Consider the following 230,686-nt stretch of genomic DNA (forward strand, 5'->3'; position numbering starts at 1 on the left):
TCTTGCCATCGTGCGCCACCAGCGCAATGCGCTTGCGTGCTGGCAGGGTGCGCCGTGCCTGGCGCCTGGGTCGTTGTTCGCTCATTCCCTGACCTCCTGGGGATGGGGCAATGTCGCTGGCCTCCCGCCTCGAAAGGCCCGAGACGGGAGGCCAGCGAGGCCGATCAGTCGATGGTGCTGCCGACAGTGACGATCTTCATGGTGTTGGTGCCGCCATGTGCGTTCATCTGATCGCCACGGGTCAGGATCACCAGGTCGCCGCGAGTCGCGATGCCGCGAGCTTCCAGCTCCGCGATGGCGCGGCGGTTGATTTCCGCCGCCGGCAATTCGCTGGAATCGAAGGGCAGTGACACCACGCCACGGTAGAGCGCCATGCGACGCTGGGTCTTCTGGTCCTGTGCCAGGCCGACGATGGGCAGGCCGGAGCGGATGCGTGAGGCGATCAGTGGGGTATAGCCGGATTCCGTCATGCACACGATGGCCACGACACCGGTCAGGTGGTTGGCGGCATACATCGCGGACAGCGCGATGGTCTCGTCGGTCTTGCTGAAGCCTTCGTGGATGCGGTGCTGGGATTCCTGCGCGGCACGCTCACGTTCGGCACCCAGGCAGACCCGGTCCATGGTCTCGATGGTCTCGACCGGGAAGTCGCCGGCAGCGGTCTCGGCCGACAGCATCACGGCGTCGGTGCCGTCGAGCACGGCATTGGCGACGTCGAAGACTTCGGCGCGGGTCGGCAGCGGCGCGCTGATCATGGATTCCATCATCTGGGTGGCCGTGATGACCACGCGGTTGAGGCTGCGCGCGCGGCGAATCATGCGCTTCTGCACACCGATCAGCTGAGCATCGCCAATCTCGACGCCCAGATCGCCACGCGCCACCATCACGCCTTCACTGGCGAGGATGATGCCATCCAGCACGGCGTCGTCGGCGACGGCTTCGGCGCGCTCGACCTTGGCGATCAGACCGATGTCACGACCTTCCTCGCCCAGCAGCTCACGGGCCAGCTGCATGTCGGCGCCGCTGCGCGGGAAGGACACGGCCAGATAGTCGACGCCGATATCGATGGCGGTCTTCAGGTCAGCCTTGTCCTTGTCGGTCAGGGCTTCGGCAGACAGGCCGCCGCCTTGCTTGTTGATGCCCTTGTTGTTGGACAGCTTGCCGCCGACCTTGACGGTGGTGTGGATCTCGTTGCCCTTGAGCTCCTTGACCTCAAGCACCACGCGGCCATCGTCGAGCAGCAGCACGTCGCCCGCGGCCACGTCATCGGCCAGTTCCTGGTAGTCACAGCCGACACGCTCGGCGGTACCTTCATCGCGGCCCAGGCCGACATCGAGGATGAACGGCTGGCCTTCGCTCAGCTTGACGGCGGTATCCTTGAAGCGCGCGATGCGGATCTTCGGACCCTGCAGGTCGCCCAGCACGGCGACGCTGCGGCCCTGGGCGGCGGCGGCCTGGCGTACGGCCTCGGCGCGCATGCGGTGATCTTCGGGGCTACCGTGGGAGAAGTTGAGGCGTACCACATCGACTCCGGCACGAATCATCGCGTCGAGCACACCCGGCTTGTCACTGGCAGGGCCGAGAGTGGCGACAATCTTGGTGCGGCGGATCGGGCCGTTGAACGCGTGCGGCATGAAAGCATACTCCTTGAACACTGGCGTGATGGACTGGCTGAAAACGCAAACCAGGTTGTTGTCATTTTACTACATTGAAGGCTGAAAGGGAGCCTGTCGAGTATCGTCGGCTGTCGTTGTCCATTCTCGTGATCACGATCGGGACTGCAAGGGGTGACGTGAAGTCTGCCGAGCGATTGTTGCGAATACGTTGTCGCGGGTACGCGGACATGGGCTGAGGCCTGAGGGTCTGTCGCACTACGTCATGCGGGGCGGCCCGCCACTTCGACGCCTGACAGCCAGGCGTCGCAGGCTCTACGGCAGCGTCGTGGTGACCGCCCCGTCACGCCAATGTCCGCTGGCTGGCTTTCACTGACAGCCATTCCAGTGCTACCTATATAGTGGCAATACCCTGCTGAGCGAAATTTCCGCTCATCGGCCCAGCGCAGACCCTGTACCGGACCCGTTGACCGCGGTCATGCGCTGGTAACCTATGCTCAAACCCGGCTCGGAGGCCGGATTGCCCGCGACCACATGCCTGACGGCTGTCGATGTCATTCGGCGCATGCTGCATGCTGACGTGGCGGGTGGCAGGGCATGTCTCAAGGCTGTCGTAGAGGCACCCTGTCGAGTCGTCCCGTCGAGGCGTCAGTCTCAACATTGCTGGTCAGCGCTGAAATGCTGGGGTAGGGTAGGCGCATTTTTCGGCTGGGACAAAACCCAGCGCGACGAGTCATTCGCCGGCGCAATCAGCGCTGGCCAGGAGATGCGAGCAACCATGGGCAAGTCACTGGTGATCGTCGAGTCGCCCGCCAAGGCCAAGACCATCAACAAGTATCTCGGCAACGATTTCGTGGTGAAGTCGAGTGTCGGGCACATCCGCGACCTTCCGACCAGCGGGAGCGGCAAGCAGGCCACCGACCCCAAGGAACGTGCCCGTCAGGCGGCGGAGACTCGCAAGATGTCGCCCGAGGCCAAGGCGGCTCACAAGGCACAGAAGGCCAAGATCCAGTTGATCCGCCGCATGGGGGTCGACCCGGAGAATGGCTGGGAGGCGCATTATGAGATCCTGCCTGGCAAGGAGAAGGTTGTCTCCGAACTGACGCGTCTGGCCGAGAAGGCCGACACCATCTATCTCGCGACGGATCTGGACCGCGAAGGTGAGGCGATTGCCTGGCACCTGCGCGAGACCATCGGTGGCGACGATTCGCGTTACAAGCGCGTGGTGTTCAACGAGATCACCAAGAAGGCGATCACGGCAGCCTTCGATGAGCCGGGTGAGCTGAAGATGGACCGCGTGCATGCCCAGCAGGCGCGCCGCTATCTGGATCGCGTCGTGGGTTTCATGGTCTCGCCGCTGCTGTGGGCCAAGGTCGCCCGTGGTCTGTCCGCCGGTCGTGTGCAGTCGGTCGCCGTGCGTCTGATCGTCGAGCGCGAGCGCGAGATCCGCGCCTTCATCCCCGAAGAGTTCTGGGATGTCCACGCCGAGCTGGCCGCCGCCAGTGGTGAGGCGATCCGTTTCGAGCTGGCACGTCAGGATGGCAAGGCCTTCCGTCCGACCAGCGAGAAGGAGACGATGGATCGTATCGCGGCGCTGCGCACGGCCAGACTCGCGATCACCAATCGTGAAGACAAGCCGACACGCTCCAAGCCGAATGCGCCGTTCATTACCTCGACCCTGCAGCAGGCGGCCAGTGGTCGTCTCGGCTTCTCGGTCAAGAAGACCATGATGATGGCCCAGCGTCTCTACGAAGCGGGTTACATCACCTACATGCGTACCGACTCGACCAACCTGTCGGCGGACGCGGTCGCCACGGCGCGTGACTTCATCAGCGAGGAATACGGCAGCAACTACCTTCCTGAAGCGGCCAACGTCTACTCCAGCAAGGAGGGCGCCCAGGAGGCGCACGAGGCGATTCGTCCTTCCGAGGTGACGCGTCGTGCCACCGACCTCGCCGGCATGGAGCGTGATGCCGAGCGTCTGTATGAGCTGATCTGGCGCCAGTTCGTGGCCTGTCAGATGCTGCCGGCCGAATACCTGTCGTCCACGCTGACCATCGAAGTGGATGGCTATGAGCTGCGCGCCAAGGGCCGTGTGCTCAAGTTCGACGGCTACACGCGTGTCATGAAACCGATGGGCAAGAAGGAAGAGGACCAGTCGCTGCCGGATCTTGCCATCGGCGAGACGCTGGATCTGGTCGAGCTGCAGCCGCTGCAGCACTTCACCAAGCCCACGGCGCGTTACACCGAGGCCAGCCTGGTCAAGGAGCTGGAAAAGCGTGGTATCGGTCGTCCGTCCACCTATGCCGCCATCATCTCCACCATCCAGGACCGTGGCTACGTGGCGCTGGAAAACCGTCGCTTCTATGCCGAGAAATTGGGCGACATCGTCACCGATCGCCTCAGTGAGTCCTTCAAGGATTTGATGGACTTCGGCTTCACGGCGCGCATGGAAGACTACCTCGATGAGGTGGCCAACGGCGGGCGCAACTGGCGCGAGCTGCTGGACACCTTCTACGCCGAGTTCAAGGCCGAGCTGGACCACGCCCAGTCCGAAGAGGGCATGCGTCCGAACCAGCCGGTGCCGACGGACATCGCCTGCCCGACCTGCGGGCGTGAGATGCAGATTCGTACCGCCTCGACCGGGGTCTTCCTGGGCTGTTCCGGCTACAACCTGCCGCCCAAGGAGCGCTGCAAGACCACCATCGATCTGCTGCCGGGCGATGAAGCCGTGGCGGCCGATGCCGGTGAAGATGCCGAGACGGATGCGCTGCGCGCCAAGCGTCGCTGCCCGATCTGCGCCACCGCGATGGACAGCTACCTGATCGATGAGCAGCGCAAGCTGCACGTCTGCGGCAATAGCCCGGACTGTGTCGGTCACGAGGTCGAGGAAGGTCAGTTCCGCATCAAGGGCTACGATGGCCCGGTGATCGAGTGCGACAAGTGCGGCTCCGACATGCAGCTCAAGACCGGGCGTTTCGGCAAGTACTTCGGCTGCACCAACGAGAATTGCAAGAACACCCGCAAGCTGCTCAAGTCCGGTGAAGTGGCGCCGCCGAAGATGGACCCGATTCCGATGCCGGAGCTTGCCTGCGTCAAGGTCGAGGACCACTACGTGCTGCGCGATGGCGCCAGTGGTCTGTTCCTGGCGGCCAGCCAGTTCCCCAAGAATCGCGAGACGCGTCCGCCGCTGGTCAAGGAGCTCAAGGCGCACGCCGACGAGTTGCCGGAGAAGTATCACTTCATTCTCGAGGCCCCGGATCAGGACCCGGATGGACGTCCGGCACAGATTCGCTTCTCGCGCAAGGTCAAGGCTCAGTACGTCATGACCGATGAGGAAGGCAAGGCGACCGGCTGGAAGGCGACCTACGACAACGGCCGCTGGGTCGTCGAGGACAAGCGCAAGGGAGCCAAGAGCTGATGAGCCAGCGTGCCCGCACCAATCAGCTGCTGTATCAGGCCGAGTTGCTGCTGGCCCAGTCAGCAGCTTCTGGCGACGATGAGCATGCCGTGGCGCGTCGCATGGCCGGTGAAGAGGGCGCGCTCGCCCTGCTGGAGTTGGCGTTGGCGTCATTGCTGGAAGAGTGTGCCGTGACGGCGCGCTGGCCAGAGGGTAGCTGGCGCGAGCGCCTGGCCACACCGCCGACGCCCATCGCCGAGGTCGAGCAGCTGCGCAGCCTGCTTGAGCGTCCTGACAGCTGGTTGTCTGAGCTGATCGCGGATGTGACCCGTCTGCATGAAGAGGGTGGCGTCGCTCGCCGCGAGGAATCGCGTTCGCGGGGTGATGGTCTGATCATCGCGGCAGCCTCGAGCGCCTCGCTGGCCGAGCGTCTCAGCGCCGCCATCACGGCATTCAAGGCGCTGCTGCCGCAGCTGCGCGAGTCGAGTGTCGAGTGGTAGGTCAAGGCGTTGATCTGGTGCTGCACGCTGGTGGTGACTGGCGCATGGCAATCGGGTGACGTTTCGCCTTCACGGGTGCTAGACTGATTGCATTGTGGCAAGCCCTGCATTCTCCGGTACGACCATGGCTCTGGCTGTGGTCGTACTTTTTTCTGCGTCGCTGATGGCAACGCGGTGACGGGCTTGCCAGCCGTCGCGCTGACGATTACAACGACGCCGGTATCTCGCGAGATGCCGTGCAGGAGGAATGACGTGTCCGATCCCGCCGTACTTGAAATTGTGCAAATGGAAGATGGTGAAGTGATTCTGCGCGCCGCGGAAAGCGAAGGTGAGCCGCTGCTCAGCATTCGCATTTCGGACGAGGCCGCTGATCTGCTGCGTGACAATCGTTTCGAGGTCGCGCGTGAGATGATCGACCACGCCATCACCCGGACTCGCCTCTGGGATGGCGAAGAAGACGAGGACGAGCAGTCGGAAGGCATCGTGCACTGATGCATCGTTCGCGCTTCGCGCACAAAAAACCCGCCTCGAGGCGGGTTTTTTGTGCAATGCGTGCGGCTTTTCCGTTGCTCAGGGCTCTGCGAGAAAAGCTCTGCGAGAAAAGCCCTGATGAAAAAGTGCTGCTGGGCAAGGTTCTGTTGCTCAAGGCGCAGCTGGTCAAGGCCTCAGTGCAGGCCACCATCGCGGATGACGCCTACCCCGAGACCCTCGATCTCCAGGCTGTCCGTGCGCAGGTCGACCTTGATCGGCGAGAAGTCCTCGTTTTCGGCTTCCAGCCATACGTAGTGCCCGTCACGACGGAAGCGCTTGACGGTGACTTCATCTCCCAGGCGTGCCACCACGATCTGCCCGTCACGCACGCTGGTGGTGCGGTGCACGGCCAGCAGGTCGCCTTCCAGAATTCCCACGTCCTTCATCGACACGCCGCGCACACGCAGCAGGTAGTCGGCAGCCGGCGAGAAGTAGTCGCTCGGCAGCGGGCAGTGACGGTCGATATGCTCGCTGGCAAGAATCGGACTGCCGGCGGCCACTTCCCCGATCACCGGCAGACCATCGTTGGCGCTGTCGTCGACGTCAGCCAGCGACGGCACGCGAATGCCGCGTGAGGTGCCCGGCACCATCTCGATGGCGCCCTTGCGCTTGAGGGCGCGCAGATGTTCCTCGGCGGCATTCGGCGAGCGGAAGCCCAGCGCCTGGGCGATTTCGGCCCGCGTCGGCGGGTAGCCAGAGGACTTGATGGTCTTGATGATGAAGTCGAAGACATCCTGCTGGCGCGGAGTAAGCGGCTGGGTCATGGCATTGCCTTTGGCCTGGGCGGCATCTTGAGCTGACGGCACGGGGTGTGCATCCATACAACTGTCATTGTATCCAGTCATGGCAGTCATGCAAGGCATCCTGGCTTGTGTGGAGGTCTCAAAGGGCAGGTAGTCGTCGAGATATCGCCGTCTGCCGACTTGGCTTGTTGATATCCAAGGCAAGCTGTCGCGAGGGCAATCCGGTGTGGCCCTGCGGGGGGCTGTCACCGAGCACGACGAGTCCTTGAATCGGCACGGTCTGCATTGAAGGAATATCAGGCTCAGCTAAACCTCTGGTGTTTGAAACGCGAGAGAATTGTCAGTCATGGCATGGCGCGCTAGAATCAAAGTGTTTCAAACGAATGTTCGCCGATGGCAGTGTTCGGATGTGTCGTACTCACTTGTGTCGTACTCACGTGTGTCGTGATCAAACGAGCCGATATCGTACGTGGCCTTCCGGTGAACCTGCATCACCTCATGAGAGAGTCGCCGCGCGGCGCTTGCGCCGTGACCTACGACTCCAGTCCTCTTCTACCTGACAAGGGTTCCGCCCATGGCCCAGACCGATACCGTTACCCGCATCCTCGATACTGCCGAGGTGCTGTTCGCCGAGCGTGGTTTCGCCGAGACCTCACTGCGCAACATCACCAGCAAGGCCAAGGTCAATCTGGCGGCGGTGAACTACCACTTCGGCTCCAAGAAATCGCTGATCCAGGCGGTCTTCGCGCGCTATCTCGATCCGTTCAGCGAGCGTTTCCACGCGGCACTCGACAGCGTCGAGCAGCAATACGCCGGGCGTCAGGTGCCGCTGGAGGTCCTGCTGGAGGTGATGGCGCGTACCGTGCTGGAGGTGCCGGCCGAGCGCAACAGCCTGCGCACCTTCATGCGCCTGCTCGGGCTTGCCTACACCCAGGGTCAGGGCCACATGCGGCGCTATATCCGCGAGCATTACGGCACGGTCTTCAGCCGCTTCGCCGAGCTTTTGAAGCTGGCGACGCCTGATCTGCCGGACAACGAGCGCTTCTGGCGCCTGCACTTCATGCTCGGTAGCGTGATCTTCACCTTCTCGGGCCTGGATGCACTGCGGGATATCGAGGAGGCCGAGTACGGCCATCACACCACGGTGCGTGAGCTGATCCAGCACATGCGTCCGGTGGTGGTCGCGGCGATGGCAGCGCCGTTGCCGGCCTCACTCGGGGATGGTGAGGCGGTCACCCAGGCGGCCAGCTGATGGCCTGCTGGGTAGCGGTGGATCTCGCGCGCCAGAGCCTTGAGATTCGCAATGACGCGCCGAGTGGCAGTCGTGATGCGCCGCCCTCCGTGGCTGCCCCTGACGCGCTGGTGTACGCCTGCGCGATCTCCAGCGGCCTCAACGGTATCGGCGAGCTCGATGGCAGCGGTTGCACGCCAAGTGGCTGGCATGTGATTCGTGCCGCCATCGGGGCAGGCAACCCGCGTGGCGCCGTCTATCGTGGACGGCGCTTCACGGGCGAGGTATTTACCCCCGAGCTTGCCTTGGAGCATCCAGAGCGTGACTGGATCCTGACGCGCATTCTATGGCTCAGTGGCCGCGAGCCGGGCATCAACCGCGGTCGCAATGCTCGCGGTGAGCGGGTCGATAGCCTGCGCCGTTATATCTATTTTCATGGCACGCCCAGCACGGAGCCTATGGGGATAGCGGCGTCCCATGGCTGCATTCGCTTGCGCGATGATGACCTGCTGCGACTCTTTGCCGAGGCTGTGCCTGGCACTCCGGTGCTGCTGCATCCCTGAAGGCGCTGGTGCCCGAGTCTGATACCCTCCATGAGCTGTCACCGGAACCTGCGTGACAGCCCCTTGCCGGGGCGCAGCTGGCCGCGACTGTTCGATAGGGGTTCAGTCGGCTAGAATTGCGCCTTTCCTCGCGCTGGCAGCCTGATTCATCGCGTTTCTTCCAGGCTGCCGAGCCCCGTAAAAGACATGAAGTCCTGGCGGCCGTGATCTCTCTGCATGGGATATCACTGCCGCAGGCCATGGACAGGAAGGATGACATGACACAGCCACTGGGCTCCGTAATGGTCGATGTTGCGGGGCTGACTCTCGCCCGCGACGAACGTGAACTGCTGGCACGTCCTGCCGTCGGGGGCGTCATCCTGTTTGCGCGCAACTGTGCTTCTCCCGAGCAGGTGCTGGAGCTGAGCCGCGAGATTCGCAGCGTCAATCCCCACCTGCTGATCGCCATCGATCAGGAAGGCGGGCGCGTCCAGCGTCTGCGTGAGGGCGTGACACGCCTGCCGTCGATGCGCAGCCTGGCACAGTGCTGTCTCGGGCGTGACTGTGATGGCTGCGGCGAAGACGCCCAGGCCGCAGGCCTGGGGCTGGCACGCGATGCCGGCTGGCTGCTGGGCATGGAAATGGCAGCCATCGGCTGTGATATCACCTTTGCGCCGGTACTGGATATCGATGTGGCGGGCTCGACCATCATTGGCGATCGCAGCTTCGGCGCCACGCCGGAAGACGTCATCGCGGTGGGCGGCGCCTTCATCGACGGGCTGCAGGAGGCGGGCATGTCCGCCGTCGGCAAGCACTACCCGGGGCATGGTGGCATCTCGGCCGATACCCATCTGGAGCGCGTGGTCGATCCGCGTCCGTTCCGCGAGCTGCGCGAGCATGATCTCAAGCCCTTCGCGGCCCTCGCCGAGCGCCTGGGCGGCGTGATGCCGGCGCATGTGATCTATCCGGATTTCGATGCACGTCCCGCGGGCTTTTCGCCCAGCTGGTTGGGCCTGCTGCGCGAAGAGTTCGGCTTCAAGGGCGCCATCTTCTCCGATGATCTCGGCATGGCGGCGGCCGTCGCGGAAGGCAGCCCGGCAGAGCGTGCGCGCCTGGCGCTGGACGCCGGCTGCGACATGGCGCTGGTCTGCAATGACCCTGCCGCCGCGCGCGAAGTGCTCGACAGCCTCGATGACGATGAGCAGCGCCACCGTGGCAAGCGCCAGGCGCGTCTGCGCTATGCGCGGGCTCGCCCGACGCTTGATGGTCTGGTGGGGTTGGCACGCTGGCGGCGCACTCACGCGAGGCTCGAATCGATGGCGGCCAGTCAGGCATCACAGCAGGTCGCCATGCCTTCGGGCATGCCTGGTACCGCCGAGGCGTCTGACGCGTCTGATGCACGGTCGGCCTCTGAGTCCGGTAGCGCGTAATAATCAGGCACGCGGTGCCTTTTTCGAGTCGAAGACTGGCAAGGAATTCCCATGGCTGAGCAATCCGCCACCGAGGCTGCTGCCGACAAGCTGGCAGCGCCTGCCGAAGAGATGATCAATCAATGGGTCGAGCCGCTGCGCCAATGGGTCGAGCAGACCTTTGGCCTGCCGCTGTGGGGCATCAATCTCGCTCTGCTGCTGGTGGCGGTGCTGTTGCTGCATCTCATCGAGCGAGTGGTGCTCACCCGCCTGGCGACGCATGCCGAGAAGAGCCGCAACCTGTGGGATGACGCCCTGGTGCATGGTCTGCGTCATCCCGTGTCATTCTGGCTCTACAGCATGGGGGTGTTGCTGGCGCTCGGCATCATCGCCGGCCAGTTCAGCCTTGGCGGGGCCGAGAAATACCTCGGCACGGCGCGCCAGATCGTGACCCTGCTGGCGCTGGCCTGGGCGTTGATTCGCATGGTCAAGCGCTTCGAGGCGCTGCGCACCATGCCGCCGCCCGGCACCAATGTCAGTGCGATGGATGCCACCACGGCCTCGGCGATCAGCAAGTTGCTGCGTGCGGTCGTGGTCGTGCTGGTGGGGCTGGCCATCCTGCAGAATCTCGGCGTCTCGCTGTCCGGGGTGCTGGCCTTCGGGGGTGTCGGCGGTATCGCGGTCGGCTTTGCGGCGCGGGATCTGCTGGCCAACTTCTTCGGTGCCCTGATGATCCATCTCGACCGGCCCTTCAAGGTCGGCGACTGGATCCGCTCACCGGACCGCGAGATCGAGGGCACCGTCGAGGATATCGGTTGGCGACTGACGCGCATCCGCACCTTCGACATGCGGCCCCTCTACGTGCCGAACGCCATCTTCACCAGCATCTCGGTGGAGAATCCGTCACGCATGTACAATCGCCGCATCTTCGAGACCGTGGGGCTGCGCTATGAGGATGCCGCCCAGGTCGGCCCCATCGTTGCCGCGGTACGCGAGATGCTGGAAGGCCATGACGAGATCGACCAGACGCGCACCCAGATCGTGAACTTCACCACCTACGGTGAGCACTCGCTGAACTTCTTCGTCTATGTCTTCACGCGCACCACCGACTGGGTGAAGTACCACGCGATCAAGCAGGATGTCCTGCTCAAGGTGCACGACATCATTCGTGAGCATGATGCCCAGGTGGCGCTGCCTGGTCAGCGTCTGCATTTTGCCGATGTGCTGTCCTTCGAAGGGCACAACCATGAACACGACGCCGAGGCAGAGCATGCCGCGGCGTCATCAGACACGCAGACGCGCGGGTCCCGCCGCCGTTCTGATTCAACCGCCGCTGCTACATCCTCCTCTGCGCCCGTCCGGCGTGGAGATGAGGCCAGTGACACCCAGGAAACTCCCGATGCTGACTCCGACGCCTGAGACTCTCACCGCCCTGCATGACGAAATGCGTGAGGTGATGGACAATGCCGATTGCCTGATCCCGCAAGCTGACCTTGAAGTGGCACTCGACCGCATGGCCGTTGAGCTGACGGAACGCCTCGGCGATCGCATGCCGATCTTCTATTGCGTGATGAACGGCGGCCTGATCACCGCCGGCCAGCTGTTGACCCGCCTCGACTTCCCGCTGGAAGTCGATTATCTGCACGCCACTCGCTACCGTGGCGCGATGCGCGGCGGCGAGCTGTTCTGGCGCGTCAATCCGGAGCTGCCGATGGCCGGTCGCGACGTGGTGATCGTCGATGACATTCTCGATGAGGGTGGCACCCTGGCCGCGATCCTCGAGTACTGTCGTGAAGCCGGTGCGCGCAGCGTGTCCAGCTGTGTGCTGGTCGACAAGAAGCACGATCGCAAGGCCTATCCGGGCTTCAAGGCCGATTTCTGTGGTCTCGACGTCGAAGACCGCTTCCTGTTCGGCTTCGGCATGGACTACAAGGGCTACTGGCGTAACGCGCCGGGCATCTTCGCGCCCAAGGGGCTTTAAGATCTGCGGATGGCAGCCGCCATCGCTCGATATGGTCGCCATTCACCACCCGCCCGGGCAACCGCGGCGGGTGGTGTCGTTTCCGGGGCCTTTTCTGTTCTCCTGACGCAGAGCGTGACGATTTTTCTTGCCGTCGTCGGTTGGCTCGGAGTAGCGTTCGCTGAGGGCTGGGGTGTCCGGTCCCGGGAGGTTCCTGCACATGGGTGGCAAGGAGGCGGGCGATGCTGGCGGTGATCGGTGGCACGGGGTTCGGCAGTTGGTCAGGCATGGAAGTGCTCAGGCGCGGCGGGCAGGAAACGCCCCTGGGGGCGGCCTCCTGTGGCGTCGTGGAGGGGCGACTGAATGGGCAGTCGCTGCTGTTTCTGGCCCGTCATGGTCAACCGCACAAGGTGCCGCCGCATCGCATCAACTATCGCGCCAATCTGTGGGCGCTCAAGCAGGCGGGCGCGACCCATGTGGTGGGAGTCAACTGCGTGTCCGGCATCGACCCGACGCTGGCCCCGGGCACGCTGGTGGTGCCGGACCAGCTGATCGATTACACCACCGGCCGCGAGGGTTCGTTCTTCGATGGGCGTTTCAAGCCGTTCCAGCATGTGTCGTTCGCCTGGCCGTATCATCGGGTCTGGCGTGAGGAGTTGCATGCGGCGGCGGCCGATGCGGGGCTGCCTCTCACGGCTGGCGGGGTGCTGGGCGTGGTGCAGGGGCCGCGGCTGGAGACGGCCGCCGAGATCCGCCTGATGGCGCGTGATGGCAATACGCTGGTCGGCATGACGGGAATGCCCGAGGCCGTGCTGGCGCGCGAGCTCGAGATGGAATACGCCAGCCTGTGTCTGGTGATCAGCCATGCCGCGGGCGTCGGCGAAGAGGAGCCGACCCGCGCAGGCACGGAATCCGTGATCGAGGCCGGAATGCCCAGGGTGCAGCGCTTGCTGGCGGCGCTGTTGGGGCGCCATGTCTCAGGCACCAGTTGCTCGGGTTGAGCGCGATCCTGTCACGGCAAATCAAAGACGGCCTGCATTGATGATGCAGGCCGTCTTCATGTTCCGCTCAAGTTCATGCCCAAGTTCGAGCCCAGGCGCCTGGCAGCGCAGGGCGCGTCAGGCGGCCTTTGTCTTGGCGTTGAGCAGGTCCAGCAAGCTCTCGCAGAAGCTGAAGCGCTTCTCGGCGTCATCCATGTCGGTGGCGAAGCGCAGGGTATCGGCGCCTTCCAGCTTGTAGACATCCGACTGGCGCTGGATCAGGTTGACCAGCGTCAGTGGATCGACCGGCGTCTGGGCGCCGAAGATGATGCGACCACGCCCAGCGCCGGCCTCCAGCTTGATGATGCCCAGCGCCTGGGCGCGCTGGCGCAGCTGGGTCTGGCGGAACAGCGTCTTGACCGGTTCCGGCAGCAGGCCGAAGCGGTCGATCATCTCGACCTGCAGTTCGCGCAGGTCGCTTGCGTTCTCGGCGTTGCTGATGCGCTTGTACATCATCAGGCGCTGCTGGACGTCGTGCAGATAATCGGCCGGAATCAGTGCCGGCAGATTCAGGCTGACTTCGACGCCTTCATCCAGCGGCGACTCGATATTGGGCGTCTTGCCCGCCTTGATGGCCTTCACGGCGCGATCCAGCATTTCCATGTACAGCGAGTAGCCGATGGTTTCCATCTGCCCGGACTGCTCGTCACCCAACAGCTCGCCCGCGCCGCGAATCTCCATGTCATGGGAGGCCAGCGTGAAGCCGGCACCGAGGTCCTGGGATTCGCTGATCGCCTCCAGACGCTTGACCGCATCGCGGGTCATTGCCTTGGGGTGCGGGGTCAGCAGGTAGGCGTAGGCCTGGTGATGCGAGCGCCCGACGCGCCCACGCAGCTGGTGCAGCTGGGCTAGACCGAACTTGTCGGCGCGCTCGATGATGATGGTGTTGGCGCTCGGAATGTCGATGCCGGTCTCGATGATGGTCGAGCACACCAGCACGTTGAAGCGCTTGTGATAGAAGTCCGACATGCGCCGCTCCAGACTGCGCTCCGGCAGCTGGCCGTGGGCGACGCCGACATTGGCCTCCGGCACCAGCTCCGCGATGCGCGAGGCGCTCTCCTCGATGGTCTTGACCTCATTGTGCAGCACGTAGACCTGTCCGCCGCGCAGCAGTTCGCGCAGGATGGCTTCCTTGACCACGCCGTCGTTGCGTTGCTGGACGAAGGTCTTCACCGACAGGCGGCGCGCCGGCGGCGTGGCGATGATGGACAGGTCGCGGATGCCGCTCATCGCCATGTTCAGCGTGCGTGGTATCGGCGTGGCGGTCAGGGTCAGGATGTCGACCTCGGCGCGCAGGCTCTTGAGGCGCTCCTTCTGGGAGACGCCGAAGCGATGCTCCTCATCGATGATCAGCAGCCCCATGTTGGGCAGCTCCAGCGACCTGGACAGCAGCTTGTGGGTGCCGATCACGATATCGGCCTGGCCGTTCCTGATGCGCTCGAGCGAGGTTTCCTGGCCCTTGCCGCTGGTGAAGCGCGACAGCAGGGCGATCTCTACCGCGGTGTCGGCGAAGCGATCGCGGAAGTTGTCGTAGTGCTGCTGGGCGAGCAGAGTGGTGGGCACCAACACCACTACCTGACGGCCGGCGTTGACGGCCAGGAAGGCAGCGCGCATCGCGACTTCCGTCTTGCCGAAGCCGACATCGCCACATACCACGCGGTCCATCGGCTGGGGGGCGCACATGTCCTGGATCACCGCGCCGATGGTCTGGGCCTGGTCAGGGGTTTCCTCAAAGGGGAAGCTGGCTGCGAAGCGTGCGTAGTCCTCGGCGGGGAAGTCACAGGCATGCCCGACACGCGCTTCGCGGCGTGCATAGACATCCAGCAGCTCGGCAGCGGTATCGCGAATCTTCTCGGCCGCCTTGCGCTTGGCCTTCTCCCACTGCTCGGAGCCCAGCTTGTGCAGCGGCGCCAGCTCGTCACTGGCCCCGGAATAGCGCGAGATCAGATGTAGACTGTCCACCGGTACGTAGAGCTTGGCGCCATCGGCGTATTCGAGGGCGAGGAACTCGGCCTCCTGACCGCCGGCGTTGATGGTCTCCAGCCCCAGGTAGCGGCCGACGCCATGGGTGTGGTGCACTACCGGCGCGCCTTCACGCAGCTCCGAGAGATGGCGCACGGCCAGCTCGTTGTCATCGGTGGCGCGCGCCTGGCGGCGGCTCTGCCGTACCACCTCGCCGTAGAGCTCGGTCTCGGTGATGACCACCAGCCCCTTGTGGCTGTCGGTGTCATTGCTGGATGGCGCATCTTCCGTCTGTGCGCTGGCCACCCAGGTGCCATGCGTCAGGCCACCGACGGTCAGGCCGACGGCGGCTGGACTGTCCACGAAGTGCTCGAAACTTGCGAAGTCATCCAGGCTACGCAGCCCGAAGCCACGCAGCAGCGGGGTGAGCTGCTCCTCGACGACTTCGCGGCGACCCTGGGTCTCGGCGACGAACAGTACGCGCTGGGCATGTTCGCCGTTCAGGCGTTGCTTCAGGAAGCTGGCCAGGGCCTGAGTCGGGTCGGCGCTGCGCGCATCGATGGCCAGGCTCGGCAGTGTCTGGTGGCCGAATTCGATGGCGTGGGCATTGGGCTCGCGTAGCAGCTCGATGCGTTCGTGCTGCTTGAACTGCCCCAGCAGCTCATTGACCGGCACGAAGGCGCGGTGCGGTGGCAGCAGCGGGCGTGTCGGATCGACGCCCAGATTGGCATAGCGGGTGGTGATGGCATCCCAGTGGCTCTCGGCCGCCTCGCGGACACCGGGCAGCATGGCGATGCGCAGTTCATCGCCCATGTGATCGAACAGCGTCGCGGTCTCGTCGAAGAACAGTGGCAGATACTGCTCGAGCCCCGGCGAAGGGATGCCCTTGATGGCGTCGTTGTAGAGAATGCACTGGCGCGGGTCGACATCGAACAGCGTCTCGAAGCCCTCGCGGAAGCAGGCGATGGCGCCACGCGTCAGCGGGTATTCATGCGCGGGCAGAATCTCGATCGCCTCGACCTTGTCGCCACTGCGCTGGGTGTCAGGATCGAAGGCACGCAGGGTGTCGATCTCGTCATCGAACAGGTCGATGCGCAGTGGTTGCTCGCTGCCCATGGGATACAGGTCGATCAGCGCGCCGCGCAGGGCGTATTCGCCTGGCTCGTAGACCGTCTCCACTGCTCGATAACCGGCCCGCGACAGGCGTGAGCGGAAGTCTTCACGATCGAGGGTGTCCCCCTTGGCGAGACGGAAGACCTGGCCTGCGATGTAATCCACCGGTGCGAGGCGCTGCATCAATGTGTTGACCGGTACCGGCACGATGGCACGGCGGCTGGTCTGCAGGGTGCGCAGGGTACGCAGCCGCTCCGAGACGATGTCCTGGTGCGGCGAGAAGCTGTCGTAGGGCAGCGTTTCCCAATCGGGGAAGGGCAGCAGGCGCTCGGGGTGGCGGGTATAGAAGCGCAGGTCGGCTTCCAGGCGCTGGGCGCTGGCAGTGTCCGGCGTGATGACCATCAGCGGCGCTTCATCGGCATCGGCCAGGCGCGCCAGCGCCAGCGCCGCTGCGCTTGGGTCATTGAGCATCCAGAAGGTGGTTTCGCGGCGTGAGCGCGGCAACGGGGGCGTCAGCGGGGTCTCGAACATGGGCTCTGGTGTCTTGTGTCCTGGGCTTGGGCGCAACGCCTTGTGGCGTTCACGGCACGGGATGACGTCACGGGCAGGGCCCGAGTGAATAAGGTGCTGGGTCAGTCGCTCGCGGTGAGCGGCCCACGCAGGCAGATGACGCTGAGCGACGCATGGGTGCAAGGTAGTCTCTCGAGTGCTTGGCACACCGGTGAGCACACGGCGCGCACATGAGTGCACGACACGCTCAAGAGGGCGACAAGGCAGGCGCGATGCCTCGGCTTGCAGGCGAGCTTCACCGCAAGCTGTCGCAGCGCAAGGTGCTGAAGCGTCATTCCTCGCCATGAAAGGAGTCGCGCTTGATCATAGCAAGTCAGTCGCTACATGGGGGCAAGTGATCCTCTTTTCAGCACCGTGGACACCGATGGCCGAGCGCGGGATGGGGGAGGGCTTTTGTAGTCAAATCGTTGATTCTGTAGCACTACTACCCTGCGTGCGACCATCCTTTCATTGTGGTGCATAGCCGCGTTACGCATACTCAGCTGGCCTTGTCCGGCGTCGCCAGACGATCGGTGACGACCATCATCATTTGCCCGCACGTGAGAGGATGCACCCGTGAGCCAAGAGAATCTCGAAGCCTGTTTCAAGCAGTGGCAGGACAATGAAGCCCTCGCGGAGCAGATGATCCCGCTGTTGGGAGATCTCTACCGCCGCTTCAACGTCGTGCCCTCCATCTACGGGCGTTCGCTGATCAATCGTTCGATGGTGCGCATCCTCAAGAACCACCGTTGGGTGCGCAAGGCCGAAGGCGTCGAACTGTCAGTGGAAGACACCTTCCCGCTGGTGCGCGCGATGATCGACCTCAACCTGGGCCCGGCCCACGTCGATATCGGCAAGCTGGCCGTCGCCTTCAAGCGCTCTGACGAGACGGACATCACCGCCTTCCTCAAGCGTGAGCTGGCCGACATCGTCGGTGGCTATGTCGAGGGCGGCATGGGCGGCGATCCGAAGGATGTCGTTCTGTATGGCTTCGGGCGCATCGGTCGTCTGTTGGCGCGCATCATGATCGAGAAGGCCGGCGGCGGTAACCTGCTGCGTCTGCGCGCCATCGTGGTGCGTGGCAGCAAGGATGATCTGGAGAAGCGGGCCAGCCTGCTGCGTCGCGACTCGGTGCACGGGCCCTTCGAGGGCAGCATCACCGTCGATGAGGAAAACTCGGCGCTGATCGTCAACGGCAACTACATCAAGATCATCTACGCCAATTCGCCCACCGAGATCGATTACACCGCGCACGGCATCGACAACGCCATCGTGGTCGACAACACCGGCAAGTGGCGCGATGAAGCTGGCCTGGGTCAGCACCTGGAGTGCAAGGGCGTGGCCAAGGTGCTGCTGACGGCACCGGGCAAGGGCGATCTGAAGAACATCGTCTACGGCGTCAACCATACCGACATCAGCGATGATGACCGCATCATCTCCGCGGCTTCCTGCACCACCAACGCCATCGTGCCGGTGCTGAAGGTGCTGCACGACGAGTACGGCGTCAGCCAGGGCCACGTCGAGACGGTGCACTCCTACACCAACGACCAGAATCTGATCGACAACTTCCACAGTGGTGATCGTCGTGGCCGTGCCGCGGCCCTCAACATGGTGTTGACCGAGACCGGTGCCGCCAAGGCCGTCGCCAAGGCACTGCCGGAGCTTTCCGGCAAGCTGACCGGCAATGCGATCCGCGTGCCGACGCCCAATGTCTCGATGGCGATCCTCAACCTGACGCTGAACACCGCAAGCGACGCCGAGCGCATGAATGACTTCCTGCGCACCGCCTCGCTGCATTCCTCGCTGCAGAAGCAGATCGACTACGTCGATTCCTGTGAAGTGGTGTCCTCGGACTTCGTCGGCAACCGCCATTCCGGCATCGTCGACGGCCAGGCGACCATCGTCACCGACAAGCAGGCCGTCGTGTACGTGTGGTACGACAACGAGTTCGGTTACAGCTGTCAGGTGGTGCGTATTCTGCAGCACATGTCCAACGTGCGTTTCAGCTACTTCCCGACGCGCTGAGTCAATGCGTCGCGTCTGTGGCGTGACTGGCAAAAAATTGAAATAAATACCTGCTGTTACAACGCCCCCGCCCTCAATGATGGCGGGGGCGTTGGCGTTTTCGGCGTGTGCACCACTTTAGTGTCGTATGGTCTTTCCGGCCTCGCATCTTTATAATGAGCCGGATTTTTTTGGGCCGGTCCAATCTCTGGGCTACACCTCCAACCGTCTGATAAGAAAAGCATTCACACTGCCTGATACGCGAAAATCGCGAGGTTGCCTGGTCAATTATCGGCCTCGAGGCGTATCTACGATGGGTGATCTTTGCTGAACAACATCAGATCCGACAATTGGGCGAGTCTATGATCGAAGTCAAACGTGGCCTGGATCTCCCCATCGCCGGGGCGCCGGAGCAGCGTATCGAGGATGCGCAGCCCGTTCGTCGCGTAGCGATCCTGGGTGTTGACTACGTCGGCATGAAGCCGACGATGGAAGTCCGCGAAGGGGACAAGGTGAAGCAGGGGCAACTCCTGTTCACCGACAAGAAGACCCCGGGCGTCCGTTACACCGCGCCTGCTGCCGGCACTGTGGTCGAGGTCAATCGTGGCGAGAAGCGCAAGCTTCTGTCCGTGGTCATCGAGACCGACGCGCAGGGCGAAGCTGTGGAATTCACTGCACATGGCGATGCCGCCATTGCAGGTCTCGAACGTCAGGTCGTGGTCGACCAGCTGGTCGAGTCCGGTCTGTGGACGGCGCTGCGTACCCGCCCGTTCTCGCGCGTGCCGGCGCTGGATGCCAAGCCGGCAGCCATCTTCGTCACCGCCATCGATACCCATCCGCTGTCCGCGGATCCGGCCGTGGTGCTCAAGGGCCAGGAAGCCGCTTTCCGTCAGGGTCTCGTCGCACTGACGCGTCTGACCGAAGGCAAGGTGTTCCTGTGCCAGGCACCGGGTGCTGATATTCCGGGTGGCGACGTTTCCGGTGTGGTCAGCGAGTCCTTCAAGGGCCCGCACCCGGCAGGCCTGCCGGGCACGCACATCCACTACCTCGCACCGGTCAGCCTGCAACGTCAGGTCTGGCATGTCGGTTATCAGGATGTGGTTGCCATCGGTACGCTGCTGGCGGAAGGTCGCCTGGACACCACACGCGTCATCGCCGTCGGTGGCCCGCGTGCCACCAAGCCGCGTCTGCTGCGCACCCGTCTGGGCGCCAGCACCGAAGAGCTGCTCAAGGGCGAAGTCGAGCAGCCGGAAGACACGCGTGTCATCTCCGGTTCGGTGTTCTCCGGCCTGACCTGCGAAGGGGCGCTGCGTTTCGTCAGCCGCTACCACAATCAGGTGAGCCTGCTCGAGGAAGGCAACAAGCGTGCCTTCATGGGCTGGCTGTCGATGGGCGCCAAGCGTCACTCGGTGCTGGGTATCTACCTGTCGAAGCTGACCGGTCTGACCGACTACCGTCCGAATACCTCCACCAATGGCTCCGAGCGTGCCATGGTGCCGGTGGGCGCGTACGAGAAGGTCATGCCGCTGGACATTCTGCCGACGCAGCTGCTGCGTTCGCTGATCGTGGGTGATATCGAGACCGGCATGCAGCTTGGCTGCCTGGAGCTTGATGAAGAGGACCTCGCGCTGTGCACCTACGTGTGCCCGGGCAAGTACGAATACGGTCCCATCCTGCGTGACAACCTCACCACGATCGAGAAAGAGGTCTGATGATGGGCATTCGACAGACTCTGGATAACCTGGAGCCGCACTTCCACAAAGGTGGCAAGTACGAGAAGTTCTACGCGCTCTACGAAGCCGTGGACACCATTTTCTATGCGCCGGCGAGCGTCACGCGCAGTACCACCCACGTGCGTGATGGCATCGATTTGAAGCGCATCATGATCACGGTCTGGATGTGTACCTTCCCGGCCATGTTCTTCGGCATGTACAACGCCGGTCTGCAGGCCAACGAGGCCATCGCTGGCGGTTACAGCGCACTGGGCGGCTGGCGTGAAGCCATCGTCATGCTGCTGGCGGGTAGCCACGATGCCGGCAGCGTGTGGGCCAACTTCATCCTGGGCGCCACCTACTTCCTGCCCATCTATCTGGTGACCTTCGCGGTCGGCGGCTTCTGGGAAGTGCTGTTCGCGATGCGTCGCGGCCACGAGGTCAACGAAGGTTTCTTCGTCACCTCCGTGCTGTTCGCCCTGACACTGCCGGCGACCATTCCGCTGTGGCAGGTCGCGCTCGGTATCACCTTCGGTGTGGTGATCGGCAAGGAAGTCTTCGGCGGTACCGGCAAGAACTTCCTCAACCCGGCTCTGTCCGGTCGTGCCTTCCTGTACTTCGCGTATCCGGCCAGCATTTCCGGCGATGCGGTCTGGGTACCAGCTGATGGCTATACCGGTGCCACCGCACTGTCCACCGCGGCACAGGACGGCATGAACGCCCTGATGCAGCAGATGAGCTGGACCGACGCCTTCCTCGGCTTCATTCCGGGCTCGATGGGTGAGGTGTCGACACTCGCCATCTTCCTGGGGGCTGCAGTATTGCTGTGGACGCGCATCGCCTCGTGGCGAATCATGCTGGGCGTCCTGCTGGGCATGATCGCGACCTCGGCGCTGTTCAATGCCATCGGCAGCGACACCAATGCCATGTTCGCGATGCCGTGGTACTGGCATCTGGTCATCGGCGGCTTCGCCTTCGGTATGGTCTTCATGGCCACCGACCCGGTTTCCGCCTCCATGACCAACAAGGGCAAGCTGATATTCGGTGCGTTGATCGGTGTGATGACCGTGCTGATCCGCGTCGCCAACCCGGCCTTCCCGGAGGGCATCATGCTGGCGATCCTGTTCGCCAATCTGTTCGCTCCGCTGATCGACCACTTCGTCGTGCAGGCCAACATCAAGCGCCGCGTCAAGCGCGAGACTGCCGGCATCGCGAACGAGGAGACCGTCTGACATGGCCAGCAACAACTCCATCAAGAAAACCCTCGGCGTCGCGCTCGGGCTGTGCATCGTCTGCTCGGTGGTGGTTTCCACCGCAGCGGTCGTACTGCGCCCGATGCAGATGACCAATGCCGAGCTGGACCGCAAGAGCAACATCCTCGCGGTCGCCGAGCTGCTGCAGCCGGGTGAGGACATCGGTCAGCAGTTCCGTGACAAGGTCACCGCCAAGGTGGTGGACCTGGATTCCGGTGAATACGTCGACGACATCGACCCGGAGAAGTACGACCAGGCCAAGATGTCCAAGGACCCGGCCACCTCACGCACCCTGTCTGGCGAGGAAGACCTGCCGGGCATCAAGCGTCGTGAGCAGTACTCCGTGGTCTATCTGGTCGGTGATGTCGAGCAGCCGGACGAGATCATCGTCCCGGTGCGCGGCAACGGCCTGTGGTCCATGATGTACGGCTATCTGGCACTGAAGGGTGACGGCAACACCGTGGTCGGTCTCTCCTTCTACCAGCAGGGTGAAACTCCGGGGCTTGGCGGCGAAGTCGACAATCCGAAGTGGAAGGCCCAGTGGGATGGCAAGAAGATCTATCCCGAAGGCAGCATGGACCCGGAAGTGCACCTGAAGAAGGGCGGCGTGAATCCGTCTTCTCCGGATGCCAAGTACCAGGTCGATGCGCTGTCAGGGGCTACCCTGACCAGCAACGGCGTGACCAACCTGTTGCAGTTCTGGATGGGTGAGAATGGCTTCGCCAAGTACCTGACCCAGTTCCGTGACGTCAAAGGAGCGTAATGATGGCAGCCGAAACTCCTAAAGGTGTCCTGACGACGCCGATCTTCAAGAACAATCCCATCGCGCTGCAGATCCTCGGTATCTGCTCCGCGCTGGCGGTGACCAACTCGATGAACACCGCCCTGATCATGGGTATCGCGGTGTGCCTGGTGACAGCGTTCTCCAGCATGTTCATCTCGTTGATCCGCAATCACATCCCATCGTCCATCCGTATCATCGTGCAGATGACGATCATCGCCTCGCTGGTCATCGTGGTCGACCAGTCGCTGAAGGCCTTCGCCTTCGAGACGTCCAAGCAGCTGTCGGTCTTCGTCGGCCTGATCATCACCAACTGCATCGTGATGGGTCGCGCTGAAGCCTACGCCATGCAGAATGGCCCGACGATGAGCTTCATCGACGGTATCGGCAACGGTCTCGGCTACACCGTGATCCTGCTGGTGGTCGGCTTCGTGCGTGAGCTGTTCGGTTCCGGCTCCCTGTTCGGCGTGACCATCCTGCAGACCGTCAACGACGGTGGCTGGTACATCCCGAACGGCCTGATGCTGCTGCCGCCGTCCGCGTTCTTCGTCATCGGTCTGTTCATCTGGGTGCTGCGCAGCATCTACCCGGAGCAGGTCGAGAAGGCGGAGTACAAGATTACCGCCAACACCAAGATCAAGGAGGCTGTGTAACATGTTCGAACACTATCTGAGCCTGTTCATCAAGGCCGTGTTCGTCGAGAACATGGCACTGGCCTTCTTCCTGGGCATGTGTACCTTCCTGGCGGTGTCCAAGAAGATCCAGTCCGCGATCGGTCTGGGCGTGGCCGTCATCGTCGTGCTGGCGGTGACCGTTCCGGTCAACAACCTGATCCTGAACTACCTGCTGCGTGAAGGCGCGCTGACCTGGACGGGTCTGGAAGGGGCGGAGAGCATCGACCTGTCCTTCCTGGGCTACCTGTCCTACATCGGTGTCATCGCGGCGATCGTCCAGATCCTCGAGATGTTCCTCGACAAGTTCGTGCCGGCGCTCTACAACGCGCTGGGCGTGTTCCTGCCGTTGATCACGGTCAACTGCGCAATCCTCGGTGCGGCCCTGTTCATGGTACAGCGTGACTACACCTTCGGTGAGTCCGTCATCTATGGCGTGGGTGCCGGCTTCGGCTGGGCACTGGCCATCGCTGCACTGGCCGGTATTCGCGAGAAGCTGAAGTACTCTGACGTGCCGGCTGGCCTGCAGGGCCTGGGCATCACCTTCATCACCGTTGGCCTGATGTCGCTGGGCTTCATGTCCTTCTCCGGCGTCCAGCTGTAACGCAACCGAGCATAAGGAAATCGAAATGGTAGATACCTCCATCATCGTGCTCGGCGTCGTCATGTTCACCGTGGTCGTTATCGGCCTGGTGCTCGTGATTCTCGCGGCACGCAGCAAGCTGGTCTCGAGTGGTGACGTCCAGATCGAGATCAACAACGACCCCGCCAACACCCTGACGACCCAGGCCGGCGGCAAGTTGCTGCAGACCCTGGCCGCCAATGGCATCTTCCTGTCCTCCGCCTGTGGTGGCGGTGGTTCCTGTGCCCAGTGCAAGTGCCGGATCTCGGAAGGCGGCGGTTCCATCCTGCCGACTGAAGAATCCCACTTCACCATGGGTGAGAAGAAGGAAGGCTGGCGCCTTTCGTGCCAGGTCCCGGTCAAGCAGGACATGAAGATCGAAGTGCCGGAAGAGATCTTCGGCGTAAAGAAGTGGGAGACCACCGTCACCGCCAACCCGAACGTCGCGACCTTCATCAAGGAGCTGAACCTGCAGCTGCCGGAAGGCGAGGAAGTCAACTTCCGAGCCGGTGGTTACGTGCAGCTGGAAGCGCCGGCCTATGACATCAAGTTCTCCGACTTCGACATCGAAGAGGAGTATCGTGGTGATTGGGAGAAGTTCGGTCTGTTCAACGTTCAGCACAAGAACGAAGAGCCGGTCATCCGCGCTTACTCCATGGCGAACTATCCGGAAGAGTACGGCATCCTGAAGTTCAACATCCGTATCGCCACTCCGCCGCCGAATTCCCAGCATCCGCCGGGTCTGATGTCCACCTACGTCTTCTCGCTGAAGCCGGGTGACAAGGTGACCGTGATGGGGCCGTTTGGTGAGTTCTTCGCCAAGGATACCGACGCCGAGATGGTCTTCATCGGTGGTGGTGCCGGTATGGCGCCGATGCGTAGCCATATCTTCGATCAGCTCAAGCGTCTGAATTCCAAGCGCAAGATGTCGTTCTGGTACGGTGCGCGCTCCATGCGCGAGTCGTTCTACAACGAGGAATACGACAAGCTGGCCGAAGAGAACGAGAACTTCGAATGGCACCTGGCGCTGTCCGATCCGCAGCCTGAGGACAACTGGGAAGGCCCGACAGGCTTCATCCACAACGTCCTGTACGAAAACTACCTCAAGGACCATCCGGCGCCTGAGGATTGCGAGTACTACATGTGCGGGCCGCCCATGATGAACGCCGCCGTCGTCAAGATGCTCACCGACATGGGTGTAGAGCCGGAGAACATCCTGCTCGATGACTTCGGTGGTTGATCGATGATGTCACGCGTCGCAAGACGACTGGCAGGGCCGGCCCTCATGGGGCTGGCCCTGCTGGTTGCAGGCTGTGAAAATTCCAGCAACCCTGAGTTGCATCGCTTCGCCGGCCCCATCTTCGGCACTGGGTTCCATGTCACGGTGGCGGCGGACCTGGATGCCGATGAGGTGGCGTCGCTCAAGCAGGCGAGCCTCGAGGCGCTCGACAAGGTCGACTGGCAGATGTCGACCTACAAGGACGCCTCGGAGCTCTCGAAGCTGAATCAGGCGCCGCTGGATACGCCGGTCACGCTATCGGATGGCCTGGCGCAGGTGCTGGCCGAGTCGCAGGATATCGGCAAGCGCTCCGACGGGGCCTTCGATATCACCGTCGGCCCGGCCGTCAATCTTTGGGGCTTCGGTCCGGATGAGCGTCTGGACAAGGCACCGAGCGATGAACAGATCGCGCAGGCGCTCGAGAAGGTCGATCATCTGGCGCTGGAGCTCGATGGCAATACGGTGATCAAGCGCAAGCCGGTGTATGCCGACCTGTCGGGCATCGCCAAGGGCTATGGAGTAGACCGGGTCGCCGATGTGCTCGAGGCCAATGGCATCGAGAACTATCTGGTCGAAGTCGGGGGCGAGATCCGCGTCAAGGGTGAGAAACCCGGCCACAAGCCGTGGCGAATCGCCATCGAAGCACCGAAGTCCTTCGAGCGCTCGGTGCAGCGGATCATTGATCCCGGTAACGCTGCGGTTGCCACCTCCGGTGATTACCGCAACTATTTCGAGCAGGACGGCGTACGTTACTCGCACACGATCGATCCACGTACCGGGCGACCGATCCAGCACAGTCTGGCCTCGGTCACCGTGATCACGCCGGATTGCGCGAGTGCGGACGCCTGGGCCACGGCACTCAACGTGCTGGGTGCCGAGAAGGCAATGACGATCGCAGATCGCGAGAACATTGCCGCCTATTTCATTGTCAAAACGGATGATGGCTTCAAACAGTCCTGGAGTCCGGCATTCGCGCCCTACCTGAAGGACGCGCCGGCGACAGGCGACACGAAGCCCGTAGATGAAACCGGCGCCTGAGCTCGGTCTATCGAGAGCCGGTCTGCCAAGAGCCGGTCTGCCGAGAGGTAGCCGGCCGGGCTTTCTCATCTGCCATCTGTCGAGACACGCCTCCGACAGGGTCGGGTGCTCAGATTGCATGGCATCTTCTGGATGCTGTCCTGAATGATCCACAGGATCGACAGGGGGCAAGCTGCGCTGGAGCCACCCGCGCGAGAGGTTCACAATGGGGCCATGCCCCGGGAGAAACGACATGACTATCTGGTTACTGGTGTTCGCCGCGATGTTGCTGCTGATCGGCGTGATGGCCGTTGGCGTCCTGATGGGCCGCAAGCCGATCGCCGGCTCCTGCGGGGGGCTCAACAACCTCGGGCTCAAGGACGGCTGTGATATCTGTGGCGGCAAGGACGAGGAGTGCGAGAAGGAGCAGGATCGCCAGCGTCTGATGGCGGAGAGTGGCGGCAAGCCGGCCAGCGACCTGGCCTACGACGCCGCACGTCGCTGATTTCTGCTCTGATGGCTCAGAGCCCGCCGGCCGCAAGGCCTGCTACCGGCCCTGACATGGCAGTGTCACCGCGAGGTGAGACCGTACGTGTCAGGGCCGGTCTACGAACAATCAAGGAGCAAAGCGAGTCTCATGGCAGTCTATAACTACGATGTCGTCGTGATCGGTACCGGCCCGGCAGGGGAAAGCGCGGCAGTCAACGCGGCCAAGCATGGCAAGCGTGTCGCCGTGATCGAGGCTCAGTCTTCCGTGGGCGGCAACTGTACCCACAAGGGCACCATCCCTTCCAAGGCGCTGCGCCACGCGGTCAAGCAGATCATCGAGTTCAACACCAATCGCATGTTCCGCGATATCGGCGAGCCGCGCTGGTTCTCCTTCCCCAAGGTGCTGGAGCGTTCACGCCGCACCATCGAGCAGCAGGTCGAGATGCGTACGCGCTTCTACGCCCGCAATCGCATCGATGTGTTCTTCGGTACCGCCCGCTTCAAGGACGAGCACACCGTCGTGGTGCGCGATGCCCATGAAGGGGTCGAGGAGCTACATGCGGAGAAGGTCGTGATCGCCACCGGCTCACGTCCTTACCGCCCGGCGGACGTCAACTTCCGCCACCCGCGCATCTACTGCTCCGATACCATCCTGGGCCTGTCGCACACACCGCGCACGCTGATCATCTACGGCGCCGGTGTCATCGGCTCCGAATACGCCTCGATCTTCTCCGGCCTTGGCGTCAAGGTCGACCTGATCGATACGCGTGATCGTCTGCTGTCCTTCCTGGATAACGAGATTTCCGACGCGTTGTCCTATCACCTGCGCAACAATGGCGTGCTGGTGCGTCACAACGAGGAATACGATCGCATCGAGGGCGACGAGTCCGGCGTGGTCGTACACCTCAAGTCCGGCAAGAAGCTGCGTGCAGACGCCTTCCTGTGGGCCAACGGTCGTACCGGCAACACCGACAGCCTCGGTCTCGAGAATGTCGGTCTACAGGCCAACGGCCGCGGTCAGCTGACCGTCGATGATCAGTACCGCACCGAGCTGGACCACGTCTATGCGGTAGGCGATGTGATCGGCTGGCCGAGCCTGGCATCTGCCGCCTACGATCAGGGCCGCTTCGCGTCGGCCAACCTGCTGGGGGAAGAGTTCAAGTTCGTCAATGAGGTGCCGACCGGCATCTACACCATCCCCGAGATCAGCTCGGTGGGGCGTGGCGAGTCCGAACTGACCGAGGCGCGCATCCCCTACGAAGTGGGGCAGGCGTTCTTCAAGGACACCGCCCGCGCCCAGATCACCGGCGATACCGTCGGCATGCTCAAGATCCTGTTCCATCGCGATACGCTGGAAATTCTCGGCATCCACTGCTTCGGGGACCAGGCGTCCGAGATCGTGCACATCGGTCAGGCCATCATGCAGCAGAAGGGGGAGGCGAATACGCTCAAGTACTTCGTCAACACCACCTTCAACTACCCGACCATGGCGGAAGCCTACCGGGTCGCGGCCATGAACGGACTCAACCGTCTGTTCTGAGCGGCGCGGGCCTCGTGCCCGCTGACTTGAAGGCATACCACAAGGCCCCGACATCATTGATGTCGGGGCCTTGTGGTTGTCGGGCTCCCAGCCGGGAAACCTTGTCGATGAACCTTGAGGAAATCACGCATGCAGGATGATCCACGGCAACACGATACTCGCCAGTCGGGCACGCAGTCACGCGAGACACTGCAGGATGATCCAGCCTCGGACCTCACGCTGCGGCTTGGCCATGAGGAGCTGATCATCCACCGCCGCTATGAGCTGGCCAGCATCATCAATGAGCTGGTGCTGGGCCTGCTGTTCACGATCGGCAGCGTGTGCTTCTTCTGGGAAGAGTGGATGACGCTGGGCATCTGGCTGTTCGTGATCGGCTCGCTGCAGTTGACGCTCAAGCCGATGATTCGACTGGCGCGCCGCATGCACCTCAAGCGGATGCCCGAATCGGCGCTTGACCTCTAGCGGGCGTCTTCACGGCATGCCTCACCGGCTCTCTTGCTCCAGGGATCAGCGATAGCGATGCACACGCAGACTCTTGAGGAAGGGCGTGTCCTCGATGCGCACGTCACCGCGGCGGGCGCGTGTGCGCTCGGTGGGTGGCGTCGGGCTTGGCTGATTGAGTGCAGGCAGACGCAGGTCATCATGCGGCAGGAACAGCGGCAGGGAGACATTCAGCGCGCGGCGCGTACGTAGCTCGCCGTCTTCGCGCATCACCGGCTCACGATAGAACAGGTTGGCTCGCATCAGCGGTGCCTGGGGCTGGATGCGGGCCAGAATCTCATTCGATGGCAAGCCAGCGAGCAGCTTGAGCTGCAGGCGTACGTGCTCGGCCTCGGTATCCAGTTTCATCAGCAAGGCTTCACACTCCGCCACGCTGACGCGCTGGATAGAGCGTCCGGAGCTGTACCAGGCAAAGCGCACTCGCGCGACTGGCGCCTCTGCCACCGGCACCCGCCGCCAGCACTGCTTGAGATGCAGTCGCGCCAAGCCATCGCCCCTCAGGTGCTGATTCAGCCCCGGATGGCGGAAGGGCAGAATCGCCTTCAGTTCGGCCAGTTGGTCGGGATACTGTTCGCGCAGCTCGGCGAAGAGCTCCGCCAGTTGCTCCTTGGCCGCGTTGAATGCCGCGACGCGCTCGATCACCTTCGGGCCTGCGGCGACCACGCCCAGATAGGGGCGGGTGACCCGGCCATCCTGGCCATCCTGATACCACACATCCTGCAACGCCTGACTGAGCCATTCACTATCGGCACTGACGCCATCCAGCCGCCAGAGTGGCGAATTCTCTTCTCTGACCGCGGTGATGACCTGATCGGCGGCACTGATCTGCGTATCGAAGGCCGCTTCTATTCTGGCCATCAACTGGTATTCGGGCATGCTCTGCGTCCTGATTGCAGCAAGGGAGACGTGATTTTTTATCGCGTTATCTTGTTTAGCCTAGCGTGACCGGGATGGCAAGACAGACCATGGCGGCATGCGCGGACAGAAGAGGGGCTCCGAGAGGCTGAATCACCCGACGGGAGAGGCCGACGGCGCCGGCACCGACAGACGGAAACAGAAGAGGGCGCCACGCTGGGCGCCCTCCTGTCTCTGCGGAGGGAGGCTGTATGATCTCGATAGGGTGCTGTTGTCGGGCCGGCACCTGCAAAAGCCCGATGGGCTCAGCGGTCGCGATAGCGCTCGGTGAGATCACCATAGGCATCGATGCGACGATCGCGCAGGTAAGGCCAGATGCGGCGCACGTCCTCGCCGCGCGCCAGGTCCACCTCGACCAGCAGCTCCTCGGGCTCGGTGCCGCCATGCGCCAGCAGCTCGCCCTGGGGGCCGCAGATGAAGCTGCCGCCCCAGAAGTGGATGCCTTCGCTGGCGGGCGTCGGGTCCGCTTCATGACCGACGCGGTTGGCGACGATCACCGGCACGCCATTGGCGACGCCGTGGCTGCGCTGGATCAGGGTCCAGGCATCCTTCTGGCGTGTCTGCTCGGCTTCATCGTCGCGCGGGTCCCAGCCGATGGCGGTGGGGTAGAGCAGCATCTCGGCACCGGCCAGCGCCATCAGGCGTGCGCCTTCGGGATACCACTGGTCCCAGCAGACCTGAACGCCCAGACGCCCGACCGAGGTGTCGATGGGCTCGAAGCCGCGGCGCGGGGCCTGTGCGCTGGGCGCGTCGCCCGGCGTGAAGTAGAACTTCTCGTAGAAGCCGGGATCATCCGGGATGTGCATCTTGCGGAAGGTGCCGACCAGGCCAGCGGCCTTGTCGAGCACCACGGCGGTATTGTGATACACGCCCGCCGCGCGGCGCTCGAAGATGGAGCCGACGATCACCAGGCCGAGTTCGGCGGCCAGCCCGGCCAGACGCTGGGTGGTCGGGCCGTCGAGGGGCTCGGCGAGATCGAAGATCTCGGTGTCTTCGGTCTGGCAGAAGTAGTGGCTGGCATGCAGCTCCTGCAGCATCACCAGCTCAGCGCCATCGGCGGCAAGGCGACGAATGGCGGCTTCGCTGGCCGCCAGGCTTGTATCCTTGTCGGGCCAGCCCTGTTGCTGGACGACACCGACCTTGAGTGTACGGCGGGAAGCAGTCATCACAGTGCTCCTTGAGAGGTGTTCGAGGTGGCCAGCGTGCCCTTGGGCAGTTGCATGGTCATGCAGTGCAGGCTGCCATGCTGGCGAATCACGGCGCGGCAATCGACCGGAATGATGTCACGCTTGGGGAAGGCGCTGGCGAGGGCCTTGAGAGCGATCATGTCGTGACGATCGGCGTAGGTCGGCACCAGCACGGCCCCATTGATGATCAGGAAGTTGGCGTAGGTCGCCGGCAGACGATGGCCGTCGTCCGGATCGAAGCAGGCATCCGGCCACGGCAGCGGTATCAGGAAGTACGGGTCGCCATTGGCATCGCGCAGTGCTTCAAGTTCGGCTTCCATCGCCTTGAGTGCAGGGTAATGCGGGTCGTCGCGATCATCGCAGCGGACATAGGCGATGGTGCGCGGGTCGCAGAAGCGCGCCAGGGTGTCGATATGGCTGTCGGTGTCATCGCCTTCCAGGTGACCATTGGCGAGCCACAGCACGCGTCTGACCCCGAAATCGGCCTTGAGTTGCGCCTCGACCTGGGCGCGGCCCAGGCCGGTATTGCGGTTGTCGTTGAGCAGGCAGGCTTCGGTGGTCAGCAGGGTGCCCTGGCCGTCGCTCTCGATGCCGCCGCCTTCCAGAATGAAGTCGCGGCTTTCCATCGGGCTCGCGAAGGCCCCCTGGGCGGCGAGTGCGCCGGTTAGGGCATTGTCACGCGCGGCCTCGAACTTGCCGCCCCAGCCGGTGAACACGTAGTCCAGCAGCACGGGCTTTCCATCACGCTCGATGGTGATGGGGCCGTGATCGCGCGCCCAGGTGTCATCGAGCGGTGCCACGAAGAGGTGCAGGCGCTCGGACGGCACGCCGAAGCCTTCAAAGCGCGCGGCAAGGCGCTCGCGGGTGGCGTCATCGCTGACGCTGATCAGCACGTGCTGATAGCGGCTGATGGCGATCACCATGGCCTCGCAGGTGGCTTCGATGCTCTCGAGCATCTCGCTCCAGTCACTGTGCGGGCTGGGCCAGCTGAGCTGGATGGCGTCCTGCGGGTGCCATTCGGCGAGCAGACGGGTGGCCATGGGCATCTCCCTGATGAAGAGGTAACGATAAAGGCGCAAGCCGCAATGCCGCGGACTCGGCGCGCGATGATAGCAGAGCCATGCGCCGACGCTAGCCCTGTGGTGCCTGACGTGCACATGTCTTGCCATGATGGCGGTTCATGTTGGCCACAGACGAAGGCTGGCAAACTGCGTTCGAATATGGCTCCATGCGCCGAGCCTGCGGAATGCGTATCATGGCCCGCGACCCTGACCCAAGGAATCGACTTCGATGCTGCTGGATCGCCTACCCTTTCTGATCGGCCTGCGCTATACCCGCGCCAAGCGCCGTAACCATTTCATTTCCTTCATTTCCTTGACCTCGATGCTGGGGCTGTCGCTGGGCGTCGCCGTGCTGATTCTGGTGCTGTCGGTGATGAACGGCTTCGACCATGAGCTGCGAACCCGCGTGCTGGGCATGGTGCCGCATGTGCGCGTCGAGGCGCGTGACAGCGTCACCGACTGGGAGACGCTGGCCGGCAAGCTGCGCGAGAAGCCGCATGTCGTCGGTGCGGCGCCCTATATCGAGCAGCAGGGCATGTTCACCACCAACGGCCGCAACAAGGGCGCGTTGGTCACCGGTATCGATCCGTCCGCGGAGGACCAGGTCTCGATCATCAGCGAGCACATGGTGCAGGGCAGTCTGGCGGATCTCACGCCCGGCAGCTGGGGCATCGTGATGGGCGAGCTGCTGGCGCGCAATCTGGGCGTCGGCGTGGGGGACCGCGTCACGCTCTTGGTGCCCGAGGCCTCCATCACGCCGGGAGGCATCTTCCCGCGCCTCAAGCGCTTCACGGTGACCGGTATCTTCAAGGTCGGCGCGGACGTCGATGCCAGCCTTGCCTACACCGATATCTCGGACATGGCCAAGCTGGCACGCTTCAATGAGGGTGACGTCCAGGGGGTGCGCCTGAAGCTCGATGACCTGTTCAGCGCCGATCAGGTCACGCGTGACATCGTCAGCCAGCTGGGGCCGCAGTATCGCGGCATGGACTGGAAGCGCACCCACGGCAACCTGTTCGCCGCCATCCAGATGGAGAAGAACATGATCGGCCTGCTGCTGATGGTGATCGTCGCCGTCGCGGCCTTCAACATCGTCTCGACGCTGGTGATGATGGTGACGGACAAGCACGCCGACATCGCCATTCTGCGTACTCTCGGGGCCAGGCCCGGTTCCATCATGGGCATCTTCATCGTGCAGGGGCTGACCATCGGCGTGTTGGGCATCATCATCGGCGCCATCGCCGGTGTGGCGCTGGCGCTGAGCGTCTCCGACATCATCGCCTGGGTGCAATCGACCTTCGGTATCCAGTTCCTGGACCCCAACGTCTACTTCATCAGCTATCTGCCATCGCGCCTCGAGATGAGCGACATGGGCATCATCATCGGCTCCGCGCTGGTGCTGAGCTTCCTGTCGACGCTGTATCCGGCCTGGCGCGCCTCGCGCATCCAGCCGGCGGAGGTGCTGCGCTATGAGTAATCCGTCGACACCGTCTGATGCATCCATCCGTTCCGCTGCTGGAGACACCGCCATGCCGACGCCGGCTTCTGACACTCACGCGCCGGGTCAGGCCCACGGCAAGCCGATGCTGATCTGTGAGCGCCTGAGCCGCAGTTACGATGAGGGCCCGCAAGAGGTGCAGGTGCTCGACGAGCTGGAACTGCGCGTGCATGCCGGTGAACGGGTCGCCGTGGTCGGCAGCTCCGGCTCCGGCAAGACCACGCTGCTCAATCTGCTCGGTGGGCTGGACCATCCCACCCAGGGCATCGTGAAGGTGGCCGGCCAGCGCCTGTCCGAACTCAGCGAGTCGGCGCTGGGCAGCTTCCGCAATCAGCACATCGGCTTCGTGTATCAGTTCCACCACCTGCTGGCGGAATTCAGTGCCGAAGAGAATGTGGCGATGCCGTTGATCATCCGTGGCCACAAGCGTTCCGAGGCTGCCGTCAAGGCGCGCAAGCTGCTGGAGCGGGTCGGCATGGCGCCGCGCGCCGATCACAAGCCGGGCGAGCTGTCCGGGGGTGAGCGCCAGCGCGTCGCCATCGCGCGTGCGCTGGTGACGGACCCGAGTCTGGTGCTGATGGATGAGCCGACCGGCAACCTGGATCAGACCACGGCGGCGCGCATTCTCGAGCTGATGGATGACATCGCGCGCGAAGCGCAGGCGGCCTTCATCATCGTGACCCACGACAACGGTCTGGCCGCGCACCAGCACCGTGTGCTGCGTCTGGACGGCGGCAAGCTGCACGAGGATTGAGTCGAGCCGCTGACTGATTCACGCTAGCCAGAAAGCCAAACGCCCCGCCATCTCTCGATGGCGGGGCGTTTTTCATGCGTGTCTGTCGGCAGTGTTCAGAGCTTGTCGGTGTCCTGCTCAGCGGTCGGGCGTGATGACTGCTCCTTGCTGCAACGTCTGGCGGCCAGGCGCGCCTTGCGGCGGCTGCGCCAGTTGCGCACTACCTGATAGCGCCACAAGAGGCGGACAAGCATGTTGCCCAGCAGTGCCAGGACGACGGCGCTGACCAGCGAACCCAGCGCCAGAGCGGGCAGGATGTCTTCCAGCTGATTGGCGAACCAGGCCGCGGAGACCTGCTCCGGCATCACGCGTGCGGGCGTGTCGAGCATCCAGGCGCCCACGCGGTAGGTCGCGTAGTAGACCACCGGCATGGTCAGCGGGTTGGTCACCCACACCAGACCCACCGACAGCGCGAGGTTGCAGCGCAGTGCCCAGGCACCGAGGGCGGCCACCACCATCTGGAAGGGAATCGGCAGCAGCGCACAGAACAGCCCCACCATGCAGGCATTGGCCACAGTGCGTCGCGACAACGCCCACAGTGCGGGATCGGCGATCAGGTGATGCATGAAGCGCAGCGACTTCTTGCGCTTGAGGGCATCCGGTTCCGGCATGAGCCGCTTGAGTAGACGACGAGGCATGACTTGGCCATTTGGCATTCAACGCCGGCCATTATCCATACATGGCTGCAGGACTGCCATGCTGACTGCGCAGTTATCCGGTTAGTGATCTGCAACCCGCGTGTCTCGATTCGGCACTGAGTACAGCAAAGCCCGCGCGATGCCTGACGGACTGCGCCATGGGTGACCTTGCAAGAGGCCAGCAACATGCCAGGTGCCACCGTGAACAAATCTTCCCATCCCGCTCGATTCTGGCTGTCACCGGCCTCGCTGGCCCAGCTGCTGACGGGGCTGGTGGCGGGCATCTGGCTGTCACGCCAGGGCGAGTGGGGCGCGGATTGGCAGTCACGCTCATCGGCAGGGCTCGGCGCGCAGGAGGGTGGGACGCATGGTTGGGCCGCCTTCATGACGCTGAGCGACAACCTGTTGCTGGCCGCCTTGCTGCTCTGCTGGCTCATGGTGGCAGGGGCCTTGGCAGTCACTCCCACCCGTTCTTGCCCGCATTCTGCTTCCGGCGCCGGGTCACGCCGCTCTCGGCTCGGAGCCTTGAGCCTTCGGTTCTCGGCAGCGCTGGGGGGCGGGCTGGTGATCAGTCTTCTGCAGCAGCCGATCGTGATGGCGGAGGCGCTGACGCGCCAGGAGCTGTGGCTGGAAGGCCGGGTCGAGCAGGTCAATCGCGCGCTGCCGATACCTGATGAATCGGTGCGCCTGGTGCTACGTGTCTCGCGCTGTGATCTCTTCCAGCCGAGGGATTCACCCAACGCGGATGCCGGGCGTCTGGCCGCCTGTCATCGCCTGCTGGATCAGCGAGTGCAGCTTCGGCGCTACTGGCCGCGCAAGCCATCCCGCGATATCGCGACACGCGAGGCGCTGGCGACTCCCTGGCAGGCCGGTGAGCGCTGGCGCATGGTCGTGCGTCTGGTGCCGCCTCATGGCGCCAGCAACCCGGCATTCGGGCGCTCAGCGAGCCCGGCGGAGTTTGATCGTGTCGCCTGGCTATGGCGCGAAGGTATCGTCGCCACGGGGTATGTGCGCCAACTGTCTCTTGCGCAGCGCCTGGCGCCACCAGGCGGGCTGGCAGCGCTGCGCCTTCATGCCGAGCAGGCGCTATGGCAGCGCTGTGGCACGGGCGAAGGCGGGGCACTGGTCGACTGGCCGGGGTCGCCCTGTCGCTGGCTGGCGGCACTGACGCTGGGCAAGGCCGCGGCACTGACCCACGACGACTGGGACGCCCTGAACGCCACGGGACTGACGCATCTGGCGGTGGTGTCGGGGCTGCATGTCGGATTGATGGCCAGCCTGGTGCTGGGGCTGAGTTTCGGCGTGCTGCGCCTCTGGCGACCGGGCGGGTGGCGATTCAGCGTGGCGCCCTGGTGGCTTGCCTGTCTGGCGGCCTGGAGTTTCGCCTTGCTGGCAGGCCTGGCGCCGCCGGCCCTGCGCGCCGCCTTGATGGTGACGGTCGGGCTCTGGATGGCGAGTGGCCGTAGCGGCCTGGGTGTCTGGCAGGTCTGGATGCTGGCGCTGATTCTGGTGCTGGGGCTGGACCCGCTGGCACTGTGGCGCCCGGGTACCTGGCTATCATTCCTCGCCGTGGCGGTGTTGTTGCTGGCCTGGCAGGGCCGCTCGCGACCGCGGGGAGTGCGCGGATGGTGTCTGGCCACGTTGCGCAGCCAGTGGTTGCTGACGCTGGTCATGGGTGCGGCCCTGCTGCTTTCGCGCGGCCAGCTGTCCTGGCTGTCGCTGCCGATGAATCTGCTGATGGCGCCCCTGGTGACGGTATTGATCGTGCCGCTTGGCATGCTGGGCTGGGGGCTTGCGGGACTCGAGCAGCTGTTGCTGTTCACGGGACTCGTCCCGTCACGGCTCACAGGCATGCTCGCTGGCGGTGTGTTCAGTGGCGGTCTATGGCAGCTGCTGGCACAGGGCATGGCGCAGGCGATGGAGATATTGTCTTCGCTTGCGTCGACGCAGGGGCGCTGGCCGCAGGTGCCAATGGCGGCGGGGGTGTCTGGCGCCACTCCCTCGGCCTTGATCCTGACGCTCGCGGTCATGGCTCTTCTATGTGCCTGGCTGGCGGAGGGTGTGCCGGGCCTCGATGGCCGTCTGAAGCGCCTGTGTGGCAGCGTGGCACTCTGCTGGGGGCTGTCACTGGCGGCGCTGACCTTGCCGTGGTCACCGACTGCGCTGGCCACCGCCGGGCGGGACGCCGGCACGCGCGCGACAGAGGTCGCCTCGTTATCGCCCGGGGCGCCCGCGCTCAGTCTGACGGTGCATGATGTCGGGCAGGGGCTGGCGATTTCGCTGCGCAGTCATCTTGCTGCGAGCATCGGCATCGGTACTTCACGCCAGACGCCGAGACACTGGCGATATGATCTGGGCGTGGCATCACGCCATGCCGGCGCTCGCTTGCCGGGGCCAATGCCCGTGGCGGGAGAGCCGATCGGCGTGATCGTGAGTCACGGGGATGGTGACCATGCCGGCGGCCTGCAGGCGCTGTCTGCCGAGGAGATCGCTTCCTTGTGGGTGCCGGCCGGGCAGCGAGCGAGACTGGCGCATCAGGTAAGCTGGCTCGATGAGGTGGCGATGCGAGAGTGTGTCGCCGGGCGCAGCATCATCCTTGGTCAGTTACAGGGCGAGCCGGTGCGCCTTGAGATGCTGTGGCCGCCAGCAGGGTTGACGACTCGACGTGACAACGCGCACTCCTGTGTGGTCTTGATAGCACATGGCGCGCGCCCACTGGCGTTGCTGACCGGCGATATCGGCCTGCAGGAGGAGCGCGAGTTGCAAGCGACGCTGGGCAGACGACTGGCCGGACGCAGCTTGCCGTTGCTGGTGGTCGCACATCACGGCAGCCGCACCAGCAGTGGTGATGGCTGGCTTGAGAGCCTGGCGGCGCGTCACGCGATTGTCAGCGCCGGTCGCTACAATCCGCATGGTCATCCGCATCCGGACGTGGTGGAGCGTCTGGCGCGTCATGTCGAGTGTCTCTGGCATGTCGGCCTGGATGGCGCCTTGCACTGGGAGTGGTGGCCGCAGGGGGAGCGGCTGCAACCAGCACGCAGGGCTGGCGGTATCGGAGTGAGGTGCCTTGGGGTAAAATCCGCAGGATGATCAGATGCATGGCGGATTCATGCGGCCTGCGCGACAGGGACGGCGCGTGACATCTGACACGACAAAAATGGTGCCCGCAGAGGCATCGAGACCAAGGGAGAGGTCACATGCTGGAAGCCTTGTACGCAGGGGGAGTCTTGATGCTCCCCATCCTCGGATGTTCCGTCGTGGCACTGGCCATCGTTCTCGAGCGCCTGTGGACACTGCGCACGCGTCGCATCGCGCCGAAGGGACTGGGGCAGCAGGTGTGTGAACTGATCAGCCAGGGACAGGTCAATGTGTACTGGCTGGAGAGTCATTCGCCGCTGGGCAACGTGCTGGCGGCGGGACTGCGCAATGCGCGCCTGGGCAATGAGCAGGTACGCGCGCGCATGCAGGAATCGGCCGTGGCCGTGATTCATGACATGGAGCGCTTCCTGAGTCCGCTGGGCACCATCGCCGCCATCACGCCGCTTTTGGGGCTGCTGGGCACGGTGGTGGGCATGATCGACGTCTTTGCCGTGATCGTCGATGCGGGCAGCGCCGAGCGAGCCCAGGAGCTGGCCGGCGGGATTTCCCGGGCGCTGGTGACGACGGCCTCCGGATTGACGGTGGCGATTCCGGCACTGATGTTCCATCGCTATTTCCAGCGCTGTGTCGAGGACATCACCGTCAACATGGAGGAGCAGGCAGGGCAGGTGGTGGAGTATATCTCGCACCATCAGGGCGAGCTCGGGCTGGCCGAGAGCCACGACGGCATCGACCGTCGCCCGGGCCAGCGCCGCGGCCAGGTGCCGGAGCCCCATGAGCGTCTGCCGGAAGACCTGCCGGCTTACATGCGTCGTGACGCCGATGATCCCTATGGTGGCGATGATGGCAAGGGGGCAGGTGCCGGGAGGCCGTCATGAGGTTTCCGCGTCGCCGGCGTGAGTCGGTGGAGGTCAACCTCACCCCGCTGATCGACGTGGTGTTTCTGCTGCTGATCTTCTTCATGGTCTCGACCACCTTCGATAGCCGTCGAGCGCTGGACCTCATTCTGCCGCAGTCCAGTCAGGCCAGCGCGGTAGAGCAGGCGCCCTTGATTTTGAGCATCGGAGCAGCAGGTGATTTTACGCTCGGCGAGGCAAGCCTCGGCGAGGATGAACTGGGAGCGCAACTTGCGCAGTACAAGGACCAGGCAGATCGCTTCGGGTTGATCCTCGAAGCCGATGGCCGCACGCCCCACGCCAAGGTGGTCACGGCGCTGGACGCCGCCGCTGAAGTGGGTATCACCCGTGTGCGCATCAGTACGCGTATCGGGACGGAATCATCATCACCGGATGCCCCATGAGGGCGCCGCCCAAGTCTATGGAGACCCCGTGAGTCGCGACTCCACCTGGATTCATTACCGCCGCTTGCTCGGCTATGTTCGCCCGCACTGGAAGATGTTTCTTGCCGCCGTCATCGGCTACATCATCTACGGTGCCTCGAGTACGGCGCTGGCCGAGATGATGAAGCGCCTGATCGACGGCATTCAGAATCCTGACGCCCAGTTCAGACTGTTCCTGCCGCTGTTCGTGATCGGCATGTTCGCCGTGCGCGGCGTCGGCACCTTCCTGGGCACCTATTGCATGAGTGATGTGGCGCGCAACGTGGTGCACACCCTGCGCACCACGGTGTTCAACCACATGCTGCATCTGCCGGGGCGCTATTTCGACGAGAACTCCACCGGCCATCTCATCACCCGTGTCACCTATCATGTCGAACAGATCACCGGCGCGGCCACCAAGGCGCTGACCATCATCCTGCGCGAAGGTTTCTTCGTGCTCGGCCTGCTGGGCTATCTGTTCTGGACCAACTGGAAGCTGACGCTGGTCTTCATCGCGGTCACGCCGCTGATCGGCTGGGTGGTCAGCTATGCCAGCAAGCGCTTCCGCAAGCTCTCCAAGCGCATTCAGGGCTCGATGGGCGAGGTGACCCACGTGGCCTCCGAGGCGCTGTCCGGCCACCGGATCGTGCGTACTCACGGTGCCGAGGATTACGAGAAGGCACGCTTTGCGGCGGTCAGTGAGTACAACCGCGAGCAGAAGATGAAGGAAGCGCTGACCAAGGCCACCGCCACGCCGGTCATCCAGCTGTTGATCGCCGTGGCGCTGGCCACGCTGGTGTGGCTGGCGATGGCGCCGGAACTGATGGCCGGCATGAGCGCTGGGGAGTTCGTCGGCTTCATCACCGCTGCTTCGATGATGGCCAAGCCGGTGCGTCAGTTGACCGAAGTCAACGGCGAGATCCAGAAGGGCATGGCGGCCTCGGAAGAACTGTTCGGTCTGCTGGATATGCCGGCAGAGCCGGACAACGGCACCCTGGTGCCCGAGGGGCGTCTCGAGGGGCGTGTGCGCTTCGACAATGTCCACTTCCGCTATGCAGATCATCAGCAGGAGGTGCTCAAGGGTATCGATCTGGAGGTGAAGCCAGGGCAGATGGTCGCCATCGTCGGGCGTTCGGGATCGGGCAAGTCGACCTTGATGAGCCTGTTGCCGCGCTTCTACGCACCGACCACCGGCCGCATCCTGATCGACGATGTCGCCATCGAGGACTACAAGCTGCGACCGATGCGTCAGCAGATCGCGCTGGTCTCGCAGAATGTCACCCTGTTCAATGCCGACCTGACCGCCAACATTGCCTACGGCACCGGCGAGGTCGACAAGGCGCGGGTGGAAGAGGCGGCGCGTGCGGCCTATGCCCACGAATTCATCGAGCGCATGAGTGAAGGCTACGACACCATCGTCGGCGACAATGGCGTGATGCTCTCCGGTGGTCAGCGCCAGCGTATCGCCATCGCGCGCGCCATCTACAAGGACTCGCCGATTCTGGTGCTGGATGAGGCCACCTCGGCGCTGGATACCGAATCCGAACGCTATATCCAGCGCGCGCTGGAAGAAGTGTGTCAGGGCCGGACGACCTTCGTGATCGCCCACCGTCTGTCCACCATCGAGAAGGCGGACCGCATTCTGGTGATGGATGATGGCGAGATCATCGAAGACGGCACCCACGAATCATTGATTGCTCAGGAAGGTGCTTATGCCGCGCTGCATCGCATCCAGTTCCGGGAGACGGCAGACGCATGAGTGAACGACTGGTAGACGCCTGGTATCGTGGCGCCGGCTGGCTGCACCTGCTGCGCCCGCTGGAACATGTCTACAGGAATGTGGTGGCGCGTAAGCGCAATGCCTATCTCACCGGCAAGCGTGAGGTCTGGAAGGCGCCGGTGCCGGTGATCGTGATCGGCAACATCACCGTCGGTGGCACCGGCAAGTCGCCGCTGGTCGCCTGGCTGGGGCGCTGGTTGAGCGAGCAGGGCTGGCGCCCGGGCATCATCTCGCGCGGCTACGGTGGGCATTCGCCGCGCTACCCCCTCTACGTGCAGGCCGATACCGATCCCCAGCATGCCGGCGATGAGCCGGTGATGCTGGCCCAGCAGACCGGCCTGCCGGTGGCGGTCGACCCGGATCGTCCGAGTGCGGCGCGGCGCCTGATTGCTGCGGGCTGCGACATCCTGCTCTCCGATGACGGCCTGCAGCACCATGCGCTGGGGCGCGATATCGAGCTGGTGGTCGTGGACGGTGAGCGTGCCTTCGGCAATCAGCGTTGCCTGCCCGCCGGGCCGCTGCGCGAGCCGTTGTCGCGCCTTGCCAGTGTCGATGCGGTGATCTCCAACGGTGTCATCGACTGCTCGCGCCTGCCGGTGGAGTCGCATTGCATGACGCTGACGCCGGTTCACTGGCGCCATCTGATCGACGACGTGCGCTATCCTGCCCACCAGCTGCCGTTCAGTGGTCAGGTGCATGCGTTGGCCGGTATCGGCAATCCGCAGCGCTTCTTCCGCACCCTGACCAATCTCGGGGTCGATCATCTGCCGTGTCCGCTGGCGGACCACCATCGTTTCACGCCGACGGATCTGCGCTTTTCCGACAATCTGCCCGTGGTGATGACCGCCAAGGACGCCGTCAAGTGTCGCAGCTTCGCCAATGAGCGCTGCTGGGCGCTGGATGTCGAGGCGCGTCCGGATCAGGCGCTGGTGGACTGGCTCGCCAAACGCCTTGAGGCGCTCTGAGGGCTTGATCGCTGAATTTTCTTTCTTTTCTGCTGTTATTCCGGAGATGTCTCGATGGACAAGGAACTGCTCGCGCTGCTGGTCTGCCCGCTGTGTCAGGCCAAGCTGACCTATGATGCGGCGAATGCCGAGCTCAAGTGCTTCTACGATGGCCTTGCCTATCCGGTACGCGACGGCATTCCCGTCATGCTGGAAGAAGAAGCGCGCCAGATGGATGCCGACGAGAAGCTCAAGGGGAGCCGCGGCTGATGAGTGACCTTCTGCAGCAGGGGCAGGCAGACGACAGCCGTTCAGAGAGCGAGGCCGGTTTCGTGGTCGTGATTCCGGCGCGCTTCAACTCCTCACGCCTGCCGGGCAAGCCCTTGGCGGACATTCATGGCCAGCCGATGATCAAGCATGTCTGGCGCAATGCCTGCGCCAGTCAGGCCAGTCGGGTCGTGATCGCCACCGATGACGAGCGCATCCGTGAGGTCTGTGAAGGCTTCGGGGCCGAGGTGGTAATGACGCGTGCCGATCATCCCAGCGGGACGGACCGCCTTGCCGAGGTGGTCACGCTGCTGGCGCTGGCCCCCGAGACCCTGGTGGTCAACGTCCAGGGCGATGAGCCGTTGCTGCCGGCGGCGTTGATCGATCAGGTGGCGGTACGCCTCGAGGAAGACGCGGGGGCCTCGATCGCCACGCTGGCGGAGTCGATCGCCAGTGTCGACAGCCTGTTCAACCCCAATGTGGTCAAGGTGGTGCGTGACCTGCGTGGGCGTGCCCTGTACTTCTCGCGCGCGCCTATCCCGTGGGACCGCGAGCACTTCACCACGCCGCCGGACATGCTGGCCACCGATTCCTGGCTGCGTCATATCGGCCTTTACGCCTACCGTGCCAGCTTCCTGACCGATTACGTCGACTGGCTGCCGGCCCCGCTGGAGCAGCTTGAACAGCTCGAACAGCTGCGCGCGCTGCATCATGGTCATGCCATCCAGGTAGCCATTGCCTGCACGGCGCATCCGGCAGGTGTCGACACGCCGGAGGACCTCGAGCGCGTGCGCGACTGGCTGGCGCAAGCAGTGGCAGGCAGCGAGAGCGGAGAGGCCTGATGAGCGAGCTTCTTGAGCAACTGGCCCAGCGTCAGGCGCCATTGGAGCGCATCCTGATGGTGTGCCTGGGCAATATCTGTCGCTCACCGAGTGCCGAAGGCGTGTTGCGTGCCGCGCTGACGCGCCATGGCCTGGATCAGGTCGTCACGGTGGACAGCTGCGGCACCAGTGACTGGCATGTCGGCGGTCAGCCTGATTCGCGGGCCATCGCGCATGCGGCCAGGCGCGGCCATGACATCAGCACGCTGCGTGCCCGTCAGTTGTGCGAGCAGGACTTTCACGACTTCGATCTGATTCTGGTGATGGACGATGCCAATCTTGCCGATACCCGTGCCTTGGCTGCGCGCAGCAACAGTGGCGATCAGGCGCTGATCGGTCGCCTGCTGGACCTGCTGCCGACCCCGCTGCCCGCGCTGGCAGCGGGCAGTCGTGAGGTGCCGGACCCCTACACCGGGGGCCCCGATGCCTTCGAGCGTGTGCTGGACCTGATCGATGTGGCCTGCGAGGCGCTCATCGCGGCACTGCCTGCAGCGACCACGGCGCGGGCGCGCTCATGACTCAGGTATTCAGTGATCAGAACGCTGGCGACACCTCGCAACGAGAGGGTGTGGCGCTGGATAGCTGCAATACCCTGGGCTTCTCGGCGCGTGCCCGTGCCCTGAGTGAGCCACACACCGTCGAGGCGGCCAGGGCGCAGGTGCTGGCCTCTCGGCAGACTGGTGAGCGCCTGGTGGTGATCGGCGGCGGCAGCAATCTGGTATTGCTGCCGTGGCTGGATGCCCATGTCATGCGCCCGGCCTTTGATGAGGTCACCATCACGCCGGCAGAAGACGGCCTGACGGCCACGGTCTGCGTCGAGGCCGGCAAGCGCTGGCATGCTCTAGTGATGGAGTTGGCCGCCGCTGGCTGGTGGGGCTATGAAAATCTGGCGCTGATTCCCGGTTGCTGCGGTGCGGCGCCTATCCAGAATATCGGCGCCTATGGCGTCGAGCTGGCAGACCATCTGCTGCGCCTGGAAGTCATGTCGCTGGAAGATGGCAGCTGCCGTTGGATGAATCGTGAGGAATGCGGTTTCGGCTATCGCGACAGCATCTTCAAGGGCGCGCTTGAGCATCGCGTGCTGATCACGCGTCTGGAGTTGCAGGTATCGCGCCAGGCGGCGCCCCGGCTCGGTTATGGTGATCTCGCTCAGCGCGTCAGTGCGGCGCTGCCGCAAGGGGAGGAGGTGACGCCGTTGCAGGTCGCCCGGGCGGTGATTGCCACGCGCAGTGAGAAGTTGCCCGACCCCGCGCAACTGGGCAATGCCGGTAGTTTCTTCAAGAATCCACAGCTTCCCCAGGCTGAGGCCCAGGCGTTATTGACTCGCTTCCCGAGCTTGCCGCATTACCCGCAGGCCGATGGCAGCATCAAGCTGGCAGCAGGCTGGCTGATCGATCAATGTGGTCTCAAGGGCGCGCGTAGAGGCCATGTCGGCGTGCATGCGCAACAGGCGCTGGTGCTGGTGCACTTCGGTGAGGGCGCCGTCACGGAGCTGCTGGCACTGGCGCAGGAGGTGCGTGAGGCAGTCCACACCCGCTTCGGGGTCTGGCTCGAGCAGGAGCCGCGCGAGCTGGGGATGATGCCTGAAGGGTGATGCCCGAGGGCTGAGGCCCAGAATCGCATGCACTGAAAACAAGAACGCCCCGCAGGCAAGCCTGTGGGGCGTTCTTGTTTTCAGCGCGTGGTTCTGACTTGCTGCTCAGCGAGAGCGGCTGGCAGACCTTGGCATAGACCCTGGCTAGTCCGTGTCTTGCTGCCTTTCTGTCGCCCCTTCAGCGCTGGTGGCTGAAAGGGGCGGCAGAGCGACGGCAGGGGCAGGGCGCCAGCCTCAGGCCTCAGTGAGACGTGTTGCTGTCATCCTGAGCGGTCGTGTCCTGAGTCTCTGCGCTGGCCTGTTGTGCAGCAGCACGTTCGGCAGCTTCACGCTCACGACGACGCACTTCGCGCGGATCGTTGTAGGCGCGTTCGCCACGGCGACGGCGGGTCTCGGTGGCTGGCTGCGCGCTGTCCTGCTGCACGCCTTCTGCCGCTGCCGCCTCGCCTTGCTCGCTCGGTGCCTGCTTCTGCTCGCTGTCAGCGACTTCCACCGTGGAGGTGTCGTCGCTCACGGCTTGCGCCACGGCGACATTGTCGTGACGCTCGGCAGTCGCGAACGCTGCCTCGGCCGGGGCATTTTCGGCACTGGCGCTAACGTTGACGGCGCTTTCGGCACCTTCAGCAGCAGAGCCATCAGCCGATTGAGTCCCTTCAGCTGATTGAGAGCTTTCAGCAGCATCAGCGACAGTATCTGCGGTGTGCTCCGTGCTGACGGCAGGCTCAATCTCAGTGCTGGCCACGTCAGCGTTTTGCGTCACCTTCGCCTCGCTGGTCTCAGTCTGCTGAGGAGCCTCTTCGTGCGCGGCCTTCTGTACAGGCTGTTCAGCGGCGGCTGGTTCCACGGCAGGTTCTTCCACGGCAGGTTCTTCCGCCACCGGCTGCGCAGGCTGGCTGGCAGAGTCTGCCTCAGCGGCGACCGCTTTTTCTGCGTCAGCGGCAGGTGCCGGAGCGTCAGTCTGCTCGGCAGCTTGCGCTTCGGCGCCGTTCTCACTGACAGTGATTTCACCTTGCGGCGCTTCAGGCGCAGCGGCTTCGCTGATCACGCTTTCCTTCAGCGACTGCTCATCGGCCGCGGCTTCCGGTGCGACTTCTGCAGCGGTGACGGCCGGCGTGTCGACGGCGGCGTCAGCTGCGCTGGCCTGCGGCTGGTGCACACTTGGCTGCTGGACGGCATGCTGCTCAGTCTTCTGCGCCTGGTGAGTGCCAGTGGCAGGCGCTTCGGACGCCTCTTCGACAGGTGCGTCGATCGGCGCTTCGGCGACCGGCTCGGCCACTTCCGCTGGCTCAGACTCAGACGCTTGCGCGTCGGATGCCGCTGACTCAGGGGCTACCGTCTCTTTCAGCGTCTCGTTGCTCGGCTCGCTGACTTCCGCTGCGGCGACTGCCGTGAGGTCTGCGCTGGCAGACTGCTCAGCGGTGGTCGGTGCCTCCTGTGTCGCGGTACTGTCTTCACCCTGCGGAGCACTGGTGTCAGCATGCGGAGCGCTTTCCTTGCCTTGCGGTGCATTGGCTTCGCCCTGCGGAGCAGCGGTAGTGGCACTGACGGCTTTGGCACCTTCCTCGGCAATGGCCGGCACCGCAGCGGTTGCCGGAGCAGCGGTTGCCGGAGCAGCGGTAGCCTGCGGGCCTGCCAGCGCCATGGCCTTGAGCGATTTCTGCTCTTCGACCGCCTGCGGATTCAGAGCGTGCTGGCGGCTGCGCACACGCGGGTTGTTGCGTGTCTGCTGGTCTTCACTGCTGACCTGCTGTTCCTCCTGCTCGGCCTGTTCGGCTGCCTTGATGGACTCGCGTGCCTGCTTGCTGTCGACCTGTTCGGCCTTGTCAGTCTTGCTCGGCTTTTCACCACGTGCCGGCTTGTCGCTGCGCTTGCCGGAATCGCGCTTGCTGGCGTTGTCGGCCTTCGAGCTGTTGTCGGCCTGCGCCTTCGGCTCGGCTTGAGGCTTGCTGTCGTTGGTGACGATTTCCTGCTGGCTGTCCTGACGCGACTCGTTGGACTTGCGACGGCTGCCACGGTCGTTGCGCTGACGGCGCTTGTTGCTGTTACGGCCATCGTTCTGGCTGTTGCTGTCAGCATCGTTGTTGCGTGACGCGTTGTCATTGCGACGACGGGAGTCCTTGCGGTTGTCATCGCGCTCGTTGCCACGGCCGTCATTGCTGCGGTCGTTGTTGCGATCGTTTTTGCGATCGTCGCTACGTTCAGCGTTACGGCCATTGTGGGAATCGTTGCGAGCCGCTGCCGGAGCACTGGCTTCACTGACGGTCTCGCGACGCTCGCGGGCCTTTTCCAGTGCCTTGCGCGCTTCGCTGGACTTGGCCGGTGCTGCGCTGTCGCTGTCATTGCCCAGCAGGCGGCTGAAGCCTCGCGCCAGGCGCGACAGCAGGCCGCCACCGGCGACGGGGGCTGCTGTGCTGGCGTGAGACTGGGCGGGCGCCTGGGTGACGACTGCCTGCTTGCTGGCCTGAGCGCGGCTGTCGTTGCTCTGGTTCGAACGATTACTCTGACGGCTGTCATTGCGCGAGCTCTGACGACTGTCGTTGCGGCCTTCGCTGCGAGTGTCGTTACGAGACTCGTTGCGCGACTCCTGGCGGTTGCGGCCGTTGCTGCCGTTGCGACGACGATTGCCGTTGTTCTTGCCGTTGCCGTTGCGGCTATCGCTGTCATTGCTGCTGTCAGCAGTCTCGGCCACTGCGGCAGGCGCTTCCGGTGCGGCAACCGGGGCAGGCGTTGTGTGGGACACGCTCTTGACAGCGGCTTCGGTGCGCGCCGGCGGCTTGTCGAAGTTCGGGTCCGGTTCCTTGCCGACTTCGGTCTCGACGGACAGTTCGAAGCTGGACTTGTCGGCACCGTCTTCATCGACGTGGTCATCACGCAGACGCACGACTTCGTAGTGCGGGGTGTCGAGTTCCGGGTTCGGCAGCAGCACGACATTCACGCCCTGACGACGTTCGATGTCGAACAGCGTGGCGCGCTTCTCGTTGAGCAGGTAGGTCGCGACCGGCACCGGCAGAATGGCGCGGATCTGCGAGCTGCGCTCCTTCATGGCCTCTTCTTCGATCAGGCGCATGATCGAGAGCGCCATGGAGCGCACGTCACGGATGGTGCCTTGGCCGTCACAGCGCGGGCAGACCACGCCGCTGGTCTCGCCCAGTGACGGACGCAGACGCTGACGTGACATTTCCATCAGGCCAAAGCGTGAGATGCGACCGATCTGGACACGAGCGCGGTCGATCTTGAGTGCGTCGCGCACACGGTTCTCGACTTCACGCTGGTTGCGTGCCGGTGTCATGTCGATGAAGTCGATCACCACCAGGCCGCCGATATCGCGCAGGCGCAGCTGACGAGCGATCTCGTCCGCGGCTTCCAGGTTGGTCTGCAGCGCGGTTTCCTCGATATCACTGCCGCGGGTGGCGCGAGCGGAGTTGATGTCGATGGAGACGAGGGCTTCGGTGTGGTCGATGACGATGGCGCCACCGGAGGGCAGCTTCACTTCACGCTGGTAGGCGGTCTCGATCTGAGATTCGATCTGGAAGCGCGAGAACAGCGGCACATCGTCTTCGTAGAGCTTGATCTTCTGCTGGTAGCTCGGCATCACCTGACGCACGAAGGACAGCGCTTCTTCCTGGACTTCCGGAGAGTCGATCAGCACTTCACCGATGTCATTGCGCAGGTAATCGCGCATGGCACGGATGATGACGTTGGATTCACGGTAGATCAGGAAGGGGGCTGGGCGGCTGGAAGCAGCCTTGGTCACCGCGTCCCACACCTGGGCCAGGTAGTCGAGGTCCCATTGCAGTTCTTCGGCGCTCTTGCCGATGCCGGCGGTGCGCACGATGACGCCCATCTTGTCCGGCAGGGTCAGGCTGTTCATCGCTTCCTTCAGCTGAGCGCGCTCTTCGCCCTCGATGCGGCGGGAGATACCACCGGCACGCGGGTTGTTGGGCATCAGCACCAGGAAGCGGCCGGCCAGGCTGATGAAGGTGGTCAGGGCGGCGCCCTTGTTGCCACGTTCTTCCTTGTCGACCTGGACGATGACTTCCTGGCCTTCCTTGAGCACTTCACGAATGTTGGGGCGGCCCTGGCCGGGGTCCTTGGAGAAGTACTCGCGGGAGATTTCCTTGAGCGGCAGGAAGCCGTGGCGTTCGGCGCCGAAGTCGACGAAGCAGGCTTCGAGGCTGGGCTCGATGCGGGTGATCTTGCCGCGGTAGATATTGGCTTTCTTCTGTTCGCGGGCGCCGGACTCGATGTCGAGATCGTAAAGGCGTTGTCCGTCGACCAGTGCGACGCGCAGCTCTTCCGGCTGGGTCGCGTTGATGAGCATCCGTTTCATGTCGTCTCGCTAGACTGGGCGTGCCGAAGGGCAGCCGCATTGTGCGTCGGCGACGAGGAACCGTTTTCCGCTTCGTGTTGTGCTCAGCGCATGTCGTGGAATGCGTTTTTCGCATGCAGGCAAGTCCGTGACGGGCCACATGCGGCATGATCATGTTGAGTACTTGGAAGAGGCAGGACGTGTTGCGGGGATTGGTACTCCTCCGGCCCTGCGGTCTCTTCCCTAACACCTGGCATTTGCCGATTCATCGACGCCGGCCTTCGGCACGGATATCGAATGATGACCCGGGCTTCATGCCCGAGCGGTCTTGTGTCGTTGGCCCATGAATGACTGGGCATCTTGCTGTCTTGCCTGCGCAGGCGGCTTCCGGGCTCTCGCGACATCATCTCGTGGAGTCTGCAACGAAGGCTCGAAGGGCGATTGCGCTGCGGCGCGCGGCGTCATGCGTTCCGCGCCCGCTGATATCGTCATCAGGTCCTGTGAGACCTGAGCGACATCGATGTTTTGCGTCAGCTGTTGGTCCGGCCACTGGCCACGAATGACTGTCCTTGGGGCTGCCTTCGCTGCCTGTGATTGACAGGTGCGATGCGCGGGACAGCACGCTACCGACAGGGTAGATGACAACAGGGTGCTTGCGTGACCTGCACGGTGCTGATGTCGGTGCGCGTTGCTTCATTGCGGGCCATCTGACCCTCTCCGCCGGCGTGAAGCACCTTGTTGAAGTGCCGGGTGCGCCGTTTTTCCGGCCGCTGTGACAGGGCTGCGGAGACGATGATCGGGCATATAGAGAAGGCCCATCTCACTGCGCTCGAATATACCAGTAAAGGTATGTACCAGCAATTCAGCTGCCAGATCAAACGCTTCGCTACATCGCCCGAGATACGAGGTCCGGCGAACCGCGGATGAGAGCGGCATGTGGCACGATGATTCCCCATTGGTCGCATGACACCGTAGAATGGCCGGTCTGAGTGCGCCCAGGCGCACGGCAACAAGATGAGCAGGCCGCGCGAAGGCGGGGCCGGAAAGGAGTGCGACATGGCCGAAGGCCAATCAGTCCAGTGGATCGAGGTTGCCCCGGAATTGGCCGGGCAGCGCATCGACAACTTTCTGCGAACCCGCCTCAAGGGCGCACCCAAGGCGTTGATCTATCGCATCGTGCGCAAGGGTGAAGTGCGCGTGAACAAGAAGCGCATCAAGGTCGATTACCGCCTGCAGGCGGGAGACCTTGTGCGGGTACCACCGCTGCGCCTCTCGCCGGAAGCCGCCGTGCAGGAAGTCAGTGACAACCTGCGCGAGGTGCTGGCGGGCTGCATCGTGCGCGAGACGGATGACTTCATGGTCATCAACAAGCCCTCGGGGCTTGCCGTGCACGGCGGCAGTGGCGTCAAGATCGGCCTTATCGAGGCCATGCGCCAGATTCGCGCCGACCTGCCGTTCCTGGAGTTGGTGCACCGCCTGGACCGTGATACCTCCGGCTGCATTCTGCTGGCCAAGTCGCGGGCAGCGCTGTTGCAGCTCAATGCCGACCTCAAGGCCCACAAGATGACCAAGCTGTATCTGGCGCTGGTCGAGGGACGCTGGGATTCACGTCGCGATTACGTCAATGCGCCGCTGGAGCGCTATGACGGTGGCAATGGTGAGCGGCGGGTGCGCGTCGATGAGGCCGGCAAGACGGCCAGCACCCGCTACGCGGTGCGTGAGGCCTATCCGAGCATGACGCTGGTCGAGGCCGAGCCGATCACCGGGCGTACCCACCAGATCCGCGTGCACTCGGTGCATGCCGGGCATCCGCTGCTCGGTGATACCAAGTACGGCACCGAGCGCGGCAATGCCCTGGCGAAGAAGGTCGGGCTGGAGCGTCTGTTCCTGCATGCCGCCCAGCTCAGCTTTCCTGACCCGATCGACGGACGAACCGTCACCGTGCGCGCGCCGCTGGACAAGCGAATGAAGCGCGTTCTTGCCACTGCCAGAGAGCTGGGAGCTCGTCATGACTGATCTCACGGCAGGACTGCCGCAACCGCGCTATCGCCTGGTCATCTTCGACTGGGATGGCACCCTGATGGATTCCGAGGCGCGTATCGTCGACTGTCTGCAGGCGGCCTCGTTGGCGACGGGCATGGGCGAGCTGCCTGCCCATGCGGCGCGCGACATCATCGGACTCGGGCTGCCCGAAGCCATGGAGCGCCTGTTCCCGGGGGCGACGGCCGAGCAGTGCGAGGCGCTGGTGGCGGCTTACAAGGCGCATTTCGTGGCGGTCGATACCACGCCACTGGATTTCTTTCCTGGTGTCGAGGCCGGCATCCAGCGTCTGCGTCGCCATCCCGAGCAGCTACTGGCCGTCGCGACGGGCAAGAGTCGCCGCGGGCTGGACCGCATGTTCACGGCCCATGACTGTGGTGACTGGTTCCATGCCTCGCGCACTGCGGATCTGACGCTGTCCAAGCCGCATCCGCGCATGCTCGAGGAGCTGTTGGCCGAGCTGAACGTTGAGGCACATGAGGCGCTGATGGTCGGCGATACCGAATATGATCTGGAGATGGCGCGTGCCCTTGGCATGCACAGTGTCGGTGTCGACTACGGCGTACATAGTGTGTCGCGTCTTGAGGCCTGTGCACCGCAGCGCATCGTCTCGCATTTCGATGAATTGATGGATTGGCTGTTCGTGGCCAGGTAGCGGCCGCGATCGCCCAGCACAGGAGCAGCAATCGATGAGTGACAGGCCGCAGGATCCCTGGCGTGAAGGGCCGCAAGGCAAGGGCGAGAGTGACGTGGGTGGGGCGGGTGTGGGCAGCGCTGCCGGTGACCGAGAGGTGGACTGGCAGGCGCGCGAGCGTACCGTGCAGCTCGAGATGATGGACCGCTGGGTGCAGGGTGTGGTGACCGAGCAGCGGCGTTCGCGGCGCTGGAAGCTGTTCTTCCGCTTCCTGTTCGCCTTGCTGTTCATCGCCTCGATCGCGACCTCGTTGACCCTGTTCACGCTCGGCAGCCAGCCAGCGGCGCTGCCCGGCGAGCAGCATCTGGGCGTGGTGCGCGTTAAAGGCGTGATCGAAGCGGACGGTGAAGCCAATGCCGAACGCATCATCAAGGGGCTGCGCGCGGCCTGGGAGTCACCGGCCTCCGTGGCGGTGGTGCTCGACATCAACTCGCCCGGTGGCAGCCCGGTGCAGTCCCAGCGCGTCTATGACGAATTGATGCGGCTGCGTGAGCGGGGCGACAAGCCGGTGATCGCGGTGATCGAAGACCTGGGCGCCAGTGGTGCCTATTACATGGCGGCCGGCGCCGGCGAGATCATCGCGGCACCCTCGAGCCTGGTGGGCTCCATCGGCGTGATTTCCTCAAGCTTCGGGCTCAAGGGGCCGATGGAGAAGCTGGATATCGAGCGTCGCGTGTTCACGGCGGGAGACAACAAGGCGTTTCTTGATCCGTTCTCGGAAATCTCGCCGGATCAGCGTGCCTTCTGGCAGAGCGTGCTGGTCACGACGCACCAGCAGTTCATCGCGGCGGTCAAGACCGGGCGCGGCGAGCGCCTCAAGGACGATCCCGAGCTGTTCTCGGGGCTGATCTGGACCGGTGAGCAGGCGCGGAGGCTGGGGCTGGTCGATCGTACCGGTACGCTGGAAGAGCTGGCGGCGGAGCTGACGCCAGAGGCGGAGCTGCACGATTACACGCCGCGTCAGGACCCCTTCGAGCGCTTCACGCGGCGCTTCGCCGGTGTGATGGCCAGTGCGATGGGGCTCGAGACGACGGTGTCGCCGGTCAGTTACCGCCTGCCCTGGTAGGCGAGCCAGAGCCGCAGCCCTCGTTGCTCAAGGCTGCGGTGTCTCTCGGGGGGGGGGGCGGTGCCATTCAGGAGCGCGGCGCATCCAGCAGAGGGTTGACGCCTGCCTCGCGCAGCAGTTCGCACAGGCGAATCAGCGGCAGGCCGATCAGGCTGTTGGGATCACGCCCCTCGAGGCGCTCGAAGAGCGTGATGCCCAGGCCTTCCATGCGGAAACTGCCGGCGCTGTCGAGGGGGCGTTCTCGCTCGACGTAGCACTCGATCTCGGCGCTGGTCAGGGAGCGGAAGACGACTTCGTAGTCTTCATGGCAGACCCAGTGGCGCGCGGAGTGCGTGTCGATCAGGGCCAGGCCGGTCACGAAGCGCACGCGACGTCCGGAGAAGCGCGCCAGCTGGGCGCGTGCGGCTGACAGGTCCGCCGGCTTGCCCAGTATCTCGCCTTCGAAGACGGCGACCTGGTCGCTGCCGATGATCAGGTGATGGGAGTAGGCATCCGCCACGGCGTCGGCTTTGCCGAGTGCCAGGCGATGGACCAGTGTCTCGGCACTTTCTCCGTGGCGCGGCGTCTCGTCGATGCTGGGAGCTGTCCAGGTGAAGGGCAGGCCGAGGCGTTCAAGCAGTTCACGACGCCAGCGTGAGCTGGACGCCAGGACCAGTGGAGTCATCATGGTTCTCCCGTCGGGGCGCGTTGCGAGCATTGGCTGGGCGGCGCGCGGCAAGTATTTGAAAAACAAGGGGGGCAGGATGCCGTAAATCCTCTCGGCATTGAAGTGTCAGGCGCGTACAATCGCGCGCTGGACGTGTAGCCCAGTGTCAGTTGCCGCATATCGACGTGAAAGCGTGATGGTGAGGGGGCTGGCAAAAGCAACAAGTTGCTCATGCATTTTGACACCGGGAGGGGGAATCCCTATTATGGCGCGCCTATGTTGACCACAAGACTGCCGACCAAGGTCGAGCCCTACCGGCTGGCGTCAGCGGGTAAACGCCTTGAAGGCGTGATTCCACTGGCGAACATGCCCCGTGTTGTTGAGGCCATCGGTGCTCAGGAAGGGGATGTCAGCGTCTCCATGACCTTTGATATCGACACTCAACGTCGCAGCTTCATCGAAGGCTCCATCGCCTTCGAGGCAAGTTTGCTATGTCAACGTTGTCTGGGACCCACCGAGCCGGAGCCGCTTTCCAGTGAGTTCCTGTTGGGTCTGGTAACCAGCGATGCGCTGGCGGCGCAGCTGCCCGGTGAGTACGAGCCGGTAGTGGTGGAAAACGAACAGCTGGATCTCCTGACAGTGATCGAGGATGAAGTGCTCCTGGTCCTGCCGCAGGTGGTCTACCACGAGGAGGCCGATTGTGCCGTCTCTCGCGACCAGCTGGCCAGCGGTGTGGAACCCGAGGCCTCGGACGCACCCGCTGTGAATCCATTCAGTGTGCTTCGCACCCTGAAGGACAAGCACTGAACTCAATTTGTCGACAAGATTGGAGTAATCCCCATGGCAGTTCAGCAGAACCGCAAAACTCGTTCCAAGCGTGGCATGCGTCGTAGCCACGATGCCCTGACTGCACCGACCCTGTCCCAGGACAAGGAAACCGGTACGGTTCACCTGCGTCACCACGTCTCTGCCGACGGTTTCTACCGTGGCCGCAAAGTCGTTGATGCATAAGGCATTGATGCAGCGCGCGGCGTAACGCCGTGCGTATCGCCATCGATACGATGGGCGGGGACTTCGGTCCCCGCGCTACGTTACGGGGCACGGCCAGTGCGCTGTTGCGAGACTCGCAACTCAGCGCCATCCTGGTCGGCCCTCAGCATCTACTGGATGCCGAGTTAGACTCCCTCCCTGCTTCACTCTCCCGTGTTCGTGATCGCCTTCAGACACTCGCTGTCGACGGCATTGTCGCGTCTGATGCTCGCCCGTCCCGCGTCTTGCGCAGCCGCGAGCCCAGCAGCATGTCTCAGGCCCTGGGTCTGGTGGCGAAGGGCCAGGCGGATGCCTGTGTCAGTGCCGGCAATACCGGCGCCTTGATGGCGCTGGGCATGCGCGAAGTGGGAAGAGTGAAAGGGGTGGAGCGGCCTGCCATCTGTGCCGCGGTGCCCACGCGTGGCCCACGCGCCTGCAGCCTGCTGGATCTCGGTGCCAACGTCGATGTCGCACCGCACCACCTGCTGACGTTCGCCCGCATGGGGGCGATGCGCAGTCGCCTCATCGACGCGGTCGAGTGTCCACGAGTGGGGCTGCTCAACGTGGGAGTCGAGTCGGTCAAGGGGACTGCGCAGGTGCAGGAAGCGCACGCCCTGCTGGCTGGCAGTGAGTCGGATTTCGACTACCTTGGCTTTGTCGAGGGCGGCGACCTCTTCTCCGGCGAGGTGGATGTGGTGGTCTGTGACGGCTTCGTCGGCAATGTCGTGCTAAAGAGTAGTGAAGGACTTGCGCAGATGCTGTCGGCACAGCTGGGGGCGACCCTGGCGGCCAGCTGGCGCACGCGCCTGATGGCCTGGCTGGCGCGTCCGGCGCTGACACGACTCTCGCGTGAGCTGGACCCGGTGCGCTACAACGGCGCCAGCCTGCTGGGTCTGGCGAACGTGGTGGTGAAAAGCCACGGCGGCGCGGCGGCGGAAGGCTTTGCCTTTGCCGTCACGCGCGCGGCCAGCGAGGCTCGCGAGCAGTTGCCCTCGCGCCTGGCGCAGGCCCTGGAAGGCACATACTCACGCTGAATGAGTAAATTGGTCTGATTTGTTCCTGTTGGGGTCGAGCTTCGGCGCACACGGTGCGACAATGCCAGCGCTTCGTGGCCGGGCGGTGAAGATGGACGGGGGAGCGGGGCAGGTAGCCCGCACAGGAAGCCCTCCGCAGGACAGCGGCATGATGTAAATGACAGGAAGCAGGCTTTCCCCTGGCAGAAGCGTGAGATACGACAGTGATCGTCTCGCTTGCGAGCCAGTGGAAATCGGGTTTCTTGACCCGTGTCAGTCCCACCTGAACAGATGGAAATGGTGACAGCAATGACAGATTCCCTGGCCCTCATCTTCCCGGGACAGGGCTCCCAGCAGGTCGGCATGCTGCGGGAGCTGGCGGAGCGCTATAGCGTGGTCCGCACCACCTTCGAGGAAGCCTCTGACGCGCTGGGGCGCGATCTCTGGCACCTGACACAGGAAGGCCCGGCGGAGGAGCTCAATCGTACCGAGCTGACCCAACCGGCGCTTCTAACCGCCAGTGTCGCCATCTGGCGCGTCTGGCAGGAGCTGGAAGGCCCGCGTCCGGCGCGCATGGCAGGTCACTCCCTGGGTGAATACAGCGCCATGGTCTGCGCTGGCGTGATCGGTTTCGCCGAGGGCGTCAAGCTGGTCAATCTGCGCGGCGAAGCCATGCAGACTGCCGTGCCGCAGGGCCAGGGCGCGATGGCGGCCATTCTCGGTCTCGAGAATGCCCAGGTCGAAGCCGCCTGTGCCAGCGCAGCGCAGGGTGAAGTGGTCGCGGCAGTCAACTACAATGCGCCGGGACAGGTCGTCATCGCCGGTGGTACTGCTGCCGTCGAGCGTGCCATCGCGGCATGTCAGGAAGCGGGAGCCAAGCGCGCCATGCCGTTGCCGGTGTCAGTGCCGTCGCATTGTGATCTGATGCGTCCGGCGGCCGACAAGCTGGCCGAGGCGATGAATGCCATCGATTTCCGTGCGCCGCGCTATACCGTCATCCAGAACGTCGATGCCAAGGCGCATGACGATGTCGAGACACTGCGTCAGCGTCTGATCGAGCAGCTCTATCAGCCTGTGCGCTGGACCGACTGCGTCAATGCCATGTTCGACAGTGGCGCGCGCAGCTTCATCGAATGCGGCCCGGGCAAAGTGTTGACCGGCCTTGGCAAGCGCATTCAGCGTCAGGCACGTGGCCTGGCCGTGAATGATCCGGATAGCCTGGAAGCGGCGCTGGAACTTGCCCGCGAGACCGCTGCCGAACAGAATCAGTAAGCTCGTGGCTGGCCCATCAGGCCGGCCATGTGACTTGGATCAGCCAACTCAGGACTCAAGATGACGAGCGAACGCAGAATCGCACTGGTGACCGGTGCCAGTCGTGGCATCGGCCAAGCCATCTCCCGTGAACTCGGCCGTCAGGGCCGTATCGTGATCGGTACCGCCACCAGCGAGAAAGGGGCAGCGGCCATTGGCGCTGACCTCGAGGCGCACGGTATCGAAGGCGCGGGCATGCTGCTCAACGTCACCGATCAGGCCAGCGTCGACGCCGTGCTCAAGGAAATCGGCGAGCGCTTCGGCGCCCCGACCATTCTGGTCAACAATGCCGGCATCACGCGTGACAACCTGTTGATGCGTTTGAAGGAAGACGATTGGGATGCGGTGCTCGACACCAATCTCAAGTCGGTCTTCCGTGTCAGCAAGAGCTGCCTGCGCGGCATGACCAAGGCGCGCTTCGGCCGCATCGTCAACATCTCGTCCGTGGTCGCGACCATGGGCAATCTCGGTCAGGTCAACTATGCTGCCGCCAAGGCAGGCATGGAGGGCTTTGCCCGCTCGCTGGCGCGCGAAGTCGCGTCACGCAATATTACCGTCAACTCAGTGGCGCCGGGCTTCATTGCCACTGACATGACTGAAGCATTGCCGGAGGCGCAGCACGAAGCGTTGCTCGGCAACATCCCGCTGGCGCGCCTTGGCCAGCCGGAAGAGATTGCTGCGGCAGTCGGCTTCCTGACCAGTGATGCAGCAGGCTACATTACCGGTGAGACGTTGCAGGTGAACGGTGGCATGAACATGCGCTGAACCCCACGCAGGGACGTGGTTGCGTCCTTTTGGGGTGGCCTATAAACTACGCCCAGCTTTTTCGAGCTGCGGATTCCGTACCACTAGGAGTGATTGTTAAATGAGCACCATTGAAGAACGCGTCAAGAAGGTTGTGGCTGAGCGCCTGAACGCCAAAGAAGAAGAAATCCAGAACTCTTCCTCTTTCACTGAAGACCTGGGCGCCGATTCCCTGGACACCGTCGAGCTGGTGATGGCTCTGGAAGAGGAATTCGATACTGAAATTCCTGACGAAGAAGCAGAGAAGATCACCACCGTGCAGGAAGCTATCGATTACATCGTCAACCACCAGTAAGGTGTGTTGAAGCGATCACGGAGCAACCTGTTGCTCATGGTCGTGATGCAATTGTCTGTACGTTCAAGAGCCGCACTGTTCCTCAGTGCGGCTCTTGTCGTTCAGGGGTATGCTGCGCAATGCCGCGCCGAAAGAGCGTGAATTGCATGGTGGTAGGCGGTGGGCTTCGTGACAAATGCCCCCTTGTGGCAAGTGTCGGAATTCCTTCGTGAAAGTGGCCAGAAAAGCGCTTGAAAACCGACTGCCCACGCATGGCCAGGTTTCTGTATAATGCGCTCAATTACCGTCCGGGCGTCCATGGCCCTGGCGTGCCAATTCGATAGTTTTGGAGGAGACACGATGCCTCGCAGAAGGGTAGTGGTAACAGGTCTTGGCCTGGTGACCCCGGTCGGGAATACCGTCGAGGAAAGCTGGAGCAACATCAAGGCGGGCAAGAGTGGCATCGCGGCCATCGAGCATTTCGATGTCAGCGGTTTCAATACCCGTTTCGGTGGCTCCATCAAGGACTTCGATGTGAGTCAGTACCTGAACCCGAAAGAGGCCCGCAAGATGGACCTCTTCATCCAATACGGTATCGCGGCGGCCCACCAGGCCATCACCGACTCCGGCATTGAATGTACCGAAGACAACGCCGAGCGTATCGGTGTCGCCATCGGTTCCGGTATCGGCGGCCTGCCGATGATCGAGCACAACCACAAGGCGCTGGAGAAGGGCGGTGCGCGTCGCATCTCGCCGTTCTTCGTGCCGGGCTCCATCATCAACATGATCTCCGGCAATCTGGCGATCCAGTTCGGTTATCGTGGTCCGAACATCGCGATCACCACCGCCTGTACCACCGGGACGCACAACATCGGTTACAGCGCACGCACCATCGCCTATGGTGATGCCGACGTGATGGTGGCCGGTGGTGCCGAGATGGCGACCACGCCGCTGGGCCTGGGTGGCTTCTCCGCGGCGCGTGCGCTGTCGACCCGCAACGATGATCCGCAGGCGGCCAGCCGTCCGTGGGACCGCGACCGCGATGGCTTCGTGCTGTCCGACGGCGCCGGTGTCGTCGTGCTGGAAGAGTACGAGCACGCCAAGGCGCGTGGCGCGACCATCTACGCCGAGGTGCTCGGGTTCGGCATGTCCGACGACGCTCACCACATGACGGCGCCGCCCGAAGACGGCCGTGGTGCGGCCGCGTCGATGCGCAACGCCATCCGTGACGCCAAGCTCGAGCCGAGCCAGATCGACTACATCAATGCCCATGGCACCTCCACCAATGCCGGCGACAAGGCAGAAAGTCTCGCCGTCGAATCGGTGCTGGGTGATGCGGCACGTGATGTGGCGGTCAGCTCCACCAAGTCGATGATCGGTCACCTGCTGGGTGCTGCCGGTGCGGTCGAGGCCGTGTTCTGCGTGCTTGCGATGCGTGACCAGATCGCGCCGCCGACCATCAACCTGGACAACCCGGCCGAGGGCTGCAATCTCGATTACGTGCCGAACGTCGCACGTGACATGAAGATCGAGTACACCCTGTCCAACTCGTTCGGCTTCGGTGGCACCAACGGCTCGCTGGTGTTCGGCAAGCTCAAGGACTGATCACACGCTTTCGTGTTCTCTCTCCTCAGACGCGCTCCCATCCGGGGGCGCGTTTGTCTGTGGGGAGTCACCTCTGCCTTGCGTGTCGTGTCCGCAACCGTTCTCTGGAGGGCTGTATCGATGACGACTGATGCCTCTGGCAACGAGAGCCCAGATGACCGGGCCTCTGATGAAAAAAGCGCTGACGACAAGCACTCCCTTGCGGCGCTAGCTGCCGATCTGCCCAGTGATGACCGTGGCCTCGCCTATGGCGAGGGCGTGTTCGAGACGATTCTGGTGCGTGAGGGTCAGCCGCAACTGTGGTCCTGGCACGAGGCGCGCCTGACGCGCGGTTGTCAGCGTCTGGGAATTGCGGCGCCTTCGTCAGCTGAGCTGGCGAGCTGCCTGGCGGTCTGTCAGGGCGAGGGGCTGGAAGTGCTCAAGCTGATCGTCACCGGCGGCTCCGGCGGGCGGGGCTACAGGGCACCGGAGTCACCGCAGGCGCGCTTGCGGGCACGCGCGACGCCTTTTGCGGTCAATCAGCAGGCGCGGCGTGGTATCACGGCACGGGTCTGCGAGCTGCGTGTGGCCGAGCAGCCGGCACTGGCGGGGCTCAAGCACCTCAATCGGCTCGAGAACGTGCTGGCGCGCCGTGAGTGGAGCGACATGGCCATCAGCGAGGGCCTGTTGCTCAATGCGCAGGGCGAGCTGGTTGAAGCCACCAGCATGAATCTGGCCTGGTATCGTGACGGTCGCTGGTTCACGCCGTGTCTTGATCGTGCCGGTGTCGAGGGCACGCTGCTGGCGGCGCTTGAGGCCGAGATGACCTTCGAGCGAGTCCGAGAGGGGCTTGAGTCACTCGCGTGGGCCGAGCAGGTCGTCGTCATGAATTCCGTGCAGGGCGTCTGGCCGCTGCGCACCCTGCTCAAGCCCGATGGCGCGATTCTGGCTGAGTGGAAGAATGAGGCGCATCCGGCGCTGGACGAGTTGAATCACACTGTCGCGCGCTTGCTGGGCGAGCCCGCGAACTGACGGAAGACGACGAGCGTCAGCAGGCCTGCCTGTGCGGTCGTCGCCTTCGCCATGAAGACTGGAAACCTGATTATGCGAGTGTTCAAGATCCTCCTGATGCTGGTAGTGCTGGCCGTGGCTGCGGGTGTGGTGGGCTTTCGTTACTGGCAGGCGCAGTTGCTGTCACCGTTGGCGATCGAGAAGGAGCAGCTGTTCGAGGTGCCCAAGGGCGCCAGTCTGACCAGGGTCGTGGGCGAGCTCGAGTCACAGGGCATCATCGAAGCGAGCTGGCCGTACAAGGTGTGGTCGCGCCTCGAGCCTGAGGCCGTCAATGGCCTGCGCGCCGGTGAATTCCGTCTCACGCCGGGCTTGAACGGTCGTGAGCTGGTGGCGCTGCTGTCCAGTGACGATGTGGTCAGCTATACCTTGACCGTGCCGGAGGGTTGGACCTTCGCCCAGATGCGCACTGCCATGGATGCCTCGCCCAAGCTTGAGCACACGACTCGCGACATGAGTGATGAAGAGCTGATGGCGGCTGTCGGTGCAGAGGGCGAGAAGCCGGAAGGGCGCTTCTTCCCGGACACCTACCGCTATCACAAGGGCGTCAGCGACCTCTCGCTCTACAAGCAGGCCTATGCCCGCATGAACAGGACGCTGGAGGAAGTCTGGGCCGGGCGAGACGACGACCTGCCGATCACCAGCGCCTACGAGGCGCTGATCATGGCGTCACTGATCGAGCGCGAGACCGGCGCGCCGGAAGAGCGCGGCGAGATCGCCGGCGTCTTCAAGCGTCGCATGGAGCGCGGCATGCGCCTGCAGACCGACCCGACCGTCATCTATGGTCTGGGCAAGGACTATGACGGCTCGTTGTCGCGCGCCGACCTGCGCAAGCCGACGCCCTGGAATACCTACGTGATCACCGGTCTGCCGCCGACGCCGATCGCGATGCCCGGGCGCGCCGCGCTGGAAGCGGCGGTGCATCCCAAGGAGGGCGATACCTACTACTTCGTCGCCAAGGGTGAGGGCAAGCATCATTTCTCGCGCACGCTGCGCGAGCACAACAATGCTGTGCGCCGTTATATTCTCAATCGGTAATACGTGGCGAATGAGCTGAAACCCGTGTGGCAAACAGGGTCTGCCATGCTGCACGGGGCTGTCGTCGCGAGTCATCTGCTGTCTGAATCAGGAAACATCATGTCTTCACGTCCGAGCGCATCAAGCACGACGTCTTCTCGTCACGCCGCCAGCGCGGCGGCCACCCAGTCCGTGTCTGCCGAGGCCGTGCCCAGTGGTCGCTTCATCACGCTGGAAGGCGGTGAAGGCGTCGGCAAGAGCACCAATGTCGCCTTCGTGGTCGCCGAGCTAGAGGCGCATGGCCTCGAGGTCGTGCGCACGCGTGAGCCGGGTGGCAGCGAGCGAGCGGAAGCCATTCGCCAGTTGCTGCTGGACCCGGCGCCGGCCGAGTCGCTGAGTGATGATGCCGAACTGCTGTTGATGTTCGCCGCGCGTGCCCAGCATCTGGCCGCGACCATTCGCCCGGCGTTGGCGCGCGGAGCCTGGGTGGTGTGTGATCGTTTCACCGACGCGACCTTTGCCTACCAGGGCGGTGGCCGCAACCTGCCGCTGGCGGATATCTCGACGTTGGAATCCCTGGTGCAGAAAGGCTTGCAGCCGGACCTGACCCTGCTGCTGGACATGCCGGTAGAGGCGGCGCGTGGCCGTCTGGCCGCTCGCCGCGCCAAGACCGGCGAAGGCGCCGACCGCATCGAGCAGGAAGCCGAGCAGTTCTTCGAGGCGGTGCGTGTCGGCTATTACATGCGTCGTGACGCCGATCCCGAGCGCTTTGCCACCATCGATGCCGGTCAGTCGCTCGAGGCCGTGCAGGCCGATATCGCGGCGGTACTGGCGGCGCGCGTGGCGGCCTGGCAGGCGGACATTCCCAAGGACATTCCCAAGGATGTGCAGCCATGAGTGCTTCAGACGTCAGCAATGGTGTCACGCTTTCGAGCTTCTCGCCGCTGCCGTGGCAGCACTCGCTGTGGCAACACTTCACCGCGGTGCACGACAACGGTCGCCTGCCGCATGCGGTGATGCTCAGCGGACCGTCGGGGCTTGGCAAGCATGAGCTGGCCGATGCGATGATCGCTCGCGTGCTGTGTCGTACCGCCCAGGGCAAGCCCGGCGCAGCGGCCTGCGGTGAATGTCATGGCTGCCATATGCTGGCGGCCGGGCATCACCCTGATCTGATGGCGGTCGCGCCGCAGGATGTCGGCAAGATGATCCGCATCGACCCGATCCGTGAGGTCAACCGCTTCGTCTCCCAGACGGCCCAGCAGGGCGGCTACCGCGTCATCCGTCTGCAACCGGCGGAGTCGATGAACATCGCCTCGGCCAACGCCTTGCTCAAGAGCCTCGAGGAGCCCGGCGCCAATACGCTGTTCATTCTGCTCAGCGACATGCCGTCGCGGGTACTCCCGACCATCCGCTCGCGCTGTCAGCAATGGCCGCTGGTGATTCCGCCGGCCGAAGAGAGCTTGCCGTGGCTCACGCAGCAGCTGGGCGAGGATGCTCAGGCCCTGCTGCGCATGGCGGGCGGACTGCCGCAGCTGGCGGTGCGTCTTGGCGAGGCGGAGCAGCGTCAGCTGCGTCAGGCCTTGCGCGAGCTGTTCGATGCGCTGGTGCGCGGTGGTGAGCCGGTGGCCGAGGCGTGGCGACTGGAGCGCCAACCGCTGGCGCAGGTGCTGTGGTACGGTATTGCCTGGCTGGAAGACCTGATTCGCATGGGCCTGTCCGGCAATGCCGGCGACCTGCGTGACCCCAGTCTCGAGCCGCTGCTGAGACAGGCGGTCAAGAACGGGCGCACCCAGGACTGGTTCAAGCTGCTGGATTTCGCGCGCGAGCAGCGCCGCCTGCTGGCTGCGGGCGGCAACCCCAACCCTCAGCTGGTGCTGGAGGCCTGGCTGGTGCGTTGGGCCGCCTTGCTGCGCTCCTGAATGCGCAGCTGGCTTTTTCTGGCGTAAAGGCCCGCATGAAGGTCTGAGCTTCTGGCGTGAAGGCCCGAGCGAAGAGCTGAGGAAGGGGCTGAGCAAAGGCCCGCGTGGAAAACCACGAGGCTGCGCGAGGCAAGGCGGGCAGGCTAGACTGAAACCGACAGGCCGCTTGCTCGCCTTGCGTCAGATAAAACAGGCAATGGCCGAAGAATACGCATTGATTCGCAGCGTGAGCCCTCATGTGAGCGTTGACGCTCGTCACGGGACTGCATGTGCCGGGAGACCGGCCGGAGGTGAAGGATGAATACCGCTCCACAGCAAGGCCAGAAGGCGCTCTCGCTGACCATTCGTGATCAGAAGACCCTGTTGGCCGCCTACATGTCGACCCTCGTGCGCGGCGGCATCTTCGTGCCGACCACCGAGCGCTACACCATGGGCCAGGAGGTCTATCTGCTGCTGACCCTGCCTGAGGAATCCGAGCGCATTCCGGTCACCGGGCGCGTGGTATGGATCTCCCCGCAGGGCGTCAGTGGCCGGCGCACTGCCGGGATCGGCATCCACTTCAGTGAAGAGGACCGCCAGGTGCGCGATCATATCGAGAACCACCTGGCCGGCATGCTCGGCAAGGGGCACGCGACCTATACGCTGTAGCGCGAGCGCAGCGTCGCTTCATCATCTCGACCGGCAGTGCCATGGGCGCCCGCCGGTCGAGCACGTTTTTCGCCGCGCTCCGCGTGGCCATCAGTAGTGAGAGTTTCCGGATGTTTGTCGATTCGCATTGCCACCTTGATCGTCTGAAACTGGAAGAGCACGGCGGCAGCCTCGAGGCCGTGCTGGACGCCGCGCGCGCCCGTCACGTGCATCAGTTTCTCGCCATTGCCGTCACGCTTGACGATGTGCCCGAGATCTCGGCCATCGCCCAGCAGCATGAGGATGTGGTGATTTCCGCCGGTGTACATCCGCTGCATCAGGTCGACCCGGAACCCACGGTCGAGGACATCAAGAAGTGCGCCGAGCGCTTCGGCGCGGTGGCCATCGGCGAGACCGGCCTCGACTATCACTACGAGAGCGTCAGCCGCGAGCTGCAGTACGAGCGCTTCACGCGCCATCTGATCGCCGCGCGTGAGCTCGAGCTGCCGGTGATCATCCACACCCGTGAGGCGCGGGAAGACACCCTGGCGCTAATCAAGCAGCACACGGACCCCGCTGTCGGTGGCGTGCTGCACTGCTTCACCGAAGATCTCGATATGGCGCGCATCGCGGTGGGCCACGGCTTCATGGTCTCCATCTCCGGTATCGTCACCTTTCGCAACGCCGAACACGTCCGCGAGCTGGCACGCGCCATCCCGCTGGACCGCCTGCTGATCGAGACCGACAGCCCCTATCTGGCGCCGGTGCCGTACCGTGGCACCTCCAATGTGCCGGGCAATGTGGTCGAGGTCGCCGAATGCATCGCCGCCGAGCGCGGCATCACCGTCGATGAGCTGGCGATGCAGACCACCGCCAACTTCTATCGCCTGTTCCGTGCCGCCGCGCCGGAAGCGCCGGACAACGTTCGCGAAGCGCTGGCCAGCAGCGGTATGCTCATCGATTGAGCGTGGTACCCCGCATGATCTGACCACCAGGGAGGGAACGTCATGAATCCAGCCGCCATCCTCACCCAGCTGGGCGACAAGGCCACCAGCGGCAAGGCATTGCCGCCGGTGGATCAATGGCACCCGGCGCATTGTGGCGAGATGGACCTCGTCATCTGCGCCGATGGGCGCTGGATGCACGAGGGCACGCCCATCGGCCGTGCGCGACTGGTGCACATGCTGTCACGTGTCCTGCGCCGCGAGCCCGATGGCAGCTACTGCCTGGTCACGCCGGCGGAGAAGGTCACCATCCAGGTCGAGGACCGCCCCTTCCTGGCGGTGGACTGCTCCCGCATCGAGAGCGATTCTGTGCAGACAGAGCCTGGACAGACAGAGCCTCGGCCGGACGTCTGGCAGCTGGTCACCGATCAGGGCGATGTCGTGCGACTGGAAGGGGAGACCTGCCTGACGCTGAGCGAGACGCCGGACGGCCTGTGGCTACCGGAAGTGCCGGTGCGCTTCGGCCTTGCCGCGCGCCTGCACCGCAATCTCTACTATCGGCTGCTCGAGAGCGCCGAGACGCATGAGCAGGAAGACGGCAGCCTGACACTCGGCTTCATGAGCGGCGGGCGCTTCCAGATTCTGGGACAGCTGGCGGCCGATGAGGTCGAGGTCTGAACTTGTTTGAGCCTGCCGCCTTCCGCTCTCTCTTTCGTATGCCCCTCGCGTTCTGCTTCGCTCCTTTTCCCTCGCCGTCAGCCATTGCAGGTCTTCATGTCGTCACCACTTCCTCCCATCGAGCCCGACAGCACCGCAACCTCCGGGCCAGACGTTGCAGCATCGCCACTGGCGCTGGCCGTCGATCAGCTGACGCAACGGCTGACGGATCAGCAGCGCGCCGTGGTGGCGCATCGTGGGAGGCATGCGCGGGTAGCGGCGGTGGCGGGCTCCGGCAAGACCACGACGCTGGTGGCGCGGGTGCTGAGCCTGCTGGCGGAAGGCATTCCGGCGCAGCGGATTCTGGTGCTGATGTTCAACCGATCGGCGCGCGAGGACTTCGTCGCCAAGCTGGCGCAGTCGGCCCCGCCGGGCACACGGCTTCCCGACATCCGCACCTTCCATTCCATCGGCCATCGCCTGACCACCACCCTGGTGCGCTGGGGCAGCCTCGAGCCGCGTGAACTCATCCAGCAGGACTGGGCGCTGGAGCGTCTGCTCAAGCAGGCCGCCCAGCGTGCGCTGGGCGATGCCGATCGCGCCGATCGTGAGGCAGCGCTGGAAGGCGAGCGCCTCGAAGCGCTCGCCCAGTTCTGTGATCTGGTCAAGGCCGAGATGTGCGAGCCGACGCTGCTGTACGAGCGCATGAACCTCGGCGAGCACACCGGCCACTTCGTCGAGTCCTTTACCCAGCTTGAACAGCTGCTCGAGCAGTACGGCCAGATGACCTACGCCGATCTGCTCTACCGTCCGCTGCGTCAGCTGGAGAGGGAGCCCGAGACCCGCGCGCGCATCCAGGGGCACCTGCAGCACGTCATCATCGATGAGTATCAGGATATCAATGAGGCGCAGCAGCGCATGCTGGCGCTGCTGGCGGGCGCACCGTCCGGCGAGGCGTCGCCCGACGAAGCTTCCTCGCCCGGCGAAGCGTCGCCCGCAGCCTCCGGCGCCATGGCAGAAGTCATGGCCGTGGGGGATGCCAACCAGTGCATCTACGAGTGGCGTGGCGCGCGGCCTGACTACATGCTGACGCGCTTTGCCGAGAGCTTTGCCGCGCCGCTGGATTTCCCGCTCAGCTACACCTTCCGTCACGGCCACCGTCTGGCGCTGGCGGCCAATCACGCCATCGCCGCCAATGCGCGCCGCCCGGACCAGCTGTGCCTGGCCGCGCCCGGTACGCCGGCGACGCGCTTGTTCGAAGGCCAGGGCGCCGCCAGTCTGGTCGCGGCGCTCACGGCCTGGCGAGAGTCAGGGCGCAGTGGCGCCGAGGCCGCCGTGCTGGTGCGCAGCTGGGCGCTGTCGGTACCGGTGCAGTTGCAGCTGCTCAAGGCCGGCATTCCCTTCCGATTGGGGCAGGGGGATCGCTTCGTGTTCCGCCTGCCGCTGGTGCAGGCGCTGGCGGGCTATCTGGAGCTGGCGCGTGATGCCACGCGTCTGCGCGACCCGGCGCACCTGCTGCTGCTGTTCACCCAGCCCACCGCCTTCGTCGCGCGCGAACGCCTCGAGCGCCTGTGTCAGCAGCTGGCCGACAGCCAGCGCTGGCCACGCAAGGAAGACCCGATTCTCGAGGGCCTCAAGCCGCTGCAACGCCGCAACCTGCACAAGCGCTGGAAGCTGTTGTGTGATCTGCCTTCGCTGGGTGACTGGGCGCCCGCGCGGCTGCTGCGCCATGTGGTCGATGAGCTGGAGGCCGACAAGGTGCTGCGCCGCGCCGCGGCCCGGCGTGACAAGGGCGAGGAGGATGTGCGCCTGCTGGATGTGCTGATCGAGCAGGCGGGGGAGCTGGCCAATGATCCCGACGCCTTTATCAATCTTTTGCGCAATCCGGTCGAGGACGCCGCCGATGGCGTGCTGATCACCACGGTGCATGGGGCCAAGGGACTGGAGTGGCCGCTGGTGGGGCTGTGGGGCATGAACGAGGAAGACTTCCCGGCCTACTCGCGTGACAACCCGCTGTCGCCGGAGCGACTCGAGGAGGAGCGTCGGCTGTGCTACGTCGGGGTGACGCGTGCCCGCGAGCAGCTGCACCTGTGGCGCGACGGTGGCACGCATACGCCAAGCCGCTTCCTCGCGGAGCTGTGCGTGGAGGACTGCACGCGCCTCGGCGACTGGATTCACGGTGCCGGCAAGCGCGCCAGGCTTGCCCGTCTGCAGGCCGAGGACGGCGATGAGGCCGCCCGCGAGTCAGCGGACGGAAGCGACGAGCGCCTGCGTGTGGCGGCGCCGGCGCTTGGCGAGGCCTATCTGGCGCGGCTGCCTCTGGCACGTCACGGCATCACGCCGCCGACGCTGGAAGCGCTGCCGAAGAAGGTCGCCAGGTCCCCGGGCAGGTCGGCCAGCAAGTCGACTGCGCAAGGCCAGTCCAGCTCGGGCGGCACCCATGCTCGCGGCGCTCGACAGGGCAATCGCTCTCCACGCGGCGAGCCGGCGGTGCTGCGACGCGTCGGTGATTGGGAAGTCGGTCAGCGCTTGCGTCACGAGAGCTTCGGGGAGGGGGTGATCGAAGAGGTCTCCGGCAATGAGGCCAATCCGCTGATCGAGGTGCGCTTCGCCGATGGCAACAAGCGCCGCCTGATCGCCACGCGTGCCCCGCTGACAGCCTTGTGACCCTTGTGTCCCTTGTGACAATGGACTTGAGACTCGGGCGACAAGGTCGCGCGATTGCCAAGCCTTGCGTCGAGCGCCATCATGCCTCCAGCGCATCCTCGTCTGCCCGAAAAGGAGTTCCCATGGCTCAGTATCCTGATCCTGCCGCATTGGCGGCAGCCTCCGTCTCCGCCTCGTCTCTGCTGGTGCCGGACCAGCGCCAGGCGCCCCTGATCGATGCCAGTCAGCTGATGACCCAGCTGGCGATGGCGGGCCTCAAGTCGCCCGTGGTGCTGGATTGCCGTGCGCGTCTCGACGATGGGGAAGCCGGCGAGCGTCTGTGGCGTGAAGGCCATCTGCCGGGCGCCGTCCATGTCGATATGGACCGCGATCTGTCGGCCGCCGTGCGCGAGGACGGCGTGGGCGGGCGGCATCCGCTGCCGTCACATCAGGCGACGGCCGAGCTGTTCCGCCGCCTCGGTATCACGCCCGAGCAACAGGTGGTGGTCTATGACGACATGGGCGGGCAGATGGCGGCGGCGCGGCTTTGGTGGATGCTGACCTGGGCCGGGCATCCGGATGTGCGGGTGCTGGATGGCGGCATCCAGGCCTGGAATCAGGCCATGGGCGAGCTCAAGCGTGCGCCTGCCCAACCGGTGAGCCCCACACCCAGCGACTGGCAGCCGAGCTTTGATGACAGCCTGCTGGTAAGCGCCCAGGAGGTGGCCGCCACGGATGACAGCTTGCTGGATGCCCGCGGCGAGGCGCGTTTTCGCGGTGAGCAGGAGCCGGTCGACCCGGTGGCTGGCCATATTCCCGGCGCATTCTGCCGACCGACCCCCAGCAATCTCGAGGCCAATGGTCGCTTCAAGGACCGCATGAGCCTGGTGCGTGAATTGCGCAGCCTGTTGCCGGCAGAGAGTGGGGTGATCGCCTACTGTGGTTCCGGCATCAGTGCCTGTCAGAACATCCTGGCCTTCGCGATCGCGGGGCTGCCGCTGCCGCGCCTGTATGCCGGCTCCTGGAGCGACTGGATCAGTGATCCCGCACGTCCGGTCGCCACCGGTGAGGCCAGCGAGAAGTCGTCGCAAGCGCCAGCGTGATGAGGGCTGCTCAGACATGACAACGCCCGCCAGAGGTTTCTCTGGCGGGCGTTGTCGTCTGTGGGGCGCTTTGTCTGACTCTTCGCGTGCGTGCGTGCGTGCGTGCTTACGCTTGCGTCTTGGGCTCGGCGGCGGGCTTGCGTGAATCGAAGCGCTCCAGCAGGGCGGCGTTGGCGCAGTTGCCCATCACGTTGAGGGCGGTGCGCAGGCCATCGGTGAAACGGTCCACCCCGGCGACCACGGCCACACCTTCCAGCGGCAGACCTGCCGCGCCCAGCACGGTGGTCATCGCGACCAGCCCCGCACCCGGTACGCCAGCCGTCGAGAAGCTGACCAGCAGGCCGGTGGTGAACACGGTGATCACCAGCGAGGTGGTGACATCGATGCCGAACAGCTGCGCCACGAACAGCGCATTGAAGCCCTGCAGCACAGCGGCGCCGTCACGCTTGAGCGCCGTGCCGAAGGGCAGCGCGAAGCTGGCCAAGGAGTCATTCATGCCGTAGTCGCGGGCATTGCCCAGCGCCAGTGGTAGGGTCGCGCCGGAGCTTGCGGTACCGAAGGCGAAGCCCAGGCTCTGGCCGAAGTGGCGCACGAAGGCCAGCGGGCGGGCACCGGTGACGGCCAGCAGCACCAGATAGAGCAGCGCCATCAGCGCCAGCGCAATGATCAGGCCGATCACGTACATGCCCAGGCGCATCAGCAAATCCAGCCCCTGGGTGGCGATCACCGAGGTGATCAGCGCGAAGACCCCCACCGGCGCCAGCTTGAGCACGAAGGACAGCACCTTGAGGCTGACGGTGTAACCGCTCTCGATCACACGATGCAACGGCGCGCTTTCCTCCGGCAGGGCGCGCATTGCCAGCCCGATCAGGGCGGCCGCGAAGATGACCTGCAGCAGGCCGCCGCCACCCAGTGCGGTGAAGGGATTGTTGGGCACCAGGCCCACCAGCCACTGGGCGATGCTGTCGGCGTTGCGGCCTTCAGGCGCTGAATCCACCAGGCTCTCTGCGCCAACGCCCGGCGTCAGCCAGTGAGCGACCAGCATGCCCAGCGTCAGCGCCACGGCACTGGTGACCACGTAACTGCCCAGCAGGCGCCCGGCGTGGCGACCGACGTCGGCGCCGCCTTCGCGGTTGGTCAGGCTCATGATCAGGGCGCCGAACACCATCGGCACCACCACGAATTGCAGCAGGCGCAGGAAGATCTGGCCCACCGGTGTCAGCAGGTGGCTGTCGAGCCAGGCAACGCTGCCCTCGGGCAGAGTGCCTGCCCCGGCGTTCAGGGCAAGGCCGCTGAGAATGCCCAGCCCCAGGGCGAGCAGTATCTGGCGTGTGACGGACATGGTGGCTCCGAAGCGATGGCATGAATCTGAATTCGAGGGAGGCTAATGTGCTACCGGGAAGCTGTTATATCAACAATCGCTTTGAGATTGTTTTGGAATAAAACAAGAAGCACTTACGGGGCGCAAGGCTTCCGCGCCTGCGGCGCTGAGGAATGAGGAGGGGCAGACACGACAACGCCGCCACGGCAGGGCCGTGGCGGCGTTGTCAGCTGGCGGGCAGCAGGGGCTTGCTTGTTGGGGCTTACATGTTGGGATAGTTGGGGCCACCGCCGCCTTCCGGCGCGACCCAGGTGATGTTCTGCGCCGGGTCCTTGATGTCACAGGTCTTGCAGTGCACGCAGTTCTGGAAGTTGATCTGGAACTGCGGCTCACCGGCCTCCTCGACGATCTCGTAGACACCGGCCGGGCAGTAGCGCTGGGCGGGCTCGGCGTAGCGCGGCAGGTTGTCACGCACCGGAAGCTCCGGGTCGGACAGGCGCAGGTGGCACGGCTGGTCTTCCTCGTGATTGGTGTTGGAGAGGAACACCGAGGACAGCTTGTCGAAGGACAGCTTGCCGTCCGGCTTGGGGTACTCGATCTTCGTGCACTCAGCCGCCGGGCGCATGCGCGCGTAGTCTGGCGTGGTGTCATGCAGGGTCGGCAGGCGGCCGCCCGTCAGCTGGTCGAGGAAGTTGTAGGCGCCGCCGAGGAAGGTGCCGTACTTGTGCATGGCCGGGCCGAAGCTGCGTGAGGCGTCCAGCTCCTCATAGGCCCAGCTGTCCTTGAAGCGCTTGCCGAAGTCGACCAGGTCTTCACCGCCTTCGTCGCCGCCCTTGATGGCGTCGAACACGCTTTCCGCTGCCAGCATGCCGGACTTCATGGCGGTATGCAGGCCCTTGATCTTGGCGAAGTTGAGCGTGCCGGCGTCGCAACCGATCAGCAGACCGCCGGGGAAGCTCATCTTCGGCAGGCAGTTGAGGCCGCCCTTGGCGATGGCACGCGCCCCGTAGGAGACCCGCTTGCCGCCCTCGAGATGGCGGGCCAGGGTCGGATGCTGCTTCATGCGCTGGAATTCATCGAAGGGCGACAGGTACGGATTGTCGTAGGCGAGATCGACGATCAGGCCCACCACCACCTGCTGGTCATCGGTGTGATAGAGGAAGAAGCCGCCTTCGGCGTTGCCCTTGAGCGGCCAGCCGCTGCCATGCACCACCAGCCCCGGCTGGTGCTGTTCGGCGGGCACATCCCACAGCTCCTTCAAGCCGATGCCGTAGTGCTGGGCATCCGCTTCGCTGTCGAGCGAGAAGCGCGAGATCAGCTGCTTGCCCAGGTGGCCACGGCAGCCCTCGGCGAACAGGGTGTACTTGCCGCGCAGCTCCATGCCCGGCATGTGGCCATCCTTTTCGCTGCCATCGGCGGCCACGCCCATGTCACCGACCACGATGCCGCGCACCGTGCCGTCTTCGCCGTGCAGCACTTCCTGGGCGGCGAAGCCCGGGAAGATCTCGACGCCCAGCTCCTCGGCCTGCTCGCCCAGCCAGCGGGTCAGGTTGCCGGCGCTGATGATGTAGTTGCCATCGTTGTGCATGGTCCTGGGAACCAGTGCATTGGGGATGACCTGCGCTTTCTGGTCATCCTTGAGCAGCACGACCTCGTCACGGGTGACGGCCGTCTTGAGCGGGGCGCCGCGTTCGGCCCAGTCGGGGAACAGCTCGGTCAATGCACGCGGCTCGAGCACGGCGCCGGACAGGATGTGCGCGCCGACTTCAGAACCTTTCTCGACCACGCAGACCGTCAGCTCCTTCTCGGCCGCGTTGGCCTGCTGCATCAGTCGGCAGGCCGCCGCCAGGCCGGAAGGGCCGGCACCGACGATGACCACGTCGAAATCCATGAATTCGCGTTCCATGACCCGTCTCCTCAATCTTTGCGCCGTCAGGGCCCCGCGGATCCGGCGGGGCGGGCGTGTCACGAACGACCATGGCCGTTCGCTGGGCAGTGAACCTCCGACGTGGCGTGCGTCAGGGCACGACTCGTCGGAGTGAAAATAGGGGTGCGACTCACGCTGGCTCGCCATGTCCTGCACGGATGACTGGCCGCTCGACACAAGGCGCTGGCGCGAAGCAGCCGCATAGCATGCCGCAACAGTAGCATTTAAAACGACCGTTTGTTTATTATGCTTGGGTCTGACGTAATAGCTACCGGGGGTGTTGCAGGAAATCGCCCGATGGGTTTCACGCTCGGGCGTGTTGAGAGTGATTGTCAGGTTTGACCCCGGCAACCAATTCTGCGCAAGATGCCCGCATGAGAATGGCGGCGCCCGGACAGTGAAAACCACGCCGGTCTGGCTGACTTCATCCGTCGGGTGCCAGCGGATATCGTGGCGAGACACTTGTCATCACGGTCATCTTTGGAAGATATTCACCTATCAAACGCTTGCATGAATCGAGCGCTGGCGACCTCACGGTCACTGGTACTCCATGAGAAATCAGCGAGGACACCATGAAAGTACTCGTCGCGGTGAAACGCGTCATCGATTACAACGTCAAGATTCGCGTCAAGGCGGACCAGTCTGACGTCGATCTGACCAACGTCAAGATGGCCATGAATCCCTTCTGCGAGATCGCCGTGGAAGAAGCGGTGCGCCTGAAGGAAAAGGGCGTGGCGACCGAAGTCGTGGCCGTCACCATCGGCCCGAAGGCCGCTCAGGAGCAGCTGCGCACCGCGCTGGCGCTGGGCGCCGATCGCGCCGTACAGGTGATGACCGATGACGCCGTCGACTCGCTGGCCGTGGCCAAGCTGCTGGCCAAGGTGGTCGAGGAAGAACAGCCCGGCCTGGTGATTCTCGGCAAGCAGTCCATCGATGCCGACAACAACCAGACTGGCCAGATGCTGGCGGCACTCACCGGCATGGGGCAGGGTACCTTCGCCTCCGAGGTGGTGGTCGATGGCGAGAGCGTCAACGTCACCCGCGAGATCGATGGCGGCCTGCAGACCGTCAAGCTGAACCTGCCGGCGGTGGTCACCACTGACCTGCGCCTCAACGAGCCGCGCTACGCCAAGCTGCCGGACATCATGAAGGCCAAGAAGAAGCCGCTGGACGTCAAGACGCCGGAAGAACTGGGTGTCTCCACGGCCTCCAAGGTGTCGCTGGTCAAGGTCACGCCGCCGGCCGAGCGTCAGGGCGGCATCAAGGTCGGCTCCGTCGATGAGCTGGTGGACAAACTCAAGAACGAAGCAAAGGTGATCTCATGAGCATTCTCGTCATTGCCGATCATCATGATGGCCAGCTGACCAGCAGCACCGCGAGTGTCGTGGCAGCCGCAAGCGCCATCGGAGGCGATATCGACGTGCTGGTCGCCGGTGAGGGCGTAGGCGCCGTCGCCGAGCAGGCCGCCAAGCTTGCCGGCATCGCGCGTGTGCGTGTCGCCGACAATGCCGTCTACGCCCATCAGCTGGCCGAGAACCTGTCGGCACTGGTCGTGGCGCTGGCCGATGACTACAGCCACGTGCTGTCCAGCGCCTCCACCACCGCCAAGAACTTCATGCCGCGTGTCGCGGCACTGAAGGACGTGGCGCAGATCTCCGAGATCACCGCCGTCGAGAGCGCCGATACCTTTCAACGCCCGATCTACGCCGGCAACGCCATCGCCACCGTCAAGAGCGACGATGTGCTCAAGGTCATCACCGTGCGTGCCACCGGCTTCGATCCGGTCGCGCTCGACGGACAGGCGGCCATCGAGGCCGTGGATGTGGTCGAGGATGCCGGTGTCTCGAGCTTCGTCGAGGAAACCCTGGCGGAAAGCGAGCGCCCTGAGCTTGGCTCCGCCAAGGTGGTGATCTCCGGTGGCCGCGGCATGGGCAACGGTGAGAACTTCGCGCTGCTCAACGGTATCGCCGACAAGCTGGTCGCCGCCATCGGTGCCTCACGCGCTGCCGTCGATGCCGGTTTCGTGCCCAACGACATGCAGGTCGGCCAGACCGGCAAGATCGTCGCGCCGGATCTCTACATCGCCGTCGGCATCTCCGGGGCGATCCAGCACCTGGCGGGCATGAAGGACTCCAAGGTCATCGTCGCGATCAACAAGGACGACGAAGCGCCGATCTTCCAGGTCGCGGATTACGGCTTGGTCGGGGATCTGTTCGAGGTACTGCCGGAGCTGGAAGGCAAGCTCTGAGCAACGCCCCGCAAGGCTGAGGCCGAGACACCGCAAGGTGCCCTGGCCAATCAACGCGACCCGCTTTGGCGGGTCGCGTTTTTTGTGTCTGCGGGCAAGGGTTGGGGCGAGGGCAGGGGAGAGCGTCAGGAGAAAAGTGCAACGCTGCATTGCAGGTTTCAGGGCCTGTTGATGGGGCAGAGCGAGGCAAGATCAATTGATAATTGTTCTTGTTTGTAATACCGTCCATGCCAGTGATTTGCATTTCCACTCGGAAGCCACTAGCGGCCTGGCAGGCGACCGAGGATGCAACCAAGCCTAGTTCTTCAGGAGATGTCCGTGCGGCGTTCGACTTCTTTCCCCTTCCCGTGCGTGCGAGCCCTTGGCGGCCTGCTCCCGGCACTGGTGCTGCTTGCACCGCTGACAGCCACGGCATTGCCCGCGCATGCCGAGACACTGCGTGACAGTGCCGCCACTCATCAGGAAGCCCAGCGTGAGCTGCAGGCGCGTATCGACGCCGCCGATGACGAGACGCGTGCGCTGCTGGTGCGCCTGCGCGAAGCGCGTCAGGAAGCCGCGCGTCTGGAAAGCTATACCGCGGAGCTGACGCCGCTGAATGCTGATCGCGCGGCGCGTATCGAGCGCCAGCGCACGGCGCTGGAGAATCTCGAGGCCACGCGTGAGTCGCTGCCGGGCCTGCTGCGTCAGCAGGTCGAGGAGCTTGAGGACTTCATCGAGCAGGATCTGCCGTTTCTCAAGGACGAGCGCCTCGCGCGCGTCCAGCGTCTGCGTGACAACCTCTCCAATGCCAGCCTGAGCAATGACGAGCGCCTCGATCAGCTGCTCAATGCCTGGCAGCAGGAGCTGAGCTACGGTCAGGGCTTCGATACCTGGCGCGCAGGGCTTGTCGGTGGGGAAGACACCGAGGTGCAGTATCTGCGTGTCGGCCGCGTCGGCCTCTATTACCTGACGCTGGATGGTCAGCATGGTGGCGCCTGGCAGGCCAGAAATGGCAGCTGGCAGGTACTGGATGACAGCGGCCTGGAAGCGCTGCGCAAGGGCATCAGCATGGCGCGTGACCAGCAGGCACCGTCACTGGTGACCCTGCCGCTGTCGGTGCCGGTCGAGGATGTCGAGCTGGCGCCGAAGGGGCGCCTGTCGCAGTCCGCGCTCGAGAGCGCCGATCAGGCTGCCGCGGCAGTCACCAGCACACGCACCACCACACCCCGTACCGCGCAGGAGTCCAGCTGATGGCGACGAATTCACAAGCGCCACGTGCGTCTCTGTCACGCCTGCTGCTGACGGCCGGCACCCTGGGGCTGCTGACGTTGTCGTCTCCTGCCGTGTTGGCGGCGACCGGCAGTGCCGAGCAGTCATTGAGCGTCGAGCAGTTCGAACAGGCCGCCAGTCAGGCCGAAGGCCGCGATCAGGCGCGTCTCGACACCCTGTTGTCGGATCGCGAGGCACTGCAAGCGGCGGTCAGCGAGGCCGAGGCGCGGCGTGACAGCCTGCGCGAGACGCGCGCGACCCTCGAGGCCGAAGCGCAGGAGCAACAGGCGACTCTCAGCGGTCTGGACGAAGAGCGCCAGGCCCAGCAGGGCGATCTCGGCCAGGTGTTCGAGGTGGCGCGCAAGCATGCCCGCGAGACGCGTGAAGCGCTGGCGGGCAACTGGCTGCTGGTCGGCGGCCAGGCGCGTCTGCCGGACTTGGGGCCGCGCGATGAGGTGCCGGGCCGCGAGCGACTCGCCGCCCTGACCGCGGACATCCGCAGCATCGCCACCGAAAGCGGTCGCGCACTGCGCTTCCAGGCACCGCTGGCTGGGCCGGATGGCAGCATCAAGCCGCGTGAGATCGTGCGCGTCGGCGAGCAGATGGCTTTCAGCGGTCGTCACCTGCTGGCGCCGCTGTCGGAAGACAAGGCCGTGGATGGCCCCTCGGCGCTGGACACCCTCGGCCTTGCGGGTACCACGCCGCTGCGCATTCGCAAGCAGCTGGCGGCCTTCGATGCCGGCGATAGTGATCGTCTGAGCTTCGACCCCACCGGTGGTGATGTCACCCAGGCACTGGCGCGGGCGCCGCGTCTCGGTGAGCGCCTCAAGCAGGGCGGCGCCGTCGGTTATGTCATCGTCGGCCTGGGCGTGCTGGGCCTGATCATCGCGCTGATCCAGCTGGTGCGTCTGTCGCTGACCCGTCGGGCGGTCAAGCGTCAGGAAGCCGACCTGAGCCAGCTCAGTGACGACAATCCGCTGGGTCGTGTGCTGCATCGCTTTGAAGGCATGCGCCACGATCACGAGCCGGAAGCGCTCGAAGCCCGTCTCGACGAGGCGTTGCTGGCCGAGCAGCCCAGGCTCGAACGTGGCCAGGCGCTGGTCAAGCTGTTGGCTGCCATCGCGCCGCTGCTGGGTCTGCTGGGTACCGTGACCGGCATGATCGGCACCTTCCAGTCGATCACCGTCTTCGGTACCGGCGACCCGAAATTGATGGCCGGCGGTATCTCCCAGGCGCTGGTGACCACCGTGCTGGGTCTGGTGACCGCCGTGCCGCTGCTGTTCGCCCAGACCGGGCTTTCCAGCCTGTCCAAGGGCCTGATGGGCCGCCTCGAGGGCCGCGCCAGTGCCCGTCTGGCCGACCACCTCGAGAAGCGCGCTCCGAGCAAGGCTGCCAGCGCGGCGGCGCGTCAGCGGGATATCGAGCATGCCTGATTCGTTGTCCGCCTCTTCCTTGCTGAGCGGTGGCTTCGCGCCAGTGATGCGGCTGGTGGAAAGCGGTGGCCCGCTGATCGTGGTGATCTGCCTGATCGCCATGGTGCTGTTCGGGCTGGCGCTGGAGCGCGGCCTCTACTGGCGGCTCGTGCATCGTCCGGCGCGTCAGCAGTTGATCCACGACTGGGTGGCGCGCAGCGAACACCACAGCTGGTCGGCGCTCACCCATCGCGAAGTGCTGACCCGTGAGCTGCTGTCACGTCTGCGCGCGCCGCTGCCGTGGCTCAAGCTGCTGGTGCTGATCTGCCCGCTGGCCGGCCTGTTGGGCACCGTGACCGGCATGATCCATGTCTTCGATTCGTTGGCGATCGCCGGCACCGGCCAGGCGCGTGCCATGGCCGATGGTGTGGCACGTGCCACGCTGCCGACGCTGGCCGGCATGGCGGTCGCGGTGGTGGGCCTGATGTTCGTCACGCGCTTCGAGCGCGTGGTGCGTCGTGAAGACCAGCGTCTGCACGACCGTCTGGCGCGCGCCGTCGACGATGCACGTTCCGGCATGTCCGCTGCGAACGGCTTTGATTCCTCCTCTGATACAAGCGAGACACCACATGCGTAGACGTCGCATGGAGGCCGCGGAAGACAGCGGCGAGATCAATCTGACGCCGATGCTGGATGTCGTCTTCATCATGCTGATCTTCTTCATCGTCACCACCAGCTTCGTCAAGGAGTCCGGAGTCGAGATCCAGCGTCCGGAAGCCTCCAATGCCACGGCGCGCCCTGACGCGGCGGTCATGGTCGCCATCACCGCCGAGGGCGCGGTGTGGGTCGACGGCAAGCCGGTGGATGCCCATCGCGTCGGCGACGCCGTGGCCGATCTTGCCGATGGTCAGCCGGTGGTGATCCAGGCCGACAGTCGCTCACAGACCGGCCTGCTGGTCGAGACGATGGATGCGCTGCGCAACGCGGGTGTGCAGGACATCGCGGTCGCCGCCTCGAAGGGCGAATGACATGACGCGACGCCTGTATGCCAATCGACTCGTCGGGCTTGTCGGCGGCGCCTTGCTGGCGCTGGTGCTGTTCTATGCGCTGGCGCTGCTGGTCGCGCCGCCGGTGAACGACACGCCGCCACCGGAGCCGCTGTCGGTCTCCACCGTTCAGGCGCCTGAAGAGGCACCGGAGCCCGCGCCGGCGGCGAGTGAAAGTCTGCCCACGCCGCCGGCCGAGCCACCGCCGCCACCCAAGGCAGCGCCGATGCCGGCACCCAAGGCGACAAGCCCGGTGGCGATTCCCGAGGTCAAGACGCCATTGCCGCCGACGCCGGAGCTGACCATGGATGACAGCCTGCCGCCGCTGGAAGTCGAGCGTCCGCCCAAGCCGACCCCCAAGCCGAAACCGACGCCCAAGCCAGCACCCAAGGCCAAGCCGGAACCCAAGGCGGTCGCCAGGCAGGCCGAGGCCGCTTCATCGGCGCAGTCGGCGTCTGACGCGTCATCACAGGCCGCGGCGAAGCCGTCAAAGCCCAAGGCAGCCCCGGCGGCGCAGGGTGGTTCACCGCGGCCCACCGTACGCACCGCTCCCGAATATCCGAGTCGCGCGCGTCGCCGCGGCATCGAGGGCTTCGTCGAGGTGGCCTTCGTGATTCGTCCGGACGGCAATGTCGATGGCGGCTCGCTGCGGGTGGTGCGTGCCGAGCCGTCGGGCGTGTTTGACAGGGCGGCGATGAAGGCGATCGCGCGCTGGGAATTCCCGGCCGCGGGCAATGCGCGCCAAGCGCGCCAGCGGCTCGAGTTCCAGTTGCGTTGAGGCAACCCATGACCCCATGGCGCGGGCTTTCATCGGGTGTCTGATGTGTGTCATATGTCGTCATCTCTGATGCCGTGGACTTGTCGGCAATGCGCCGAGTCATGGCAGCGGATGAACGCAAGAGGAAAGACTCATGGTAGCGAAATCCACACCGCCGCAGGACGCCGACAGCGCTGAGCGATCACGGGGCCTGATGGCGCGGGCGGGCCAGCTGCTGACACGCGGCGGGCGCCGACTCACCCGCGTGACGCTGGTCTCGACCTGCCTGATGCTGATGATGGAAGTCGGTGGCATCAGTGCGGCCCATGCGGCGACGCGCGTTTCCGCCGAAGTGGCGGGGCAGTTGCGCACGCTGCAGTCACGGCTGGATGAAGGCGATTATGACGCGGTCGGTGAGCGCGCCGAGCGTGAGGCCAAGCGCCAGCGTGGTGAAGTGCGTGCGCTGTATCTGTCATTGGCGGCCAGTGCGCGAGCGCGCCAGGGCGATCAGGCCCAGGCGGCACGTCTGTATGCCGAGGCGCGTCGCCTGCCGGGCGTCAATGCCTCCCAGGCTCGCGAGTGGCTGCGTCGTGAAGCGATGCTGCGCCTGCGCGCCGGTGAGCGCGACAGCGGTATCGCTCGCCTGGCGGAATATCTGCACGGCGGCTCGGCAAGTGCCGATGACCTGTGGCTGGCGGTCAGTCTGGAAGCCAATCGAGGTGACTGGGCGCGCGCCGAGGACTGGCTTGAGCGTGCCAGCAAGGCGAGTGCGCCGAGCGGCGATCGCCTGAAACTGGCCGTCAGCGTCTATCAGCAGACCGGCCGCCATGGCGCGGCGGTGGCGCTGGTCGAGCAGGGATTGGGCGAGTCACGCGACCCGCAGGACTGGCAGCGTGCCGTGGCGCTCTATCAGCGCCTCAACCAGAACACCCGCGCCGCCAGTACCTGGGAAGCGGCGTGGGCGGCGGGGATCGTCAGCGGCAGCGACGCCTACCAGCAGCGGATCGACCTGCAGTTGGCGGCCGGTGCGCCGGCGCGGGCGGCGGAGCTGATCGAGGCGGGGCTCTCGAAATCCGCGACACCTGAGGGGCAGCCGCTGCTTGACGATACCTCGGCGCTGCGTCGCCAGCTGGCGCAGGCCTGGACGGCGGCGCGCGATGTCGAGCATGCGCTCAAGGCATGGGCAGTCGTCTCGCAGCAGAGTCAGTCACTCGAGGATGCCCGGCAGTATGCCGAGCTTGCCTATGATTGGGGGCGCTGGGAAACGGCGCAGCAGGCGCTGGCCGCGGCCGGTGAGCGTGGCGATGACTCGGCGCGTCATTGGCTGCTCTCCGGCGTGGTCGCCAGTCAGCTGGAGCAGTTCGACCCTGCGCGTGAAGCCTTCAAGAAGGCTCAGGCGCGTGGCGCCGAAGGGGCCGATGCCTGGTTGAAATCCGTCGCGCAGCGCTGATGACGTGAGACGCTGGTGATCCAGCGCTGTCTGAGCATCACTGCAACGCAAACGCCGCCTTTCCTGATTGTCCTGAGACGGGAAAGGCGGCGTTTGCGTGTCTGGCGATCGTGTTCGCGCTGGTGCTGCTCAGCGTATCAGCCGATATCGGTCCACACCGGGGCGTGATCCGACGGCTTTTCCATGCCGCGCAGCGCGTAGTCGATACCGGAATCCTTGATCAGCGGAGTCAGGCCGGGGCTGGTCATGATCAGGTCGATGCGCAGGCCTCGCCTGGGCTCACGCTCGAAGCCGCGTGAGCGGTAGTCGAACCAGCTGAACTGATCATCGACTTCCGGGTGCACGTGGCGGAAGCTGTCGGTCAGCCCCCAGGCGTAGAGGCGCACCATCCACTCGCGCTCGATGGGCTGGAAGCTGGTCTTGCCTTCGCGCAGCCAGCGCTTGCGGTTGGGCTCGCCGATGCCGATGTCGCGGTCGGTAGCCGAGATGTTGTAGTCGCCCATCACCACCACATGCTGCTCGGGCTGGTGGTCTTCTTCCAGCAGGCGGAACAGCTGCTGATAGAAGCGCGTCTTGTAGGGGAACTTCACCGGGTGCTCGATATTCTCGCCCTGGGGGAAGTAGCCGTTGTAGACGATCAGCGGCTCGCCGTTCGGGCCGTCGATCTCGACGCCGATCATGCGCTTCTGGGCATCCTCGTCGTCATCCGGCATGCCGTAGTGCACCTTCTTCGGCACCTGACGTGTCAGCATCGCGACGCCGTAGTGGCCCTTCTGGCCGTGCCACACCACGTGATAGCCCAGCGCCTCGATGTGCGCGTGGGGGAATTCACTGTCCTGCACCTTGGTTTCCTGCAGGGCAATGACTTCCGGCTGATGCGTCTCGATCAGCGCTTCCAGCTGATGCGGGCGGGCACGGATGCCGTTGATGTTGAAGGAAATCAGGCGCATCACGCTTGGCCTCCACCATCATCCTTGGAGGAGTTGTCTTCCTTTGCTGGTGCCTCAGGGTGCAGCGGCAACAGCGGCGCGGCGTTCATGCGCTCCAGCTTGGCGGCCGCCTGGGACTTGCGCTGGTCCTTCTTCTTGGCCACGTAACGCGGGCCGGAATGCACCTGGTCCGGGTTCTCGGCGCGCCACTTCTTGAAGTCCTTGCGGCGGCCGGTACGAATCTGCACCTTGTCGGCGATGGAGCGGCTCTTCTTTCTACGTGTCATCTTCGGGCTTTCCTGTTCGGTGTCGGCAGTCGCCAGCCTCGAGTCGCACGGCAAGACCGCGGCACGCGGGCAACCGCATCAGTTGTCGGGCATTCTACCAGCCTGCATGGGGCGGGTGCCATGAGGGGCGTCGTGGTGAGAGGCATCGCGTGTCGTGCGCGCGAGGATGTCTTGCGCCGAGTGCGTCATGATGCAGGGGCGCGAAGACGCCGGCGGGCTGGTACAATATGTCGGCGTTATCGTCGCTGCCCGCAGGTGAGGTGCGTGACGGGTCGCTTGAACCGGCGCCTTGCGTCTCACGCACGATGGCGAGTCGCCTGCCCCTCTGGGCACGCTTCCCCTCACGCATGTCAGAGACAATGGCTTGCCGGACGCGCCAGTCTTGCTGCCATTGCCCGTGCCAGCGACAAGTAATATGTGAGTGTTACCTGAATGACCCCGACAGGGGCGCTGCCCGATCCACGACGATGAGCGGCGGCGCACTGTCAGCTGGCGAGGAGAAGGTTGCCCTGCAGCCTGTCCCTCGCCCGAAGAAGAAGCCCTTTCGACCGACACGCAGTATCGGCCGTTCTTGTGGCGACCCATGAGCCTGTCCGTTGCGTGAGCCCGGCGATGACATGACCGGTGCCACGTGAGCAGACCCTCATGGCAGACGTCCGCTCCAGTCCCTTGCCGAACATTCGGGCAAGGGAGCGCTGGATGCGTGAATCCGTCAAGCACAGGTGAGAGCATTCGTGTCCTTCTGCACCCGAGGCCTGCGTGGCCCCGGAGACGCACACCCAGGGGGTGTTGCCGCACAAGGGCAGGGAATGGCTCCCAATCCGGTAAAGGCGCATGCAGCCCGAGACTACCGCGCATCAGGCGCGAGTCAGGCGAACCAGGTGAGACGACTGGGCATGACGAACCAGCCGGGTGTGGCCTGTCACGGCGAGATTCCGAGAACGCCCCGCGCCTGTCGCATATGAACCCTTGAAAAGAACGGATTACATGAGCGAGACGGATCAGACCCAGCCAGCCGCTGAGCAGACTCAGCAAGAGCCGCAGGACCCGAACCAGAAGCCGAGAAAGCCCAAGCGTCGTCGTCGCAAGCCGCGTCGCTCCCAGTCCAAGTGGAACCTCGATCAGTTCCCGGTCGCGCCGGTCGCCGGCCAGTGGCGCTTCCATGATTTCGATCTGCCGCTGCCGCTGATGCGTGCCATCCAGAAGGCCGGCTTTGAATACTGCACCCCGATCCAGGCCCAGACCTTCGAGAAGGCGCTGCTGGGTGGTGACGTGGTCGGTCGTGCCCAGACCGGCAGCGGCAAGACCGCCGCCTTCCTGATCGCCACCCTGGCCTACTTCCTGGAAGAGAAAGCGCCGGAAGGCCAGAAGCCGAGTGCACCGCGTGCCGTCATCATCGCGCCGACCCGTGAGCTTGCGCTGCAGATCGAGAAGGACGCCAAGGCGTTCTCCGAATTCGCGCGCATCTCGGTGGCCTGCGTGGTGGGTGGCATGGACTACCAGAAGCAGCGTGAACGCCTCGAGCGCAAGGTCGACCTGCTGGTCGCCACGCCAGGCCGCCTGCTCGATTTCCACACCAAGCGCGATGTCGATCTCTCCGAGACCGAGGTGCTGGTGGTCGACGAAGCGGACCGTATGCTGTCGATGGGCTTCATTCCTGACGTCAAGCGCATCATCCGCGCCACGCCACGTCCCGAAGAGCGCCAGACGCTGCTGTTCTCCGCCGAACTGTCTTCCGACGTGCTGGGGCTGGCCGAGCAGTGGACGCATGAGGCAACTCAGGTCGCGGTCGAGCACGAAGCGACGGCTGCCATCGCGGCGGACAACGACGCCGTGAAGAGCTACACCGTGAGCGATGATGACAAGCTGCGTCTGTTGATCAATCTGGTGAAGCAGGGCGAGATGGAGCGCTCCGTGGTCTTCGGCAATAGCCGTGGGCTGGTGCGCAAGATCAACGCCGCGCTCAAGGAAGCCGGTATCGAGTCGGCGGTGATGTCCGGCGCCGAGACCCAGACCGAGCGCCTGGAAGCCCATGAGGCCTTCCGCAACGGCAAGCTCAAGGTGCTGGTGGTCAGCGATGTCGCCGGGCGCGGCTTCGCACTCGAAGACGCGACCCATGCGATCAACTTCACGCTGCCGGAAGTGCCGGAAGACTACGTCCACCGTGCAAGCTTCAGCGATGTGACCTTGATCAGCTTCGTCGGTGAGGAAGATGTCTTCTCACTGCCGGAGATCGAGGACTACCTGCAGGAAACGCTGCCGCGTCAGCAGCCGCCCCAGGGCCTGTTGTAACGCCTGCTTGCCTCCGACCAGCCAAAGAAAGGTGGCCGGCCGCGCAGGGCAGTTAAGGTAGATGGCAGTAGCACGCAAAGACGGCGGACAGCTCAGGCTGTTCGCCGTCTTGCGCTCCATGACCCGCTGGTTTGACGACGAGTGGCCAGTCGCCAGTCGCCAATTGTTGTTGACCGTAACCGGCTGTCGTGGGGTAGGGGTGGATGGCCAGTTGAGGAGAGAGACACGCAATGCTGGAAGATAGCCTCAAGGGCGAGATTCAGGGTGCCTATCGCAAGTTGCTCGAGGGTCTTGAGCTGACGCCGCGCTATGGGCAGCGGCTGATGATCGCCGAGATCGCGCGCACCCTGGGCAACATCGAGCAGAATCCGGAAGGCTATCGCCTCGGCAACGAGCATGTCTGCGTGCTGGAGGCCGGTACCGGTACCGGCAAGACGCTGGCCTATCTGCTCTCCGCGCTGCCGGTGGCCAAGGCGCGCGGCAAGCGGCTGGTGGTCTCGACCGCGACCATCGCGCTGCAGGAACAGGTCATGCATCAAGACCTGCCGGCGCTCAAGAAGCATTCGGGGCTGAGCTTCGACTATGCGCTGGCCAAGGGCCGTCGCCGTTACCTGTGCGTGCAGAAGCTCGACCAGGCGCTGGAAGGGGTCGAGGACAACCCGACCATGGCGCTGTTCGAGCGCGACATGATCGCCAGCGACGGCGGCGGCTTCGTGGAGCTGGCCGGCAAGATGGCCGAGGACTATGCCAGCGGCGAGTGGGCGGGGGATCGCGACAGCTGGCCACTGCAGATCGAGGACCGCGACTGGGCGCGTCTGACCACCGACCATCGTCAGTGTACCAATCGCCGCTGCAGCCACTTCTCGGCGTGTGCCTTCTTCCGTGCGCGTCGTCAGCTGGAGCAGGCCGACATCATCGTCGCCAACCATGACCTGGTGCTGGCGGACCTCTCGCTGGGCGGCGGCCTGGTATTGCCATCGCCCAGCGACTGCATCTACGTCTTCGACGAGGCGCACCATCTGCCCGACAAGGCGCTGGATCACTTCCACCACCGCACGCCGATCAATCAAACGCTGCGCTGGCTGGGCAATCTCAAGAAGTCGCTCACCGAGCTGAATGCGGCGCTGGGCAGTCAGCCGACCATCGGCCGCCTGCTGGCGCGCATGCCGGAGTTGCTGGCGGATATCGAACCGCGTCTGGGCGAGGTGTTCGGGCTGGGCCACCAGCTGGCGGATCTGCCCAGTGGGGCCGGCGAGGACGTCACCAACCATCGCTTCGAGCGTGGTCAGGCGCCGGAGGCGCTTAAGGAGCTGGGCCACAACCTGCTCAAGGGCTTCGCCGAGCTGTCGCGAGCGCTGGAGCAGATCGCCGATATCCTGCGTGAGAGCCTGGACCCGGAGAAGGCCACCGGTCTGCCCAAGGAGAATGCCGAGGACTGGCTGCCACTAGTCGCCTTGCTGCATGGGCGCGCCCTGGAGGCTCATGCGCTGTGGGAGGCCATCGGCCTGAATGACCCTGCCGATGGGCCGCCGCATGCGCGCTGGCTGACTTTCGAGCGCTTCAATGGCGAGCCGGAAATGACCGTTTCGGCAAGTCCGGTGTCGGCCGCGGAAACGCTGGCGCGCCATCTGTGGGGCGCCTGTTTCGGCGCGGTGCTGACGTCGGCGACCCTGACGGCGCTCAATCGCTTCGAGCGCCTGCAGGAGCGCGCAGGCCTGGCCAATCGCTATCGCTATCAGCGTCTGCCCAGCCCGTTCGACTATGGCAAGGCGGTGCTGGCCATCCCGCGCGAGGCGGTGGAGCCGTCGCCGCCCGGCCCGCATGAGCAGGCGATCGTCGACTTCGTCAATGCGCTGGATGTGCGCGAGGCGGTGCTGGTGCTGTTCAGCTCGCGCAAGCAGCTGGCGGCGGTCAACAAGGCGCTGGATGGCGAGACCCGCAAGCGGGTGCTGGCGCAGAGTCGTCTGCCCAAGCATGAGCTGCTCAGTCAGCACCGCAAGGCGGTGGATGGCGGGCGCGGCAGCATCATCTTCGGGCTGGCGAGCTTCGCCGAGGGCATCGACCTGCCCGGCAAGTATCTGACCCACGTGGTGATCACGCGGCTGCCGTTCGCGGTGCCGGATGACCCGGTCGGTGCGACGCTGGCGGAGTGGATCGAGTCGCGGGGCGGCAACCCGTTCATGCGTATCGCGGTGCCGGATGTCTCCATCAAGCTGGTGCAGGCCTGCGGGCGCCTGATCCGCAAGGAAGCCGATGAAGGGCGTATCACGATTCTGGATCGACGCATCCTGACCAAGCGTTATGGCCAGCAGCTGATCGAGGCCTTGCCGCCCTTCGTGCGCGAGATCGATGGCGTGCGTCAGAACTGATGGGCCAGAACTGATGGATCAGGACTGATGGTTCAGGGCTGGACGGTCAGAGCTGGCCCGTCAGCTGCCGACCCAGCGGCCACAAAAAAGCCCCGCCAATCGGCGGGGCTTTTTCAGGACGAGATACCCAATGTTGCCGGCCTGAAGCCAGTGGTCTCAGGTTTCTGGCTCAGGCTTCGGCAGGCTGCTCGAGGCGAGCGCGCAGCGCGTCCTTGAGCTTGGCGTCCATGGTCTTGAAGGTGTCTTCGGTGGTGGCCCAGTCGATGCAGGCATCGGTGATGGAAACGCCGTATTCCATCTTGCTGCGGTCGGCATTGATCTTCTGCGCGCCCCAGTTGATGTGCGACTCGACCATCAGGCCCATGATGGAGCGATTGCCCTCGAGGATCTGCTGGGTGACGTTCTCCAGTACCAGCGGCTGCAGGCCCGGGTCCTTGTTGGAGTTGGCGTGGGAACAGTCGACCATCAGGTTGGCGGTGACGCCGGCCTTGGCCAGTTCCTGCTCGGCCAGCGCGACGCTGACGCTGTCGTAGTTCGGCTTGCCGTTGCCGCCACGCAGCACGACGTGACCGTAGGCGTTGCCGCGCGTGCGGATGATCGCGACCTGGCCTGCCTGGTTGATGCCCAGGAAGTTATGGCCGTGGGACACGGACTGCAGGGCGTTGACGGCGACATCCAGCGAGCCGTCGGTGCCGTTCTTGAAGCCGACCGGGCACGACAGGCCGGAGGCCATCTCGCGGTGGGTCTGGGATTCGGTGGTACGTGCACCGATGGCGGACCAGCTGATGCAGTCCTGCAGGTACTGCGGGGAGATCGGGTCGAGGGCTTCGGTGGCCAGCGGCAGCCCCATCTCGGCCAGTTCGACCAGCAGGCCGCGCGCGATGTGCAGGCCTTCCTCGATCTCGAAGGTGTCATTGAGGTGCGGGTCGTTGATCAGGCCTTTCCAGCCGACGGTGGTGCGCGGCTTCTCGAAGTAGACGCGCATCACGATATAGAGGCTGTCCTTCACTTCTTCGGCCAGCACCTTCAGGCGGCGCGCGTAATCACGGGCGGCGTCCAGGTCATGGATGGAGCAGGGGCCGACCACGACCAGCAGGCGCGGGTCTTCACCGTCCAGAATGCGCTGGATGGTGCGGCGGCCTTCGATGACGGTCTCTTCGGCCTTGGCGGTCAGCGGGATGTCCTGCTTGAGCGCTTCGGGGGTGATCAGCACGTCCTGGGACAGGACGTTGAGGTTGTTGACGTGTTGTTCTGACATGACAGTGTCCTGAGCGGTGTGCGGTCTGCATGGCGGCTGGCAGAGTCAGACGAGCGTCTTTGCGCCCGCCATCCGTGTTGTGCGTACTGAATGATGCCCATGGTATCTGCTGCATGCCGGCTTGTCAGCGTCATTGGGTCAAATTTAATCAACTGTCAAGTTGACTGGCGCTGACTTGAGGCTCGTATGAATCAAGATAAGCGTAAATCGTAAAGAAAGCGTTACGCTTTGACGTGTCAGCGTCGCCAAACGCTGTCATGACGGGAGTGAACACGCAAAACCTGAGGCTTTGACGGCATGGCGTCTTGCCGTACAAATGATAAACAGGAACACTGTGCGTTGATTTTGGTCGCGTCAGCGGGCCGCCGGGCGCTTTATTCGCCCCGCGCCAGGCATCGCATCCATCACAACGAATATCAAAGGGGCCGGATAACGCATGCGCGAGTCGCAATTCCTGTCAGGTGCTGATGCCCCGGGGATTCCTGATGTGGAGTCCGCAAGCGGTGCCTCCACTCCCGCGGAGGGAGCGAGTGAATGAGTGTCAATGAAACGGACCAGCAGTTGGTCGAGCGCGCCCAGAAAGGGGATAACCGCGCCTTCGATCTGCTGGTCAGGAAATATCAGCACAAGATTCTCGGCCTGATCAGCCGTTACGTACACGATCATTCAGAAGTTCAGGATGTCGCCCAGGAAGCCTTCATCAAGGCCTATCGTGCGTTGCCCAATTTCCGGGCCGAGAGCGCCTTCTACACCTGGATGTACCGGATCGCCATCAATACGGCCAAGAATCATCTGGTCTCGCGTGGCCGTCGTCCGCCCGGCACCGACATGGATGTCGGCGATGCCGAGGTGGTTGATCAATCCGGTCGCCTGTCGGACATCGAGACGCCGGAAGCCGCCATGGCGCGTGATGAGCTGGAGAGGGTCGTGTTCGAGGCCATCGAGAAGCTGCCCGAAGATCTGCGCACTGCCATCACGCTGCGCGAGTTCGATGGTCTGTCCTATGAGGATATCGCCGAAGTGATGCAGTGCCCGGTGGGCACGGTACGTTCGCGTATCTTCCGCGCACGTGAAGCGGTCGACAAGGCGATTCAGGGGCTGGTCAGTCCCGCCTCGGCGGCGTCTGCCGTCGAGTGACGTCGCTGTTCTGCGTCGCCCCTGTGAGAGAAGAGCCACAAAAATCTTGTTGATTAAATCCAATCAACTCAGTGGCTTGGCGAAATCTTGCAGCTAAAGTGAATGTTTTCTGAATGAATGGCGGAACAATCCGTGCAGCGCGTGTTCTTACTGTTCAGTAGTCATGTAGCTCAGCGACTGCGTGCATGAGCGCTGGAAGGCGAGTGGCGAGTGGCGAGGGGCAGGGCACGAAACCCCCTCTTCCACGGCGCAGTAACGCTGTCTGCCGTTGGTCTGCTCGGGCCATCAGCCGCCATGGTGAATGACGCCATTTGTTGCCAGGAGAGCAGATTGAAGTCGTCGTTCAATCTGACGAGTGTGAGGGTATTTACGCATGAATCTGAAGACCACCGAATCCGTGAAGGAGTCGCTGTCCGCGCTGATGGATGCGGAGGGGGACGAGCTGGATCTGCGTCGTGTCCTCAAGGGGCTCGATGAGTCTCCTGAGGCTGCAGACACCTGGCGCCGCTATCACCTGGCGCGCAGCGCCATGCATCGTGAGCGGGAAAGCACCTTCACTCTGGATATCGCATCGGCGGTCAGCGCCGAGGTCGAGCTGATCTCCCGCGAGGCTCCCGCGAGCGCACCGCCCGCGGCCGAGCGTCGCAGCCTGTTCTCCTTTGCCGGCTCCGCGGCCATCGCGGCAGGCGTGGCGGTGATGGTGATCACCGGCGTGCAGGTCTTCAATGGCGGTGACAATGGGGTGCCCGGCGGCGTGAACAGCGGTGCAGAGCTTGCCAGTGGTTCTTCCGCCAATCAGGGCGGTTCAGCCATCCAGGGTGGTACCGTACGTCAGGTCAGCCAGCCGTCGGTGAATGCCGAGGCGTCTCAGTGGGTACAGCCCGGCACCAACAGCGGCTTGATGCAGGTCGGCGTGACGCCCTCCAGCTCGCGCCCGATGTTCATGGCGCCGCAGAATGGCAGCTACGATTCCGGCATGTCGTCCAGCAATGTCGCCGCGGCGGATCTCGCCCAGCGCCGTCTGCTCGAGGCCTACTTGAGCCAGCATTCTTCGCGTGGCCCGGTGCCGGAGCGCAGCGAGTGGATCAGCCTGCAGGATGTTGCCCAGTAACGTTCGCTGGGTGACCGGCTTGCGTTGGCGTCGTAGCCAAGCCAGAGGAAAGCAGCAGGGATGGACAAGAAAAGAGGGGCAGCCATTGGCTGCCCCTCTTTTCTTGTCTGTATATCCTGGTTGCGCCCACACGAGCTGGTCGCGTCCGGCCAGCGCCGTCACTTGCCGGTGTGACCACGCTCGGCCTCAGTCATGCAGATAGCGATCTGCCGTCTGGATGTAGAGCGCCTCGACCTTGGCGCGTGCCCAGGGCGTGCGGCGCAGGAACTTGAGGCTCGAGTTGATGCTCGGGTCGCTGAGGAAGCAGTTGATGGGAATCAGCTCGCCCAGGGTCTCGAAGCCGTAGTGGTCCACCAGCCAGGTCAGCAGTGCCTTGAGCGTGACGCCGTGCAGCGGGTCCAGGCGGGAAGTGGATGGGGGTGCGTCGCTCATGCGGGCTCCTGTTGATGGTATCGTGGGCGCTTGTCGGGCCTGAGGCGCGTGAAGTGCCGCCGTGAATGACGCTATTCTACGCGTATGTGTCGCCAGTGCGCGGCGAGTTTTTGCAGGAGTCAGCAAGATGATGCAAGAAGAGGGGCAGGTCACGGGGCATGGCAAGGAAGGCGTCTGGGTCGAGACCCAGCGTCGCTCCACCTGTGGTGCCTGCAATGCACGCAGTAGCTGTGGCAGCGGCCTGTTGAGCCAGTTTTCCCGTCGCAAGCCGCATCGCGTGCTGATCCATGTGCCGGCAGGCGAGGACTTGCCGATGGTAGGCGAGCGGGTGGTGATCGGCATCGATGAGTCGGCGTTTCTGCGCAGTGCGGGCCTGCTGTATGGCCTGCCGCTGGTCAGCGGCATGCTGGGGGGCATCGTTGCCGAGCAGCTGGCGGGCGCCGGCACCCTGGCGGTGCCGTTGGGCTTCGCGCTCTCGTTGGCGGCGGGCCTGATGGCCGTGCGCTGGCATGCCGCGCGCCCTGAGCGCCAGGCGCTCTATCGACCGCGCTTGATGCGTCGTCTCGGCATGGATGCGATGGCGATCAAGGCGCTGTAGTCGTCGTGCTCAAGTGATGACGTGCTCAAGTGATAGCGGTAGTCGACTCTCCCGGTAGATAGGGGAATGACTTGCGTAGTCAGCAGGTGGCGTCGTCAGTCTGCATCGGGCTGGCATCGGCACCTGTCGGATGTTGGCGACGCATGGTTGCGTCCAGCGCGGCACCAATCGCTGAACTTCAACGACGCTTCGACGTCAATGAGAAGGACGCCGCCAGCGATGTGACGCTGCCATCGTCAGTAGTTGCGTGATTGCACGCCTGATAACAAGTGATGACAGGACGTACCAGGAGCCGCACTGATGAAATCCCTTTCCCGCCTGATGGTACCTGCCTTGGCCATGGCTGCCCTGATGGGCTCCCAGCTGGTCCAGGCTCGTGAATTGCCCGACTTCACCCAGCTGGTCAAGGACTCGGCACCCGCGGTGGTCAATATCGCGACCACCACCGAGATCCAGCGCAGCTCGGGGCCGGTGTTCCGAGGGCCCAATGGCGAAGAGATGCCCGAATTCTTCAAGCGCTTCTTCGGTGATCAGCTGCCCGGCCCGGGTCGTGGGGGTATCGAGAAGCGGTCCAGCCTCGGGTCTGGCTTCATCATCTCCGATGATGGCTACATCATGACCAATGCCCATGTCATCGACGGTGCCGATGAGGTGATGGTGCGCCTCAATGACCGTCGCGAACTCAAGGCGCAGGTGGTCGGTGAGGACAAGAAGACCGATATCGCGCTGCTCAAGGTCAAGGCGGAAGACCTGCCGACCTTGCCGATGGGCGACAGTGATGCGCTGGAAGTCGGCGAATGGGTGGCCGCGATCGGCTCACCGTTCGGCTTCGACCATTCCGTCACCGCCGGCATCGTCAGCGCCATCGATCGTACCCTGCCGTCGGACGCCTATGTGCCGTTCATCCAGACGGATGTGGCGATCAATCCGGGCAACTCCGGTGGGCCGCTGTTCGATCTCGATGGCGATGTGGTGGGCATCAATTCCCAGATCTATACCCGCTCCGGCGGCTTCATGGGCGTGAGCTTCGCGATCCCGATCAATGTGGCGATGGATGTCGCCGACAAGCTCAAGACCGATGGGCGCGTGGACCGCGGCTGGCTGGGCGTCGTCATTCAGCCGGTCTCCAAGGATCTGGCCGAATCCTTCGGGCTCGACCGTGCGCGTGGTGCGCTGATCGCCGATCTTGATCCGGATGGCCCTGCCGCCGCCGCTGGCCTCAAGAGTGGTGACATCATCACCGACGTCGATGGCAAGGCGGTCGAGAGTTCGGCTTACCTGCCACGCATGGTCGGTGCCAGCTCGCCGGGCGATTCGCTCAAGCTCTCCATCCTGCGCGATGGCAAGAGTCAGACGTTGACTGCCAAGGTCGGCCATTGGCCGGGCAGTGAGCAGGCGCATGCCGGCAAGGCCAGTGATGACAAGCAGGGGCTGGGTGTTGCGGTGGCAGAGCTCGACAAGGCTAGCCTGAACGAGCTCAATCTCGATCACGGGGTGCGCGTGATGGAAGTCGACCCGCAGGGCGTGGCTGCCGAGGCAGGCATCAGCGCTGGCGATGTGCTGGTGGAACTCAATCAGCAGCCGTTGACCAGCGTGCAGGCGCTGCGCGATGTGGTCGCCAAGCTGCCGACCAACCGTCCGGTCTCGCTGCGCCTGGTGCGCAACGGTCGCCCGCTGTACATCGCACTGCGCATGCGTGCCGACAGCGACAAGTGATCCAGCCAGCGCCTGAGAAATAGTGACGAGGACTGGATTGACGAGCGCGCAGGCAACAGAAGGTGACCGCCACCAGCAGGACGGCGGTCATTCCGGTAGCAGACGGGGCGCACGGGCGACTGTGCGCCCCGTCTGCTACCGAGCGGCCCTGCGGCTCATCCGAGTTCAGGCGGGGCGTGACAGGGCCCGGACGGGCGCAAAAGGCAACGCCTTCTATCATCGCTGCAAGTCGGACTGTACAATGCGTGCAATCCGATTTCCGTCGTCTCCCGTGTTGGCCGTGTGATTTTCACGGAGACGGGCACAAATACAGAGCAGTGATCCATGACCGAACGCGTAACGCCGCCGTCCTTGAAGCATATTCGCAACTTCTCAATCATCGCCCATATCGACCACGGCAAGTCCACGCTGGCTGACCGCATCATCCAGCTGTGCGAAGGCTTGAGCGACCGTGAGCTCAAGGAGCAGGTGCTTGACTCGATGGACATCGAGCGTGAGCGCGGCATCACCATCAAGGCGCAGTCGGTGACCCTCGACTACCACGCTGACGATGGCAATACCTATCAGCTGAACTTCATCGATACACCGGGACACGTCGACTTCTCCTATGAAGTCTCGCGCTCGCTGTATGCCTGTGAAGGGGCGTTGCTGGTGGTCGATGCCGGCCAGGGTGTCGAAGCCCAGTCGGTGGCCAACTGCTACACCGCCATCGAGCAGGGCCTCGAGGTGCTGCCGGTCCTCAACAAGATGGATCTGCCGCAGGCGGACCCGGACAAGGTCTCCCAGGAGATCGAGGAGATCATCGGTCTGGACGCGACGGATGCCTGCCAGGTGTCGGCCAAGTCCGGCATGGGCATGGAAGTGCTGCTCGAGCGTCTGGTGCGTGACATTCCGCCGCCCAAGGGCGATCCGGAAGCACCGCTGCAGGCGCTGATCATCGATTCCTGGTTCGACAACTACCTCGGCGTCGTCTCGTTGGTGCGTATCTTCGATGGCACCCTGAAGAAGGGCGAGAAGATTCGTCTGAAGTCCACCGGACGCGACTGGGAAACCGGCGCCATCGGTATCTTCACGCCCAAGCGCAAGGAAACCGGCGTGCTGCGTGCCGGTGAAGTGGGCTTCATCGTCGCCGGTATCAAGGACATCATGGGAGCGCCGGTGGGTGACACCATCGTGCACACCAAGACCGCTGATCAGGTCGAGCGCCTGCCGGGCTTCCAGAAGGTCAAGCCGCAGGTCTATGCCGGCATGTTCCCGATCAGCTCCGATGACTACGAGGACTTCCGTGACGCGCTGCAGAAGCTGGCGCTCAACGATGCCTCGCTGGACTACGAGCCGGAGAACTCCGACGCGCTGGGCTTCGGTTTCCGTGTCGGCTTCCTCGGCACCCTGCACATGGAGATCATCCAGGAGCGCCTGGAGCGTGAGTACAATCTCGATCTGCTGACTACCGCACCGACGGTGATCTATGAGGTGCTGATGGACAACGGCGATGTGCTGCCGGTGTCCAACCCGTCCAAGCTTCCGGACATGGCCAACGTCGATGAGCTGCGCGAGCCGATCTGCCGCGCTACCATCCTCGTGCCGCAGGAATATGTCGGCAACGTCATCACCGAGTGCGTCAATCGTCGTGGTGTTCAGCTCGACATGCAGTTCCTGGGCAGCCAGATCCAGCTGATCTATGAACTGCCGATGGCGGAAGTGGTGATGGACTTCTTCGATCGTCTCAAGTCCATTTCCAAGGGCTATGCGTCACTGGATTACAGCTTCGAGCGCTTCGAGGCGGCCAAGCTGGTGCGTCTCGACGTACTGATCAACGGTGATCGCGTCGATGCACTGGCGGCGATCATCCACCGTGATCATGCACATGGCCGCGGCCGTCTGCTGGTCGAGAAGATGAAAGAGCTGATTCCGCGTCAGATGTTCGATGTGGCGATCCAGGCTGCCGTCGGTGGTCAGGTCGTGGCACGCTCCACCGTCAAGGCGCTGCGCAAGAACGTGACCGCCAAATGTTACGGCGGCGACGTCAGCCGCAAGAAGAAACTGCTCGAGAAGCAGAAAGCGGGCAAGAAGCGCATGAAGCAGGTCGGCCGGGTGGAAATCCCCCAGGACGCCTTCCTTGCCGTGCTCAAGATGAACGACTGAGGCAGGCCGCCGTCTGGCGGCTTGCCACCAAGACCCAGGGCAGACAGGGACAACGATGGATTTCTCGCTAGTATTGGTGATTGCCGTAGCGGTAGCCGGCATGGTGTGGTTGATAGACCTGGTTGCCCTGCGCAGTGCGCGCAAGGCGCGTGTGGCCAAGGCCGAGGCCTCCGTTGAAGGAGAACTGGACGCTGGCACGCGTGAGAATCTGGCGCGTGATCCGTGGCCGGTGGACTATGCCAAGTCCTTCTTCCCGGTACTGCTGCTGGTGCTGGTGGTGCGCTCCTTCGCGTTCGAGCCGTTCCAGATCCCGTCCGGCTCGATGCTGCCGACGCTCAAGATCGGCGACTTCATTCTGGTCAACAAGTATGACTATGGCCTGCGCCTGCCGGTGGTCGACACCAAGGTGCTGGAAGTCGGCGAGCCGGAGCGTGGCGATGTGATGGTGTTCCGTTTCCCGGAAGATCCGTCCACCAACTTCATCAAGCGCGTCGTCGGTCTGCCGGGCGACACCATTCGCTACGAAGGCAAGCAGCTCTACGTGAATGGTGAGGCCATCGACAAGACATTGAATGCGCGCAACTCCAGTGAGCAGTCCGGTGAAGATCTGCTGGATGAGACACTGGGGAAACACGCGCATCAAATCTACAATAACCCTCAGGACCCCGGCCCGCAGATGCGCGAGCTCCGAGTGCCGGAAGGCATGTACTTCGTGATGGGTGACAATCGTGATCACTCCAACGACAGCCGCTACTGGGGCTTCGTGCCGGAAGAGAACATCGTCGGCAAGGCGGTGGCGGTGTGGATGCACTGGAAAGAAGGGTTCCCGGACTTTTCCTCGGTACGCCTGATTCATTGATCAGTGCATTGACCGGGCCGCCGAGAGGCGGCCCGGTCGTGTCTGGCAGGGCCACATTGGCCCGCCGGCCTCATCAGTGCGGATTTTCGACATGGGACGATGCGTCGTGCCTGCCATGTCAACCTGCTGTTCATCATGTCGGACCCGTGGCCACAAGCCTGCGGGCAGCGCGGCTGACGAATATCGGATTGGGATGGTGGCAATCGGCAACTCCTCAAGCCGCGTAGGCTTCGGGCATCGCGAGACATGTCGAAGACGACAGGCATCAGCCAGCATGACTGATGCACCATTCGACAGGACGCCTGCGGGCGTCAGCGACAAAAAGAGAGTAGGGAGACCTGTGAGTAGCCCGCTGAATGCCTTTGTAAAGCGTATCGGCCACACCTTCGAGGATACGAGCCTGCTGGAACTGGCTCTGACCCATCGAAGCTATGGTGGCCAGAACAATGAGCGTCTCGAATTCCTTGGCGATTCCATCGTCAACTTCGTGATCGCCGAAGCGCTGTTCCTGCGCTTCCCCCAGGCCCGTGAAGGCCAGCTGTCACGCCTGCGTGCGCGTCTGGTCAAGGGCCAGACTCTCGCGGAGCTGGCGCGTGAATTCAATCTCGGCGAGAACCTGCGTCTGGGCTCCGGCGAGATGAAAAGCGGCGGTCACCGTCGCGAGTCCATTCTGGCCGATGCCGTGGAAGCCGTGATCGGTGCGATCTATCTGGACGCCGGCATGCAGGCGGCACGTGAACACGTGCTGCGCTGGTACGCCACCCGTCTTGAAGCGCTGAATCTTCAGGACACCCAGAAAGACCCCAAGACGCGTCTGCAGGAATTCCTGCAATCGCGTCAGGCGGCACTGCCGCGTTATGAGGTGACCAGCGTCGAGGGCGAAGCGCATTCGCAGACCTTCAGCGTCGATTGCCACGTCGAGATGCTCGACACCAAGACCACAGGCGTCGGCTCCAGCCGTCGTCATGCAGAACAGCAGGCGGCCGAGTTCGCGCTGCAACTGCTCGAACCTGCCCGCGGAGGCCGCTCATGAGCCATACCCCAGAAGACAACGTCACCCCGAGCGGCGACGCCTCTGATCATTCAGCTGACAACGGCGCCGGCAATGCCGATGCGTTGGGCAGCATGCTGGCCGCTGCTGGTGTCAGCGATCAGCCGCTGCCGGACACCCGCTGTGGCTTCGTCGCCATCGTCGGTCGCCCGAATGTCGGCAAGTCGACGCTGATGAACCACATCCTGGGCCAGAAGGTCTCGATCACCTCGCGTCGCCCGCAGACCACGCGTCACCAGGTGATGGGTATCCACACCGAAGAGGGCACCCAGTGCGTCTTCGTCGATACCCCGGGGATCCACATCATGCAGCGCGATCGCAACAAGGCGATCAACCGCTTCATGAATCAGACCGCCACCCAGGCGCTGCGTGATGTCGATGCCGTGGTGTTCATCGTCGATCGCACCCGCTGGATGGAAGAAGACCAGATCGTGCTCGAGAAGCTGGCCCACGTGACGGCGCCGGTGATTCTGGTGGTCAACAAGATCGATTGGCTCAAGGACAAGACCACCCTCGCGCCCTGGCTGCAGAGCCTGCAGGAGCGTCGTGACTTCGCGGCCATCATTCCGATGTCGGCCAAGAACGGCACCAACATCGACGTGCTGCTCGAGAACGTGATGCAGCGTCTGCCGCAGGGTGAGCACATGTTCGCGGATGACCAGATCACCAACAAGAGCTCTCGCTTCCTGGCCTCCGAGCTGGTGCGCGAGAAGGTGATGCGTCAGTTGGGCGACGAACTGCCCTACCAGATGACCGTCGAGATCGAGGAATTCAAGACCGATCAGCGCGGCACCCTGCACATCAGCGCGCTGATGATGGTCGAGCGTCAGGGCCAGAAGAAGATCCTGATCGGCGAGAACGGTGAGCGCATCAAGAACATCGGGCGTGAAGCGCGCCTCGAGATGGAGCGTGCCTTCGATGCCAAGGTCATGCTGAACCTGTGGGTCAAGGTCAAGCGTGGCTGGTCGGATGACGAGCGTGCCCTCAAGAGTCTGGGTTACACCCACGACAAGGACTGACGATGCCGCGCGAGCGGTACGGGGTGGTGGCGATCCAGAAGGTTCGCGACCGCCGTGTGCCGCTCGTCGCTGATCCGATGTCCTCGCGGTCTCTGCCGCGCACCGCCTGGCCTTTCCCGGGCGGTCTCGTTTCTTGCCAGGCCCTCTGCCAGTCCTTCTGCCAGCTTTTTTTGCCAAGCCACCGTCTGACGTGAGCCTGTCTGATGACGCCGCAACCGGCCTTCCTGCTGCATCGCAAGCCCTACCGTGAAACCAGTGCCATCATCGAATTGCTGACCCTCGAACACGGACGGGTGCGCGCGGTGGCGCGTGGCGTTCAGCGCCCGGGCAGCAAGGCGCGCGCACGACTGCAGCCGTTCACGCCCTTGCATGTCACCTGGCGTGGCGAGAGCGATCTCAAGACTCTCAACCTGATGGAGACCGGCGGCAGCGCCAGCCTGCTGGCGGGCGAGGGGTTGCTGTGCGGGTTCTACGCCAATGAGCTTTTGACCCGCACCCTGCCGGTGGAAATGCCGGTGCCGGAGCTGTTCGCACTCTACTCGCTGACGTTGGACGAGGTGGCACTGCCCGCCAGGCGCGCCCCCGCACTCAGACGACTGGAATACAGTCTGCTGGAAGCGCTGGAGCAACTGCCGCAGTTTCGTGCTTTGGATGACAGCCCGCTGATGCCGGACGTGCGCTATGACTATGTGGTCAGTGAGCGACGCTTTCAGGCACAGCCGCCAGGCGCGGCGGGCATCGAAGGGCGCGCCCTGAAGTTGCTGGCCAGCGAAGACTGGGGCCATCAAGGGCTTGCCCGCGAGAGCCTGTGGCTGGCGCGGCGTGCGCTGGCGCCGCTGCTGGGAGAGCGTCCGCTGCGCTCGCGCGAATTGATGATGCAGCTGACGGCCAGGCGGCGTCAGAGCCGCGAGTCCGACTGATGCCATCAGGTCTGCCGACGCTGCCTGAGTGCGGTGTCGGTTCCCGCTCCGGCTCGGGCGTGACGCGTGATAGTATGGCGCGACATGTCTTCGGCATGGCCTTCGTCACCATGCCTGTTCTCTTGTTCATCGTTAGGAGCTGATCATGCATCCGCTGCGCATTCTGCTCGGGGTCAACATCGACCACATCGCCACACTGCGTCAGGCGCGTGGTACCCGCTATCCGGACCCGGTCCAGGCCGCGCTGGTCGCGGAAGAGGCGGGTGCCGACGGCATCACCGTGCACCTGCGTGAAGACCGTCGCCACATCCAGGAGCGCGACGTGCGCATTCTGGCCGAGGTGCTCAACACGCGCATGAACCTCGAGATGGCCGTCAGCGAAGAGATGCTGGCGCTGGCCGAGGAAGTCCAGCCGGCCAACGTGTGTCTGGTGCCGGAAAAGCGCGAAGAGCTGACCACCGAAGGCGGACTGGATGTCGCCGGTGATCTGGCACGCATCACTGCCGCCTGCGAGCGTCTGGCAGAGGCGGGCTGTGAAGTCTCGCTGTTCATCGACCCGGAGCCTGCGCAGATTCGTGCCGCCTTCGAGGCCGGTGCGCCAGTCATCGAGCTGCATACCGGGGCCTATGCCGATGCCACGGGCGAGACGGCGCGTGTCGAGTTCGAGCGTATCGCGGCCGCCGCGGAGCTGGCCAACGAGCTGGGGCTGGTGGTCAATGCCGGTCATGGCCTCAATTATCACAACGTCGAGGCGATCGCGGGTATCTCTGGGCTCAACGAGCTGAACATCGGCCACGCTATCGTCGCGCGCGCCATGTTCGTCGGTCTGAAGGAGGCCGTCATCGAGATGAAGCGTCTATGTATCGCAGGCCAGGAAGCGGGCCTGATGGCCGCGCTGGATGCGCACGATCATGACCATGACCATGACCATGACCATGACCACACACACGGTGATGATCATGAGCATGTGCAGGGCTCAGGCTGCTGCGGATGATCGTCGGCATAGGCACGGACATCGCGCGTATCGAGCGCTTCGAGGCAGGCATGGCACGCCATGGCGAGCGTTTTGCACGCCGATTGCTGGGGGAAGAGGAGCTGGCGCGCTTTGCCGATCACCCTCAACCGGCGGCCTTTCTGGCCAAGCGTTTCGCGGCCAAGGAAGCCTTCGTCAAGGCGCTGGGCACCGGCCTGCGTCAGGGCATGCGCTTCACCCAGATTCAGGTGGTCAACGACGCTCTGGGCAAGCCCTCGCTCAAGCTGTCTGACGAGGCGGAAGCCCTGACCGCGCGGGCGGGTATCCGCCATCTGCACCTGTCGATCAGTGATGAGCGTGATCAGGCCATCGCCTTCGTGGTGCTGGAGCGTTAGCCCTGTTCGATCTGGCGCTGTATTGCGCCTCTGAACACGGCGCTCGAAACGACAATGCCACCCCTGCCTTGCGGCAGCGGGTGGCATTTTCGTTTGTGAAGGGCTGGTTTTTCAGGGCTGGTTTTTGGACTGAGGCTCGCTCGTCTGTGGCTCGCTTGTCTGAGGATTGCCTACCGATGACGAGCCTGTCGCGGATGGCTCAGCGGGGGCATCCGAGAGCGCGGTGGCGGGCGAAGATGTGGACTCGACAGGGGACGCTGTCGGCGTCTCAGGCGTTTCACCCGCGGGGCTGGCCGGCTCAAGTGGTGCGTCGAGCAGGGCCTTGGCTTCATCGCTGTGTGACCACTGGATCAGGCTAGCGATGGCCGCGAACAGGGCGTCGACATCCTCTTCCAGTCGCGACAGGCCGCTGACGCGGATGCGGGTCTCCAGCGCTTCCACCAACAGTGCCAGACGCGGCACGCCACAGTAGCGGCAGGCGCCGTTGAGATAATGTACGCCATCGATCATCGCCTCGTTGTCACGCGCCTGCCAGGCGCGACGGATCCTGGCCTCGCTCTCCGGCAGACTCTCGATCAACAGCCCCAGCATCTCCAGCGCCAGGGCCTCGCGGCCACCGGCCATCTCCGCGCCCAGTGCCATGTCGACCACCGGCAGGTCGGCGTCCTGTTCCAGGCTAAGCCGGTTCTTTGCGGCAGAGTGGGGCAGCGGCGCTGCCGGCGGCGAGAACTCGGTCTGGCTGGCAGCGTCTTTCACTCCCGGTGGCAAGGCAGACGTCGCCGGACTGCGAGCGGGGCTGCGCGTTTGGCTGCGGGCAGGGCTATGCGATTGGCTGGACGTGCGCGCTGCCTGCGGTGGCGGGTTCAGCGAAATGCCCAGGTGACGACTGAGCAGGTTGGCCAGCAGACCCTCGTCGATGGGCTTGATCAGGTAGTCATCCATGCCTTCCGCCAGCAGCTCTCGCCGCTCGTGCGCCAATGCATGGGCGGTGAGGGCGATCACCGGCAGGTGACGGTTGCCCTCGCGCTGTTGATGACGCAGCGCCTTGGTGGCTTCCAGTCCGTTCATGCCCGGCATCTGGATATCCATCAAGACGGCATCCACGACCTGCTCCTGAGCCAGGGCCAGCGCCTCCTCGCCACTCTGGGCCGCCAGGGTGTCCAGCCCCATGTCGGTCAACAGCTCCTCGGCCAACAGTCGATTGGAGGGGTTGTCATCGACCACCATCACGCACTTGCGAGGCTGTGCGGAGGTTTCCTGACTCGCGGGCTGTGCGGTGAGCTCAGGCCGCGGGCCGGCCGGTGGCGTCTTGACAGACGTGGCGCTCGCGGCAGGCGTGCTGGCTGGCTTGGTGCTCGCATCAGTCTTGTCGGTCGGCTTGGCGGCTGGCGCCGTGCTTGAGTTCTGCTCGCGTGTGGTCGGCTCGAAGGAGGTAAAGGTGTCGCTGCGCGGCGCCTGAGTCGGGTCGCGGTGAGGTGAATGCAGCAGATTGGCCAGCTTGTGGCGCATCTGCAGGCGTGTGACCGGCTTGCTGACCACCTCGTCGATGCCGTACTGCTGCAGGTTCTCGGCGTCGGCGGGCAGAGGGGCGTTCAGCAGGCCCAGCACGCGACACGGCAGATGCTTGAGGCGTGCACCCCATTCATCCAGCCGCTTGAGATCACGGCTCTCCAGCGCGACCACCACCAGATCCGGCTGCTCTTCGATGCCGACCAGCGTCAGTGACCAGCGGGTCAGCAGGTAACTCAGGGCGCGACGGGTGGCCGAGTGTGGCTCGATCAGGCAGATGCGTTGATGATCGAACACGACTTCGCGCGGGCGCTCCTCGATGCTGCTGACCGCTACGGGGACGCTGAACAGGAAGGTGGAGCCGTGGCCGGGCAGGCTGTCGACCTGGATCTCGCCGCCCATCTGCTCGATCAGTCGCTTGGAGATCATCAGCCCAAGGCCAGTGCCGCCGAACTGGCGTGCCCGCGATGGATCTCCCTGCGAGAAGGCCTGGAAAAGACGATTGCGCTGGGCGCTGTCCATGCCGATGCCGGTGTCTGCCACCGCGATCTTGAGGCGGGTGTTGCTGCCGTTCAGGTCATCCACCATCACGCGCACGATGACTTCGCCGCGTTCGGTGAACTTGACGGCATTGGCGACCAGATTCGTCACCACCTGCTTGATGCGCATCGGATCGCCCTCGAAGCGCTGGGGCACGTCGTCATACACCAGTCCCAGCAGATGCAGATGCTTGCGATGGGCCTCCGGAGCATGCATGGCGAGCACTTCCTCGATCAGTGGCTCGATGTCCATCTGGACCTTCTCGAGCTCGAGCTTGCCGGCTTCGATCTTTGAGAAGTCGAGAATGTCATTGATCAATGACATCAGGCTCGAGGAGGCATTCTGCATGTGGCCCAGCCAGTCGCGCTGGCGGTTGTCCAGATCACTGCGCCCCAGCAGGTTGCTGAAGCCGATGATGCCGTTGAGCGGCGTGCGGATCTCATGGCTCATGTTGGCCAGGAATTCCGACTTGATGCGGTTGGCTTCCAACGCCTTGCGGCGCGCCATGTCGAGCTCGATGTTCTTGATCTCGACGGTTTCCATTGATTCGTGCAGGTCCTGGGTGGTCTGTTCGATCTGGTCCTGCATGTCCTCGCGGGCGCGCTTGAGCTGCTCGACGCTGCGATTGTAGTTCTCGGCCAGCTCGCTGAGGTCGTCATTGCCTGCAACCGGCAGCTGGCGGTGAGTCTCGCCGCGCGCCAGACAGGTCATGGCCTCGCTCAGCTCATGCAGCGGCTGCAGCATGCGGCGCGAGCCATGGAAAGCCAGCAGCAGCAGCGCCAGTCCGAAGACCAGATTGGCCAGCCCGTAGCCGACCAGCAGCTGGTAGCGATGCAGCACCAGGCGGGTGTCGGAGGCCTCCAGCACCAGCCATGACATCTGCTCGCCGCGTTGTGTCTCGCGCCACGGGTCGATGACCGGCATCACCATCACCAGCGAGTCCGGGTCCGAGGGGTAGGCCTGACTCTCGACCAGCGTGCTGGTTTCCGGGCGCTGGCTGGGGCCGAGATGCAACAGGGCGCCGCCGTTGGCGGTGCGCAGCGTCAGGGCGCGCACGTCGCGCTGGTCGATCAGCATCTGGGCCTGCTCATGCAGACGCTGGTCGTCAGCGGCGAGGGCGGCGTTGGCCATGCCCGGCATGATGGCCTGCATGCTGGCCTGCAGGCGCTCCATCATGGCCAGGCGCTCACCGCTGATCTCGCGGTCCACCGCATACAGGCTGAACATCAGGCTGGTGGCGAGGGGCAGCAGCAAGAGGGCAAGCTGGAATCGGGTACGAAGCAGCATGGCAATCCATCGTCAAAGGGCGAACGAGCATCAGCGGCAAGCATACCTCGCGCTCATGAGCGAAGCGATGGCGAGCGCCCTGACAGGGCTGGGCGGGAGCGATATACTGCGCGCATCATCTACACCCCGACGCGGCCCCCCGTTCGTCCTTGGTCCCGATGCCAGCGCCTGACCGCTGTCATTCGGCTGTCCGGGCGCGGCGTCTCTGGAGTCTGCCTCTCATGTCTCATCTCAGCGAAACCCCCGGTGACGCCATCCCTGGCGCGTCCGATTATCCCAGTCTTGCAGATGTCGTCGGCAATACGCCGCTGGTGCGCCTGACGCGCATCACCGCGGGCCGCAACAATGTGCTGCTGGCCAAGCTGGAGGGTCACAACCCCGCCGGCTCGGTCAAGGATCGTCCGGCGCTTTCCATGTTCGAGGAGGCGGAAGCGCGCGGCGAGATCGCACCCGGCGATACCCTGGTCGAAGCGACCTCCGGCAATACCGGCATCGCGCTGGCCATGACGGCGGCCATCAAGGGCTACCGCATGGTGCTGGTGATGCCGGCCAGTGCCTCCAGCGAGCGCAAGCAGGCGATGGGTGCCTACGGGGCCACGCTGATCGAAGCCGATGGCATGGAGCATGCGCGGGACCTGGCCGAGGCGATGATCGCGCGTGGCGAGGGCAAGGCGTTGGATCAGTTCGCCAACCAGGACAATCCGCTGGCGCATTACCGCACCACCGGGCCGGAACTCTGGCAGCAGACCCACGGACGCATCACGCACTTCGTGTCCTCGATGGGCACCACCGGCACCATCATGGGCACCTCGCGCTATCTGAAGGAGCAGAATCCGGCGATCGAGATCGTCGGCCTGCAACCTGCCGAAGGCGCCAGCATCGCGGGTATCCGTCGCTGGCCTGCCGAGTATCTGCCGCGGATCTTCGATGCCTCACGCATCGACCGCACGCTGGATATCGGCCAGCACGAGGCCGAAGTCTGCATGCGTCGTCTGGCGCGTGAAGAAGGCATTCTGGCCGGTGTCTCCTCCGGTGGTGCGCTGGCAGGCGCGCTCAAGCTCGCCGAGCAGGTCGAGAATGCGGTCATCGTGTTCATCGTCTGTGATCGGGGAGACCGCTACCTCTCGACAGGCCTCTATACCCAGGGCGATGACATGACTCAGCAGTGCACGCCCCACAATGAAGCCGTTACTGGGGAGTGTTCCTGATGGCGCTGCTCGGACAGAAACGACCGGCGCGCAAGCCGACCCGTCGTGAGAAGGAAGTGGCCAGTCGTGGCACTCGCAATGCCAGCGACGCCGACAGCCAGTGGCTGACGGTCGACCGCCTCGCCCATGACGGGCGCGGCATTGCCCATGACGAGAGCGGCAAGACCCAGTTCATCGATCAGGCCCTGCCCGGCGAGCGTGTGACGCTGGCCATCCACCGCACGCACAAGCGCTTCAATGAGGCGCATGTGCGTGCACGTGACAACGCGGCTGACAGTCGCGTGACGCCGCCCTGTGCCTATTTCGGCAGCTGTGGCGGCTGTGATCTGCAGCATATGGCGCTGGATGCACAGCGCACCCATAAGGTGCAGGTGCTGGGCGAACACGCGACACGCAATGGCGTGACGCTGCCCGAGATTCAGCCGCTGGGCGATGATGAGAGCCGTTATCGCCGTCGCGCGCGTATCGGCGTACGCGTGACCGATGCCGGTGAGTTGCAGTTAGGCTTCCGCGGACGTGGCAGCAACCAGCTGGTCGACATCATCACCTGCAGCGTGCTGGTGCCGGAGCTGGACCGCCTGCTCGCGCCGCTGCGTGAGCTGATCGAAAGCCTCGAGGCGCCCAGGCGCCTGGGCCATCTGGAGCTGACCGCTGCTGAAGGGCAGATCATCGTGGTGGTGCGCCAGCTCAAGGCGGTGCCGCGTGATGCGCAGCGCTGGCAGGCCTTCGCCGAGCAGCACGGCCTGGTGGTCGGCTGGCGGGTCGGGCGTGATCCGGTGGTGCTGGAGTGGCTGTCGGGTACGCCGAATGCCGTGTATTCACTGAGTGTCGGCGCAACGACGCTGCGCCTTGCCTTCTCGCCGGGCGACTTCGTGCAGGTCAACGCGGCGCTCAATCAGCGTCTGATCGACACCGCCTTCGAATGGCTGGGCGATGTCAGTGGTCTCAAGGTGATGGATCTCTATGCCGGTGTCGGCAATCTGACCCTGGCGGCTGCCGCGGCCGGCGCCAGTGAGGTGACAGGCATCGAGGGCAGTCAGGGCATGGTCGATCAGCTGAGGGTCAATGCCGAAGCCAACGGACTGGCTCAGGTGAGCGCACGTCGAGCGGACCTGAGCAAGGCCCTGCCATCACTCGAGGGTATCGACCTTCTGGTACTAGACCCGCCGCGTGATGGCGCTCAGCCTCTCTGCGAGGAGCTGGCACGTGATCTGCATGCCGGGAGGGTCAGCCGAGTGCCGCAGCGTGTGCTGTACATCGCCTGTGACCCGACCACGTTGATGCGTGATGCCCGGCTGTTGCAGGACGCCGGTTATCGCGTCACGCGTGCCCTGATGGCGGACATGTTCGTTCACACGGCACATCTGGAATCGATGTTGCTGCTGGAACGGGCGGAAGACTGAGGCGGTGCCCTCGGGTACTGCTATCAAGATGGCAAGTAATTCAAGGACATAGGGTCATGGTCAAGGTGCGCGAAGATCAGCCGCTGACCGATAGCGGTGGTGTGGACATCCCGGTGTGGGTCGCGCGACTGCGCGAGGAAGTCCCGTCGGTGAATGCCGAGGTCATGGTGCAGGCCTGTGAAGTGGCGCTCAAGGTAGCGCGCGAGGCAGACGCCCGCGGTGACAAGCCGTGGCGCGAGCCGCTGCGCAGTTTCCGTTTCAGTCTCGAGATGGCCGACATCCTGTCGGAACTCAAGCTTGACCAACCCGCGCTGGTCGCGGCCGTGCTCTATCGCGCGGTACGTGAAGGGCATCTGGGGCTTGAGGCCATCGAGAAGCATTTCGGCAAGGAAGTGGCCCGCCTGATCGATGGCGTGCTCAACATGGCCGCCATCAGTCAGCTGCAGGCGCCGAGTCATGGCATGGCGCAGCATGACCAGCAGGACAACCTGCGCAAGATGCTGGTGTCGATGATTGATGACGTGCGCATCGCGTTGATCAAGATCGCCGAACGTACCGTTGCCCTGCGTCACGTCAAGGATGCTCCGCGCGAGAAGCGCATGCGCGTGGCCAGAGAAGTCTTCGACATCTACGGGCCGCTGGCGCACCGCCTGGGCATCGGTCAGCTCAAGTGGGAGCTGGAGGATCTGTCCTTCCGCTACCGCGAGGAGGATGAATACAAGACCATCGCCAGGCAGCTGTCCGAGAAACGCCTGGAGCGTGAGCACTACATCGCCGATCTGCTGGTCGAGTTGCGCACTCTGATGAGCGAGCAGGGCATCAAGCAGTTCGATGTCGCGGGCCGCGCCAAGCACATCTACTCCATCTGGCGGAAGATGAAGATCAAGCGCATCGCCTTCTCTCAGGTGTATGACGTGCGCGCGGTACGGATTCTGGTCGGCACAGTCAGCGATTGCTACACGGCGCTGGGGATCGTCCACTCGCGTTGGCACCACGTGCCGCATGAGTTTGACGACTATATCGCCAACCCCAAGAAGAATGGCTACCAGTCGCTGCACACTGCGGTGGTGGGACCGAGCAACAAGGTCATCGAGATCCAGATCCGTACCTTCGACATGCACGAGGAGGCGGAGCTGGGCGTATGCGCCCACTGGCGTTACAAGGGCCACGATGTCGGTCACAAGAGTCGCAGTTACGAAGACAAGATCGCCTGGTTGCGTCAGGTGCTCGAATGGCAGGACGAAGTCGGCGAGAACGGCGGCCAGGAGGCGATCCGTCAGGGGCTGAGCTCCGACGTCGCGCCGGACCGCATCTACGTCTTCACACCGGAGGGGCATGTCATCGACCTGCCCAAGATCGCGACGCCGATCGACTTCGCCTACCGCGTGCATACCGAGGTCGGCCATCGCTGCCGGGGGGCCAAGGTCGACGGTCGCATCGTGCCGCTGACCTACAAGCTCAAGACCGGCCAGCAGGTCGAGATCCTGACCGCCACCAAGGGTGGCCCGAGCCGCGACTGGCTCAACCCGAATCTGGGCTACGTGCGCACCTCGCGGGCCCGCGCCAAGATCCAGACCTGGTTCAAGCTGCAGGCACGCGACCAGAACGTCGATGAGGGCAAGGCGCTGCTCGAGAAGGAATTCTCGCGGCTGGCGCTGGAGAATCTCGACCGTGACAAGCTGGCCAACGCAGTCAATTACCCGACGCGTGATGACATGTATGCCGCCATCGGTGCAGGCGATCTGCGCGTCGGCCAGGTGCTGCATCAGGCCCAGCAGCTGTTCGGCGATACCGATGATCAGGAGCAGCTCGAGCGTCTGCTGCGCCAGCGCAAGCCGCAGGGCAAGGAAAAGCCTGACGCCGTCATGGTGCTGGGGGTCGGCAATCTGAAGACCACCATGGCCAACTGCTGTCACCCGGTACCGGGCGATCAGATCGCCGGTTTCATCACCCAGGGGCGCGGCGTGACCGTGCACCGTCAGGACTGCCCGAACCTGATCCAGCTGCGCTCGGATGAGCCGCGTCGCATCGTCGATGTCGACTGGGGCCAGCGTTCGCGCAACCAGTATCCGGTGGATATCGAGATCCAGGCCTGGGACCGCTCCGGCCTGCTGCGTGATGTCACCAACGTGCTGAGCGGTGACAAGGTCAATGTGCTGTCGGTGAACACGCGCACCGATCAGCTCGACAACATCGCCACGCTCAAGATCACGCTGGAAGTCGAGAATCTTGATGTGCTGGGGCGCGTATTCGCCCGCATCCAGCAGCTGCCCAACATCATCGACGTCAAGCGGCTGCGGGTCGGGGGCGACAAGGCATGAGTCGCCGATTCGATGCCAGTGTCGATGTCGATGCAGGCAGGCAAGCCGATACGCGCTACACCCTCGATGACTTGCTGACCCTGATGGCCGTGCTGCGTGATCCGCAGTACGGCTGCCCGTGGGACAGCCGCCAGGATTACGCGAGTCTGGTGCCGCACACCCTGGAGGAGGCCTATGAGGTGGCCGACGTCATCGAGCGTGCCGCGGCCGATGCCAGCGTGCTCGATGAGCTGCCGGCGGAGCTGGGAGATCTGCTGTTCCAGGGAGTCTTCTACGCCCAGATCGCCAGCGAGCAGCAACGCTTCGATTTCCACGACGTGATCCATGTGCTGACCGAGAAGATGCTGCACCGCCATCCGCATGTCTTCCCGGATGGCACCCTCGCGTCGCGCCGCGAGGGTATCGCCACTCATGAGGTCGATGAAGGCTCGCTCAATGCCCAGTGGGAGTCGCTCAAGCAGCAGGAGACCGCTGACGCGCCTGTCAGCCAGACTGCCGGCGACAGCGTGCTGGATGGCGTGCCACTTGGTCTGCCGGCGCTGACGCGGGCGGCCAAGCTCTCGAAGAAGGCCGCGCGTTCGGGCTTTGACTGGCCGGACACGAGTGGCGTGCTGGCCAAGATCCGTGAGGAGCTCGGCGAAGTCGAGGAAGCGCTGGCCGAGGGCGATACGGCCCATGCGCGTGAGGAGGTCGGGGATCTGCTGTTCGCGGTCGTCAATCTCGCGCGCACCCTCAAGGCGGACCCGGAGCAGATGCTGCGCGCTACCAATGCGCGCTTCGAATCACGCTTCCGCCATGTGGAAGCCGCGATCGCAGGGCAAGGGCGCACGCTGGAAGAGGCGTCGCTTGCCGAGATGGATGCGCACTGGGATGAGGCCAAGCGCCAAGAGCGTGCGGCTGAGCAGGCGCGGCAGGGCGAGGGTGCGACGTCAGCCGCACGCCCAGTGACGCCGCTGGTTCGGTGATGGAGCGTCGTCGCAGCGTATTGGGAAAAGGGCATCTGGAAAAATGTAGTAAGTTTACGCGATAGTCGGATTGTGGAGCCGAGGCCCGCGGTCGTATGCTGAGGGGAAGCGATCAGGACGCGAGTCTTGTCCTGCTTTCCGGTCTGCTGCGCCGCGGGTCTTTCCGTTTCGCGCCAGTGTCTTCACCAGCGCCAGGCCGGTGTCTTCCCTCAGCCGGTTGTCATCAGGTGTCTTTGCGCAATGAGGGAATCTGTTGTCAGCTATCTGACTGTGTGCCCCTGGTGACAGGGGAAGATGACCGCGGCAGCACCGTCACTCCCAAGGAGGGTTTCATGAGTCACGACTTGCATGAATCGTTGCGCGATAACGTGCGTATTCTCGGTGACAACCTCGGCCAGACCATCGCGGCCGACCTCGGCGATGACTTCGTCGCACGCATCGAGCGCATCCGTGCCCTGGCCAAACAGGGCCAGCAGGGCGATCAGGCCGCCCGGCATGAGCTCATCGACTATCTGCGTGATCTGCCGGACGCCGATCTGCTGCCCGTCACCCGGGCGTTCAACCAGTTCCTGAACCTTTCCAACATCGCCGAGCAGCACTACCGTGGCCGCTTCAAGCGCGTCGAGGATTATCGCCCCGGCAGCCAGCCGGACCTCGGCGAGCTGATCACGCGCATTCGCGAGCGGGGCTTCAGCGCACAGAAGATCGTCGAGGAGCTCTCGGCGATGCGCGTCGAGCTGGTGCTGACGGCGCACCCGACGGAAGTCATCCGCCGCACCCTGATCCAGAAATACGATGCCATCGAGGGCTGTCTGACCCAGATGGAAGGCGCCTGTGATCGCCCGGAACAGGCGACCCTCGCGCGTGCGCGCCTCACCGAGCTGATCAGCCAGGCCTGGCATACCGACGAGATCCGTCACGAGCGTCCGACCCCGGTGGATGAAGCCAAGTGGGGCTTTGCCACCATCGAGAACTCGCTGTGGCAAGCGGTGCCGGACTTCCACCGTCAGCTTGACGAGATGACGCTGGACGCCGCCGGTGAGCGTCTGCCGCTGGACGCCGCACCGATCTGCTTCGCCTCCTGGATGGGCGGTGACCGCGACGGTAACCCCAATGTCACCGCCAGCGTGACGCGGACCGTGTTGCTGCTGGGTCGCTGGATGGCAGCGGACCTCTATCTGCGCGATCTCGAACAGCTCAAGTCGGAGCTGTCGATGTGGAAGTGCACGGCTGCCCTGCGTGCCGAGGCCGGCGATGTGGCTGAGCCCTATCGCGAGATCCTGCGCCGCCTGATCCTGCGCATGGAAAGCACCCGCGACTGGGCCAAGGCGGGCCTGGACGGCAAGCGCCACGAAGGTGTCGACATCATCGAGACCCGCGAGCAGCTGTATACGCCGCTGCTGGCCTGCTACCGCTCACTGTGCGACGTGGGGCTGGACACCATCGCCAATGGCGCACTGCTCGACACCCTGCGTCGTGTGGCCTGTTTCGGTGTCACCCTGACCAAGCTCGATATCCGTCAGGAAAGCACGCGCCACGCGCAGGTCTTCGATGAACTGAGCCAGACGCTGGGGCTGGGCAGCTATTTCGAATGGGACGAGCAGCAGCGCTGTGACTTCCTGAGCAAGGAGTTGGCTAGCCGTCGCCCGCTGATCCCGCGCCATTGGGAATGCTCCACCGACACGCGCGAGGTGCTGGATACCTTCAAGGTCATCGCGCGCGAGCATCGCGAGGCGCTGGGCACCTACATCATCTCGATGGCCGGTCAGGCCTCCGATGTGCTGGCGGTGGCACTGTTGATGAAGGAGATCGGCGGTGATGTGCGTCTACCGATCGCGCCGTTGTTCGAGACGCTGGATGATCTGGACCGCTCAGGCCCCGTCATCGACACGCTGCTGGGCATGCCGATCTATCGCGAGCAGGCCGGTGACCGTCAGGAAGTGATGATCGGTTACTCCGACTCCGCCAAGGACGCCGGTCAGCTGGCGGCCGCCTGGGCACAGTACCGCGCCCAGGAAACGCTGGTGGAAGTCACCAAGCGTCACGGTGTCGAACTGACCCTGTTCCACGGCCGTGGTGGTACGGTCGGTCGTGGCGGCGGCCCGGCGCATGCGGCGATCCTGTCCCAGCCACCGGGCTCGGTGACCGGCTCGCTGCGTGTTACCGAGCAGGGCGAGATGATTCGTTTCAAGTTCGGTCTGCCGGACATCGCCAGTCGCTCGATGGAGATCTATGTCTGCGCGGTGCTGGAAGCCAGCATGCTGCCGCCGCCGGCGCCCAAGCCGCAATGGCGCGACGAGATGGATCGCCTGGCCGGTATCGCGCACAAGGCCTATGTGGGCGTGGTGCGTGAAGACCCGAACTTCGTGCCGTACTTCCGCTCGGTAACGCCGGAAACCGCACTGGCACGCCTGCCGCTGGGTTCGCGCCCCGCCAAGCGTCGTCAGGATGGTGGCGTCGAGACGCTGCGTGCGATCCCGTGGATCTTCGCCTGGACCCAGATTCGTCTGATGCTGCCCGCCTGGCTGGGCAGTGGCGAGGCCTTCGCCACGCGCATGCAGGAAGCGGGCGGCCTGGAAGTGCTGCGCGAGATGATGAACGACTGGCCGTTCTTCTCCACCTATGTCGACATGCTGGAGATGCTGCTCTCCAAGGCCGATCTCTCGACGGCGGCCTACTACGAGCAGCGTCTGGTCGATGAGCCGGCCCTGAAGACGCTGGGGCAATCGCTGCGTGATCGTCTCGAGCGCCTGGAGAAGGTGGTGCTGGAGATCCGCGATCAACAGGCACTGCTTGAGCATATGCCGTTGATTCGTCAGGCCATCGATGTGCGCAATCCTTACATCGACCCGCTGCATGGTCTGCAGGCCGAGCTGCTGCAGCGTAACCGCGACGCCGATGGCGCCATCTCCGCCGAGCTGTCACGCGCGCTGATGGTGACCATGGCCGGTATCTCGGCTGGTCTGCGCAACACCGGTTGAGGAGCGATTGACGCCATCGCACGTTGGCGAGTCGCTAATCACCCGCACGAAAAAAAGCCCCGACAGGCTGGCCTGTCGGGGCTTTTCGTTGTCATTAAGACAATGAGGTCATCTCGCTACAGCAGGCCGCTCGCACGCTCGCCGACCAGTGGCATCAGGAAGCGCTCGCGCTGCCAGTCTTCATTCTGATCGAGCGCCACCAGATGCAGCAGTTTGGTGAAGGCCGCCTCCAGCGTCATGTCATCGCCTGACAGCACGCCGACGGTGGCCAGACCTGCACCGGCCGCATAGTGACCGATAGTGACCGGCCCATGCGGACATTGACTGATACCGGCCAGCAACTTGCCTTCGCCGCGTGCATCGGCCAATACCTCCAACAGCTCGCTGTCCTCCGGCAGATTGCCGCTACCCCACAGCTCCAGCACGGCGCCCTTGACCTCCGGGCGCATCAACTGCACACGCACGCTCTCGGCGCTGATGCCGGGGTAGAGCGGCAGGCGAATGATGCTGTCCTTGCCGAGGCGGGCATAGTCGGGCAGCTCGAAGGCGGGGCCTTGGTCATCCATCAGGCGGCCGGGGTAGAGCACGACACGGTCATCGACCCATTCGCCCAGCAGTGGCGCATTGGGCGTGGTGAAGCCGCGGTGGTCCTGGGTGTACCACTTGCGGGTGCACACGCCACGCAGCAACTGTCCGCCAAAGGCGACCACGACTTCATTGAGGGTCGGCTGGGCGGCGGCGGTGAGTGCCAGCTCGACATTGCCCAAGGCGTCACTGTGCTCGGCTTCCAGCGGCAACTGTGCGCCACTGATGATCACCGGACGCGCGGTGCCCTTGAGCTGGAATGCGAGGCTGGAGGCCGTCCAGGCCAGAGTATCGGTGCCCTGCAGCACGACGAAGCCATCGAAGCTGTCGTAGGCATCCGCGATCTGGCTGGCGATGGTGTGCCAGTCCGTCGGTGTCGCGGAGGAGGAGTCGATCAGCTGCGGAAATTCGCGCAGGGTGAAGGCGGGCAGACGGCTACGACGGCTGGGAGGCAGCTGTTCCAGTGCTGCACGCAGACGTGCATCGAAGTCACCGGCAGGCACCAGTCCTTGCTCACTTTCCACCATGCCCAGCGTGCCGCCGGTATACAGCACCAGGATGTGCGTCTCGGGAGTCATCGTGTCCACCTGCCAGAAATGGGAAAGCCGGCATTGTAACGCATGCCGGCTTGCAGGGGAGCTGTCGGAGTCGGGCGTTCAGCCGCGACGCACGGGAGGTGCTCAGCTGATATTGCCGCCGCCGATACGCGCATCCTCCTGATGGGACATGGCGCTGACGCACATCACCCGTACGCCTTCGAGCATGCTTTCAAGGCTCATGGTCGGCAGGCGGCCATCGATACTCTGCTCGGGCAGCGCCGGGATATGCACGAAGCCGGAGCGGATGGGGCTATCCGCCAGATGGCGCTGCACCCCATAGAACAGGTGGTTGCAGACGAAGGTGCCTGCCGTGTAGGAGACGCTGGCGGGAAGGCCCGCTGCCTGGAGGTCGTTGACCATCGCCTTGATCGGCAGGGTGGTGAAGCAGCCATCCGGGCCGCCAGCTTCGATGGGCTCATCCACCGGCTGGTGGCCGCCGTTGTCCTTGATGCGATAGTCATCCAGGTTGATGGCGACCCGCTCCGGGGTGATGGCGCTGCGACCACTGGCCTGGCCGAGCATGATCACGGTGTCAGGGGCGTGCTGGCCGATGGCCTCGATGACGCTGTCAATCGCGGCGTAGCGTGTCACCGGCACCCGGCAGGTGATGATCTCGAAGCGCTCATCGGGCTGGCCTTGCATGGCCAGTCTCTGGCCATCCAGTTGCTCGATGATCTTGAGGGCAGGATTGACGCTATCCGTGCCGAAGGGCTCGAAGCCGCAGAGTAGCAGACGACGCATGATGAAATTCCTTGGCTGGCATCGATCACCGCGGGTCACTGCTGGCGGTGATCGATGCGCGGGTAAGAGTGGGAGATCAGAAGGCCAGCAGCAGCATCAGGCTGATGTTGGCGGCCAGCATGACCAGCGCAGGCAGTATCTGTGCGCGAATGATGTGGTAGCGGTCATCCAGTTCCAGCAGGGCGGCCGGCACGATGTTGAAGTTGGCGGCCATGGGCGTCATCAGCGTGCCACAGTAGCCGGACAGCATGCCCAGCACGCCGACGATGGCCGGGTTGCCGCCATGCAGCGCGATGACCAGCGGATAGCCGATGCCGGAGGTGATGACCGCAAAAGCCGCGAAGCCGTTGCCCATCAGCATGGTGAACACGGCCATGCCGACGCAGTAGGCAATCACGCAGGCGATCAGGCTGGTATCCGGCACCACGCTCGAGACCAGCCCGGCGATGGTCTGGCCGACGCCGGCCTGATCGAACAGCAGGCCAAGGGCGGCCAGGAATTGCGGCAGGATGGCGGCCCAGCCGATGGCATCGGCCAGGCGGCGACCTTCCTGCATGCCGGTCGCCGGGCTCTCGCGCAGCAGCAGCAATGCCACGGCAAAGGCCAGTACCGTCGCGACGCCCAGGCCAACCAGCGCACTCTGGCCTGTCGTGAGGGTGTAAAGGAAGGTGCCGACCGGAATCACCAGTGCGGGGATGAACAGGCGCGACCCGAGACGCTTGCGGCGCGCCTGACGCGCTTCATCGCTCAACTGGCCGTAGTGGCCGAACCCGAGCTGGCCGGTGGCGGCCAGCAGCGCCAGCGCCAGCATGGCAAGCCCGACCACGACATCGGGCAGCCACTGACCAAATGCCAGGCTGATGCCGAAGATCAGCCAGAAGGCACTGGTGCCGAGTCGGCGCGGGTGATCACGATCGGTGAGCGTCAGGACGGCAAAGGCCATGATGGCGAAGCCGGTAATCAGGTAGAGAGCGTCGATACCGTTCATGAGTGGCTCTCCGTCGCAGAAGTGGTGAAGGTGCCCTTGCCCGGTGTCGCGTTGGCCTGGCCCGAGGGATTAGGGTATTTCTCGCGCAGCAGCTGATGTTCACGGCGAATGCGCGCGTCCAGCCGGCGGCAGAGTACGAAGACCACCACCAATGACACCAGCGCGGTGGGAATGGCATACAGCGCCATGTCGGCCAGGCTGACGCTGGCGCCGCTCTTGTCGAGCACGCTCTTGATCAGCAACAACCCGCCTGAAGCCACGAAGATCAGCTGACTGAAGAAGTTGCCGAAGTTCTCGCTGACGGCATTCAGAACGCGTATGCGCTGGCTCAGGGCCTTGAAGCGTGGCGAGCTCAGCGCCTCTTCGGGGAGATCACGTTCGGCGGCGCCGACTGACATCGGGGCGACCAGCGGCCGGATCATCGCCGGGTGGCCACCGAGCTGCAGGCCGAAGGCGTTGGTTGCCTTGCGCAGCACCAGGTAGCTGAAGGAGATTCGCCCAGCGCTGGCGGCCCGCAGTTTCTGGACCAGATGCTCGGCCTGATCGCGCAGGCCATTGCGCTCGAGCAGCCCGATCACCGGCAGGGTGATGATGAACAGCGAGACGGCGCGGTTGTCGGTAAAGGCCTGACCGAGCGCGGCGAGAATTTCAGTCGGTGACATGCCGGCCACCAGGCCGGAGGAGAAGCCTGCCACCAGCACCACCAGCAGCGCATTGAGGCGCAGTGCCAGGCCGATGACGATGATGGCAACGCCGATCAATGACAGCATGGGGTGTCTCCCGAGCAGGGGGAGGACAATCGGATCCTTTCGAAGGACATGAGCCTGTGCCTCTGGGTGTGAGCTTGTTGTTATGCGGGGCTCGTTGCGAAGCGGGTCGAACATTGCCTGGCCGGTGACCATTGCCGAGCAGTTCGACATGGCGAGCTGTTCGAACATGGCGGGGCGCAATGTTCGTTGCTTTACAAAGAGAGCTCAAAGGGTAGAGCGACACCAGAGGAATCCAAATGAGACATTCGGAATATATAAATTTCAACGACATGTAGTATCGACAAAATCCATCATGCAGGCATGAATGACAGATAATATTGATACCTTGGTGGGCCTTGCCTCACTCTGTGGGGGAGATGTCAGCCGTCGACCACTTCGGTGCTGCCATCCTCGCGCAGGCAGATACGGCGACGTCTGCCGACCTGGAAGCCAAGCATGGCGGCACTCAGCAGGATCAGCGCGAACAGCGATGCGATCACGCGCAGATCGGCCGTGATTTCCAGCAGAATGCCGACGGCGAGTGGCCCGAGAGCGGCCAGCATGTAGCCGGTGCCTTGTGCCATGCCGGAGAGGGCGCCTGCCAGACGTGCATCGGAGGTGCGCAGCACCAGCAACGTCAATGCCATCGAGAAGCTGCCCCCCTGGCCGAAACCGAGCAGCACGGCGAACAGCCAGCGCAATGACAGCGGCCCGATCATCAGTCCCAGCAGGCCGATGGCGGTACAGGACAGCAGCAGCAGGATGGCGGGGCGCTGGTCGCGCCCCATGCGGCCGATCACGGGGGCCAACAGGGCGGTGAGCACCTGTGCCATCACCGAGGCGGCCATCAGCCAGCCGGATTCGATATCGCTCAGACCGCGTTGCTGGAGCAGGAAAGGTAGCCAGCCAAAGACGATATAGGCCAGGGAAGACTGGCAGCCCATGAAGAAGGTGACCTGACGGGCCAGCGGTTGATGCCACAGGCGAGGGGTAGCCTGCTGATGGCTGGTGGTCATCTCTGGCCACGGGTGGGGCATGCTCAGGCGCCAGGCGGGAAGCGCGATCACTACAAGCAGCGCCCAGCAGGCCAATGAGGCTTGCCAGCTGTCGAGAAGATTGGCCAGTGGCACGCTGAGTCCCGCGGCCAGCGCAGCACCAAGACATAGCGCCATGGTGTACACGCCGGTGAACAGATCGGCTCGTTCAGGATGCTCACGCTTGACGATGGCGGGCAGCAGGGTGCCAGCGACGCCGATGCTGCCGCCACATAACAGGGTGCCGAGATAGAGCAGCAGTGCCATGTCACTGGCCCGCAACCACAGGGCGATGCCGAGAGTGACCAAGGCAAGGCTGAGGGTGCGCTCAACCCCCAGGCGGCGGGCCAGGCGCGGGGCCAGTGGGGCGAACAGCCCCAGGCAGACGACGGGCAGTGTGGTGAGAAGGCCCGCTGCCAGCGTGCTCAGGCCCAGGTCCTGGGTGATGCGATCCAGCAGGGGGGCCAGGGATGACAGCGCCGGACGCAGGTTCAGGGCGACCAGAATCAGGATGAGCAGGAATAGGAATGCTGGCATTCGGCGCATGAGGAAACCTGAACGAGAGGACAGGTCTGTGAGAATACCGGCATATGCTCAAGCTGTCTTGCCTCGAACCGACTTGCCTCGAACCGGTCTTCCTCCAGTAGGTCTTCCTCGAGCCGGGCCCTGGACAGCAGAACGCCCGGCAATTGCCGAGCGTTCTGTCTCAATGTATCTGTCTTGATGTGCTTGCGCTCAATGCCCCGTGGTGATGGGCCGCTTGCCGGTACCGGAACGATCAGTATTTGGGTTCAAGCTCCAGCTCGTGTGTCGGGCTATCGATCCTTTGTGCTGCCGCGCGTTGACGCGTCATGGCACCGTCGGCATGCACATCGTGACCGCGGGGGGCGACATTGCGCCATGCGGGCGTCTTCTGCCGGCGCTTGGCACTGGTGCGTGCCGTATTGGAGACCGGCTGGCGACTCGCCTTGGCGCGAATCAGGGTCATGTCCTCGGTGCTCAGCAGCATGCCCTGGGGCGTGCGCTCAAGTACGAGGTGGCCGCGGAAATGCCAGCAGCGCATGGGGGTATGCGCGACACGATAGCGATGGCCGGCTACCTCCAGTGAGATGGCTTCCTTCGGCTGGCAGCCAAGGGGGTGCAGCGTCACTTCCTCCAGCAGCACCAGACGATTGAAGTCGTCCGGCTGAAGTACCTGATTGCCATCATGCATGCGCACCGGGAAGGCATGGTTGTCACGCTGCAGCTCACGCCGCTTGTGACTGACGCTGCCGTTGCCTTCCAGGATTCCAGCACCACACACATGCACGAGCTCGCCATCAATCTGTTTGATGACAAGCACCTCGACGTGGCGCTGCTTGAAAAGATGATCACGCAGTGAGCGTAATGGCATGGCTGAAATCCTCATCTACACCATCCGTTGGCTGAGTATATCCGTCAGAGCCCGAGTCATCTCTCTGACTGACAGGCGCTGCCATGCTGCCTGCCAAGTGATATCTCGCTCTGATAGCCACATCATACGCCGTTTGTGAGCATTTTTCCCGAATCAAGCTCCAGTCCGAGGATAAATCATCTTGTCATGGCACGTTTTCATGACAGCCCGGTCAGGTAGGTGACTGAGAACACTGCATCCCCGAGTCGGGTCACTCATACTTGCCCAGCACGGCCCGGCAGATATCAGCGAAATTGCGTGCTTCCGGCGGATGTTCCAGATCGAGCCCCAAGGCCTTGCCGACGCGGGAGGCGGCGACCAGACCGCGCACGCTCGGCTTGCCATCGTCGCCCTGCTCGGTCACCAGCAGGTGGGATTCGCCGCTCTGACGCAGCGTCTCGACCAGGTCCCTGACGCGGGCGCGCTTGAGCACGCCGAGAGGAATGCCCTGCAGCTCGGCGCGGGGTATCTGCACCATGTCGGTAGTGACTTCGTCGCGCTGGACATTGAAGCGGGTCATGGCACGCATCACGACTCGGCCACCCTGCAGCTCACGCGAGGTCACCACACCGGTAAAGGTGCCATCATGATCGTGGACCAGCAGCAGGCGCACCCCGGCCTGTTTCATGGTTGCCAGTGCCTGGCCGATGGAGGCGCTGCCCTGAATGCTGCGACCAGCGGTGATGGCAAAGTCCGTCACCAGCTCACTGGCCGGGCTATCCATGGTGATGTCGCCGATCGGCTGCAAGGGCAGACGAGCGGAGGTGACATGAGAGAGCGTTTCGACGTCGAGGGTATGGTAAGCCGACGGTGCAATGGCATTCATGGACTGACTCCTGTAACCAGATGACGAGCATGTTCTGCGTACTATGAGTCAGGTGAAGGCCAGGAGTTTCCTGCACGATGGGTAACCTCAGGTTGCTACTGTCGCAACAGTGACGCGGATCTTGATCTATCAGGTCAATCTTCGGTGCTATCTGTGCGAGATAGGAAATGGATAGGTTCCGTTTCGGAAACAAAGTTCCCGGCAGGCCGGCGCTGGCATGAGTCAGCAGTTTCATTGCCCCTGACGGCAATGATGCCCACTGCACGAGGCGAGTGGGCATCATTGAGCCGATTCAGGGAGTTATCCCTTCATCAGGGCCGGCGTACAGGCCCGGGGGCGTCACACCCACTGCTTGAGGTCGCCGCGTACGGCATCCAGGAAGGTGATGAAGTCCGTCTGGTCATCGGCGTCGCAACGGTCCACCTTGCAGGCCAGCTTCATCTTGGTGCCGGCGACGATTTCGTCATATACCTCGAGCGTGAGTTTCTCGACGCTGGCATCGGCGGGTTCCTGCTCGCCATCCAGCAGGCTGAATGTCGTCATCAGCGTGCCGCGAAGACGCGTTGTGCCGCCTTCCGCGACCACTCGACGCACCTTGAGCCAGCCTTCGCGCACCATGAGCTCCCCCTGTGAATCGCGTTGCTTGTAGATGGTGCGATAGCATGCATTCTCGGAGACGCCCTTGGCGGCCATGCTTTCATAGGCCTTGATCATGCGTGTCGCCATGGTGCCAGCTTCGGCGATCTTGCGGCGGGCAGCACGATGTTCACGTTCCAGGCGGTCTTGCTTGGAGAAACGCTGCCACAGGTGGAAGTCGCGTGTCAGAGTGGTCGCGTCCATTACAGTCTCTCTTCTCTAGAAGCGGCGGGGAAAAGTGGGTGGCGGCTATTGCCATGTCCAGGTGCCGATGGTGTCACGAAGGCGGGCGATTGTCTGCTCGGTTCTTGCTTCAGACGTCAAGGAGGGCCCGAGTGCCAAGTGGTGTGGGGCATGCAGGCTGGCGACGAGATGTCAGTATTGCCATGCTCAAGAGTACCATTGACTGGTCACGGGCTTTTTCCAGCCCGGTCATCATCACGACTGAATCTAGGGCTTAAATCTTCTCTGAACTACTCTGCAAGTCACCCACAAGGCCCGCTTTGTGAGAATCTGCGACTGCTGATCCTCGAGATTGCTGATGCTTCACGCTCAGGCGCCTGCTACGTGAGCCACGTCGCCGTGATGGGATTGCCAGTCTCGCAGGGGAGAATGCCTAGTATGCGTGAATCATATGCCTGACTGCGCTGCATGCCTTGAAGGATACGCAATGAAAAAGGCCGTCACGTTTCATACAGCAGCGTGAGATAGAATAGACAGGCAATATCATCAGGTAGAGCACAGCGGAGGCACACGGGAAGTGCCGTAAATGAGGAAGGAATCATGGCGAAAGCAGATCGCCGTCGCAAACCGGGAAGTCGGCTGGGTGTCTTGCGCACGGTCAACATGAAGTGGCGGTGGCCAGCTCCGGCGGGGCTGGCCGAGCGGCACCTCGCGCTTTATCAGTTGTTCATGTGGATCTATATCAGTGCGCTCGGCTGCCAGCTGGGCTACTTTGCTCTGCTGGGGCTGCAGCCTTATCCGCAGCCAGTGGTGATCAATGTCATCGGCGTCCTGCTCAACGTCCTGGCCATCCTGTTCCACCGCAAGGGCTACATGAATTCCGCGTTGCTGTTGCTGGTGGTGCCGATGTCAGCCAAGGCGGCATGGTGGGAATACCAGTTCGGCGCCGAGGGCGGCTTCGAGTATTTCCATATCGTCGCCATCTTCTTCATCTGTATTGCGTTCCTGTCACGCATTCAACGGCTATTGTTCAGTGGTGTTCTGCTGCTGTTCTATATCGGCTCCCAATATCTCACCAGCCCGGTCTATATCGTCTCCTACGAGTTCATGTCGCTGGCCAGTGTCGTCAACCTGATGATTTCCGTCACCTTCATCGCGGTGGTGGCCGTTCAGATCGGGTGGGAGGCTGAGCAGCGCGAGAAGCGCTACCGTCGTGACTTGCGCCATGACCAGTTGACGGGGGCACTGTCTCGTTTTGCCTTGCTGGAAGAGGGGCCGCGTCTGTTGAGCCGTGGTGGCCTGGGAGTGTTGATGATCGATGTCGATCACTTCAAGGCCATCAATGATACCCAAGGGCATGCGATTGGCGATGAGGTGCTGATAGAGCTGACGCAACGACTGCGTCACCATCTGCGCGGCAGTGATCAGTTGTGCCGCCAGGGGGGAGAAGAGTTCGTGGCGCTGTGCCCGACAGATGACAGGGATGGTCTCAAGCACGTCGCCGAACGTCTGCTGCTATCGATCAACAGTCGTGCCTTCACGCTGAGCAATGGGCAGTTGTTGCGGGTCACCATCAGTATCGGAGCGGCCCAGGGCGGGCCAGCGGCATGTGCGGAATCGCTGTTGCCTGATCTTCTGCAGCGTGCCGATCAGGCCATGTACCGTGCCAAGCGCGAAGGGCGCAATCGGGTGGTCACCGTCTGGGATGCGCCCGATCACGGCGCAGCCAGCCTTGATCAGATCGAGCCGTCTGATCACGACCACCGCCCCGACCGCGACAGGCTGGCCATGCCAGGCATGCTGCCACCGGACACTTCGGGCGATGGATCAGGCGAAGCAGCCTCGATCCCCAGCCGCTCTGATGTCAATGACCATGACGATGTGCAGACCGCCGATGAGGTCTATCAGTGGAAGCGCTGACGCAAGGATGATGGCTTTGCCATTTCACCTGATTGGGCGTGATATCCATGCATGATCCACGCTCTCACCAAGCGGAGAGACAAGCTGATGATGGATTCCTGTGGCAGCGTTTCACGCCGGTTGTCGCGCCGGCTCTTGCGGGGAATGCTGGTGACGGCGTTGGTCAGTGGTATGCCGCTTGCGGCGGTTCAGGCGGAGGAGTCGCCGAATGCTGCAGCGTCTTCGAGTGACGGGCAGGCGCCTCGGGCGCAAGTGATTGCCGACCCGGCGACACCCTCTCTGCCGCCTGCCGCCAAGGCCAGCAACAGCATCTTTCGCTGTGTTCAGGCAGGGGTGCCCACCTGGCAGCAGCAGCCTTGTCAGCAGGGCGATGCCCCCGTCACGCTGGATGATTCGCTGACGGTGGTGCCCGCCGCTGACGTGATAGAGAACACCTCTGGCGAAGACCCGACCGCACAGCGCCTGGCGCGTGAGAAGGAGCGTGCCCTGGCTGCACGTGAGGAGAGCCAGCGTCAGTACCGCATCCGTTCAGCGCTGGATGATGGCTATCTGGTGCAGGGCATGAGCGAGGCTCAGGCCATCTCGTTGCTGGGCAAGCCCAGTGATATCAGCGAGACGATCGCCGATGACACGTCCTGCCGTCTGTTGAATTGGTGGGAAGATGTCCGCGTGCAGTTCTGCAACGATGAAGCCGTGTCCATCACGGCCAATCAGCGGGACTGAGTGACTTGCGGTCTGGGCCATCAAGGCCAGGGCCGGTGCGAGCTGAAACGCTCGCACCGGCCCTGTTCGTTCTGTCCGACTCGTACAGTCCGAGTCTGCGCCAGAGCGGTGAACGGGGTTTTCTCACTGCATGTCTACTTGCCAATAAATTGCTAATATAAGGCATGATCTAGCGTAGAAATTGGCTTTTTCATGCCCGATGTTGCGAAATGGCGACGATCGGGTGGTGAAGTTGCCACATTACCGAGTTTATCGAACAGTGTTAGATTACTCCCCGAACGCAGCGGCAAGCCCCTCAAGTCTCATCCAGAGGCGGGGCTGACTGGCCGACGAGCCAGGCTGCAACACTAATCGGTGAGGAGAACACGCATGAACAAGTCCATCCTGATTGGCGCGATCGTGGCTGCACTGGGCATTGGCGGTGGAGTGGCGATCGGCAGCTATACGGCCAGCAACTCAGGCCCTGAATATGCCGATATCGTGGCGGTGGATGCCGTGACGGAAACCGTGACCACCCCGCGCGAGGTCTGTCACAACGAGACCGTGACGCATCAGGCGCCCAGCAAGGACACCCATAATGTCGTCGGCACGGCCGTCGGCGCGATCGTTGGCGGTGTGGTGGGCAATCAGTTTGGCGGTGGCAATGGCAAGAAGGTGCTGACAGCCGCGGGTGCCGTGGGTGGCGGTTATGCCGGCAACCAGATACAGAGCCAGATGAAGAAGGGCGACACCTACACCACGACCGAGCAGCGCTGCGAAACGGTGCAGGACGCGTCAGACAAGGTGGTCGGCTACGACGTCAAGGTCGACATGGGGGATGAGACCCGCACCGTGCGTCTCGAGGCCAAGCCGGACGTGAAGCGCTTCGAGATCCGTGATGGTGAGCTGGTGCTGCCCCAGCAAGGCTGAGGCCAGATAGCCGCCAGACACGAAGCCCCCCGACGGAATCCGCCGGGGGTCTTCTTTTTTGGATATTCAGCTTTCTGGGTATCTGACCGTGCTCTTTTCTATCAGGCCGTCGGGTCGTCAGCTGGCATCCGCTGTGGCGGGCAGTGCCTTGGCGATCTCACGCGCCAACTGCTCGCCGGTCACACGCCAGCCTTCGCCCAGACTATTGACCAGCGCTGGATAGCCGTCATCCGTCAGGGGAGTCAGCGTCTGGATGTCGCCTTCCTCCAGCACGCTGCCATCTACGCCGCGCAGGCGCCAGCGACCGGTGATGACGGACTGGCCATCATGGCGGCCGATGAAGCGATCCAGGCTGACGCTCAGGCGTGCGCCCTTGAGGCCGCTCAGGCTGGTATCCGCGATACGGTACTGGCTCAGCGGCTGGGCGGGGCTGGCCTTGAGCTGCGTCAGCAGCTGGCGGGTCAGCATGTCCTGCAGATCATCGGCCCACAGGTTCTGGCTGGCCTGTACCAGCGTGATGTCGTCTGTCTGATAGACCAGACTGCCGCCTTCCAGGTAGCTGGCCAGTTGCACCGGCATCACTTCCAGCAGGGGGGCATCTGCGGCAACACTGCGCTGGGCGGCACTCGCCTGTGTCGTTTGTGGTAGCAGATAGGCGCCACCGGTGGCGGCAGTCGTGCAGCCCGCCAGTGTGCCGAGCATCAGCAAGCCTGCCAGCAGGCCGCCGAAGCGGCCCTTGTGGGACATTGAAGTGCGCGGCGAGGCAGACGCGCTGCACGCTTGCGGCATGGCGGCTGTGCGGGTCGAGAGACTCATGGCTGTCGTCATCATTGGGCCCTTGGAATCGGATCGCGAGTGGTCGGCTTGTCGAAGATCAGGCTGGAGGGATTCTTCTCCAGCGTATCGAGCAGCGGTTCCGCCTTCTTGAGGACGCGGTCCAGTCGTTCGAGATCGCCTTCCAGCTTGCGGTAGGCGGAAGAATCCGGTGTCAGGCCATCCAGGGTGCGATTGAGGTTGTTGATGCTGGTGCTGATATCGCCCGGCAGCTTCTGCACCTCGTCGGAACCCAATAGGGCATCGACATGGCCGGCGGTCTTGTCGAGACGCTTCACCAGGCTCTCGGAGGCCGACAGCGTCTTGTTCAGGTTGCTCAGTACCGGCTCGACATCGAGTGCATTGAGCTTGTCGAGTAGCGCATTGAGCTTGGCTTCCATCTGCGCGAGGCCGCCTGACACGCTCGGCATGACCTCGATATCATCGAAGGTGTCGGCCTTGTAGGGTGGCGGGTTGTCATAGAAATCGAGATCGACGAACAGGGCACCGGTCAGCAGGTTGCCGGATTTCAGCGTCGCGCGCATGCCACGCTTGAACAGTCGCTCGAGTCGCTTCTCCCACTGCTTGACGCCTTCGTCATCGACCTGCCCCTCGAGGCGTTCGGGTTCGATGCGAATCAGCACCGGAATCTCGAAGCTCGACAGCGTCCGCACGCGCTGGTGGGTCAGACGATAGGGCACGCTGACCACGGTGCCGAGACGGACGCCGCGGAATTCCACCGGCGCGCCGCGCGACAGGCCACGCACGGTATCGTCGACCATGATCACGTAGTCGATGGCCTGGTGGAAGCTGCCTTCACGGGCCTCTTCCTGATCGGAGTACAGCGTGAAGGAGGTGTTCTCCACCACAGGGCGGCCACGCGGCAGGTCTTCGGGAATGCCGAAGGCCACCCCGCCGCTCAGTACGCTTTCCAGTGACCCGACATCGACCTGCAGGCCCTGGGAATCCAGGCGCAGGCTGACCCCGCTGGTGGACCAGAAACGTGTGGTGGAGGTCACCAGCTCGTTGTAAGGCGAGTCGATATAGAGGGTGTAGTGCATCTCCTTCTCGCTGGGGCTGAACTCGCTGGATTCCACGCGCCCGACCACGAAGCCTTCGTAGGTGACGGGGTCACCGTCGGAGAGCACGCTGCCATCGTTGCTGGTGAGGTCGATGCGCAGCCCCTTGGCGTCCTGCGTGGTCACCGGCGGTTGTTCCAGCGCCACGAAGTGATCCTCCTCATCGCGACTGTCGCCGGGCTGAAGCTGGATATAGGCCCCCGACAGTACGGTGTTGAGGCCACTGATGCCCTCACGACCGATGCGCGGTTTCACGACCCAGAGCCGCGAGTCGGCATTGAGCATGCGCTCGCTGTCCTTGGACATGCGCGCGGTGACGATGGTCTTGTCGAGGTTGTCCGACAGACGCACGGATTCGACCTTGCCGACCTCGACGTTACGGGTCTTGATCAGTGTCTTGCCCGCTTCGATGCCTTCCGCCGTCTCCATTTCGATCGTGATCAGCGGGCCACGGCTGGCGTAGTTGTGCCACACCATCCAGGCGCCGATCAGCAGGGCCACGATCGGGACTATCCAGATTGGCGAAAGGCGGCGTCGGCTTTCACGACGAGCGCGAGAATCATCACTCATAAGTCATCCTGTGAGGCGGCAGCGGAAGGGGGAATGCGGGAGGCATTCGGGGTCGTGAATGGCGTCGTGAACGGAGGCGTGGCCTGCGAAGATGAGGCAAGAGACGCGGAGCCCGTCAGCGGTGTCAGCGGCAGATCACCGAACAGCGTGTTCGCCATCATTGTCTTCTCCGTCTCGGTGTCCCAGACAAGGCGCGGGTCAAAGCTCAGCGCCGACAGCATCGTCAGCACCACCACGCAGGCGAAGGACAGCGCCGCAGGCCCCGGGTGCACCGACATCAGCGCACCCAGCTGGATCAACGCGGCCAGCAGCGCCACCACGAAGACATCGACCATCGACCAGCGCCCGATATATTCGGTGATGCGGTACAGGGTCACCCGCGCTCGCGCATGTTGTACCTCGGGGCGCTGGGCGCTGATGCACAGCCAGGCGATGGCGATCATCTTCGAGGCCGGCACGAGGATGCTGGCGATGAAGATGACCATCGCGATGGGCCAGTCACCATGTGACCAGAGCACCACGATGCCACCGGCAATCGTCTGCGGGTCGTTCTCCCCGAGGCTGACCGTGGTCATGATCGGGAAGACATTGGCGGGGATGTACAGAATCGCCGCCGCGATCAGCCAGGCCCAGGTGCGCTGCAGGCTCTGTGTCTTGCGCTGATGGACTGGGTCGCCACAGCGGCGGCAGTGGGTGTGCGCCTCCCGTTCGCCGCAGGCATTGATCAGGCCGCAGCTATGGCAACTGGCCAGTCCCTGTAAGGCGGCACCGATGCCCGGCAGCGTACCGCTGGGGGCGGCTGGCTCGCCCGCCAGCGCGAACCACATGCGATCCCCGTCGATGCTGGCCAGCGTCTTGGTCATCAGCAGGGCGAAGGCGCAGAACGCCCAGAAGGAAGGACCGAAGCTGATATCGGCCATGCCGGCGATCTTGACCAGGCTCACCATCACGCCGACCAGAAACACATCTGCCATCATCCACGGGCGCAGGTGGCTCAGGGTGCGCGCAATGCCGCGAATGCCCGGCAAGGGCAGTTTCAGTCCGATGGCCGCATGGGTGTAGATGACACCCAGCAGGTAGAGTGCCGGCAGCATCACGATGGTCAGGATCAGCAGCACGGCCAGAGAAGGATAGGACTCGGCCGTCAGGGCGGCGGGTGTATCGATCAGGCTGAGACTTGCCGAGATGCCACTGGTAGCAAAGGCGATGAACTCGAAGGGCAGCGTCAGCACCAGCATCACCAGGCACGCCATCGCCAGTGCCAGGGTGCGTTGCACGGCATGGGCGTGGCGCTGGGCAAACAGATGGTCGCAACGCGGGCAGCGGGCGCGCTCGCCGGCCTTGAGCGCCGGCAGCGCCACGACGAGGTCGCAGCACTCGCAGGCACGCATCCGCCGCCGTGACACGCCAGACGTGACAGGCGCGAACACCTGCGGTGGATCACGGGTTTCAAAGGTACGCCGAGTGTAGCGGCGCAGGGCAGCAAGGGGTCGAGGCATGTCGCTCCAGCGGGATCGGGTGGTGTATCGCCGTGCCGCGCGTGTTCGGGGCAGCCGCAGGCGTTGTCAGCCGCGGCTTGACCACGCCTGCGGCTGCGCTCTTGGGACAGCGCTCTCGAGGATGCGCTCTCGAGGATGCGCTCTCGGGGATGCGCCGTCAGCGGCCTGGCCCCATGCACACGCGGACCTGCGAAGGTATGGGAGCTGTGGAAGCACCAGGCCTGCGCAGGCAAACGGTGTTCGATAGTAGCATGATGCCGCAAAAGGCTGATGGCACTCAATGCTTGCCGCGTGAGCGCGCCTTTTTTTGCCAGCCTGCAAACAGGCACGCCGCCCGGAGAGGGCGGCGTGCAGGGCCGTCACGCAATGTGACAGCAATGAGGCTTCTGTCGTGATCAGAGATCAGACAAGGTCATCCTCCTGGCGGGCCGCTTCGTGGGCTCGCTTGAGGTCTTTCGGCTCACCGAAGAGGCGGCGCACGACCACATAGCAGACCGGCACCAGGAAGATCGCCAGCACCGTGGCCGAGATCATCCCGCCGATCACGCCGTTGCCGATGGCGTGACGGCTGGCGGCACCCGCCCCCGTCGAGATGGCCAGTGGCACGGCACCCAGGGTGAAGGCCAGCGAGGTCATCAGGATCGGGCGCAGGCGCATGCGCACGGCTTCCATGGTGGCATCGATCAGCGAGCGACCTTGCACTTCAAGGTCCTTGGCGAACTCGACGATCAGGATCGCGTTCTTGGCCGAGAGCCCGATGGTCGTCACCAGGCCGACCTGGAAGTAGACGTCATTGTCGAGTCCGCGCATCCAGGTGGCGAGCAGGGCTCCCAGCACCCCCAGCGGTACCACCAGCATGACGGAGAACGGAATGCTCCAGCTTTCATACAGCGCGGCCAGACACAGGAAGACGAAGACCAGTGAGATGGCATACAGATACGGTGCCATGCCGCCACTCTGGGATTCCTGCAGCGAGATGCCGGTCCATTCCAGCGCGACGCCATTGTTGAGCTGGCTGACCATCTCTTCCATGGCCTGCATGGCCTCACCGGTGGAGTAACCCGGTGCCGCCTGTCCCAGCAGTTCCATCGAGGAGACGCCGTTGTAGCGTTCCAGCTGCGGCGACCCGTAGGTCCACTCGCCGTTGATGAAGGCGCTCAGCGGCACCATCTCGCCGGAGGTGTTGCGTACGTACCACTTCTTGAGGTCTTCCGGCTGCATGCGGGCACTGGCTTCCGCCTGCACATAGACCTTCTTGGTGCGGCCGTTGTCGAGGAAGTCATTGACGTAGGTCGAGCCCCACGCCGTGGAAAGCGTCGAGTAGACCTCTGACAGCGAGACACCCATCGCCGTCGCCTTGAGTTCGTCGATGTTGAGCGTGAACTGCGGGCTGTCTTCCAGACCATTGGGGCGCAGGCCGGTCACGGCCGGATTCTGGCCCGCCATGCCCAGCAGCTGGTTGCGCGCGTCGGTCAATGCCTTGTGGCCGATGCCGCCACGGTCTACCAGCATCATGTCGAAGCCGCTGGCGTTGCCCAGCTCCATGATCGGCGGCGGGTTGATGGCGAAGACCAGGGCTTCCTTCAAGGTGCTGAAGTAGCTCTGTGCTTCACTGACCACGCTGAAGGAATCGCGCTCGCGCTCATCCCACGGCTTCAGGTTGATGAAGGCCAGACCCATGTTCTGACCGCGACCGGCGAAGCTGAAGCCGGCGACGTCGAACATTTCCTGAACCGCATCTTCCTGATCGACCAGAAAGTGATGCTCGACCTTTTCCAGCGTCTCGAGCGTCTGCTCCTGAGTAGAGCCCACCGGCAGGATGACCTGGTTGAACAGATAGCCCTGATCCTCATCCGGCAGGAAGCCGGTCGAGATGCGCGTGAATACCACGCCACAGCCGACGACGATCAATGCATAGACCAGCATCGAGCGACCGGTGCGCTTGAGCATGCCGCCAACGCCTTTCTGGTAACGCGCGTTGGAGCGATCGAAGACCCGGTTGAAGAGGCCGAAGAAGCCGGTGGTCTTCTCCTTGGTCGGCTTGAGCAGGGTGGCGCACAGGGCCGGCGTCAGGATCAATGCCACCAGTACGGACAGCGTCATCGCCGAGACGATGGTCACCGAGAACTGACGGAAGATCGCGCCGGTGGTGCCGGGGAAGAAGGCCATCGGAATGAACACGGATGACAGCACCAGGCCGATACCCACCAGTGCGCCGGTGATCTGGCCCATCGACTTGCGAGTCGCTTCCAGTGGCGAGAGCTTCTCTTCGTGCATGACGCGTTCGACGTTTTCCACCACCACGATCGCATCGTCGACCAATAGCCCGATGGCGAGCACCATGGCAAACATCGTCAGGGTATTGATGGAGAAGCCCAGCACTTCCAGCACCCCGAAGGTGCCCAGCAGCACGACCGGTACCGCGATGGTCGGAATCAGGGTGGCGCGGAAGTTCTGCAGGAACAGCAGCATCACCAGGAAGACCAGTGCCACGGCTTCCAGCAGTGTCATCACCACTTCTTCGATGGAAATCTTGACGAAGGGCGAGGTGTCGTACGGGACCTTGAAGCTCATGCCCGGCGGGAAGTAGGCGGACAGTTCATCGAGGCGGTCCTTGACGGCCTGGACGGTGTCCAGCGCGTTGGCGCCCGAGGCCAGCTTGATCCCCAGGCCTGCAGCAGGCTTGCCGTTGTAGCGGCTGACGGTGCTGTAGGTCTCGGCGCCTTTCTCGACGCGGCCGACGTCACGCAGATAGACCTGAGAGCCATCTTCCTGGGTCTTGAGCAGGATGTTGCCGAACTGCTCCGGGGTTTCAAACAGGGTCTGCGCCACGATGGTGGCGTTGAGCTGCTGGCCTTCTTCCGCCGGCAGATTGCCCAGCTGGCCCGAGGCGATCTGGTTGTTCTGCGTGCTGATGGCCGTGGTGACGTCGCTGGTGGTCAGCTTGAAGTTGTTGAGCTTCTGCGGGTCGAGCCAGACTCGCATGGCCCCCGGCGCGCCGAACAGCTGTGTCTCGCCGACGCCCTGGACACGCGAGACCTCATCCTGGATGTCGGAGGCGACATAGTCGGTCAATTGCTGCTTGGTCATGCTGCCGTCGTCAGAGACGAAGGCCGCGACCATCAGGAAGCTGCCGGAGGACTTGGTGACCGAGACACCCTGGTTCTGTACGGATTGCGGCAGACGCGGAGTGGCCAGCTGCAGCTTGTTCTGTACCTGAACCTGAGCGATGTCGGGGTCGGTGCCGGTGTCAAAGCTCAGCTCGATGCTGGCGTTGCCCTGGGAGTCCGAGGTCGAGCTCATGTACAGCAGATTGTCGATGCCGTTCATCTGCTGCTCGATGACCTGGGTCACCGTGTCTTCCACCGTCTGGGCAGAGGCACCGGAGTAGGTGGCCTGAATGGTGATGCTGGTAGGGGCCAGCGAGGGGTACTGCTCGATCGGTAGCTTGAGGATACTGAAGATACCCCCCAGCATCACGATGATGGCGAGCACCCAGGCAAAGATAGGGCGATCGATGAAGAATCTGGCCATGACGTTTGAGGCTCCTGGAACGTCGTTCGGGACGGTCGCCAGTCACACGAGAAGCGTCTCTCGTCTGGCTGGCGACAGTGGCGCGAAAAGCGGGGGCAGGCTTACTGGCTATCGCCGGTCCTGGCCTGTTCACTTTCCGAGGAGTCGCTGCTGGCAGCAGTCCGCGACTGAGGTGCGGCGTTCTGGTCAGTGCCTGTCTCGTCCGAGGCGATCTCGACCGTGGCACCCGGCTTGATCTTCTGCAGACCGCTGACGATGACCTTGTCATTGCTGTCGAGGCCGCTGGTCACCAGCCACTGATTGTCGATGGCCTGACCGATCACGACCTGCTTGGCCTCGACCTTGTTCTCGGCATTGACCGTCATCACGCTGGCCTGGCCCGTGCTGTCACGGCTCACGGCCTTCTGCGGAATCAGGATGGCATCCTTGGCGACGGCTTCGGTCAGGCGGGCACGCACGAACATGCCCGGCAACAGCAGCTCATCTTCGTTGGGGAACAGTGCGCGCAGCGTGACCATGCCGGTCCCCTGGTCGACAGTGACATCCGCGAACTGCAGCTTGCCCTTGGCGCCGTAGACGCTGCCGTCTTCCATCACCAGCTCGACTTCCGTCTGGACCGGAGCGGTGGCGGCATCGCGATTCTCGCCCAGCTCACGCTTGAGACGCAGCACTTCGGTGGCGGACTGGGTCAGATCGACATAGATGGGGTCCAGCTGCTGGACGGTGGCCAGGCTGGTTTCCTGGCTGGCCGTGACCAGTGCGCCCTTGGTGACGTTGGACTTGCCGATACGACCACTGATCGGTGAGGTGACCTTGGTGTAATCCAGGTTGATCTGCGCGCTGGATACCGCGGCCTTGGCCGAGGCGACATCGGCACGGTCTTCGCCGACGGTAGCCACGGCATCGTCGTAATCCTGCTGGCTGACCATCTTGCGCGCGACGAGGTTCTTGAAGCGCTTGGCCTTGAGGCTCGAGGTGTTGAGGCTCGCCTCGGCACGCGCCAGGCTCGCCTTGGCGCTCTCGACATCGGCGCGATAGGTGCGCGAATCGATGTGATAGAGCACCTGACCTTCCTCGACGTCACTGCCTTCGGTGAAGTCGCGCGATTCGATGATGCCGCCGACCTGCGGACGCACTTCCGCGATCTGATAGGCGCGCGTGCGGCCCGGAAGTTCGCTGGTGAGCGGTACATCCTGGGCAGTGACGGTGACGACATCGACCTGAGCGGCCTGGCTGGCACCTGCGGCGGGGCCTTGGCCAGCCTCCTCCTTGTCGCCGCTACAGCCGGCCAGCAGGGCACCGACCAGCAGCAGGCTTGCCGGAAGCAGGCCGAGGCGGCGGGCATTGAAAGCCAATGGGTGTCTCTGCAAGCGGGATTGACTGGGGGAAGTCGGGGCCATGGAGCGTCCTTTACGAAATTCAGGGGCTGAAGTGCGCCATTATCGCCACATTGTGACTCACCGCAGGTGCGGCGCGTCAAAGCAACGATGTCATGAAGAGGAAGATATTTAGCCCGCTATTCTATCGGAATGGCGAGGCGACTGTATGGTTGTTTTGTGCAGTTATTGCGCACCCTGTTGCAACAGATTGTTGCCATGTGAGCTGCATTCTGAACGTCATGGAGGGGGATGCAAGACGATGCAATTCGCTTGCCATGCCCGCAGGCGTGCACATGCCTTGCCTCACTCAAGATGCGTGCACAAGTCAGGTGAGACGAGGTCAGTGATGGTGCATCAATATGCGCAAATTCTGAATAAGTTATCAGATCGAAGTGTCTGAATGATGAACTCCCCGGCCCTGTACGCAAACGCATGTTGCCAGCACAGGGCGGATCAGAATGAGAGCGTGAGGGCGGAAGTGCTGAGGAGCATAAGAGCTTAAGAGCAGGGCAGCCTCTCGAGTCATCTGGCGCGAGCAGCGAAACCGCAAGAGGGCGCGGTAGGGACGGGTGACCAGGGGCGGAACGCCGTGAATTGCACCACCAATGGGGCAAGGCTTGCGCGGTCCTCCGGCAGCTGTGGTTGGCGCAGCAGGCGCAGGCAGGGGCGATCAGCGAAGGCCTCCTCCAGTCTGGCGGCCCAGCGTTGCTGCTGTTCTCGCCAGGTCGCGACCCAGTCAGCCTGCGGCTCGTGGGTCGCTGAGAGGGTCTTGCCAGCCTCTTGCGCGGCGGGTTCCGGCAGGCACTGATTGATGATCAAGCCGCCGACGGCCAGGCCATGAGCTTCCAGCGCCTCTCGTGTTCGAGTCGTCTCCAGACACGGCAGCTTCTCTGGCGTGCTGACCAGAATCACGCGCGCCCGGCGGGTATCGCTCAAGCGCTGACGCAATGCTGCGTAGCGCGTACGGCGTTGCTCCAGCGCCTCGCTGATCGGGTCTTCCGGCGCTTCTCCGCCTGGCGTCTCTGACGCCTGCTGACTGTCCAGCCACAGGCTGCGTTCGGCGACGGCGCGCCTGCGCTGACCCAGCATGCCCTCCAACCAGCCGCCAAGCACTTCGGGCAGGCTGAGCAGGCGAATGGTGTGCCCGCTTGGTGCCGTATCGAACAGGATGTGGCGATAATGTGAAGCTTCATCTTCCAGCGGGGCTGGCGGAGTCAGGATGATCTCCACCAGCGCATCGAAGAGCGCCGCTTCACTGGTGCCGGGAGCGTGGCGTGACAGTTCGAGCTGGCGCATCACGGTGGCACTGCGCTCGCCACTTACCAGGGGGGCGATCCGCTGGCGGACCGCCTCCAGGTAGCGGTCGCATTCCCGCTCGGGGTCCAGTTCCATCACGTCGAGTCGCGGCGCGATGTTGCAGGGCTTGCCACCGACAGCACCGAACAGATCGCCGAGATTGTGTGCGGGGTCCGTCGATACCAGCAGGGTCGCTTCGCCTTTCTCCGCCAGTGCCAGCGCCTGGGCCGCCGCGCAGCTGGTCTTGCCGACACCGCCCTTGCCACCGAAGAACCAGATCTCGGGGCGGGGGATGGCGCCTTCCTCTTGCGTATCACGCGCCATGCCGGGGTCGGAGCGGCCTTCGGCTGCATGCGTGCGGCGGGCCTCATCCTGTCGGCGACGCCGTCTGAGCCAGTTCAGCAGCATTTGATCCCTTCCAACGGTGAATGCTCGAGCCCCTGACGCAGGTGCCAGTCATGCATGCGTTCCAGCATCAGTGGCAGCATCTCCAGCGAGACGGCCGGCGCCGGATTGGGGATGCCCATCAGCTCCGCGAAGCTCATCATCATGAAGATGTCTTCCTCCTCACGGGCAAGCTGCGCCAGATCGCGCTGCTGGTTGACGCGCAGCATGGCCTCCCAGCCATCCCGCAGCTGAATGGCGCCTGTCAGCAGGCGCCTTGTTAGACTCGGCAGGCGTGGTGATGACGCCAACAGGGTATCGTCATCAGCTCTCATGAGCGCTCACCCGGGCGGGAGACGTCAGGCTGCGGCTGGCCTCGAGCAGAATCCACAGCGCAAACACCATGATAAGGCTGCCGAAGGTGAACAACAGCCATTGTGGGTCATTGCTGCCCATGCCCGACCAATCCAGCACCACCTGCTGCACCATCGCCCACAGCGTCATGATCATCAAAAAGACCATCGGGGCCAGGGTATAGATGACAGGGCGGCCCTGACGCTTGAGCCAAACCGACACCAGCATCAGCGAGATGCCCGCCAGCAGCTGATTGCTGGTGCCGAACAACGGCCACAGCAGATAGCCGCCGGAACCGAAACCCTTGGGCCCCTGCGGCAGGATGACCAGCGCGGCACTGGCAATGACGGCGATGCTGGTGGCGACATGCTTGTGGCTGAGCGCTGGCATGCCGTATTCGCTGCCCAGTTCCGCGATGATGTAGCGCATCAGGCGCACAGCGGAGTCCAGCGTCGTCGCCGCGAAGCTGACCACGATGACCGCGACCAGCGTACTGCCGACATTGGCGGGCAGGCCGAGATGCGAGATCAGCTGACCGGACCCCTGAACGAAGCTCGAGAGCCCATTGGCACCCGCCGCGGCGAAGCTTGAATAGGTCGCGCTGAAATCGGCCTGGGTGGCGAACAGGGTCGCCACCGAGATGATGGAAATCAGCGCCAGCATGCCTTCGCCCAGCGCGCCGGAGTAACCGATCAGGCGCGCATCCGGTTCATGGGACAGCTGCTTGGAGGTGGTGCCGGAGGCGACCAGCCCATGGAAGCCCGAGATGGCGCCGCAGGCGATAGTGATGAACAGCAGCGGGTAGAAGGACATCTCGGCCTCGGCGTTGAAGGCCGGTGCCGTCAGCTGTGGGCCACCCACGGCCAGCCCCAGATACAGCAGTACCAGCCCGACCACCAGCTGGTGAGAGTTGATGGTGTCGCGTGGCTGCAGCAGCTTCCAGACCGGCAGCACCGAGGCGACATAGACATAGGCCATGAGTGCGATGATCCACACCAGGAAGGCGCTGGAAATGGGCGAAAGGCCGAACAGCAGGGTGGCATCCTCGCCACCGGCCATGGCGGTGAAGGCACCGACCAGATCGATCTGCAGGAACTCGAACTGGCCAGCCAGCAGCGCGGCGGCATACATCACCATCAGCGCGAGCAGTGAGGGAATCAGCATCTTGCCGCCGCGACGATAGACGCGATGGCCGATCCATACCGCCAGCGGAATCTGGATCAGTACCGACAGCACGCTGGCCGGGAAGTTGATGAACAGATTGGCGATCACCCAGGCGAACACCGCGTTCAGCATCAGGACCAGAATCAGGATGATGAACAGAAACAGCAGCTTGGCACGCTTGCCGATCAGCTTGTCTGCCAGGGTGCCCACCGACTGGCCGCGATGGCGCGCCGATAGCGTCAAGGTGCCGAAATCATGCACGCCTGCCGCGAACAGACTGCCCAGCACGACCCACAGCACGGCCGGCAACCAGCCCCAGTAGACGGCGATCGCCGGGCCGACGATGGGGGCTGCGCCCGCCACCGAGGTGAAATGGTGGCCCCACAGCACCCAGCGATTGGTCGGCAGGTAATCGGTGTCATCGCGCAGCGCGTGGGCTGGTGTCACGAAATTCGGGTCGAGGCGGAAGATGCGTTCGGCCAGAAAGCGGGAATAGATGCGATAGCCGATAGCGAAGGCAACGCAGCCGAACAGGGCAAGCCAGATGGCGTTCATGGCAGATTCCGAGGGGCGTGGTGATGGATTGAGTAGAGCGTGCTGGCGTGTGCCGGTTGTCAGCTCGACATGCCGCTGTCGAGCGCCCGCCGAGCAAGACCTTCCGTCAGGGTTTTCAAGCAAGACTTTCAACACACTGGTGCAGATCGGCGTGACGCTAACATCGATAAATGCGCATATAACTTCGCCATTGGTCGCCCCGACGCGCGCCGGCATGTCGCCAGCAAACCTGCAGGACATTCCTGAAACGCCGCCTCTCTGCGTGGACTGAACGCAGAAGCGCGCCGCTGCCTTGTGCTCAGGCGGCATCACGCGCGGGGTAGCCGTTTTTGCCTCGCTCTGCCTTGCGACCAAGGAGTATCAGTGGGTTGATCCACGCGACCTTGTGTTCCGCCAAGCTCTTCTATACTCGAAGCAAGTCGGAGCACGGGGAGCCGCTCAGCGCCGTCACCTGGGTGAGGCTCTCGATAACAATGACAAGGAGGCGCCGATGTCATGGATCGCGGAATGCCTTTCCCGTGTCACCAGGCCAATGCGTCTGCGCTTGCGGCGTACAGTGACGCCCCTGTCACTGACGACCTTGTCACTGACAGCCCTTTCCCCTTCGGTGCTGGCAGTCGAATACAACATGCCGGTCGGGGTCACCGCGGTCAGCCGCGAGATCCACTCGCTGCACATGATCATCTTCTGGATCTGTGTGGTCATCGGCATCGTGGTGTTCGGTGTGATGGGCTACGCGATGATCAAGCACCGCAAGTCACGCGGTGCGGTATCGGCAAGCTTTCATGAAAATACCCGTATCGAGATTCTGTGGACTGCCATCCCGCTGCTGATCCTGGTGGTGATGGCGGTGCCTGCCACCGCCACGCTCAAGGACATGTACGACGCCTCCGAGTCGGCGCTGGACGTGAAGATCACCGGCCATCAATGGCGCTGGCAGTACGAGTATCTGGGCGAGGATGTCGCCTTCACCTCAAGCCTCGCGACCCCGCGCGAGCAGATCAACAACACCGCCGCCAAGGGCGAGCATTACCTGCTGGAAGTCGACAACCCGCTGGTGTTGCCCATCAATCGCAAGGTGCGCTTCCTGACCACCTCCGCCGATGTCATCCACTCCTGGTGGGTGCCGGACTTCGGCGTCAAGAAAGACGCCATCCCCGGCTTCATCAATGAGGCCTGGACGCGTATCGAGACCCCCGGCACCTATCGTGGCCAGTGCACCGAGCTGTGCGGCAAGGACCACGGCTTCATGCCGGTGGTCGTAGAGGCGTTGCCGGAGGCCGAATTCGACGAGTGGCTGATCGCGCGCAAGGCCGAAGCCGAGGCCGCGCTCAACGATGCCGGTCGTGACTGGAGCCTCGAGGAGCTGATGGAGAAGGGCGAGAAGACCTACGCCACCATCTGCGCCTCCTGCCATCAGCCGGACGGCCAGGGCATGCCGCCGGCGTTCCCCTCGCTGGTGGGCAGCGCCATCGTCACCCAGGACATGCAGGCGCACATCGATATCGTGGTCAACGGCAAGGCGGGCACGCCCATGGCGGCCTTCGCCGATGTGCTGAGTCCGGTCGAGCTGGCGGCTGTCATCACCTATGAGCGCAACGCCTGGGGCAACGATACCGGTGAGCTGGTGCAGCCAGCCGTCATCAAGGAACAGCTGTCTCAATAGCGTGCAAGCGACGCATTCAGGAGGCGTGTCATGGCCAGCGAACAGCCACGCAAGGCGGTACTTCAGGCCAGCGAGAGCGAGGGGGCCACCGCAGGTGGTGCTCATGTGGGCGAGGGCCACGGTAGCGCGCCACGCGGCATGCTGCGCTGGCTGTTGACCACCAATCACAAGGATATCGGCACCCTTTATCTGATCTTCTCGCTGAGCATGCTGTTCATCGGCGGCATCATGGCGCTGGTGATCCGCACCGAGCTGTTCCAGCCCGGCCTGCAGATGGTGCAGCCGGAGTTCTTCAACCAGATGACCACCATGCACGGGCTGATCATGGTGTTCGGCGCCATCATGCCGGCCTTCACGGGACTGGCCAACTGGATGATTCCGCTGCAGATCGGTGCGCCCGACATGGCACTGCCACGCCTCAACAACTTCAGCTTCTGGCTGTTGCCGGTCGCCTTCCTGTTGCTGCTTTCCACCCTGCTGATGGAGGGCGGTGGCCCCAACTTCGGCTGGACCTTCTACGCGCCGCTGTCCACCACCTATGCGCCGCCTTCGACCAGCTTCTTCATCTTCTCGCTGCACATCGCCGGCATCAGCTCGATTCTCGGCGCCATCAACATCATCGCCACCATCCTCAATCTGCGTGCCCCGGGCATGCGCCTGATGGACATGCCGCTGTTCGTCTGGACCTGGCTGATCACCGCCTTCCTGCTGATCGCGGTGATGCCAGTGCTGGCGGGCGCCATCACCATGATGCTGTTCGACATCAACTTCGGTACCAGCTACTTCAATGCCGCCGGGGGTGGCGACCCGGTGCTGTTCCAGCATCTGTTCTGGTTCTTCGGGCATCCCGAGGTCTACATCATGATCCTGCCGGCCTTCGGCATCGTGTCCGCCATCGTGCCGACCTTCTCGCGCAAGCGGTTGTTCGGTTACGCCTCGATGGTCTACGCCACCGGCTCCATCGCGATCATGTCCTTCCTGGTCTGGGCGCATCACATGTTCGCCGTCGGCCTGCCATTGGTGGCGGAACTGTTCTTCATGTATACGACGATGCTGATCGCGGTGCCGACCGGGGTGAAGGTCTTCAACTGGATCGCCACCATGTTCCGCGGCTCCTTAAGCTTCGAGCCCCCGATGCTGTTTGCGATCGCCTTCATCGTCCAGTTCACCATAGGCGGCTTCTCGGGCCTGATGCTGGCCATCGCCCCGGCGGATTTCCAGTATCACGACACCTACTTCGTGGTGGCGCATTTCCATTATGTGCTGGTGCCCGGCGCGCTGTTCGCGATTCTCGCCGGAGCCTACTACTGGCTGCCCAAGTGGACCGGCTTCTATCCCCACGAGGGGCTTTCCAAGTGGCATTTCTGGCTCTCGGTCATCGGCGTCAACCTGACCTTCTTCCCGATGCACTTCTCGGGGCTGGCCGGTATGCCGCGCCGCATTCCGGATTACGCGCTGCAATTCGCCGACTTCAACATGCTGTCCAGCATCGGCGCCTTCCTGTTCGGTATCTCGCAGCTGCTGTTCCTGGTCGTGATCGTCAAGTGCGCGCGCGGCGGCGTCAGGGCGCCGGCGTGTGCCTGGGAGGGCGCGGTGGACCTGGAGTGGAGCGTGCCGAGCCCGGCGCCGCTGCATACCTTCGAGATTCCTCCGCAGACCCGCGATGGCCAGATCATCCGCTGAGCGATGGACAGCGGCCAGGAGAGTGACATGCCCTCACGCGATCACGCAGCACAGCAACAGGCAGTGGCACGTACCGTGCGGCGCACGCTGCTGGCGCTGGTCGCGATGCTGGGCTTCGCCTTCGCGCTGGTGCCGCTCTATGACGTCTTCTGCAATCTCACCGGGCTGAATGGCAAGGCCGCCAGTCAGGCCAGGGCCGCGGTGGCGATGGAGATCGACGAGAGCCGCTGGGTGTCGGTGCGCTTCATCACCCAGCAGGGGCAGGGTCTGCCGTGGACACTCGAGGCGCTGGATGAACAGTTCCGCATCCATCCCGGTGGCCAGTACCGCGCGCGCTTCGTGTTCACCAATCACGCCGATCATCCGGTGCGTGGCCGCGCGGTTCCAAGTGTCAGTCCTGCCGAGGGCTCACTGCATCTGCGCAAGATCATGTGCTTCTGCTTCCAGGAGCAGACGCTGGCAGCAGGCGAGCGGCGCGAGCTGCCGCTGGTCTTTCAGGTCGACCCTGACCTCCCGGAGGGCATTCGTGATCTGACCCTGGCCTACACGCTCTATCCGGTCACGACGCCGTCATCCGCGGGGGACGATGGTGCAGAGCATTCTGCAGGAGGTGAAACATGAGCAGTGGCAGCTATTACGTCCCGGCCCATAGTGCCTGGCCCATCTTCGGCGTGCTGGCGGTGGGCGGCATGATGATCGGCACCGGAATCTGGATGGTGCACGGCAGCGCCGCCTGGTTGTCAGGCATCGGTCTGCTGGCCGTGGTGCTGGTGATGGCGGGCTGGTTCCGGGATGTGGTGCGCGAGTCGATGGGCGGCCTCTACGATGATCAGATGGACCGCTCGTTCCGCTGGGGCATGGCCTGGTTCATCTTCTCGGAATTGATGTTCTTCGCGGCCTTCTTCGGGGCGCTGTTCTATCTGCGAACCTTCGCGCTGCCTTGGCTCGATGGTGAGGGCGCCAAGGGAGTGACGGCGCTGCTGTGGCCGGACTTCACTGCCAGCTGGCCCCTGATGACGCCGCCGGATGCCAGCATCGCCGGGCCCAGAGAACTGCTGTCGCCCTGGCAGCTGCCGCTGGCCAACACGCTGTTGCTGGTCAGTTCCAGCGTTACGCTGACGGTGGCGCATGAAGCGCTGAAGATGGAGTTTCGGCGCACCGCGCGCAACTGGCTGGCGGGCACCGTGGTATTGGGGCTGTGCTTTCTGACCCTGCAGGGCATCGAATACTACGAGGCCTGGCACCACCTGGGGCTGACGCTGCAGGCAGGGGTCTATGGCGGTACCTTCTTCCTGCTGACCGGTTTTCATGGTCTGCACGTCACCATCGGCACCCTGATTCTGATCGTGATGCTGGTGCGCGTGATACGCGGCCACTTCTCGAGTGAACGTCACTTCGCCTTCGAAGCGGCTGCCTGGTACTGGCACTTCGTCGATGCGGTGTGGATCGGTCTGTTCCTGTTCGTCTATGTGTTCTGACAGCACGCGGCGTGATGTCAGTCCAGCATTCCGGTGGAGAAGCCAATGACCAGCAGAATCACCAGACACACTGCCAGGCCAACCCGCCATTTGAGAGAGGTCAGCAGGCGTCGACTGCGGCTGCCATCGCGCAGCAGAAAACCGGCACCGGCGACCAGGCTTGCCAGCATGCCGATAAAGACCAGTGCGATCAGCGATTTGAGCAGCATGTCACCTCCCCGGGCGCAGACAGTGGCGGGCGAGCAGGGCGCGGCACTCGCTTGTGACAGTCGAGCTCATCCGGCAGACAAGCGCAAGTCAGCGCCAGCGGCGCAGGTGTCATCCACAGCGGCGCAGGCGTCTTCAACGGCGGCGACGCAGGAGCACCAGGTCGGACGCGGCTGGTGGCTGTTCTGGGGATGCCTGATCGTGCTCGGCCTGTGCCTGTGCAGCTGGCAGGTGATGCGTGGCCAGGCGCGTGCCCAGCATCTGGAGGATACCGCCAGTGCGCCGGAGCTGGTGATGCCGACGGCACCGCCCGCCAGTGCCAGCCTGATCGAGCTACGCGGCGAGTGGCTCGCGGAGCACAGCCTGCTGCTGGACAACCGCACGCTGGACAAGCGCCATGGCGTGGCGGTGCTCACGCCCTTCCGAACGCTGGATGGCCGCTGGTGGCTGGTGGAGCGTGGCTTCGTGGCATCGCCGGACCCGCGTAGCGACCCGGAGTTCACGACCCCGACAGGCTCCGGGGTGATCAGTGGTCGCTGGCAGTGGTTGAACGGTCAGGGCACCAGCGGTGGCCCACTGTTCGGCCCCAACCGCGAGGGGCAGCGTCTGCAGCAGGTCGATCTGAGCGCCTGGCAGGCGCTGGGCACACCGGCCTTTGCGGGTGTCCTGCACCAGACGAGCGGGGAGGGGCGATTCCTGCCCTGGTGGCAGCCGAGCAACATGACGCCTGAGCGTCATTACGCCTATGCGCTGCAGTGGCTGGGGCTCAGCCTGGGGGCGGCGGTGGTCATGATTCTGGGCGCGCGTCGTCAACGCCAGTCCGCGCTGCGTCAGCGCCAGGCCTAGCGCCCGGTGCTTGTGTCTTGAGTCTGTTGTCCGCACACCCGGGCAAGCAGGGAAGCCGTCGTCAGGAGGAGAGCGATGACACACGTGATGCGACAGCGTCTGAAACTCGTGGCCTTGCTGGGGCTGTTGTCCGCCCCGCTGCCCTTGGCGTGGGCCATGCTGAGCGCACAGGTCGGGATCCCCGAAGGACGGGTGGCAAACGGTGCCCTGTTGCCAAAGGTCAAGCCGCTCACGGACTGGTCGCTCGACTACCTCGTGACAGAAAACGCCACTGACAACGTCACCGAAAACGCCACAGAAAACGCGACTGACGGAGCTGTTAGCGCGAAGGAGGCCCCCGGCATGCCGCCGCTGGCTGCCCGAGGCGCGGATGAGCAGCGTTTCTGGCTCAGCTGGCCGGAGCCGAACCAGCCGCAGCTGGCCGCGGCGCAGGCCGAGCGCTGGTGGCGCCTGCATCGCGCACTTGGCAAGGAGGCGCCGCGCCTGGGCCGTCTGGTGGTGGCTGAAAAGGCCTTTGTGCATCCCCAGGTGCCGGGCGAGCAACGGGCGCTCGGGCACTGGCCAACGCCGAACGACACCACTTCCGCGCCGCACCAGTTGCGCCTGATCGACCCTCACGGGCAGGTCGTGGTCGCCTACGGGCCCGAGATCACCCCGCAGGCCGTGATGAAGGATGTGCGCCGGCTGCTCAAGCGTAATCCGGTCGGACCTCGATAGGTCGCGCCTCGCCAGGTCGTGCCTCGCTAGGTCGCGCCTCGCCAGGTCGGGCCTCGATAGTTAGCGCCTAGCCAGGTCGCACGTGATCTTCTTTCGCTTCACCAGGGAGATATGCCATGTCTCGCCTCGCCATGCAGAAGCGCTATCCACCGCAGGCCCGCCAACGAGGGGCGGCGTTGCTGCCTCGCCCGCCATTTCTGCGCCACGCCACCACGGATGAAGCCTCAGCTGCGCAGGCCTTCTTGATGGCGACGCCTGAGTTGACGTCTGAGCTGACACCTGGTCTGAAGAGTGGTTCTGCCGACCGGCAGGCTTTGAGCCGGCGGGTAACGGCACGACTGTGGCGCAGCAGTCAGCGACTGGTTGCCAGCATGCTGGGATTGGTCATCCTGGTGATCGGGTTGGGAGCCTGGACGCGGCTGGTGGACGCCGGGCTGGGGTGCCCCGATTGGCCGGGTTGTTATGGCGCTCTGGTCGTGCCGGATGCCCAGACCGCGAGTCTGCACAGCCCGCATCATCCGCTCGAAGGCTACAAGGCGTGGGCGGAGATGATCCATCGCTATGCGGCGAGCCTGCTCGGGCTTGCGGCGATCGCATTGCTCGCGCTGGGCTGGCGGATTCGCCGTCGGGAGGCTCGTCAGACGCAGGTCCTCGAGGGTGGCAGTGGCCAGGTAAAGGCTGCTGATCACTGGGGCACGCAGGCGCGCGCTCGTTTTCCGATGGCCGGCTGCTGGCTGTTGTTGGGCATGTTGTTGGTTCAGGGCGCGTTCGGGGCCTTTACCGTGACGTTGAAGCTGTGGCCGCAGGTGGTGACGCTGCATCTGTTGGGCGGCCTGAGCGTGTTGAGCCTATTGCTGTTGCTGTGGCTATCACTCAGACGGCGGGCGGCGCACCTCAAGGTGACGGCTGAGCAACAGAATGCGGACGCTGATGCAAAGCACATCCGGCGTCAGCCCTGGCTGGCTATTCTGGCCGCGTCTCTGCTGCTGGGGCAGCTGGCCCTGGGGGGCTGGACCTCGAGCAATTATGCCGGGCTTGCCTGTGAAGGTTTCCCGTCCTGCAATGGTGCCGCCTGGCCGGCGATGGACTGGGGAGAGGGCTTCCACCTGACCCAGGATGTCGGCCCCAGCTATCTGCATGGGCAGCTGCATGGTGAGGCGCGCACTGCCATCCACATGGCGCACCGTGGCGGGGCCGTGTTGCTGGGGGCGGTGCTGTTGGCGCTGTATTGGCGCCAGCGCCGCCACTTGCCGGGGCGGACGACAGCGCGCGACAACCCCTGGCGCTGGGCGCTGGGGTGTTGGCTGGTACAGGCAGGCCTGGGAGTCGCCAATGTGCTGTGGTGGTTGCCGCTGGATCTGGCGTTGGCGCATACCCTGGGGGCCGTCGCGCTGACGCTGGCGATGGTATGGGCGCTGGATCAGATGCGCCAGGCGGCTCGCCGCAAGCGGGCACCCGTCTCGCAGGCGCTGGCCTGATGAGAGGCGAAAGAGGGGCTCCCAAGCGCGTGATCGCGCTCACCAGACCGCAAGAGGCCGCTCATGAGAGCGGCCTCTTGCGGTCTGCGTCGTATCAGCCGGTATCTTGTCAGGCCGCGCTGCCGAAGCGCTCCTGCAGGTAGGCATTGATGATGTCGGATTCGTACATCCACTCTTCGCGACCATCGTCATGGGTGATCAGCAGGCACGGCACCTTGACGCGACCGCCACCCTGTTCGAGGGCCTGGCGGTGAGTGGCATTGTGCTGGGTGTCGCGCTGCTCGACGTTCAGGTTCAGCTGATGCATGCGCTTGCGCACCTTGATGCAGAACGGGCAGGTCGAGAACTGATACAGCGCCAGCTTGGCCGTCTCGGCGTCCACCCCGGCCTGCTGGGCGGGGCTGCGCTCGAGCGCAGTGCCGCGGGTCAGCTTCTCGCTGAGCAGCATGAAGGGAGCCAGCACCAGACGCAGGGTGCGGAAGAACAGGCGGATGATGGAGCGCATGGCAGAACCTCATGGGACGTGCGGGTATCGACGCCAGTGCCGCAGGGCGGGTGGCGAATTCACAATGGGGCCATTCTAGAGCTCAGCGGCCTCGGCGTCTTCCCCATGCGCGTTGCGGATGTGCGTCAGCAGGGACTGTCGCAACCAGCAGTGCCCGGGGTCCTGCGCGTGGCTGGCATGCCAGATCAATCGGTAGCTGAGCGCGGGCAGGCGCATCGGTAGCTCAAGAATCGCCAGCCCATGCAGCTCGCTGCTGGCCTGGGCAAAGCTTCTGGGGGCACAGAACACCAGCTCACTGTGCGCGACGATGCTCAGGGCATCGCGGAAATCCGGCACCAGCACGCTGATGCGGCGTGGTGCGCCGTGCTGTTCCAGGCGCTCATCCAGCGACCAGCGTGAGCGCCCCTCGCAGGTGGCCTGCACATGACTCAAGGCCGCGAATTCATTCAGCGTCATCGGTGTCTGGCGCCGCGTGAGCGGATGATCACGTCGCACCAGAATCACATGGTCGTCGCGCCACAGCAGGCGCGATTGGAAGCCAGCGGGGAGGGCTGGCGGCTCGCCCGGGGTCTCGGCACTGTGATCGTGTCCGGCAAGCCCGATATCCAGCTGGCCCTTTTCCATCAGGCTCAGGCAATCGGCCTGCCAGCGGCTGATCTCGAGGCTGCCATGCGGCAGCGCATCGGTCAGTGCGCGCGTGCAGGACGGCATCAGGGTCGCCCAGGCGCTTTCCAGCACCGCCAGTTGAAAGCGCCGCTGGCTGGTGGCGGGGGTGAAGGTGGCAGGGGCGCTCAGATTCTCGAGACGCGAGAGCAGCTCGGCCAGTTCACCACGCAATGACAGGGCCCGCGCCGTGGGGCGCAGACCGTGGCGTTCGCGAATGAAAAGGGCGTCATCAAACATCACGCGCAGGCGTGCCAGACTCTTGCTGACGGCAGACTGCGAGAGGTGAAGACGGCCCGCCGCGCGCGTCACGCTGCACTCTTCCAGCAGCACCTGCAGCACCTGCAGCAGATTGAGGTCGATGCGCGTGTTGAAGGGCGTGGACGCTGGCGCTGAGCCCGAAGACGCAGGCAGCGAAGACGCGGCTGGGGACTGGGCACCAACCGGCCTTGCGGGTGTCTGCGGAGCTGTCGCGCTCATGAGTTTCTCCAGTGGAATATCAGGCCTGAAATAATATCATTTTGCTTCATAAGTCGCAGGCGCTAGGCTCTGCGGATTCTTGATGGCCCCTCTGTCGGGCCGCCCTTGGCTTCTGACTCTCGAGATTATCCATGTCCGTGTCTTCCTCTGCTGCCGCAAGGCCCATGCCCAACGCACGACTATTGCTGTTGCTGCTGGTCGGCTGCGTGATGTTCTCGCCGCTGGCAATCGATATCTATCTGCCCTCGCTGCCGGCGATGGCGCGCGAATTCGCCCAGCCCACCGATGTGATGCAGATGACGGTGACGCTGTTTCTGGGCGCTGTGGGTGTCGGGCAGATTCTGGTCGGCCCGTTGACGGACCTCTACGGACGGCGCCCGGCGCTGTTGGGCGGCGCGACGGTCTATCTCGTCGGCGCGATGGTCGCCGTGCTGGCACAGGACATCAGCATGCTGTATCTCGGGCGTATCCTGCAGGGGCTGGGAGCATGCGCCACGGTGACGGTGGCCTTCGCGGCCGTGCGTGACTGCTACACGCCGGAGCAGGGCGCCAGGATGTACAGCTATCTGAATGGTGCGCTGTGCATCATTCCGGCGCTGGCGCCGGTGCTGGGCGGCCTGCTGGCGGTGCAGTTCGGCTGGCGCTCCAACTTCCTGTTCATGGCCGCCTTCGCGCTGTGCGTCGGCTTGATGGCGTGGAAGAGCTTTGGCGAGACGCGTCCTGCCACGACGGTCGTGGAGCGTCCGCTGTACAACTGGGCGCGTTACCGCCCCGTGTTGACCAGCTGGCGCTTCCTGTATCAGGCGCTGGTCGCGATGGCTGCAATGAGCGCCATCCTGCTGTATGTGTCGTCGTCCTCCGAACTGCTGGTCGAGCGCCTCGGTCACTCCGAGCTGGTCTTCAGTGCCCTGTTCGGTGGCAATGCCGTGATCAATATCATCACCTTCTTCTTCGCACCGCGCGTGATCACGCGCCTCGGCCGTCAGCCCACCGTGCGTCTGGGGCTGGCGATCATCCTGCTCTCCGGCCTGATGCAGGGCGCGGCCTTCGCCTGGCTGCCACTGTCGGCCGCTGCCTTCATGGTGCCGGTGGCAGTGCTGTCGGTCGGCTTCTCGCTGGCACTCGGGGCGGCATCAAGCCTGGCGCTGGAGGCCTTCGCTGAGCGTGCCGGCACCGCGGCGGCGCTGCTCGGCAGCATCCAGCTCGGCGGTTCGGCAGTGGTGGCAACGGCGCTGCTCAATACGCCGCTCGCCCCTCAGCAGGGTCTGCTGCTGATCAGCGTGGTGATGGTGCTGCCGTTGCTGCTGTTGGGCGCGCGACGTCAGCCGGGCGTCTAGTCGGCAGGGCTTGCCGGTGCGGCTGAACGGGCATGAAGGATTCGCTGGCTGACAACCGCGGCGGGTCGCAGGGCAGAGATGGTTCATTGAAGGCCCCCGACCAGAGTATGCTTGTCGCTCGATCCGCATGTCGCCAAGGAGGCACCATGGAATCAGCGGCGCGTGTGCGCGTGATACTCAACGGGGACAAGGCTCAGCAGCCGGAGCTGCGTGAGGCCATCTTCGCTCAGCGTGAGCGTATGGCAGGGCTTGAAGCGCGGTTGACCTTCGAGGGTGATGACGTCGCGAGGCTGGTGCGCGAGGCAGTCGATGAAGGCGTCACGAGGCTGGTCGTTGGTGGCGGTGATGGCACCCTCAACCTGATCGCCAATGCATTGATGCAGCATCCACTCGCGAAGCGCCCGGAAGTCGCGATCCTGCCGTTGGGCACCGCCAATGATCTGGCGACCTCGCTTGGCATCCCCGAGCCGGTGACGGAATCGCTGGCGCTGGCCTGCGAAGGGGCGGCGCGAGCCGTCGATGTGGTGCAGCTGGATGATGCCTACTTCCTCAACATGGCCTCGGCGGGCTTCGGTGCCGAGGTGACGCGCTCGACGCCCGGGGGCCTCAAGAAGCTGTTCGGTGGCGGGGCCTATTCGCTGATGGGCGTGCTCAAGGCGTGGGACTTCCGCCCCTATCGTGGCAGCGTGACCCTCAACGGAGTGGAGGAGGAGCTGGCGTTGTTCGTGCTGGCGATCGGCAATGGTCGTCAGGCGGGCGGCGGGCAGGAGCTGGCACCGCGGGCGCTGCTTGATGATGGCTGCTTCGATGTGCTGGTGATTCGCGACTTTCCCATCGCGCGCGTGGGCGAGGTGATCGAGGAGCTGGAGTCGCTCCCCGAGAGCGGCCATTTCGTGCGGTATGTGCGCACTGACTCGCTGCACTATCGTGGTGAGTCGCTGCCGGTGAATCTCGATGGCGAGAGCTACTTGATCGAAAACAGCGAATTCCAGCTGATTCCCGGCGCTCTGCGTCTGGTCGCCCCGCAGGACGCTGTCCTGCTGACACACTCATGAGCCCGCAGTCGGGCCATTGTGCGCTGACTGAGCCATGAGAGCTGGCTGGTACACGAGCGCAGTCTGAGGTTTACTCAGGCTGCGCTCGTTGCGTTGGTGGCAGCGTTTTCTTCCAACCTCTCGGCCGCACAGGGCGAGAATCAGGACCTCAGGGAGTGATTGCATGGTCGGTTTGGCAGCGTGGCATATCTGGGTCATCCTCGCGTTGATTCTGGCGGGGCTTGAGTTGCTGGGTGCGCAGTTCGTGCTGCTGGCGCTGGGTGTCAGTGCCTTCGGGGGCGCTCTGGCGGCGGGGTTGGGGGCGGGTCTCAACATCCAGTTGATCAGCGTCGCGATCACGGCCCTCGTGCTGGTGCCGCTGTTCGTGCGCAAGATCCATCCCTATCTGTTGCCCAAGACGCCCTACGGCACCCTGGGCAGTGGCGCGGAGACCGGGCAGCTGGCCAAGGTGATCATCGGCAACGGCGGCAAACCTGCTGTGCGCGTGTCAGGCAATGAGTATCCGCTACGCTGGGAGGGGGAGACGCCGCCGGAAGCAGGGGACACGGTCAGGATTGTCAGCGTCGAAGGCATTACCGTCTGTGTCGAGCCTGTCTCGAAGGAATCGGTCTCGAAATAGTCTGTCTAGAATTAGTCTTTCTCGAAGGAAACTGCACAAAGACGTCATGAGATCGCGGCTCGACGGCGCGGTCGTGGTGGCAGCGGGTCAAGCGTGATCGGATATCTCACAAGGGCTTGCGGATACGGCCCAGTTCAAGGGAGTTGAGCAATATGATTATCAGTCCGGGACTCATCATCATTCTTTTCATACTGGCGCTGGTGGTAATCCTGCTGGCCAAGGGATTGATGATCGTCCAGCAGTCGGAAGCCGTCGTCATCGAACGCCTCGGCAGCTACAGCCGCACACTGGAGTCCGGCGTGAATCTGGTGATTCCATTCATCGACAAGCCGCGCTCCATCACCATCCGCCGTTATCGTGAGGTCAAGGGCGACAACCTGCCCTTGGTGGTGGAGGAGACCCGCATCGATCGCCGCGAGACGGTAATGGACTTCCCCGGCCAGAGTGTGGTGACGACGGACAACGTCACCGTGACCGTCAACGGGGCGCTCTACTTCCAGATCGTCGATCCCAAGCGCGCCGTCTATGAAGTCGAGAACTTCACCCAGGCCATCGAGGTCCTGGCCAAGACCAGCCTGCGCTCCGAGATCGGTCGCATGGAGCTCGACAAGCTCTTCGAGAGTCGCAAGGAGGTCAACGACGCCTTGCAGATCACCATGGATGAGGTCGGTGACAAGTGGGGCGTCAAGGTGACGCGCGTCGAGATCCAAGACATCAGCATGCCCGAGGAAGTCGAGGATGCGATGCGGCTGCAGATGGCGGCCGAGCGCAAGCGTCGCGCTACGGTGACCGAGGCCAACGGCCAGCGCGAAGCTGCCATCGCGACCGCCGAGGGCGAGAAGCAGTCTTCGGTACTGCGCGCCGAGGGTGACAAGCAGGCCGCGATTCTGCGCGCCGAAGGTGAGCGTCAGGCCATCTATCAGCTGCGCGATGCCATCGGTGCGCAAGACCCGCAGCTGGTGGTCGGCTACATGCTGGGCCAGAAATATCTGCAGGTGCTGCCGGACATGGCGCGCGAAGGTGATCGCGTCTTCATCCCCTATGAGGCTTCTGCCTTGCTGGGTGCCATGGGCAGTTTCCGCGAGCTTGCCACTGAGGTCGGCGAGCCCACCAACGCCAGCAATGAAGGGCTGAGACGCGCCCGTCAGATGATGACCGGCGAAGCGGGCCTGGGCTGAGTGTATTGTGCCGAGCAGTAAGTGGCAGTAGGCTGCCGCTCCACTGAATATTCACCGCATCTGGAGCAAGACGATGACAGCAATGACTACCGATCATGAGCGCTTCCTGCAGGCCGCCATTGAAGAGGCGGAAAAGGGTTATGCGGCAGGCGGCGTGCCGATCGGCTCGGTACTGGTCCATGATGGCAAGATCATCGGTCGTGGCCACAATCAGCGCCAGCAGAAGGGCAGCACGGTATTGCATGGCGAAATGGATGCACTGGAGAACGCCGGTCGCCTGCCGGCCAGCGTCTATCGTGAATCCGTGCTCTACACCACGCTGTCACCGTGCCCGATGTGCAGTGGTGCCATCCAGCTCTACGGTATCCCGCATGTCGTGGTCGGTGAAAACCACACCTTCATGGGCGCGGAAGACCACCTGCGGGGTCTGGGCGTCAAGGTCGATGTCGTCGACAACGCGCGCTGCCGCGAATTGATGGCGACCTTCATTCGCGAGCAGCCGGACGTCTGGAACGAAGATATCGGCGAGTGATCACGGCGCGATTGTTGGTGGTAGCTGATGGAAAATGGTGTTCGTTAACACTATTCTGCTGTGAAAAGAGCGAAATGCTTGAAAAGCTGTCGGTCTGGCACCATGTCTTGCGTATCAGGCGCCAAGCCACGCTTTCGCTTGCATGACTACACGACCTTTGTTGCAATGCCACTTGCAGGAAACAGGGGCTGGCAACTCCCCACCTATCATGGAGAAGACGATGAAACTCAAGCAATGGATGATTCCCGCACTGGCCGCTGGCCTGTCTCTGGCCATCGCTGGTTGCGATAACGGCGATACTGACAAAGCTGCCCAGAACGCCGAGACCTCTGCCGAGCAGAGCGCCGAGCAGGCTGAACAGAGCGTCGATCAAGCGACTGACGCCGCTGCCGAGAAGATGGACCAGGCTGCTGACGAAGCGGCCGCAGAGATGGATGCTGCTGCTGACAAGGCCGACAACATGGCTGACGACGCTGCAGAATCTGCCGATGCCATGGCTGACGACGCTGCAGAGTCTGCCGATGCCATGGGTGATGATGCTGCCGCCGAGAGCGAAAGTGCCCTTGAAGCAACCAAGAACGCTGCTTCCGAGACCTATGAGTCTGCCAAGGAAGGTGTCAACGATGCTGCTGACGCTACTGCCGATGCTGCCAATAATGCCTATGAATCCACCAAGGAGCAGGCTGCCGAGCTGACCGACTCCGCTGAGCAGTCTGGCGACAACGCTGCTGCCGAAGTGAACGAGAAGATCAACGCTGCGCAGCAGGAAGCCAACGAGTCCATCGACGAAGCGCAGCAGTAATCACTGGCCAGCGAATGCTGGCGTGATGCATGTCGCAAGCTGTGTCACTGGCTGAGTGCGAGTGACACGGCCGCCGAGATGAGAACGCCGTGACCCCTTGGGTCGCGGCGTTCTTGTTGCTGACGATTCTTCGTCACGCGTGAGTCAGGCCAAGGCCTGTCCACAAAAAAGCCCGCCAGAAGGCGGGCTTTTCCATGACTGTCTTGCTGCCATCATCAGAGCGCCGGTGAGGGCGGCCTGACCAGGCTGATCGAGAAGATCAGACCGGCTTGATGTTTGCGGCCTGAAGGCCTTTCTTGCCCTGGGTGACGTCGAAGGAAACTTTCTGGCCGTCTTGCAGGGACTTGAAGCCTTCCGCCTGAATTTCAGAGAAGTGCGCGAACAGGTCGTCGCCGCCGTCGTCCGGAGAAATGAAGCCGAAACCTTTGGTGTCGTTAAACCACTTTACTGTGCCAGTTGCCATGATTCTTTCCTTGCTTACGAGATGATGTTGGTGGTCTGCCCATCAGACCAGAGTGCGTTGGTGCGGCTAGGGGGAATTCCACCAGAGAGACGCGTTACGTCCTGCGACGACATCCTTTCCTGTTTGACCTACGCATGCAGCCAAGGCTGCACATGCTCGCTTCCATTCGAACAGAAAGTTGCCGTATTGGCGACTCCTTCCGGCTCAAGTAGGATGCTCACACAGAGCCAACATAGATGGAAATGCCATGAAGGTCCAGAACGTAGATTACCGCTCGGCCGACGCCGCCGAAAAATTTGTCGAATCCCTGCGTACGACGGGCTTCGGTGTCATCCGCAATCATCCGATCTCTCATGAATTGGTCGAGAAGATCTACGCCGAATGGGCCGAATTCTTCTCCAGCGCCGACAAGCTTGACTGGCGCTTCGACCCCAAGACCCAGGATGGCCTGTTCCCGGCAGATGTCTCCGAGACCGCCAAGGGCCATACGGCGCGTGATCTCAAGGAGTACTACCACATCTATCCGTGGGGCAAGATTCCTGACAGCCTGCGCGAGAATGCCATGGAGTATTACCGCCAGGCCGAAGCCTTCGCGGCGGAGCTCTTGAGCTGGGTCGAAGTCCATTCACCTGCCGAGGTGGCGGAGCTCTACCGTGAGCCGCTCTCCAACATGATCAAGGACAGCGGCCAGACGCTGTTGCGTGTGCTGCATTATCCGCCGATGACCGGCAGTGAAGAGCCGGGCGCCGTTCGTGCCGCGGCGCATGAAGACATCAATCTGTTGACCGTGCTACCGGCAGCCAACGAGCCGGGCCTGCAGGTGATGGACGTCAATGGCGAGTGGATGGACGTGCCCTGTGATCCGGGTCAGCTGGTCATCAATGTCGGCGACATGCTTCAGGAGACCAGCGGTGGCTATTTCCCGTCGACCACGCACCGCGTGATCAACCCGACCGGCGAGGGCTCCAGCCAGTCACGTCTGTCGCTGCCGCTGTTCCTGCATCCGCGTCCCGAAGTGGTATTGTCTGACAAGCACACGGCGGACTCCTACCTCAAGGAGCGTCTGCGCGAGCTGGGTGTCATCTAGAGACCGACTCGCACTCGACCGGCAGATATCTGCCCATCAGACGCCATCCGCGCCAGTGCGTGGATGGCGTTGTCGTTTTCGGGTGCGCAGTGGTGATGGACGGCTTGATTCAGCATCGCCACGACCGCATTGACTGTATTCGCAATCATGATCTGCCGCATCGCGGCTAAGGCTTAACTGATGACCCCATCGCCTGTTGTACAGGACACGCATTCCAAGACCATGGGCTATCTGCTGTGGATCTTCGGTTTCCTTGGCGCGCACCGCTTCTACTATGGCAAGCCGGTCACCGGCACCATCTGGCTGTTCACCTTCGGGTTGCTGGGCATCGGCTGGTTGATCGACCTGTTCCTGATTCCGGCGATGGACCGCGAGGCGGACTTCCGTTTTCGGGAAGGCCCGATCAATTACTCGCTGAGCTGGATTCTGCTCACCTTCCTGGGCGTGTTCGGCATCCATCGCATGTACATGGGCAAGTGGCTGACCGGCTTGCTCTACCTGTGCACCGGTGGGCTGTTCTTCATCGGCGTGCTGTATGACTTCTGGACACTCAATGACCAAATATCGCTGCGTCATGCCGAACAGGCCCCGGCCACCCAGCGCTAGAGATCACGCCTGCGTTGCATCCAGCGGGATGGAAGTGACGTAGCAGGAAAGGCAGTGCCGAGTTTTCGCATGCTCTAATGTGATGGGGCTCGGATGTTTTCATCAACATGACGACAAGGAAGTGAACAATGATCTGGTTGAAAGCCTTCATCGCCGCCTTTCTGGCGACTCTGATCTTCCATCAGGGCCTCTTCGGGCTCTTCTATCTGGCCGATATCCTGCCCAAGGCGCCCTACAACATGACGCCTACCGGGCCGCTGGGCGTCCCTTCAGTGCTCTCGCTGGCCTTCTGGGGCGGGCTGTGGGGGCTGCCGCTGTGGGCATTGGTACGACGCAGAACGGGCGTCAGCCATTGGCTGATCAGCCTCGTCTTCGGTGCAGTCGGCCCGACGGCAGTGGCCATGCTGGTCGTCTTTCCGCTCAAGGGGATCGAGGTCGTGCCGCTGATGGTGGTCGGTGGCCTGGTCCTGAATGGCGCCTGGGGCGTCGGCACCAGCCTGTTGATGCGTGTCCTGGGAGCGCGACCGAGTCCTGTAGCCCCGACGACAGCATGATGGCATCGATTCCGTGGCCCATGGTGGCGCTCGCCTGGGCTGCCGGGTTGTGCATGCCGCTGGGTGGCGTGATCGCCCAGCTGGAGCGCAGTCACGAGAGTCACGTCAAGCGCAGCTGGCTGGCGGGGATCACCGCGCTTGGCGGCGGGATTCTCTACCGCGTCTTCCAGGATATTGCGCCCCCAGTCGCGGGTGGCGCATCACTGGTCACCGCCGTTGGGTGCCTCGCTGGGGTTCATGATCGGCATGCTGGGCGATCGTCTGGTCGGCTGACAATCAGCTGACGATTCACCGTGGCGGGGCGGCACCAGCTGACTCGCCACGGCTCGAGACCCTCACACCCTCTGTCATCTTCCCGATAGGGAGCTCGCATGAGCAAGCACGCCAATGAAGGCAACCTCACGGGGTTGCTGGAAGAGCTGGACCGCGAGATCGAAGGGGATATCTCGCTGGGCGACATTCTGGAGCACTTCAACTCCCGAGGCTTCGGCCCCTTGCTGGTACTGCCTGCCTTGCTGGTACTGCTGCCGACCGGGGCGATCCCTGGCGTGCCGACGACCTGCGCGCTGTTCATCGTGCTGATCGCGGGTCAACTGTTGCTGGGGCGCAAGATGCCGTGGTTGCCACGTCGGCTGGCGCGCTTCAGTTTCGAGCATCGACGCCTGACCCATGGCGTCGAGCGGGCAAGGCCCTGGACGCGACGCCTCGATCGTCTGCTCAAGCCACGCCTGAGCTTCATGACGCGCGGCCTTGCCTATCGCGGTATCGCGATGCTGACCATCCTGCTGGCCACGGCCATGGTGCCGCTGGAGCTGGTGCCCTTCGCCGCGGCCTTGCCGGCGGCAGCCTTGCTGCTGCTGGGCCTGGGGCTGATCGGGGAGGATGGCCTGGTCATCCTGCTGGCCTTGCTGGTGCTGCTGCTGGATATCGCCACGGGGTTCTGGTTGGTAGGTTGAAGGCTGCGTTGGTCGCTCAACAGCGACGCAGCGTATTTTAGGAGTCGAGGCTCGTATCCTTGATGACGTGACATGGCTCTCGCGTGCCATCAGTTGCGGGCTCAGGAGAGCGCCTGCACCGTTGTGTCGCAACGCCGTAAGACCAAAGACTGAAGTGCACCATTCAGAGACAAACCAGGCTGTCATCTTGATGGGGATGGCTTTGCAGGCTGGCCGTGCTCGCCTAGACTGGTCGCCTGTTCAGTGCCATGGGGGCACGAATTCGGCTACTGAAGCGGGTCTGTCGCAAGGACGTTCGTCATGTTTGATTTCATCCAGTTCGATGCTGCCCTCTGGTCCTTCGTGGTGGCCATCACCTTGCTGACGGTCACGCCCGGGGTCGACACCCTGCTGGTGATTCGCAATACCTCGCGCGGCGGCCTGCGTGACGGCGTGCTCACCAGTCTCGCGATCTGTGCCGGCCTTTTCGTGCACGCCTTGGTGTCGTCGGCGGGCATCTCGCTGATCCTGTTGCAGTCGGCATGGGCGTTCTCGGCCCTGAAGCTGGTCGGAGCGGGCTATCTGATCTGGCTGGGCATCAAGAGTCTCAAGAGTGCGCGGCGCGCACGCGGGCTGAATGTCGACGTCACCGTGACACGCCAGCAGGTATCGTGCTGGCAGCCGTTGCGAGAGGGCTTCCTGTCCAATGTGCTCAACCCCAAGACGGTGGTGTTCTACATGGCCTTTCTGCCGCAGTTCATCGCGCCGACCGACCCGGCCGTGCTCAAGTCATTGTGGCTGGCGGGTGTCCACTTCGTGATCGCCAACCTCTGGCAGATCAGCGTGGCGCTGATGGTCGGCGGTGCAGGGCGCTGGCTGGCAAGGCCGAGAGTCGCCTGCTGGATGGAGGGCATCACCGGATCCGTCATGGTGCTGCTGGGGGCGCGGCTGGCGCTAGGTCGCTAGGGATGAGCGGCCACTCCCGACATTGCAACGGAGCGCATGGGATGACGGTTCGTATCCTTGATGACACATGGACCCTGTGACATTGACACTGGCGACCTTTCTCAAGGTCGTCACGCACCTGGAGGCTCGGGATGTCAGCGATGTCTACGATTCCCGCGTACAGCAGGTACGGGTGCTTTACTACGGTTACACCATCGACTTCCGCCACCAGCTGTGGCGCATCGATGATGAGTCTGTCTGTGCACATCTGGAAAAGACCGGTACCGCCGTCGAGCAGCGCGAGTGCTCGCGCATGGCCAGCCGACTGTTCGTCGAGACCTGCCATGCCTTGCAGCGCCGGGGGCGGGCGGCGCATATCGACACCCGCACCATGTATTGCAAGGCCGCAGCGACCTTCAAGCCCCGGCGCGACCCCTATGCGGGCATGACGCCGAAAGAGCGCAAGGCGCGCAAGGCGCTGGAAGCGGCGCATCGAGAAGCCGAGCAGGCCTGCAACCGCTACGTGCTGGATGCCCTGTCCTCGAATTCTCTGGAGATCCTGCGCCTGCGGCAACGCTACTGCGACAAGAGCAATCGATTGGCAGCACGGCTCGAACAACAATGATGCCCGGGCCGGTGCTAATGCCTGCCCGAGCCAACGACAGCAGCGGTACAGTGCTGCATTCATGACATGAAGACCGGCCCATCAAGGCTGGCATTGGCAGGGAACGCAATCGGATGAGTCTTTCACATACCCTTCGTCGCCGTCTGGGCGGGTTGAGTGCCGTGGTGCTGGTGGTCGCCGGGATAGCGGCCTGGCTGTACGCCGTCGATGAGGGGCGCTGGGTCGGCCGCGTGACCACGCGCCCCGAAACGCTGAATCTCGAGTCGGTGGAGCAGGGCAACCTGCCGGTCAATCAGTTCGTCTCGCTGCGCAATCACTGGGCAGTCTATCGCGAGCATACCGAGACCTTTCGCCTCGATGCCGATGCAGACGGGGGTCGCCGCATCGAGACGCTCTATTATCCTGTCATCTCTGACATGAACCCCTATCTGCTGGAGTTGGCCGGTCTGTCACGCGCCTTCGGGGGCATTGATGGCATCCCCTCGGAAGAATGGCCGCGCATCGAGCGCATGGGCGTGCTGGTGCGAACCGACTCCGTGCAGAGCCTGGAAAACGTGCCGCCGCTGATCGAGTTCCCCGATGGCCTGTTCGGCACCGTTTTGCATGCCGAGACGGACCTGCCGGGCGATGAGCGCTCACTGCTGGCCGAACGCTGGCCTGACATCGATCTGTCGCGTGTGATCATCATCAATGCAGGCCACCGCCCCGGTAATGCCTGGGCGATGATCGTCTATGGCGTGCTGGGTACGCTCTGCTGGGGCCTGGCGGTCTGGCTGATGGTGCGATTGATGCGTACACCGCGCGTCACGCGCTTCCAGCCTCTGGCCCATTCCGCCCGAGCGGCATCGGAGCCGGTGGTGTCGCAGGCATACCCGGGTAGCGAGGCAGAGGGCGACGGGACATCTCAGCGCCATGCTGCACAGGTCCATGCGGCATCTCAGGCGCATGACGACGCATCACGGCCCCGGGGCGCTGCCGGCAAGCGCCAGGGCTGGCGTGGCAAGGGCAAGAGGAGCGACGAAGGGCGACCCCTGAGTTATGCCGAGGCGCTGGGACGGTATACCCCTCAGCAGAAGCCGCCGTTCGGCAATGGCGTGGCTGCCTCGCGACCGGGCGAAGCCAAGGGCGAGAGCCAGTCCGGGTCCTCGCCCGCCATTCGTCCACGTCGCGATGACTGAACGAACGAATGGCTGAAAGAATGGCTGAAGGGCGCGATGAGCTCTGTCGCCATGGGCCCTGATGCTATGGGCCCTGATGCCATGAAAACGAAAACGCCAGCCCCATAGGGCTGGCGTTTTCGTTGCGGGATGCTGCTCGGCTCAGCGGCGATCCACCAGGGCGGTGGTGTAACGCTGGCTGACTTCGCGGTCGCTGACCACCTTGACGCCCTCGCTGGTGCCCTTGGCCAGGCTTTCGAAGATTACGCGGTAGGCCAGCACGGCCTTGACGTATTCGCGGGTCTCCTTGAAGGGGATACGCTCGACGAAGCGGTCGTATTCTCCCGGGGTGTCGGCGAGCCAACGATCGACGCGTCCCGGCCCGGCGTTGTAGGCCGCGGCGGCGGCCAGGCGGTTGCCGGAGTAGCGGTCCAGCATCTCGCGGATGTAGGTGCTGCCAAGGCGGATATTGGTGACCGGGTCCCCCAGCGCCGCGTTGCTGGGCGTGGGCAGTCCCAGGCCGCGACTGACCTGAGCGGCGGTGCCCGGCATCAGCTGCATCAGGCCACGTGCACCCACCGGCGAGGTGGCGGTGGGGTTGAAGGCGCTCTCGCGACGCGCGAGTGCCATCAGCATCCACGGGTCGACGCCGGCATCGGCACCGAAGCGCTGGAAGTCCTGCTGCCAGGCCGGCGGGAAGCGCCAGGAAAGGCCATCCCACAGCTGGCCACGGATGGTGGCAAAGACGGTCAGGTCATACCATTTCTGCTGGAGCGCGTAGGCTGCAAGACGGCGAGCCCCGGCGTCATCCGCCTGGGTGACGGCGTTGAACCACTCGGAGCGAGCCAGACCGATCTCGTCAATGTTCATCAGTGCTCTGACGCGCTTGACGGCCGGCGTCTCGGCGACCTCGGCCAGTTCCGCGTCGGAGAAGTCCTGGTCATCACGATTGAGCGAGTAGGCCTGGCCGATACGGTCGGCGGCCAGGAAGCCGTAGAAGTTGCGCTCAGTCGCGGCGCGCGTCCAGGCGGTGCGTGCTTCCTGCGGGCGACCCAGGCTGTCATCGGCACGCCCCAGCCAATACTGGTAGCGGGCTTCGTTGCGGAAGCGGTCCGGCATCTTCAACACCCATTCACGCACCTGCGGCCAGTCGCCAGCACGCACCGCGTTGCGCATGCGCAGATCGAACAGCTCCTCGTCATCGAGGATGGTCAGGCGCTGATCGACCCAGCCGCGGTTGTTGGGGATGTCGCGCACCAGTGAATACCAGGCGAGGTCGCGCTCGACGGTGTGGCGCTGTTCATCACTCATCGGCATGTGCGGATTCACCTTGCGCCAGGCTTCCAGCGCGGCCTCGGTGTCGGCACGCACGAAGCCATGCATGGCGGCGACGCTCAAGGCGGCGAAGGCATGACCGCCGTGGCCGAGATTGGTCGGCAGGCGCGTGATGGCGGCAAAGTTGCCCTCAAGCTGCTCGCGTGCCGCGATGGCCCGCTGCCAGCTGCTGGGCAGCTGGCGCTCGAGATAGCTGACCATGCCACCCTGGCCGGCAGCCCAGGCGAGCATGGCGCGCTCCCAGATGGCTTGATCATCGATCACGCCACGCTCGCGCAACGCCGAGAACAGCGGGTCACAGGCCGAGTCCTGCGAGCTGGAGACATGCCAGAGCTGCAGGCCGCCTTGCGATGCGCTCGCGACATCATTGCCCAGCTGCGCCGTGTAGTAATAGCACTGGCGCTGCGCGCCGGCCGGCACGCCATCGCTGACTTCCAGCAGGGCATCATGACGGCCGGTACGCCCGTAGGCTGAGATCGCCTGGCCTCGCATCCACTCGGCCAACGGCGAGTCTGCATGGCGCTCGATGAAGGACAGCACTTCCGCGGCGGTGGCGTACGGCAGGCGGGCCTTGAGCTGGTGATACTCGATGTAGCCTTCCAGCACGTGGCCATTGACGGCGACCTGCTGAATCTCGTCAAAGCGCTTGGCGCGCGCATCATCGAAGGCGGCGCGGAAGCTCTGGTCACTGGGAGTGGCGGCCTGCAGGGGCAGGCTCAGTCCCAACAGCAGGCCTAGGCCGGTGAGGTGCCGCAGCGCCGCGAAGCGACGGCTGCCACGGGGTCGGAGTGTTTGCTTGCCTGGTGTCACCTGGGACTCCTGCGACTGTCGGTAAAGGGGGCGTGGACTGGCTGCGACCTTGTGGTGGCGGTTCAGTGCCCCGATGTTGAACAAGTGCCCCGATATTGGCTATCAGGGGTTGCCGATTCAGTAACGATAGTGGCTATCGTGGCAGTGGTCGGCGCTGAATAACAGCACCATCTGATACTGATAGTGAATTATCCGAGAGTGATATCGCGGCTGTGCTGCCGGGAAGATGAAAAGCTCAGTGAATGAAATTTGTGCTACCCGTGAGGAGTCCACTATGGGCAAGGCATTATGGTTGACGCGATTGTTTGGCCGCCGACATGTGCTGGGCAAGGCAGGCGCCGCCTTGCGCACCATGGGGCCCTTGCTGCGCGACGTTGTGAGCGGACGTTATCGCCCGGTGCCGTGGAAGGCGCTGGGGTTGGCGGCCGGCGCCTTCATCTATCTGGTCTCGCCGCTGGATCTGATCCCGGATCTGCTGGTGGGGCTGGGGATCCTCGATGATCTGGTGATCGTGACCTGGTTGCTCGGCAAGCTCGATGATGCGCTGGTCGACTATCGCCTGTGGCGTGGCGAGATTCCCGAACCTGATCCCTCCGATCCGCCGGCACCCTGAGGGCGTCCAGCGTGGAAATGCCATTCATCTGCCAGCCTGGATATAGGTACTGGCCATTGGCCGCATGGCAGGCACGCTGCGACCCTGCCATGCTCGTGATACGCTATCAAACACCAGTTTGAATGGCGTGCCGTCAGTGTCTGATCTGTCGTCTATCACAGGGCGGTGCGCCGTTTTATCCCAGGCGGTGCGTCGTTTTATCAAGGTAAGGCGCGCCGCTATGGCAACGCCCTGAACAACGCCTTTCAAGGAAATTCTGCATGCTGATCTATGCCTGCCTGCTGTTTGCGGCACTGATGCTGGTGCTGACCAAGGCTCCGGTCGCCTGGGCGCAACAGCGAACCGGTCGCTACGACAACCACGATCCGCGCGCACAGCAGCGTGAGCTGACGGGCTTCGGGGCCCGCGCGCTCGCCGCGCACCAGAACACCATCGAAGCCTTTCCGCTGTTTGCCGCCGGGGTGCTGGTCAGCCTCATCGCTGCACCGGGCGCCCCCATCGCGACCACGCTGGCGGTGGTCTTCGTGCTGGTGCGTCTGGGCTATTGGGGCTGCTACCTGGCCAATATCGCCTTGCTGCGATCACTGCTGTGGGGCGTCGGCTATCTGGTCTCGCTGGCGCTGATGGCGATGCCGCTGTGGATGTGATGCCTGCAGTGCCGCAGAGCCTGCTGGGGCTGGCCGTCAATCCCGCTGATGTGCCGGCCGCGGGTGGCGTATTGGATGACGCCAGCTGGGCGCGGGCGCTGACCGGATTCCTGAGCTTCATTCCGCACACGGCGCGCTTGAACGTCAGGGTCGAGGAGGTCGCCGCGCCGGCCATCCGCATGCAGCTGCCGTGGCAGCCGGCCTGGATCGGCGATCCACATCGCAGGCTGGTACATGGCGGCGTGTTGACCATGTTCGCCGATACGCTGTGTGGCAGCGCCGTGCTCACGGGGCTGTCGGCACCGGAAGTCTGCCCGACGCTGGATCTGCGTCTCGATCACTACCGACCCGGCGTCGAGGGGCTGGCGTTGGTGGGCGAGGCGCGCGTGCTGCGGGTCACGGAATCGATGGTGTTTACCGAGGCACAGATCTGGCAGCAGCCGGGCAAGATCCTGTGTCGTGCGATCGGCAACTTCGTCAGGCTCGGCGAGCGCAATACGCCCAGCGGCTTTGCCGAGGCGCTGCTGGCGGCGGCCAACGCTCAAGCCCCCGCGAATCCCTCCATGCCCGAGTCCGGACCGCACGGGCAGTCATCACAGGCTGCACAGCCAGCAGGCGAGAAAACCGAGCCGCAGGCTACGCGTGATGCCCGAGACCCGCGCGGGCTGCTCAGTGCACGGCGTTTCGTCGAAGGGCAGCGCACTCACGCCGACCTGGCGGCGCTGCTGGCGAGTCTGCCCTACGCGCAGGCGATCGGGCTTGGGCTGTGTGCCATTGATGGGCAGCAGGCGGGCGCGGCCTGTGATCTCGACCTGCATCCCGAGCAGGCGCTGAGCTATTCCATGGCGGCGATGCCCGACAATGTCGGCAACCCGATGCTGCCTGCAGTGCATGGCGGTGTGCTGGCCGCGGCGATGGAAACCGCCGCCACGCTTGAGGTGCTCAGGCGGCATGGGCGCGGCGGTCGTGAAGCACGCCTGCCCAAGCTGATCGATTTTTCCATCGACTATCTGGCCACGGCGCACGGCGATCAGGTGACGCGCATCGACTGTGAAGTGATGCGTGAAGGTCGGCGCATGACCAATGTGCGCGTCAGCGCCTGGCAGAAATCCCGCGAGCAACCGGTCGCCAGCGCGCGCATGCACTTCGTGCTGGAGTCACTCGCCTCCCCATGATGGGCAGGCGATATCTGCTCTGCAGGCATCACACCTGAGAGCACCTCCCTGAATGCCAGCGCTTCGTTGGCTCCCTCCGTTGTCTCCTTTCATTGCTACCCCAGGGAGCCGCTTGGGTGTTTCTATGGCACACGCCTGGCGCGTATGGCGCAATCATCTGTCGCTAGTGCCTTGAAATCCCTCACCCTTGCCCCATATCTGATCCACGAGTGCTTCCTGCGATCTGCCGCCCAAGAAAGGCAGGCGTCGGCGAGCCGGTTCCATTGTTGCGGGGGCGCTCTGGCCACCGCGAATCTTCTTTTCAGGCATCCACGACATAGAGGTCCTTTTCGATGACGACCGCCACTCACACCGAAACGCATGGCTTCCAGACAGAAGTGAAGCAGCTGCTTCACCTCATGATCCACTCGCTGTATTCCAACCGCGAGATCTTCCTGCGCGAGCTGGTCTCCAACGCGGCGGATGCCTGCGACAAGCTGCGTTACCAGGCGCTGGACAACGACGCCCTCTACGGCAACGACAGCGAACTGCGCATCGAGATCGAGCACGATGCCGAGGCGAAGACCATCACCCTGCGTGACAACGGCATCGGCATGAGCCGTGACGATGTGGTCGCCAATCTGGGTACCATCGCACGCTCCGGCACTGCCGAGTTCATGAAGAACCTGTCTGGCGACCAGCAGAAGGATTCGCGTCTGATCGGTCAGTTCGGTGTCGGCTTCTACTCCGGCTTCATCGTCGCCGACGAGATCACCGTGCGCACCCGTCGCGCCGACCTGGGCGCTGATCAGGGCGTCGAGTGGAAGTCCCGTGGCGAGGGCGAGTTCAGCGTCGCCGACATCGAGCGTGCCGAGCGCGGTACCGAGATCGTGCTGCACCTCAAGGACGATGCCGTCGAGTTTGCCGACGATTATCGCCTGCGCAGTCTGGTCACCAAGTACTCCGACCATATCGAACTGCCGGTGCGCATGAAGCGCGTCGAGAAGGACGAGGAAGGCAACGAGCAGGTCCACTGGGAAACCGCCAACTCCGCCACTGCGCTGTGGGTGCGCTCCAAGTCCGAGGTCAGTGACGAGGAGTACAAGAACTTCTACAAGCACGTCTCGCATGACTTCTCGGACCCGCTCAGCTGGAGCCACAACAAGGTCGAGGGCAAGCTCGAGTACACCAGCCTGCTGTTCGTGCCGGGCCGTGCGCCGTTCGATCTCTACCAGCGCGATGCCGCGCGTGGCCTGAAACTCTACGTGCAGCGCGTCTTCATCATGGACGACGCCGAGCAGTTCCTGCCGCTGTACCTGCGCTTCATCAAGGGCGTGCTGGACACCAATGACCTGTCGCTGAACGTCTCGCGTGAACTGCTGCAGCAGGACCCGCAGGTCGACAAGCTCAAGTCCGCGCTGACCAAGCGTGGCCTGGACATGCTCAAGAAGCTGGCCAAGGACCCCGGGCAGTACCAGACCTTCTGGAACCAGTTCGGCTCCGTGCTCAAGGAAGGCCCGGCGGAAGACTTCGCCAACCGTGAGAAGATCGCCGAGCTGCTGCGCTTCTCCACCACCGAGACCGACAGCGCGACCCAGGACCAGTCACTGGCCCAGTACGTCGAGCGCATGAAGGAAGGCCAGAGCAAGATCTACTACCTGGTGGCCGACAGCTTCAATGCCGCCAAGTCCAGCCCGCACCTCGAGATCTTCCGCAAGAAGGGTATCGAAGTCCTGCTGCTGACCGACCGCATCGACGAGTGGCTGATGAGCCACCTCACCGAGTTCGACGGCAAGTCCTTCGCGGATGTCGCCAAGGGCGATCTCGATCTCGGCGATGTCGAGAACGAAGAAGAGAAGAAGGCCCAGGAAGAGACCGCCAAGGCCAAGGAAGATCTGGTCAAGCGCGTCAAGGAAGCGCTGGCCGAGAACGTTCAGGAAGTGCGCATCACGCACCGTCTGACCGATTCCCCGGCCTGCGTGGTGCTGCCGGAGCACGAGATGGGCTACCAGATGCGCAAGATGATGGAAGCCGCTGGCCAGCCGCTGCCGGAAGTGAAGCCGATTCTCGAGCTGAACCCGGAGCATGCTCTGGTCACGCGTCTGGAAGGCGGTGAAGGCGATTACTTCACCGACCTGGCACACGTGCTGCTCGATCAGGCCATCATCGCCGAAGGCGGTGCGCTGGAAGATCCGGCCGCCTACGTGCGCCGCCTGAACAGCATGCTCAGCGCCTGAGACGGCGGAACGATCGAGTCACTGGCTTGATCAGGCATGTCCGCCACGACGCCCTCGCAGCCTGTGCTGCGGGGGCGTTTTGCGTTGGGTGTGTCGTCAGCGATAGCGTCCAGTGCGAGGTGCAGAGCGTGAAGGGCAGGAAGGCGGCAGGGTAGGAAGGGATGAAGGGAGGAAGGGGAAAGGAAAAAGAAAAAAGAAAAAAGAAAAAGGTGAGGATGCGCAGGGAGCGCAGAGCGCGCCGCGTCAGTAGAGCGAAAAGGCGGGCACCGTCTGGCGGTCTGTCGGTGACGGACGACAGGGCTTGCCGTGTCTTTCCTCGCTTGGCCGACCGCGCCATCTTCTCGCGTACGCGTTTTTAGGGTTTCATGCAGCCTCATGAGATACGCTGATGGTATCTCGCGTCTTGCTACTGCATCCCTCTCGATGAGCGCAGCACATGACTTACCTACCTTTCTCTGCGGGTTGGCTGACTGGCGGAGTGCGTGGCATGCCACGCCTGGCTCGCCTGCCACGCCTGCCACGCCTGCCCGCGTGGACGTGGGCCTGGCCGCGGCGCTCGTGGCGCCTGAGCCCTGTTCGTCTGGGCTCTGTCCGTCCGGGCTCTGTTCATCTGAGCCCTGCTCGCCTGTTCATCGCTGCCTTGCTGCTGGTGATGGGGCTGGGCTCGATGGCGCAGGCGGCACGGCTGGATGATGAGCTGCTGGCCCGTGACAGGACCCATCAGATGCCGGACCTGCGGCCCTATCCCGCGGGCAACCAGCGCAAGGTCGCCTTCTTCGAGCTGATGATTCCGCTGGTGGTGGCCGAGAACCAGCGCATCGCCGAGCAGCGCGACTGGTTGCTGGCGATGCGCAAGCGCGCCGGTGATGGAGGGCGTGACTACAGCGAGCGCGAGCAGGAGCGCCTCAATGGCCTGTGTGATCAGGTCAATCTGCCCTGTGATGTCACGCGCGAAGACATCGGCGTCAGCTGGACGCGCCTGCTGCTGCGCATCGATACCCTGCCGCTGGACATGGTGCTGGTGCAGGCCATCGAGGAGTCGGGCTGGGGGACGTCGGGTCATGCCCGTGAGGCCAACAATCTGTTCGGCATGCGTTGCTTCTCGCGCGGCTGCGGTATCGGGCCGCTGGGGCGTGAATATCGGCGCTTCGAGAGCCTGGAGGCGGGTATCGCCGCCTATTTCGACAATCTCAATTCCCAGCGCAGCTACGCCGAGCTACGTGAGCTGCGCGGGCGTCTGCGCAACGCGGGCCAGCCGGTGCGCGCCGAAGACCTCATCCCGACGCTGAGTGCCTACTCGACGCGGGGCAACGCCTACTTCACCACGCTCTATGAACTGTTGCGTTGGAATCGTGGCCTGATGCGTACCGTGCGTGAGCGCCTCGCGGCCAATGGCGCGCTGTCCTAGTCATGATCGCGCAGCGAAGGTCTTGCCCCCCGCGCTGACAGGGGGGATCATGCCGCCATGCATCTGAGCAATGATCAACGGCGAATTCTCGCCCATCCCTTTCCCTCGCGCCTGCGCGATCGCACGCCGGCCAACAGCGCCGAGCACAGCGATTGCGTGGTGGTGCGTGCCTGCGCCGGCAGCGGCAAGACCGTACTGATGGTCGAGCTGGCGCGTACCTACGCCGACGAGACTCTCATCTATACCTCACTCAACCCGGCGGTGGCGGGGCGGACCGCCAGTCAGCTGCCCGCCAATGTCCAGTCGCTGTCGCTGCATCAGCTGGCGCGCCAGGCCTTGATGGAGGAGTACGGCGACAAGCTCAAGCGCCAGCCCGACATCACGCGCCGCCTGGCGCCGCAGAGTCTCAGCTGGCTGGGCAGTCTTTCCAGCCAGTCCCGCAGCCTGATCGCCCAGGGCCTGAACACCTTCTTCGCCGAGAGCGACGCGGTGCCGATGCCTGAGCACCTGCCCGACGGCGTGGCACAACGGCTGAGCGCCAATGAGCTGCGCCAGCTGGTCGAGAGCATGCGACTGGTGTGGGAGTGCCTGCTGGACCCCGCCGATCACCAGCAGAGCCTGTCGTTCAACGCCTTGCTCAAGCTGTGGTCGCAGCATGGCCAGTCGCTGGAGGCCGACCTGGTGATGCTGGATGAGGCGCAGGACGCCACGCCAGCGTTGCTGGCCATGTTGCGTCGCCAGCGCTGCGACCTGCTGCTGATCGGCGACCCGCATCAGAGCCTGTCGCGCCAGGTGGAAGGCATGAGTTCGCTGGATTCGCCGCTGCTGGCCGATGCCACCGTCTACTCACTGCCCGGCGCCTGGCGCTTCGGGCCGGCATTGGCGGCGCTGGGCACGCGGTTGGCGGCCTGTTCGCCCACCGCGCGTGAACAGGCCATGAGCGGCCTCGGTCCGGCGACCCGTCTGGCGCTGCCCGCAGTGCGTGAAGCATTGCTGCACTCCGGCAGGCGCCACGCTGTGATCAGTGCCGGCCCGGTGGCGGCGTTGAGGGAGGCGCTGGCACTGCACCAGCGCGGCATTGCGGTGGCCTGGCTGGATGGCATCGAGGGCTATCCGCTGGCGGGGCTGCTGGATCATTGGCGACTCTGGCGCGCACATCAGCTGGCCGAGCAGGGCGACAGGGCCAGTCAGCGTGAGTGCTGGCGACTGCTGCCCCCCTCCCTGACGCGGCTCGGACAGACTCCGGCGCAGGTACTGGGGGCTCTGGCGCGTCTCGAGGATCATCAGGCGCGCAGTCTGCATGAGTTGGCCTCCTGGTATGCCCAGGCGCCACTCGATCAATGGATCGGGGAGTTGCGCAAGCACGATGGTGACCTGCAGGCCGCCATCGTCAGTGCTCACTCGCGGGGACAGTCGGTCGAGCTACCCACAGTCATGCTGGGGACGGTGTTCCGCGCCAAGGGTCTCGAATTTGATTGCGTGGTGCTGGCCGATGATCTGGCATTGCCAAGCGAGCGCCAGCAATTGCCCAATCAGGTGCTGGTCACCAATCTCAGCTACACCGCCGCCACGCGGGCACGCCAGCTGCTGGTACTCAATGAGCGCCTGAGCCACTGGTGGCAGGCGCAGGGCGAGAGTGAGCGCTTCCCTCTGCTCGAGGCACTGCCGCAGGCCTGGCTGAGCGAGTCCACGCATGGCGTGCAGGCGCCGCACCCGTGGTGGGGCAAGGCGCGCCTGTCGGAGTTGGCACTGACACCGCGCAAGCGCCTGCTGCTGCGCCGTCATGAGACCTCGCTTGAGAGCACGCCTGCTGCGGTGTCGCCCGCGGCTGGCACGCGCGAGCAGGCGCAAGCCTCGGGCGACCCTGTCAGCCATGCTCAGCACCTGGACCATGATCAGCACCTGGGCCATGCCCGGGACTCCGACGATGCCCTGCAGGCGCTCAAACGTCAGGCGCGCACCGATACGACGGCGCGCAAGCTGTATGAGATGGCCAGCAAGCTGCCACCCGGGCGGCCCTCCGGCGGTCTGCGCAGCCTGTTGACCCCGAGTGATGCCGCCGCGTCCACTTCTTCCCCCAGCGGGTCGCCGACCCCCGGTGGCCCGACGGAGCCTCTTGATGAGTGAGTTTTCCCCTACGCACGCCGCGCACGTGCATGACCTGGCGGCGCTGCGCTTCAACAACCGTTATGCCCGCCTGCCTGAGTACTTCTTCACGCGTGTCGCCCCAGAGCCGCGACAAGGCACGCGCCTTGCCGATGTGAGTCCTGACTGCGCTCGTCTGCTGGGGCTGGAGGCGCCCTTGGACTCCGACGCCTCCAGCGAGGAGGCGCTCGAGCAGCTGCGACTCTTGATGGCCGGTGAGCAGTTGTTACCAGGCATGGACGCATTGGCCCAGAAATACACCGGTCATCAGTTCGGTCACTACAATCCGCAGCTCGGCGACGGGCGAGGCATTCTGCTCGGCGAACTTGAGATCGAACACGGCAAGACCTTCGATCTGCATCTCAAGGGCGCCGGTCGTACGCCTTACTCGCGCTTCGGCGATGGTCAGGCGGTGGTGCGCTCCAGCGTGCGCGAGTATCTGGCCAGCGAGTACATGGCGGCGCTGGGCATTCCCACCAGCCGCGCGCTGGCACTGGCGGTGAATGGCGAGCGGGTCCAGCGCGAGACCGTCGAGCCCGGCGCTACCGTGTTGCGCGTCTGCGAGAGCCACCTGCGCTTCGGGCACTTCGAGTGGCTGGCCCACTCCGGCCGGCATGAAGACCTCAAGACGCTGATCGATCACGCCCTGCGGGAGCACTTCCCCGAGTGCCTGCCCGAGATGTCGGAAGAGCCTTCCGACATGGGCGACATCGGGCGCGAGCCGCTGGATGAAGCGACACGCATCGCCGCCGCGCTGGGCATGTTCGAGACAGTGATCACTCGCACCGCGAAACTGATCGCGGCCTGGCAGGCCTACGGCTTCGTGCATGCGGTGATGAACACCGACAACATGTCACTGCTGGGGCTGACCTTCGATTACGGGCCTTACGCTTTCCTCGATGGCTATGAAGAGAATCTGGTACCGAATCATACCGATCAGGCCGGGCGCTATGGTTTCGCCCAGCAGCCGGGCATCGGGCTATGGAATCTGGAGCGTCTGGGCGTCGCGCTGTCGCCGCTGATCGACGTGGACGCACTCTCCACTGCGCTGGGTGCCTACGAGGGCGAGTTGCAGCGTGAATATGCCCGCCTGATGCGCGCGCGTCTCGGGTTGCCGGATGCTCGCGATGAGGACATGACGCTGGTGCAGCAGTGGCGCGAGCTGCTGGCGGCCGGCAAGGTCGACCACACCCATGCCTACCGCCTTCTCAGTCATTGGGATGTCGCGCAGCCCGCGCCGGAAACGCTGGTCGTGCGCCTGGCCGGCGAGCGTGGGCCGCATGGCAATTCGGCCCGGGCGCGCGATGAAGCCTCGGCGTGGCTTGAGCGCTATCAGGCGCGCGTCATGGCCATCGGGCTCTCTGCCGAGAATGAGCGCCAGCGTCGTCTGGCCATGCTCGGCTGCAATCCGCTCTATGTGCCGCGCACGCATCTGCTGCTGGAGGTGATCGCACGGGTCGAGCAGGGCGATGACACGACACTCAAGGCCTTGCGTCAGCGTCTGACGGCACCCTTCTTCCGCCCCGAGGAGGGTAGTCTGGAGGCGGCGCAGGAGCTGGGGCAGGCGCAGGGCGTCGATGCCGAGCTGGTCGATGACTGGACACGGCCACCGGCGGCGAATGCCGCGCCGATCTGCATGAGTTGCTCGTCCTGAGCGGCTCTGTCAGAGCCGCTCTCATTGAGGGGGCCTGAACTGCTTCGCTGACAGCGCAAGCCAAGGACTAACATCCGCTTTGTGCAATGCGGGAATCACGCGCTGACACTCAAGTCATCGTCATGAATATGGGATGCTGCTGCTGCGGTATCCCATTTTTCATGGCAGGCACTGTCACAGCCATAAGCTCGAGATTATGCGATGCATAACACAAAGCTGAGCTATTCTTGGTGAGGTGCCTTTTGTAAACTCATTGAAAATCAGTGACTTGGTAGTGTCGCAAGGCGCCTGTCAGCATAAGGCGGCTGTTATGACTGTCATAACGATAGCTTTATGCTTGATTTTATTGCTTTTTTTGCAATGCAGCGCTTGACCCTGATGCACCGTCAAGAAAAGACTGATGCTGGACACTCATCGTGTCGCGGGTGATGTCAGGCCTTCTGGCCATGCGTGAGTCACGGCTTGCGATTCAGGCAAGTCTCACCTGTGACAGGCAATAACGTCGCTGAAAGCGCCTCCGGCAGGCAGGATGGCGCGAATCAGCGCTCAACAGGAACGACGCCATGAATCTTTCAAGGCTGGCAGCCTCAGGCATGAACACGGACGTGAAACGAGGTGCGCGATGCTGAATATTCTAGTCGTGCGCGAGATGCGTGCACCGGACCTGGTGACACCCGACGAGGGCGTGAGCAGCACACTGGCGCGCGGGGAGTGCCGCGTCGCGCTGGACCCGGTGACGGCCGGCAAGCTCGCACGTCACCTGGACAGCAGCGTCAGTGACACCAGCGACGCCATCGTGCACGTGGAGAGCGGTGCCGGACGTCATGCGCACTTCGATGATGCGGCCTACGCCGCCCAGGCCGGGGTGGCGGTCGTCGCCGAGGCCGATATCGCAGCGGCGCGTGCCGCGGCGGATCTCGTGCTGTGCGTGCGCACGCCCAGCGAGTCACAGATCAGCGAGTTGCGTGAGGGCGCGGTGGTGGTGGCATTGATGACGCCATACCAGAATCCGCAGCTGATCAGCAAGCTTGCCAGTCAGGGGCTGACCAGCCTGTGCATGGAATTCGTGCCGCGTATCTCGCGGGCCCAGAGCATGGACGCCCTGTCCTCGCAGGCGGGTGTCGCGGGCTATCACGCCGCGCTGCTGGCGGCCAACGAGTCCTCGGTGTTCTTCCCGATGCTGACGACTGCCGCCGGTACCGTGCGTCCGGCGCGTGTCGTGGTGGTCGGTGCCGGCGTCGCGGGTCTGCAGGCCATCGCGACTGCCAAGCGTCTCGGCGCCCAGGTGTGGGCCTATGACATTCGCGCTGCCGCGCGTGAGCAGGTCGAATCGCTGGGCGCCAAGATGATCGATACCGGCGTCGATGCCTCCGGCGAGGGCGGCTACGCTCGCGAGCTGACCGATGACGAGCGCGCCCAGCAGGCCGAGGCACTGGCACGTCACATGGGCGACGCGCATGTGGTGATCTCCACCGCCGCGATTCCGGGGCGTCCGTCACCGCGCATCATCAGCCGCGAGATGGTCGAGGGCATGAAGCCTGGCGCCGTGCTGGTCGATCTCGCCGCCGAAGGCGGTGGCAACTGTGAACTGACCGAGCCTGGCAAGCGTGTCGAGCACGCCGGTGTCACGGTACTCGGCCCGCTGGACATGGCCTCGAGCCTGGCGGTCAATGCCAGCGAGATGTACGCCAAGAACCTTTTCAACCTGCTGACCCCCTACATGAAGGATGGCGAACTGACGCTGGACTTCGAGGATGCGGTGCTCGGCCCGATGCGTCTGACCGATGGCGGCCGCATCACCCACGATGACGTACGCGCTCGCGCGGAGGACGCCGCATGATCGAAGGACTTTCTGCCGTATACATCCTGATGCTGGCGGCCTTCGTCGGCTACGAGGTCATCTCGCGTGTGCCGGTGATTCTGCACACGCCCCTGATGTCCGGTTCCAACTTCATCCACGGCATCGTGCTGGTCGGGGCGATGATCGCCCTCGGTCAGGCCGAGACCGGCATGCAGCAGTTCATCGGCTTCATCGCCGTGCTGCTGGGCGCCGGCAACGCGGTCGGCGGTTATGTGGTCACCGAGCGCATGCTGGAAATGTTCAAGACCAGTGATCGCAGCAAGGGCACAGACGCTGCCAATGGCATCAACGACAAGGAGGCTCGCTGATGAACTGGCTGGTCGAAACAGGGTATTTCGCGGCGGCGGTGGTCTTCATCCTCGGCCTCAAGCGCATGTCACATCCTTCCACGGCACGCAGCGGCATCCATTGGGCCGGTATCGCGATGGTCGTGGCCACGCTGCTGACCTTCCTGCATCCGCAGATTGATGGTCGTTATGGTCTGATGCTGCTGGCCATCGTCATCGGTGGCGGTATCGCCTGGTACTCCGGCAACAAGGTCGAGATGACCGACATGCCGCAGATGATCGCCATCTACAACGGCATGGGTGGCGGTGCGGCAGCGGCGATCGCTGCGGTCGAGCTGATGCGCATGAGCGACAACCCGGCATTGATCGAGCAGCACGGCTCGCTGGCGCTGTGGCTGGGCGTGCTCGGGGCGATGATCGGTGCGGTGGCCTTCTCCGGTTCCATCGTCGCCTGGGCCAAGCTGGATGGGCGCCTCAAGAAGGCGTTCAACTTCCCGAGTCAGCAGCTGATCAACATGATCGTGCTGGGTCTGACGGTCTATCTGGGCGTCGTGATCGCGGCGGTGGAACCGTCCGGCTCGCTGGTGCTGGTGTTCTTCGTGCTTGCGTTGCTGTTCGGCGCGATGCTGGCACTGCCCATCGGTGGCGCCGACATGCCGGTGATCATCTCGCTGTTCAATGCGCTGACCGGCCTTGCGGTGGCAATGGAAGGCTTCGTGCTCGGCAATGCCGCGATGATCATCGCCGGTACTGTCGTCGGGGCGGCCGGTACGCTGCTGACCCAGCTGATGGCCAAGGCCATGAATCGTCCGCTCCGCAACGTGCTGTTCAAGCAATTCGGCGGCGCCTCCGGTGTCGAGCAGGGCGAGATCGAGGGCAGCATGAAGGCTTCCGATCCGATGGACGCCGCCGTGCAGCTGGCCTTCGCCGAGCGCGTCATCATCGTGCCGGGGTACGGCATGGCGGTGGCACAGGCGCAGCACAAGGTCTGGGAGATGGTCGAGCTGCTGGGTGAGCGTGGCGTCGAAGTGCGCTTCGCGATCCACCCGGTCGCCGGTCGCATGCCGGGCCACATGAATGTGCTGCTGGCGGAAGCCGGCGTGCCCTACGATATGATCGCGGACCTGGACGAGATCAACAACGACTTCGAGACCACCGACGTCACGCTGGTCATCGGCGCCAATGACGTGGTCAATCCGGTCGCCAAGAACGACGCCTCAAGCCCGCTGTACGGCATGCCGATCCTCAATGCCGACCAGTCCCGCAACGTGCTGGTGATCAAGCGCGGTCAGGGCTCCGGCTTCTCCGGTGTCGAGAATCACCTCTTCTATCTTGACCACACGCGCATGGTGTATGGCGATGGTCAGAAGGTGGTCGGCGACATGATCACGGCCCTCAAGACGCTGTGATCTGACGCCTCGGCGTGATGGGTCAAGTCTGCCGCCATCCCGCCAGCGCTGAACAGACCGGCAATTTCTGCGCCTCAGGGGCAGGGATTGCCGGTTTTTTATGCATATCGATTGTTCATGCACATCGAGAGTTCATGCGTATCGATGGTTCGTGTAGGTCGATTGCGCGCGAGGCGCGCATGGCAGTCGCGTCACTCAGTCGCGTCAACCAGGCGCAGCCCCTGCGTTGGCCATGAAGCCTGCGCAGACATCTCTTGTTCAGCATTCTCTGACAAACTATGAGTACAATGCCTGCCATTCACTGAGCACATCGTCATCCAAGGAGTCAGCATGTCTGCCACTACCCCTTCACCTCGTCGGGCCATTCGTGATCGCGAGGTAAGCGAAACGACCCCTCAGGCGGTGGGACTCAATGTCTGCGTGCTGGGTGGCGGCAGCTTCGGGACCGCGATCGCCTCGATTGCCGCCGACAATGGTGCCAGCGTCACCCAGTGGATGCGTGATGCCAGCCAGGCCGAGGAGGTCAACACCCGGCACCGCAACTCGGGCTATCTGCCGGGCTTCGAGATCAATGCCTCGGTGCGTGCCACCACCGACATGGCCGATGCACTGGCCGAGGCCGAGCTGGTCTGCGTGGCGATTCCTTCCAAGGCCTTCCGTACGGTGGTCCGCCAGGCGCGCGCCCACCTGCGTGAAGGGCAGATACTGGTGGCTACCACCAAGGGCATCGAGAGCGAAGGCTTCACCCTGATGAGCGAGGTGCTGGAGCAGGAAACCGGCTTCACGCACATCGGCGTGCTGTCTGGCCCCAATCTGGCGGCCGAGATCGCCCAGCGGCAGCTGACAGCCACGGTGATCGCCTCCGACGACGCCTACACCCGCGCTCGCGTGCAGACGGCCTTCGGCTGCGACTATTTCCGTGTCTACGCCAGTAATGACCGCTACGGCGTCGAGCTGGGCGGGGCGCTGAAGAACATCTATGCCATCGCGGCCGGCATGGCCGCGGCCCTTGGCATGGGCGAGAACACCCGTGCCATGCTGATGACCCGCGCGCTGGCCGAGATGAGCCGCTTCGCCGTGGCCAAGGGCGCCAATCCGATGACCTTCCTCGGCCTTGCCGGTGTGGGCGATCTGATCGTGACCTGCTCCTCGCCGCTGTCGCGCAACTATCGGGTCGGCTACGCACTGGGAGAAGGGCGCACCCTCGACCAGGCGGTCGAGGTGCTGGGCCAGGTCGCCGAGGGTGTCAATACCGTGCGATTGGTGCAGGATGAATCCGAGCGACTGGGCATCTACATGCCGCTGGTCAGTGGCATGGCCAAGGTGCTGTTCGAGAATGTCGACCCGCATCACATGGCCCGCGCGCTGATGGGCGGTGAGCAATCCAGCGATGTAGAGTTCGTGCTGTCGCGTGAGTCGGTGCAGCAGGCGCGGCAGTTGGAACCCGACGGCTCCTGAGGACTCATAGCAGGTGATGGAACGTGTTTCGCCATCCCCTTGTCTGACTCGTGCAACGCTCCGGTTGGCGAGCCCCTGGTCATCGGCCGCAGCGATGGAGCCATTCGTGACGTGCTCGGGCTGCGGCAGTCATCTTTTCAGGAGAATGTCATGAGTGTACTGATCATGCGTCACGGCGAGGCCCTGGCTGGCACGCCGGACCCCGAACGCGAATTGAGCGAGAATGGCCGCGAAGAGGCGCGCCGCATCGGTCGCTGGCTGGCTCATCAGCTGCCCGCCGAGCGTCGTGCGCGTCTGACGCTGGTCGTCAGTCCGTTTACCCGCGCCCAGCAGACCGCCCAGGAGATCTCCTCGGCGCTTGAGTTGAGTGGTGAGCAGCAGACCACGCTGGAGATCATCACCCCGGATGACCCGCTGACACCGGTGCTCGACTGGCTGCAGACCCATGTGCCGCCCACTTCTGAGGGATGCGAACCACGCGACTGGCTGATCATCAGCCACAATCCGCTGGTCTCGAATCTGGCCAGCGCTCTGGTCGATGGCCCCGGCAGCACCCAGCTGGCCTTTGCCACCGCAAGCCTCGCCTGGCTGGACGCCGATGTCTGGGCCGCTGGCCTGGCGGATCTGTACCAGTTCGTGAGCCCGGCGGAGCTGGCGTAAGTCACGCGCGGCTGTCATGAACCACAACCATTGAGCCGCAACCATTGAGTCACAACGAAACGCCCCCGCCAGTCTGCACTGGCGGGGGCGTTTCGCTTTGGCCTGCAGCCAGACCGCTGCTGCTAGACCAGACCGCTCAACTTGAGCACGAAGATGCCGGTCGTGATGGTGATACCTGCCATCAGGGTGCTGATGGCGATGATATTGGCGGCCAGGCGGTCATTGCCGCCCATTGCCCGTACCATCACGAAGCTTGCCGCCGCCGTCGGTGAGGCGAAGAACAGGAACAGCACGCCGAGTTCGGTGCCGCGGAAGCCCAGCAGCACGGCGACGGTGGTCGCCAGCAGTGGCACGCTGATCATCTTCATCAGACTGGCACTGAGGGCCAGCTTGCGGCCTTCACGCAGCGAGCGCATCGACAGGGTACCGCCGATGCAGATCAATGCCAGCGGCAGCGTCATGCGTGCGAAGTAATCACCGGAAGTCTCCAGCCACTCGGGCAGCTGCCAGCTGAAGGCCGCGAAGGGCAGGGCGGCCAGCACGCCGAGAATCAACGGGTTGGTGATGATACCGCGCGCGATGCCAGTCCAGCTGGTACGGCCATCGCCGAGATAGCTCGACAGCACCACTACCGACAGCATGTTGTAGGACAGGATGACGACGCCCATCAGGATGCCGCCCATCGACAGGCCAAGATCGCCATAGAGATTGGCGGCCAACGCCAGTCCGACGATGGCGCAGTTGCCGCGAAATGCTCCCTGGACCACCTCGCCACGCTCCTTGCGTGGTACGCGCAGAATCGCCCAGCCCCACAGCAGCAGGAAGGTGGCCAGTGTCGCGCAGGCGAAGTAGATCAGCATGTCCGGACGCAGGGCGTGATCGAGATCGGCCCGCACGATGGAGAGGAAGACCAGCGCCGGCATGGTGCCCTTGAACACCAGCGATGAGGCGGTGCTGATGAAGGTGTCGTCGATCCAGCCGAGTCGCTTGAGCCCCAGGCCCAGAAATACCATCGCGAAGACCGGGACGGTGACGTTCAACGTCGCGACGAACAGTGCCAGCATGTCGTTCATGAAGTCGTCTCGCTCATGTTCACCCTTGTCGTGTGCAGGTTGTGGTGTGTCTGATCAGGCCTGATGCCGGTGGTTGCGCCGCTGACGATAGTAGTGCGTGATGTAGCGGCGCGTGATGTAGTGGCGCGTAATGTGGCGGCGCGTGATGTGTCGGCGCAAGGAGCGCCTTCAGGCCAGCCAGAAGCCCGTGATCAAGGCCGCTGCCAGCAAGGCCCAGAACAGCCCGTTGCGCAGACGGGTATCGCGGCGCGGCCTGGAAGACGGCGAGGAGGTAGCGGACTGCTTGTCATGCTTGGGCATCGAGGGGTCCTGTCCAGCAAGATTAAATGAAGGCTCACAGAATGAAGGCTCAACGTGTGAAGGCTCTGGCAGGCAGACCGCCGGCCAGCAAGGCGCTCTGACAACGGCGCGTGCCTGTCATCCGCCCAGCATATCAGGCTTTCCTTAGACTCAGGGATAGTCGTTCAGTTCTGGGCTAGTGGTTCAGCTCTGGTATCAGGTTCTGCTGTGCGAATGCCGCCAACCAAGGGCGCGTGTGGGCGTGATGATCGAGAAGACAGGCGCCACGATACGCCTTGAGGGCCGGCAAAGGGCGGAATAGACGCCATAACCGCGCGAGTGGTGACTGCGCGCGTACTCCTGCTTGGCGAGCGCAGGCTGTCGGCTTACCCTGTGCGCTGCATTGTCATCTGTCACGGCCATCTCTCAAGATCAGCCGCCGGAGCCACGATCATCTTCCGGCCTCATGATCACCTGCCGGAACCATCAGTCCCGGCTACGCATTGCCCCTATCAGGAAAAGTACAAGGAGCGGGTATCTTGCAGGACCCATACACGACCTCTGCGTCATCCTCTGCCGCGGCGTCCTCTGCTGTGACTCGCTCTGCGGCAACTCGATCTGCGTCAATCCCCGAGCGCGCGTCTGACGATCCGTCCGCTTCCCCGGCGTTGTTGGTCAGTCGCGGGCTCGGGCGTCAATTCGGTCAGCAACAGGCCGTCACCGGGCTGACCTTCACGGCCTCGCGTGGTGAGGTCATCGGCCTGCTGGGGCCCAATGGCGCCGGCAAGACCACCAGCCTGCGCATGCTGGCGGGCACGCTCGCCGCCACCCAGGGGCAGCTGGAGCTGGAAGGCGAAGCCTTCGATGGTCGCGCCAGTCAGCGCCAGCTCAATCGCCTCAAGCGTCGCATCGGCTATCTGCCGGAGGGCGCACCCCTGTGGCCGCAGCTGACGGTGCGCGAGAGTCTCGAGTGCGTGGCGGGTCTGCATGGGTTGTCGCGCAAGGTGCGTAATGATCGCCTTTCGGCATTGATGGATCGCCTGGATATCACGCCTTTCGCCAATCAATTGTGCGCTGTGTTATCCAAAGGCTATCGGCGTCGCGTGGCGCTGGCGATGGCGTTGACCCATGATCCGGACGTCCTGCTGCTCGATGAGCCCACCGATGGGCTGGACCCGCTGCAGAAGGACAGCGTGCGCGCCTTCATTCGTGAGCTGGGTCGCGAGCGTCTGATCATCGTCTCCACTCATCTTCTGGAGGAAGTGCCTCGCATCTGTGACCGCGTACTGGTCATGGCCAATGGCCAGCTGGGCTTCGATGATACGCCGGAGGCGCTGGCCGCGACCTCCGTCAGCGAAGGCATCCTGGGGGGCAGTCGTTCGCGCTACGGCGCGGGGTATGGCGCGAGTTCCAGTCTGCCGGTATGGCGAGTGACGTTGAGTCGGGCCTTGAGCGAGCGCGAACTGGCCAGTGTCTCGCGTCTGCCGGGCGTGGCGGCCATCACGCCCGTCAAGCCCGGCGATGCCATGGCGCTTGACAAGTCGCCGCTGGTGATCTCGACCGGTGCCGTGCTGCGACTGGCCGGGCGTCTCCATCAGGACCCGCGCCCCGCGCTGGCACGCTGGTGCAGCTACATGGAAATCCGCCTCGATGAATGTGTCCACGAACGGGGCGATATCGAGGTCGCGTTCCGCCAGCTGGTGACGCGCATGGCGGAGCAGCCCTCGCCGCTGCCGATGCGCAGGCAGGCACCGCGCGCAGATCAGGAGGTGTCGTCATGAGGGCCGTTCTCGCGCTGGTCCGCCGTGACCTGCATCAGGCACTGACACAAGGCGCCAGCTGGTCGCTGCTGGTGGTGATGGCGGTGCTGGCGCCGCTGGGGGCCTTCGAGGTGGGCGATCTGCTGGCACGTGATCGCGCCGATCTTGGCTCGCTTTGGCAGGTGTTGCCCTGGTTGCTGGTGCTGTGGACGCCGCTGCTGGCCCTGCGCGGCTGGCCGGAAGAGCGTGCCAACGGCCTGCTCGAATGGCTGTCCGGCCTCGGGCTGGGGGCCTGGCGACTGGCCAGCGCACGCTTGATCAGTGCCAGCGTGCTGGGCTGGCTGGGGCTTGCGATGACGGCGCCGCTGGTGGTGTTGGTCCATTGGCTCGGCACGCCGGATCTCGGCCTGATGCTCAGCGGCTATCTGGGCATGGTGCTGCTGGTGATGGCGCTGGCCAGTCTCGGTCAGGCGCTGGCGGTGCGCGCGCCTTCTGCGCTGTCGGCGTGGCTCGGGGCGCTGGTGCTGGGCCTGGCGCTGATGCTGCCGGGCACACCTGCGGTGACGAGCCAGCTGGCTCAGCATCTGGCACCGCACTGGGTGCAGCTGCTCGATCTGATCAGCTTGCCGGCGCATCTGACGCCTTTCAGTGAAGGCCGGCCGATCTGGCTCGATGCCAGCTACTTCCTGCTGCTGACTCTGGCCGGGCTGGTGCTGCAGGCGCGCGGCCTCAGTCAGGAACGCCATGCACGCAAGCAGGCGCCACGGTGGCTGGTCACGGCGGCACTGGCGGCTGCGGTCACCGCGCTATTGCTGGCTGGCGTGCGCCTGCCGCCGCTGCTGACGGCCGACGGCCACAACCCGCTCACCCGCGCGCATGATCTGACCGCCACGCGTCAGCACAGCCTGAGCCCTGCCAGCCGTGCGGTGCTCGGTGGCCTCGAGGCACCGGTGACATTGACCTTCGCCTACAGCGAACGCTTCGCCGCCGACCTGCCGCAGCTGCGTGAACTGGCGACACGGATCGAGACGCGTCTGGCCGCCTTCGCGCGTGAGCCGCAGATACGCCTCAAGCGTGTCGACCCTGCGCCGGACAGTGCAGACTTCGCGGATCTCGAGGCGCAGGGCTTGACCGCGCTGTCATTGCCGGGCGGTGAAGAGATGCTGTTCGGGCTGGTGGTGGATGGCCCCTACGCCGAACGCCGCGCCATTCCGCTTCTCAAGGCGGCGGATATCGGCGGGCTGGAAGCGCGGGTGACACGCCAGATCCAGGAAGTCTCGCGCACCGAGCCACCGCGCCTGGGTGTCGTCTCGCGTTTGCCGGTAATGGGGAAGCCCAGCCTGGAGCAGGGCAGAGCACTGGGCAGCTGGGGCCTGATGGAGCATCTCAATGCACGCCTGCGCATCGACTGGCTGTCGGCCGGTGATGATGCCTCGCGCCCGATCGCCGATCAGGATGCGTTGCTGGTGATTGCGCCGCGGCTGTTGCCGGTCAAGACGCTGGAGGCCATCACGGCCTATCTCGAGCGTGGCGGCCGGGTGTTGATGCTGGTGGACCCGCTGCCCGAAATGCTCGATCAGCCGGCGCCGGCTTCCGAGGCGCTCGAGGCCTTGCTGGCGCGCGCCGGGCTTGAATCACGCGCGGGCGAGGTGGTGGCGGATGCACAGCTGGCCTTGCCGATCGGCTTGCTGGACGGCACCCGTGCGCTGAGCCCGACACTGCTCGGGTTAAGCGCTGCGCAGCTGTCGGACGCCGCGCTCAACCTCAATGTCGAGCAACTGGTGATGTCCAGCGCGGGCTGGTTGGCGCCGCTGTCTGATGCAGCAGACGCATCATCGAAAGGCCCGGGAGCGCAGGAAGCGCCGTTGCAGTGGCTGATTCGTGCCAGTGATGAGGCGCGCCTGATTCCGGCCGCGCGTGTCCATGCCAGTCGCATGGACCCGCGTCCGCTGTCGGGGCTGGCGGGGGAAGCGCCGCCGGCTGGTGGCCTGGCGGTGTTGGCGCAATGGCCCTCGACAGGCGCGCAGGGTGGCCAGTTGCTGGTGGTCAGCGATGTCGACATGGCTAGTGACCGTCTGTGGCGGCGCACGGCAGCGGATGGCAGCGAGCAGGCCCTCAATGCCAATGCGCGCTGGCTGGAAAATGCCGTGGACCTGCTGGCGGGCAGCCCCGAGCTGGTCGCCCTGCGTGCGCGTGCCCATCAGGTGCGCGAGCTGACGCGCCTGCATCAACTGGCCGATCGTCAGGCCGCCGAGGAGACCCGGCTGCGCAATGACTGGCAGACGCGTCTGAGTGCGCTCGGCGCGACGCCGGTATCTGGCAAGGCCGAAGCCGCGCAGCAAAGCGACGCCCTGGCGGCGATGCAGAATGACTTCGAGGACGCGTTGTCACGCCAGCAGCGTGAGGCGAATGCCGAGCGTGATGCCCTGCGCCGCGAGCTGCGCCTGTGGACGCTGCTGGCCTTGCCGGTGGCGTTGAGCTTGCTCGGCGAGCTGATCTGTTGGCGCCGCTATCGCGCCAGCCGTCGCGCGGGCTATCAGTCGACAGGGCGTCTGTCAGGGCACGGTCAGCCCAGCGGGAAGCGCAACGCCGAACGAAATGAACAGCGTAAGGAACAACGCAATGAGCAGCGCAATTCACAGCACAGCGCCCGCTCCGCGAGTGACGCCGCCACAAGCACTTCGACAGGCTCTATCAAGTCGACCGCAGGCAAGGCAGCTTCAGGCAAGGCGGCTTCAGGCAAGACAAGACCGAGCGATACTACTCAGTCGGGAGGTGATTGATGGGGCGCTTCAATCGGGCGGGATGGGCACTGACGGCGCTGGTCTCCGTAGCTGCGGCGACGGCGCTCACCGCAGGGCCGTCACTGCTGGAATCGCTGCGCTCAGGCGCCGCCACGGGCGGAGCAGACCCTGCCCAGTGGCAAAGTGATTCGCTGATGACAGTCGCTGCGGGTCAGTCAGGCGTCTTGCAGCCCTTGCCGCTGCTGTCGCAGGTGGCCGCTTCGGCGCAACGTATCGGCATTCGGCGTGGCGCAGAGGCCAGTCAGGACTGGTTGAGTCTGGCGCGTGGGCCCGCAGGCGACTGGCAGATCACCTCATTGGCCGGCTGGCCTGTCCGCCAGGGCAAGGTGGAGGCGTTGGTGAGTCAGCTGGGCGAGGCACAACTGCGCACGCGCAAGCCGGCCACGGACGAGGCACTTGAAGCGCTGGGCTTCAGCGCGCAGTCACCGCTGCTGAGCGTGAAGGGCAATGGCGCTCAGGTGAGTCTGCAACTGGGCGCCAGGCCCGCGGCGGCAACGCAGGTGAACGGCGCGGGCAATGCTGAGTTGGCGGGGCGTTACGTGCGATGGGTGCCGTCGCCCTCGGACGTGAAAGTCAAAGGCTCCTCCACCATGAATGGGGCGGATGGCGCGCCGGTCTGGGAGTTGACGCGCGATGTCGGGTTGCCGGATTGGCGCGGCGGCATGGCGCCCAGTGAAGTGCTGGATGTCACCGAGCTGCGCAGTGACGCCGCGGTATACAAACCGCTGAGTCGCCTGGATATCTCGCTGGCGGCGTCTGCGCTTTCGTCTTCAGTCCGAGGTGCGTCAGCACGGCAAGCGCCGCTGGTGCGAGGCCTGGCACCTGACAGCGACGCTGCCCATGAGATTCTCGCTGCGCTGTCGCCACTGACGCAGAATGACCTGCGCCCCCGCGCCTCCACGCCTGAAAGCGGCGCAGCCCAGCCAGACGGCTGGCAGCCCGCCGTGACGCTGACCCTCAACTGGTCGCGCCCCTCGCTCCATTACCGTCAGCATGAGCAGCTCAGTGATCGCACCCAGCTGGTGCTGGCCATCGCGGCGGGCAGCAAGCCCTGGGCGCGGCTGACGCTCTCCGGCAAGGGGTGGCCACCTGAACTGGTCGCGCGCGTGAATGCCGTCGAGATACAGGTCAATGGCGCGCTGCGTAATCATCTGCTGGCACTGGGCGCGAGGGCGTTGCAAGACGAACCCATTGAGCTCACGGCTGTCGCGATTCAGGCGGCACTGGCGGTCAGTCGTGCCTTGGCGCTGCCTGAGCCGGAAGCCGCCGAGCCGAGCACGGAAACCGCCGCTGCGCTGGTGCCGGCGGCCATGGAGGAGGAGTGAGGTGTTCCATGGGCCAAAGGGAGGAGTGGCGCCCATGGGGCGGGGCTGGCATGCTGTTGACTATATTTAAACAACCGTTTGTCTGGTCGCGTCAGGGACGGCGGCCCGTGGTAAGGAGACCTTGCGATGAATGCCACCTCACGGCAACCCCGGCCCGGGCAGCACTTGTCCGAACCTTCCATGTGCGAAAAGACCTTGTCCGAACAGGACGGCACTGACCCGGCCAGCTTGAATGCGGACACCGAGCGTCCGGTACTGGCCTTCGCGCATGCCAATGGCTTCACCGGTGCCTGCTACAAGAGCCTGTTGGCGCCGCTGGCCGAGCACTTCAATCTGCTGCCGGTGGACCGACTGGCGCATGACCCTGCCTATCCGGTCGGCAACAATCTGATCTCGCTGCGTGATGAGTGGCTGGCATGTCTGGACGCCGCGCTGGGGCCGCTGCCCGCGGCGGGCGGCACCGGGCGCAAGGTGATCGGGGTCGGCCATTCGCTGGGAGGCATCGTCAATTACATGGCGGCGCTCAAGCAGCCGGAGCGCTTCCACTGCCTCGTGCTGCTCGACCCGCCGTTGATGCTGGGCCGCGATGCGCTGGGCATGAAGGTCGCCAAGCGCTTCGGCTTCATTGATCGTGTCACTCCGGCGGGCCGTACCCGTGGGCGTCGCGCACGCTGGGACTCCCGTCAGGCCATGCAGGATTACCTGCGCCGTCGCTCGCTGTTCGCCAACTTCACGCCAGAAGCGCTGGACGACTACATCGACAACGCCACCCATCGTCACGCGGATGGCAGCCTGTCGTTGAGCTTCGATACCCGTCATGAGGTCGAGATCTTCCGCCACCTCAGCGATCACCTGTCAGGCTCACCGGCGAAACTGGCGGTGCCGGTCAGGATTCTGGCCGGCGCCCAGTCTGATCTGCTCACGCCGGCGCGTCAGGCACGCCTACGCCGCGCCGGGCTGACGGTGGAGCATGTCCGGGGAGGACATATGTATCCCTTTGAATACCCACAAGAGACGCGCGCCGCGCTGCTGGCGGCCATCGCCGACCTCGCGCCGCCGAATATACTTCCGCCAGGCCTGCTGGCCGAGAGGCAATCATGAGCACTGATCAATCCGTTCAGGACATTGCAGAGGCTCCCCTGAGCGCCAACGTTACGCTGCGTGAGCGTCGCTTCCCACGTCGCACTGGCGGAGAGCTGGCGGCCCTGGAGTGGGCGCCTGCCGAGCACGCCGAGCAGGCACCGACGTGGCTGGCGCTGCATGGCTGGCTTGACAATGCCGCCAGCTTCAGTCGCCTGGCGCCGCTGTTGTGTGAGCGGCTCGGCATTCGTCTCATCGCCATCGACATGGTCGGTCACGGGCGCTCGAGTCCGCTGGGTGAGCACGGTGATTATGCGGTGTGGGATTACTGTCACGATGTGATCGAGGCGCTGGAAGGCCTGTATGACGAGGGGCTGCCGCGCGCGCCGGTCACGGTGATGGCGCACTCGCTGGGGGCGGCGGTGGCGGGGCAGGTGGCTGCGGCGCTGCCGGAATATATCGCGCGCCTGGTGCTGATCGATGGCATCGGCGCGCTCTCCACGCCGGCATCGGAGGTGGTCGATCAGCTGCGCCGCGGATTGCTGGCACGCCACGCGCAGCCGGCCAGACGCGCCGCTACGCGACGTGCCCATTATCGTCATGTCGAGGACGCCGTGGTGGCGCGGGTTGCGGGAGGTGTCACGCCCATTGATGCCGATACGGCGCGGCCGATCGTCGAGCGCAACCTCGAGGTGCTGGAAGACGGTGGCCTGCGACTGAGAAGTGACCGTCGCCTGCTGCGGCCTTCATTGATGCGCTACACCCCGGAGCAGGTGCTGGCGTTATTGGCGGCGTTGACCCAGCCGGTACTGCTGATCGAGGGCGAGCAGGGTATTCTGACCATAAGGCACGAAGCACAGCAGGCGCGTGATGCCGTGAAGCGGCTCGAGCGTCGCGTCTTGCCGGGTGGCCACCACCTGCATCTGGAGCCACCGCATGTGGCGGCGGTCGCCGATGCCATCGTCGAGTGGGTCAGCTCGCAATGAGTGATGCACCCTGTGCCGTATCCGTTCATCTATCATCATCTGCAGCGGGAGACATGCCATGGCCAAGCGCAAGACCATCGCCCTGGCACTGGGGAGTGGCGGGGCCCGAGGCTATGCCCATATCGGCGTCATCGAGGAAGTGCTGGCGCGCGGTTACGACATTCGCGCGATTTCGGGCTGCTCGATGGGGGCACTGGTCGGGGGCATCCATGCCGCCGGCAAGCTGGATGCCTATCGTGACTGGGTCTGTGAGCTGGATTACTTCGACGTGCTGCGGCTGGTGGATGTCACCTGGAGCCCGATGGGCGCCATCCGCGCGCGCCGCATCATGGATGAGCTGGAAGCCCTGATCGGTGATACGCGCATCGAGGATCTGCCGATTCCGGTCACCACCGTCGCCACCGACCTGATCGCCCAGAAGGAGGTCTGGTTCCAGAGCGGCAATCTGCTCGAGGCGATCCGGGCCTCCATCGCGGTGCCCGGGGTGATCACGCCGGTGCAACGCGACCGCAAGGTGCTGGTGGATGGCGGCCTGATGAATCCCTTGCCGATCACGCCGCTGGTCGCCGCCCACGTTGACCTGGTGCTGGCGGTCAATGCCACGGCGCATTCGCCGCGCAACCAGACGCTGGAACAGATGCTGCCACCGGCCGATGCCGCCGAGGAAGAGGCGCGCGAAGCCGCCCTGGAAGCGCGCGGCGGTGGTTTCAGTGACTGGCTACGGGGAGTGCGTCGCGGGGCCGAGCGCATCTTCTCTGCCGAGAAGGAGCAGGCGCTGGAGGACCAGCAAGGTATGGCATTTGCCAGTCCGGTCGGCGGTGTTCCGCTGCCACCGGGCGATGCCTCGCGCTTGAAGTTCGAGGCACTCAAGAGCAGCGATGCCGAGCCAGTGCCGGGCACGGAAGCGTTGGCAGAGCCGCAGGCAGAGGCTGGTGCCGTGACCCAGGGCAAGCAGCCGCCTGCGAACGACGTCGAGCCTGAACGGGTCGATGAAAACGCGCCGGAGCTTGCCTGGGGAAAGCTGGACATGATGATGCGCTCCTTCGATATCACCCAGGCGACGCTGGCCAAGTACAAGATCGCCGGCTATCCGCCGGATATCCTGGTCGAGATTCCCAAGACGGTATGTGGCGCCTATGAATTCCACCGCGCGGCGGGTCTGATCAAGCTGGGGCGCCACCTGGCCGCCGAAGCGCTGGATCGCTACGAGAAGGGTAGCGACGGCTAGCCTTTTTTGAGTTGCCCTTTAATGAAAAAGCCCCCGCCAATCGGCGGGGGCTTTTCGTTGCAGTGCTTTTCAATACAGAGCTCTTCAATACAGAGCGCTTCTTTGCAGTGCGTGTGACCGGAGCCTGAGCGAAGCGTCGTCTCAGCTGTTGATCCACTTGTCGAAGATGGCGGCCTGCTCACCGGTACCCTGCATCTGGGTCAGCCACTGATCGACGTAGGCCTTCCAGATGTTGTCACCCAGCGGCAGCAGATAGCCTTTCTGGGAGAAGGTGAACGGCGAGTCCGGGTGCACGCTGCACAGCTCCGGGTGACGGCTGGCCTGCAGCTGGGTCTCGATGGCGTCGGTGACCATCACATCGGCACGGTCTTCGATGATGTTGTTGAAGATGGTGCGGTTGTCGTCGTGGGCGAGGCGCGTGGCATCGCTCAGGAATTCATTGGCGAAGCGCTCGTTGGTGCCGCCCGGATTGACGGTGATGCGCACGCTGGGCTGATTGATCTGCGCGACGGTCTGGTACTTGTCGACGTCTTCGCAGCGCACGATGGGCGTCTTGCCGCCGGTCTGGTACGGCTGGCTGAAGTAGGCCTGAGCCTGGCGGTCCAGCTTGACCGAAATGCCGGACATGGCGATGTCGCACTTGCCTGAGGTGAAGTCTTCCATCAGCGTCGGCCAGCTGGTCGGCACGGTCTCGACCGTCGCGCCCAGGCTCCTGGCCAGTGAGGCGGCCATGTCGATGTCGATGCCTTCGAAGTCGCCATTGTCTTCACGGTGGCTGAAGGGCGCGTAGTCACCGGTGGTGCAGACCTTCAGCACCTGTCCTTGTTGCACACGCGAAAGGGTGCTGTCGGACAGCGCATCGCTGGCGGCGGCCGGCATGGCGAAGGCCAGTGACAGGCCAGCGGCGGTGGCACCGCCGAGAATGGCAGCGGAAAGGGTGCGGCGTGAAGAAGTGCGCATTGGCTGTTCAGCGTTGGGTGTCATCAGGGTGTTCCCTTGTCGTTATGGTTCAGGCCCAGCGAGCGGCCTGCTTGTGGTAGTGATTCAATCAGTGGTGGTGACTCAATCTGTAATGGTGGCTCACTCCAGCAGCGGATCACGGCCCTTGCTGCGCAGCAGGACATAGACCGCGCCGCTGCCGCCATCCAGCTCCAGTGACGAAGTAAAGGCCAGCACGTCAGGCCATTGGCGCAGCCAGGCATTGACGTGGCTCTTGATGATGGGGTGATCGGCCATGCCAGTCCATGCCTTGCCGTGCACCACCAGCACGCAGCGTGAGCGACGGGCGATGGCATCGTCGATGAAGGACTCGAGCTCGATGCGGGCCTGCTCCAGCGTATAGCCGTGCAAGTCGAGACCCGCCTCCCAGGCGATCTCGCCGCGCTTGAGACGCTGACGCTGGCGGTAGGGGAGATCGGGCACCGCGAAGTCGAGCAGCTGGCTGGGCGTGACCGGCTCGACCTGCCCATCGGTGGTGCGCGATGGCGTGCCGAGTGAGTCGGTCGAGGCTTCGCTGGCGGCTGCGCGGCGCGCCGCCAGACGCGCCTGCTCTTCCTTGTCGAGGGGCTTGCGGCCGGGGTCGGCGCGGTTGGTGGTGATCTTGCGTACGCCGGCCTGCTTGAGGGCGGCACGGAAGGCGTTGAAGTCGTCGCCGGTATCCGAGCTGTCGTCGTGGTTGGGTGGCATGACCGGGCTCCGCGGGCAATAAAATGGCAAGTCGCGCAGTATAGCGCGGCTGTCGGTGCTGTGAAGCACCAGGCGCCCATGGCGCGAGCAAGGGTCGCCGCCACGCCTCGTGAACGCTACAATGCCTGCGCGAGACGCCATCGGCCCCTCACGACTGGCGGCGCTCGTTGTCCATCTGTCCGCTTACAGGAATCACCGTGTCCACTACTTCCGCGTCCGACCTGCGCCACCCTTCCAGTCTCAGTGAGCCGGACTCCCGTCTCGTCGAGGAGCTGGTGACCCTGCGCGATCTGATCCGCTGGGCGACCAGCGAGTTTCACGCGCATCGCCTGCACTTCGCCCATGGCACCGATTCTGCCTGGGACGAAGCGGTGGCGCTGGTGCTGGGTGCGCTGCATCTGCCATGGGACACGGACCCCGCCGTGATCGACGCGCGCCTTCTGACCATGGAGCGTGCGCGCATCGTGGCGCTGGTGCGTGAGCGCATCACTACCCGCAAGCCGCTGCCGTATCTGCTCGGCGAGGCCTTCTTCACCGGCGTGCCCTTCGATGTCGATGAGCGCGTGCTGATTCCGCGCTCGCCGATCGCCGAGCTGATCGAGAGCGGCTTCTCGGCCTGGTTCCCGGAACTGCCGCCGACCCGCGTGCTGGACATGTGCACCGGTTCCGGCTGCATCGGTATCGCCACCGCGCTGGTGATGCCGACCGCCGAGGTCGATCTGGTCGATATCAGCAGCGAGGCGCTGGAAGTCGCGCGTCGCAACATCGAACGCCACGACGTGGCAGGGCGTGTCATCGCCGTGCAGTCGGACCTGTTCGCGGGCGTGGCGGGCAAGCGCTATGACCTGATCGTCTCCAATCCGCCCTACGTGGATACCTTCGATCTCTCCAACATGCCGCAGGAATTCGGCCATGAGCCGGCACTGGCGCTGGGCGCCGGTGACGACGGCCTGGATATCGTGCGCCGTATCCTGCGCGAGGCGCGTGACTACCTGACCGACGATGGCGTCTTGATCGTCGAGGTCGGCAATTCCGAACGCCACCTGATGGAAGCCTTCCCGGAAGTGCCCTTCATGTGGCTGGAGTTCGAGCGCGGCGGCAACGGCGTCTTCGCCATCGATGCCCAGACGCTGGAAGTCTGCGCGCCTGAATTCGCTTGAGCTGGCGGGCGCCTACCCCGGTGGGATTCGTCTGAGCTGGCGGGATTTGCCAGAAGCACGGGCGCAAGCCGTCAGACTCTGCAACGCTTACGACAACTATTATCAGAACGCCGTCGGCCATGACCGGCGGCATCGCCTGAGGACCCCCTGAATGTCCGGAAATACCTTCGGCAAGCTGTTCACCGTCACTACCTTCGGAGAAAGCCACGGCCCGGCACTGGGCGCCATCATCGATGGTTGCCCACCGGGCATCGAGATCAGCGAGGCGGATCTGCAGATCGATCTGGACCGCCGCCGTCCCGGCACCTCGCGCCACACTACCCAGCGTCGCGAGCCGGACCAGGTGCGCATTCTCTCGGGCGTGTTCGAGGGTCGCACTACCGGCACCGCTATCGGCCTGATGATCGAGAACACCGATCAGCGTTCCAAGGACTACGGCAAGATCAAGGACCAGTTCCGTCCGGCCCACGCCGACTACACCTATCACCACAAATATGGTGAGCGTGACTATCGTGGTGGCGGCCGAAGCTCGGCCCGCGAGACCGCGATGCGTGTCGCCGCCGGGGCCATCGCCAAGAAGTATCTGGCGGGTCTGGGCGTGCAGGTGCGTGGCTACCTGTCCCAGCTTGGCCCCATCGAGCTTGAGGTCAAGGACTGGTCGCTGGTCGACACCAATCCGTTCTTCTGTGGCGATGCCGATCGCCTCGAGGAGCTGGAGCAGTACATGGACGCCCTGCGCAAGGAAGGCGATTCCGTGGGTGCCAAGGTCACCGTCGAGGCGACTGGTGTGCCGGTCGGCCTGGGTGAGCCGATCTTCGATCGTATCGATGCCGAACTCGCACATGGCCTGATGAGCATCAATGCCGTCAAGGGTGTCGAGATCGGTGATGGTTTCGCTGTGGTCAGCCAGAAGGGCACCGAGCATCGTGACGAGATGACGCCGGAAGGTTTCCTCTCCAATCATGCCGGCGGTATTCTGGGCGGCATCACCAGCGGCCAGACCATCCGTGCCAGCATCGCCCTCAAGCCGACCTCCAGCCTGCGGCTGCCGGGGCGTAGCATCGACGTCAACGGCGAGGCGGTCGAGGTGATCACCACTGGCCGTCATGATCCGTGTGTCGGCATCCGTGCCACGCCGATCGCCGAGGCGATGGTCGCGCTGACGCTGATGGATCACCTGCTGCGCCATCGTGGTCAGAACGCTGACGTCAAGGTCGATACGCCCGTGCTGCGCGAAGTGTAAGCCGCATGCGGCGCGGCTGAACTTGTAACGCTGCCAAGCCGCTGAATTTGTAAAAAGACACGCCCCAGCCGTGGAGTGATGCCCAGCATCCTTCATGGCTGGGGCGTCTTGCGTAGTGGGCTGGCTTGCACAAAGTAAATAAGAAAAGGCGTAAGTAGCAGGCTGCCCCCGTGTCATTCTCGCTGCTAGACTCGAATGGCATGCATGCCAGCGGACTCGCGCACCACGCCGTGCGCGGGCAGACAACACAAGGAATCTGCCATGAAGATCAATGTCGAATTCGACCTCACGCCGCAGGAATTTCGCCAGGCGATGGGCCTGCCGGACGTGGAAGCCTTCCAGCAGGAATTGATGGAGCGCTTTCGTCGCCAGATGGAGGCGGGTGCTGAAGGTTACGACCCCATGAGTCTGCTCAAGCCATTGATGGCACCGGGCGCGGGCACGCCGTTTGCCAGGTTCATGCCGCCGGGCATGGCCGAGGGGATGATGGGTGGCGCGTCTGGCGCTGGCAATGCCGGGCAGGGGGTAGTGGGCGGCATGCCGGGCGATATGGGCGAGAGCATGGCCCAGGGCATGGCCGCCTTCAATCAGTATCAGAAGATGATGCTGGATACCCTGCAGCAGTTTGGTCAGGGCGGCGCGGAAGGCAAGGAGGCTGACAAGCCGGAGCCTGCCGCACGCAGGAGTTCGGGGCCCAGTGGTGATCAAGCCGCGGATCAGAAGGCAGAGCAAGGCGCCAGCCGGGCGGATGATGCGAAACCGGCCTCTGCGGCCAGTGCGCGCTCACGCGCCAAGCGCAGTTGATGCTAGGCGCGATGAAAGTCCTTGGCTGATATCGGTGTGAGGCATGCCCGGCCAATCCCGTGACAGAGAATGTCGTTTGACAGTTTTCTGTCATGGGATTGCAACCACCTGAGGAGCAGACTAGTCTTTGTGCAGTGCAGCATATTGCTGTGCTCCACAGGTGGCGCAGAGACTTCTGCGCGCTGTCCCGGTACGGAATCCATGGGAGGAACCGTCATGCAGCAGGATCAGATGTTCAACGCCTTTGCCGAGCAAGCCCGCAGCTTCTACCAGCCGATGCGCAAGCTCAACACTCTGATGCTCGACCATATGGGCAAGATTGCCGATTATCAGATGGACGCTGCCAAGCGCTATACCGAGACTGGTCTCGAGCGTGCGCGTGCTGCCACTGAAATCAAGGGTATGGAAGAGTTCAGCGAGTTCAGCAGCCGCCAGCTGGAAGTGGCGACCGAGCTGTCTCAGCAGATGATGGATGATTCCCTGAAGCTGGCCGAGATGGGCAACGACATGCGCGCCCAGCTCGAACAGGCCTACTCTGACGCTGGCAAGGAAGCCAACGACAAGGCGTCCGCTGCCGTACAGAAAGCCGCTTCGGCAGCAGAGGACAAGGCATCCTCCGCTGCCAGCAACAAGCCGGCTGCCGCGACAAGCCGCGCCAAGCAGAACTAAGGTATACCCCGAAAAGGCTGGCGCTTGCGCCAGCCTTTTTTGCCGTTGTCTGGCATTGCCCCTGCCGTGCTGAAAGGCGCATGCTGGAGGTGAGCACGCTGTCGAACAGGCTGTTTTGCTCTCGTATTTGCCGCGCGCGAATCCGACGGAAAGCAGTCCTTGCAGTGGAGCATTCGATCGCCCCGTGGCGGTCAGTCATGAATTGCTGGACAACCTTGAAAACGATGTCCGTCGCCAGTGAAGGCGCTCATCTCGGTGAAGATGGCATGACATCGCTCAGTGCTCAGGAAGGATTCGATTCGATGAAATCGTGCCGCCGACAGGCGTTCGGCAGCCAAGCTTCGATAGCCAATGACGTGATGGTCAATGACAAGGAGGAAGGGCGATATGGACTCAGCCCAGCAGCAGGCGTTCTCACAGACATTCTCTCAGGCCTTTGCCAGTCTGTTCCCCGACGGTGCTGAAGGCACGGAGTGGGCCAGCGTCGTGCAGCAGGCCAGTGCCCAGTATCAAGCCTTGATGAGTGACATGCTGGAGCGCCTATGGCCCAGCGCCGCCGCTTCCACCATCTATGACGAGATGGGTCGTTGCTTCCAGGCGGGAGCCGAGGCTCTGGCACGCGACCCGCAACTGCTGCTGTCGACCCAGACTCGCCTCTTCCAGGACCAGATGGCCCTGCTGCAAGGCACGCTGCGCGAGCTGAATGGCGAGAGTGTCGAGCCGGTGATCACGCCCGCGCGCTCTGACCGCCGCTTCCGCGATGAGGCCTGGCAGAACGAGCCCTATTACCACTTCCTCGTGCAGCAATACCTGCTGTTCTCGCGTGCCGTGGACGATATGCTGGCCGGCATTCAAGGCCTGCCGGAGAGCCAGAAGCGCAATCTCGAGTTCTACGCGCGCCAGTACGTCAGCGCCTTCTCGCCCTCCAACTTCGCCTCCACCAACCCGGAAGTGCAGCGCGTGACCCGCGAGACCGGCGGCCAGAACCTGCTCGACGGCCTGAAGCGTCTGCGTGAGGACCTGGCCAACTCCGCCGAAGGCATCAATGTCGCGATGACCGATACCGAAGCCTTCCGTCTCGGCGACAACATCGCCGTCACGCCGGGTGATGTGGTCTTCGAGAACGAGCTGATCCAGCTGATCCAGTATCGTCCAGCCACCGAGAAGGCCTTCAGCACGCCGTTGCTGGTCGTGCCGCCGTGGATCAACAAGTACTACATTCTCGATCTGCGTCAGGACAATTCGATGATGCGCTGGCTGGTGGAGCAGGGCCACACCGTGTTCCTGATCTCCTGGCGCAATCCGGGGCCCGAGCAGAGTGATCTCACCTGGGCCGATTACATGCAGATGGGGCCGCTGGCCGCGATGGATGCCATCGAGCAGGCCACCGGCGAGAAGCAGGTCAACATCCTGTCCTACTGCATCGGCGGCACGCTGACGGCCAGCACCATGGCCTATCTGGCGGCCGAGAAGCAGGCGGATCGCGTGCGCTCGGTCAGCTACATGGCGACGCTGCAGGACTTCTCCGATCCCGGTGAGATCGGTGTCTTCCTCAACGAGCCGGTGCTGCAGGGTCTCGAGAAGCAGATGGCGCAGGACGGCTATCTGGATGGCCGCGTGATGGCGTTCTCCTTCAATCTGCTGCGCGAGAATGACCTGTTCTGGTCGTTCTACGTCTCCAACTATCTCAAGGGCGAAGCGCCGACCGCGTTCGACCTGCTGTACTGGAACACCGACGGCACCAACCTGCCGGCCGGGACCCATGCCTGGTATCTGCGTCACATGTATCTGGAAAACCGCCTGGTGCAGCCCGGCGGCATCGAGCTGGACGGCGTGCCGATCGATCTCTCGCAGATCGAGACACCGAGTTACTGGGTCTCCGCGCGCGAGGACCACATTGCCAAGTGGCAGACCACCTACAACGGCACCCAGCTGCCCAAGGCCTCCATCAAGCGCTTCGTGCTAGGTGGCTCTGGTCATATCGCGGGCATCGTCAATCCGCCGCACAAGAACAAGTACGGCTACGCCACCAATGACAGCCTGCCGGCAACCCCCGACGAGTGGCTCGCGGGTACCGAGCTGCATGAAGGCTCCTGGTGGAATGACTGGCAGGCGTGGATGACCGGCAATGGCTTCGTGGAGCCGGAACCGGAGGTCGCTGCACGCACGCCGGGTGAGGGCAAGCTCGACGTGATCGAAGCGGCGCCGGGGCGTTATGCGCGCCAGACCATTCCCGAAGTGCTGGGGCAGAGCGTGCCGGAAGAGATCACCAGCGTGGCGGATGCGCAGCTCAAGGCCGTGCGTGATGTCCAGCAGACGGTCGAGAAGAGCGTGAATGAAGCGCTCAAGCAGGTGACACTGCCGCTGGAAGAGGCCATGACCGCGATGACCGAAGCCGTCACCGGCAAGGCCGCCAATGATGCCAGCAGTGCCTCTGCTGCCAAGTCGTCTACCGCCAAGCCTGCCGCTTCCAAGGCCGCATCAGCGTCTACTGAGTCAGCAGCACCGGCGAGCAAGCGCGCTGCTCCCAAAGGCGCAGCCTCCAGGAGCACTGCTGCCAGGAGCACTGCTGCCAAGAGCACTGCAAAACAGAGCACGGCAAAACCGAGCACTGCGAGCACGGCGGCCAGCAGCACCGGTAGCTCAGCGGCGAAGACCACCACGGCGAGAAAGACCTCCACGCCGCGCAAGACGGCTGCCAACAAGACGACCACAGCCAACAAGACAACGGCGGCCAAGACGACGGCAAGCAAGTCAGCCTCTGACAGCAAACCGTCTGCCTCCGGCACCTCGAGCAGTGGCACTTCTTCCGCGGCCTCCGGCTCCAGTGCTGCGAAGCCCGCGACGACGCGCAAGACTCCGGCGAGCAAAAGCACGGCGAGCAAGGCGACTGGAACCAGCAATAGCACTGCCAGCTCGACAGGAAGCACGAGTACTGCCAAGACGGGCAGCAGCACCGGGGCTTCCAATCAGGGGGCTTCCCGCTCGAGCGCTTCAAGCTCTGGTGCTTCCACTACCACCGCCAAGAGCGACACCGGCAGCCAAGCGCCCAAGCCGCGCCGTGGCCGTCCCTCCAATGCTAGCAAGGCCGCCGCCGCCAAGGCAGCGGAAGAGGCTAAGAAGGACGATGCCAAGCCTGCGGCCAGCAAGACGGATGGCGCGTCTGGCAATGCCAAGGATAGCGACAAGAGTTGATCCGCGGCGCCACAAGTTGTGAGTCAGAATCGCAACGCCAGCCCTTCGGGGCTGGCGTTGTGGGTTCAGGCGGTATTTCCAAAGTGGGCTTTCGAGCGCGCTAGAGGCTTCTCGATGCCGCGTCCCTTGCCCCTTCCAGCAGTTCGATCATCGCGCTGGCGGCGTTCGAGAGGGTGCGGTTGTTGTGGTAGAGGTAGCCGAGCTGGCGTTCGATGGGGCGGTGGTCGATGGGCAGGATCTCGATCTCGTCGTCGATCATGCTTTCCGGCAGTACGCTCCAGCCCAGGCCGATGGCGACCATCATCTTGAGGGTCTCGAGGTAGTTGGTGGACATCGAGACTTCCACCGAGAGGCCGTCACGCGCGAAGGTGTCGATGACGATGCCGCGCGTGAAGGTCAGGTGGCCCGGCAGTACGGCGTCGTGCTGTGAGAGGGCGGCCAGCGGCAACGCCTTGTGCCCCGCCAGCGGATGGTCCCGTCCGCACACGAAGCGCATCTCATCCAGCCACACCGGCACCACCGTCAGATTGGGATCGCGATGCGGTGCCAGGGTGACGACGGCCAGTTCCAGCTCCCCATCGAGTACGCCCTGATAGGCCTGTTCCGAATCCAGAAAGCGCATGTCCATGCGCACCTCTGGGTGGGCCATGGTGAAGGCCTTGAGCAGTGGCGGCAGCCGGTGCAGGCCCACATGGTGGCTGGTCGCCATCGTCAGGCTGCCTTTTACCTCGCCGGACAGATTGCGCAGCGCACGCCGGGTGTCATCGTGCATCACCAGGATGGCGCGGGCCCGCGGCAGCAGGATGTTGCCGGCCTCCGTCAGGGTGACGCGCCGTCCGATGCGATCGAACAGCCGTGCGCCATGCAGTTGCTCCAGCTGGGCAATGCGCTTGGAAACGGCCGGCTGGGTGAGGTGCAGCTGCTCGGCGGCCAGCGAGAAGGAGGCGGTTTCGGCGACGGCGACGAAGGCCTGCAGAGAGGGTGTGTCCATGTGGGCCAGCTATCCTGTGATGACGGCGTTCAGAGAGGCATTCAGAGGCGCATCAAGCGGGGCGGTTATGCCGTCCCGGGCGGATGAATTCCTGATCAAGACCTGATGAGTCATGGTATTCCTTTTGGGAATCCAAAGCATGAAAAACATGAATTGCTTTTATTCATGGTCGCCGAGTACTCTTGATGGCACAGGACGCGGCGGCGATGCTGGAGCCTGCAAGCAAGTGGTCACTCTCCACGGGCTCGCACGACCGCCCCGCCATCAACACTGGACGACACACCCTCATCAAGGGGCCGTTACGAGCCCCGAGGCAGCAAGCGCGCTCTTACCGTAAGGCGCCACGAGGAGACACGACATGGCTAGCCAGACCCTTTATGACAAGTTGTGGGATCAGCACCTGGTCAAGCAACGCGAAGACGGTACTGCACTCATCTACATCGACCGTCACCTGCTGCACGAAGTCACGTCGCCGCAGGCATTCGAAGGGCTGCGTCTGGCCGGCCGCAAGCCGTGGCGTCTGGATGCCAACCTGGCAACGCCGGATCATAACGTGCCGACGTCTCTCAAGGAGCGTGCTGCCGGTATCTCGGGCATCGAGGACGAAACCTCACGCATTCAGGTGCAGACCCTCGACGACAACTGCAACAGCTTCAACATCGAGCAGTTCACCATCAATGATGCGCGTCAGGGCATCGTGCATGTGGTCGGGCCGGAGCAGGGCGCGACCTTGCCGGGCATGACCGTGGTGTGTGGCGATTCCCACACCGCGACCCACGGTGCCTTCGCGGCGCTGGCCCACGGGATCGGCACCTCCGAGGTCGAGCACGTGCTCGCCACCCAGTGCCTGATCCAGCGCAAGATGAAGAACATGCTGGTGCGCGTCGATGGGCGTCTCGGCACTGGCGTCACCGCCAAGGATGTCGTGCTCGCCATCATCGGCGAGATCGGCACCGCCGGCGGTACCGGCTACGCCATCGAATTCGGCGGCTCTGCCATCCAGGACATCTCCATGGAAGGCCGCATGACCATCTGCAACATGGCGATCGAAGCCGGTGCGCGGGTCGGTCTGGTCGGTGTCGATGACATCACCATCGATTACCTGCGCGATCGTCCCTATGCGCCGAACGCCCAGCAGTGGGAAGCGGCCGTCGCCGACTGGCGCAATCTGGTCTCCGATGCGGACGCCGAATTCGACAAGGTTGTCGTGCTCAAGGCCGAGGACATCGCGCCGCAGGTCACCTGGGGCACCAGCCCGGAGCAGGTCACCAGCGTCAATGGCGTGGTGCCGGACCCGGCAGCCGCCAGCGATGACACCGAAGCGCGTGGCATCACCCGTGCGCTCGAATACATGGGCCTCAGCGCTCAGCAGAAGATCACCGACATCAAGCTGGACCGTGTGTTCATCGGTTCCTGCACCAACTCGCGTATCGAGGATTTGCGTGAAGCGGCGCGCGTGGCTGAAGGCCGCAAGGTCGCCAAGAGCCTCAAGCAGGCGATGGTCGTGCCGGGCTCTGGCCTGGTGAAGGCACAGGCGGAAGCCGAAGGGCTGCACGAGATCTTCCTCGCCGCGGGCTTTGAATGGCGCGAGCCGGGCTGCTCCATGTGTCTGGCGATGAACGCCGACAAGCTGGGCGCCGGTGAGCATTGCGCTTCCACCTCCAACCGCAACTTCGAAGGCCGTCAGGGCTTCGGTGGGCGTACGCACCTCGTCAGCCCGGCCATGGCCGCCGCTGCCGCGATTGCGGGTCACTTCGTTGATGTTCGTGACTTTGCCCCCATCCCTACCAACAACACTCAAGTCGCCTGAGGAGGCCCGACATGGAAAAGTTCATTCGCCAGCAGGGCCTCGTGGCACCGCTTGATCGCGCCAACGTCGATACAGATCTGATCATCCCGAAGCAGTTTCTGAAGTCGATCAAGCGTACCGGCTTCGGCCCGAACCTCTTCGATGAGCTGCGCTATCTCGATGAGGGCTATATCGGCCAGGACATCAGCAAGCGTCCGCTGAACCCGGACTTCGTGCTCAACCAGCCGCGTTTCGCGGGTGCCAGCGTATTGCTGGCGCGTCGCAACTTCGGTTGCGGCTCCTCGCGTGAACACGCGCCCTGGGCACTGACCGACTTCGGCTTCCGCGTGGTCATCGCGCCGAGCTTCGCCGATATCTTCTACAACAACTCGTTCAAGAACGGTCTGTTGCTGATTACCCTTGACGAGGACACGGTGGACCGTCTGTTCAAGGAAGCCGAGGCGGTGGAAGGGTATCGTCTGGATATCGACCTCGAAGCACAGACGGTCATCACGCCGTCCGGTGAGTCGATTCCCTTCGAGGTCGACAGCTTCCGCAAGCACTGCCTGATGGAAGGCCTGGACGATATCGGTCTGACCCTCAAGGACCAGGACGCCATCGACAGCTTCGAGAAACGCCACCGCACCGAGCGTCCGTGGTTGTTCCGCAATGGCAAGACGGCCTGATCTGTCCAGCATCGCGTCAGTCAGCACCGAAGTCGCAACACATTCGTCATGGCTCGCCGTCCAGAGTGGCAGCGAGCCCAGTCTCAGCACCGGCGGTGAACCGTCGGTCTCGCCGGAAGCTCTCCGGCCCAAGGAGTTCCAGATGAGCCGCAATATCCTGATTCTGCCCGGTGATGGCATTGGCCCGGAAATCACTGCCGAAGCCGTGAAGATCCTTGAAGCCGCCCGCAGCGAAGGTCTGGACATCACTCTGAGCGAAGGCAAGGTCGGTGGTGCAGGGTATGACGCGGCCGGCCACCCGCTGCCGGCGGAAACGCTGGAGGCGGCCAAGGCAGCGGACGCCATCCTGCTAGGTGCAGTCGGCGGCCCGCAGTGGGACAGGCTCGAGGACATCTCGCTGCGCCCGGAACGCGGCCTGCTGGGGCTGCGCAAGGAGCTCGAGCTGTTCGCCAATCTGCGTCCGGCGATTCTCTACCCGCAGCTGGCCGAGGCCTCCAGCCTCAAGCCGGAAGTGGTGTCCGGTCTGGACATCATGATCGTGCGTGAGCTGACCGGCGGCATCTACTTCGGTCAGCCGCGTGGCATCGAGACGCGTGATGGCCAGCAGGTCGGCTACAACACCTACGTCTACTCCGAGTCCGAGATCGAGCGCATCGGTCGTACCGCCTTCGAGATGGCGCAGAAGCGCAACAAGAAGCTGTGCAGCGTCGACAAGGCCAACGTGCTGGAAGTCACCATGCTTTGGCGTGACGTGATGGAGCGTATTTCCGCCGACTACCCGGATGTCGAGCTGTCGCACATGTACGTCGACAACGCCGCCATGCAGCTGGTACGTGCCCCCAAGCAGTTCGACGTGGTGGTCACCGGCAACATGTTCGGCGATATCCTGTCAGATGAAGCCGCGATGTTGACCGGCTCCATCGGCATGCTGCCGTCCGCCTCGCTGAATGCGGGTGGTCAGGGCATGTACGAACCATGCCACGGCAGCGCGCCGGACATCGCAGGGCAGGGCATCGCCAACCCGCTGGCGACCATCCTGTCGGTGGCCATGATGCTGCGCTACTCGCTCAACGAAGCGGCCTGGGCCGAGCGCATCGAGAAGGCGGTCGGCGTGGTGCTGGATGAAGGGTTGCGCACTGCCGATATCGCCTACGCCGGGACGCGCAAGGTCTCCACCTCCGAGATGGGCGATGCCGTGCTGGCTGCCTTCAAGGCCCAGGCGTAAGGCAATACCCGCGTGAACGCCGCAAGCCCGCGGCGTTCACGCGATGATCATGGGGGAGCTCGGCGTGCGTCGCCGAGTTCTCATGTCAAGACCTGCGGCTGGAGCGTTGGGCAAGGCTCGCCTCGTCTGAGTTGCCTGTGCTCGCTGCGGGTCATTCCTGTGTCGGGAGCGGTGGTGTCTTCCCTGCTCCCGGCCGTGCATGAACAAGGAGAACAAGCATGTTGAAAGTCGGATTTGTCGGTTGGCGTGGCATGGTCGGTTCCGTGCTGATGCAGCGCATGCGTGATGACAACGATTTCGCCGGTATCGAGCCGGTATTCTTCTCCACCTCCCAGGTCGGTCAGGCCGGTCCTGATGTGGGCACGCCGGTACCGGCGCTCAAGGATGCCAATGACATCAATGAACTGAAGGCACTGGATGTCATCGTCACCTGTCAGGGCGGCGACTACACCAAGCAGGTGTTCGGCCCGTTGCGCGAAGCCGGCTGGAAGGGCGACTGGATCGATGCCGCCTCCACCCTGCGCATGGAAAAGGACGCCGTGCTGGTGCTGGACCCGGTCAACCGTCATGTGATCGATGAGAAGATCGGCGCCGGTGCCAACACCTTCGTCGGCGGCAACTGTACCGTCAGCCTGATGCTGATGGGCCTGGGCGGCCTGTTCGAGGCTGGCATGGTCGAGTGGATGACCTCCATGAGCTACCAAGCAGCGTCCGGCAGCGGTGCGCGCCACATGCGTGAACTGCTGACCCAGATGGGGCAGCTCAATGGCAGCGTGGCCTCCGAGCTGGCCGACCCGGCCAGCGCCATCCTCGACATCGACCGCAAGGTGACCGCCACCATGCGCGGCGATGACTTCGCGACCCAGCAGTTCGGTGCTCCGCTGGCCGGTTCGCTGCTGCCGTGGATCGATTCCGCGATGGAATCCGGCCAGACCCGCGAGGAGTGGAAGGCCGGTGTCGAGGCCAACAAGATTCTCGACAGCCAGGGCAACCCGATCATGATCGATGGTCTGTGCGTGCGTATCGGTGCGATGCGTTCCCACTCCCAGGCCTTCACCGTCAAGCTCAAGCAGGACGTACCGCTGGACGAGATCGAAGACCGCCTGGCCAAGCACAATGACTGGGTCAAGGTTGTCGCCAACACCAAGGAAGACAGCCTCAAGCATCTGACACCAGCTGCCGCCACCGGTACCCTGACGGTGCCGGTCGGCCGTCTGCGCAAGCTGGCGATGGGCGGCGAATATCTCTCTGCCTTCAGCGTCGGTGACCAGCTGCTGTGGGGGGCCGCGGAGCCGCTCAAGCGCATGCTGACCATCCTGCGTGAACATCGCGCGGCCTGATCGTACTGCGTAGCGGCATGTCGTCGGGCTCGTTGCGAGCCTGACCTGAAAGCGCCCTCGACTCCAGAGAGTCGAGGGCGCTTCGCTTTTGCACGTTACGTCGTGGATGGTCGGTGATTTCAGGTGGGAGATAGGTCACTGATGTTACGGCTAGTACCAGATATCTCAGTCCTTGCTGCGCATTTTTTGCGATTTTGGCTGGCGCTTTTGATCCATGATGGCAGAGTGGTGTTTTTTACGGGTATCGTTATGGGGGTGTCGTCGAGCTGGTCACTCGCGATATGTCGCCTCTGCGGCCCTAATCGATCGTGGGCCGATAGTCTATCGTTGAAACTCTTTCCACTTTGCCGATGGCTTCCCGCACTCCTGGGACGGACTCTCTGGTATCTTGTGTAAGTATACGTAACATAATGCGCGGGCCGGGCAATGATTCGGCCGCATACGAAGGGACACTCAATGGGACGCAAGCTTCCTCTCGCACTGGCGGTGTCGTTCGCCGTCTACAGTGCTCAGGCCTTGGCAGTCGGCATGGAATCGCCGCGGTTGCGCTCGAATCTGAATCAGCCACTGGACGCGCGCATTGGCCTCACGGATACCTCGGGCCTCGATGCCAGCCTCATCAAGGCCGGCGTTGCCGATTCTGCCGCCTTTACGCGAGCGGGCGTCGATCGCAGCTATGTCAGCGATGAGATCAAGGTTGCCGTCAAGCAGCAGGGTGGACGCTACTACCTCCAGCTGTCCACCAATGGCGCGGTACGTGAGCCCTATGTGGACCTGCTGCTGGATGTCGAATGGCCCAATGGCAAGCTGCAGCGCCAGGTGACCCTGTTGTTCGATCCGGCGGGCTATTCGAGCCAGCCGTCATTGGTGACACCTGCAGGCGCGCGCTCGCGCCCGTTGGCCACCAACGATTCCTCGCCGACACGTTCCGTGGTGTTCCGCGACAATGCCCAGCCCAGCCAGGCCTCCTCGCGCAGCGCGTCATCCGGCACGCCGCCGTCCAGCATCAAGGTGCGCAACGGTGATTCGCTGTGGACGATCGCGCGTCGCGTGCGCCCGGATGCCAGTGTCAGCATCCGTCAGGCGATGCTGGCGATTCAGGAAGCCAACCCCAGGGCCTTCCCGGGTGGCAACATCAACAAGCTGCGTGCGGGAGTGGTGCTGAGTGTGCCGGACCGCAGCACCATGTTGGGACGTTCGCGTACCGAGGCCGACAGGGAAGTGCGTCAGCAGTATCAGCAGTGGGTCGCAGGCGCGCAGGGCAAGACCGTGCCGGCTCCGCCCAGCAAGAAAACCGCCGCGGCCAGCACGTCGAACGAGCCTTCTTCCAGTGCTGCGCCCGCGCCGAGCGGGCCCGCCAGCGCGGGCGCCGATGGCAAGCCGCGTCTGACGCTGCTGGATGAAGACGGCAGCAAGCCCAAGGCGGCAGCCAGTGGTCAGATCTCGGCGGGTAGCCAGCAGGCGATCGATGAACTGTCCGATCGCCTCGAGTCGCTGGAAGATCAGCTGCTGACCAATCAGCAGCGCCTCGATCAGCTGGAGCAGGAGCGTGATGACCTGCGCAGCGAAGTGGCCTCCCTGCGCAACGAAGTCGGCGAGCTGCGAGCGTCGCTGGCAGAACGTACCGAGCAGCTCGAGACGGCCAAGGTGCTGCTCGCCAAACAGAATCGCCTGCTCGTCAACAGCGGCATCTCGCCGTTGGCGTTGCCGGAAAGCCTGATCGCCGCCGGGGTGGATCTCGGTCAGCCGCGCGACGGCGAGGGCAACCTGGTGTTACCCAAGCAGCCGTGGCCCCAAGCGACCTGGCAATGGGTGCAGGACAACCTGGCCATCGTCGGCGGGGCGGCTGGGGCATTGTTGCTGCTGTTGCTGCTGTTGCTGCGTCGCCGCTCCGGTTCCGGGGGCGATGAGAACATGAGCTTCGCCGATGCGGTCCGCGGCAATGAAGCGCCCGACCAGGACAAGCCCCGCGTCTTCCCGGATACCTTTGCAGCCTCGACTGCCGCAGCTGCCGCGGGTCACAAGTCATCCGCGTCTGAAGATGACAATGTGGCGGCGCGCCGGGGTTCCAGTAGCCTCGAGCCGCTCTCCCAGCCGGAAGCGGCTGCGATCAGCGAGGCGGACATCTTCATCGCCTACGGCCGCTTCGATCAGGCCCAGGCCCTGCTGGAAGCCGGTCTTGTGGAAGACCCCGCACGCCAGGATCTGCGCCTCAAGCTGATGGGAGTCCATGGCGAGCTTGGCAATGCTGAAGCCCTGCATCATGAAGGTGAGCAGGTGCTGGCGGCCGGCAATGAGGAAGAGCGCTTCGAGGCTCAGGCGCTGCTGGATCGCTATAGTGCCTCAAGTAGTGCGCTGCGTGCTGTCGCTGGCGGTGGCGTGAGTCCGGTGGGGCGCAAGGTCTCCTATCTGTCAGGAGTGGCAAGCCAGCAGGCGGCAGCGCCTCGCGCGCCGCTTGAAGGTCGCGACAAGACCGATGATGCGGCTCGCGGCCCGGCAGATGCATCCGCCACGGGTGCTGACACCTCCCTTGATGACCAGGAAGATATCAGCGCGGTGCCTGACAGCGAACCGCATGCCGGTGACGGCGTGAGCGAGCCGCTGGTCGAGCGTGCTTCCGACCAAGGTGTCGCCTTCGAGCCGGGCCTCAAGGGCGTGGATCACGAGAAGGTGTCCGTGCGTGAGAGTCACTTCAACAGCGACAACGTGATCGATTACCAGGCGCCGGAATTGACGCTGGGAGATGCTGGTCAGGCTGATGACGAGAAGGGCACTGACACCGCGGCATCCAATGCGGCGGATAGTGCGCTCAAGGGCGAGTCCGTCGAGTTCACCTCACTGCGTGAAGAGCTGGATGACAACGCTGCGATCGAGAGCAATGCAGCGAGCCAAGCGCCGCATGAGGCGTCCAGCAAGTCGTCAACTTCAGTCGATGGCATGGAGGAGTTACCGTCACTGGATAGCATGACGCTGGAAGAAGTGGACGTGCCGCGGCGTGATATCTCGGAATTCGAGGTCGAGGAAGTGGCGTTCGAGTCTGGGGATCAGGATAATGCCTATCCCTCTGTCGAGTCGGCAGGGTTTGGGGCTGGCGCCCAGGATACCAAGGCATTCCAACAGCTCGAGGAAGCCCGTCAGTTGTTGGTGGATGGCGATGATGATCAGGCGGCTGCGCTGCTTGAGCCGCTCGCTACTACCAGTGATGACATGGTCCGTGAAGAGGCGCTGGCGTTGATGGAGCGCTTTGGTCTGACCTGATGCCCTTTTTTACACCGCTGGATGATAACGAGAAACGCCCGGGGCGCATTGCTCTGGGCGTTGAATATGATGGCAACCGCTATTGTGGCTGGCAGCGTCTGAGCCACGCCCCCTCCGTGCAGGAAGCGCTCGAGAAGGCCTTGTCCAAGGTCGCCTCCACGCCGATTACCGTGCATTGCAGTGGCCGCACCGATTCCGGTGTGCATGCCGTGCGTCAGGTCGTGCATTTCGATACCCCCGTGGGCCGCAGCCGCAAGGCCTGGCGCATGGGCGGTAACGTCAACCTCCCCCCCGATATCGGGATTCATTGGGCCGTGCCGGTGCCCGATGATTTCCATGCGCGTTTCAGCGCCATCGCCCGTCGTTATCGCTACATGATCATCAACCAGCCGTTTCGGCCGGTGATGGAGCGCAACAATGTCACCTGGTGTCGCGAGCCGCTCAATGTCGCCGACATGCAGGCCGCAGCGGCGCACCTGGTGGGTGAGCTGGACTTCTCAGCGTTCCGCGCGGCAGGCTGTCAGTCGCGTTCGCCGCGCCGCCACGTGCACTTCATTGAAGTCAGTCGCCATGGTCATATCGTCATGATCGATATCCAGGCCAATGCCTTCCTGCATCACATGGTGCGCAATATCGCGGGCACCTTGATGGCCATCGGGCGTGGCGAGAAGCCTGTCGAGTGGATCGTCCAGCTGATGCGCGAGGGAGATCGCACGCGCTCGAGCGCGACGGCAGCGGCGACAGGGCTTCACTTCGTCGATGTCATCTATCCGCCGCGCTATGCGCTGCCCAAGGAACCCTTGGGGCCTGGTCTGGTCGCACATCTTGGCGAGTGGACGGGTGAGCGCCCGTTGCCGGACTGCCCGATGGTGCGCTCACGCATGGCACGCGCCGAGGCCGAGAGTGCCGAAGAGGCGCGCGCGGCAGGCAAGCTCAGTGAGCAGGAGGCCATCCGGCTGGCCAATGTAGCCCGTGAGGCCGAGCGCCTCAGTCGTGAGCATGAACAAGCGATTCCTGCGGCAGGCGATCCTGCGGCAGGCGATCCTGCGGCAGGCGATCCTGCAGCAGGCGTCGAGGATGACACGCTGACGACTGCCACCCAGAATGAATCCTCACGTTGAACGGAGTGATCCCATGATCGAGATGAGCGCTCGAGCGAGCCAGCGTACCCGGATCAAGATCTGTGGCCTGACACGTGAGCAGGATATCCGCGACGCCGTGGCGGCAGGTGCCGATGCGCTGGGTTTCGTGCTGTGGCCGGGCAGCAAGCGTGCGGTCGATGTGGTGCGATTGGCCGAGCTTGCCGCGTGCGTACCGGCCTTCGTGACGCGGGTCGGCCTGTTCGTGGATGCCAGCGGCGAAGAGATTGCCGCAGCGGCACCGCACCTCGATCTTCTCCAGTTGCATGGCAATGAGACGCCAGAGCAGTGCCGAGCGGCTGGGCGGCCCTATATCAAGGCGTTGCGCATGCGTGACGGGATCGATCTCGACGCGGAGGCGGCGCGCTACCATGACGCGCGTGGCTTGCTGCTGGATGCCTATCGTCCTGGCGTGCCCGGTGGCACCGGCGAGACCTTCGACTGGTCGCGCATCCCGGCCGATCTGCCGCTGCCGGTCATCCTGGCCGGTGGTCTCGAGTCAGGCAATGTCGCCGCAGCGGTGGCGCAGGTCGCCCCTTACGCGGTCGATGTCTCCGGTGGTGTGGAAGCCGCGCCCGGCGAGAAGAGTGCCGAGCGCATGCAGGCATTCTGTCAGGCAGTCCGCCAGCAGCGCTGATTTGCCGGCAAGCGTTGCGACCCTTGCGTTGCTTTCGTCCCGGGCGGCGAGGGCCGCAACGCTCAATTGGCATCTCGCACTACCCGCAAGGGGGGCGAAGCCGCTACAATGACCTCCAGAATTCGGAAAAGTGGCCGTACGACCAATGGGTTGCACGGTCTTTTCCATTGGCACTGCCCTGTGATGGTAGCTGCCCGCCATATTGCCGGGGCGTGAACGCTCTGGAATATGTGCCAACTCGCATGGCCGCCGACAGTCGTCGAGCGGTGCCCAGAACAGCAGCAAAACGGAAGCCTCCCAACCATGAGCTGGCTTGACAAGATTGTGCCGTCAATGAGCCGTATCCAACGCAAGGATCGGCGTACCTCCATTCCTGACGGCCTGTGGCGTAAATGCCCCAAGTGCGAAGCAGTCCTGTACCTTCCGGAGCTGACCAAGCACGACAACGTCTGCCCCAAGTGTGACCACCACCTGCGTCTCACTGCGCGTGCGCGTCTGTCCTGGTTCCTCGACAGCGAAGGTCGCGAGGAAATCGCGGCGGATCTCGAGCCGGTCGATCGCCTCAAGTTCCGCGACTCCAAGAAGTACAAGGATCGCCTGAGCGCTGCCCAGAAGCAGACCTCCGAGAAGGATGCACTGGTCGCCATGCGCGGTGCTCTCTCCGGTCAGCCGGTCGTGGCCGTGGCCTTCGAGTTCAGCTTCATGGGTGGCTCCATGGGTGCCATCGTCGGCGAGAAGTTCGTGCGTGCAGCAGAGCTTGCGCTGGCCGAGAACATTCCGCTGGTCTGCTTTGCCGCCTCAGGTGGTGCTCGCATGCAGGAAGCCTTGTTCTCCCTGATGCAGATGGCCAAGACCTCCGCGGCGCTTGAAAAGCTCAAGCAGGCTGGCGTGCCGTACATCAGCGTGCTGACCGATCCGGTCTTCGGTGGCGTCTCTGCGTCGCTGGCGATGCTGGGTGACCTGAATGTCGCCGAGCCGAATGCCCTGATCGGCTTTGCCGGTCCGCGTGTCATCGAGCAGACCGTGCGCGAGAAGCTGCCGGAAGGCTTCCAGCGCTCCGAGTTCCTGCTCGAGCATGGCGCCGTCGACATGATCATCCACCGTCGCGAGATGCGTGAGCGCCTGTCCAGCATCCTGCTCAAGCTGCAGGGCATGCCGGTCAACGCCGCCAACCTGCCGGTCGCGGATGCGGTCGTCGAAGAAGAATCCGTCGAGGCGGATGCGCCTGTCGAAGCACCGGCCGAGCCGCGCTCCGCCGTGGACAGCGTGCTCGACGAGACCTTTACCAGCGAGAAGCCGCAAGGCGAACGTCGCGATGGCTGAGCAGGGCTCCGCCCCGGCAAGCTGCAGCACCGACGAGGTGCTGCAGTCTTCCTCACTCCCTCCGCTGGATGCCGCTTCGTGGCAGCTTTCCCCTCTGCATGATGCTGTGCCGCGCGGCCTCTCGCTGGATGAGTGGCTGACGCGCCTCGAGCATCAGCACCCCGTCAGTATCGATATGGGCCTTGCCCGAGTGCTGTGCGTGGCCAGGCGTCTCGGTCTGGTCGGGGCGGGCGCGCGTCGACTCGGTGGCCGCATCATTACCGTGGCGGGCACCAACGGCAAGGGATCGACGGTTGCCATGCTCGAGGCGCTGGGGCGTGCCCATGGGCTGAGCACCGCCACCTATACCTCTCCCCACCTGCTGCATTACAACGAGCGTCTGAGCTTCAATGGTCACGACGTCGATGATGCCGCATTGGTCACGGCCTTCGAGCAGGTCGATTCCGCGCGCCACTCCGGGCTGTCAGCCAGTGGTGAGCCGGTGGATGACGAGGGCGTGATCAGCCTGACCTACTTCGAGGCCGGTACACTGGCAGGGCTGTGGTTGATCGCTCAGCAGCAGCCGCAGCTCGCGATTCTGGAGGTCGGCCTGGGCGGGCGTCTGGACGCCGTCAACATCATCGATTGTGATGTCGCGATGATCATCACGGTCGCACAGGACCATGCCGCGTTTCTTGGCACCGATCTCGAGAACATCGGCTTCGAGAAGGCCGGTATTCTGCGCGCCGGCAAGTCGGCCGTGTTCGGCTCGGATGTGCTGCCGTCCAGTTGCGCGGCGCACGCTCGCTCACTGGGCGTCACGCCGCAGGTGCTGTGGCAGGACTTTCGCTGGCAGGCCGCGGCTGACCTTGTGGGTAGCAGTTCAAATAGCAGCCTGGATGGCAGTACGAGCAATTCGGCTACCTCGCGATGGCAATGGCAGCGCCTGTCGGCGCCGGCGCTGACATTCGATGCGCTGCCAGATCCGGGCTTGCCGCGCGACAATGCGGCCAGTGCGCTGAATGCGCTGGTCGAGGCCGGTATCGAGCTCAACGCCGAATGCGTGCGGCAGGCCATGGCGAGCGTCAAGCTCAAGGGGCGCATGCAGTGGCTGACCCGCCACGGGCGTGACTGGTGTCTGGATGTCGGTCATAACCCGCATGCCGCGAGTTATCTGGCCAGTCGTCTTGCCGCTCATGACCTGCGTTGCGCGCGGAATTCTGCCACCCAGCCGCGGCGGGCATTGCTCGCCATGCTGGGCGACAAGGATGCCGCTGGCGTGATTCAGGCGCTGGCGCCGGTGGTGGACGGCTTCGTCGTCGCCACCCTGGATGGCGAACGTAGTCGCCAGGCCAATGAGCTTGCCGCCGTGGTCCGCCACTGTGGTGGTGAGGTGCTGGCGGAGTGCGAGACGGTCACCGCCGCAGCCGAATGGCTGGCACGCGAGACGAGCGCTGGAGAAGTATTGGTCTGTGGTTCCTTCTTCACGGTCGGTGAAGCATTGATGTGGCTCGACGCCCAGGCCTGATGCAGGCCGGCGGCGGGTCCGGGATTTCGGGTGCAAGGGAGATGTCACAATGAAATATGGCAAACGCGAGCGAATCAGCGGTGCGGTCATCCTGCTGGCGTTGGGGGTGATCTTCATCCCGATGCTCTTCGATGAGCCGCCGGCCCGTGATGAGCGCCCGAGTCCGGTGATGACGCTTGGCAAACCGGTGGATATCGATCGCTCCAACGTCGATGAGCCGCAGCCGCCCAGCGAGCTGAAGATCGGCACGGATGTGCCGATCACCTTCGTCGACAGCAACGGCAAGGTGCGGGACAGTGACCCGGGTGCTGGCAGTGACAGCGGTTCCGAGTCCCCAAGCCGTGTCGCCGAGGCCGAGCAGTTGTCGCCGACCCGCTCTGTGGCCAGCAGCGAGCCGCAGTCAAAGCCAAAGCCGGAACCGGCACCCGCTGCCAAGCCGGAGCCCAAGGCTGAACCCAAGCCCGCGCCCAAGCCTGAACCGAAGCCTGCGGTGGCCTCGAATGCGCCGTCGTCTTCCGCCGGTGGCTGGGCCGTGCAGGTCGGCAGCTTCGGTGACCCGGCCAACGCCGAGCGTCTCCAGAAGGAACTGCAGGGCAAGGGGTTCGCGGCATACCGGATTCCGCGTGGCAGCAAGTTGACCGTTGTCTTCGTCGGTCCGTATAAGTCCTCCGAGATCGGTGAGTCCGCACGCTCGCGCCTGCAGCAGCAGGTTAATATCAAGGGCCTGCTGGTACGACGCAAGGAGGGTGAGTGAACGAGCTGGTCTGGATCGATTGGCTATGTCTGGGCCTGATCGGGATCTCGGTACTGCTGGGGCTAATGCGGGGCCTGCTCAGCGAGGCCCTGGGCCTGGCGGGCTGGCTGGTGGCTCTGGTTGCGGCACGCCAATTCGGCGCCGAGGTGGGTGGCCTGCTCGATGAGGTGATCGTCTCGCCGGGCATTCGCACCGCAGTCGGCTTCGTGCTGGTGGTGATCGCGAGTGTGTTGATCTGGGGGCTGATGCTGCGCCTGCTGGAACGCTTGATTCATGCAGTCGGCATGGGCGGCTTCAATCGTCTGCTCGGCGGTGTGTTCGGTGCCTTGCGTGCGGCGGTCATACTGGTGCTGATCACCGCCGTGGTGGGGCTGACCCCCCTGCGTGACAGCGCCGACTGGCAGGCCGCGCAGTTGCGGCCGACGCTTGAGCAGCTGCGCGACTGGTCTTTGGCTCGCTATCGTGAATGGGATACGGGCGGTGACTGGGGCCAGAGCGTGTCGCTGCCGGATTCCACCAGCGGCACCCGGCTCAAGCAGCAGGCCAGCGGTCTGATCGACAGCGCCCAGCGAGAAGGGCGTGCGTTGAGCGACAGCCTCAGCCAGCAGGCGCTGCAGTCGTTCACGCGCCAGGATGCCACGCAGGACCAGCCCTCGCTGGAGGCGTTGCTCAGGGGCAACACCGCTGACGAGGCCACAAGCCGCAATGCGGGTGATGAGTAGTGACAGGCAGGATTTTCAGCGCCGGGCATCGTGGCCCGGCGTTGTCGTTTTCAGCATTCGGCACGTGTTGCTGAAGCCTCATGCCGGCCAGTCGAAGGGGTTGACCCATCGGTCAGGTGTTGCCTGCATGGGGGGCAGGCCTGACAATTGCGCCGTGTGAGCACTCATATTGCCATATGGACGGGCGCCGGCAGCCGCCAGCGTGCGCTTCCCTATCCAAGTGTGTATTAGTGAGGTAATGACGGGATGTGCGGGATTGTAGGTTTGATGGCCAACGCCTCGGTCAACCAGGCGCTGTATGACGCGCTGACCGTATTGCAGCACCGCGGGCAGGATGCCGCGGGCATGATGACCTGGCACGAAGGTCGTTTCCTGCTGCGCAAGAGCAATGGTCTGGTGCGTGATGTCTTCCGCACTCGTCACATGCAGCGTCTCAAGGGCAACATGGGGATCGGCCATGTTCGCTACCCGACCGCCGGTTCCTCCAGCGAGGCGGAGTCACAGCCGTTCTATGTCAACTCGCCTTACGGCATCACGCTGGCGCACAACGGCAACCTGACCAACTCCGACCAGCTCAAGCAGGAGTTGTTCTCTTCTGATCTGCGTCACATCAACACCAGCTCCGATTCGGAAGTGCTGCTCAACGTCTTCGCGCACGAGCTGGGCAAGCAGGGCATGCGTCTGGGCGCCGGTGATGTGTTCGATGCCGTGCGTCGTGTGCATCGTCGCTGCAAGGGCGGCTACGCGGCTGTCTCGATCATCAACGGCACTGGCCTGGTCGCTTTCCGTGATCCGTACGGTATCCGTCCGGCGTGTTTCGGCAAGCGTGACTCCGCCGAAGGCGTCGAGTACATGATCGCCTCCGAGTCCGTGGCGCTCGACGTCGCCGGCTTCGAGCTGATCCGTGATCTTGCCCCGGGCGAAGCGGTATTCATCGATATGGAGCGTGAGCTGCACACCCTGCAGTGCGCGGATGACCCAGTCCTCAAGCCTTGCATCTTCGAACACGTCTACCTGGCGCGTCCTGACTCCCTGCTCGACGGCGCCTACGTCTATGGCACCCGCATGCGCATGGGCGAGAAGCTGGCCGACAAGATCGTGCGTGAATGGCCGGAACAGGACATCGATGTCGTGATTCCGATCCCCGATACCTCGCGCACCTCCGCCCTCGAGCTGGCCCAGCATCTGGGAGTGACTTACCGCGAAGGCTTCATGAAGAATCGCTATATCGGCCGTACCTTCATCATGCCGGGTCAGACACTGCGCAAGAAGTCGGTGCGTCAGAAGCTCAATGCCATCGATATCGAGTTTGCCGGCAAGAACGTGCTGCTGGTGGATGATTCCATCGTACGCGGCACCACCTGCAACGAGATCATCCAGATGGCGCGTGAAGCGGGCGCCAAGAATGTCTACTTCGCCTCGGCAGCCCCGGCGGTTCGCTACCCCAACGTCTACGGCATTGACATGCCGGCGGCGGAAGAGCTGATCGCCCATGGCCGTACCGAGAAGGAGATCACGGACCTGATCGGCGCTGACCGTCTGTTCTATCAGGACCTCGATGACCTGAAGGACGCCTGTCGTGAAGTCAATCCGGCGCTGGATGAGTTCGATTGCTCCGTGTTCGACGGTGTCTACGTGACCGGCGATATCGACGAAGCCTATCTGAACGACCTGCGTGCCTCGCGCAATGATGGCGCCAAGAGCGCTGGCGAGACCCACGCGGTGGTGGATCTGCACAACGATTCGGAAGATATCGACTGATCCGGCTGCCTGTCATCCTCGGCAGGCAATCACGCGATGAGCGAACCGCAACGGGCTCCGGAGAAATCCGGGGCCCGTTGCGCGTTCAAAACCGGTAACATTGGCGCATCGCTTTTCCTTCTCCTTGCTGTCGACGCGACCGAAATGTTGAAGACGCGACATGTCACAGCGGCGCGTGACGCTGGATCGTGATTCACAGGGCAGTAGATTCCATCAGTAGAGGTACTGGACACCATGCACGACGACAATCTTTCCCGCGCCGGTCTTTCCCGCGATGAGCTGGGCCTCGAGACGCTCGCCATCCGTGCCGGTCACCTGCGCGGTGCCGAGCAGGAACACGGCGAGCCCATCTACACTACCTCAAGCTTCGTCTATGGCAGTGCCGCTGAGGCCGCGGCCAAGTTCGGGGGCGATGAAGCTGGCAACATCTACTCGCGCTTCACCAATCCGACGGTGCGCTTCTTTGAGGAGCGCCTGGCGGCGATGGAAGGCGGTGAGCGTTGCGTGGCGACCAGTTCCGGCATGGCCGCGATCATGTCCACCGTGCTGGCATTGCTGGAATCCGGTGATGAAATTGTCGCATCGCGTTCCATCTTCGGCTCGAGTGTCAGCCTGTTCACCAAGTACTTCGGCAAGCTGGGCATCACCACCCGCTTCGTCGAACTGAAGGATCTGGACGCCTGGCGCGAGGCGATCACGCCGGCCACCAAGCTGTTGTTCGCCGAGACGCCGTCCAATCCGCTATCCGAGCTCGGCGATATCAAGGCATTGGCGGCGCTGGCCCATGAGAATGATGCCTGGCTCGCCATCGACAACTGCTTCTGTACGCCGGCCCTGCAGCGCCCGCTGACGCTGGGTGCCGATATCGTCATCCACTCCGCCACCAAGTATCTCGATGGTCAGGGCCGGACGCTGGGTGGCGCCGTGGTCGGAAGCTCCTCGTTGATGGAGGAGGTCTATGGCGTGGTGCGGACCTGCGGGCCGTGTCTGAGCCCCTTCAACGCCTGGGTCTTCCTCAAGGGCCTGGAGACGCTGAACATTCGCATGGAAGCCCACTGTGCACGCGCGCTGACACTGGCACATTGGCTGGAGGCGCATCCGGCCATCGAGCGGGTGCATTACTCCGGGCTTGAGGGTCATCCGCAGCATGAACTGGCCAAGGCCCAGCAGAAGGCCTTCGGTGCAGTGCTGGGAGTGGTGGTCAAGGGCGGCCGCGAGGCGGCCTGGTCTGTGGTCGATGCGACGCGCATCCTGTCGATCACCGGCAACCTGGGTGACGTGAAGACCACCATCACGCACCCGGCCACCACGACTCACGGTCGCCTCAGCGATGACCAGAAAGCGGCCGCCGGCATCGAAGAGGGCCTGCTGCGTATTGCCGTCGGTCTGGAAGATCTCGATGACATCAAGCGTGATCTGGCGCGCGGGCTTGATCGTCTCGCGAGCTGAGCCCCGTAACGCCTGCTTTGCATACCAACGCCCGGTTCTGCCGGGCGTTGGTGTCTCTGGACAATTTCCCCCGGTGTTGCCCGCAAGGGTTGGCGTCCGTCCGGGCACTGGTTAAGCTCTTGCTCAAAGAACCTGCCAGCTCGATGGTCAGGTGGAGACTGTCATCAGGAGCACTTCATGTGGCGTAACTCTCGACGGGGCTGGGGCTGGCCTGTCATCGTGATGCATTGGCTGTCGGCGCTGGCCATCGTCGGGCTCTTCGCGCTGGGCTGGTGGATGACGTCGCTTGGCTATTACGATGCCTGGTATCAGCTCGGCCCGTGGTGGCATCGCTCGGTCGGGGTGATATTGCTGGTACTGACGCTGGCGCGGCTTGCCTGGCGCTGGCGCCAGACGACCCCGCAGGCTCATGGTACGCGCAATGAGCAGCGCGCTGCGCTGGTCGGGCATGTGCTGCTCTACGTGCTGATGCTGGTGGTGATGATCTCGGGTTACCTCATTTCCACCGCTGACGGGCGTGGCATCAAGGTATTCGATCTTTTCGAGGTGCCAGCAGTGATCTCGGGGCTGAAGGATCAGGCATCGCTGGCAGGTGAGGTGCATTGGTATGCTGCCTGTGTGCTGATCATCCTGTCGCTGGGGCATGCGGCGGCAGCATTCAAGCATCACCTGCTGGATGGGCAGGACACGTTGCGGCGCATGATTCGGCCGCTGCGCTGACGAAAAGGAAGGCGTTGGGTACGCTCGAACGCCAGATGTGACGAAACCTCATAAGGAGCACCAACATGAACAAGACATCCTTCCTCGGCAAGTCACTGGTGGCAGGTCTCATGGCGGCGTCGTTGCCGCTGATGGCGGGTCAGGCACAGGCCTCCGATTACACGATCGATACCGATGGCCAGCACGCCTTCATCCAGTTCAAGATCAGCCATCTGGGCTATTCCTACGTGCTGGGGCAGTTCAAGGAGTTCAGCGGTGATTTCTCCTATGACCAAGGCAAGCCGGAAGATGCGAAGGTGTCGGTAGAGGTCGATGTCGATAGCCTGGACAGCGCCCACGCCGAACGCGACAAGCACATCAAGTCGGCCGACTTCCTGGATGTCTCCCAATATCCGACGGCGACCTTCACCTCGACCGGCTTCGAGTCCACTGGCGATGGTTCCGGCAAGCTGAAGGGTGACTTGACGCTGCACGGCCAGACTCAGCCCGTGACCCTGGATGTGGATCATATCGGTGGCGGTGAAGACCCGTGGGGCGGCTACCGTCAGGGCTTTGAAGGCACTACCACGCTGAAGCTTGCCGACTATGGTATCGATACATCCAAGCTTGGTCCGAATGCGGCCACCGTCGATCTGTACCTGGTCATCGAAGGTATCCGCCAGTAAGGACGGCAAGTGCAGGCAACTGATGCTTACTTGAGCTGTCAGCGTGCACTGACGCCGTGGATTGATGGCAAGCGCTGTGCAATCCCACCCCATACCTCTCGACAAAAACGCCCCTGCCAATCGGCAGGGGCGTTTTTGTTTGTGCAAGGCGTTCGTGTTTGTGCAAGGCGCTCGTGTCACATGGAGTGTCGTTCAGGCGTCAGCCGCGCAATGCCAGATAGCCGCCCGCTCCGATCATCAGGCCGCCGGCGCTGCGATTGAGGCGTTTGACCGCCTTCGCCGAGCGCAGATAGCGGCGGACACGGCCCGCGAGATAGCCCACCGGTACCACGCCCAGCAGCAATGCGCTCAGGTTGAGTCCGGCGGCGATCACGATATCGCTGCCGGACAGCTGGGTGATATCCATGAAGGTGGGCAGGAAGGCGATATAGAACAGGATGACCTTGGGGTTGGAGGCCGAGATGAGAAAGCCCTGCAGAAACCCTTTCCACCAGTTGCCGCGTAACCTGGGAGCATCAGTCTCATCCAGCGTCGGTGAGCTCGTCCATAACTGGTAGCCGAGATAGAGCAGGTAGGCGGCGCCCAGGATACGGATGACCACGAAGACCTCGCCCCAATGCGTGGCCAGTGCCGACAGGCCGAACACCGCCGCCAGCATGTAGCAGACATCACTGAGACTCATGCCCACGGCCATCGGCACGCAGGCATTGCCACCCTGGCTCATGCCGCGCGCCAACAGCGCCAGGATGCCAGGCCCGGGGGTGATGCCAAACAGGAAGATGGCAATGAAGAAGGTCAGCCCGCTTTCAAAGGTCATGAGAGGTCCCTGATTTATAGAGGGGAGGGCAGCGCCGCCACAGCGACGATGCAAACAAGCGCGTCGCGACGACAGGCGAGAGTGCCAAGCGCGAGACACCAGAGTAATGCAAAGCGCGGCGGTGCGGGAGAGCAGAACAAGAGGAAGGGATGAAGGAGGAGAAAGCGAGAACAAGGAACGGCTGAAGAGATCAGAATGAAGAGAAGAGAGAAGAGAGAAGAGAGAAGAGAGAAGAGAGAAGAGAGAAGAGAGAAGAAGGAAGAATCGGGTAACAGGACAGATGCATGATTCAAGGCAAGCGCGAAGCGGGCGCACTGTGGCATATGAAAGCGCCAGCCGGTGGCCCGGCTGGCGCTGGGTGCTGCACATGCACGTTTTCGTCGGCGCGCATCTTGTGACAGTGCGTCACCTGATGGCAGGTTCTCCTTCTTCTTTCCTGTGTCTGTCGCCATGAGGCTCGGGCGCTCAGGTACTCAGGCACTTGGGTACTTAGATACTCAGGTACTCTGGCACTTGGGTACTTAGATACTCAAGTACTCTGGCGCTTGGGCGCTCAGGGATGCAGGCGCTCAGAACAGGGTTTCACGTATCGGGGGGCATCGGCATCGTGGCTTCTGCGCGGCGGGGCTTCAGATGAGACGACGCCGCAAGTTGCGATGCGTCTCGCTGCGATGGCTCGCGAGCAATCCGTTGCTCACTCACAGTCGTTGAGGACGGCGTCCGGGAAATGACGACGCAGCATGCGGTTCTGGAACTCGTCGATGAACGAGCAGTTGATGATGATGATGAAGCGCTCGAAGTGCTCGCCGGCGTTCTCCTGGGTGATGGAGCTGACACTGTGGAACAGCTGGTCATCGTGGATATGCAGGACCTCGCCCGGTGCCAGTTCCGTGGTAGTCAGCAGCTCTTTGCCTGCCTTGTCCTGATAGAGGGTGTTGATGGCGCCGCTGACATTCTCGCGATTGAGCACCAGGATGCTCAGGTACTTACAGCCATCGGCGTGGATGCCCTGGCCCTGGAGAGGGTCGATGGTGCCATCACCGCGCACGCCGGTGATCTGCATCAGGATAGGCTCACGTGGGCCGATACCCCACATGTCGGCCCAGGCCTTCACGAAGGCGCGCACATCCTCGCGCTCGGTGAAGCTCTCTTCCAGCGGTGCGTAATAGCGCAGACGGTCAGCCATGCTGGCGGCGTCATTGAACTTGCCGCCCTGTGCCATCGGACATTCGCCCAGCGTCTCGACCTCATGCTGGTCGTTCAGGTGCAGCCAAGACATGCGCTTCCAGCGGGTGTTGACGTAGGGGTCACGCGGCAGGTCCTTCAGGAAGCCCTGCCAGGCCTCGAGGTCGATCTGGGAGGTGATGGAAGCCTTGCTCCAATGCTGGCGTGCCAGCTCCTCGTGGACTGCCTTCGGCCAGTACTGCGAGGCAAGCGGCAGGCGCAAGGGGGCGGTGTCCGTCTTGGGGGCCGGGTAGTGCTCCACCAGGCCGCCCTGTTCCAGGGTGATCTTGCGGGAAGAGTCGGCCAGTTGACGTACGCCACGATTTGCGATGTTCATATGAAATTCCTCGACGTTTTGTGCGCTTGGGCGCAGATGGAAGGTGTTGCGTTGGCAACGTCGAGGAGAATGGGAAGGTGCGCACGAGATAGTCAAACCCGTACCATGGCGGTAACACGCTAATCTCGCGAAGTATCATCAATATGGGTACATGGCCAATATCGAGGTGTGAGTAATCTAATCGACTGGTACTATGTAAGTCATTAGCGCTATTCTTCGCCCTTTGCAGACGAGCCGCGCAACGCAGGTTCAGGCCGTCTGGCACTGAATGAAGCGTTGAGGATAATGATCGAGAGGCGCTGCAAGACGCTGGGTTTACGCGCAGCAGACCCTTAGACTTTTCTCATGACGACAAGAACTCGTTCTGTGTGTGAGAGAACTCGTTCGAAGTGACATTCCGTCACGAGTTGATCTGCCCCGCCGAAGTCCGGCGAACAGGCGAAGGACGGCAGCGGAGGTATCCTTCAACATGGCTAAAGGGTTCCGCCAGGTCAGCAGGGCCGTCGGAATATTGTGCTCTCGTCCCGTCACCATTGCCGTGGTACTGACGTTGATGGTGGTGGTGATGTGGGGCCAGAGCATGCTGGGTCGATGGCCAACCGCGTTACTGATGGTGATTCTTGGCGCAACTGCGGGCATCATGCTATCTCGCAAGCGTCAGGTGTCACATCATCAGCATACGCAGGAGGCGGTCATGCAGACGAGTATGGTTGGCCTCTCGACCAGCAAGGGACTTCCCGTCAGTGATCAGCGCTTTCGAGAGCTGCTGGAAAGTCTGCCGCGCGTCGCCGTTCAGGGTTATGACAGCCAGCGCCGCGTCATCTACTGGAACGAGGCCAGCGAGCGGCTATACGGCTATAGCGAGCAGGAAGCTCGTGGACGATGCCTGGAAACTCTGGTGATCCCGGAGACGATGGCAGATGTCGTGGTGGACGCACACCATGCCTGGGTCTCTCAGGGTATCGAGATCCCCTCCAGTGAACTTGAGCTCAAGCACAAGTCAGGCGCCCCCGTGCCTGTCTTTTCCCACCATGTGATGCTGGGAGAGCGCACTGACAACCCGCTGATGTTCTGTATCGACATCGATCTGGCGGGGGAGCGCAAGGTCCAGCGTGATCTGGATTACATGACGCGTTTTGACCCCCTGACGGAGCTGCCCAATCGCCAGACCTTCGAGAGCGAGCTCGGTGAGGCGCTCAGTGAATGTCAGCGTCATGACGACACCCTGATGGTGCTGTTTCTCGATATCGATCATTTCACCGAGATCAATGACACCCTCGGTTACGAGATGGGTGACCGCGTCATCCGTAGCGTGGCCAAGCGTCTGCAGGGCTTCCAGCGCAATCAAGATCTGCTCTCGCGCTTTGGTGGCGATGAATTCGTGCTGGCGATGCCACGACTGGATTACGAGAGTGATGCCCTATCGGTGGTCGAGCGCATTCGTCAGGACTTCCAGCGACCCTTCGAGATCGAAGGGCGCCAGTTGCTGCTGCGCATGAGCATCGGCATCAGCCTGTATCCCGAGAATGGGAGCGAGGCGGCCGAGCTGGTGCGCAATGCCGATGTCGCCAAGCATCGTGCCAAGCTGGCCGGGCGCGATGGCTATCAGTTCTTCAATCAGGAAGTCCGCAATGAGATGCTGCATCAGCACCATCTGGCCGGACGTCTGCAGGCGCTGCTGAATCAGGATGGCGGTGGGGAATTGTCGCTGCATTATCAGCCGCAGGTGGCGGCGCGCAGTGAGCGCATCGAATCCTTCGAGGCGCTGCTACGCTGGCATTCTCCCGAGGGTTATATTCCGCCCTCCGACTTCGTGAAGGTCGCCGAGCGCACCAACCTGATCGAGCGTCTGGGAGACTGGGTCATCCGCCAGGCGTGTCGTCAGCAGGCCGAATGGCGTGCCATGGGACTGAAGGGCTACCGGATCGACATCAACATCTCCGGACGCCAGGCCATCAGTTCGGACGTCTTCACCCGCCTTGAGGCCTATGTCGAGGAATACGGACTGACCCCGCGGGACATCGGTATCGAGCTGACCGAGAACGTGTTGATCGATGCCGATATCAAGGTGCGCGACAGCCTGCGGGCGCTCTACGACCGTGGCTACAAGATCGCCATCGATGACTTCGGCACCGGCTATTCCTCGATGAGCTATCTCAAGTTGTTGCCCGTGACGGCGCTCAAGATAGATCGCTCCTTCGTGATCGAGTGCGCCCAGGAACCCAAGGACCGCGCCATCATGGAGGCCACGGTCTTCCTCGGTCATCGCCTCGGGCTGGAGGTGGTCGCGGAAGGGGTCGAGAACGAACAGCAGCTGGAGTTGTTGCGCGAGATGCGTTGTGACTTGATCCAGGGCTATTACTTCTACAAGCCGATGGCGGCCACGGATATTCAGCGTCTGTTACTCGGCGGCAACAATCCGCCGAATCGCGCCTCGGGGGCCCTCGCCTCGGACAAGGGTGCTGCAGCCCCTGGCTGTCACTGATACCGATCGTAATGCGAGCGATTGATGGTGCTTCTCCAGCAAAGGTCTGTTGCTGTTTGGGCCCTTTTTTGTTCGCGGACTAAAAGATATGATGCTGACAGTTGAAGCGCGTCAGGCCGTCACTCTTCATCTCGAGTCCTCCATCTCGGATAAGGACTGGTCACCTGACGTGAAGTCTTCGAGTCGAGCCTGCCATGGCTCCTCGATCATTTCTGCCGAGGATGGCTGCGTCGTTCAATGCGCAGGGCTGTTCGCCCATCTTCGCTTCCAACCTGTGCTGCAGGTTGCGATGGTTCCTTGAGCGGATTCACGATCTTTCCGGCGTTATCCTTTGGATACATGGCCGGGCAAGCCAGTCCTTGTGACTGGCTTTTTTTATGCCCGTCACAAAGTGTGGCTAGTGAGGCGGAGTCGTCGCCAGCTCCCGGGCGAGCCATTCGCCCAGCGCTTCGGCATGCGGATGGCGAGCACGAGCGCGGCCGACCTGTGGCAATGTCAGTGTCAGGCATGCCTCGGTCTCGACGAAGCCCCAGGGGGCCACGAGGCGCTTGCTGCGCAGGTCTTCCTCCACCAGATAGTCCGGCGCGATGCCGACGCCCAGCCCGACCAGTGTCGCCTCGAGCAGGTAGTTGAGGTGCTCGAAGCCTTGCGCGTAATCAAGCCCCTCACTGGATAGCCCCTGGCGTGAGCACCAATCCGGCCAGGCTTGCGGGCGTGATCGGGTATGCAACAGGGGCAGGCCCAGCAGTACCTCCGAGGAAGGGGGGCTGGAGGCCTTGCCCAGCCACTCGCTGTCGGGCCGCAGGACAGGGCCGATGCGCTCGGTGCCCAGTACATGCGTTTCCTGATGATCGGCGTCATCAAAGGGCGGCGTCTGGAAGCGCAGGACACCGTCCACGCCATTGCGCAGTCCTTCGTTGTCATCACTGGCGGTCAGGTGCAGCTCGAGTTCCGGCAGAGCGTTCTTGAGCGCCCCCAGCCGGGGAATGAACCAGCGTGCCAGAAACGACCCCGGGCAGCTCAGTACGAAGGGCGCCCGCGCATCACTGCGGGCCAGTGCCCCGCACACGCGTGCCAGACCGCCAAGATGATGACGGGTCGCGGTCGCCAGCTCACGGCCGGCCTGTGTCAGTGTCAGGCCACGCCCGGCACGATCGAACAGGCGTGTGCCGAGTGCGTCTTCCAGCTGGCGGATCTGACGGCTGACGGCGCCGTGGGTCACATGCAGTTCCTCTGCGGCGCGCGAGGCGCTCTCATGGCGAGCCGCCACATCGAAGGTACGCAGGGCATTTAGGGGAGGCAGTAGCTCGGTGCGCTCCATGGTGTGTCTCCTGAGCAAGTGCTGGACGTGTCATTGGCAGGGAAAGGGTGGATGCGCGGCAATGACCGTCTCGACTATATGTGAGGTTTTCTCACACATCTTGGCGATTTTATCGTTTTTCTTCCAGTGCCTGCAGCGCTAGGATGATCACCATATCGCTGGCCCCGCAGATGCCTTGCGCAGTATGTGAGACCAGCCACTGACATGATTCGAGGAGTTCAGCATGAGCCAGACGACTGCTACCCCCAGCCTGCGCCAAGGGCCTGATGCCAAGGGTTTCTTCGGTGATTTCGGCGGCCGCTTCGTTGCCGAGACGCTGATGCCGTTGATCCTGCACCTGCAGCGCGAGTATGAAGCCGCCAAGCAGGACCCGGCATTCGCCGAGGAGCTGGCTGGCCTGTCCGCGGACTATGTCGGTCGCCAGAGCCCGCTGTATTTCGCCGAGCGCCTGACCGAGCAGCTGGGCGGCGCCAAGATCTATCTCAAGCGTGAAGACCTGATGCATACCGGGGCTCACAAGATCAACAATGCGCTGGGCCAGGTACTGCTCGCTCGCCGCATGGGCAAGCAGCGGATCATCGCCGAGACCGGTGCCGGCATGCACGGTGTGGCGACTGCCACCGTGGCGGCGCGTTTCGGGCTGGAGTGCGTGATCTACATGGGTTCCACCGATATCCATCGCCAGCAGCCCAATGTGCAGCGCATGCAGCTGCTGGGGGCCAAGGTCGTGCCTGTCACCGCCGGTGATGGCACGTTGAAGGACGCCATGAACGAGGCGCTGCGTGACTGGGTCACCAACGTCGATGACACCTTCTACATCATCGGTACCGTGGCCGGGCCGCACCCGTATCCGCAGCTGGTGCGTGACTTCCAGTCCATCATCGGTCAGGAAGCCCGCGTGCAGCTGCAGGAGAAGGAAGGGCGTCTGCCGGATTCGCTGGTCGCCTGCATCGGCGGCGGCTCCAACGCCATGGGCCTGTTCCACCCGTTCCTCGATGACGAGAGCGTCGAGATCATCGGTGTCGAAGCCGCTGGTGAAGGCCTGGAAACTCCGCGTCATGCCGCCAGCCTCAAGGGCGGCCTGCCAGGCGTACTGCATGGCAACCGCACCTTCCTGCTACAGGATGAAGAAGGTCAGATCGGCGACGCGCACTCCATCTCCGCCGGTCTCGACTATCCGGGTATCGGTCCGGAACACGCATGGTTGCATGACATCAAGCGTGCCGAATATGTCGCCGCGACCGACCAAGAAGCGCTGGACGCCTTCAAGATGCTGTGCCGTCTGGAAGGCATCATTCCGGCGCTGGAGTCCTCCCACGCGCTGGCGGAAGTCATCAAGCGTGCGCCGGGCCTGCCGAAGGACCACCTGATGGTGGTCAACCTGAGCGGCCGTGGTGACAAGGACATGGCCACCGTGACTCATCACCTGGCCGACGAACTGGGCCTGAACCCTGACGGCGAGTAAGTCCGGGTCTGTCACGTGTTGCCCGGCGTCAGGTTCGTCAGTCGCTGATCGAATCTGAGCGCCCCATGTCTTCTTTGCCTGCAGGTGTCATCGATGCCTGCAGGCCAGCAAATTCGGAGTCTATTGATGAGCACTTCCGCTATCGACACTACTGCCAGCCGCCGTCTTGACCGTCGTTTCGCTGCTGTGCGCGCCGAGAATCGTGCCGCGCTGGTGACCTACATCACTGCGGGCGATCCCGGCTACGATGCCAGCCTCGCGACCTTCCTCGGCATGGCGGACGCCGGCGCCGATGTCATCGAGCTGGGCATGCCGTTCACGGACCCGATGGCCGATGGCCTGGCCATTCAGCATGCTACCCAGCGTGCCCTGAAGGCCGGTCAGACCATGGACCGCACCCTGGCGATGGTCAGCGAGTTCCGCAAGCGCGATCAGGACACCCCCATCGTGCTGATGGGCTACTACAACCCGATCTATCGTCGTGGCGTGAGCCGTTTTCTCGAGCAGGCGAGCGAGGCCGGTGTCGACGGCCTGATCGTCGTCGATCTGCCGCCGGAGCACGATGACGAGCTGTGCGTCCCGGCCAGCGAAGCGGGCATCAGCTTCATTCGCCTCGCCACACCGACCACCGACAGCGAGCGCCTGCCGGGTGTGCTGGCCAACACCTCGGGCTTCCTCTACTACGTCTCCAGCAATGGCGTGACCGGCGGCGCGGCACCGACTGCCGAGAAGGTCGAGGCCGAGGTCGGTCGTATTCGTGAGCATACCGATATTCCGGTCGCGGTCGGCTTCGGTATCCGTACCGCGGAACAGGCAGCACGTATCGGGCGCTTCGCTGATGGCGTGGTGGTCGGTTCCGCCCTGATTGACCTGCAGGCCAATGCCGAGACGCCGGAGCAGGGCACTCAGGCAGTGCATGCCCTGACCCGTGAATTGGCAGACGCCCTGAAGACCGCGCGTCAGTGATCATTGGCTAGCGGCCAGCATGCCCCTCGCAGGGGCGATAGTTAGATAGATAGACAGCAACGCCTCGAACCCTGTTCGGGGCGTTGCTGTTTGTAGGGCACGCGCTATCGGAACGACGCGGCGTGTCACGTCCATCGCCTCGTTCTTACTCCCACTCTTGCTTTCATTCTTGTGAAGCGCGCGCTGGCAGGATCTCGGCCAACCAGTGTGCTATCCGCCCACGTACCTGCTCACTGTCGTGCCATTGCAGCAGCAGGTGGGGGGCCTCGGGCAGGTAATGTATCTCGAGCGTATCGCGTGAGGCGCTCGGCCAGTCGTTGACCAGCCGCTCGATGGCCACACGGGGCACGGTGTCATCACGATCACCGTGAAGCAGCAAGGTGGGTGGCAGCCGTGTGTCAGCAGAAAGCGCCGCGATGTCATCGCTGGCGTGATCCGTGAAACGTATCAGACCGTAATAGGCATCAAGGCGCACGGAATGCACGACGCGGGAATCCTCGGCCAATCGCCTGGCGGCCACGGGCTGAAGTTCTCCTTCGGGGTACCTGCGTGGCACCTCCACGCTGGCCGCGGGGATCAGGTGCGCCGCTGTCCAGAGCCCTGCGTTGTAAAGATAGCGCCAGCGGATGCCACCGCGGACGCCCGGGGCAGCGAGCAGGCTGCCATCGATCGACAGCGCCGGGTGGTGGGCGAGGGCATTGAGTATCACCGAGCCGCCCATGCTTTCGCCTGCCACGATCAAGGGGAGGTTCGGATGGCGCTGGCGAAGTACCGTGATGGCGTCCATCAGGTCCTCGACCAGCAACGGGGACTCCGGCCATCGCCCTTGCTGGCAGGACTCCCCGAAACCGCGTTGATCATAGGCGTAGGTCACGATGCCTTGCCCGGCCAGCCACGGACCCAGATCGGCATATGCCCGCCGGAAGTCGCCGTAGCTGTGCAGGCCAAGCAGCATGGCGCGTTGAGGGGTTGCCTGCGCAGGTTGCCAGGACTCCCATGCCAGCGATGTGGCGTCGCGGGTCACGAGATGGGATGAGGTGGAGGATTCCTCAAGGTAAGGAGCCTGGTGGATGTCATTGGCCGCAAGGTAGTGCGGGCCGCATCCCGATAGCAGTATGCAGAGTGTGACTGACACTAAGGGCAGCAGAGCGTTCAAGGAGTGGCTCTCCATGGCGAATGGCGTGATGTGTGTACTACGCCCGAGGCTTCCGTGTGGATCATGCTGTCAGGTATCTGAAGTCTGAGCTGTCAGTGTTGTGGGAGTGAACGCGCTCGATTCAAAGGCCTGAGTGGCGCTCGAGAGCCGGATGAAGATCGACGCCAGTGCCGATCGAATGACGCTGGACTCATATTCATCGCATCGCAGTGGGTTACTATCACTGAGACATAGGCCGCTTCATGAGGCTGTCTCAGTCAGTCAAGGAGCATGACACCGAAATCAGGCGTCGAGCATGCCATCAGGTTATTGATCCGGTGCCTCAAGCATGTAGCTGATGACAGGAGCGTGATGCAGGCGGCGCAGCAATTGCCGGGTTTATCTCGCCACTTCAATGGCTTATACTTCCGCTCGCTACGCCCCCTTAGCTCAGCTGGATAGAGCGGCCCCCTCCTAAGGGGCAGGTCGCAGGTTCGACTCCTGCAGGGGGCGCCAGCAATCCCACCTTATGGACGATGTTGTCAGTTCTGCCTTCTGCGTCATCGCCTTGTCGTCTTTTCTGTACCGCTCGTTGCGTGCTCGGCCCTGGCCGTGAGCGGCTTCAGGCTCGCCTCAAGAGCTGTCGCACTTGGTCTTCCTGTCCGATTACTCGATTCACAATGTTCTGGCTCTTTATCTGGACATCGCATCGTCGTGTCTGTCGATCGCTTTGTCACTCAATCGTCGCAGGAAGGCGCAAGAACAAGCCCTGCAGGAAAGTCTCTCGATAAATGCAGGGCGTTGGTGTCAGCGGGAGTCTGATGTCACGGCATCAGTGGGCAGGGACAGAAACTCCTGCATGATGCGGGTATCGCGGAAGCGTTCGATCAGCTCCGGGTCCGAGTCGAGTGCTGGCGGGTTGGCGAGGCCTTCGCGAATCTTGGCTGCCAGCGCCTCGATGGAGTCTTCGGAGATCAGACGTGCCTGATCATGGATCAAGACATTGCGAATGCCGCCGGGGACATCCGGTGCCACGCATGGCGTGCCACAGCACATGCTCTCCACCAGCACGATGCCGAAGGCCTCACTGCGTGAACTGAGCACGAACAGGCGGGCGTGCTTCATCCATGGGTAGGGGTTCAGGCGGCTACCGATCAGGTGGACCCTGTCGCCGACACCCAGCTCGCGGATCAGTGCTTCGGTGGCTTCCCGCTTGGGGCCATCACCCACGATGACGAGGTCTTCCTCGATACCTGAGGCGAGGTATGCCTTGATCAGCACATCCTGGCGCTTGACATCCGAGAGGCGACACACCTGCACCACGTAGGGGCGGGAGGGCAGTTCCACCTCTTCCTCTGCCATGGCGGCGATGGCATCCAGGTCACAGACATTGCCGATGGTAGCCAGTCTCGCCGCCTGGATGCCGTGATGGTCCAGCAGGTTTTCCAGTTGCTGACGCACATTGTCGGTATTGCACACGACCTGTTTGCCGCTATACAGGCGGCTCAACAGGAAGCGTTGTCGCCAGCCCTCTTTCAGATCGCCGGGCCATGACACCGCCACCTGCCACAGGCGAGGGTCGCGCCACGACCAGAAGGTCTCGAAGGCGCCCTGGCCGCGCGTGATGACCCGATCGAGCGGGCCGTATTCCTTTTCCAGGCGCGCGACGAAACGGCGTAGGTAGTGACCGCCGTAATAACCTCGCCAGACGTATCCTGAGCCCTTGATCCAGGGGGTCAGCAGCAGGCGGGTGAACAGGTCGTAGAACAGGCCGATGCCCGTCTTGCGAAATGCCTTGTCAAAGTCGACCTGATGAAGATGCACGCCGGCATCCGGGACGAGCTCAAGTTCACCCTTCAGTACCAGTACATGAACCTCATGGCCTTCGCGGTGCAAGACATTGGCGAGATTGACGGTATTGCGTTGGATGCCGCCGATGTTGAGCTTGCGGACGATTAGCAGGACGCGTTGTGTCATGGCTGAGGTCTATGTCGGAAGTGGAGTCGATGTGCACAAGTCAGTCACGTTGAAGCCTTGGCTGCTCAAGTCGATCAAGTGTCGGTCTTTCTCTGCCCCATGACCGCTTTCCTCGCCATGCGCCGTTCCTTGGCCCTTCGATGCAGGCGCCATTCTACGCCGATCCCTTTGGCGGAGGAAATGCGTGGCGACGGGCCGTCAGCGGCATCAGATCGCGGTTCATCCGCGCCGAGAAGTGCCTTTGGCGAGTGAGTGAGGCATTATCTGCACCATCGCAACGTCAGTTCTTTCTCCTTCGCCAAGATATTCTTCATGCCTGAGCCGAAAACCTCGTCCCGTGCTGGCGCTTCCCGCGTTCGCCGTGCCACCGCTGATCGTCATTTCGACGGTCTGGCTGACAAGTTCGAACGTGGTTTCTACACCACGGAGCGCGGTCGTGTTCGTCTTGCGCTGACCCAGCGCCTGATGGAAGAGCGTTTCTCGCATTTGCCGCCTTCCCCGGTATTGGAAATCGGTGCGGGGCTCGGGCAGACAGCCCACTGGTGGCTCACGCGTGGGCACCATCTCACGCTGGTCGAACCCTCAGGCGAGATGCGTGAGCGCGCGAAACGCTTCCTGAGCACTGCCGCGCCGCAAGGCCAGGGGCTGTCCGCTGGTACGACGGCTGATCCCTCCCGGGTGGCCCAGGCGGCGTCAGATCCGCAAATGCCAGGTCAAGCCGACGCGCTGACGAGTGATGAGCCGTTTGCGGGGCGATTGGTCTGGGAGGGACGTGATCTGCAGGGCTTCGCCGCCGTGACTGACCAGCAGTGGCCGGTGGTAGTGTGTCACGCCGTGCTGGAGTGGCTGGTCGATCCGCGAGAAGGGTTTGCATTGCTCGCGAAGTTGCTGGCGCCCGGCGGTGTCATGTCACTGAGTGTCTTCAATCGCGATGCGCTGGCGTTTTCCAATGTCAGCAAGGGCAATTTCGACAAGGTGCTGGAAGGGCGCCTGGCGGGCTGGGGTACCGGCAAGCGCTTGACGCCCATCTCACCGCTTCGCGATGGCGAGATACGTCAGTGGGCCGCAGAGGCGGGGCTTGAGGTGCGCGAGCTGACCGGGTTGCGCGTCTTCCACGACTATCTGCGTTCACGCGACCCGCTGAGCGAGGCTGACATGCAGAAATTGCTGGCGCTCGAATGCCAGCATTGGCGCACGCCACCCTTCGTCTATCTGGGCCGCTATCTGCACTATGAGCTGGTGCGTCCAGCCTGAGGCGGCGCCTGCACAACCGTATTGTTTCGATATCCGGCGCTCTCGCCGTTGTCCGTATCTTCTTGCCCTGTTGGAGTCTTCATGTCTGCTCAAACCCCCGCCTGTCAGCTGCTCGAGCGTCAGGACAGTGATTTCCGTGATTGGCTGTGGGTCGCTGCGCCGCGTGATGACTGGTGGCTGTCATCGGATCGTCAGCGGCGTGTCTGGGGGCATGATACCGGCATCGTGAATGCCGCGCGGGAGGCTGGGCACCGGGTCAGCCACGCGGTGTCCTTCGCCGAGGCGCGAGCTGACGACACCATCACGCAAGCCGCAGGTGCCATCGTGTTCTGGCCCAAGGCGCACGCGCTGGGCGAGTGGTGGCTGGTGGCGCTGTGCCAGGTGTTGCCGGCCGGTACGCCAATCAAGGTGGTGGGCGAGGTCAACGGCGGCATCAAGCGCGCTGAGCGCATCCTCAAGGCGCTGGGAATGACGGCGCGCAAGGACGATACCGCGCGCCGTTGCCAGCTATGGTCATCCGCCACGCGTGAGTTGACGCCCGAACAGGCCGCCAGCAGTGAATCTCCACTGGCAGTGGCTGGACAATGGACAGAAGGTTGGGGCGAATTCGAGGCGCTGGAGATGCGACTGACCAGCCATCCGGGGCTTTATGGCAATGCCAAGCTGGACCCGGGAACCGCGCTGCTGCTGGAGAACCTGCCGACCCGTGGCTACAAGCGCGCGCTGGATATCGGGGCGGGTGATGGCATCATCAGCTGCTGGCTGGCGCGTCACGGTGCGCGCGTGATGGCGGGCGATGTCAGTGCCTTCGCGGTGGAGGCGACCCGTCGCAGCCTGGCGCTCAACGGGCTTGAGGCGGACGTACGCCTCAGCGATGTCTTCGCGGCGTTCGAGGGGGAGCGGTTCGAGGCCATCGTGGCCAATCCGCCGTTCCATCATGAGCGCGATATCGATTACGGACCGGCGGCGCGCCTGATCAGCCAGGCACCGGATCACCTGATGCCCGGCGGCACCCTGACGTTGGTCGCCAATGCCTTCCTGCCGTATCCCGATCTGCTGCAGGCGGCCTTCGGCGAGTTTGAAGTGCTCGCGGAAACGCGCCAGTTCAAGGTCTATCGTGCGCGCAAGGCGCGCTGATTCCCTGCGACCTGAGCCTCTGCGGCCTGATTCCCCGCGGCCTGATGCCCAGCTCGCCGCTTACGTTTCCGGCGACTGATAGCGGATGGCCGTGATGATGTAGGTCGTCTCACCACCCGGTGCGGCCACGCTCACCTCGTCATCCAGCCCCTTGCCCAGCAATGTTTGGGCAAGGGGCGCATCGACGCTGATCCAGCGGCGCGGATTGTCGGTCTCGTCAGGGCCGACGATGCGGATCTCCATCTCCTCTCCCTGCTCGTCCTCCAGCGTCACGAAGGCCGCGAAATAGACGCGCTCCAGATCCGCGGGCAGGCGATCGACGACCGTCAGCTCATCCAGGCGTTTCTCCAGATAGGCAATCTTGGCGATGGTCTGATTGAGCGCCTTCTTGTTGTAGGTGTAAAAGAACCCCTTCCTTCGAATACTATTTCCAAGGTGTTTTTTATTGACGACTGAAGGTTTTTGGTCTAGACATGAAAACAACCCCTAAAAAAGTACTATCTGATGCCCTTCGCACATAAGGTCCAAGTCCGCTACGTGGATGTGGCTAGCGGTAATGTTTACTTGTTGCCGGCTGTTTATACTGAAAGTGGAGTGATTGCATCCCACCTCAGATACTTGGCCTGGTTCAGTTACAAAAGTGAATCTTGGAAAGAAAGGTCAGTTTTTTCACTTCGGCTTTTGATTTCTTATATAAATTCGTTGAGTGGCGAGATTAGAGCCATTGACTTATTGAAATCATTCACCCGTTCTTTAGTAACAGGGACTATTGATTATGAAAGCTGTAACGACCCTATGGGGTTGTTCTGGCCCCCGCGTTCAACATTCGATGTGAACAATATTTTGTTTCATATAACACACTATACGGATTATTTGGCCAGGCAGCCTGAATATGAGGCCGCTCGTATAAATCCATTTTTAAAAGCAACGGGTTATGAAGAAAGGTTAAATTGGTGCGCATACTATAATAGAAATGCCAATGTTTTTCTCAATCACTTAAAGAAAAGAGCGGACGCCTATTTGGAAGTTGGGCGAACGAGAGCCGTGGCAGGGTATCGCGATCCTAAAATAGATAACGATAAGGTGGTTAAATTTCCTGATGACATGGTGGATGTTCTTTTGCAGGAAGGGTTTAGCAACTCTGGGGGAGTGAACTACAAATATCAACTAATGACCATGTTAATGAACTATGGGGGGTTGAGGAAGAGTGAGTTATTTCACCTTTACGTTTCAGATATCACTGTGCACCCTGAGCGAAGGGACGAGGCACTGGTTAGGGTGTATCACCCAGAGTATGGGAAGTCACCACTGCCGGATTATAAAAATAGAAGAGAATATCTTCTTGCAGAGACGCAATATAAGCCAAGAAATTCTTACCCGCTAAGCGAGCGGCTTCATGCAGGGTGGAAAGGTGCTCTTCTTACAAGCAGTGCTGGTTTTTTTGAGGTGATTTTTAATCCACCTAGCATGGCGAAAACCTTTTTAGCAGTTTGGGTGAAGTATCTAAAATACCAAAGAATGGAGCCTGCTGCCAGCTTCCACCCATTTGCATTTACTAAAAAAGATGGCGGGCCTGAAACCTTAAAAAATTTCCAGCGCGCTCACAAGAGAGCCGTAGAAAAGATTGGCTTGGTATGTAAAAAAGAGTTCGGCACGACCGAGCATGGACACAGGCATGCATATGGTTATAGAGCTAGAAAATTTGGTTTGAGTCGGGTTGAAATACAAAAATCCATGCATCATAGAAGCCCTGATTCTTG

General features: G+C 63.6%; 192 protein-coding genes, 1 tRNA gene and 1 pseudogene (2 of these 194 cut by a window edge). 145 read left to right on the plus strand and 49 right to left on the minus strand.

Annotated elements, in window-relative coordinates; all coding sequences use genetic code 11:
- Together NH396_RS06930 and pyk are read right to left on the minus strand one after the other, a co-directional pair.
- A protein-coding gene (locus NH396_RS06930) for a methylglyoxal synthase (protein ID WP_176676395.1) crosses the window boundary here: on the minus strand, window positions 1-85 show its 5' portion. Its footprint begins 389 nt before the window's first position; the window shows 85 of its 474 coding nt (coding positions 1-85); it begins with the start codon at window positions 83-85; the stop codon falls past the left edge of the window.
- A gap of 79 nt (window positions 86-164) precedes the next feature.
- Window positions 165-1,634, minus strand: a complete 1,470-nt coding sequence (gene pyk, locus NH396_RS06935; RefSeq protein WP_253062488.1) for a pyruvate kinase — start codon at window positions 1,632-1,634, stop codon at window positions 165-167.
- A 757-nt stretch (window positions 1,635-2,391) separates the two neighbouring features.
- On the opposite strand from pyk, the gene topA reads away from it, so the two are divergent.
- The 3 genes from topA (at window position 2,392) to NH396_RS06950 (ending at window position 6,005) form a co-directional block, all read left to right on the plus strand.
- Window positions 2,392-5,034: a type I DNA topoisomerase gene (gene topA / locus NH396_RS06940; protein ID WP_176676397.1), complete on the plus strand. Its 2,643-nt coding sequence runs from the start codon at window positions 2,392-2,394 to the stop codon at window positions 5,032-5,034.
- On the plus strand, window positions 5,034-5,513 hold the full coding sequence (locus tag NH396_RS06945) for a DUF6586 family protein (RefSeq protein ID WP_253062490.1): 480 nt from the start codon (window positions 5,034-5,036) through the stop codon (window positions 5,511-5,513). The genes topA and NH396_RS06945 overlap by 1 nt, the downstream gene beginning before the upstream one ends.
- Window positions 5,514-5,765: 252 nt before the next feature.
- Window positions 5,766-6,005: a hypothetical protein gene (locus NH396_RS06950; RefSeq protein WP_052384340.1), complete on the plus strand. Its 240-nt coding sequence runs from the start codon at window positions 5,766-5,768 to the stop codon at window positions 6,003-6,005.
- 173 nt (window positions 6,006-6,178) lie between these two features.
- Here the strand turns inward: NH396_RS06950 and lexA are convergent, their stop codons facing one another.
- Entirely contained in the window at window positions 6,179-6,808 is a 630-nt protein-coding gene (gene lexA, locus NH396_RS06955; protein WP_166019261.1) for a transcriptional repressor LexA, read from the minus strand.
- A 553-nt stretch (window positions 6,809-7,361) separates the two neighbouring features.
- Between lexA and NH396_RS06960 the strand changes: the two genes are divergently transcribed.
- The 6 genes from NH396_RS06960 (at window position 7,362) to NH396_RS06985 (ending at window position 12,930) form a co-directional block, all read left to right on the plus strand.
- Entirely contained in the window at window positions 7,362-8,039 is a 678-nt protein-coding gene (locus tag NH396_RS06960) for a TetR/AcrR family transcriptional regulator (RefSeq protein ID WP_043331928.1), read from the plus strand.
- The gene (locus tag NH396_RS06965) at window positions 8,039-8,581 is read left to right on the plus strand and encodes a L,D-transpeptidase (protein WP_253062492.1); all 543 of its coding nucleotides are present in this window, start codon (window positions 8,039-8,041) and stop codon (window positions 8,579-8,581) included. Before NH396_RS06960 ends, NH396_RS06965 begins: the two co-directional genes overlap by 1 nt.
- A gap of 257 nt (window positions 8,582-8,838) precedes the next feature.
- Complete coding sequence (gene nagZ / locus NH396_RS06970) at window positions 8,839-9,990, plus strand: beta-N-acetylhexosaminidase (protein ID WP_253062494.1); 1,152 nt, start codon at window positions 8,839-8,841, stop codon at window positions 9,988-9,990.
- A 51-nt stretch (window positions 9,991-10,041) separates the two neighbouring features.
- The gene (locus tag NH396_RS06975; protein WP_253062496.1) at window positions 10,042-11,388 is read left to right on the plus strand and encodes a mechanosensitive ion channel family protein; all 1,347 of its coding nucleotides are present in this window, start codon (window positions 10,042-10,044) and stop codon (window positions 11,386-11,388) included.
- Window positions 11,369-11,950 carry a hypoxanthine-guanine phosphoribosyltransferase gene (locus NH396_RS06980; RefSeq protein WP_253062498.1) on the plus strand — a complete coding sequence of 194 codons (582 nt, stop codon included), beginning with the start codon at window positions 11,369-11,371 and terminating at the stop codon, window positions 11,948-11,950. Before NH396_RS06975 ends, NH396_RS06980 begins: the two co-directional genes overlap by 20 nt.
- A gap of 221 nt (window positions 11,951-12,171) precedes the next feature.
- Window positions 12,172-12,930 (plus strand): S-methyl-5'-thioinosine phosphorylase, encoded by a 759-nt coding sequence (locus NH396_RS06985; RefSeq protein ID WP_176676403.1) that lies wholly within the window; start codon window positions 12,172-12,174, stop codon window positions 12,928-12,930.
- A 117-nt stretch (window positions 12,931-13,047) separates the two neighbouring features.
- Here the strand turns inward: NH396_RS06985 and mfd are convergent, their stop codons facing one another.
- Window positions 13,048-16,575, minus strand: a complete 3,528-nt coding sequence (gene mfd, locus NH396_RS06990) for a transcription-repair coupling factor (protein WP_253062500.1) — start codon at window positions 16,573-16,575, stop codon at window positions 13,048-13,050.
- A gap of 594 nt (window positions 16,576-17,169) precedes the next feature.
- Here mfd and NH396_RS06995 point away from each other — a divergent pair.
- The 11 genes from NH396_RS06995 to NH396_RS07045 all read left to right on the plus strand — a co-directional run bounded on the left by NH396_RS06995 (window position 17,170) and on the right by NH396_RS07045 (window position 28,423).
- Window positions 17,170-18,618 carry a glyceraldehyde-3-phosphate dehydrogenase gene (locus NH396_RS06995; RefSeq protein ID WP_253062502.1) on the plus strand — a complete coding sequence of 483 codons (1,449 nt, stop codon included), beginning with the start codon at window positions 17,170-17,172 and terminating at the stop codon, window positions 18,616-18,618.
- A gap of 341 nt (window positions 18,619-18,959) precedes the next feature.
- On the plus strand, window positions 18,960-20,309 hold the full coding sequence (locus NH396_RS07000; RefSeq protein WP_253062504.1) for a Na(+)-translocating NADH-quinone reductase subunit A: 1,350 nt from the start codon (window positions 18,960-18,962) through the stop codon (window positions 20,307-20,309).
- Window positions 20,309-21,541, plus strand: a complete 1,233-nt coding sequence (locus tag NH396_RS07005) for an NADH:ubiquinone reductase (Na(+)-transporting) subunit B (RefSeq protein WP_176676407.1) — start codon at window positions 20,309-20,311, stop codon at window positions 21,539-21,541. The genes NH396_RS07000 and NH396_RS07005 overlap by 1 nt, the downstream gene beginning before the upstream one ends.
- A 1-nt stretch (window position 21,542) precedes the next feature.
- Window positions 21,543-22,325: a Na(+)-translocating NADH-quinone reductase subunit C gene (locus NH396_RS07010; protein WP_176676408.1), complete on the plus strand. Its 783-nt coding sequence runs from the start codon at window positions 21,543-21,545 to the stop codon at window positions 22,323-22,325.
- A 2-nt stretch (window positions 22,326-22,327) separates the two neighbouring features.
- Complete coding sequence (locus NH396_RS07015; protein ID WP_043331917.1) at window positions 22,328-22,996, plus strand: NADH:ubiquinone reductase (Na(+)-transporting) subunit D; 669 nt, start codon at window positions 22,328-22,330, stop codon at window positions 22,994-22,996.
- 1 nt (window position 22,997) lies between these two features.
- Window positions 22,998-23,618, plus strand: coding sequence for an NADH:ubiquinone reductase (Na(+)-transporting) subunit E (nqrE, locus tag NH396_RS07020; RefSeq protein ID WP_043331916.1), 621 nt, complete (start codon window positions 22,998-23,000; stop codon window positions 23,616-23,618).
- Window positions 23,619-23,643: 25 nt separating this feature from the next.
- Window positions 23,644-24,876 (plus strand): NADH:ubiquinone reductase (Na(+)-transporting) subunit F, encoded by a 1,233-nt coding sequence (gene nqrF, locus NH396_RS07025; RefSeq protein ID WP_043331915.1) that lies wholly within the window; start codon window positions 23,644-23,646, stop codon window positions 24,874-24,876.
- A gap of 3 nt (window positions 24,877-24,879) precedes the next feature.
- A complete protein-coding gene (locus tag NH396_RS07030) occupies window positions 24,880-25,953 on the plus strand; it encodes an FAD:protein FMN transferase (protein WP_253062506.1) in 1,074 nt (357 codons plus the stop codon).
- Window positions 25,954-26,185: 232 nt separating this feature from the next.
- Complete coding sequence (gene nqrM / locus NH396_RS07035) at window positions 26,186-26,437, plus strand: (Na+)-NQR maturation NqrM (RefSeq protein WP_043331913.1); 252 nt, start codon at window positions 26,186-26,188, stop codon at window positions 26,435-26,437.
- Window positions 26,438-26,569: 132 nt separating this feature from the next.
- Window positions 26,570-27,961 (plus strand): Si-specific NAD(P)(+) transhydrogenase, encoded by a 1,392-nt coding sequence (gene sthA / locus NH396_RS07040; RefSeq protein ID WP_043331912.1) that lies wholly within the window; start codon window positions 26,570-26,572, stop codon window positions 27,959-27,961.
- Window positions 27,962-28,090: 129 nt separating this feature from the next.
- Complete coding sequence (locus NH396_RS07045; protein ID WP_253062508.1) at window positions 28,091-28,423, plus strand: YrhK family protein; 333 nt, start codon at window positions 28,091-28,093, stop codon at window positions 28,421-28,423.
- Between the two features lie 45 nt (window positions 28,424-28,468).
- On the opposite strand, the gene NH396_RS07050 is transcribed toward NH396_RS07045, so the two are convergent.
- The 3 genes from NH396_RS07050 to NH396_RS07060 form a co-directional block, all read right to left on the minus strand.
- The gene (locus NH396_RS07050; RefSeq protein WP_253062510.1) at window positions 28,469-29,338 is read right to left on the minus strand and encodes a DNA replication terminus site-binding protein; all 870 of its coding nucleotides are present in this window, start codon (window positions 29,336-29,338) and stop codon (window positions 28,469-28,471) included.
- A gap of 284 nt (window positions 29,339-29,622) precedes the next feature.
- A complete protein-coding gene (locus NH396_RS07055; RefSeq protein ID WP_253062521.1) occupies window positions 29,623-30,543 on the minus strand; it encodes a carbon-nitrogen hydrolase in 921 nt (306 codons plus the stop codon).
- Window positions 30,543-31,604 (minus strand): agmatine deiminase family protein, encoded by a 1,062-nt coding sequence (locus NH396_RS07060; protein WP_253062523.1) that lies wholly within the window; start codon window positions 31,602-31,604, stop codon window positions 30,543-30,545. Before NH396_RS07060 ends, NH396_RS07055 begins: the two co-directional genes overlap by 1 nt.
- Window positions 31,605-31,857: 253 nt before the next feature.
- Here NH396_RS07060 and NH396_RS07065 point away from each other — a divergent pair, with 253 nt between their 5' ends.
- Together NH396_RS07065 and NH396_RS07070 are read left to right on the plus strand one after the other, a co-directional pair.
- On the plus strand, window positions 31,858-33,102 hold the full coding sequence (locus NH396_RS07065; protein ID WP_175088376.1) for a lipoprotein-releasing ABC transporter permease subunit: 1,245 nt from the start codon (window positions 31,858-31,860) through the stop codon (window positions 33,100-33,102).
- A gap of 52 nt (window positions 33,103-33,154) precedes the next feature.
- Window positions 33,155-33,877, plus strand: a complete 723-nt coding sequence (locus NH396_RS07070; RefSeq protein WP_253062525.1) for an ATP-binding cassette domain-containing protein — start codon at window positions 33,155-33,157, stop codon at window positions 33,875-33,877.
- Window positions 33,878-33,972: 95 nt separating this feature from the next.
- On the opposite strand, the gene NH396_RS07075 is transcribed toward NH396_RS07070, so the two are convergent.
- The gene (locus NH396_RS07075) at window positions 33,973-34,554 is read right to left on the minus strand and encodes a DUF2062 domain-containing protein (protein ID WP_253062527.1); all 582 of its coding nucleotides are present in this window, start codon (window positions 34,552-34,554) and stop codon (window positions 33,973-33,975) included.
- 201 nt (window positions 34,555-34,755) lie between these two features.
- Between NH396_RS07075 and NH396_RS07080 the strand changes: the two genes are divergently transcribed.
- The 9 genes from NH396_RS07080 to murB all read left to right on the plus strand — a co-directional run bounded on the left by NH396_RS07080 (window position 34,756) and on the right by murB (window position 44,437).
- Window positions 34,756-37,644 carry a ComEC/Rec2 family competence protein gene (locus tag NH396_RS07080; protein WP_253062529.1) on the plus strand — a complete coding sequence of 963 codons (2,889 nt, stop codon included), beginning with the start codon at window positions 34,756-34,758 and terminating at the stop codon, window positions 37,642-37,644.
- Window positions 37,645-37,751: 107 nt separating this feature from the next.
- A complete protein-coding gene (locus tag NH396_RS07085) occupies window positions 37,752-38,531 on the plus strand; it encodes a MotA/TolQ/ExbB proton channel family protein (RefSeq protein WP_306424383.1) in 780 nt (259 codons plus the stop codon).
- Entirely contained in the window at window positions 38,528-38,953 is a 426-nt protein-coding gene (locus tag NH396_RS07090) for a biopolymer transporter ExbD (protein ID WP_253062531.1), read from the plus strand. Before NH396_RS07085 ends, NH396_RS07090 begins: the two co-directional genes overlap by 4 nt.
- Before the next feature lie 28 nt (window positions 38,954-38,981).
- Complete coding sequence (gene msbA, locus NH396_RS07095) at window positions 38,982-40,730, plus strand: lipid A export permease/ATP-binding protein MsbA (RefSeq protein ID WP_253062533.1); 1,749 nt, start codon at window positions 38,982-38,984, stop codon at window positions 40,728-40,730.
- On the plus strand, window positions 40,727-41,716 hold the full coding sequence (lpxK, locus tag NH396_RS07100; protein ID WP_176676420.1) for a tetraacyldisaccharide 4'-kinase: 990 nt from the start codon (window positions 40,727-40,729) through the stop codon (window positions 41,714-41,716). Before msbA ends, lpxK begins: the two co-directional genes overlap by 4 nt.
- A 54-nt stretch (window positions 41,717-41,770) precedes the next feature.
- Window positions 41,771-41,965 (plus strand): Trm112 family protein, encoded by a 195-nt coding sequence (locus NH396_RS07105; protein ID WP_043331901.1) that lies wholly within the window; start codon window positions 41,771-41,773, stop codon window positions 41,963-41,965.
- Window positions 41,965-42,804 carry a 3-deoxy-manno-octulosonate cytidylyltransferase gene (gene kdsB / locus NH396_RS07110; protein ID WP_253062535.1) on the plus strand — a complete coding sequence of 280 codons (840 nt, stop codon included), beginning with the start codon at window positions 41,965-41,967 and terminating at the stop codon, window positions 42,802-42,804. The genes NH396_RS07105 and kdsB overlap by 1 nt, the downstream gene beginning before the upstream one ends.
- Complete coding sequence (locus NH396_RS07115; protein ID WP_253062537.1) at window positions 42,804-43,361, plus strand: low molecular weight protein-tyrosine-phosphatase; 558 nt, start codon at window positions 42,804-42,806, stop codon at window positions 43,359-43,361. Before kdsB ends, NH396_RS07115 begins: the two co-directional genes overlap by 1 nt.
- Window positions 43,358-44,437 carry a UDP-N-acetylmuramate dehydrogenase gene (murB, locus tag NH396_RS07120; protein ID WP_253062546.1) on the plus strand — a complete coding sequence of 360 codons (1,080 nt, stop codon included), beginning with the start codon at window positions 43,358-43,360 and terminating at the stop codon, window positions 44,435-44,437. The genes NH396_RS07115 and murB overlap by 4 nt, the downstream gene beginning before the upstream one ends.
- A 241-nt stretch (window positions 44,438-44,678) precedes the next feature.
- Here the strand turns inward: murB and rne are convergent, their stop codons facing one another.
- Complete coding sequence (rne, locus tag NH396_RS07125; RefSeq protein ID WP_253062548.1) at window positions 44,679-48,767, minus strand: ribonuclease E; 4,089 nt, start codon at window positions 48,765-48,767, stop codon at window positions 44,679-44,681.
- 1,035 nt (window positions 48,768-49,802) lie between these two features.
- On the opposite strand from rne, the gene NH396_RS07130 reads away from it, so the two are divergent.
- The 3 genes from NH396_RS07130 to NH396_RS07140 are packed head-to-tail and all read left to right on the plus strand — an operon-like array spanning window position 49,803 to window position 52,546.
- A complete protein-coding gene (locus tag NH396_RS07130; protein WP_054555007.1) occupies window positions 49,803-50,762 on the plus strand; it encodes an RluA family pseudouridine synthase in 960 nt (319 codons plus the stop codon).
- Window positions 50,755-51,441 (plus strand): HAD-IA family hydrolase, encoded by a 687-nt coding sequence (locus NH396_RS07135; RefSeq protein ID WP_253062550.1) that lies wholly within the window; start codon window positions 50,755-50,757, stop codon window positions 51,439-51,441. The genes NH396_RS07130 and NH396_RS07135 overlap by 8 nt, the downstream gene beginning before the upstream one ends.
- 34 nt (window positions 51,442-51,475) lie before the next feature.
- Complete coding sequence (locus NH396_RS07140) at window positions 51,476-52,546, plus strand: S49 family peptidase (protein ID WP_253062552.1); 1,071 nt, start codon at window positions 51,476-51,478, stop codon at window positions 52,544-52,546.
- Window positions 52,547-52,613: 67 nt separating this feature from the next.
- Here the strand turns inward: NH396_RS07140 and NH396_RS07145 are convergent, their stop codons facing one another.
- Window positions 52,614-53,210: a Maf family protein gene (locus tag NH396_RS07145; protein ID WP_253062554.1), complete on the minus strand. Its 597-nt coding sequence runs from the start codon at window positions 53,208-53,210 to the stop codon at window positions 52,614-52,616.
- Window positions 53,211-53,468: 258 nt separating this feature from the next.
- On the opposite strand from NH396_RS07145, the gene NH396_RS07150 reads away from it, so the two are divergent.
- The 16 genes from NH396_RS07150 (at window position 53,469) to NH396_RS07225 (ending at window position 69,188) form a co-directional block, all read left to right on the plus strand.
- Complete coding sequence (locus NH396_RS07150) at window positions 53,469-53,999, plus strand: YceD family protein (protein ID WP_107335333.1); 531 nt, start codon at window positions 53,469-53,471, stop codon at window positions 53,997-53,999.
- 33 nt (window positions 54,000-54,032) lie between these two features.
- A complete protein-coding gene (rpmF, locus tag NH396_RS07155) occupies window positions 54,033-54,203 on the plus strand; it encodes a 50S ribosomal protein L32 (RefSeq protein WP_065392644.1) in 171 nt (56 codons plus the stop codon).
- 29 nt (window positions 54,204-54,232) lie between these two features.
- Window positions 54,233-55,255 (plus strand): phosphate acyltransferase PlsX, encoded by a 1,023-nt coding sequence (gene plsX / locus NH396_RS07160; protein ID WP_175088202.1) that lies wholly within the window; start codon window positions 54,233-54,235, stop codon window positions 55,253-55,255.
- Between the two features lie 288 nt (window positions 55,256-55,543).
- Entirely contained in the window at window positions 55,544-56,506 is a 963-nt protein-coding gene (fabD, locus tag NH396_RS07165) for an ACP S-malonyltransferase (RefSeq protein ID WP_043331894.1), read from the plus strand.
- 60 nt (window positions 56,507-56,566) lie between these two features.
- Window positions 56,567-57,310, plus strand: coding sequence for a 3-oxoacyl-ACP reductase FabG (gene fabG / locus NH396_RS07170; protein ID WP_043331893.1), 744 nt, complete (start codon window positions 56,567-56,569; stop codon window positions 57,308-57,310).
- Window positions 57,311-57,410: 100 nt separating this feature from the next.
- On the plus strand, window positions 57,411-57,644 hold the full coding sequence (gene acpP, locus NH396_RS07175; protein ID WP_024950601.1) for an acyl carrier protein: 234 nt from the start codon (window positions 57,411-57,413) through the stop codon (window positions 57,642-57,644).
- A gap of 339 nt (window positions 57,645-57,983) precedes the next feature.
- Entirely contained in the window at window positions 57,984-59,228 is a 1,245-nt protein-coding gene (gene fabF, locus NH396_RS07180) for a beta-ketoacyl-ACP synthase II (protein ID WP_175088199.1), read from the plus strand.
- Between the two features lie 120 nt (window positions 59,229-59,348).
- The gene (gene pabC / locus NH396_RS07185; protein WP_253062556.1) at window positions 59,349-60,239 is read left to right on the plus strand and encodes an aminodeoxychorismate lyase; all 891 of its coding nucleotides are present in this window, start codon (window positions 59,349-59,351) and stop codon (window positions 60,237-60,239) included.
- A gap of 72 nt (window positions 60,240-60,311) precedes the next feature.
- Window positions 60,312-61,313, plus strand: coding sequence for an endolytic transglycosylase MltG (mltG, locus tag NH396_RS07190; protein ID WP_176676430.1), 1,002 nt, complete (start codon window positions 60,312-60,314; stop codon window positions 61,311-61,313).
- Between the two features lie 186 nt (window positions 61,314-61,499).
- Window positions 61,500-62,189: a dTMP kinase gene (tmk, locus tag NH396_RS07195; RefSeq protein ID WP_253062750.1), complete on the plus strand. Its 690-nt coding sequence runs from the start codon at window positions 61,500-61,502 to the stop codon at window positions 62,187-62,189.
- The gene (locus NH396_RS07200; RefSeq protein ID WP_175088195.1) at window positions 62,186-63,211 is read left to right on the plus strand and encodes a DNA polymerase III subunit delta'; all 1,026 of its coding nucleotides are present in this window, start codon (window positions 62,186-62,188) and stop codon (window positions 63,209-63,211) included. Before tmk ends, NH396_RS07200 begins: the two co-directional genes overlap by 4 nt.
- Window positions 63,212-63,508: 297 nt before the next feature.
- Entirely contained in the window at window positions 63,509-63,859 is a 351-nt protein-coding gene (locus NH396_RS07205) for a PilZ domain-containing protein (RefSeq protein ID WP_175088194.1), read from the plus strand.
- Window positions 63,860-63,969: 110 nt separating this feature from the next.
- On the plus strand, window positions 63,970-64,803 hold the full coding sequence (locus tag NH396_RS07210; protein ID WP_043331890.1) for a TatD family hydrolase: 834 nt from the start codon (window positions 63,970-63,972) through the stop codon (window positions 64,801-64,803).
- Window positions 64,804-64,845: 42 nt separating this feature from the next.
- Window positions 64,846-65,460 (plus strand): DUF1285 domain-containing protein, encoded by a 615-nt coding sequence (locus NH396_RS07215; RefSeq protein ID WP_253062567.1) that lies wholly within the window; start codon window positions 64,846-64,848, stop codon window positions 65,458-65,460.
- A 96-nt stretch (window positions 65,461-65,556) separates the two neighbouring features.
- Window positions 65,557-68,106 carry an ATP-dependent helicase gene (locus tag NH396_RS07220; RefSeq protein WP_253062569.1) on the plus strand — a complete coding sequence of 850 codons (2,550 nt, stop codon included), beginning with the start codon at window positions 65,557-65,559 and terminating at the stop codon, window positions 68,104-68,106.
- Between the two features lie 122 nt (window positions 68,107-68,228).
- Window positions 68,229-69,188, plus strand: a complete 960-nt coding sequence (locus NH396_RS07225; RefSeq protein WP_253062571.1) for a sulfurtransferase — start codon at window positions 68,229-68,231, stop codon at window positions 69,186-69,188.
- A gap of 106 nt (window positions 69,189-69,294) precedes the next feature.
- On the opposite strand, the gene NH396_RS07230 is transcribed toward NH396_RS07225, so the two are convergent.
- Together NH396_RS07230 and NH396_RS07235 are read right to left on the minus strand one after the other, a co-directional pair.
- Window positions 69,295-70,530 (minus strand): dicarboxylate/amino acid:cation symporter, encoded by a 1,236-nt coding sequence (locus NH396_RS07230; protein ID WP_253062573.1) that lies wholly within the window; start codon window positions 70,528-70,530, stop codon window positions 69,295-69,297.
- 241 nt (window positions 70,531-70,771) lie between these two features.
- Window positions 70,772-72,415, minus strand: a complete 1,644-nt coding sequence (locus tag NH396_RS07235) for an electron transfer flavoprotein-ubiquinone oxidoreductase (RefSeq protein ID WP_153635265.1) — start codon at window positions 72,413-72,415, stop codon at window positions 70,772-70,774.
- 593 nt (window positions 72,416-73,008) lie between these two features.
- Here NH396_RS07235 and NH396_RS07240 point away from each other — a divergent pair.
- The 8 genes from NH396_RS07240 (at window position 73,009) to NH396_RS07275 (ending at window position 80,597) form a co-directional block, all read left to right on the plus strand.
- Complete coding sequence (locus tag NH396_RS07240) at window positions 73,009-73,761, plus strand: electron transfer flavoprotein subunit beta/FixA family protein (RefSeq protein WP_107335326.1); 753 nt, start codon at window positions 73,009-73,011, stop codon at window positions 73,759-73,761.
- Entirely contained in the window at window positions 73,758-74,684 is a 927-nt protein-coding gene (locus NH396_RS07245; RefSeq protein WP_253062575.1) for an FAD-binding protein, read from the plus strand. The genes NH396_RS07240 and NH396_RS07245 overlap by 4 nt, the downstream gene beginning before the upstream one ends.
- A 318-nt stretch (window positions 74,685-75,002) precedes the next feature.
- Complete coding sequence (locus NH396_RS07250) at window positions 75,003-75,914, plus strand: DUF3450 domain-containing protein (RefSeq protein ID WP_253062577.1); 912 nt, start codon at window positions 75,003-75,005, stop codon at window positions 75,912-75,914.
- Entirely contained in the window at window positions 75,914-77,365 is a 1,452-nt protein-coding gene (locus NH396_RS07255) for a MotA/TolQ/ExbB proton channel family protein (protein WP_253062579.1), read from the plus strand. Before NH396_RS07250 ends, NH396_RS07255 begins: the two co-directional genes overlap by 1 nt.
- Window positions 77,358-77,981, plus strand: a complete 624-nt coding sequence (locus NH396_RS07260) for a MotA/TolQ/ExbB proton channel family protein (RefSeq protein WP_253062581.1) — start codon at window positions 77,358-77,360, stop codon at window positions 77,979-77,981. Before NH396_RS07255 ends, NH396_RS07260 begins: the two co-directional genes overlap by 8 nt.
- A complete protein-coding gene (locus NH396_RS07265; protein WP_043331884.1) occupies window positions 77,974-78,372 on the plus strand; it encodes a biopolymer transporter ExbD in 399 nt (132 codons plus the stop codon). The genes NH396_RS07260 and NH396_RS07265 overlap by 8 nt, the downstream gene beginning before the upstream one ends.
- 1 nt (window position 78,373) lies before the next feature.
- A complete protein-coding gene (locus tag NH396_RS07270; RefSeq protein WP_153635269.1) occupies window positions 78,374-79,168 on the plus strand; it encodes an energy transducer TonB in 795 nt (264 codons plus the stop codon).
- A gap of 133 nt (window positions 79,169-79,301) precedes the next feature.
- Window positions 79,302-80,597, plus strand: coding sequence for a hypothetical protein (locus tag NH396_RS07275; RefSeq protein WP_253062583.1), 1,296 nt, complete (start codon window positions 79,302-79,304; stop codon window positions 80,595-80,597).
- A gap of 137 nt (window positions 80,598-80,734) precedes the next feature.
- Here NH396_RS07275 and xthA read toward each other — a convergent pair whose 3' ends face one another.
- Complete coding sequence (gene xthA, locus NH396_RS07280) at window positions 80,735-81,547, minus strand: exodeoxyribonuclease III (RefSeq protein WP_253062585.1); 813 nt, start codon at window positions 81,545-81,547, stop codon at window positions 80,735-80,737.
- Window positions 81,547-81,813 (minus strand): hypothetical protein, encoded by a 267-nt coding sequence (locus NH396_RS07285; protein ID WP_253062588.1) that lies wholly within the window; start codon window positions 81,811-81,813, stop codon window positions 81,547-81,549. Before NH396_RS07285 ends, xthA begins: the two co-directional genes overlap by 1 nt.
- A 987-nt stretch (window positions 81,814-82,800) precedes the next feature.
- Between NH396_RS07285 and NH396_RS07290 the strand changes: the two genes are divergently transcribed.
- Together NH396_RS07290 and dinG are read left to right on the plus strand one after the other, a co-directional pair.
- Window positions 82,801-84,105 carry a DEAD/DEAH box helicase gene (locus NH396_RS07290; RefSeq protein WP_253062590.1) on the plus strand — a complete coding sequence of 435 codons (1,305 nt, stop codon included), beginning with the start codon at window positions 82,801-82,803 and terminating at the stop codon, window positions 84,103-84,105.
- Window positions 84,106-84,335: 230 nt separating this feature from the next.
- A complete protein-coding gene (gene dinG, locus NH396_RS07295; RefSeq protein WP_253062592.1) occupies window positions 84,336-86,474 on the plus strand; it encodes an ATP-dependent DNA helicase DinG in 2,139 nt (712 codons plus the stop codon).
- A 169-nt stretch (window positions 86,475-86,643) separates the two neighbouring features.
- Here dinG and NH396_RS07300 read toward each other — a convergent pair whose 3' ends face one another.
- The gene (locus tag NH396_RS07300) at window positions 86,644-87,732 is read right to left on the minus strand and encodes a 3-deoxy-7-phosphoheptulonate synthase (protein ID WP_043331875.1); all 1,089 of its coding nucleotides are present in this window, start codon (window positions 87,730-87,732) and stop codon (window positions 86,644-86,646) included.
- A gap of 534 nt (window positions 87,733-88,266) precedes the next feature.
- Between NH396_RS07300 and rpoE the strand changes: the two genes are divergently transcribed.
- Together rpoE and NH396_RS07310 are read left to right on the plus strand one after the other, a co-directional pair.
- The gene (gene rpoE, locus NH396_RS07305; RefSeq protein WP_175088179.1) at window positions 88,267-88,869 is read left to right on the plus strand and encodes an RNA polymerase sigma factor RpoE; all 603 of its coding nucleotides are present in this window, start codon (window positions 88,267-88,269) and stop codon (window positions 88,867-88,869) included.
- Window positions 88,870-89,242: 373 nt separating this feature from the next.
- Window positions 89,243-89,980: a sigma-E factor negative regulatory protein gene (locus NH396_RS07310; RefSeq protein ID WP_176676446.1), complete on the plus strand. Its 738-nt coding sequence runs from the start codon at window positions 89,243-89,245 to the stop codon at window positions 89,978-89,980.
- A 186-nt stretch (window positions 89,981-90,166) separates the two neighbouring features.
- On the opposite strand, the gene NH396_RS07315 is transcribed toward NH396_RS07310, so the two are convergent.
- On the minus strand, window positions 90,167-90,412 hold the full coding sequence (locus tag NH396_RS07315; protein ID WP_043331871.1) for a VF530 family protein: 246 nt from the start codon (window positions 90,410-90,412) through the stop codon (window positions 90,167-90,169).
- 127 nt (window positions 90,413-90,539) lie between these two features.
- Between NH396_RS07315 and NH396_RS07320 the strand changes: the two genes are divergently transcribed.
- The 9 genes from NH396_RS07320 (at window position 90,540) to acpS (ending at window position 100,088) form a co-directional block, all read left to right on the plus strand.
- A complete protein-coding gene (locus NH396_RS07320) occupies window positions 90,540-91,010 on the plus strand; it encodes a SoxR reducing system RseC family protein (protein WP_052384327.1) in 471 nt (156 codons plus the stop codon).
- Between the two features lie 300 nt (window positions 91,011-91,310).
- Complete coding sequence (locus tag NH396_RS07325) at window positions 91,311-92,726, plus strand: DegQ family serine endoprotease (protein ID WP_253062594.1); 1,416 nt, start codon at window positions 91,311-91,313, stop codon at window positions 92,724-92,726.
- Between the two features lie 324 nt (window positions 92,727-93,050).
- Window positions 93,051-94,871 carry a translation elongation factor 4 gene (lepA, locus tag NH396_RS07330; RefSeq protein ID WP_176676449.1) on the plus strand — a complete coding sequence of 607 codons (1,821 nt, stop codon included), beginning with the start codon at window positions 93,051-93,053 and terminating at the stop codon, window positions 94,869-94,871.
- Between the two features lie 55 nt (window positions 94,872-94,926).
- Window positions 94,927-95,730: a signal peptidase I gene (gene lepB / locus NH396_RS07335; RefSeq protein ID WP_253062596.1), complete on the plus strand. Its 804-nt coding sequence runs from the start codon at window positions 94,927-94,929 to the stop codon at window positions 95,728-95,730.
- A 340-nt stretch (window positions 95,731-96,070) separates the two neighbouring features.
- Window positions 96,071-96,763, plus strand: coding sequence for a ribonuclease III (gene rnc, locus NH396_RS07340; RefSeq protein WP_176676451.1), 693 nt, complete (start codon window positions 96,071-96,073; stop codon window positions 96,761-96,763).
- A 92-nt stretch (window positions 96,764-96,855) separates the two neighbouring features.
- Window positions 96,856-97,800, plus strand: a complete 945-nt coding sequence (gene era, locus NH396_RS07345; protein ID WP_253062752.1) for a GTPase Era — start codon at window positions 96,856-96,858, stop codon at window positions 97,798-97,800.
- A 203-nt stretch (window positions 97,801-98,003) separates the two neighbouring features.
- Window positions 98,004-98,720, plus strand: a complete 717-nt coding sequence (recO, locus tag NH396_RS07350; RefSeq protein ID WP_253062606.1) for a DNA repair protein RecO — start codon at window positions 98,004-98,006, stop codon at window positions 98,718-98,720.
- 145 nt (window positions 98,721-98,865) lie between these two features.
- Complete coding sequence (gene pdxJ, locus NH396_RS07355; RefSeq protein WP_253062608.1) at window positions 98,866-99,714, plus strand: pyridoxine 5'-phosphate synthase; 849 nt, start codon at window positions 98,866-98,868, stop codon at window positions 99,712-99,714.
- Window positions 99,711-100,088 carry a holo-ACP synthase gene (acpS, locus tag NH396_RS07360; RefSeq protein WP_043331863.1) on the plus strand — a complete coding sequence of 126 codons (378 nt, stop codon included), beginning with the start codon at window positions 99,711-99,713 and terminating at the stop codon, window positions 100,086-100,088. The genes pdxJ and acpS overlap by 4 nt, the downstream gene beginning before the upstream one ends.
- A gap of 111 nt (window positions 100,089-100,199) precedes the next feature.
- Here the strand turns inward: acpS and NH396_RS07365 are convergent, their stop codons facing one another.
- The gene (locus tag NH396_RS07365) at window positions 100,200-103,424 is read right to left on the minus strand and encodes a response regulator (RefSeq protein WP_253062610.1); all 3,225 of its coding nucleotides are present in this window, start codon (window positions 103,422-103,424) and stop codon (window positions 100,200-100,202) included.
- 221 nt (window positions 103,425-103,645) lie between these two features.
- Between NH396_RS07365 and cysM the strand changes: the two genes are divergently transcribed.
- The 5 genes from cysM (at window position 103,646) to ppc (ending at window position 112,302) form a co-directional block, all read left to right on the plus strand.
- Window positions 103,646-104,632 (plus strand): cysteine synthase CysM, encoded by a 987-nt coding sequence (cysM, locus tag NH396_RS07370; protein ID WP_253062612.1) that lies wholly within the window; start codon window positions 103,646-103,648, stop codon window positions 104,630-104,632.
- The gene (rlmD, locus tag NH396_RS07375; protein WP_253062614.1) at window positions 104,632-106,035 is read left to right on the plus strand and encodes a 23S rRNA (uracil(1939)-C(5))-methyltransferase RlmD; all 1,404 of its coding nucleotides are present in this window, start codon (window positions 104,632-104,634) and stop codon (window positions 106,033-106,035) included. The genes cysM and rlmD overlap by 1 nt, the downstream gene beginning before the upstream one ends.
- Window positions 106,036-106,091: 56 nt before the next feature.
- Entirely contained in the window at window positions 106,092-108,356 is a 2,265-nt protein-coding gene (gene relA, locus NH396_RS07380) for a GTP diphosphokinase (RefSeq protein WP_253062616.1), read from the plus strand.
- Window positions 108,353-109,321 carry a nucleoside triphosphate pyrophosphohydrolase gene (gene mazG, locus NH396_RS07385; RefSeq protein WP_253062618.1) on the plus strand — a complete coding sequence of 323 codons (969 nt, stop codon included), beginning with the start codon at window positions 108,353-108,355 and terminating at the stop codon, window positions 109,319-109,321. The genes relA and mazG overlap by 4 nt, the downstream gene beginning before the upstream one ends.
- A 332-nt stretch (window positions 109,322-109,653) precedes the next feature.
- On the plus strand, window positions 109,654-112,302 hold the full coding sequence (gene ppc, locus NH396_RS07390; protein WP_253062627.1) for a phosphoenolpyruvate carboxylase: 2,649 nt from the start codon (window positions 109,654-109,656) through the stop codon (window positions 112,300-112,302).
- A gap of 116 nt (window positions 112,303-112,418) precedes the next feature.
- Here ppc and NH396_RS07395 read toward each other — a convergent pair whose 3' ends face one another.
- From NH396_RS07395 to NH396_RS07430, 8 genes are all read right to left on the minus strand, one after another.
- Window positions 112,419-113,465 carry an asparaginase gene (locus NH396_RS07395; protein ID WP_253062629.1) on the minus strand — a complete coding sequence of 349 codons (1,047 nt, stop codon included), beginning with the start codon at window positions 113,463-113,465 and terminating at the stop codon, window positions 112,419-112,421.
- 102 nt (window positions 113,466-113,567) lie between these two features.
- Entirely contained in the window at window positions 113,568-114,227 is a 660-nt protein-coding gene (gene pcp / locus NH396_RS07400) for a pyroglutamyl-peptidase I (RefSeq protein ID WP_176676461.1), read from the minus strand.
- A gap of 76 nt (window positions 114,228-114,303) precedes the next feature.
- Window positions 114,304-115,215, minus strand: a complete 912-nt coding sequence (locus NH396_RS07405; RefSeq protein ID WP_176676462.1) for a DUF979 domain-containing protein — start codon at window positions 115,213-115,215, stop codon at window positions 114,304-114,306.
- A complete protein-coding gene (locus NH396_RS07410) occupies window positions 115,212-115,985 on the minus strand; it encodes a DUF969 domain-containing protein (protein WP_253062631.1) in 774 nt (257 codons plus the stop codon). The genes NH396_RS07405 and NH396_RS07410 overlap by 4 nt, the downstream gene beginning before the upstream one ends.
- Window positions 115,986-116,344: 359 nt before the next feature.
- Entirely contained in the window at window positions 116,345-117,535 is a 1,191-nt protein-coding gene (locus tag NH396_RS07415) for an MFS transporter (RefSeq protein WP_253062633.1), read from the minus strand.
- 241 nt (window positions 117,536-117,776) lie between these two features.
- Complete coding sequence (locus NH396_RS07420; RefSeq protein ID WP_253062635.1) at window positions 117,777-118,391, minus strand: hypothetical protein; 615 nt, start codon at window positions 118,389-118,391, stop codon at window positions 117,777-117,779.
- Between the two features lie 250 nt (window positions 118,392-118,641).
- The gene (locus NH396_RS07425; protein ID WP_253062645.1) at window positions 118,642-119,256 is read right to left on the minus strand and encodes a CBS domain-containing protein; all 615 of its coding nucleotides are present in this window, start codon (window positions 119,254-119,256) and stop codon (window positions 118,642-118,644) included.
- Window positions 119,257-119,595: 339 nt separating this feature from the next.
- Window positions 119,596-120,096 (minus strand): hypothetical protein, encoded by a 501-nt coding sequence (locus NH396_RS07430; protein ID WP_176676467.1) that lies wholly within the window; start codon window positions 120,094-120,096, stop codon window positions 119,596-119,598.
- Window positions 120,097-120,675: 579 nt separating this feature from the next.
- On the opposite strand from NH396_RS07430, the gene NH396_RS07435 reads away from it, so the two are divergent.
- From NH396_RS07435 to NH396_RS07445, 3 genes are all read left to right on the plus strand, one after another.
- Entirely contained in the window at window positions 120,676-121,995 is a 1,320-nt protein-coding gene (locus NH396_RS07435) for a GGDEF domain-containing protein (RefSeq protein ID WP_253062646.1), read from the plus strand.
- A 51-nt stretch (window positions 121,996-122,046) separates the two neighbouring features.
- Window positions 122,047-122,718 (plus strand): hypothetical protein, encoded by a 672-nt coding sequence (locus NH396_RS07440; RefSeq protein WP_253062648.1) that lies wholly within the window; start codon window positions 122,047-122,049, stop codon window positions 122,716-122,718.
- 369 nt (window positions 122,719-123,087) lie between these two features.
- Complete coding sequence (locus tag NH396_RS07445; protein WP_253062650.1) at window positions 123,088-123,627, plus strand: glycine zipper 2TM domain-containing protein; 540 nt, start codon at window positions 123,088-123,090, stop codon at window positions 123,625-123,627.
- A gap of 117 nt (window positions 123,628-123,744) precedes the next feature.
- Here the strand turns inward: NH396_RS07445 and NH396_RS07450 are convergent, their stop codons facing one another.
- The 8 genes from NH396_RS07450 to NH396_RS07485 all read right to left on the minus strand — a co-directional run bounded on the left by NH396_RS07450 (window position 123,745) and on the right by NH396_RS07485 (window position 136,254).
- Window positions 123,745-124,443 carry an ABC-type transport auxiliary lipoprotein family protein gene (locus tag NH396_RS07450; RefSeq protein WP_253062652.1) on the minus strand — a complete coding sequence of 233 codons (699 nt, stop codon included), beginning with the start codon at window positions 124,441-124,443 and terminating at the stop codon, window positions 123,745-123,747.
- An 11-nt stretch (window positions 124,444-124,454) separates the two neighbouring features.
- Window positions 124,455-126,089, minus strand: a complete 1,635-nt coding sequence (gene pqiB / locus NH396_RS07455; protein WP_253062654.1) for an intermembrane transport protein PqiB — start codon at window positions 126,087-126,089, stop codon at window positions 124,455-124,457.
- Window positions 126,086-127,588 (minus strand): PqiA/YebS family transporter subunit, encoded by a 1,503-nt coding sequence (locus NH396_RS07460; protein ID WP_176676473.1) that lies wholly within the window; start codon window positions 127,586-127,588, stop codon window positions 126,086-126,088. The genes pqiB and NH396_RS07460 overlap by 4 nt, the downstream gene beginning before the upstream one ends.
- Before the next feature lie 402 nt (window positions 127,589-127,990).
- Window positions 127,991-131,122 carry an efflux RND transporter permease subunit gene (locus NH396_RS07465; RefSeq protein WP_175088153.1) on the minus strand — a complete coding sequence of 1,044 codons (3,132 nt, stop codon included), beginning with the start codon at window positions 131,120-131,122 and terminating at the stop codon, window positions 127,991-127,993.
- A gap of 101 nt (window positions 131,123-131,223) precedes the next feature.
- On the minus strand, window positions 131,224-132,522 hold the full coding sequence (locus NH396_RS07470) for an efflux RND transporter periplasmic adaptor subunit (RefSeq protein WP_253062656.1): 1,299 nt from the start codon (window positions 132,520-132,522) through the stop codon (window positions 131,224-131,226).
- Window positions 132,523-133,023: 501 nt separating this feature from the next.
- Window positions 133,024-134,205, minus strand: a complete 1,182-nt coding sequence (locus tag NH396_RS07475) for a TRC40/GET3/ArsA family transport-energizing ATPase (RefSeq protein ID WP_176676476.1) — start codon at window positions 134,203-134,205, stop codon at window positions 133,024-133,026.
- Window positions 134,196-134,516, minus strand: a complete 321-nt coding sequence (locus tag NH396_RS07480; RefSeq protein ID WP_217485768.1) for a cory-CC-star protein — start codon at window positions 134,514-134,516, stop codon at window positions 134,196-134,198. The genes NH396_RS07475 and NH396_RS07480 overlap by 10 nt, the downstream gene beginning before the upstream one ends.
- On the minus strand, window positions 134,506-136,254 hold the full coding sequence (locus NH396_RS07485; RefSeq protein WP_176676477.1) for a carbon starvation protein A: 1,749 nt from the start codon (window positions 136,252-136,254) through the stop codon (window positions 134,506-134,508). Before NH396_RS07485 ends, NH396_RS07480 begins: the two co-directional genes overlap by 11 nt.
- 490 nt (window positions 136,255-136,744) lie before the next feature.
- Here NH396_RS07485 and coxB point away from each other — a divergent pair, with 490 nt between their 5' ends.
- Genes coxB through NH396_RS07505 form a run of 4 tightly spaced genes read left to right on the plus strand, consistent with a single transcriptional unit; the run spans window position 136,745 to window position 141,081 of the window.
- The gene (gene coxB / locus NH396_RS07490; RefSeq protein ID WP_253062657.1) at window positions 136,745-137,920 is read left to right on the plus strand and encodes a cytochrome c oxidase subunit II; all 1,176 of its coding nucleotides are present in this window, start codon (window positions 136,745-136,747) and stop codon (window positions 137,918-137,920) included.
- A gap of 30 nt (window positions 137,921-137,950) precedes the next feature.
- Entirely contained in the window at window positions 137,951-139,603 is a 1,653-nt protein-coding gene (gene ctaD / locus NH396_RS07495) for a cytochrome c oxidase subunit I (protein ID WP_175088149.1), read from the plus strand.
- Window positions 139,604-139,630: 27 nt separating this feature from the next.
- Window positions 139,631-140,224 carry a cytochrome c oxidase assembly protein gene (locus NH396_RS07500; protein ID WP_176676478.1) on the plus strand — a complete coding sequence of 198 codons (594 nt, stop codon included), beginning with the start codon at window positions 139,631-139,633 and terminating at the stop codon, window positions 140,222-140,224.
- Complete coding sequence (locus NH396_RS07505; RefSeq protein ID WP_131431479.1) at window positions 140,221-141,081, plus strand: cytochrome c oxidase subunit 3; 861 nt, start codon at window positions 140,221-140,223, stop codon at window positions 141,079-141,081. Before NH396_RS07500 ends, NH396_RS07505 begins: the two co-directional genes overlap by 4 nt.
- Before the next feature lie 17 nt (window positions 141,082-141,098).
- Here NH396_RS07505 and NH396_RS07510 read toward each other — a convergent pair whose 3' ends face one another.
- Window positions 141,099-141,290, minus strand: coding sequence for a DUF2909 domain-containing protein (locus tag NH396_RS07510; RefSeq protein ID WP_043337068.1), 192 nt, complete (start codon window positions 141,288-141,290; stop codon window positions 141,099-141,101).
- Between NH396_RS07510 and NH396_RS07515 the strand changes: the two genes are divergently transcribed.
- The 3 genes from NH396_RS07515 to NH396_RS07525 all read left to right on the plus strand — a co-directional run bounded on the left by NH396_RS07515 (window position 141,289) and on the right by NH396_RS07525 (window position 144,329).
- Window positions 141,289-142,134 (plus strand): SURF1 family protein, encoded by an 846-nt coding sequence (locus tag NH396_RS07515; protein WP_253062659.1) that lies wholly within the window; start codon window positions 141,289-141,291, stop codon window positions 142,132-142,134. The genes NH396_RS07510 and NH396_RS07515 overlap by 2 nt on opposite strands.
- A 75-nt stretch (window positions 142,135-142,209) precedes the next feature.
- Entirely contained in the window at window positions 142,210-142,851 is a 642-nt protein-coding gene (locus tag NH396_RS07520) for a hypothetical protein (protein ID WP_253062661.1), read from the plus strand.
- Between the two features lie 371 nt (window positions 142,852-143,222).
- Window positions 143,223-144,329: a COX15/CtaA family protein gene (locus NH396_RS07525; RefSeq protein ID WP_253062754.1), complete on the plus strand. Its 1,107-nt coding sequence runs from the start codon at window positions 143,223-143,225 to the stop codon at window positions 144,327-144,329.
- Between the two features lie 109 nt (window positions 144,330-144,438).
- Here the strand turns inward: NH396_RS07525 and NH396_RS07530 are convergent, their stop codons facing one another.
- Together NH396_RS07530 and NH396_RS07535 are read right to left on the minus strand one after the other, a co-directional pair.
- On the minus strand, window positions 144,439-144,834 hold the full coding sequence (locus NH396_RS07530; protein ID WP_253062663.1) for a glutathione S-transferase N-terminal domain-containing protein: 396 nt from the start codon (window positions 144,832-144,834) through the stop codon (window positions 144,439-144,441).
- Between the two features lie 75 nt (window positions 144,835-144,909).
- The gene (locus tag NH396_RS07535; protein ID WP_253062665.1) at window positions 144,910-145,977 is read right to left on the minus strand and encodes a LysR family transcriptional regulator; all 1,068 of its coding nucleotides are present in this window, start codon (window positions 145,975-145,977) and stop codon (window positions 144,910-144,912) included.
- A gap of 131 nt (window positions 145,978-146,108) precedes the next feature.
- Between NH396_RS07535 and NH396_RS07540 the strand changes: the two genes are divergently transcribed.
- The 6 genes from NH396_RS07540 to NH396_RS07565 all read left to right on the plus strand — a co-directional run bounded on the left by NH396_RS07540 (window position 146,109) and on the right by NH396_RS07565 (window position 151,500).
- Entirely contained in the window at window positions 146,109-147,314 is a 1,206-nt protein-coding gene (locus tag NH396_RS07540) for a multidrug effflux MFS transporter (RefSeq protein ID WP_225347735.1), read from the plus strand.
- Between the two features lie 146 nt (window positions 147,315-147,460).
- Window positions 147,461-148,369 (plus strand): lipid kinase YegS, encoded by a 909-nt coding sequence (gene yegS, locus NH396_RS07545; RefSeq protein WP_176676484.1) that lies wholly within the window; start codon window positions 147,461-147,463, stop codon window positions 148,367-148,369.
- Window positions 148,370-148,532: 163 nt separating this feature from the next.
- Complete coding sequence (locus NH396_RS07550; RefSeq protein ID WP_176676485.1) at window positions 148,533-148,988, plus strand: NfeD family protein; 456 nt, start codon at window positions 148,533-148,535, stop codon at window positions 148,986-148,988.
- Between the two features lie 152 nt (window positions 148,989-149,140).
- Window positions 149,141-150,166, plus strand: coding sequence for an SPFH domain-containing protein (locus NH396_RS07555; protein ID WP_176676486.1), 1,026 nt, complete (start codon window positions 149,141-149,143; stop codon window positions 150,164-150,166).
- An 82-nt stretch (window positions 150,167-150,248) separates the two neighbouring features.
- A complete protein-coding gene (locus NH396_RS07560) occupies window positions 150,249-150,698 on the plus strand; it encodes a nucleoside deaminase (protein ID WP_107336621.1) in 450 nt (149 codons plus the stop codon).
- 220 nt (window positions 150,699-150,918) lie between these two features.
- Window positions 150,919-151,500: a hypothetical protein gene (locus NH396_RS07565; RefSeq protein WP_253062667.1), complete on the plus strand. Its 582-nt coding sequence runs from the start codon at window positions 150,919-150,921 to the stop codon at window positions 151,498-151,500.
- Window positions 151,501-151,759: 259 nt separating this feature from the next.
- On the opposite strand, the gene NH396_RS07570 is transcribed toward NH396_RS07565, so the two are convergent.
- Window positions 151,760-151,963 (minus strand): cold-shock protein, encoded by a 204-nt coding sequence (locus NH396_RS07570; RefSeq protein ID WP_043335501.1) that lies wholly within the window; start codon window positions 151,961-151,963, stop codon window positions 151,760-151,762.
- A gap of 247 nt (window positions 151,964-152,210) precedes the next feature.
- Here NH396_RS07570 and NH396_RS07575 point away from each other — a divergent pair, with 247 nt between their 5' ends.
- From NH396_RS07575 to NH396_RS07605, 8 genes are all read left to right on the plus strand, one after another.
- Window positions 152,211-153,050, plus strand: a complete 840-nt coding sequence (locus NH396_RS07575) for an isopenicillin N synthase family oxygenase (RefSeq protein WP_176676488.1) — start codon at window positions 152,211-152,213, stop codon at window positions 153,048-153,050.
- Between the two features lie 180 nt (window positions 153,051-153,230).
- Window positions 153,231-153,656, plus strand: coding sequence for a TM2 domain-containing protein (locus NH396_RS07580; protein ID WP_176676489.1), 426 nt, complete (start codon window positions 153,231-153,233; stop codon window positions 153,654-153,656).
- A gap of 128 nt (window positions 153,657-153,784) precedes the next feature.
- A complete protein-coding gene (locus NH396_RS07585; protein ID WP_253062669.1) occupies window positions 153,785-154,210 on the plus strand; it encodes a hypothetical protein in 426 nt (141 codons plus the stop codon).
- A gap of 138 nt (window positions 154,211-154,348) precedes the next feature.
- Entirely contained in the window at window positions 154,349-154,483 is a 135-nt protein-coding gene (locus tag NH396_RS17035) for a hypothetical protein (protein WP_290441715.1), read from the plus strand.
- A gap of 98 nt (window positions 154,484-154,581) precedes the next feature.
- Window positions 154,582-155,166, plus strand: a complete 585-nt coding sequence (locus NH396_RS07590) for an exopolysaccharide biosynthesis protein (protein WP_176676491.1) — start codon at window positions 154,582-154,584, stop codon at window positions 155,164-155,166.
- 300 nt (window positions 155,167-155,466) lie between these two features.
- Entirely contained in the window at window positions 155,467-156,111 is a 645-nt protein-coding gene (locus tag NH396_RS07595; protein ID WP_253062671.1) for a LysE family translocator, read from the plus strand.
- A gap of 67 nt (window positions 156,112-156,178) precedes the next feature.
- Entirely contained in the window at window positions 156,179-156,715 is a 537-nt protein-coding gene (locus NH396_RS07600; protein ID WP_176676493.1) for a hypothetical protein, read from the plus strand.
- A 113-nt stretch (window positions 156,716-156,828) separates the two neighbouring features.
- Window positions 156,829-157,893 carry a hypothetical protein gene (locus NH396_RS07605; protein ID WP_253062682.1) on the plus strand — a complete coding sequence of 355 codons (1,065 nt, stop codon included), beginning with the start codon at window positions 156,829-156,831 and terminating at the stop codon, window positions 157,891-157,893.
- Window positions 157,894-158,034: 141 nt separating this feature from the next.
- Here the strand turns inward: NH396_RS07605 and NH396_RS07610 are convergent, their stop codons facing one another.
- The gene (locus NH396_RS07610; RefSeq protein ID WP_253062684.1) at window positions 158,035-160,017 is read right to left on the minus strand and encodes a transglycosylase SLT domain-containing protein; all 1,983 of its coding nucleotides are present in this window, start codon (window positions 160,015-160,017) and stop codon (window positions 158,035-158,037) included.
- A 274-nt stretch (window positions 160,018-160,291) separates the two neighbouring features.
- On the opposite strand from NH396_RS07610, the gene NH396_RS07615 reads away from it, so the two are divergent.
- The 12 genes from NH396_RS07615 (at window position 160,292) to sixA (ending at window position 175,550) form a co-directional block, all read left to right on the plus strand.
- Window positions 160,292-160,630 (plus strand): YkvA family protein, encoded by a 339-nt coding sequence (locus tag NH396_RS07615; protein ID WP_176676495.1) that lies wholly within the window; start codon window positions 160,292-160,294, stop codon window positions 160,628-160,630.
- Window positions 160,631-160,890: 260 nt separating this feature from the next.
- Window positions 160,891-161,277 (plus strand): MAPEG family protein, encoded by a 387-nt coding sequence (locus NH396_RS07620; protein WP_176676496.1) that lies wholly within the window; start codon window positions 160,891-160,893, stop codon window positions 161,275-161,277.
- Complete coding sequence (locus NH396_RS07625; protein ID WP_253062686.1) at window positions 161,277-162,452, plus strand: PaaI family thioesterase; 1,176 nt, start codon at window positions 161,277-161,279, stop codon at window positions 162,450-162,452. Before NH396_RS07620 ends, NH396_RS07625 begins: the two co-directional genes overlap by 1 nt.
- Window positions 162,453-162,784: 332 nt before the next feature.
- Window positions 162,785-164,668: a molecular chaperone HtpG gene (htpG, locus tag NH396_RS07630; protein WP_176676497.1), complete on the plus strand. Its 1,884-nt coding sequence runs from the start codon at window positions 162,785-162,787 to the stop codon at window positions 164,666-164,668.
- Between the two features lie 436 nt (window positions 164,669-165,104).
- Window positions 165,105-166,076, plus strand: coding sequence for a glucosaminidase domain-containing protein (locus NH396_RS07635; RefSeq protein WP_176676498.1), 972 nt, complete (start codon window positions 165,105-165,107; stop codon window positions 166,074-166,076).
- A gap of 57 nt (window positions 166,077-166,133) precedes the next feature.
- Window positions 166,134-168,203 (plus strand): ATP-dependent helicase, encoded by a 2,070-nt coding sequence (locus NH396_RS07640; RefSeq protein WP_176676499.1) that lies wholly within the window; start codon window positions 166,134-166,136, stop codon window positions 168,201-168,203.
- Complete coding sequence (locus NH396_RS07645; RefSeq protein WP_176676500.1) at window positions 168,196-169,875, plus strand: protein adenylyltransferase SelO family protein; 1,680 nt, start codon at window positions 168,196-168,198, stop codon at window positions 169,873-169,875. The genes NH396_RS07640 and NH396_RS07645 overlap by 8 nt, the downstream gene beginning before the upstream one ends.
- Before the next feature lie 622 nt (window positions 169,876-170,497).
- On the plus strand, window positions 170,498-171,715 hold the full coding sequence (locus tag NH396_RS07650; RefSeq protein ID WP_253062705.1) for an NAD(P) transhydrogenase subunit alpha: 1,218 nt from the start codon (window positions 170,498-170,500) through the stop codon (window positions 171,713-171,715).
- A complete protein-coding gene (locus NH396_RS07655; protein WP_043335532.1) occupies window positions 171,712-172,044 on the plus strand; it encodes an NAD(P) transhydrogenase subunit alpha in 333 nt (110 codons plus the stop codon). The genes NH396_RS07650 and NH396_RS07655 overlap by 4 nt, the downstream gene beginning before the upstream one ends.
- Complete coding sequence (locus NH396_RS07660) at window positions 172,044-173,432, plus strand: NAD(P)(+) transhydrogenase (Re/Si-specific) subunit beta (RefSeq protein ID WP_175088123.1); 1,389 nt, start codon at window positions 172,044-172,046, stop codon at window positions 173,430-173,432. The genes NH396_RS07655 and NH396_RS07660 overlap by 1 nt, the downstream gene beginning before the upstream one ends.
- A 330-nt stretch (window positions 173,433-173,762) precedes the next feature.
- Window positions 173,763-174,890 carry an NAD(P)H-dependent glycerol-3-phosphate dehydrogenase gene (locus NH396_RS07665; protein ID WP_084589572.1) on the plus strand — a complete coding sequence of 376 codons (1,128 nt, stop codon included), beginning with the start codon at window positions 173,763-173,765 and terminating at the stop codon, window positions 174,888-174,890.
- A 150-nt stretch (window positions 174,891-175,040) separates the two neighbouring features.
- Entirely contained in the window at window positions 175,041-175,550 is a 510-nt protein-coding gene (gene sixA, locus NH396_RS07670) for a phosphohistidine phosphatase SixA (protein WP_176676501.1), read from the plus strand.
- Window positions 175,551-175,672: 122 nt separating this feature from the next.
- On the opposite strand, the gene NH396_RS07675 is transcribed toward sixA, so the two are convergent.
- Both NH396_RS07675 and NH396_RS17040 read right to left on the minus strand, forming a co-directional pair.
- A complete protein-coding gene (locus NH396_RS07675; RefSeq protein ID WP_176676502.1) occupies window positions 175,673-176,623 on the minus strand; it encodes an AEC family transporter in 951 nt (316 codons plus the stop codon).
- Window positions 176,624-176,791: 168 nt separating this feature from the next.
- Window positions 176,792-176,923, minus strand: coding sequence for a hypothetical protein (locus tag NH396_RS17040; protein ID WP_263643036.1), 132 nt, complete (start codon window positions 176,921-176,923; stop codon window positions 176,792-176,794).
- A gap of 647 nt (window positions 176,924-177,570) precedes the next feature.
- On the opposite strand from NH396_RS17040, the gene NH396_RS07680 reads away from it, so the two are divergent.
- The 6 genes from NH396_RS07680 to NH396_RS07705 all read left to right on the plus strand — a co-directional run bounded on the left by NH396_RS07680 (window position 177,571) and on the right by NH396_RS07705 (window position 186,085).
- Window positions 177,571-178,683, plus strand: a complete 1,113-nt coding sequence (locus tag NH396_RS07680) for an ABC transporter ATP-binding protein (protein ID WP_253062707.1) — start codon at window positions 177,571-177,573, stop codon at window positions 178,681-178,683.
- The gene (locus NH396_RS07685) at window positions 178,680-181,445 is read left to right on the plus strand and encodes a GldG family protein (RefSeq protein ID WP_176676504.1); all 2,766 of its coding nucleotides are present in this window, start codon (window positions 178,680-178,682) and stop codon (window positions 181,443-181,445) included. Before NH396_RS07680 ends, NH396_RS07685 begins: the two co-directional genes overlap by 4 nt.
- Window positions 181,445-182,791, plus strand: coding sequence for a DUF4340 domain-containing protein (locus tag NH396_RS07690; RefSeq protein WP_176676505.1), 1,347 nt, complete (start codon window positions 181,445-181,447; stop codon window positions 182,789-182,791). The genes NH396_RS07685 and NH396_RS07690 overlap by 1 nt, the downstream gene beginning before the upstream one ends.
- A gap of 195 nt (window positions 182,792-182,986) precedes the next feature.
- Window positions 182,987-183,892 carry an alpha/beta hydrolase gene (locus tag NH396_RS07695; protein ID WP_253062709.1) on the plus strand — a complete coding sequence of 302 codons (906 nt, stop codon included), beginning with the start codon at window positions 182,987-182,989 and terminating at the stop codon, window positions 183,890-183,892.
- Window positions 183,886-184,857 (plus strand): alpha/beta hydrolase, encoded by a 972-nt coding sequence (locus NH396_RS07700; protein ID WP_253062756.1) that lies wholly within the window; start codon window positions 183,886-183,888, stop codon window positions 184,855-184,857. The genes NH396_RS07695 and NH396_RS07700 overlap by 7 nt, the downstream gene beginning before the upstream one ends.
- Before the next feature lie 58 nt (window positions 184,858-184,915).
- On the plus strand, window positions 184,916-186,085 hold the full coding sequence (locus NH396_RS07705; protein ID WP_176676508.1) for a patatin-like phospholipase family protein: 1,170 nt from the start codon (window positions 184,916-184,918) through the stop codon (window positions 186,083-186,085).
- 141 nt (window positions 186,086-186,226) lie between these two features.
- On the opposite strand, the gene NH396_RS07710 is transcribed toward NH396_RS07705, so the two are convergent.
- Both NH396_RS07710 and NH396_RS07715 read right to left on the minus strand, forming a co-directional pair.
- Window positions 186,227-187,069, minus strand: a complete 843-nt coding sequence (locus NH396_RS07710) for a transporter substrate-binding domain-containing protein (RefSeq protein WP_253062711.1) — start codon at window positions 187,067-187,069, stop codon at window positions 186,227-186,229.
- A gap of 96 nt (window positions 187,070-187,165) precedes the next feature.
- Window positions 187,166-187,771: a Smr/MutS family protein gene (locus tag NH396_RS07715; protein ID WP_176676509.1), complete on the minus strand. Its 606-nt coding sequence runs from the start codon at window positions 187,769-187,771 to the stop codon at window positions 187,166-187,168.
- Between the two features lie 197 nt (window positions 187,772-187,968).
- On the opposite strand from NH396_RS07715, the gene prmB reads away from it, so the two are divergent.
- From prmB to phaC, 5 genes and pseudogenes are all read left to right on the plus strand, one after another.
- Window positions 187,969-188,931, plus strand: coding sequence for a 50S ribosomal protein L3 N(5)-glutamine methyltransferase (gene prmB / locus NH396_RS07720; protein WP_176676510.1), 963 nt, complete (start codon window positions 187,969-187,971; stop codon window positions 188,929-188,931).
- Between the two features lie 151 nt (window positions 188,932-189,082).
- The gene (gene aroC / locus NH396_RS07725; protein WP_043335551.1) at window positions 189,083-190,174 is read left to right on the plus strand and encodes a chorismate synthase; all 1,092 of its coding nucleotides are present in this window, start codon (window positions 189,083-189,085) and stop codon (window positions 190,172-190,174) included.
- Between the two features lie 261 nt (window positions 190,175-190,435).
- Window positions 190,436-190,978, plus strand: coding sequence for a hypothetical protein (locus NH396_RS07730; RefSeq protein ID WP_176676511.1), 543 nt, complete (start codon window positions 190,436-190,438; stop codon window positions 190,976-190,978).
- Window positions 190,979-191,194: 216 nt separating this feature from the next.
- Window positions 191,195-191,647, plus strand: coding sequence for a phasin family protein (locus NH396_RS07735; protein WP_176676512.1), 453 nt, complete (start codon window positions 191,195-191,197; stop codon window positions 191,645-191,647).
- 519 nt (window positions 191,648-192,166) lie between these two features.
- Window positions 192,167-193,897, plus strand: a pseudogene (phaC, locus tag NH396_RS07740) (class I poly(R)-hydroxyalkanoic acid synthase); the annotation flags it as partial.
- A gap of 1,045 nt (window positions 193,898-194,942) precedes the next feature.
- On the opposite strand, the gene NH396_RS07745 reads toward phaC, so the two are convergent.
- Window positions 194,943-195,833, minus strand: a complete 891-nt coding sequence (locus NH396_RS07745) for a LysR family transcriptional regulator (protein ID WP_176676514.1) — start codon at window positions 195,831-195,833, stop codon at window positions 194,943-194,945.
- A 358-nt stretch (window positions 195,834-196,191) separates the two neighbouring features.
- Between NH396_RS07745 and leuC the strand changes: the two genes are divergently transcribed.
- The 15 genes from leuC to NH396_RS07820 all read left to right on the plus strand — a co-directional run bounded on the left by leuC (window position 196,192) and on the right by NH396_RS07820 (window position 214,808).
- Complete coding sequence (gene leuC / locus NH396_RS07750) at window positions 196,192-197,643, plus strand: 3-isopropylmalate dehydratase large subunit (protein WP_176676515.1); 1,452 nt, start codon at window positions 196,192-196,194, stop codon at window positions 197,641-197,643.
- 11 nt (window positions 197,644-197,654) lie between these two features.
- Window positions 197,655-198,308, plus strand: coding sequence for a 3-isopropylmalate dehydratase small subunit (leuD, locus tag NH396_RS07755; protein WP_176676516.1), 654 nt, complete (start codon window positions 197,655-197,657; stop codon window positions 198,306-198,308).
- A gap of 142 nt (window positions 198,309-198,450) precedes the next feature.
- Window positions 198,451-199,533: a 3-isopropylmalate dehydrogenase gene (gene leuB / locus NH396_RS07760; protein ID WP_176676517.1), complete on the plus strand. Its 1,083-nt coding sequence runs from the start codon at window positions 198,451-198,453 to the stop codon at window positions 199,531-199,533.
- Window positions 199,534-199,751: 218 nt separating this feature from the next.
- Window positions 199,752-200,873, plus strand: coding sequence for an aspartate-semialdehyde dehydrogenase (asd, locus tag NH396_RS07765; protein WP_176676518.1), 1,122 nt, complete (start codon window positions 199,752-199,754; stop codon window positions 200,871-200,873).
- Between the two features lie 456 nt (window positions 200,874-201,329).
- On the plus strand, window positions 201,330-204,131 hold the full coding sequence (locus tag NH396_RS07770; protein WP_253062713.1) for a FimV/HubP family polar landmark protein: 2,802 nt from the start codon (window positions 201,330-201,332) through the stop codon (window positions 204,129-204,131).
- A complete protein-coding gene (truA, locus tag NH396_RS07775; protein WP_176676520.1) occupies window positions 204,131-205,252 on the plus strand; it encodes a tRNA pseudouridine(38-40) synthase TruA in 1,122 nt (373 codons plus the stop codon). Before NH396_RS07770 ends, truA begins: the two co-directional genes overlap by 1 nt.
- A 13-nt stretch (window positions 205,253-205,265) precedes the next feature.
- Window positions 205,266-205,907 (plus strand): phosphoribosylanthranilate isomerase, encoded by a 642-nt coding sequence (locus NH396_RS07780; protein ID WP_253062715.1) that lies wholly within the window; start codon window positions 205,266-205,268, stop codon window positions 205,905-205,907.
- A 303-nt stretch (window positions 205,908-206,210) separates the two neighbouring features.
- Window positions 206,211-207,230, plus strand: a complete 1,020-nt coding sequence (gene accD, locus NH396_RS07785; protein WP_176676521.1) for an acetyl-CoA carboxylase, carboxyltransferase subunit beta — start codon at window positions 206,211-206,213, stop codon at window positions 207,228-207,230.
- On the plus strand, window positions 207,223-208,737 hold the full coding sequence (locus tag NH396_RS07790; protein WP_176676522.1) for a bifunctional folylpolyglutamate synthase/dihydrofolate synthase: 1,515 nt from the start codon (window positions 207,223-207,225) through the stop codon (window positions 208,735-208,737). The genes accD and NH396_RS07790 overlap by 8 nt, the downstream gene beginning before the upstream one ends.
- 49 nt (window positions 208,738-208,786) lie before the next feature.
- The gene (locus tag NH396_RS07795; protein ID WP_176676523.1) at window positions 208,787-209,491 is read left to right on the plus strand and encodes an SPOR domain-containing protein; all 705 of its coding nucleotides are present in this window, start codon (window positions 208,787-208,789) and stop codon (window positions 209,489-209,491) included.
- The gene (locus tag NH396_RS07800; protein WP_176676524.1) at window positions 209,488-210,213 is read left to right on the plus strand and encodes a CvpA family protein; all 726 of its coding nucleotides are present in this window, start codon (window positions 209,488-209,490) and stop codon (window positions 210,211-210,213) included. Before NH396_RS07795 ends, NH396_RS07800 begins: the two co-directional genes overlap by 4 nt.
- 246 nt (window positions 210,214-210,459) lie before the next feature.
- Window positions 210,460-211,974 (plus strand): amidophosphoribosyltransferase, encoded by a 1,515-nt coding sequence (gene purF, locus NH396_RS07805; protein WP_176676525.1) that lies wholly within the window; start codon window positions 210,460-210,462, stop codon window positions 211,972-211,974.
- A 234-nt stretch (window positions 211,975-212,208) separates the two neighbouring features.
- Window positions 212,209-213,423, plus strand: coding sequence for an O-succinylhomoserine sulfhydrylase (locus NH396_RS07810; protein WP_176676526.1), 1,215 nt, complete (start codon window positions 212,209-212,211; stop codon window positions 213,421-213,423).
- A gap of 177 nt (window positions 213,424-213,600) precedes the next feature.
- Window positions 213,601-214,143 (plus strand): cytochrome b, encoded by a 543-nt coding sequence (locus tag NH396_RS07815; RefSeq protein ID WP_176676527.1) that lies wholly within the window; start codon window positions 213,601-213,603, stop codon window positions 214,141-214,143.
- Window positions 214,144-214,208: 65 nt separating this feature from the next.
- Window positions 214,209-214,808, plus strand: coding sequence for a YceI family protein (locus NH396_RS07820; RefSeq protein WP_043336921.1), 600 nt, complete (start codon window positions 214,209-214,211; stop codon window positions 214,806-214,808).
- Window positions 214,809-215,007: 199 nt separating this feature from the next.
- On the opposite strand, the gene NH396_RS07825 is transcribed toward NH396_RS07820, so the two are convergent.
- Both NH396_RS07825 and NH396_RS07830 read right to left on the minus strand, forming a co-directional pair.
- Window positions 215,008-215,625, minus strand: coding sequence for a LysE family translocator (locus NH396_RS07825; protein WP_176676528.1), 618 nt, complete (start codon window positions 215,623-215,625; stop codon window positions 215,008-215,010).
- Between the two features lie 694 nt (window positions 215,626-216,319).
- Complete coding sequence (locus tag NH396_RS07830; RefSeq protein ID WP_176676529.1) at window positions 216,320-217,186, minus strand: 2OG-Fe dioxygenase family protein; 867 nt, start codon at window positions 217,184-217,186, stop codon at window positions 216,320-216,322.
- 694 nt (window positions 217,187-217,880) lie between these two features.
- On the opposite strand from NH396_RS07830, the gene NH396_RS07835 reads away from it, so the two are divergent.
- Entirely contained in the window at window positions 217,881-219,671 is a 1,791-nt protein-coding gene (locus NH396_RS07835) for an EAL domain-containing protein (protein WP_253062717.1), read from the plus strand.
- 397 nt (window positions 219,672-220,068) lie between these two features.
- Here NH396_RS07835 and NH396_RS07840 read toward each other — a convergent pair whose 3' ends face one another.
- Window positions 220,069-220,992, minus strand: coding sequence for a LysR family transcriptional regulator (locus NH396_RS07840; protein ID WP_176676530.1), 924 nt, complete (start codon window positions 220,990-220,992; stop codon window positions 220,069-220,071).
- 223 nt (window positions 220,993-221,215) lie between these two features.
- Between NH396_RS07840 and trpB the strand changes: the two genes are divergently transcribed.
- A complete protein-coding gene (gene trpB, locus NH396_RS07845) occupies window positions 221,216-222,457 on the plus strand; it encodes a tryptophan synthase subunit beta (protein WP_176676531.1) in 1,242 nt (413 codons plus the stop codon).
- A gap of 126 nt (window positions 222,458-222,583) precedes the next feature.
- The gene (gene trpA, locus NH396_RS07850; protein ID WP_176676532.1) at window positions 222,584-223,423 is read left to right on the plus strand and encodes a tryptophan synthase subunit alpha; all 840 of its coding nucleotides are present in this window, start codon (window positions 222,584-222,586) and stop codon (window positions 223,421-223,423) included.
- A 163-nt stretch (window positions 223,424-223,586) separates the two neighbouring features.
- On the opposite strand, the gene NH396_RS07855 is transcribed toward trpA, so the two are convergent.
- On the minus strand, window positions 223,587-224,579 hold the full coding sequence (locus NH396_RS07855; RefSeq protein ID WP_253062719.1) for an alpha/beta fold hydrolase: 993 nt from the start codon (window positions 224,577-224,579) through the stop codon (window positions 223,587-223,589).
- A 418-nt stretch (window positions 224,580-224,997) separates the two neighbouring features.
- On the opposite strand from NH396_RS07855, the gene NH396_RS07860 reads away from it, so the two are divergent.
- Window positions 224,998-225,074 (plus strand) — tRNA-Arg (locus tag NH396_RS07860).
- Window positions 225,075-225,365: 291 nt separating this feature from the next.
- On the opposite strand, the gene NH396_RS07865 is transcribed toward NH396_RS07860, so the two are convergent.
- Window positions 225,366-226,535, minus strand: a complete 1,170-nt coding sequence (locus tag NH396_RS07865; RefSeq protein ID WP_176676582.1) for a glycosyltransferase — start codon at window positions 226,533-226,535, stop codon at window positions 225,366-225,368.
- Window positions 226,536-226,847: 312 nt separating this feature from the next.
- Between NH396_RS07865 and NH396_RS07870 the strand changes: the two genes are divergently transcribed.
- Entirely contained in the window at window positions 226,848-227,789 is a 942-nt protein-coding gene (locus NH396_RS07870; RefSeq protein WP_176676583.1) for a methyltransferase domain-containing protein, read from the plus strand.
- Between the two features lie 81 nt (window positions 227,790-227,870).
- Window positions 227,871-228,926 carry a methyltransferase gene (locus NH396_RS07875; protein ID WP_176676584.1) on the plus strand — a complete coding sequence of 352 codons (1,056 nt, stop codon included), beginning with the start codon at window positions 227,871-227,873 and terminating at the stop codon, window positions 228,924-228,926.
- Between the two features lie 60 nt (window positions 228,927-228,986).
- On the opposite strand, the gene NH396_RS07880 is transcribed toward NH396_RS07875, so the two are convergent.
- Window positions 228,987-229,349 (minus strand): GreA/GreB family elongation factor, encoded by a 363-nt coding sequence (locus tag NH396_RS07880; RefSeq protein ID WP_253062758.1) that lies wholly within the window; start codon window positions 229,347-229,349, stop codon window positions 228,987-228,989.
- Between the two features lie 81 nt (window positions 229,350-229,430).
- Between NH396_RS07880 and gmtY the strand changes: the two genes are divergently transcribed.
- Window positions 229,431-230,686, plus strand: partial view of a gamma-mobile-trio recombinase GmtY gene (gene gmtY, locus NH396_RS07885; RefSeq protein ID WP_152478282.1) — the 5' portion only. It continues 73 nt past the right edge of the window; the window shows 1,256 of its 1,329 coding nt (coding positions 1-1,256); the start codon lies at window positions 229,431-229,433; the stop codon falls past the right edge of the window.

The sequence above is a fragment of the Cobetia sp. Dlab-2-AX genome (assembly GCF_024124625.1).
Lineage (GTDB): Bacteria > Pseudomonadota > Gammaproteobacteria > Pseudomonadales > Halomonadaceae > Cobetia.

Bases quoted from the DNA above. Each gene is read 5' to 3' on its own strand.
- NH396_RS07635 (WP_176676498.1), top strand. From the start codon at position 165,105: ATGACTTACCTACCTTTCTCTGCGGGTTGGCTGACTGGCGGAGTGCGT.
- NH396_RS07130 (WP_054555007.1), top strand. From the start codon at position 49,803: ATGGCCGAAGGCCAATCAGTCCAGTGGATCGAGGTTGCCCCGGAATTG.
- NH396_RS07830 (WP_176676529.1), bottom strand. From the start codon at position 217,186: ATGAACATCGCAAATCGTGGCGTACGTCAACTGGCCGACTCTTCCCGC.
- NH396_RS07470 (WP_253062656.1), bottom strand. From the start codon at position 132,522: ATGGCCCCGACTTCCCCCAGTCAATCCCGCTTGCAGAGACACCCATTG.
- NH396_RS07270 (WP_153635269.1), top strand. From the start codon at position 78,374: ATGACGCGACGCCTGTATGCCAATCGACTCGTCGGGCTTGTCGGCGGC.
- NH396_RS07575 (WP_176676488.1), top strand. From the start codon at position 152,211: ATGAAGGTCCAGAACGTAGATTACCGCTCGGCCGACGCCGCCGAAAAA.
- NH396_RS07245 (WP_253062575.1), top strand. From the start codon at position 73,758: ATGAGCATTCTCGTCATTGCCGATCATCATGATGGCCAGCTGACCAGC.
- NH396_RS07240 (WP_107335326.1), top strand. From the start codon at position 73,009: ATGAAAGTACTCGTCGCGGTGAAACGCGTCATCGATTACAACGTCAAG.
- NH396_RS07015 (WP_043331917.1), top strand. From the start codon at position 22,328: ATGGCAGCCGAAACTCCTAAAGGTGTCCTGACGACGCCGATCTTCAAG.
- NH396_RS07260 (WP_253062581.1), top strand. From the start codon at position 77,358: ATGCCTGATTCGTTGTCCGCCTCTTCCTTGCTGAGCGGTGGCTTCGCG.
- NH396_RS07410 (WP_253062631.1), bottom strand. From the start codon at position 115,985: ATGCTGTCATTGATCGGCGTTGCCATCATCGTCATCGGCCTGGCACTG.
- asd (WP_176676518.1), top strand. From the start codon at position 199,752: ATGTTGAAAGTCGGATTTGTCGGTTGGCGTGGCATGGTCGGTTCCGTG.
- yegS (WP_176676484.1), top strand. From the start codon at position 147,461: ATGGAATCAGCGGCGCGTGTGCGCGTGATACTCAACGGGGACAAGGCT.
- accD (WP_176676521.1), top strand. From the start codon at position 206,211: ATGAGCTGGCTTGACAAGATTGTGCCGTCAATGAGCCGTATCCAACGC.
- NH396_RS07515 (WP_253062659.1), top strand. From the start codon at position 141,289: ATGTCACCTCCCCGGGCGCAGACAGTGGCGGGCGAGCAGGGCGCGGCA.
- NH396_RS06965 (WP_253062492.1), top strand. From the start codon at position 8,039: ATGGCCTGCTGGGTAGCGGTGGATCTCGCGCGCCAGAGCCTTGAGATT.
- NH396_RS07820 (WP_043336921.1), top strand. From the start codon at position 214,209: ATGAACAAGACATCCTTCCTCGGCAAGTCACTGGTGGCAGGTCTCATG.
- pqiB (WP_253062654.1), bottom strand. From the start codon at position 126,089: ATGAGTGATGATTCTCGCGCTCGTCGTGAAAGCCGACGCCGCCTTTCG.
- NH396_RS07570 (WP_043335501.1), bottom strand. From the start codon at position 151,963: ATGGCAACTGGCACAGTAAAGTGGTTTAACGACACCAAAGGTTTCGGC.
- NH396_RS07865 (WP_176676582.1), bottom strand. From the start codon at position 226,535: ATGACACAACGCGTCCTGCTAATCGTCCGCAAGCTCAACATCGGCGGC.
- dinG (WP_253062592.1), top strand. From the start codon at position 84,336: ATGCTGGAAGATAGCCTCAAGGGCGAGATTCAGGGTGCCTATCGCAAG.
- NH396_RS07625 (WP_253062686.1), top strand. From the start codon at position 161,277: ATGCCTGCAGTGCCGCAGAGCCTGCTGGGGCTGGCCGTCAATCCCGCT.
- fabD (WP_043331894.1), top strand. From the start codon at position 55,544: ATGACAGATTCCCTGGCCCTCATCTTCCCGGGACAGGGCTCCCAGCAG.
- mazG (WP_253062618.1), top strand. From the start codon at position 108,353: ATGAGTCGCCGATTCGATGCCAGTGTCGATGTCGATGCAGGCAGGCAA.
- NH396_RS07510 (WP_043337068.1), bottom strand. From the start codon at position 141,290: ATGCTGCTCAAATCGCTGATCGCACTGGTCTTTATCGGCATGCTGGCA.
- NH396_RS07060 (WP_253062523.1), bottom strand. From the start codon at position 31,604: ATGGCCACCCGTCTGCTCGCCGAATGGCACCCGCAGGACGCCATCCAG.
- NH396_RS07070 (WP_253062525.1), top strand. From the start codon at position 33,155: ATGCCGACGCCGGCTTCTGACACTCACGCGCCGGGTCAGGCCCACGGC.
- fabG (WP_043331893.1), top strand. From the start codon at position 56,567: ATGACGAGCGAACGCAGAATCGCACTGGTGACCGGTGCCAGTCGTGGC.
- NH396_RS07710 (WP_253062711.1), bottom strand. From the start codon at position 187,069: ATGACACCCAACGCTGAACAGCCAATGCGCACTTCTTCACGCCGCACC.
- mfd (WP_253062500.1), bottom strand. From the start codon at position 16,575: ATGTTCGAGACCCCGCTGACGCCCCCGTTGCCGCGCTCACGCCGCGAA.
- NH396_RS07875 (WP_176676584.1), top strand. From the start codon at position 227,871: ATGTCTGCTCAAACCCCCGCCTGTCAGCTGCTCGAGCGTCAGGACAGT.
- NH396_RS07780 (WP_253062715.1), top strand. From the start codon at position 205,266: ATGATCGAGATGAGCGCTCGAGCGAGCCAGCGTACCCGGATCAAGATC.
- NH396_RS07480 (WP_217485768.1), bottom strand. From the start codon at position 134,516: ATGAGAGCTGATGACGATACCCTGTTGGCGTCATCACCACGCCTGCCG.
- NH396_RS07810 (WP_176676526.1), top strand. From the start codon at position 212,209: ATGCACGACGACAATCTTTCCCGCGCCGGTCTTTCCCGCGATGAGCTG.
- NH396_RS07555 (WP_176676486.1), top strand. From the start codon at position 149,141: ATGATTATCAGTCCGGGACTCATCATCATTCTTTTCATACTGGCGCTG.
- NH396_RS07500 (WP_176676478.1), top strand. From the start codon at position 139,631: ATGCCCTCACGCGATCACGCAGCACAGCAACAGGCAGTGGCACGTACC.
- NH396_RS06960 (WP_043331928.1), top strand. From the start codon at position 7,362: ATGGCCCAGACCGATACCGTTACCCGCATCCTCGATACTGCCGAGGTG.
- NH396_RS07665 (WP_084589572.1), top strand. From the start codon at position 173,763: ATGTCTGCCACTACCCCTTCACCTCGTCGGGCCATTCGTGATCGCGAG.
- NH396_RS07420 (WP_253062635.1), bottom strand. From the start codon at position 118,391: ATGCCATTACGCTCACTGCGTGATCATCTTTTCAAGCAGCGCCACGTC.
- NH396_RS07730 (WP_176676511.1), top strand. From the start codon at position 190,436: ATGAAGATCAATGTCGAATTCGACCTCACGCCGCAGGAATTTCGCCAG.
- rlmD (WP_253062614.1), top strand. From the start codon at position 104,632: ATGGCGCTGCTCGGACAGAAACGACCGGCGCGCAAGCCGACCCGTCGT.
- NH396_RS07225 (WP_253062571.1), top strand. From the start codon at position 68,229: ATGGCTCAGTATCCTGATCCTGCCGCATTGGCGGCAGCCTCCGTCTCC.
- NH396_RS07235 (WP_153635265.1), bottom strand. From the start codon at position 72,415: ATGGAACGCGAATTCATGGATTTCGACGTGGTCATCGTCGGTGCCGGC.
- lpxK (WP_176676420.1), top strand. From the start codon at position 40,727: ATGAGTGAACGACTGGTAGACGCCTGGTATCGTGGCGCCGGCTGGCTG.
- NH396_RS07655 (WP_043335532.1), top strand. From the start codon at position 171,712: ATGATCGAAGGACTTTCTGCCGTATACATCCTGATGCTGGCGGCCTTC.
- rpoE (WP_175088179.1), top strand. From the start codon at position 88,267: ATGAGTGTCAATGAAACGGACCAGCAGTTGGTCGAGCGCGCCCAGAAA.
- NH396_RS07870 (WP_176676583.1), top strand. From the start codon at position 226,848: ATGCCTGAGCCGAAAACCTCGTCCCGTGCTGGCGCTTCCCGCGTTCGC.
- htpG (WP_176676497.1), top strand. From the start codon at position 162,785: ATGACGACCGCCACTCACACCGAAACGCATGGCTTCCAGACAGAAGTG.
- NH396_RS07440 (WP_253062648.1), top strand. From the start codon at position 122,047: ATGATCCACGCTCTCACCAAGCGGAGAGACAAGCTGATGATGGATTCC.
- NH396_RS07445 (WP_253062650.1), top strand. From the start codon at position 123,088: ATGAACAAGTCCATCCTGATTGGCGCGATCGTGGCTGCACTGGGCATT.
- era (WP_253062752.1), top strand. From the start codon at position 96,856: ATGCTGGCCGCTGCTGGTGTCAGCGATCAGCCGCTGCCGGACACCCGC.
- nagZ (WP_253062494.1), top strand. From the start codon at position 8,839: ATGACACAGCCACTGGGCTCCGTAATGGTCGATGTTGCGGGGCTGACT.
- truA (WP_176676520.1), top strand. From the start codon at position 204,131: ATGCCCTTTTTTACACCGCTGGATGATAACGAGAAACGCCCGGGGCGC.
- NH396_RS07265 (WP_043331884.1), top strand. From the start codon at position 77,974: ATGCGTAGACGTCGCATGGAGGCCGCGGAAGACAGCGGCGAGATCAAT.
- NH396_RS07835 (WP_253062717.1), top strand. From the start codon at position 217,881: ATGCAGACGAGTATGGTTGGCCTCTCGACCAGCAAGGGACTTCCCGTC.
- NH396_RS07460 (WP_176676473.1), bottom strand. From the start codon at position 127,588: ATGCCTCGACCCCTTGCTGCCCTGCGCCGCTACACTCGGCGTACCTTT.
- NH396_RS07135 (WP_253062550.1), top strand. From the start codon at position 50,755: ATGACTGATCTCACGGCAGGACTGCCGCAACCGCGCTATCGCCTGGTC.
- acpP (WP_024950601.1), top strand. From the start codon at position 57,411: ATGAGCACCATTGAAGAACGCGTCAAGAAGGTTGTGGCTGAGCGCCTG.
- NH396_RS07540 (WP_225347735.1), top strand. From the start codon at position 146,109: ATGTCCGTGTCTTCCTCTGCTGCCGCAAGGCCCATGCCCAACGCACGA.
- NH396_RS06980 (WP_253062498.1), top strand. From the start codon at position 11,369: ATGCTGACTCCGACGCCTGAGACTCTCACCGCCCTGCATGACGAAATG.
- NH396_RS17040 (WP_263643036.1), bottom strand. From the start codon at position 176,923: ATGCCCAAGCATGACAAGCAGTCCGCTACCTCCTCGCCGTCTTCCAGG.
- rpmF (WP_065392644.1), top strand. From the start codon at position 54,033: ATGGCAGTTCAGCAGAACCGCAAAACTCGTTCCAAGCGTGGCATGCGT.
- NH396_RS07815 (WP_176676527.1), top strand. From the start codon at position 213,601: ATGTGGCGTAACTCTCGACGGGGCTGGGGCTGGCCTGTCATCGTGATG.
- NH396_RS07650 (WP_253062705.1), top strand. From the start codon at position 170,498: ATGCTGAATATTCTAGTCGTGCGCGAGATGCGTGCACCGGACCTGGTG.
- NH396_RS06945 (WP_253062490.1), top strand. From the start codon at position 5,034: ATGAGCCAGCGTGCCCGCACCAATCAGCTGCTGTATCAGGCCGAGTTG.
- NH396_RS07435 (WP_253062646.1), top strand. From the start codon at position 120,676: ATGGCGAAAGCAGATCGCCGTCGCAAACCGGGAAGTCGGCTGGGTGTC.
- NH396_RS07115 (WP_253062537.1), top strand. From the start codon at position 42,804: ATGAGCGAGCTTCTTGAGCAACTGGCCCAGCGTCAGGCGCCATTGGAG.
- NH396_RS06975 (WP_253062496.1), top strand. From the start codon at position 10,042: ATGGCTGAGCAATCCGCCACCGAGGCTGCTGCCGACAAGCTGGCAGCG.
- NH396_RS07675 (WP_176676502.1), bottom strand. From the start codon at position 176,623: ATGAACGACATGCTGGCACTGTTCGTCGCGACGTTGAACGTCACCGTC.
- leuD (WP_176676516.1), top strand. From the start codon at position 197,655: ATGGAAAAGTTCATTCGCCAGCAGGGCCTCGTGGCACCGCTTGATCGC.
- NH396_RS07530 (WP_253062663.1), bottom strand. From the start codon at position 144,834: ATGCGCTCCATCATCCGCCTGTTCTTCCGCACCCTGCGTCTGGTGCTG.
- NH396_RS07200 (WP_175088195.1), top strand. From the start codon at position 62,186: ATGAGTGCTTCAGACGTCAGCAATGGTGTCACGCTTTCGAGCTTCTCG.
- sthA (WP_043331912.1), top strand. From the start codon at position 26,570: ATGGCAGTCTATAACTACGATGTCGTCGTGATCGGTACCGGCCCGGCA.
- NH396_RS07795 (WP_176676523.1), top strand. From the start codon at position 208,787: ATGAAATATGGCAAACGCGAGCGAATCAGCGGTGCGGTCATCCTGCTG.
- NH396_RS07310 (WP_176676446.1), top strand. From the start codon at position 89,243: ATGAATCTGAAGACCACCGAATCCGTGAAGGAGTCGCTGTCCGCGCTG.
- NH396_RS07010 (WP_176676408.1), top strand. From the start codon at position 21,543: ATGGCCAGCAACAACTCCATCAAGAAAACCCTCGGCGTCGCGCTCGGG.
- NH396_RS07485 (WP_176676477.1), bottom strand. From the start codon at position 136,254: ATGAACGCCATCTGGCTTGCCCTGTTCGGCTGCGTTGCCTTCGCTATC.
- NH396_RS07840 (WP_176676530.1), bottom strand. From the start codon at position 220,992: ATGGAGCGCACCGAGCTACTGCCTCCCCTAAATGCCCTGCGTACCTTC.
- NH396_RS07005 (WP_176676407.1), top strand. From the start codon at position 20,309: ATGATGGGCATTCGACAGACTCTGGATAACCTGGAGCCGCACTTCCAC.
- xthA (WP_253062585.1), bottom strand. From the start codon at position 81,547: ATGCGCCTGATTTCCTTCAACATCAACGGCATCCGTGCCCGCCCGCAT.
- NH396_RS07075 (WP_253062527.1), bottom strand. From the start codon at position 34,554: ATGCCTCGTCGTCTACTCAAGCGGCTCATGCCGGAACCGGATGCCCTC.
- NH396_RS07520 (WP_253062661.1), top strand. From the start codon at position 142,210: ATGACACACGTGATGCGACAGCGTCTGAAACTCGTGGCCTTGCTGGGG.
- nqrM (WP_043331913.1), top strand. From the start codon at position 26,186: ATGACTATCTGGTTACTGGTGTTCGCCGCGATGTTGCTGCTGATCGGC.
- NH396_RS07210 (WP_043331890.1), top strand. From the start codon at position 63,970: ATGTTTGTCGATTCGCATTGCCACCTTGATCGTCTGAAACTGGAAGAG.
- NH396_RS07085 (WP_306424383.1), top strand. From the start codon at position 37,752: ATGCTGGAAGCCTTGTACGCAGGGGGAGTCTTGATGCTCCCCATCCTC.
- NH396_RS07705 (WP_176676508.1), top strand. From the start codon at position 184,916: ATGGCCAAGCGCAAGACCATCGCCCTGGCACTGGGGAGTGGCGGGGCC.
- NH396_RS07770 (WP_253062713.1), top strand. From the start codon at position 201,330: ATGGGACGCAAGCTTCCTCTCGCACTGGCGGTGTCGTTCGCCGTCTAC.
- trpA (WP_176676532.1), top strand. From the start codon at position 222,584: ATGAGCACTTCCGCTATCGACACTACTGCCAGCCGCCGTCTTGACCGT.
- NH396_RS07255 (WP_253062579.1), top strand. From the start codon at position 75,914: ATGGCGACGAATTCACAAGCGCCACGTGCGTCTCTGTCACGCCTGCTG.
- NH396_RS07395 (WP_253062629.1), bottom strand. From the start codon at position 113,465: ATGACTCCCGAGACGCACATCCTGGTGCTGTATACCGGCGGCACGCTG.
- NH396_RS07585 (WP_253062669.1), top strand. From the start codon at position 153,785: ATGATCTGGTTGAAAGCCTTCATCGCCGCCTTTCTGGCGACTCTGATC.
- NH396_RS07050 (WP_253062510.1), bottom strand. From the start codon at position 29,338: ATGCCCGAATACCAGTTGATGGCCAGAATAGAAGCGGCCTTCGATACG.
- NH396_RS07590 (WP_176676491.1), top strand. From the start codon at position 154,582: ATGAGCAAGCACGCCAATGAAGGCAACCTCACGGGGTTGCTGGAAGAG.
- NH396_RS07465 (WP_175088153.1), bottom strand. From the start codon at position 131,122: ATGGCCAGATTCTTCATCGATCGCCCTATCTTTGCCTGGGTGCTCGCC.
- lepA (WP_176676449.1), top strand. From the start codon at position 93,051: ATGACCGAACGCGTAACGCCGCCGTCCTTGAAGCATATTCGCAACTTC.
- NH396_RS07640 (WP_176676499.1), top strand. From the start codon at position 166,134: ATGCATCTGAGCAATGATCAACGGCGAATTCTCGCCCATCCCTTTCCC.
- NH396_RS07150 (WP_107335333.1), top strand. From the start codon at position 53,469: ATGTTGACCACAAGACTGCCGACCAAGGTCGAGCCCTACCGGCTGGCG.
- NH396_RS07415 (WP_253062633.1), bottom strand. From the start codon at position 117,535: ATGCCAGCATTCCTATTCCTGCTCATCCTGATTCTGGTCGCCCTGAAC.
- NH396_RS07535 (WP_253062665.1), bottom strand. From the start codon at position 145,977: ATGAGCGCGACAGCTCCGCAGACACCCGCAAGGCCGGTTGGTGCCCAG.
- NH396_RS07825 (WP_176676528.1), bottom strand. From the start codon at position 215,625: ATGACCTTTGAAAGCGGGCTGACCTTCTTCATTGCCATCTTCCTGTTT.
- sixA (WP_176676501.1), top strand. From the start codon at position 175,041: ATGAGTGTACTGATCATGCGTCACGGCGAGGCCCTGGCTGGCACGCCG.
- leuB (WP_176676517.1), top strand. From the start codon at position 198,451: ATGAGCCGCAATATCCTGATTCTGCCCGGTGATGGCATTGGCCCGGAA.
- trpB (WP_176676531.1), top strand. From the start codon at position 221,216: ATGAGCCAGACGACTGCTACCCCCAGCCTGCGCCAAGGGCCTGATGCC.
- NH396_RS07090 (WP_253062531.1), top strand. From the start codon at position 38,528: ATGAGGTTTCCGCGTCGCCGGCGTGAGTCGGTGGAGGTCAACCTCACC.
- leuC (WP_176676515.1), top strand. From the start codon at position 196,192: ATGGCTAGCCAGACCCTTTATGACAAGTTGTGGGATCAGCACCTGGTC.
- coxB (WP_253062657.1), top strand. From the start codon at position 136,745: ATGTCATGGATCGCGGAATGCCTTTCCCGTGTCACCAGGCCAATGCGT.
- lepB (WP_253062596.1), top strand. From the start codon at position 94,927: ATGGATTTCTCGCTAGTATTGGTGATTGCCGTAGCGGTAGCCGGCATG.
- lexA (WP_166019261.1), bottom strand. From the start codon at position 6,808: ATGACCCAGCCGCTTACTCCGCGCCAGCAGGATGTCTTCGACTTCATC.
- NH396_RS07595 (WP_253062671.1), top strand. From the start codon at position 155,467: ATGTTTGATTTCATCCAGTTCGATGCTGCCCTCTGGTCCTTCGTGGTG.
- NH396_RS07580 (WP_176676489.1), top strand. From the start codon at position 153,231: ATGACCCCATCGCCTGTTGTACAGGACACGCATTCCAAGACCATGGGC.
- recO (WP_253062606.1), top strand. From the start codon at position 98,004: ATGACGCCGCAACCGGCCTTCCTGCTGCATCGCAAGCCCTACCGTGAA.
- NH396_RS07660 (WP_175088123.1), top strand. From the start codon at position 172,044: ATGAACTGGCTGGTCGAAACAGGGTATTTCGCGGCGGCGGTGGTCTTC.
- NH396_RS07615 (WP_176676495.1), top strand. From the start codon at position 160,292: ATGGGCAAGGCATTATGGTTGACGCGATTGTTTGGCCGCCGACATGTG.
- NH396_RS07230 (WP_253062573.1), bottom strand. From the start codon at position 70,530: ATGTCCGTCACACGCCAGATACTGCTCGCCCTGGGGCTGGGCATTCTC.
- acpS (WP_043331863.1), top strand. From the start codon at position 99,711: ATGATCGTCGGCATAGGCACGGACATCGCGCGTATCGAGCGCTTCGAG.
- NH396_RS07550 (WP_176676485.1), top strand. From the start codon at position 148,533: ATGGTCGGTTTGGCAGCGTGGCATATCTGGGTCATCCTCGCGTTGATT.
- NH396_RS07790 (WP_176676522.1), top strand. From the start codon at position 207,223: ATGGCTGAGCAGGGCTCCGCCCCGGCAAGCTGCAGCACCGACGAGGTG.
- NH396_RS07715 (WP_176676509.1), bottom strand. From the start codon at position 187,771: ATGCCACCCAACCACGACGACAGCTCGGATACCGGCGACGACTTCAAC.
- NH396_RS07030 (WP_253062506.1), top strand. From the start codon at position 24,880: ATGATGTCACGCGTCGCAAGACGACTGGCAGGGCCGGCCCTCATGGGG.
- NH396_RS07605 (WP_253062682.1), top strand. From the start codon at position 156,829: ATGAGTCTTTCACATACCCTTCGTCGCCGTCTGGGCGGGTTGAGTGCC.
- NH396_RS07105 (WP_043331901.1), top strand. From the start codon at position 41,771: ATGGACAAGGAACTGCTCGCGCTGCTGGTCTGCCCGCTGTGTCAGGCC.
- rne (WP_253062548.1), bottom strand. From the start codon at position 48,767: ATGAAACGGATGCTCATCAACGCGACCCAGCCGGAAGAGCTGCGCGTC.
- ctaD (WP_175088149.1), top strand. From the start codon at position 137,951: ATGGCCAGCGAACAGCCACGCAAGGCGGTACTTCAGGCCAGCGAGAGC.
- pyk (WP_253062488.1), bottom strand. From the start codon at position 1,634: ATGCCGCACGCGTTCAACGGCCCGATCCGCCGCACCAAGATTGTCGCC.
- NH396_RS07735 (WP_176676512.1), top strand. From the start codon at position 191,195: ATGCAGCAGGATCAGATGTTCAACGCCTTTGCCGAGCAAGCCCGCAGC.
- nqrF (WP_043331915.1), top strand. From the start codon at position 23,644: ATGGTAGATACCTCCATCATCGTGCTCGGCGTCGTCATGTTCACCGTG.
- NH396_RS07600 (WP_176676493.1), top strand. From the start codon at position 156,179: ATGGACCCTGTGACATTGACACTGGCGACCTTTCTCAAGGTCGTCACG.
- NH396_RS07425 (WP_253062645.1), bottom strand. From the start codon at position 119,256: ATGAATGCCATTGCACCGTCGGCTTACCATACCCTCGACGTCGAAACG.
- mltG (WP_176676430.1), top strand. From the start codon at position 60,312: ATGCGAGTGTTCAAGATCCTCCTGATGCTGGTAGTGCTGGCCGTGGCT.
- NH396_RS07290 (WP_253062590.1), top strand. From the start codon at position 82,801: ATGAGCGAGACGGATCAGACCCAGCCAGCCGCTGAGCAGACTCAGCAA.
- NH396_RS07690 (WP_176676505.1), top strand. From the start codon at position 181,445: ATGGGGCGCTTCAATCGGGCGGGATGGGCACTGACGGCGCTGGTCTCC.
- NH396_RS07560 (WP_107336621.1), top strand. From the start codon at position 150,249: ATGACTACCGATCATGAGCGCTTCCTGCAGGCCGCCATTGAAGAGGCG.
- NH396_RS07325 (WP_253062594.1), top strand. From the start codon at position 91,311: ATGAAATCCCTTTCCCGCCTGATGGTACCTGCCTTGGCCATGGCTGCC.
- NH396_RS07220 (WP_253062569.1), top strand. From the start codon at position 65,557: ATGTCGTCACCACTTCCTCCCATCGAGCCCGACAGCACCGCAACCTCC.
- NH396_RS07205 (WP_175088194.1), top strand. From the start codon at position 63,509: ATGAATACCGCTCCACAGCAAGGCCAGAAGGCGCTCTCGCTGACCATT.
- NH396_RS07320 (WP_052384327.1), top strand. From the start codon at position 90,540: ATGATGCAAGAAGAGGGGCAGGTCACGGGGCATGGCAAGGAAGGCGTC.
- NH396_RS07315 (WP_043331871.1), bottom strand. From the start codon at position 90,412: ATGAGCGACGCACCCCCATCCACTTCCCGCCTGGACCCGCTGCACGGC.
- relA (WP_253062616.1), top strand. From the start codon at position 106,092: ATGGTCAAGGTGCGCGAAGATCAGCCGCTGACCGATAGCGGTGGTGTG.
- NH396_RS07525 (WP_253062754.1), top strand. From the start codon at position 143,223: ATGCTGGGATTGGTCATCCTGGTGATCGGGTTGGGAGCCTGGACGCGG.
- pdxJ (WP_253062608.1), top strand. From the start codon at position 98,866: ATGCATCCGCTGCGCATTCTGCTCGGGGTCAACATCGACCACATCGCC.
- topA (WP_176676397.1), top strand. From the start codon at position 2,392: ATGGGCAAGTCACTGGTGATCGTCGAGTCGCCCGCCAAGGCCAAGACC.
- NH396_RS07430 (WP_176676467.1), bottom strand. From the start codon at position 120,096: ATGGACGCGACCACTCTGACACGCGACTTCCACCTGTGGCAGCGTTTC.
- purF (WP_176676525.1), top strand. From the start codon at position 210,460: ATGTGCGGGATTGTAGGTTTGATGGCCAACGCCTCGGTCAACCAGGCG.
- NH396_RS07365 (WP_253062610.1), bottom strand. From the start codon at position 103,424: ATGCTGCTTCGTACCCGATTCCAGCTTGCCCTCTTGCTGCTGCCCCTC.
- kdsB (WP_253062535.1), top strand. From the start codon at position 41,965: ATGAGTGACCTTCTGCAGCAGGGGCAGGCAGACGACAGCCGTTCAGAG.
- ppc (WP_253062627.1), top strand. From the start codon at position 109,654: ATGAGTCACGACTTGCATGAATCGTTGCGCGATAACGTGCGTATTCTC.
- NH396_RS07450 (WP_253062652.1), bottom strand. From the start codon at position 124,443: ATGAGTCTCTCGACCCGCACAGCCGCCATGCCGCAAGCGTGCAGCGCG.
- NH396_RS07745 (WP_176676514.1), bottom strand. From the start codon at position 195,833: ATGGACACACCCTCTCTGCAGGCCTTCGTCGCCGTCGCCGAAACCGCC.
- murB (WP_253062546.1), top strand. From the start codon at position 43,358: ATGACTCAGGTATTCAGTGATCAGAACGCTGGCGACACCTCGCAACGA.
- NH396_RS07145 (WP_253062554.1), bottom strand. From the start codon at position 53,210: ATGACTCCACTGGTCCTGGCGTCCAGCTCACGCTGGCGTCGTGAACTG.
- pcp (WP_176676461.1), bottom strand. From the start codon at position 114,227: ATGCGTCGTCTGCTACTCTGCGGCTTCGAGCCCTTCGGCACGGATAGC.
- NH396_RS07285 (WP_253062588.1), bottom strand. From the start codon at position 81,813: ATGACACGTAGAAAGAAGAGCCGCTCCATCGCCGACAAGGTGCAGATT.
- NH396_RS07055 (WP_253062521.1), bottom strand. From the start codon at position 30,543: ATGACTGCTTCCCGCCGTACACTCAAGGTCGGTGTCGTCCAGCAACAG.
- NH396_RS07045 (WP_253062508.1), top strand. From the start codon at position 28,091: ATGCAGGATGATCCACGGCAACACGATACTCGCCAGTCGGGCACGCAG.
- NH396_RS07300 (WP_043331875.1), bottom strand. From the start codon at position 87,732: ATGTCAGAACAACACGTCAACAACCTCAACGTCCTGTCCCAGGACGTG.
- fabF (WP_175088199.1), top strand. From the start codon at position 57,984: ATGCCTCGCAGAAGGGTAGTGGTAACAGGTCTTGGCCTGGTGACCCCG.
- NH396_RS07000 (WP_253062504.1), top strand. From the start codon at position 18,960: ATGATCGAAGTCAAACGTGGCCTGGATCTCCCCATCGCCGGGGCGCCG.
- NH396_RS06985 (WP_176676403.1), top strand. From the start codon at position 12,172: ATGCTGGCGGTGATCGGTGGCACGGGGTTCGGCAGTTGGTCAGGCATG.
- cysM (WP_253062612.1), top strand. From the start codon at position 103,646: ATGTCTCATCTCAGCGAAACCCCCGGTGACGCCATCCCTGGCGCGTCC.
- NH396_RS07645 (WP_176676500.1), top strand. From the start codon at position 168,196: ATGAGTGAGTTTTCCCCTACGCACGCCGCGCACGTGCATGACCTGGCG.
- pabC (WP_253062556.1), top strand. From the start codon at position 59,349: ATGACGACTGATGCCTCTGGCAACGAGAGCCCAGATGACCGGGCCTCT.
- NH396_RS07275 (WP_253062583.1), top strand. From the start codon at position 79,302: ATGGTAGCGAAATCCACACCGCCGCAGGACGCCGACAGCGCTGAGCGA.
- NH396_RS07505 (WP_131431479.1), top strand. From the start codon at position 140,221: ATGAGCAGTGGCAGCTATTACGTCCCGGCCCATAGTGCCTGGCCCATC.
- NH396_RS07140 (WP_253062552.1), top strand. From the start codon at position 51,476: ATGAGTGACAGGCCGCAGGATCCCTGGCGTGAAGGGCCGCAAGGCAAG.
- NH396_RS07215 (WP_253062567.1), top strand. From the start codon at position 64,846: ATGAATCCAGCCGCCATCCTCACCCAGCTGGGCGACAAGGCCACCAGC.
- NH396_RS07565 (WP_253062667.1), top strand. From the start codon at position 150,919: ATGAAACTCAAGCAATGGATGATTCCCGCACTGGCCGCTGGCCTGTCT.
- NH396_RS07475 (WP_176676476.1), bottom strand. From the start codon at position 134,205: ATGCTGCTGAACTGGCTCAGACGGCGTCGCCGACAGGATGAGGCCCGC.
- NH396_RS07405 (WP_176676462.1), bottom strand. From the start codon at position 115,215: ATGAACGGTATCGACGCTCTCTACCTGATTACCGGCTTCGCCATCATG.
- aroC (WP_043335551.1), top strand. From the start codon at position 189,083: ATGTCCGGAAATACCTTCGGCAAGCTGTTCACCGTCACTACCTTCGGA.
- NH396_RS07685 (WP_176676504.1), top strand. From the start codon at position 178,680: ATGAGGGCCGTTCTCGCGCTGGTCCGCCGTGACCTGCATCAGGCACTG.
- nqrE (WP_043331916.1), top strand. From the start codon at position 22,998: ATGTTCGAACACTATCTGAGCCTGTTCATCAAGGCCGTGTTCGTCGAG.
- NH396_RS07620 (WP_176676496.1), top strand. From the start codon at position 160,891: ATGCTGATCTATGCCTGCCTGCTGTTTGCGGCACTGATGCTGGTGCTG.